The organism is Paenibacillus sp. J22P169 (assembly GCF_059691995.1).
In genome coordinates, this window is record NZ_JCAUAO010000001.1 from 1,787,816 (window position 1) to 2,018,501 (window position 230,686).

Here is a 230,686-nt window from a genome sequence, read left to right on the forward strand (position 1 = left end):
AAATCCGTGTGCCTTTAGGCGTTATCGGTATTATTTATGAAGCAAGACCGAACGTAACGGTGGATGCCGCAGGCTTATGTCTCAAAACCGGCAACGCCGTTGTGCTCCGTGGCGGATCATCAGCCCTATTTTCCAATGAGAAAATTGTAGAGGTTCTGCATACTGCCTTGGAACGTTCTGCCCTGCCTGCTGATGCGTTGCAATTAATCCTGAGCGCTGATCGCAGCTCCGTCGATGAAATGCTGAAGCTTAACGGCCTCATTGACGTACTAATTCCACGTGGCGGACACTCACTTATTCAAAATGTTGTCAATAACGCGTCTGTTCCAGTCATTGAAACAGGTGCAGGGGTATGTCATACTTTTATAGATCAAAGTGCACAGCTCGATATGGCTGTACGTATCGGCATTAATGCCAAAGCGCAACGTCCTTCTGTATGTAATAGTATGGAGACCTTGCTTGTACACGAAGCTATTGCTGAGAAACATTTAGCAGCCATTGCCGAAGCGTTCCAAGGTGTACATGTTGAGCTGCGAGGCGACGAGCGTGCAAGAAGCTTAGTTCCAAGTATGCTTGTTGCTGAACAAGCCGATTGGGGTACGGAATACGGGGATTATATTTTATCTATCAAAGTTGTCAAAGATCTTGATGAGGCGTTGTCCCACATTCGTAACTATGGCACGATGCACTCAGAGTGTATCGTAACGGAAGATGCTGCCAATGCAGAGAAATTCCTACAAGAAGTGGATGCTGCAGCTGTCTATCATAATGCTTCGACGCGCTTTACAGATGGCTTTGAGTTTGGATTCGGAGCCGAGATCGGCATCTCCACACAGAAGCTTCATGCTCGTGGTCCTATGGGGCTGCCTGCGCTAACTTCAACCAAATACCGCGTCTACGGAAGCGGACAAATACGCGAATAAGCCGTATATCCTAAGGAGGAATGCCCGATGTCCACGATGTTATCACAAGCGAAAATAGCCTTTGTAGGCGCAGGTTCTATGGCGGAAGCCATCGCCCGCGGACTTATTCAGACAGAAGTAGCCAATCCGAAACACGTCTATATGATGAATCGTTCCAATCAAGACAGATTGGCTTATCTTCGCTCAGAATACGGACTGGAGGCAACTTCGGATCCCGAAACGAAAGAAGTCTTCATTCGTGAAGCTGACGTTGTTGTACTTTGCATGAAGCCTAAAGATGTCGAAACTGCCTTTGCTGAGCTTGGGCCTATGTTGAATGAGAAGCAGTTGCTCATTTCCGTCATTGCCGGCCTTTCCATTGATAAAGCTGAAAAGCTGTTACAAACCAACATGCCCATCGTACGTACTATGCCTAACACCTCTTCAACTATCGGATTAGGCGCAACAGGAATGAGCTTCTCCTCTAAGGTTAATGATACATTCAAGCAGTTCGCCATCCAAATGTTTGAAGCTGTCGGAACCGTCACGATTGTGGACGAAGATAAGTTGGAAATTCTGACTGGTGTGTCAGGAAGTGGCCCTGCCTATGTATATTACTTTATGGAAGCGATGATTAAAGCAGGTATCGATGGCGGTCTATCCGAAGAGGATGCGAAGCAATTGACGCTACAAACGTTTCTTGGCGCGGCTCATATGGTGCAGCATACGAAGGAAGATCCAGCTGAATTACGCCGTAAAGTGACTTCACCTAATGGAGCTACGCAAAAATCAATTGAAGCATTGGATCGTTTTCAATTTAGCGAAGCCATTGCACAAGCTGTATTTTCTTCCGCTGCGCGTGCGAAGGAGATGGGCGAGCAAATTGCTACGACCAGTCCTGTAGGCAAATCGGTCTAATCCACTTTTGAGTTTATCATTTAGTTTGAATTCTAGTTAAAGCAGGTGAAAATTCGTCATGAGTTCCTATTGTTTAGCAACCTATCGGAGTTTCGATGAGAAAGCCGATTTTCATAAAAAAGCTACTGGCATCGCAGTCGGTCTTACCGTTGGCAGTTGGACGGAATTACCTGAAGCTCAGAAGGCTTCCATGGAGAAGCATTTGGGCAAGGTCGTTTCCGTTGAAGTGCACGAACCTGCTGCTGGTGAACCCTCTACTAACAGATTTGCGGATATCACGATCGCCTATCCGGATGTGAACTATAGTCGAGATATCCCCGCTCTGTTAGTGACTGTGTTCGGCAAGCTGTCTATGGATGGCAAAATCAAGCTGATCGACCTTGCATTTTCTTCCGATTTCCTAGCTGGGTTCCCTGGCCCGAAATTTGGGATGCAAGGTGTTCGAGATCTACTTGGCGTACATGACCGTCCGCTGCTTATGAGCATCTTCAAATCCGTTGTAGGGTACGAGTTGCCCGCACTTCGCGAGCAGTTTTACTTGCAAGCCGCTGGGGGCGTTGATCTAATTAAGGACGACGAGATCTTATTCGAAAATCCATTAACACCTATGGAGAAACGTATTGCGATTTGTCTAGAAGCTGCTGAGCAAGCGACGAAGGAGACTGGGCAAAAGCTGCTTTATGCGGTTAATTTGACAGGGTCAACTTCCAAACTTGCAGCACAAGCCAAGAAAGCCATTGCAGCTGGAGCAAATGCTTTGCTTTTCAATGTGTTGGCTTACGGCTTTGATGTCCTGCATGAATTAAGTGCAGATCCGGAAATTAACATTCCGATTATGGCACATCCTGCATTGGCTGGAGCTACGTATCCGTCGCCGCATTACGGTATTTCGCCTTCTGTCCTTCTAGGCAAGCTTATGCGTCTGGCTGGTGCTGATTTGGTGCTATTCCCTTCCCCATATGGCTCCGTTGTGATGCCGAAGGAAGAGAATTTGGCTATTAAGCATGCGCTGTTAACGCAAGATTTACGTAAAGATTACACCTATCAGGCTCCGTCTGACGCTGCATTGAAATTGGCACCAAGCTTCCCTGTTCCGTCCGCAGGTATTCATCCTGGTCTTGTTCCGCTCATTTTGCGTGATTTCGGACAGGATGTCATCGTGAACGCCGGTGGTGGTATCCACGGTCATCCGATGGGAACCATCGCAGGTGGACAAGCTTTCCGCCAAGCGATCGATGCAACGCTGCAAGGCAAAACATTACGCGAGTACGCCCTAACACATCCAGAGCTACAATCAGCTATTGACACATGGGGGATTAGAGAATGAGCAAGGAACGTATTGTCTTTTGTGACTTTGACGGTACAATCACCGTTAACGATAACATCGTAGCGATTATGAAGCATTTTAATCCCGAAGGCTGGGAAGGCATCGTCGAGCAAATCGTGACGCAGCAAATTTCCATTCGTGAAGGTGTAGGGGCGATGTTCGATCTGCTGCCGACCTCACGTAAGTCTGAGATTGTGGATTATGCGATCAACAATGCTAGAATCCGTGATGGCTTCGAAGAGTTTGTCTCCTATTGCAAGGAGCAAGGGATCACCCTTTTGATCACAAGCGGAGGCATTGATTTCTTTATTTACCCACTACTTCGTCAATTCGAGATTCCGGAAAATCATATTTATTGCAACGCCAGCTCTTTCGAAGGAGAAACGATCGAGATTCTATGGCCAAATCCGTGTGATGCTCATTGCCAGACCGATTGCGGCATGTGCAAAACAAGTATCATTCGATCCTACGATCCCCAGAAATATGAGCGGATTATTATCGGAGACAGTATCACCGATTTTGAAGGCGCTAAGCTAGTGGATACGATTTTTGCCAGATCACATCTCATCGAGCGTTGTGATCAACTCGGCTATGCGTACCATCCCTTCGAAACGTTCTTCGATATCATTAAGCAATTGGAGGCTGAACCCGTCAAATGAGTATTTTACTAGAAGAAAAACAGCGTGCCTTCGCTGAATTGCGTGACATCAAGGCTAATCTAGCAGCGCGCGGATGGTTTCCTGCGACAAGCGGTAACTTATCTGTTCGAGTTGGCGGCTTTGAGCCTGATGCGTTCACCTTCGCTATCACGTCAAGCGGTAGAGATAAATCCATCCAAACTCCCGAGGATTTCCTTCTCGTTAATGAAAAAGGCTTGCCGACGGAAGCTACTAGCCTTAAGCCATCTGCGGAAACCTTGATTCATAGTGAAATTTACCGCTTAACAGGCGCTGGCGCCATTTTCCACGTGCATACCATCTACAATAACTTAGCTTCTGAGCTTTTTGGCGAACGTGGCAGCATTCCTGTGGACGGCGTTGAATTGATTAAAGCGTTCAACATTTGGGATGAAGAAGCACAGATCGAGATTCCGATTCTGCCAAACTATGCCGAAATCCCACGTATTGCTGAGCTAGTCGAAGGCGCGATTGTCCCCCGTATCCCAGGCATCGTGCTGCGTAAGCACGGGATCTACGCTTGGGGCGCGAATGCTTTTGAAGCGAAGCGTCATCTTGAGGCGTTCGAATTCTTATTCGAGTATGTATATCGCTTGCATGTAATGAACAAGTAAGCGTGATTCTTGCGCGTAAGTCGATTTTTTCGACTTACGGCTGCATCAGGCCGCCGCTTTCGCGGTGTGTAAGTCGATTTTTTCGACTTACGGCGGCCTCAGACCGCTTTCGCGAGCGTGTAAGTCGATTTTTTCGACTTACAGCTGCCTCAGGCCGCTTTCGCGGACGTGTAAGTCGATTTTTTCGACTTACAGCTGCATCAGACCGCTTTCGCGGGCCTGTAAGTCGATTTTTTCGACTTACGGCTGCCTCAGAACCGCTTTCAGTCGATTTATTTCTGGTTTCTCCAGCTAACTCGGTGCAATCAAAAAAAACGCCCATTCCCTCTCCCTTCCGGAGAGAAAAATGGGCGTTTTTCTTATCGCGACTGTCGAAAACGCTGCGAATATTCTTTAGCCTGATCCACCGTCGAAACGCGATTGCGGCTCCAATCCAGTAAAATCCGATCAATATATCGGAAATGGACTTTACCAGCAAACACCGCTTCTTTCAGAGCCGTCATGATAAGCTCTTCTTTGTACATGTCTTTGTCTAACCAATTGCTGATTGTTTCCAGCTCCATTGGCGTCAAAGGTCTAGCGAATTCATTTTCGATCGTTGTATAAATGTTCTTCACACGTTCATCAGAAGGAGCAGCCGTCTGTGCCGCTAACTCCGCTAATTCTTTAAGCTGCTGTTCTGCCACGTGTTTTGCTAATTTCTTATACATCGGCGTCAGGTTGTACTGCTCACTTCGAAAACCTGTTGTTTCATGTGTTTCCTCATCGATCGCGATATACTGCTCTCGAATCAGCTTCTGCACACTAGCGATTACGACATCAGGTGAAGCAGACATCCGCTCCTGAATTTCATCTAACGTTGGGAAGTTATTCCTCTCCTTCTCAACAAAAGAAATGAAATGGATGAGTGTCATGACATCCACTTCACTCAAAAGCAGTGCGCGATAATGCTTGAGCAAAAGACTCGGTACCGCGACGCTCCCCTCCATAAAGCTATTCATCAGGATCGCTTCGACCTTCATCTGTGTATTCGTTTGAGTACTCATTCGTCGATCCCCTTTCTCCCCATGGACAATGCCACTACTTAAGGGTATAGACGGTATAACAGACGTGGGAATGGAATGGTTTCACGCACATGATCCAAGCCGCAAATCCAAGCAACTGTACGCTCTAAGCCTAAACCGAAGCCGGAATGCGGTACAGTCCCATATTTGCGTAGATCCAAGTACCACTGGTACGCCTCTTGAGATAGCTCATGCTCCTTGAAGCGCTGCTCCATCAATTCAGGGTCATCGATCCGTTGACTTCCCCCGATAATTTCGCCATAGCCTTCTGGCGCGATCATATCAGCACAAAGCACGACTTCCGGACGACTTGGATCTGGTTTCATGTAGAACGCCTTGATTTCCGTCGGCCAATGCGTGATAAATACGGGCGTTTCATATTGCGCAGCGATCGCTGTCTCATGCGGAGCACCGAAATCTTCTCCCCACGCGAATTCATGTCCGTTCTTTTGCAAGTAATCAACGGCCTCATCGTACGTAATACGTGGGAAGCTGCCTTTAATCTTTTCCAACTTGGATGTATCACGCTCCAAAGTTTCAAGCTCCGCTTGGCAGTTCTGCAGAACTGTTTGCACGATATGTGAAACGAATTGCTCCTGCACTTCAAGGTTTTCCGCGTGATCCACGAATGCCATCTCCGGCTCAATCATCCAGAACTCAATAAGATGTCTGCGTGTCTTCGATTTTTCCGCACGGAAGGTAGGACCGAAGGAGTATACGCGGCCTAAAGCCATAGCAGCTGCTTCCATGTAAAGCTGTCCACTCTGCGTCAAGAAAGCATCTTCATCGAAATATTTCGTATGGAACAAGTTGGTCGTACCTTCGCAAGAGGATGGTGTCAAAATGGGTGGATCCACCAAATGAAACCCTCTGTCATTGAAGAACGCTTGAACCGCTTTGATAATTTCTGCGCGAATCACAAGTACCGCACGCTGACGCGGGCTCCGAATCCACAGATGACGATTGTCCATTAGGAAATCTACGCCATGCTCTTTCGGTGTAATCGGATACTCTTCGGTAACTTGAATAATTTCAACACCCGTTACATCTAATTCAAAACCGCCTTTACTGCGGGTGTCTTCTTTCACTTTTCCCGTTATGTACAATGAGCTCTCTTGGGTTAACTTAGAAGCCGCTTCCCACGCCTCTTCACTCACTTCACTTTTCACAACAACACCTTGTATATATCCCGAACCGTCTCGAAGCTGCAAAAATTGAATTTTACCGCTGGAGCGTTTCTTGTTTAGCCAACAGCCGATGGTGACTGACTCGCCGACATGATGTTTAACTTCACTTATTGTACTTTTCATTTGAATACCCTTCCTCCTTAGAACTAAGATCACTGAAGATCTCCTCTATTGTACACTATTTCACTATTTCCACGAAAGAATCAATGGGACTGCGATTGTACGAGACTATACGTATCCTGGGCGATGACCCATTCCTCATTCGTAGGAATCACAAGTACTTCAACCCGTGAACCCGTCTTTGTAATTCGCTTCTCCACGCCTCTTCCTTGTAAGTTCGCTTCCTCCTCAAAATCAACCCCTAGGAAGCTCAGCCCCTCGCATACCGCTTTGCGCAGCGGCGCGGAATTCTCGCCTACGCCCGCCGTAAAGACAATCGCATCAACGCCATTCATCGCCGCGGCGTAAGCCCCGATGTATTTGCGCAGCCGATACGCATACATCTCAAAAGACAACGTAGCGTTCTTATCGCCCGCTTCCATAGCTTCCACGATCTCCCGCATGTCGCTCGAGATTCCTGAGATCGCCTGAAGGCCGCTATGCTTATTCAGCATGGAGCTGACCTCGCCGATCGTCAAATCCTCCTTGCCCATCACGAAGGGCACGATGGCCGGATCCAGATCGCCGCTGCGAGTGCCCATCATTAGACCTTCGAGCGGGGTCATCCCCATGCTCGTGTCAACTGACTGGCCGCCCCATACAGCGGCGCAGGAAGCCCCATTACCAATGTGACAGGTAATGAGCTTCAGCTGCGTCAGCGGGCGTCCTAAGAAGGCTGCGGCACGCTCGCTGACGTACTTGTGCGACGTACCGTGGAAACCGTAGCGGCGCACCTTGTGCTTCCGGTAGAGGGCCATCGGCACCGGATACAGATATGCCTTCGCCGGCATCGACTGATGGAAGGCGGTGTCGAAGACGACGGCTTGCGGCACGCCAGGCATGTTCGCATCCACCGCAGCAATGCCCAGCATATGCGCCGGGTTGTGCAGCGGCGCCAAATCGAAGAGTCGCCGAATCTCCTTCTTTACCTCGTCCGTGACGAGGACAGAACTCTTGAACGATTCGCCGCCGTGGACGACACGGTGGCCAACGGCATCGATCTGTGAGATGGCCGTCAGGACGCCATGTTCCGGATGAACTAGCACATCTAGCACCTTGCGGATTGCCGTCGTATGCTCAAGAATTTCATCTACCTTATGAAATTCGGGTTTATCTGCAGGCTCGTGCATCAGGATCGCGGTATCCATTCCGATGCGCTCTACTCTCCCTTTGGCCAGCACCGAAGCATCATCCATGTTGTATAGTTGATATTTCACCGATGAGCTGCCCGCATTGATCACAAGAATATTCATAGTCGATCACCATCCTTGTCATAACGGAAGAAGCCTTCTCCTGTCTTTGCCCCAAGATGCCCAGCACGAACCATTTGCTTCAGCAAATATGATGGCCGATATTTGATATCCCCGTATTCGCGGAACATCCCTTCTAGCGCAGCTAACACAGCATCGAGTCCGAAACGGTCACACATCTCCAATGGACCATGCTTGAAATCATAGCCGATGCGCATCGCTTGATCGATATCTTCCGCAGAAGCAACACCTTCAGATAATGTGTGCAATGCCTCATTGATGAGTGTACAAATCAATCTCGTCGTAATATACCCAGGTGATTCATTTACCTTAATACTCTTTTTGGAGAGTAAATCGTCAACAAACCGTCGAACATGGTTATAGGTTTCATCAGATGTTTTCATGGCTCTAACGATTTCAACCAGATTGACCTTGGCAACCGGATGCAGAAAATGTAAACCAATTACCCGCTCTGGATGCGTCGTTATCGCTGCAATCTCCGTTACACTTAACGTAGATGTATTCGTTGCTAGAATAATATGCGGCGAGCATATTTGATTAAGCTGGAAAAAGATATGCTTTTTCGCATTCAAATCTTCTGAAATCGTTTCAATGACAAGGTCACATATGGCCATGTCTTGTATCGAATCTGCTCTCTTTATTTTCGAGAGAATAGATTTTTTCTCCGCTTCTGTCAATGCCCATCGCTCAATTTGCTTATCTAAGCTAACCGTAATTTGCTCGAACGCACGGTCAAGCTTTTCAGTTGTTTTTTCGGCAAGCATGACGTCTAGGCCTCGGGCTGCCAGCATTTCGGAAATGCCTTGTCCCATCGTTCCTCCGCCAATTACACCAATTGTTCTGAACATCATAGCCTAGTTCTCCTTCTTCCTCGCAACTTCCAAATCGCAGTGCTGCAAGTTCAATCGATCTCGATTAGGTTTCACTCTAAGTATATGTATAATTACTACTCTTGGTAAAGACAAGAACCGCTGGCCTAATTGGCCAACGGTCATTATTATGCACTTTGAGATACCGAGGCGTCAAATAACGTACGAAATGTATCCCCAGAGAGTACTTCTTCTTTCATCAAAATCGCAAAAGCATGCTCGAAAATACCTCGTTGTTCATCTAACATTTGCTTCGTTCTCAACATTAAAGCATCCAGAATGGCAGCATTTTCTTTCATGAGTTGTTCCTTCGTCACCATCTCACGATCAATAATACCTAGGCTGGTAAGTCCGGCGTCCATCATGTTACGAACCATGGAGAGGGACTGTTCGAAATCGTTTCGTGAACCGGTACTGCGACCGCCGTAAATCATTTCTTCCGCCGCAGCGCCACCAAGAGCAATCATGATTTGATCTTCGATATAATCCTTAGTATACAAATAATGATCCTGCGGGGGATTATGACGCACATACCCTAATGCTTTTCCCCGTGGACTAACGGTAACCTGTGAAACGGATCCTGGACGGACTAGCTCGGCAATAATAGCATGGCCTAATTCATGATACGCCACACGTTCTTTCTCCTCATTCGCTGTTTCTTTATCTGTGCGTTCACCCATCATGACTTTATCAATCGCCGAAGCCAAATGAGGCAGCTCGATCGCTGGTTTATCTTCACGCATCGCATAAATAGCTGCTTCATTCAGTACACCTTCTAGCTGTGCACCTGAGAATCCAAAGGTTTGATCGGCTGTTTGATCCAAGGTAACCCCTTCAGCCAAGGGCTTGTTTTTGGCATGAATATGAAGAATAGCTAGCCGACCCTTTTTATCCGGCAGGTCTACCTCAATATGACGGTCGAAACGTCCTGGACGCAGCAAAGCGCTATCGAGCATTTCCTTCCGGTTCGTAGCAGCAATAATAAGGATGCGCGGCGCATCATTCGTATGAATCCCATCCATCTCCGTCAACAATTGATTTAAGGTTTGATCATACTCACGCTGTTGACCACCATCACGTTTACCACCGATAACATCAATTTCATCAATAAAAATAATCGCATTATCCTTGCCTTCTTTTACAGCACGCGTTCTGGCCTCTTTAAATAAGTCTCGAACCCGGCTTGCACCGACACCCACATACATCTCAACAAATTCACTACCTGATGCTGCCATATAGACGGAATTGGTATAATGTGCAGCTGCCTTCGCCATTAAAGTTTTCCCTGTACCTGGAGGCCCTGTCAGCAGCAATCCTTTCAGTGGACGAATACCTAATTTCTTAATTTCCTCATGCTTAATCAAGAAATCAAGGGCTTCCATCAATTCTTTCTTCGCACGATCTTGTCCACCGATCTCATCGAATGTCAAAAAAGACGGAGTTCGATTCTTACTTTTACGATCTCCGCCGCCTGCAGCAGCCCCGATGCCACCGCGGGTTTTCATCATATAGAATAACGAAACACCAAGAACACTGACGAATATGATAGGCAGCACGTTAACACCTTGAAATGCTAAAAACACAAGCAAAACGGGAATAAATCCAATCCCTATTTCTTTATATATTTTACTCATTCGGCCACACTCCGATCTGGGAGATTCTTGGCAGCATGATAAATTTTGTCGCATTACCATCTGTTAAGCGAATATATACGTTATGTTCATCCATTTCGCTATCAACTTTCATCGTAGGCACACCATCAGCATACTTCTGTAAGGTTGTTGGAATATCAGCGTAATGCTTCGTTTCCATCGCTTGCGCTACTTCAAATAACGCTTTGGACCACCACTGATCCAGCTTCTCAGAGGATTGATTCTTAATCGATATATTTACAGAGCGCTTCCCAATGATCGATGCGCCTTCTTCTTTAATTAATTCAACAACTTGCCGCAAATTAGCGTCAGGCTTCAGGGTCAACTCAATATCTACTTGATTGGAAGAAAGCTTCATCGTTGAATTCGTAACACCCGGCGTCGTACTAATGATATTTGATAATGGATTTTCCATCGCAAAGCTTGTATAGGCGAACCAACCACCAAAAAGTACACCGGCCGAAATAATCACGCTCAAGATCACAGGTAAAACGCGCAGCTTCATCTTCATAGATTGGCGTCCACCTTTCTGTAATGATTTATTTGTATGCCTCAAAAGCTATACGATTAGTATATCACTGTCATATACATCTGACCTTATGTAAACAGTGGAAACACAACCAAACACATACCTAGAAACAAAAAAACTCAACCTTCTTATTGAAGGCTGAGTCGATATGTATCCAGATAAGTACCATCTTTGAAGGCATAATAATCATAGAAATACCTAGTACCTCTATCATCCTTTGTCTTATAAAATACTTCCCAGACATAGTCATTTCCTAATTTACCTGGCAAAACACGTTCAATTTCACTGCTTGGCGCCTTTTTCAATACAGCGGCGCGGGCTTGCTCATCGGTGAAAGATTCCTCCGTTATTTCCGTATGAACTTCTTGATCCGACACCCAAGCAATTAAACGCTGCCCTAGTTTATTTTCCCCGTATACAATCTGATAGGCCTCATCACCGTAAAAAAAATCAACTTTCGAGGCTTTCGTCATCATACTGCCCTCATAAGCTTTCTCCACAGCTACACGTTTCTCATCCCAGTGTTTATTCTGTACATTGAGGTAGAATCGGCTAAGCACAACACCTAGCGTTAGTACAATAAAAACGCCAAGTGTAATCGTTCGCTTCGCATTCATGTACGCCGCGCACCTCCCCACATTCACTTACTCCGAAACAAACTAACCGATGAGTTTATCGAAGCATTGCTCAAATTCACGTTTAATTTTCTCTTCATCTAGCGTTAGGCATTCACCTTTACGTACAATCCAGTTCCCATCTACACATACATCTACAACATCTTTCGCACAAGCCGAGTAAACGATGTGAGAAACGAAATCGGTCTTAGGTAAGAAATGAGGTTGATCAATATCCAACGCGATGAAATCCGCCTTCATACCTGGTTCAAGCAGTCCCACCTTATCCAGCCAAATGGATTCTGCTCCCATACGAGTACCAAGCAATAAGGCTTCCTTCGCAGGAACAGCCAAAGGATCACCAGACACGCCTTTATGAATTAGCGCAGCCAGACGCATTTCTTCAAACATATCCAAATTGTTGTTGGAAGCCGCACCATCCGTACCTAAAGATACCTTGACTCCGGCACGCAACAAATCAGGCACTCGTGCTACTCCGCTCGCAAGCTTCAGGTTGCTGCCTGGGTTATGGGACACACGTACATCATATTTGTGTAGAATTGCAATTTCTTCATCATTCAAATGAACACCATGCGCAACAAGTGTTGGGCGTGTAAAAACACCTAGTTTTTCCAAGTGAGCTACCGGTCTTGCCCCATATTGCTCTACATTGCCTTCGACTTCACGTCGTGTTTCCGACATATGCGTATGGATTGGCAGATTCAGATCATGTGCGACTTGAACAATGCGCTCGATATAATCTGGTGGACACGTATATGGCGCATGCGGTGACATCATCGTTGTAATTCTACCATTTGCTTTACCATGCCAATTCTTCGCGAACTCCGTCGCTTCAATGAGCTTAGACGTTTGTACATCAGGAGGGCATAGTCCGATTACTCCTCGGGTCAATACACCGCGCATACCGGAGTCCTCTACAGCTAAAGCAACTTCATTCATATGGTCGTACATATCCACAAATGTCGTTGTGCCGCCCTTGATCATTTCAAGGATCGACAACCTTGTTCCCCATTTTACATCCTGCGAAGTGAATTTCCCTTCCATCGGCCACATTTTTTCCTCTAACCACACTTGCAGGGCAAGATCATCCCCATATCCGCGGAGCAATGACATCGCAGCATGTCCATGTGTATTCACAAGTCCAGGCATATACAGTTTATTAGTCCCGTCAATTACTTCATCATAGTTTTCTAGTGGTTCAGGAACTTCTGCCCCAATATATGTAATCTGACTGCCTTCGATCACCATGCAGCCCTTAATGGATGTTTTGTCTTCCTTATTAGAAATAAAAATACCGTTCGAAATTAATGTTTTTTTCATAGTAAAAAATCCTCTCTATGCTCATTCTATAAATAGCTACTACTCAATAAACTTTACATCTTCAGGCTTGTAAAATCAAGGAAGCTCAGCACTGTTCCAAGTATGTTGAGAAATTGTAAATTGTCACGGAATTTTCGTTGCTTTAGTCCTAATGAGTATGATACTTTAAACCTTGTGAGTTTTTTCTACAATTTGGTCTTTTTCGATTAACAAATTCGTTTAAAAACTTGTACATATAGTAAAAATTAGGAGGATTCTATGACAACGTTATTCACCAGAAAGAACGAAGTCGATTTCTTACAACTTCTCATTCGTGCTGCAGAGAACGCTCTGGAAACAGCTCAACTGTTTCGCACAGCGATGATGGGTGAAAAACCCCCAATTGAATATGTCAAAGCGATTCATGATCTGGAACATGCAGGTGACTCGATTACCCATGACATCTTCAGAGGTCTGAACAAAGTATTTATCACCCCGATCGATCGGGAAGATATTATGGTTCTTGCTTCCAAAGTGGATGATGTTACAGACGGGATTGAAGCAACAATTGCTCGTTTCGACTATTTGAATGTTTCTCATACAGATGCCTATATGAAGGATTTCTCAGGCGTGATTGTTGACTCTTGTCAACATATGTTAGATGCCTTCAAGCTATTGGCAAAGAAAAAATATATGCAAATTCCGGAACATACCGTAGCTATAAATAAGCTAGAAAATGATGGAGATCGCTTGATGCGTGAAGGGATTCGCCAAATTTTCATCACACGCAAAGATGTGTACGAAGATTTTAAACTCAAAGAAATTTATGAGCGCCTTGAAGAAACAACTGATGCTTGTGAAGATGTCGCTAACATTCTAGACAGTGTAGTACTTCGTTATTCTTAAGACAAAACGTCTTAGTGTACGAAGAAAGTTTTCCAATTGGAAAACGCTAGGAGGAATTCATGTTAACTTATTTGATCATTATCGTTGTACTAGCACTGCTATTCGATTTCATCAACGGTTTTCACGATACAGCTAATGCGATTGCAACTTCGATATCTACGCGAGCATTAAGCCCGCGGGTAGCTATTTTCATGGCAGCTTCACTCAATTTTGTTGGCGCCATGGTATCCTCTGAGGTAGCCAAAACGGTAGGCGGAAGTATTGCCAATCCAGCTAAGATCGAGAATGGTGTTGAAATTGTTATCGCTGCCTTACTCGCGGCAATCATCTGGAACTTGCTGACCTGGTATTTGTCCATTCCATCTTCATCCTCCCACACGTTGCTTGGTGCCTTAGCTGGTGCTGTTATTGCTGGAGCAGGCTTCAATGGCGTTAACTGGAGTGGTTTTACACAAATTATAATCATTTTGATTTTATCGCCGATTATCGCTTTCATACTAGGTTATCTGATTATGGTGTTGATCAAAAATATCGTGCTCTGGTCAGGTAATACATCCAGATCCAAGCTAAATCGCGGATTTCGGACATTGCAAATCATTTCTGCCGGATTACTTTCGTACTCACATGGTGGGAACGATGCGCAAAAAGCGATGGGGATTATCGTATTTGGTCTCGTTGCTGCAGGTGTGCAGGATGACTTGAACGTTCCAATCTGGGTCAAAATCGCCGCAGCACTCGCGATGGGCCTTGGAACATCTATCGGTGGATGGCGCATCATTAAAACGGTCTCAGGTAAAATTGTAAAAATCGAGCCGATCAATGGCTTCGCCTCAGACTTAACGTCATCGATTGTCATTCAAATCTCAACCTTCATAGGTAAACCATTATCAACAACTCATGTCATTTCTTCTGCGATTATCGGAACAGGCAGTGTCATGCGTTTCCATGAGGTACAATGGGGTACTGTAGGTCGCATGTTAATCACTTGGGTTATTACCATTCCAATCTCGATGATTCTTGCTTACACGCTGTACTTCGCGATATTCCGTTTAATCATGTAATAAACAATCAAAGGCACGACCCGCTGAAGATGCGCGGGTCGTGCCTTTTTCATGCTAATCGAGATAATAGGCCAAGCTCTGAAGCTCTGTCGTAAAATCCGCATAATGCACGCGGACATCTGGTGGTACTTTTATGATGACAGGGGCAAAATTTAATATAGCTTCAATTCCGCATGCAACGAATTCATTGGCCACATTTTGCGCTTCATTCGCAGGTACCGTGATAATGCCGATCCTCACGCCTAGGTCAGACAAGACCGTTTTCATTTTGTCCATCGGCAGCACGACCAAGTTATTAATAACCTCACCTGTTTTGGAAGGCATCGCATCGAATAGAGCTACAATTTTCATATCATTTCGTAAGTACGTATTATAATTGCAAAGGGCTCTCCCCAAATTGCCGGCTCCTACGAGTGCAACCTGAATATGTCGATCCAATTTAAGTATCTGCCGAATCTTCTCAATGAGATAATTGATGTCATAACCGATTCCTTTTTTGCCAAACTCGCCAAAATAAGCCAGATCCTTACGAATTTGAGCTGGATTCAGATCCAGCTTCTGACCTAAATCCTGAGAAGACACGGTGGATACATTGTTCATTTGTAATTCATTCAGATATCGCAAATAAATCGGTAATCTACGGACTACGGCTTCTGAAATTTTTTGTGTTTTCACGAATTAGGCTCCCCCCATCCACTGCTCGATCCTCGGTAACATTTGTTCGCATGTCATGTGCTCGATCTTCGGACCAGGCAACGAATAGAGGAAATGCTTGCCATAATACGTTTCAATAACACGTGTATCATAGATAATAACGATCCCTTTGTCTGATGCTCTCCGAACAAGACGCCCAAATCCCTGCTTGAATCGAATTACAGCCTGTGGTACGGAAAATTTCATGAACGGATTTTCATTCCGTTTCTTGATATTCTCACACTTCGCCTCCACAAGTGGATGATTTGGCGGCTGGAAGGGTAGTCGGATGATCGCCAGACAACTAAGCGCATCACCGGGGATATCCACACCTTCCCAGAACGAGCTAGTGCCTAGCAGGACGCACATTTTGTTATCCTGGAACATCCGGGTCAGCTTGCTCCGATTACCGCTGTCAACACCCTGTCCAAGCACTGTGATGCCATATGGACTGAGCTTCTCTTTCATGCCTGCGTGTACGAGCTTCAACATCCTATTCGATGTACAGAGCACTAGCATACGGCCCTTGGTCACCTGTGCCACATCACTCAGCGATTTGATCAAAGCATCAATGAAAACAGGATCGCCCGCTCCCTTAATCGTTGGGAAATCACGCGGAATCACAACTAGCGCTTGCTCCCGATAGTTAAAAGGAGATGGCAATTGAACAGTTTTCAACTTGCCCGATTCTTCATCCGCCGGAATGGCTAATCCTAATTGCTCTGCCGAGTACTGGAACGATTTATTCACCGAAAGCGTTGCAGACGTCAAGATGATACTATCCTTCGTTTCAAAGAAATGCTGTTGCAGCAGGCCACTCACATCAGTTGGAACTGAGTTGAGCTGGACGGATTTGGCTTTCGCATAGGTACCCGCTTCGATCCAGTACACATACCCATCATCAGCCATTTTCATAAAGAAATGCAGGGCATCACGATGCGCATACAGTTCTTTCACTGTGCCGTTCAGATCAGTAACCAATCCTTGAACCCCAAGACCATCTTGTTGTTCCTTCAACTCATTCAACAATTTATCCAACGTTCGCAAAAGATCATTCGCATTCAGATAAATATTATCCTCCATGATCATCAGCTCACGCCAATTCGCAGGCAGCGTTTCAGGTTTCAAGCGCAGAACATATTGCGAAGTTTCCGATTGCGAGGGATCGCTTCGTGATGAGACCAACTCGTAAAGGGCTTCGCTTAATCGTTCCCAATCCTCTTTAATCGATATGATTTTCGGAAACAATCCATCAATTGTTTGGCTCCAAGCCGCTGCCCTCTCCCCAGCCTCATCTGATTTCTGTAATCGGAAGCGAAGCATCGGAAGCTGACCACTGCGATTATCCTTATACAGCCACAATAAAGAATGATAAAACGCTGAAGCATGCAGCTCAATACCCAAGTGTTTACTCGCCACTTCTTCAAAGTGATGCGCCTCATCAATCACAAGGTGCTTGTAGGACGGTAGAAGGCGGTTCTCAGCCTTCATATCTGTAAAGAGGAGGGAATGGTTCGTGATGATCACATCAGCCGTGTTGGCATCATTACGAGCGCGGTGATAGAAGCACTTCTTATACCAAGGGCACATCCGATTTAAACAGGAGTCCGTATCACTCGCAACCGAATACCAGAATTGAGCGCCTTTATTCCCAAAATGCAGTTCTTCTTCGTCCCCATGCTCCGTCTCACTTAACCAAACCACCATTTGTGCAGCGGTGATCGGGTCTTCCCTGCCATTCTCATAATCCCGCGTTGTCAGCTTTGTTTCAAATTTACGTAGGCACAGGTAATGACTTCTACCCTTAAGAACAGCCGCTTTAAATGGCACCGGAAAAATTTCTTTCAACAGAGGAATATCCCGCTCGCGCAGCTGCTCCTGTAAATTAATCGTGTGTGTGGAAACGACCACTTTCTTCTCATATTTCAAACCGTAATAAATAGACGGAATCAAGTATCCCAGTGATTTGCCTGTGCCCGTTCCCGCTTCGATCATCAAATGTTGATCTGCTTCGAGGGATTTCTCCACTTCGAGAATCATTTGATCCTGGGATTCACGATCTTCGTAGACCTCAAATCGTTGCTGCAACGCGGCTTTCAACCCCTGCTGAAACACTTGAAAGGAAGCGCCTAACGCTTCTGTCACTTCGTACTCCGATCGCAGTTCCTCATCCTCGCCCCAGTCCGTCACATTCAATGTAAACTGACGGAAGTAACGATTCGTATCCATATCGACACTTGTCACTGACTCTTTATATAAACAAATCTCTTCTAAGAACCAGCCTAAATCAGTGTTACCGTTTTCGAAAATTTGGGTAAGCCTTTGTACGGTTAGTAAAGGCAAACCTAATAAACGATCCAAGCAATGAATCCAAATCAAAGCCGTCACTTCCGCATCACTGTCGGCTTGATGTGGCCTTTCATGGTCAATGCCGAACAAGGCAGCCACCATACTAAGCTGAAGACTCGAGATCGAAGGAAATAAAATACGCAGCATATCCATCGTATCGAGGACTCGTCCTGAGAAAGGAGGATATCCCGTTCTTGTTAGTCCTCGTTGTAAGAATGACAAGTCAAATGCTGCTTGATGCGCAACTAACACACAATCAAACAGCAAGGGAAACATGTCAGACATGACCTGATCGAGTGAAGGTGCATCTGCAACCATCTCATTCGTAATGCCTGTTAAGGTTGTAATCGAAGAAGGTATACTAATCCCTGGATTTACCAGAGAAGTATACCTGTCCGTAATTTCAAATTGATCTATGATGACGAGTCCAACCTGTATAATTTCGTCCCCAGGCTGACTTCCTGTCGTTTCAAAATCCAAAACTGCAAATTTCATAACGTCTATCTTCAATCCCTTCGTCCTACACTTCTCCTAGCATACCAAATCTGATTAGGAAAAGGGAATACCTTGTTTTACCGTTTCGGGTTAGGACTCATCAAGATTGATTAGTGGCTCCATACAAGAGGGGTCGGTATGATAGGCTTTTTGAAAATATTCGAAAGCCTTCTCTAAGTTCTGATTCTGCACTTGAATACAGCCCATTGCGTTATAAGATATAGCTTTCATCTTTGAATTTTCCGTCAGTGGAAGCAGGAATTTGAAGTGCTGATAGGCATCCCCAAACTCCCCTTTTCGCAAATGCCCCATCGCTAAATACACCCTTGCTAGCAAAAAATCCGGCTGTCTTTGGATCAGCACCTCGAATTCTTTGATCGCTTGATCATACATGTACAGCTTATAGTACCCTTGCCCACGCATGAATTCTTCGGTTTGCTTTCCAGACACATCAAGCTCCATCAGCTCATCATGTAAGGTTTTGGTACTGATCGGTACCGCCCCATAAAACTTTCCCAGCTTCTCCTCAAATAGCAGCCACGCCTCAATGAATTCATCACTCATCGTCTTCAACACTTGCAGTTGTTCGTCAAGCTCTGCCTTTTTCTCCACATCGCTGTTCGGATATTCCTTTTGGATTTCTTCCAAAACCTCATTCATTGTGGAAAATAAATGCTTAAACATTTGGCATCCCCACCTTTGCTTCGAAAGCTTACCCTCATTCTTTGTAAACTAAGACGATTTCATGCATGCAAGTGGTTCTGCCTAATATCTTATAGAACGGTTGAATGCTCTTCTTCCTTGAGCAGTTGGGCAACCGTGTTGTTCGCTCCCATAATTGCAATCGTAGGATGATGCTTCTTCGCCTCTTCGTCACTCATCATGGCATATGAAACGATAATAATGGTATCCCCCGTTTGGACCAGCCTCGCTGCAGCGCCATTCAAACAAACGACACCCGTGCCGCGCGGCCCTGGAATAATGTACGTTTCAAGGCGTGCACCATTGTTGTTATTCACGATTTGCACTTTCTCATTTGGCAGCATATCCACAAGATCAATTAAATCTTCGTCTATTGTGATACTTCCGATATAGTTTAAATTCGCCTCTGTAACTGTGGCGCGGTGAATCTTCGCTTTCATCATTGTGCGAAACATAAGACGTCACTTCCTGACTTGTAGAATAAGATTATCTATTAAACGTGTTTTCCCAAATTTAACAGCCAAAGCAATAATAAGAGTAGAAATAGAATGGCTATGTTCAAATGGCTCTAAAGTTGGGTAAGACAGGACTTCAACATAGTCGATAACGGCTAAGGGCGCCGTTAGAATATGATTACGGACTAAGGTTTCTAGCTCTTGTGACGTAAATGAGGCTGTTGAATTGCTTAGAATAAATTCCTTCGCTTGTTGTAAGGACTGTGACAATACCAGCGCCTGCTGACGCTCCTCTGCTGATAGATACACATTGCGTGAGCTCATCGCCAAGCCGTCCTTTTCACGCAAGGTTGGGCAAGGCACGATTTCAACGGGTATATTCAAATCCAGAACCATCTGCTCAATGACAGCAACTTGTTGGGCATCCTTCAAGCCAAAAAAGGCTTGATCCGGCTGAACCATATGAAACAGCTTACTTACAACCGTAGCTACACCATCAAAATGACCTGGCCGTGAAGCTCCGCATAGTCTCGTCGTAACATCCGAAACACTGACGGTGGTACGTGTCGGTGTTGGGTACATCTCCGCAACAGATGGCATGAAGACAATATCCACACCGGCCGCCTCAGCTACCGCCAGATCTTGTTCCGCATTGCGCGGATAACGTTCGAAGTCTTCGCCAGGACCAAACTGCAACGGATTCACAAAAATACTTAACACAACTAAACCACTTTGAGAACGTGCCTTGTTCAGCAAGCTAGCGTGACCCTCATGTAAAAAGCCCATCGTTGGCACAAAACCAACCGATTGATCGTTCTTGCGACGATATGCCTTAATTCGGGCTCTTAAATCGGCAATTGTCTGAACCACTTCCATTGTGTGGACCGCTTCCATGACCAATCACTCCTTATCGCCGTATAGATATTGAACAACATCGTTGTCCATATGAAATGTATTTTCCTGCGCCGGGAACGTCCGCGCCTTCACTTCTTTCACATATTCACCAATACCCGCACGGATAGTTTCCCCTATATTTGCATAGGCTTTAACAAACTTTCTGGGAGCACTGTCAGAACCATACTGTAGCAAATCATGGTACACAAGGACTTGCCCGTCACAATGTACACCAGACCCTATGCCAATCGTAGGGATCGACAGCTGTTTCGTGATCCAAGCGGCCAATTCATCGGTCACAAGCTCCAGAACAACCGCAAAGGCTCCAGCCTCCTCAATCGCCTTGGCATCACTCAGAAGCTTCTTCGCTTGCTCTGAGCTGCGCCCTTGGACACGGAAGCCACCCAATTGGTGAACCGACTGCGGGGTTAGTCCCAAATGGCCAACAACAGGCACACCAGCATCTGTAATCGCTTTGACAGTAGCTGCTATTTCTGCGCCGCCTTCCAATTTAACCGCCTTAGCTCCGCCTTCACGCATTAATCGTCCGACACCTTGCAAGGTAGCGTCTATGCTGCCGTGGTACGTTAAGAATGGCATATCGGCGACGACAAACGTATTCGCGGCACCGCGCACAGCAGCACGAGAGTGATATACCATGTCATCCAAGGTAACAGGTAACGTGGAGTCATAGCCTAGCACGACATTCCCAAGTGAGTCTCCTACTAGAATGACATCAATACCCGCTTCTTCTGACAACCGTGCTGAGGGATAGTCGTAGGCCGTTACCATCGTAATCGGTACGCCGTCTTGCTTCATTTTTCTCATTCTTGCTGTCGTTAGCGCCTTACGTTGTTCCACAATCATCCCAGCTTCCTCATATAAAATAAAAAACCTTTTAGCTAAGAGCTAAAAGGAACGCATGCAGAAAGAATCAATGATCCCTCTGTCTCGGTCCTGTAAGGCTCAGAGCAGAATCCAACATCTTGTTTCATAGGTTATCCTAGATCAACTACATGATCAACTTACAAGTGCAGTTCCTATAAGGATACCGCCTTATGCTTCTATTATACCAAAGCTTGCTCCTGGAGGATACCCTATATCTCCCACTACTTAAGCTCAATGTCACCGGAGTAAATTTTTATCCGCTCGCCATTGGGGGAAATAACCGTCAAAGCCCCTGTATCATCCAAGGAATCTGCGATACCCTCAATAAAACCTGTTGGCGTTGATGTCCGTATCGGTCTCTTCAGAGTGACACTTAAAGCCTCCCAAAGTAAACGAATTGGGGCAAAGCCCTTCTCCAAATAAAGAGCATACATGTCCTCAAATTCCAAAAGAAAAGCTTGTACCAAGCTCTCGCGTGAAACCTCTCTGCCGGATTCAATCGCTAAAGAAGTTGCGATCGACCGTAGTTCTTCCGGATAATCCTCTACAGACAAATTCACACTGATGCCAATGCCTGCAATAACATACTTCAGGCGCTCATCTTCGCCACTGCTTTCCAGCAAAATCCCGCTAACCTTCTTCCCATGAATCAGAAGATCATTGGGCCATTTAATGCCAATCTCAACTTGGCATACTTTCTGAATGGCACGACAAAGTGCAACGGCACTAAGCAGGGTTAGCTGAGGCATGAAGTAGACAGGAATACGCGGAGTCAAAATGAGACTCATCCAGATCCCCTTACCCGAAGGAGAATACCAGCTGCGCCCCATTCGGCCTCTCCCTGCCGTCTGCCTTTCCGCAAGCACAATCGTGCCCTCAGGCGCTCCTGAAGCGACTAGCTTATGCGCAATCGTTTGGGTCGAGTCGACCTCATCATAAATATGTACTTTTTGGCCAAGCACCTTCGTTTTCATCCCGCTCATTAACTCGCTGACCTGCCACTTCGCTGGCTTACTAATCAGACGGTACCCTTTGCGTGAGGCTGCTTCGAACTCATAGCCCTTCGCACGAAGTTCCTCAATGTGCTTCCAAATTGCCGTTCGGCTCACACCCAGCCGTCGACTGATTTCCGCCCCAGATACATACGTTTCCGTTGCTTGCTCAAAAAGCTCTAAAATTCGTTCATTCATACGATTTCACTCGCAATCTCATAGTGGTCTAGATGGAACAGCACTCACTTTTAGTGGAAACAACTGCAGACAGCAACACTCGCGCCATGCGAGTCGACTGCAGACACTAACACTCGCACCATGCGAGTCGACTGCAGACACCAACACTCGCGTCAACGCGAGTCGACTGCAGACACCAACCTCGCACCGCGCGAGTCGACTGCAGACACCAACACTCGCACCACGCGAGTCGACTGCAGACACCAACACTCGCACCGCGCGAGTCGACTGCAGACACCAACACTCGCACCACGCGAGTCGACTGCAGACACCAACACTCGCACCACGCGAGTCGACTGCAGACACCAACACTCGCGTCAACGCGAGTCGACTGCAGACACCAACACTCGCGTCAACGCGAGTCGACTGCAGACACCAACCTCGCACCGTGTGAGTCGACTGCAGATTAACTGTATTTTATACAGCTAATTTGAAGGAAACACCGATATTTATCAGTATAACTGGATTTTATGTCGTTAATTTCAACCCTTTACGTTCATTTTCGCCATATCCGGAAATTTTAACTGGAGTTTTTCCAGTTAATTTCGTTTCATTACGAAAATGTAAAGAAATAGATGTAGTTTTTCCAGCTATTTAGTAAAAACGTTACATCAAGTGTAGAAAAGAAAAACCGCACAGCGCTGCTACTTCGCAGCCTGCGCGGCATGAATAAGTGCCTCGCGCTCATTCGGGATTTCCCCGAGCGCGGCACGCTCAAGCAGATCCTGCAGCAGCACGCCCATCCATGGGCCCGGCTGCTTCTCAAGTGCCGCCTCCACATCCTGGCCGGATATGGCAAGTTCCTTCAGGCTGAAGCAGGGAACCTCCTTCAGCCAAGCCTCCCCGAGCCGCAGCAGCTCCGGCGCAGTGGCATCCAAGAAGCGCGCCAATTCGCCGCGCTTCCCTACCACCTGCGGCAGCTCGCGCAGCAGCCGCAGGAACGCGCGGGCTGCGGCTTCGCCGCGGCGCACCGCGCAAAGCTTCCAGACCCGCTCCAGCGGAGCCGGGTCATCCACCCCGGCCTGCGCGGCGACATCGTCGCGCAGGGCAAGTACGCCCGCGACCGCAGCGCTGTCGGCGCGGGAGAAGGTCAGCTCCTGGAGCGCAGCGCGGACAATGTCCGCTGGCACCTCCAGGAGCATCAGCAGCATGGCCCAGCGGTCATGCTGCTCCTCCAGCGCGCTGACAGCGTCCAGCGCGTCGTCCCAGGCGAGCCAAGCCTCAAAAGGCAGCAGCAGCTGCTTTTTGAGGTAGGCCAGGAGGCCGCTCGCCAGCAGTAATCGCACAGCCCTTGCAGGGGCTGGGCCCTCAACCATGCGCTGCAGCTCGCTGCGCACGCGCTCCATCGCGATGTGGCGCAGCAAAGGCGCCTTCGCCAGCAGCGCTTGCCAAGTGCTCTCCTCGATCTCTAGACCGTAGCTCGAGGCGAAACGAATACAGCGAAGCATGCGCAGCGCATCTTCGCCGAATCGTTCCTCCGGTGCACCGACGCAGCGGAGGACACCCGCGGCCAGATCCGCCTGGCCGCCAAAAGGATCCTGCAGAACGCCAGCCCGATCCAGTGCCATCGCGTTCATCGTGAAATCCCTTCGTTGCAAATCCTCGGTTAAATCTGAAATAAATGCGACAGAGGCCGGTCGCCGAAAGCCTTCGTAGGCTGCCTCTTTACGAAAGGTGGTTACCTCATAGGTTCCCTGCGCGATTAGCACTGTAACGGTTCCATGCTGAAGACCCGTTGGCACTGTACGCTGGAATATCTGAATAACCTGCTCTGGCAGTGCAGAAGTGGCGATATCAATATCTTTGATTGGCCGTCCAAGAACAGCGTCTCTCACACAGCCACCGACCAAATAGGCCTCAAATCCAGCCTCCACTAGCGTCGACAATACCTCCGAAGCACCTGGATCATTCATTCCCTTACTTACAACCAAGTTAATTCTCCTATCTGGTTAGCAGCATTACTGACAAGAAGATGCTGAAATGCGATGTGATTCAGGGAGTTCTCTCCCTAGCACGCGATAATAAATTTCTTCATATTGAACCGTCGTAATATCGTTGCAAAACGTATACCGCGCGCGATTCAAACAGTTTTGCGCCATTTGTTCGTACATCACTTGATTTTTCAGCAGATTAATCGCGTATGCAGCCATTTGAGCCGTATCTCCGACTTCAGCCAAAAATCCAGTTTCACCATGGGTAATCAGCTCAGGAATACCACCAGCATTGGATCCAATGGTTGGCACACCACATGCCATTGCTTCTAGTGCGACAAGTCCGAAGCTTTCTTTCTCCGAAGGAAGCAGCATGACGTCTGCAAGAGAAATAACTTGAGCCACATCATCCTGTTTACCGCAGAACGTAACTTTATCCGAGAGCCCGAGCTCCTTCACCTTCGAAATCATTTTCGAAAGATCCGGCCCTTCCCCAACAAATAATAGACGAGACGGTACTTCCTTACTAACTTTGGCGAAAATATCCACAACATCCTGCACGCGTTTCACCGGTCTGAAATTGGAAATATGGATAAGAATTTTCTCATCCGGTCGTGCGAATTCGCCTCTTAGCTTCGATATATCTCGCGGGTAGTAAACCCGTTTATCTACAAAGTTATAAGTCAGATCAATATCACGATCAATGGCTAGCAATTCTCGTGTTTCTTTGATCAGATCTTTGGATACAGCTGTTACGGCATCACTTTCATTAATGGCATAACGAATGAGATCCGATATCGATTGATCTTGTCCTAATACCGTAATATCTGTTCCGTGCAGCGTCGTAACAACCTTGAGATTCGTACCAACCATTTGCTTGGCGAGCAATGCACACACGGCATGTGGGATCGCATAATGCACATGCAATAAATCAAGCTCCTCCATTTTCGCAACTTGAGCTAATTTACTCGCAAGTGAAAGATCATAGGGCGGATAGCGGAAGACGTAATATTGACTAACTTCCACTTCATGATAATAAATATTTTTATGAAATTTGCCTAAACGAAACGGCATGCTATGTGTAATAAAGTGAACTTCATGCCCTTTTTCAGCTAACAATTTGCCTAATTCAGTCGCAACAACCCCTGATCCACCCAAAGTTGGATAACAGGTAATACCAATCTTTAACTTGTCTTTCATCTCTCACACCTCTTTCCGATCAATCAAAATGTTCTATCACCAAGGGGAGTTTGGAAACGAACCCTTCCGCGTACGTGAATTGACGTCTTTGACCCATGAGTCGATCACGAGCTTCAACGCGTTCGACATAACCTTGATTGAGTGGCGTCGCAACCGTGTTCGAACCCGTCACAAATTGTGACTGGTACGCATGCAATGCGGCCATTTTTTTATCGTATGTATCTGTGACATCTACAATTGCATTTGCTTCGTAAACATCATTAATAAAATAGAACAATAGTTGTTCCACGTTCACAGCTTCTGTATCAGGTAAATATTTGCGAAGTTTCGCATTAAAAACAGCTTCCTGAACTAGCATGGAACACGCAATATGATCGGGATGACGATCTTGCCAATACGGCGCGAACACGATTCTTGGACGAAACTTTCTGATTTCTTGTGTAATGCGTTCAATGTTGGATGCAGTTACGAACAAACCGCGATCTGGTAATCCAAGATTCGTACGGGCTGTTACGCCTAGTATTTTCGCAGCTTCTGCTGCTTCTTCGAGCCTAATTTCAACCGTACCATTCGAAGACATTTCGGCATAGGTCAGTTCACAAAGGCCAACTCGAAGTCCACGTTGCGTATGCTTAGCAATCGTTGCACCCATCCCAATCTCAGCATCATCTGCATGGGCACCAAATATGAGAATATCCAATTGTTCACTCATATTACTCAATACCTGGCTTATATTTATGTACGAGTTCTCTCCACGCAAAATCTCCGCGGTCCAACGCTCTTACTAGCAGCTCTGCTGTCGCAATGTTTGTCGCACACGGAATCCCCTGCACATCACACAAACGAAGCAATGCGATAATATCAGGCTCATGTGGTTGAGCCATCAATGGATCACGCAAGAAAATGATCAAATCCATTTCATTTTCTGCAACCAACGCACCAATCTGCTGATCTCCACCAAGTGGTCCTGACATAAATCGATGAATATTTAAATTCGTATTTGCCATGATTCGCGTGCCTGTCGTGCCAGTTGCATATAGTTTGTGACCCTCGAAAACATGCTCATAGGCAGTAACGAAATTCACCATCTCATCTTTTTTTCGATCATGGGCAATAAGTGCGATGCTTAACATCTGACTTCCACTCTCCTAGGGGTCTCTAATCTATAAAATGCTCAAATCCATAAATCATTCCTGTATAGGTCATAACTTTACGAACTGCAATCGCTACACCTGGCATGTAGGCAGCACGATCGTAAGAGTCATGTCGAATTTTAAGCGCTTGACCCTGCTCAGCCATAATCACTTCCTGTTGGGCAAATACACCTGGTAAACGTACACTATGTATTCTGAATCCATTGTAATACCCACCACGTGAACCTTCAATTGTTTCTTCTTCTTTCGGATTACCTTGCTTAATTTCTTCACGCACTTCTGAAATAAGCTCTGCGGTTTTCACGGCTGTGCCGGAAGGTGCATCCAGTTTCTGATCACCATGGTATTCGATAATTTCAAGATGCGGGAAGTATTTGGAGGCCTGTGCAGCAAATCTCATCATGAGAATAGCCCCAATAGAGAAATTCGGTGCAATTAATCCGCCAATATTGTTGTCTCGGCATAGCATGTCCAAATCAGCGATAGCCTGCGGTGTGAATCCCGTCGTCCCCATCACAGGGCGAATTCCTAAGCGAATCGCAAGGTTCGTATGTGAAACCGCTGTTTGCGGTCCTGTAAAATCAACTAAAACATCTGGTTTCGATTCGATGAGCACCTTCTCGATATCGTTCCCCATCAAGACTCCGCATTCATCCAGCCCAACCATTTTCCCTAGATCAATTGGGCCGGAGGTACGGCTAACCCCTGCAACTAACTCCATATCGGATTCACGCAGTACGGTCTTCACGACCTCCCGCCCCATTCTTCCACTTGCACCGATAACTGCTACTCGTATTCTACGCTCCATATTGTAATGATCTCCTTTATCTTTGTTTCGGGCCCAGCTCAGTTTTCATCTTGAGTTGGTACATCGCTGCATGTTGTTTGGCGAGCTCGTGATGCGGCTCTAACCGAACTGCTTCCATGACAGTTTGATAAGCTCGTGTATAGTCCTTTCGCAGGGCGAAGGCTTCTCCTAGAATAAGATACGCTTCAATCGCTAGCGGATCAAGCACAATCGCTTCTTTTAGCAGGAAAATAGCACGTTCCGCATGCGCCGACTGATTAGCAAGTTGCCTTCTGGCTTGTTCAACCAGCTCACGTGCATTTAACACTTGCAAGTGAAAGCGAAACGCCTCATTCGTCGGGTCTAATTCAATAGCTCTTGACGCATGTTCCACCGCTTTGATGAGTTTGTTGCTCCTCGCGAACGTTATGGATAGTTTGTGGTGATAGGCAGCATTGTTTGGTTCTTCAGCTATTGCTTTTTCAAACCATTCAATGGCCTTTTCAAAATCATGCCCAAGTATGGATTCGTATGCTTTCTGTATTTGATTTTCTCCATTCATCTGCCCATCCTCCTTTGCCATAAGCGGTATTCCCGATTAGTGGGGATGGTTTAGTTTATGAAGGTCAATTCGTTTCGGTGTTAATTTTAGTCCAACGCCCTGCATCGCGCGTATTGAACTTGTGCATGATTTTGTCATGCGCTTCGGTCAAATCAATGCCAAGTGAATTAGCAAAGCAGATCGTGATGAACAAAATATCACCTAGCTCCAACTCGATTGAATTGTCCGCTTCTGTACTCTTTTTCGGTTTTTCACCGTAAGAATGATTCACCTCACGGGCTAATTCGCCTACTTCTTCCGACATTCTTGCCAGCATAGAAAGAGGACTGAAATATCCTTCTTTGAACTGGGAAATATAAGTATCAACCTCTTGTTGCAGGTCTTTTAGTGAACGTTCTGACATTGGCATCCTTCTTTCCATCATCTTCACAAAGGTTATCCTCCTTATGTTAAACTAAACGAGAAAAGTTGACAAATTTTTTGTTAGACCAGAAAGTATATTAGGCATGGAGGAATTCACATGATTTTCAAAGAAAGGTTCGCTGATCAATTTCTCAATGTGCTGGGAATTCTGATAGGAACCGCTATTTATGCGTTTGGATTACATTATTTTGTCATATCCAATGAACTGATGGAAGGCGGGTTAACGGGGATCTCCCTGTTGCTCAAATATGTGCTAAATGTCCCTCCATCCATCTCCACGCTCCTATTTAATATCCCTTTATTTTACCTAGGATGGCGAAATTTCGGCAAAGGTCCCATGCTGTATACGATCTTCGGCGTTATTTGTCTTTCATTCTTTCTCTGGGTGATGGAATGGTTGATCCATATGGGTTGGTTAGTCCCTTTTCACACCACTCAGGATTATTTCCTAGCAACACTTTATGCAGGGATTACGCTAGGAACAGGTCTCGGGCTTGTGTTCCGTTTCGGCGGTACGACGGGTGGTTCTGATATTTTGGCTCGGATTGGTCATAAAAAAAGAGGTTGGAGTGTCGGACAAGTCATCCTTATCATCGATGTCGTTGTGATTGGCTCTTCATTCTTATATCTACCAAAAGAAAAAGTTCTCTACTCCCTTGTAGCCGTTTTTGTCACTTCTCGGATTATTGATTACATCTCAGAAGGTGCTTATGCAGCGAAAGCATTTACGATTATCACAGATCAGCCGAGTGACTTAGCAGCATCCATTACCCAGGTGTTAGATCGTGGAGTAACGCTCTTCCCAGCGCGAGGTGCCTATTCAGGTAACACGAAGGAAGTAGTCTATTGTGTGGTTTACCGTCATGAAACCAGGCAGCTGCGAGAGTTAATACACGCCGTAGATCCACGTGCCTTCATTATTGTTGGAGATGTCCATGAAGTTATTGGTGAGGGATTTAAAACGCATTAGGACCATGACCACTCGAAGTAAAAAAGTGGGTTAAGCAGCTCATACTGAGCTTACTTAACCCACTTTTTTGTAATTATCTATTTTCACTTTCCTTTGCTTGCTTGACAGGAACGATATGTCGTCCCGATTGGTACATGCGCCAACCAACATAGGATAACACACCTACAATAATGACTCCCATACTGAGCGACCAAATGATAGGCTGATTCGGATCCGTAAGGGGCACGTATGCCAGAGCATCTTTATGTTTCATAAATAGCTCATCCAACACTTGATTCAGATTCACAATACCGCCTTCTGTCTGTTTAATTGGCATTGGTTTCGCGTTCACATTAGTTCGAAGGAAAACGATAATAGAATCTAACTTCTCAACCGATGAAGCATCGCGGCTTATGATGAGTGAAGGATGAATAATGGCAATATGCTGTGATAGCTTACCGAATTCCTCGATGGCTTCCTGTTGTTTATTCGCTTTCACCTGTTGGCTCAGCAACTGACTATCATTTTGCAGCACCTTATAATATTGCAGCCACATCGGCTGGTTCTTATGGGAAAGTGCATCAGTAGCAAGACGAATCTTAGCGACGGCTATTTGCCCTTCTGCCGGCGAATAGTTGGCTGCATTATATACCCGTTTTGCCCCAGTGACGGTTTCTGTCAAAGCATTTAAGCCCTCAACGGACGTAATTCCTTCAAATGAAATCTTCGGAATTTGATCGGATAGTTGAATTAACTTATTCCTTGCCTCTGGAATTTGTCCAGACATCGTTAATGTGTACATTTCCTCAGCAATTTGATTTAAAAACGAAATCCGCTCAACTTGAGCTGGGTCTATTGGTTTACTAGCTTGTCCGACTGTACGCTGGCTTGCTCCGCAAGCCGCAAGTAAACATAGAACAACGCCGAGTAAGAAAGTCACCGCTATCCCTCTCATCGTTCTCTCGAAAAACATGGGACATCCCCTCCTTCACCATCATCATATGGAGGTTCGTCCCACTTTAGACCATTATACGTTTGCTTTCAGGATTCTTTTCTCCCTTACCATTAAACTGGTAATCGCAATCCAAATTCCAATGATACTTAAGCAAATTGTGAAGAATTGAATTATACTCAAATAAGGATGAAGCTCTCTCTGTAACCTTGGAAAGACACCTCTCTCATAATCCATGAAATCATTCCAGAAGGTCCAGATTCCCACGATGACAATGGCAGGCAAGCGAAAAGAGAACCAGCGCACAAATAACAGCGCTTCCACAGCCATTGCCAAATGTGAGGCTGTTAACATCCATCCATCCCATCCGACCGCTGCTCCCTGCCAGGCTCCTGCCCAGATCATCGTAACCGCCCATATCCCATACTTAAATGAAGTAATAAGACCGAAAGCTTCAATAAAGCCGCGTATTGCCTTAGATAGCTTCGTCGATGGTTTCGCTCGTGATTGATCCAAGATCAAGTAACCAACAGATAAAGTAAAAAACAAACTTGCTGTCGGACTATCCGGTACAAATAATACATACCATACTGGACTCTCTGCAATGGTATCTACCATCTGTATCCAGTACCATTCATAGCCATAAACGGTGCCTAGCAAATTGCTGATGAATAGCACCCATAGCATTTTCTTACTAAGTAAGAAGTCTCTGCTCCATAAGTAGGAAACAGACATGTAGGCTCCTCCTTAAAAAATCAAAATTAAAACGTAGACCTTTATATTTTTTCAAAAAAAACCTGATCACTTTCGCGACCAGGTTCCATTTTTATTGCGTTTTTTGTTTGGATAACCATTCAGCTAATTTATCAATATCGGCATCTGTTAAGCCTTTATCAATGTTAGGCTTATACATGGCAGGCATGTTGCCTTTACCATTTTTGATAATGCCCATAATGTCTTCCTTCGTGTGTCCATCGCCTACACCTAACAAAGCAGGTACACCAGAAGCTGGCATTCCTTTTAACTGTGCGCCATGACATGCTAAGCAAGTAGCTTTCGCATAAATCGCAGCTCCTGGATCATCCGCAGCAACAATTGCTGCTGCTTTTTTCGTTTCTTTCTTCGCGCCTTCACCAGCTGAGCCACCTTTGTTTGCGTGCATTTCTTCTTCACGCTTGATGTGCTCTGGAATGATATTTTTCTCTTTAAGCTCAACTTGATAGTGAGACCAAGATGTGTACGTTAGGTATGTACAAGCGATCAAAGATAAAATCATTAGGCTTGAAGCAATTGGTCTTCTGTAGAAGCGACGTTCTTTACCTGTATCCAAGAATGGAGCCAGCAATAAACCGCCGAATAGTAAACCTGGTACTACAACCGCTCCAAGAACAACATAATCACCCGATGTGTAAGGGTATTTCAGCAATTGATACATGAACAAGAAATACCAGTCAGGCATCGGAATAAATGCTGTGTTCTTCGGATCCGCAGGATAACCTAACGGAGCTGGGTCGGACATAACTAGAACTAGCATACCGACCAAGACAACGACACCAACCATCCATTCCTTCAACAAGAAGTTTGGAATGAAGGCTTCTGATTTACCTGGGTAAGCAGAGTAATCTCTAGGAATGAGTCGTTGTTCTTGCGTTTTCTTAATTACGCGGGAATCCCCTACGTAAACGATTTTTTCATCAGACTTATGACCATGCGCCACGCTATTCGCCCCTCCCTAAATTATAGCGGTCCGGAAATACCTTGTTTGCGAATCATGAAGAAGTGTCCGGCAAGCAAAGCGAGCAGAACGCCAGGCAGGAAGAACACATGAATAGCAAAGAACCGTGTTAGTGTTTGTGCACCAACAATGCTTCCGCCTTGCAGCAATGTTTCGATGTACGGACCAGCGAATGGTACCGATGCTGCAATTTTCATACCTACTTGTGTTGCAAAGTAAGCTTTGTTATCCCATGGAAGCAGGTATCCCGTAAAACCAAGACCTAACATAACGAAGAAAATGAGCATGCCTACTACCCAGTTCATTTCACGTGGAGCTTTGTAAGATCCTGTGAAGAACACGCGCAGGGTATGTAAGAACATCATTACGATAACTAAACTAGCTCCCCAGTGGTGCATACCTCTGACGATAACACCGAAAGCTACTTTATGTTGTAGGTAATCAACACTTGCATACGCATTGATAATATCAGGCGTGTAATACATTGTAAGGAACATACCTGACAAAATTTGAATTACTGTGATGAAAAACGTCAATCCGCCAAAACAATAGACGAATGCGGAAAAATGATGAGCAGGGTTAACGTGTTCTGGCACCTCGTGATCCGCTACATCCCTCCACATAGGCGTAATATCAAGACGTTCGTCAATCCAGTTGTATACGTTTTTAAACATCTGATCGTGACGCCCCCTTATACTCTAGTGTTAGCATGCAGTTGTCCAACATACACGAAACCATTCTCTACTTTTGTTGTGTATTCGTCTAGCGGTTTAGGTGCTACAGCAAGGTTCTTGCCGTCTTGCGTATAGTGAGCACCGTGACATGGACAGAAATACTGATCTTTGTAAGCAGGGTTATCGTTCCAGTTAACCGTACAACCAAGATGCTTACATGTCGGGTTTAACGCAAATAGAGCACCTTTACTGTCTTTGGAGATCCATGCTACCAGCTCAGCATCACTTTCGTACCAGCCATCTACCTGATGGACTTGGAACGTAAACGCTTGTGGAACATTCGTAATTTTACTTTCTTCGACAACTTTAACCCAGTCCGATGCTGCTTTAGGCTGAAGGACAGGATCAACGGCAAACCGAATCATCGGTATGATAATGCCGGCCCCCATGAATCCACCAGCGCCACCAAGGGTATAAGAAAGAAATTGTCGACGAGACATTTCGCGTTTGGTCCCGGGTTTCTTCCCATGCTGTTCTTCATTGTGATTGTTATGATCACTCATTCTCAGGTCTACCCTCCTACATTGGCCGAAGTCCGAACCCTCTCGGACATCAGCTACCTCTATCACGTGTCGTTCGACATTACACTACATAACTAGGACATTTCTAATAATAGCCTACGTCTACTAGGTCGTCAAGAATTCATAACTCCTTTTATTGGATTGAAATCTTCGCTTTTGGACAAATTTTAACGAAATTGTCACAACTTTTTGAAAGCCTCATTCATCCATTACTACCCTTATCTTGCACATTTTTTTTCCATTAATACACGACAAGACCAAAGTTACTCAACTGGGTACCATAGTTGCTGTACTTGTTTGGAAATACCTGATTTGATTGCTTCTGATTGATGCGCCCATTGCTCTTGATCGACAACAATCAACAAATCAGTTTCATCTGACTTCCAACCGATTGCTCCCGTATGCAAGGTGAGTACGATTATGTAACGAAAACCGGATTTCTTCAATTGATGTACAATGTCATTCACTTGCTTATTTGTTCCCGTATCTGCTATGTAATGAAGAGCTGGATAAGTGACGACTCTGCCTTTGAAAGGAATCTCGATGATTTCCATGACATCTCGGAGCTGCTCCAACGCTGTGGTCACTTGCATCGGATCTTCATATCCTGTCAATCCGGTCACAGGTAGAAGACACGTATCCAAGTAGGGTTTCAATTCCGTCCATTCTTGTGAAGCAATCTCATTAAACTTCAAGGTATAGCGCCTCCCTATCATTTACCAAAACAACACTCGCTATGTAGCGCAAGCTCAACTTGTACTTTAATCCGTCATCTCTTGACTGTCAATCAAGTATTCTTTCGTCCCTTCTGTATCGAATACCACAGACAAAAAGACATGGGATTGGAATCCACATGTCTTCAAGTTTACTTGCTCATGCGCAGCTAATGGTTACCCTAGTGATTGTAAAATCCTTAGTTCAGATGTTAGCGCCAGAAAAGATGTCTGATCCCCTTTAGCCAAGGCGCTATCAATCTCCTTATAAAGATTTTCTTCTCTATATTTGCGCAAGGCATTATCCCAAATCATTTCCGCGAAAAGTGCCAGCAGCGCATCGTTAGATACATTCATTTTTCCCATGAGACCTACCTCCAAATGTTGTCCGCGGTTTGTCAGGAGCTTCATTTTCGCAAAAATATGTGTCTGCATTTTGGTGTACGCCAACCCGTTGTTATGCTCCTATCACATCATATTCACTCGCTAATTCAACGCTTCATTCAAAAGCCCGTTTGAATGTGAATGTGTTAATACCTAGTTCAGATAAGCACCACTTTATCGTCTTCTGCAATACTAATTCCTCTAATAACTCTGGAGCCAAGCTTGGTAACTTGTATAACCGTACCATAGGTGTGATCTTCACCAATTCGGATCAAGCCCATGTGCATCATCATTTGTACGATTCGCTGCTCAACAATGGATTCTGAACTATCATAGTAAAATGGTTTAACCAATTGGCTAAACAAATCAACGATTGAAGCCATCGTCACCCATTGATCACACAGACGATCCAACCATACTGAGATGCTTTGAATATTCGGAATTGGGGTTTTGTAAAGTCTTAGCCAGAACGTGTACACATCTGCTATCGTTTCTTTCTTCCCCTCTAGTAAACGAGCCTTACCTGCTTCTGTTATTCGAAGTACGAGGTCATGTTCACTGATGAATTGGTGGTAATAGCAATAGTCGTAGATAAGTGAAAATCGATTCGGGTATTCCTTAAACATACGTCCATAGCCGAATCGCCATGTCCCCTTGGGCACCATACCCTCTTGAACGGATAAGATACTGAGGATCTGCCCAAGCTGTCTTTTGTACATAAAGCCTTCTGCTGTTAAAGGCATTTCTTGCTGAGCTACTGCGGTTAAGAAATGAAATATGTCGTGGGCTAGAAGTGCTTGCTCATCGCGATAGACCGTGGGCTCTTCTGTTTTCACCAAAGCTTGCTTGAATTGATTCGCCAGCACATCCCTAAATCTTCGCTTTAAATCCGATGGAACATGAAAGAGATATTTCGTTTGCTGCGAGTACCCGTTAAACAACCAACCGAGTTTCTTGAATTTAAGGATCATATCCCGTGGATTCCAACCATCCGACGACTCTTCCTTTTGAAATCGCGACTGTTGAACTCTAGCGATAAGCTCCTCCATACTGAACGCATTGCGAGGATCGGAGAGTAAGGAGTTGAGGAATCGAATGTTCTCCAAACTAAGACTTTGAATGTGTTTTTCGAATATATCTTTGCGCATGGCCGTGCTCAGGATTGATTGAATCAACTCATTCTTTGAATGACCATTGCACTCACACTCGTAGGTATGTGCAATTCGGCCTAAATCATGGATATCGGCATAGCTGAGCATATCCGCTAGGTTCATTTCCATCCTACATCTCCCATCTGGCGGAGCTTTCTACTCCGATGTTTCTAGTAACCATTATGGGATTTTTTCCCGAAAATATTCCGTGTAAAACAAAAAAACATGACTCTTTTCGAGTCATGTTTACTTTTATACGCTCGTTTCCGAGGTCGTTTGCAAATGGATTAAACAATTATACAACTGAAGCTCCCATTGATCTGTCTGACGCAACAGCAGCGTCAATGAGGTATTTTGCAGAAATTCCTCTTGATTCAGCTTCAAAACGCGCAGCACCTGGACAATGAAGCCACCATGCGAGATGAGCAGCACTTTCTTATTCGGGTAATCGTTCAAAATCTCCGTCTCTAGCGCCAACCATCTAGCCCATAGCTCGCTATCCGACTCCTGACCTAGATCCTGAAGCTTCCAATCGGCTCCCCAGCGCTCTTCGCGTTCTGACACTGTAGTCCCTTCGACAAGCCCATACTTGCGCTCTCGCAAGCGCTTATCTGTGCGTAGAAATGGAATGCCAGACAAAGCTGAGATGATCTGTGCGGTTTCACTAGCTCGTTTAAGATCACTGCTGATAATGCCATCCCATTGTTCATGTGCTAAACGCAGCCCAAGCAACCGAGCTTGCTCTCTGCCTTCATCCGTTAGATCTGTATCCAGCTGCCCCTGCAGCTTACCAAGCTGATTCCATTCCGTGCTTCCATGGCGTATGAATCCAATTGTTGTCATTTCCTTACCTCCAGCGATAGAAATGCAAAATGCTCCAAAAGGAGCACTATGTTTTCGTTCGTGATAACCAATTCATGATAATTATCGTTGAAATCAAGCCAAGAAGCGATACGACTAATAAGTAATGCGGATACGAGTGAATGGGTCCAACATGAAAGCGTAATGGTTCCATAAAGCTTGGATTCAGACTGGCCACTGCATCTCCCAGCTTATGTCCATTCAACGATTCAGTCCCACTTGATTTGAGTGCTTGAGGCGCTTCTAGATCATAAAGTGAATTGTCCGCGGAAGCCATTGTCGACTGCGGGGAACCATCGTATACGATCGCAAATAAAAAGCTAAACACAAAAAGAGCAAGACAAAACGCGATCACAGCTGTCAAATTACGTCTTAATTTATAGGAAATCGAATACATACGTTCCGAAACAGGAATCCGCCATGATTCATCCTCGTAAATACGGCTCATCACTTTCGTGGAAACGATAGGCTCAAAGTCCGTAAGCTCTTCTTCTGTTGCTGCAGTTCGGATAAGAATCATGCTTTCTTCCCATATTTGAAATTCCTCTTTACAGGAGTCACATGTCTCTAAATGCTTATCCACTGCTGTACGACGCAGGTCATCATTCGGTAAATCCCAGTAGACGCCAAATAATTCCTGGATCTCACTACACTTCATCGCTTGTCATCCCTTCGATTCTTCGAATATCGGTTCACTGAAATAAGGATCCAAGTGCAACTTGACTGATGCTCTCGCTCTAAATAGAAGCGATTTCACCGAGCTGACGGTTTGACCTAAAATGTTGGCAATTTCTTGATAATCCATCTGATCATATTCACGTAAAATCAAAGCTGATCTTTGCTTTTCGGGCAAGCTATTGATCGCATCGCGAACCATGGACACCTTCTCATTTCTCAACATAGCCTGCTCTGGCATTGCATCAAAAGAAGCATGGGGTGTTAGACCGCTTTGCTCCAATGACACTTGGACACTTTTATTTTTGCGCAGTTCACTCAATACGGTATTACGGGCAATCGTATATAACCACGTAGAAAAAGATGCCTCAATCTCACGGAAAGAATGCAAACTGCGATAAGCTTTATAAAAAGTTTCATTACACAAATCTTCCGCAATAGCTTCCATTTGTGTGCTCTTCAGCATGTGATAAATAAATGCAAGGATTTTACGCTCGTAACGACGCATAAGCTCGTTATACAGCTGAACATTTCCATCCTTGATTTCTCTGATCAATTGGGAATCGGTCATTACGTGGCGACCCTCCTCGCGATTCCGGGTACCACTCCAACTGTTCATACTTGTTTTACTTAGGTTGGAGTGAAAAGTTGCGTTACATTTGTAAAAAATATGTGAATACCAAAATAGACAAACAATTAGCCTATTACATATTCTCGATCCAGCACGAGATTCCTGCTAGATTCGACAAATTGTTGGATAAAGTTCATATTTCTAGTGCCGCGTGACTATCTACGTACTCCTGCATTCATTACTTATGTATGTCAACAGCGAAAAAGACAAAAAAAAAACCGCCGAATCGGCGGTTGCACTTATGGTGCGATTATCGGATAGGAGTGGAGAGAAACCATACTGTACTTTTATTATATGTATACGGTTTCATTCTGTCAACACTTTTTTGAAAACGTTTACCAACGATCATTTCGCGCTAGCAAATTGCGATTGCTCTCTCTTCGCTTGTTTAATCAAATTGCTGATGGAATGCGGTCGAACAAAAGGGCTGCCTCCATTTATTCGCGGTATTTGCATCGCATCTGTCCATTCAGAAGCAATCCCTGCTTTCGTTGTAAAAGCATATCGAATACCCGCTTCTTGCAAGTAGGAAATCGTCGTATCATCGTAGCTGCCATATGGATAAGCATAAGCATCTACATCCTTTGCAGCATTTAAAGCCTTGAGCTTCGCTATACAATTGCGGGTGTCTTGTATTACCCTGGTCTTAAACTCAACGTCGGTTTCAAGTTTCCCATTTTGAAGAACCTTGTTAGAAAGCATTGGCTTTCCATCTTTCATCATATGCAGCTCATCCGTGTGCCCTTGAAATTCAATGTCGGGGTTCTCGCTGCGCATCTGTCTAATTTCATCTTTGGAAAGAGACACTAATTTAGGCCTTGTTGGATCATCTAAATCTTTCGTGATGACGAAATTCACTGCTGGGATATGTAGCTTTTGCAATATGGGATAAGCGTAGGTGTAGAAGCTTTCATAGCCATCATCAAACGTGACGAGCAACGCATTATCTGGTATTGCCTTTCCTTTGCTCTTGAAATCCTTAAATTGGTCTAAGGTGATGAATTGAAAGCCTTTCCTCTGTAACGACACGAGTTGCCGCTCAAACAACCTCGGCGTAATTGTGACTGAACTCTGTTCAATCTCGTCAATGTGATGATAAACGAGCACCGCTACCTCATTGGAATAATACACATCTTTGGCACTTACTAAAATTGGTGAAAAGTTAAGTATGACAATCATAACAGCCAACATGCTAACTATCAGCATTCGATATTTCACTTCAACCGCCCCATAACAATAGAAAATATATATATGAATAATAAGACCCATTATAGCATGAGGCTTTAGACCTGTGAATCCGTTTACACAAAAATAAAAGAAAAGAAAAGGACCTCCTTCACATTGGCAGAAACCAATGCGAAGGAAGCCCAAATTATAGCTTTAGTAAGCTTCATTATTACACATGAACCGCGTATTCTTTACCTAACAGCTCAGAAGCTCGATCCGCATCCTCTTGGTTACGGAACGATAATCGAAGAATGCCAGGCACATCTTCGCGACTTTCAATGATTTGAATATTGCTCAAATTGATTCGAGCATTCCCTAACAGAGAAGTAATGGAACCAATAATACCAGGATGGTCAGGAACATCCACGTAAATATCAAATAAGGATGTCAGTACACCTTTTCGACGTTCCGGTAATTTACTTCGGAATTCACCTGCAATACGAAACTGCTCTGCAATTCCTTCACCATCGCTCTGCTCGATAAGTTGAACGAATCGAGAAATCTCCTCATTCCAATCCTTAAGCAATTTAAGCAGAACGACACGATTATTGACAAGAATATCTCGCCAAATCGTCGGCTCACTTGAGGCAATCCGCGTGATATCGCGGAAGCCTCCAGCTGCCAAGTTTTGATACAAGGGATTGCTCTCGTTATATCCTCTAACTTGATTGACGAGTGCCACAGCAATGATATGCGGCAAATGACTAATAGCACCAACAATGTCATCATGTTCGCGAGCGTCAACCTGCACGATTTGAGCCTTAGTTAGACTAAGCAGACTAGAAAGACGATCCACTTCAATCTGTGGCGTCCCTTTCGCTGGTGTCAACACGTAAAACGCATTTTCATACAAGTGTGAAGATGCTGCTTCCACCCCATGCCGCTCAGAACCTGCCATCGGGTGACCACCAATAAAGAAGTAGCCTTCCATCAAGTGGGCTGCTGCGCTTTCAGTGATCGAAGCCTTCGTGCTCCCCACATCCGTGATGATACAGCCTTGTTTGAGGGGCAGCTTCATCAGCTTCTGAACATATTCCTCCAGATTACCAACAGGTACACAGAGAAATATATAATCAGCCCCATCAACTGCTTCAGCCATATCCGTTGTTGCATGATCAACAACATTCCGTTTCAGTAGCTTTTCTACAGAATTAGGATTGGGTGAATGACCGACAACGGTATAGTCTGGTTTTCCTTTGAAGCATAAGGCAAGTGATCCACCGATCAGCCCTACTCCGAATATTGCTATTTTCGTCATGACAGGAATCAACCTTTATCCTCTGAATTAGGCTTGAACAGGAATCTCTGATAGAACTTCCTTTAGAGCCGCAATAAATTTAGCATTTTGCTCGCTAGAGCCAATTGTGACTCGCAGCGAAGTCGGGAACCCTAGCATATGTCCGCCACGAACGATCAATCCTCGGCGCAGTAAGCCATTAAATACGTCTGCTGCTGGACGAGCTACGTCCACCATAATAAAGTTACCGTGTGCAGGGAATGATTGCAGCCCAAGTTGTTTGAACTGTTCTTCTAAGTAGTTCAATCCAGCTGAATTCGCTTCACGACAGCTTGCGATGAAATCTTGATCTTGGATCGCAGCTAGCGCAGCGGCTTGTGCGAAACGTGTCGTGTTGAATGGCTCACGTACTTGGTTAATTGAACGAATGACTTCCGGATGTCCAATACCGTAACCAATACGAAGGGAAGCTAGTCCATAGATTTTGGAGAATGTTCTCAGAGAAATAACATTCTTGTATTGAGCAATTAGCTCAATACTATCTGGGAACTCACCCGTTGTGTTGTACTCACAATAAGCTTCATCAAGTACAACAATCGTGTGTGCAGGAACTTTTGCTAAGAAAGCTTTTATTTCAGCATCTGTGTTCATCGTTCCCGTTGGGTTATTCGGATTACAGATCCAAACGATTTTCGTGCGATCAGTAATAGCAGCGGCCATTGCATCCAAATCATGCGTGCCATCTTTCAATGGAACTTCGATGGAAATCGCACCTTCGATTTCACAATTGTGTTTGTATTGAGGGAATGTGTGTGAAGCCATTACGGACTCATCCCCAGGCACTAGAAAAGCACGTGCTAACATGAGAATGACTTCATCGGAGCCTGCGCCAAAAATAAGTTGATTCGTCTCAACGCCTAATGAAGCTGCTACTGCCTCCGTTAGCTGTACAGCGCCCCCATCTGGATAAAGGCTAATATTAGCTATTTCGGCTTCAATCGCTGCCTTTACGTGCGGAGATGACCCGAATGGGTTCTCATTTGAAGCAAGCTTAATGACTTCGGTTAATCCAAGCTCACGCTTGACTTCCTCGATCGGCTTACCTGGTTGGTAGACTGGTAAATGTATAATGGTTTGTTTCGGTTTCATGTAGTCACCTCATCAATTAGTTGTTAGACCGTTTTAACTGACCTACAAAGTTGCCAATTTGCTTGAGACCTTCCGGATGTGCAGCGTCTATTTCGAAATGCGGCAAAGCATTTTCAATTGTACGAACAATAGCGCTTCCCACTACTACGCCATCACAGAGCTTCTCAAAGCGTTCAACTTGCTCACGCGACGATATGCCGAAGCCCACAACAATGGGCACTGAAGCAGCTTCGCGAACGGTTGTAAGGAAATCCTCAATACCGCCAAAAAACTCAGCACGCTCACCTGTTACCCCAAGCGAAGATACACAATATACGAAGCCGCGTGCCCCCGATGCGATACGTTGTACTCGTTCATTCGATGTTGGCGCAACTAATGGAATCAAATGAACGCCGTATTTCTCAGCAATTCCTCTAGTCTCACTATCTTCTTCCAGTGGAAGATCCGGTATGATAATACCACTGATTTCATTCTCCTGCATTACCTTGAAAATGCGCTCCAGACCAATCTGGAGAACCGGATTATAGTAAGTAAAAAGGATGAATGGCAGCTTTGATCCTCGCGCTCTTGCCTGTTTAGCAACATCGATCACATCAAAAATGGAAATCTTACGTTTTAAGGCGCGCTCGGAGGAGCGCTGAATGACTGGCCCATCTGCGAGCGGATCCGAATAAGGTACACCAAGCTCGATTAAATCCGCGCCTGCGCGTTCCATTTCTAGAATAAGCTCTAAGGAAGCCTCTATCGACGGATCACCAATCGTTAGAAAGGGAATCATTGCGGTTTCACCGCGCGCTTTGAGTTCTGCAAAACGACTGTCAATACGGTTCATCGCTTATACCCCCTCGCCAAGATAACTAATAATGGATTCCACATCTTTATCGCCGCGTCCAGACAAGTTCACGATAATGATCTGATCCTTCGACATCGTAGGTGCTAATTTCAGCGTATGAGCAATCGCATGTGCACTCTCTAAGGCCGGAATGATACCTTCAGTGCGGCTCAGCAATTGAAGTGCATCCAGCGCTTCCTGATCCGTGATTGGATAATAGGAAGCACGCTCTGAGTCTTTCAGATACGCATGCTCTGGACCAATGCCCGGATAGTCCAAACCTGCTGAGATGGAATGCGCCGGTAATACTTGACCATATTCATCCTGAAGCAAGTAGCTGAGTGAACCTTGGAATACGCCCGGTGTTCCCTTGGTCATGGTTGCTGCGTGCTCCTCTGTGTTAACGCCGCGTCCAGCAGCTTCCACACCAATCAATTTCACCGATGCGTCTTGTACGAATGGGTAGAAAATCCCCATCGCATTACTGCCTCCGCCGACACAAGCAACAACCGCATCCGGCAATCTACCTTCTGTTTCCAAAATTTGCTCACGGGACTCATCCCCGATCACACGTTGGAAATCACGAACCATCATCGGATAAGGATGTGGTCCTGTAACCGAGCCAAGAATATAATAGGTGTCTTGTACGTTGCTAACCCAGTAACGTAGTGTTTCGTTGCAGGCATCTTTCAACGTACGAGTTCCTGAAGTCACAGGAATAACTTCCGAGCCTAACAATTTCATACGGAATACATTCAATTGCTGACGCTTCGTATCTTCTTCACCCATAAACACTTTACATTCAAAGCCCATTAATGCCGCGACAGTTGCAGAAGCAACACCATGTTGACCTGCTCCAGTTTCTGCGATTATTTTCTTCTTGCCCATTCGCTTCGCGAGAACCGCTTGTCCGATGGTGTTATTAATTTTGTGTGCGCCTGTATGGTTTAAATCTTCACGTTTCAAATAAATTTTCGCTCCGCCAAGAAGCTCAGTCAGACGTTCTGCGTAGTATAATGGCGTAGGTCGTCCAGAGTATTGCTTTTGCAAATAACGAACCTCAGCAATAAATTCAGGATCATCTTTATATCGCGCATAAGCTTCTTCAAGCTCATGTAAGGCATTCATCAATGTCTCGGGCACATAACGGCCACCGAACTTGCCAAATCTACCATGCTGATCAGGTACTTGTGTCACTTACGGGTCACCCTTTCCACAAACGCGGTTATTTTCGCAATATCTTTCACGCCATCTGTCTCCACGCTGCTCGATACATCAACGCCGTCTGGAGCATAGGCAAGCACTAATTGATCTACATTATCATGTCGAAGTCCGCCAGCCACTAGCAATTGTACACCAGCAGAACGAGCCCAATCTTGATAAACAGGAATACAATCCCAGGCAAATGTTGTTCCGGAACCGCCTCCGTATATAGGGTCAAATGTATCTAATAGAATGGCATCTACAGTCCCGATATAAGGATTTAGTTGAGCAGCTACTTCGGCAGATGAGGGAATTCGATCCTCTGTTTTCGAGATAGAAACGGATTTAAATACGCTTACCCCGAATTGTTCACGAACCCACCCGCAGAAAGCAGGTGTTTCTTGACCATGAAGTTGAACGATGTCTAATGGAGCTACGGCTAATATATGGATCAACTGCTCTTGCGTTGGATTAACAAAAACGCCAACTGTACGCGGTACTGTCAGTCCACTTGCTTCTTCAGCTTTCAAATAAGTGATCAACTCGGCAGCTTTCTCCGGGGTGAGCTGTCGCTTGCTCGGTGCAAAAACAATGCCGATATGAGCTATCGGCAAATGTACGATTGATTTTAACACTTCAACGTCTTGAAGTCCACAAATTTTTACCGTTGGAATCGTGCCCACCGTCATAAAATCCGCCTCTTTCTTCCCTGTTTCTACGCCTTTTTGAGCAGTTCGCCCATCAACTCTTGGACCGCTTGCTCCACAACGGGTTGACGCATGAAATGCTCGCCGATCAGTACAGCTTGTGCGCCTACCTTCTCGACATAAGCCATATCGCCAACGGTAGAAATGCCACTTTCGCTTACGACTGTTTTACCTTTTGGCATATAGCTTATTAATTCTTCAGTTGTTCCTAAATCGGTTACGAAGGTTTTCAAATTCCGGTTGTTTACACCAATGAGTTGGGTATCCAGTTCGAGCGCACGCTCCAGTTCTTCACGATCGTGTACCTCAACGAGTGCATCCAAACCAAGGTCCTTGGCTAATGTCAAATATTGCTTCATTTGCTCCGTTGTCAAAATCGCAGCAATCAGAAGGATGGCATCTGCTCCAAGTAATCTCGCTTCATAGATTTGTTTCGAGTCAATGGTAAAATCTTTGCGCAGCAACGGTACGTTCACTGCTTTGCGCACGGCTTGCAGATAGTCATTACTCCCTTGAAAGTAGGACACATCCGTCAAAACCGAAATGCAATCAGCGCCAGCACGTTCATACGACTGAGCCAAGCTGACAGGTTCGAAATCCTCGCGAATTAATCCTTTGGAAGGAGAAGCTTTCTTAACCTCGGCAATAAGCCCCATCGTGCGGTTCTTCCGCGTCGTCAATGCCTTCTCAAAACCTAAGCAAGGCGGAAGCTGAGAGATCAACTTCTCAGCCTCTGCGATTGAAAAATGACTCATTGCTTCCACTTCTACACGCTTCGTAGCTACAATTTTATCAAGAAACATGGCATAGTTCTCCTGTATATTGGATTAAATCATTCAATTTCTGCTCCGCACGTCCGGAATCAAGCACATCAGCTGCAAGTTTAACGCCTTGTTGAAGCGTACCTACATTACCAGTTACATAGAAGCAAGCTGCTGCATTCGCAAGCACAATATCGCGATAAGGTCCTTTTTCACCTGCAAAAATATGACGAATGATTTCAGCGTTCAATTGGGCATCTCCACCCGCTACATCCTTGATGCTATGCGCTCGCAAGCCCAAATCATCTGGTGTAACCGTATAGGTTTGGATCGTATCATTCTTCAATTCGGTCACCTTCGTCGGCGCCGAAATACTGAATTCATCCAATCCGTCATCACTAGCTACGACAAGCGCACGTTTCAAGCCCAGTGCTTGAAGCGATTGAGCGATAAGCTCGGTTTTTGATCTATCATAAACGCCAAGCACTTGACGATCCGCACCCGCAGGATTCGTTAACGGCCCCAGGAGATTAAAAACTGTTCTAAAACCTAGCTCCCGACGAGGAGCTGCTACATGCTTCATGGATTGATGATACGCTTGTGCAAACATAAAGCAAATCCCCGTACGCTCTAAGCACTTCGCCGCTTGTTCACCACTTAGCGTAATCTTCACACCTAAGGCTTCCAAAACATCAGCACTGCCGCTTTTACTCGACATTGCTCTGTTCCCATGCTTGGCAACTCGAATGCCACCAGCTGCTGCTACAATAGCTGCAGTCGTCGAGATGTTGAAAGTCTCCGCGCCATCTCCGCCCGTTCCACAGGTATCAAGCAAATCACCTTGCAGCACATCCATTTGAAGCGCCTTACTGCGCATCGTTTCCGCGAAGCCGGTAATCTCTTCAAACGTTTCACCTTTGATACAAAGAGCAGTCAATAAACTGCCAATCTGAGCTTGTGAAGCTGCTCCATCCATAATTTCAGACATCACACTGCGAGCTTCCTCCCGAGACAGGTTACTGCCACTGATCACCTTTTTAAGAGCTTGCTGTATTGTAATTGTTCCACTCATGTTCATCCATGCCCCTTCCTTCTAAGAGTTAACAAAATAATCTTTGTTAATATCGCTAACAGGTCTTGGCTCAGGACTGAACATGGCTTCTGCCATACGAATTGATTTCAGCAAAGCCGTCGCTTTGTTCACCGTTTCTTGATACTCACTCTCAGGTACAGAATCCCAAACGATTCCTGCTCCTGCTTGCACATAGGCCTTACCATTTTTGAATACAATCGTCCGAATCGTAATACAAGTGTCCAAATTCCCGGAAAATCCAAGATAACCAATGGCACCAGCGTAAGAACCGCGAGATTCTGGCTCGAGTTCAGCAATAATTCCCATCGCTCTCAGCTTCGGTGCTCCAGACACCGTGCCTGCAGGCATACAGGAAAGGAAGGCATCAAAGAAATCTTTATCTTTGGCAATTTTACCGGACACATTCGAAACGATATGCATCACGTGCGAGTAACGTTCAATGTCCATAAAGGTATCACATTTGACAGTTCCGAATTCCGAAACACGCCCGATATCATTACGTCCAAGATCAACCAGCATCAAATGCTCAGCACGTTCTTTCTCATCGGCAAGCAATTCTAGCTCTAGCGCATGGTCTTCCTCTGGTGTTTTCCCTCTAGGTCTAGTTCCAGCAATCGGCCGCGTTTCTACTTTTTCTTCCTCAACACGTACTAACAGCTCAGGAGACGTACCCACGATAACTTCATCATCCATTTTCAACACATACATATATGGCGAAGGATTCATTGTACGAAGCACACGGTACACCTGTAAGGGAGAAACGGTTGTTTCCATTTCAAAACGTTGCGAGAGCACAACTTGGAAGATATCGCCGGCACGAATGTATTCCTTCGCTTTGTTCACATTGGCGATGTATTTTTCTTTCGTAATATTCGAGCGAATTTCACCCAAATCTGGTTCTGACACGATCGGATTGTGCGTCATCGTCTCGGACCCTAGAGGCCGTTTAATTTTCTCAATCGTGGCATCGATTTTCTCACAGGTTGCTTGATAAGCTTTCGCGATATCCGCATCCGTAGCGAATTGGGGAACATGTAGGTTTGCAATCACTTTGATCTGCTGTTTGAAATGATCAAACACGATGACCTGATCGCAAAACATGAATTGAATATCATTCATTTGTAAGTCATCAATCTGATGAGCCGGTAGTTTCTCATAGTATTGCAATAAATCATATCCGAAGAATCCAACAGCACCACCCGTAAAGCGAGGAAGGTCCGCAAGCTGAGGGCTGGAGTAGGAACGAAGATAAGCCTTCAACACTTCGATCGGTTTCTCATCCGTGATTTTTTTCTCGGACCCCGTTTCGACCGTTGTTTTTCCATGCTTAGCCGTGATCATTAAGAAAGGATCGCTGCCTAAAAAGGAATAGCGGGCCCATTTCACTCCCCCTTCTACGCTTTCTAATAGAAAAGCACGAGGCTCTTGATATAAATGTTGGAATACACGTATTGGCGTCTCGGTATCAGCTAGTAAATGACGCACCACTGGGATAAGATTATAATCTTTGGACAAACGAATGACTTCTTGCAATTCAGGTGTATACATGGAAACATCCCCTCTCAGCTTGTGAGCTACTCGCCTTAGCGGCGCTCAAAACTCTATTCGAATACAAAAAAACCTCTACCAGGGGTAGAGGTTGACTTTAGTTTCAGTAGACGATCAGGATGAATGTGAAAAAAAGAAAATGAGGGCTGCTGGGTATGAGTAAATAGACGATCCCCTCTGGGAACGATCCATGTGTCATATAGCTGCTACTTTACTTTTTCTCATCTCAACTCGGCTCTGCTCTACTCGACTAAACTCTGCTCTACTAACCTAAACTCATCTAAATTCACTATACTACCGGGTAGCTTCATTTGTCAATTTAACAATATCAGGTCGAAGCGCTTTCGCTTCTTTCAAATAAACATGGTTAATCTCCGCTTGGGTTTTGGTCGTGTTGACCTGCACCATCAAACGAATACATTTGGGCAATGCATTCTCAACCGGCACTTCTAACGAACACATCAAAGGAACAAGTTCCCACCCAACTAAGGTACGAATCGCCCTTGCAGGAAATGTTGCTGTAATATCTTCGGTTACTGTGATGAAAACCGATCCGATATCTTCTGGACGGAAATCATTCGCTTCTACAATTGCTTGAAGAAGCTCACTCGTTGCAGTAAGAATTTCTTCTGCATCATTCTGTTGAACTGTTGTCGCGCCACGAATTCCCCTTAAGTACATCGGTTATTTCTCCCCTTTTAGAAGGTCAACAATCTCTCTGACTTGCTGTGCCGTTACATCCTTGCGGATCTCGACTTTACCAATTTCGGTAGGAATGATATACACCATCGTACCTTCTTTGAACTTCTTATCATGCATCATGGCACTCATAATGCGATCTGTATCCAAATGCGATGGAATGGTTACGGGCAGACCATATTTCACAAACAGTCCTTTGGTCACCGTATGAATGTCCTCGCTGTAACCAAACTGCTGAGCAAGCTTCGCGGCGCCAACCATCCCAATAGCAATGGCCTCACCATGCAGCAGCTCGCCGTAGCCAGCTACGGCTTCTAAAGCATGACCAATCGTGTGACCCAGGTTCAGAATCGCACGGAGATCATTCTCGCGCTCATCCTGCGATACGACGATCGCTTTAACCTGACAACCTATATAAAGCGCATAACTTAACGCTTCTGGATCTAAAGCTAACAGCTTGTCTGCGTTTTCATCGCACCACTGTGTAAAAGCTTCATCCCAGATCAAGCCATGCTTGATCACCTCTGACAGGCCTGCTTTCACTTCGCGCTCAGGCAAAGTTAGCAGCAGGTCGATGTCGAACAGGACCAACTCCGGCTGGTGAAACGCCCCGATAATGTTCTTCGCCATCGGGTGATTGACCGCTACCTTGCCGCCGACCGAGCTGTCGTGGGCAAGGATCGTCGTTGGGATCTGCACGAAGCGGATCCCACGCATGAAGCTCGCCGCGGCGAAGCCGGCGAGATCGCCGACCACGCCTCCTCCGAGGGCTATGATCGCAGAATTGCGATCAAGGCCCGCCTGGAGGGCGGCGGTGACGATTCCCTCGAGCTGCGCGAGGGATTTGGATGTTTCGCCTGCGGGCACGACGCAGGCCGTCGCGGCGAAGCCGCCATCACGGAGCAGCGTCAGGACGCGCTCCAAGTGCAATGCCGCCACCGATTCGTCGGTGACGATGAGCAGCGGCGACTTGCGGCTAAGCCTCGCGCGATCGAACAGTGCCGAGATATTGGTAAGAATGCCTTGGCCAATATAAATGGGATAAGACCGCTCTCCAAGCTCTACGGTAAGTTCTCTCATCTTAGTAGTTCTCCACTTGCTTGAGGAAATTCGTTAAGTTCGTACGAATTTCTTCGATGGAATCTCCGCCGAATTTATCTAAGAAAGCATTCGCCACTTCCCAAGCAATCACGTTCTCCATGATCACGCCTGCTGCTGGCACTGCACAAGTGTCGGAACGCTCTACTTGCGCTGTGAATACTTCTTTGGTATCAATATCTACGCTTTGCAACGGCTTGTACAACGTCGAGATTGGCTTCATGACACCACGAACGATGATTTGCTCACCTGTTGTCATTCCACCTTCAAATCCACCTGCACGATTCGTTCTGCGTCTAAAGCCTGTTTCTTGTGTATACAAGATTTCATCATGTACATTAGAACCTCTGCGCTCCGCTGCTTCAAAACCAATACCGAACTCAACACCCTTGAAAGCTTGAATGGAAAGCACTGCTTGGGCAATTTTACCATCCAATTTGCGATCCCATTGTACATGGCTGCCAAGACCAACAGGAACACCCTCAATAATAACTTCAACAATGCCACCCAATGTATCGCCATCTTCTTTGGCAGCATCGATTGCAGCGATCATTTTCGCTTCTGCTTCTTTATCAACTACACGTACTGGAGATTCTTCTGTAATCCGAATGAGTTCGTCAACAGGAAGCTCTTGACGCTCCACTTCAACGTCCCCAATGCGGATAACTTGTCCAGCCACTTTGATTCCAAACTCAGCTAACAATTGACGTGCTACTGCACCCGTTGCTACACGCATCGTTGTCTCACGAGCACTGGATCTTTCCAAAATGTTACGCAAATCTTTTTGATTATATTTAAGGCCGCCGTTTAAATCCGCGTGTCCAGGACGAGGACGGTTTACACGACGCTTGCCTTCGTTATCTTCTTCAACGGGTTCGATGCCCATAACCGAAGTCCAGTGCTTCCAGTCATTGTTCACAACAACTAAAGCGATTGGCGCTCCTGTTGTTTTACCGTGACGCACACCACCTGCAATGGTAGCTGTATCCTTTTCAATTTGCATCCGACGACCACGACCATAGCCCTTTTGACGTCTATGTAATTGATGGTTCAAGTCTTCAAAGTTAAGGGTTACATTACTTGGGAACCCTTCAATAATCGCAGTGAGCTGCGGTCCATGCGTTTCACCAGCTGTTAAATATCTCACAATCCGTTACCCCCTAAGAATTTTACGAAGAACATCGAACTCCGTATATGAACATATTAGTATGGAAAAACCGAGCATACTTACTTCGTGTGCTACGATGAAAATGCTGCAGCAGCAAGCACTTTAGCGCTTTGACGCGCGATTATCTGTTGTCATTATAGTATAGGTATTCAGGTTTGGCAACAACACAAATGCAAAAACACGCTTCACAGGTCAGGGACAATCCCTTCTGCGTAAGCGTGTCATTAACTAGACAGGAGCTAGTATTACCCGTGCATTGGCTGCTTCTGGACAACCCTCGGAGGCTCACAAAGCTGAGGATCATTCATAAGACCCGTAATTTGTGAGGAATCGACTCCTAAAATTTGAGCACATTCTTGAATGGAAATCATTCCCCTGCGATAAGCGGTAATCACCTTGCGTTTGTCCATGATAGCCCCCTAAGCGTGTATGCATTGTTCAAAGCGCGACGTTTCATTCACTTTGCATTGCTACATCTTAGTATTGGAAGATAAGGAAGTTCTTATACACCTTTTTTACGATAAAAGAACGTTTCTGCCGCCTCTAGTTCATATTGTCCCGGGGAGAAAATTTGCTCGGTTGACCCGACGAATAACAAACCCCCAGGTTTAAGGGCTTTGGCAAATTTCTGGTAGAGTATATGCTTCGCTTCTTCTGTGAAATAAATAATGACATTGCGGCAAACGATTAGATCGTAACCGGTGTCAAACGTATCTACAAGCAAATTTTGCTTCTGAAATTTCACATTCTTTTTGAGTTCATCTGAAATATGATACATCACACCATCTTGCTTAAAATATTTCTTCACATAAGTAGACGGCACATCACGCACGGAGCGATCCAAATACATGCCTTTACGAGCTTTCTCTATCGCGCCATCGTCAATATCCGTTGCGTGCAAGGTCGTCTCACCAAGCGCCCCTTGCTCAGCTAAGATCATGGCTAATGTATACGGCTCTTCACCTGTCGAACAAGCAGCACTCCAAATTTTCAGCCTGCGATTACGTTTCAGCATTTCTGGAATAAATTTCTGCTCCACAAGCTCCCAGCGATTTGGATTGCGCCAAAACTCAGAAACATTGATCGTCATCCGATCCAAAAACTCATAGAATAGTTCTTTGTTTTTCATCATGGCATCAAAAAAAGAAATAAACGTATTGTAACCCCGCTTCATCCGCAAGGTAGTTAATCGTCTCTTCATTTGCGCTTCCTTATACAGCGCAAGATCAATGGACGTATGTTCTTTTATTTTTTTTATAAATAACAAAAAATCTTGATCTTCCATGCTGTCCACCCACCTTGTTCAGTATCTACCCTGATACATTCTGTGGGGATTTACCAAATTCCTTCATAAAACAACAAAAAAGAACCTGTATCTCATTCAGATACCAGATTCTTTACGTGATTAGATCCATTCTTGTATGTTTTTAGAATACGCGAAAATTTCGCTCGGCTGAAAGAAGTTATTAATTTCACGTTCAGCACTTTCGGGTGAATCAGACCCATGAATCAGATTGAGATTCGTATGTACAGCGTAATCTCCACGGATGGTTCCAGGTGCGGCTTCTAGTGAATTTGTTTTACCAATCATAGTTCGGGACAAAGCGATAACTTGATCACCATGCCATACCATTGCAAAGACAGGTCCTGAAGTAATGAAATTCACAAGTCTTTCGAAAAAATCTTTTCCTTTATGCTCTGCGTAGTGTATCTCCGCTTGCTCTCGGGAAATGACCGTCAGCTTGCTGCCAATCAATTGGAAACCTTTCTGTTCAAACCGTTTTACAATTTCGCCGACAAGTCCCCGCTGCACGCCATCTGGTTTTACCATTAGAAATGTTTTTTCCATTGAAAGAATACCTCCTAAGTTTTCGTTAGAAAACTAACTTCGTAAGCTCCACTTAGTTTTCGTCAGAAAACTGACTCCGTAAGCGTCCACTTCACGTTTTCCTTAATATGATCGATTCCCGATAAAATGAGCGATTTCGATGAGATCCTTTTTCGCTTGGATATCTGGCAGTGTGTCTAATGACGAAATCGCTTTATCAATATAAACCTGGGAAAGTCGATCAGCTTCCTTAATGCCAGCACTGCCACGAATCATTTCTAGAAATCGACTCACATCCGTTTGTCCATCCAGTTTATGTATTCGATCCAGTTCTGTCAATATCATTGGCTTTAAAGATGGGTCTTGGAGGGTCAGAAGCACTGGCAAGGTGATATTCCCCTGCTTGACATCACTCCCAGGAGGTTTCCCAATTTGCTTTTCAGTTCCGATTAAATCCAGAATATCATCTCTAATTTGGAAGGCCATACCTACATTATAGCCAAAATTATACAATTTAGTGCTCACCCAATCCGGAGCCCCTGATGCCATCGCACCTAATTGACATGAAATTGCTATTAACAATGCAGTTTTGCGGCGAATTCGCAGTAAATAATCACGAATTGTTTGTTCGGAATGAAAGAAAAATCGTATTTGTTCCATTTCGCCAATGGACATTTCCACTATGGCTTTGGACATAATCTGATGAACTTTGGGATTCGGGATCTGGGTGATAACACCTAAAGCTCTTGCAAAAATATAATCACCTGTAAACATAGCAATGCGATTGTCCCATTTGGAACGTACCGTCAATTGACCACGCCGCGTGTTGGCATCATCAATGACGTCATCATGCACAAGCGAGGCCATGTGGATAAGTTCCAATGGGACTGCTACGTTTTTCATTGTTTGAAGTTGATAATTGCCAAATTCACCTGAAAGAAGAACGAAAACGGGTCTAATCCGTTTACCTCCAGCTTTGAGTAGATGGATCGAGGTTTCCCTTAGTAAAGAATGATCGTTATTCACACTCTCTTCCAGCTCTTTCTCGATCGCTGAAATATCTCTTCTTTTTCTAGAATAAATATCCAACAAGTTTTTCATTCGGTCACCCGTGCCACTTTATTATCTTCCCATATCCCAATATGAACTGGTTTCGGTAAGAATCCTAGCTCGTAACAATATTGATAATACGAATTAAGTCCTTCCCACTGCTCAGCCGCGAAATCATAACACAATGTATGAAAATAATGATGCCAATAGTCAGAGGTGCCGCCAACGGTAGCTTGTGCCTCTTCAATCATGTACTTCGGTTCGTGATGGGCTTTTTCTTTACTTGCTTTAAATGCTTCATAAATGGACGCAACAAGCTCTGGATATTTACGAATTGTATCCTTTCGAATTGCCCAGACGGCGAATGACATCCATTTCCCCGTCCATTTAGCCCACTCTTGACCGAGATCAGTAATCATATACTTTTGATTCCGCCAGCTTTCCTTAATGGCATCATCCCCAATGAGGAGTGCAGCATCTGCTCCCTCCATCATTTGATCTAAGCTTGGCTTTGCATATTCGTACGTCGGTTTGCCGTTGTAAAACTTTTCTAAAATAATTTTCAGCAAATTCACAGAAGTTGCTGACGTCGTGGGAAGGATAATCTTTCCATTTACGATTTCTCGCAGTGGTTTGTCATGGAATAGCAGGATCGAATTGACTTCGCCATAAGAGCTAACTGAAAGATCAGGGAAGAGCATATAATCCTCGAAATATTGACCATAAGAAAAGGAAGAAATGGGACCCATATCTATACGGCCTTCAGCCATTGCTTGATTGAGTGATGTAGGTACTTGCTCAATAATATCGACGTCAGAACTATTCATCAGCTCTGGGAAATAATAATAGATCGGCCATACATTTGTATAATTAATTCGACCTATGCGAATTTTAGGGTCTAGGTTGCTCATCAATATCTCCCCATCTACGGTACAAGGAATGTTCAATCTCCATACTATCCATTACTTTACCTACCAAAAAATCAACCATCTCATCGATTGAGCGCGGACGATTATAGAAGGCTGGCATAGCCGGTATCATTCGCACCCCCATTCTTGTTAGGGTAAGCATATTTTCTAGATGTATAGCATGCAAAGGTGTTTCCCTTGGCACCAAAATTAATTTTCTTCCTTCTTTCAGCATGACATCCGCGGTACGCTCAAGTAAGTTATCGGATGAGCCATGCGCGATGCCCGATAACGTTCCCATTGAGCATGGAATCACAACCATCCCCTTGGTTCGAAATGAACCGCTAGCAACCGTCGCACCAATATTCGCTACGGGATGATATTCAAACGAGCCTGCTCGTCCCCCGAATTGCTTTTCGAGTACATCTTGACGTTTCGTTACGCTCCAGTCCAATTCGTCCTGCAGTACACGCCATCCAGCGTCCGTAATAATAAGATGCACATCTAAACCGAGATCCAACAACACTTCACATAACCGTACGCCATAAATAGCTCCACTCGCACCAGTAATACCAATAACCCAGTTTCCGCTGCTCATGAGTGTTGACTCACTAGGACATCAAGTAATGTGAAAGTGAACATGACTAAACTTAAAACACCATTCATCGTAAAGAAAGCTGTGTTTAATTTGGATAAATCCTGCGGTGTAACAAGTCTATGCTCTTTAAACAGCAGTATATAGGCGATAACTAGCCCCACCAGATATAGCCAACTCAGATGCGTGATAAAAAATAAGGAAACTAAACCGATTGCGGTTAAAATATGCAGTACTCGTGCTGTTAGTAGTGCTGCTTTAATGCCAAAACGACTTGGCAGGGAGTGCAACCCTTCTTTGCGATCAAAATCTGCATCCTGGCAAGCATAAATAAGATCAAATCCAGCGCTCCAACACGCAACAGTTAGGAAAAAGATGATGGATGACCATGTAAATTGACCTGTAACAGCAATCCATCCACCTAGTGGAGCAAGCCCCAGCGTCAAGCCTAGAACGAAATGGCATGTCCATGTGAATCTTTTGGTATACGAATAAATCACAAGAAAAAACACAGCTATAGGCAGCAGCTTCATCGACAACGTGCTTAGATGATAGGTTGCCCAAAAAAGAACCACAAAAGAGATGATGATATAGATAATTACTTGTGGTATTGAGATAAGCCCTGCAGGAATGGCTCGATTCACCGTTCGCGGATTTCGTTTATCAATCGCTTGATCAATAACACGATTCAAAGCCATCGCGGCGGTTCTTGCCCCCACCATAGCTAATGTGATCCAACCGATCTGTGACCAGCTCGGTAAATGTCCTTGCAAGACGACGGAACCAAGAATAGCCCCCATGAAAGCAAATGGTAATGCAAACACGCTGTGTTCGAACTTAATCATTTCAAGAAAAATCTTCAATTTAGTAAACATATGCTGTTACACTCCTGATTTCGTTTTACCTTTAGTCCCTACATGTAATGCTGCCACACCGCCAAAAAGTGGATGGGCTTGTACGTGATCTAAACCATTCTTCGCGAAAATCGCCGCTAGCTGCTTATGATCTGGAAATGTAATTAAGGATTCCGGCAACCATTTGTATTGCTCATATTTTTTCACAATCAATTTACCAAGGAAAGGCATGATATGACGGAAATAGATATAATATAAAGACTTAAACGGCTGCCACGTTGGTTTAGATAGCTCTAAAGACACAACTAGCCCTCCGGGCTTAACGACGCGTTGCATTTCTCTAATGACTTGTTCAAGATCGGGAACATTACGCAGGGCAAACCCGATTGTGGCAAAGTCAAAAGAATTGTCGTCAAACGGAAGACTCATCGCATTTCCTTGTATAAGCTCGATCTGCTGATCTAAGCGCAATTGTTTTACTTTCTCCGCCCCATAATCCAGCATATTCTGGCTGAAATCCAATCCAACCATTTTCCCAGTACCACTCGCTTGCGCAAGACTAATCGTCCAGTCACACGTTCCACAACATAAATCGATTGCTGTATCCCCCGGCTGTACATTCATCTTCTTCATTGCAAATTTACGCCAAGCTTTATGCCGATTAAAACTAATAATATTATTCATCAAATCATATTTAGGTGCGATACTTTCAAAGACACCATGGACAAACTCTTCTTTGCTCTTTGCTTTTTTATTTTCGTTATTAGTTTTGCTTAAACTCATTACCCAGGTCCCCTTAATCCCCTTAAATTTCTTCTAAAACTTTGGGATGCTCCCCAGCAAATCGTAAAAAGGGCTCTCCCATGTGAAAGAGTTCACTTTGTAGCATGTCCGAATCAAGCTTCTTAATATAGTCCTGCAATTGCTTGGTTTGGATGTTAAGCAATTGATACAATTGCGAAGAGATGCTGTACTTATGCAAAAGTGTACGAACCTTCGTTGTATCGACTTCTTCGCCTTGCAGCTGCTTACGCTCTTCTTTGGTGCCATTCTGGTTAATATGCCAATATCCCCAGCTGCCTTTGAACTTCGAAATCGACTCCATCAGGAAAATTTCATTGAATAACAGTTCACATCTCACAAAGCCTCTCAGAATTTCAGGCCATGCTTGTTTGTACGCTTCGGACATGACTTCTGAAAAAGACAAAAACAGCTGAGATTTGATTTCCACCATATGGTGAATGTAATCTTCTGCCGTCAGTTTCAGCTGTTTCATTTTCATATAGCTGCTCATCTTAAGCCGATTGACTTCACAGATCGCACTCGAAAGCTGCTTAATCATATCAATCTGCCCCGTTTTAGCTAGGAGATGATAAAATCTGGCACTAAAGTAGTCCCCGGCCAGCACTTTAAGTTGCCTTGACCTGGATGCCTTTTTCTCCTTGACTTCATTGGATGCCGTCACAAGATCATGAGTATCGAGTCCAAGTTGTACTAGTGCTGTAGCTAAGGTAAACAATTCACTTAATGAACTTATTTTGTTATCTTCATTCAAGAATGCAAACAACAGACGTGTGCGCAACTCAGGAAAATCGGGCAAGTCTGTGTGAATTTGGATCATATCATACTCCGTGTACTGCTTAGCGATCTCAGGGATCCGATAAGAATTCATGCAAAAGCCTCCGTAACCGTATGCCAAATCTCATTTTATGAACCTCGATGTCTCAATCCAAATTATTATAGCATAACACGTTAATAGAAGCACAATAAATTATAGGGGATACTTTTGCTGCCATCTAGAAGTATACGTGATGCGAAAGCGGTTCTGCAGCTCCTGCTCCAATTGAATTAAACTTAGCTCGGATGGCTTCTTCTCCATATCCTTGCCATATTCTCGCTGAGCTACCATGGCCAAGACGAGCTGTGTTGAGGTTGTATCTGCCGCCCCGGAATAATCTATGATCCGTACCCAAACTTGATCTACATTCTTAGTTTTTACAAGCATCGTCTGTGCGATCGTATACAAATCTCGGTAGACAGCAATGGAATCCGCATTTTTGGGCAAGCTCAAATCGAGTGACAATCGCGTTGTACTAAGTTCCACTTTCCGAATACGTAGCTGAAGCGGAATTTGAACTAGAAGATCTGCCAGGTTATTATCAGTCAACTGACCACCTCGATTATTGGACCAGGTGTAAGCGGAACCTAAGCCTGAAGATTGATCTATCTTCGGCAGCATGGATAGACTAATCGCAGCAACAACGGAAATACCTAGCGTGATCACAATGCGCATAGACCATTTCACATTCAACACCTCCTAAGCATATGCAGGAGCCAAATAACCGCCAGGTTATCTCAAATGACAAGTCCTATACACCATTGTACAAATAAAAAAAGCAGGCTATGCCTGCTTTTAGCAATAATCTCTTATTCTTCTGTATCGATCGTTCCAAACTTAGTCATAATCAATGCCTTACCTCTCACTTTTACCGCGGAGGTATGCTCAGTAAACTGAGCTATCATAACTTCACCTTTGTCTAGCTTCTCTGTATGATGAAAACGTGTGTCTTGTCCACGTGTTAATCCAATCACATGAACTCCATTGTCTTTGGCTTTAATCACGAAGTACTCATTACCGTTCGAGTTCGCGTTCGACTGATTGGACTGATTCGATTTATTCGATTGTTCCATATTCATCCTCCGTTCTTCCCTATCCTTCATCCCTGTATCTAATGATGCCAAAAATAGTAACCGGAAGTCAACATGTCCTAGACGGATATTTCAGCAGAAGCTGATTTAGCGCGTTTTCGGTAAAATTGTTTGAATTTTGCTGGCAAAGCATGTGTGGAACCGAGACGGATGATGAGATCCGTTAGTTTCACTGTTCCATATGCGAATAACATTCCCGCGAATACATCAATCACCCAATGGATTTGCAAATATAACGTCGAGAAAATAATCGCAGAGCAATACGTGACCATCATGTATTTGAAAATTCGATCCTTCTCTCGGAGCGCCAGAAGCAGCATCGCAAAAGAAATGGAGGTGTGCATACTAGGGAAGCAATTCATGACTGCCACTAATAGGGAATTTTCATCAGCGAATACGCGATGCAGTAAATCTGGTTGTTTATTTACATACCACACTTCATGAAGCAGGATCAGATTATAGAAAGGTAAAATGAGCGGAAATTGCAGCATATGCCCAGACAGCGCATAGGACAACATTTTTTTAACACTGCGGGTCCAGAAGCTTCGAACAATACAAATCCATAGCGAAAGTACGAAGCCATAGTTATACACCCACACCATCGCTCTATCTAGAAATGGAGTAGAAATCCACCTTGCCCATCCACCTGTATTCAGCGGAATGGCATTCATATAGCTATCCCAGCGCCAGGGGTGCCGATTATTTTCAAACATCCAGTTCGCAATTTTCCACCAAAATCCGTTGCCTGTCCCATAAAAATAATAAAAAATACCCAAAAGAGGAATTCCTATCAAAAAGAAGCGTTTCCAATCTACGTCAATCTGATCCTTCCGCACACCTAATAAGCAGATGCATAGCAATATCCAACATTCAGTACTCCAGTTACCAACTGTACCAATCCGCCAGATCAAGTAAATGGAAGCAATAATACCGAACATCGTCCAATCCTGTGACTTCACAAGCTCATTCAACTTCAACTTATTCAACCCGGTACCCCCTACGTAATCCAAGAAATTCTAGAAATCTAATCAACAGTTAATATTAATGCTCCCGCTTTCTTGGCAATAGAAAAAGACATCGAACACCGATGTCTTCTTCATAATCGGAGTAACACGATTCGAACGTGCGACCTCACCCACCCCAAGGGTGCGCGCTACCAGGCTGCGCCATACCCCGTTACGTTTACAGCCAAGAATAACGCATTCACTTTTGTAATTATAGTAGGAGAATTTCAAATTGTAAAGGCATTTTCAGGTAAAACAAATAAAGCCGCTACCCGCAATTAGCGGACACGGCTTTATAATTATGTAACGTTCAATCCTATGTATAAATACAAATTATTGAATGCCATCTTTAAGTGCTTTACCAGGTTTGAAAGCTGGGATTTTGCTTGCTGGGATATCAATTTCTCCACCAGTCTGTGGATTACGTCCTTTACGAGCAGAACGTTCACGAACTTCGAAGTTACCAAATCCAACCAATTGCACTTTGTCTCCACCTTGCAATGCTTCAGAAATTGCATCAAAAACAGCATCTACTGCTTTCGTTGCGTCTTTCTTGGATAGCTCAGAGGTTTCCGCAACTTTGTTGATCAATTCAGATTTATTCATGCCATTCACCTCCCCCCAAGATTTCTCACTTCCGTTACTTCCTGTTTTCACCGTTTTCCCAGAAATTATACATAAACCACTGAAAAATCGTTGATTTTCTAAGCAAAATGAACTTTGAAAGCAGACGAATAAATTCATAGTAATACACTCAGGGAGCAATTTCAAGTATCTATTTCCATTTTATGTGGGTCTTTCCGCTAAGAAACGACAAAAAACACTCTTTCGAGTGTTTTTTGTCCACATTTTCCTACAATATAATGGCGATCAAGCCACCTGAACCTTCGTTGATAATACGTCCAAGTGTTTCCTGCAGTTTATATCTCGCATTGTCTGGCATTTGGGCAAGCTTGCCTTGAATGCCTTCACGAACAATTGAATGCAACGATCTTCCGAAGATATCGGACTCCCAAATCTTCAGCGGATTATCCTCGAAATCCTGCATCAGATAGCGGACAAGTTCTTCACTTTGTTTCTCAGTTCCGATAATCGGTGAGAATTCGGATTCAACATCTACGCGAATCATATGAATGGATGGCGCCGTAGCTCTTAAACGTACGCCGAATCTGGAGCCTTGACGGATTAACTCAGGCTCATCCAGCGCCATCTCCGCTAACGTTGGAGGCGCTATCCCGTAGCCGGTTGTTTTGACCATTTCAAGGGCCTCAGCGAATTGATCATATTCCCTCTTCGCATGTGTGAAATCCTGCATGAGTTGGAGGAGATGATCCTTCCCGCGAATTTCAACACCAACGACCTCGACGAGAATTCGATCATAGAGTTCATCAGGTGCAAAGAGATCAATTTCAGCTACACCCTGCCCCATATTCAGACCTGCCAATGCAGCCTTGTCGATAAACTCATATTCAGCAAATTGACTGACAACACGATCGACATCACGTAAGCGTCTAATATCCTGTACCGTATCGCGAACGGATGCTTCGAATTGTGTGCGCAGCCAATGATTCTCATCCAGAACCATTACCCAGCTAGGCAAGTTCACATTCACTTCATGAACTGGGAACTCATACAGGACTTCACGAAGCACGGAGACCATTTCTTCTTCTCCAGCGCTAGCTACACTCATTGTCACAACAGGAACATCATAGCGGCTTTGCAGCTCACTGCGAAGCTCAAGTGCAGGCTCACTGTTTGGCTTCTGCGAATTAATAATCACAATGAACGGTTTCCCGACTTCTTTGAGCTCATTAATCACTCTTTCCTCAGCCAATACATAGGATGACCGCGGGATATCCGAAATCGTGCCATCTGTTGTAACCACGACACCTAATGTCGAATGCTCTTGAATGACTTTCCGGGTTCCAATTTCAGCCGCTTCTTGAAAAGGAATCGGCTCATCGAACCATGGCGTATTGATCATCCGAGGTCCGTTCTCGTCTTCATAGCCTTTGGCGCCATCGACTGCATATCCAACACAATCAACTAGGCGAACATTTACGTTCAGCCCCTCGGCCACAGAAATTTGAACCGCCGTATTCGGTACGAATTTCGGCTCCGTTGTCATAATCGTGCGGCCAGCAGCGCTCTGCGGGAGTTCATCGGTAGCCCGGATCCTATCCGCTTCGCTTTGAATGTTCGGCAGCACTACAGATTCCACAAAACGTTTGATAAAGGTTGATTTCCCTGTCCGGACTGCGCCGACAACCCCCAGGTAAATGTCCCCTCCCGTTCGTTCTGCAATGTCCTTAAAGATATCCACTTTCTCCAAGAGAATCCCTCCTACAGTTTGGTCGTCAACTGACTCTAGTGACGGTAACAATTGACTACTCGTACATTCATTTGGACTAGTAAAAATATATGTACTTTCGATAGAAATATGATAGATGCGTCCCAACTTTTTTTCGCTCATATTTTATGAAGCACATACGGCTTTCGAAAGAATATATGATGAGTCGGTTGCGCTTATTCTATAAAGACAAAAAAACCTCCTCCAGTCATGGAAGAGGTTTAATGTATGACTACTTTTGCGGCATAGGCTGATTCTGTTGCCAAGCATAAGAAACACTGCGAATCGGTACAAAATAGGATTTCTCTACGAGAATCTGCCTCAAATCCTGATCTGGCTTCAACGAATTGCCTAAAGCGTTATTCTGAATAAACGTGTTGATATCCATCGCATAATCAATGGAAACTTCCCCCGTTTGTTTGTTTAAAATGTACGTTATTGCATTTTTCAGATTATAGACAGACTTGATATCGGGTTCCTTCATCCCTAGCAGCTTGAAATCTACATATGCAAATGCGTCATTCTGCGATATCCCCTGCGGCATGTTCCCCCCATGCTTCGCAATGTAATCATTCACTTTCTTCTGAACATCCTCGACACTTTGATAGGCGGATAAGTCCATCAGCTTCACCACTGGCTTCGTTTCTGCATCAACGAGAACATAGATGAATACACCACCGCTTTCGAAAGCATTAGCAGGCACCGTACTCAGTAGATTCATTTTTTTCAATTTAGGAAAATCGATCACATATTTCTCATAGAGCGGCGTTGACATATCGCTATTTTTAATGGGAAGCACGCCTGATTTCTCGTGAAAGGTATCTACCGCTTGTTGGACGACGGTAATAAATTCAGCCGGATTGATTTGATTCTCTTTTCTTAGTTCTTGCGGGTACGCACAGCCTGTAAGCAAAATAACCAAGATAAGCGCTAGAAGCAAGCTTCCACCTTGGGTTCGTCTTCGTTTTACGTTCACAACTCAACCATCCTATCTGGTCTAAAATATGTCATTATCCTCTGCTTGTCGAGCAAGTTGAGCACGAATTGCTGCCTTTAAAGGATCCTCTGGAATGTTAACCTCCACGGTACCTGTTACACGCGCTTGACAGGCAAGACGAACCCCCTCATCAACAAGGGACCCCAGCTTCAAGCGTTCATTCGTATTCAGCGGAGCAAGACCGCTTTGATCGATGACCTTAACTTTACACATTAAACAGGCGGCCTTCGCACCACAACGTGTACGGATATGGACTTTCGCCCTATTGCCAGCATCCAACAAAGTTGTGCCCGCTCTAACTTTTATTTTTTTGTTATCTGGCCAAAAATGAACTTCATATACACTCATAATCGTCACCTTCTTAAAGGACCGTCTATCTGATTATCGGTTCCAATCTAGCATTTCGTTCATCTTTGTAAGAAATTCATGCCCCCACTGATTTCGGTTCATTAATTCAGTCAAAGCCTTCATATGTTTGTCAGGTTGATCTTGCATCGTCTTGAGAATCGATTCATAGCGATCAGGCCGGTTACGCAGGACATTGAAGAGAAACTCATGTGCTAGCGGCATCAGCGGCACCTTCGATGCCTCAACAGAAGCAGAGCAATCATAGTTGTCATGTAAGTAGTTGACTTCGACTTGATACAAGGAACCAAGAGCTTTCACTTTAAAATCACCAACAACTTCAACGGCATGACCATCGATGCAATAATGACTCAGTATAGATGCATATATGGGTGTTTCGCTCAATTCCGGACGATCTATCGCATATGGTTCTAGCAGCTTATGTACCGTATGAACATCCTTCAGATCTATATAAATGTCCAAATCTCTGGGAGTTCTTCCTATATCGACGTTGTGCATGAGTAAACCACAGCTTCCGCCAATCAACCATTGAATGCTGTGATCTTGCTGTAACCGAGTATGAATAGTCGAAATCGACGGGAGTAGTGGCTCCAGCAGTTTCATCATGCCCACACCTTTCAGGCAGTAATTTTTAGAAATAAGGCTTATGCGTAACCGAAATGGTTCCTTCTTGCTTCACTACGCATTGACAGGCCAGACGGTAGCCCTGTTCGAGCTCTTCTGGCTCTAGACGATCTTCTTCCGCTTCTGATGCCTCAGAAAGCAGCTCACGGCCTTCTGCAATATAGCAGCGGCATCTTGCGCAAGTTCCTCGCGTGCATGAGAACCCCCACTCCACATCTGCCTTCAAGGCATGGTCCAGAATGGTTAATCCAGTTTCCGGCGTTAGTTTAACCTGGGTTTTGCGAGTTTTCAATTCTAACATGATGATCTCCCCTCCGGTCGGTTAAAACAAAGAAGACAACATAAATAGTAAGATGGGGATAAACATTAAAAAGGCGACAAACGATAACACACCGCGCCACAATCCTGATGTTCTTGTACGTGCATATGAAATTAAAAAGGAAGCAACAACCATCAATCCCATGGCTACAAATGAGGCCCACATTTTGTCTAAAGGTGACATATTCTAAACTCCTTATGTAAAAATCGTAAAATGAAACACATGTAAGTATAGCACAGAAAAGGGAAAAAGCATAAAGGGGATGAGGTCCCCTTTATGCTTCTTATTTCTTACCCATCATCATGCTCATTAATTGCTGCATATTATTGGTGTCAAGTTTACTGCTTTTTACAGCTTGAACGATATCATTAACGGTTTCTTCGGATACCTTGATATTCACTAAACCAGAAACCTGTTTAATGAGTGCTCGTAGTTGTGCTTCGTTCTGCATTGTAGAAGGTTTCACGCCGCTTGCAATTTTTTCGATATCTTTAGATGTAACGGATTTGCCCGTCTTCTTCTTGACTACACTTAATACGTCCTTCGACATATCTTTATTCGCCAATTGTGCCGCCTCCTGTACCCTAAGCTATTGAGAACTCCTGATAGGGTATAGTATGAATGCGGAGAAGATCTGGTGTAGGCTATCTCCAACCTTTTGTTTACCACATTAGAAAGTATAAGCTTTCGGTTCCCGAAAACGTCTTGCTAATTGGCGATAAAAACAACCTCTAAAACGCGGTCACACATCCTCGAAGGACTTCGATAGAAGTATTTCTCATCGTGACAGCGGTAATTCTTCCATTTCGTGCGTACGTACACGTCCCATTAGATCACGGGCTGCAAGCTGTGGAGATTTCCCTTCGAATAAAACATTATGTAATTCATTTGTAATTGGCATGGTGACGTCATATCGACTCGCAAGATCATAAGCTGCTTTCGTCGTTTTGACGCCTTCTACAACCATTCCCATCTCTTTGAGTACATCATCTAGTGGAATACCTTTAGCCAATTTATTGCCTGCCCGCCAATTTCGACTATGTCTACTTGTACATGTTGCAATCAAATCACCAATTCCAGCTAAGCCAGCAAAGGTAAGAGGGTTCGCCCCCATTGCTGTACCTAATCGGGTGATCTCCGCGAGTCCTCTTGTAACGAGTGCCGCTTTCGCATTATCCCCAAAATCCAAACCATCCGTTAGCCCTGCACCAAGTCCAATAATATTCTTCAGCGCTCCACCTACCTCAACACCAGTTACATCCGGATTCGTATACACTCGGAAGTATCGCGTAATGAGCAGGTCCTGAGCAGCCTCAGCAGCTTGTAGATCCTGAGCAGCGACAACTACGGTTGTCGGCATTTTGCATATGACTTCTTCCGCATGACTGGGTCCAGAAAGGACGACAAATCGCTTCGGATCCATCTCTGGCAGCTCGTCCGCAAGCACCTCCGTCATACGCTTCAGTGTTCCTGTTTCAAAGCCCTTCGTCGCGTGAATGATCAGCGTCTCTTTCTTCAAAAATGGACGCATGCGCGAAGCCACCTCGCGCATGCCTGAAGATGGCACAACCATGATGATCGCATCTGCATCCTGCACGGCATCTTGCAAAGAATTAGTTGCTATGATCGATGGCGAAAGCGAGATATCCTTGAGAAAACGACTATTGGTGTGCTTTTCATTAATTTCCACCACTTGTTCTTCGTTGCGAGACCATATAAGTACTTCTTTCCCATTATCCGCCAATACCGAGGCGAGTGCCGTCCCCCAACTTCCAGCTACAAGGACCGATACTTTTTGTGTCACGGTTTCCCCTCCTACGTGTAGTTGTTTTGCGTTAGGCTCTTTTCTGGCCCAGCTTGTTTTCTTTTCCTTGAATAAGCTTCACAATGTTCGTCCGATGGCGTAAAAAAGCAAATGCACAAAGCAAAATGCTGATCCACAAAACTGGCAACGGTCGGTCCATCCCCCAAATTAGAAAAGGTAAGAGTGCTGTAAGAATAAGGGAGCCGAGCGATACAAATCGTGTGATAGCTATGATGACGATTGCGGTTAAGCCAGCGATCAATGTAGGGACCAAACAAAGTGTAGCCATGACCCCAATGGTGGTCGCAATCCCTTTGCCACCTCGAAAGCCAAAGAACACAGGCCAATTATGCCCTACAATGGCTGCTAAACCACACAAAACGCTAATCCAGATATCATCAGGTCCAGGGGCAGCCCAAACCCCCAGCAAGACAGCAACGACGCCTTTCAAGGCGTCCAGCAGCAAGACGAGGATTGCGGGCCCCTTCCCCAATACGCGGAGTGTATTCGTTGCCCCTGCGTTCCCGCTGCCATGCTTGCGGATATCAATTCCCTTAAACCATTTTCCGAATAAATAACTAAAGCTTATGGATCCTAGTAAATAGCCCACTACAATTGTTATTATCGAAAGCAATGTACAACATCTCCTATTCTTTGTCCGAAGTTTTTCTACGGCTCAAGATGCGAATCGGCGTTCCTTCAAAGCCAAAAGCAGCACGGATTTTGTTATCCAAATAACGTTCGTACGAGAAATGCATAAGCTCGGGCTCATTCACGAAAAGAACGAAGACTGGCGGCTTAACAGCCACTTGTGTCACATAGTTAATTCGCAGACGTTTCCCTTTGTCCGTTGGAGGCGGATTGTAGGCAACAGCATCCGAGACAACATCATTAAGTAGATGAGTTTGTACGCGTAATGCATGATTTTCAGCCACTTGAACGATAACTGGCAGCAATTTATGAAGACGCTGTGTTGTTTTGGCTGATACAAATACAATCGGTGCATAGCTCAAGAACAAGAAATGATCACGAATTGTCGTCGTGAAATGTTGCATCGTCTTATCATCTTTCTCTACGATGTCCCATTTATTTACGACAATGACAATCGCTTTTCCTGCTTCGTGCGCATATCCAGCGATGTGCTTATCTTGATCAATGATGCCTTCTTGCCCATCGATAACAACCAACACCACATCTGCTCGCTCAATGGCTTTCATAGCACGCATAACACTGTATTTCTCTGTGTTCTCGTATACCTTGCCACGCTTACGCATACCCGCGGTGTCAATGATAACGAACTTCTGTCCATCACGTTCAAATGGCGTATCAATGGCGTCACGAGTTGTACCTGCTACGTCGCTCACGATAACTCGCTCTTCCCCAAGAATCGCATTCGTCATTGATGATTTCCCTACGTTCGGACGGCCAATCAATGCAAATTTCACAACTTCTTCGCCGTACTCATCCTCTGATTTATCAGGGAATAAGTTACATACGACCTCAAGAAGATCGCCAATCCCAATACCGTGTGAGCCGGAAATTCCAACAGGGTCACCGAAACCAAGAGAATAGAATTCATAAATATCATCTTGACGTGCCAAATTATCTACCTTATTCACAGCCAAAACGACTGGCTTCTTGGAACGGAACAATAACTGTGCGACTTCTTCATCCGACGGAGTTACGCCTGCCTTCGCGTCGACCATGAAGACGATGACATCCGCTTCTTCGATGGCAAGCTCAGCTTGTACACGTACAGATTTCATGATAGCGTCTTCGCCATCAATTTCAATACCGCCTGTATCAATAACACTGAACGATGTATTCAGCCACTCACCAACACCATATAAACGATCCCGTGTGACACCTGGTTTATCTTCTACGATCGCCATACGATCGCCTACGATTCGATTAAAAATGGTGGACTTTCCGACATTAGGTCGGCCTACAATTGCAAGTACGGGTCTAGCCAATTTATATCACTCCTTCGAATTCCATGATCAGACATGGAAAATTACGCAACTTACATCATAACAAAAAAGACGTGCTTTTGCTAATCTCTTTTGAGACTTCACTCCACGAGCTCATTTCCAAAGCGGTTTTAGGAATGTTTCACCAAAATCATCGTACCATTTTTCAAGTCGTGTGCGTTCGCATCTAACATTTTCTCCAATGAAAATGCAGTTCGCTGCAGCTCATCTTCCCCATCAACAACAAAGATCGGAGCACCGCCAGCAATACGTTCTTTCGTTAATGTTACGATTGCGAGGATTTGCGACATTAGGGATTACCCCTCCCTCTTTTATTCACACCAGCTTCAGAAGGCATGCGAACAGCACTTTCAAGAACAGGCACACGATGAAGAGCTGTGACCGTTTTCTCCTTATCATTCTCCTGTAAAAGAAGAAGTAGACCGATCGTCCCCGAGTCTAAATCCAGTTTAGCCATAGGCCGCAAGGATGGCTCTCCCTCATCACGATAAACACCGAATAAAGTAGACATGTCATACATAATCGCTTGTCGTTGCCCTAAATGTGAAATCGTTACACGTGCGTTGCGATTTTTGGGTTTAATGAAAAAACCTTGCCCATATTTCATTATTTTTTCACGATTGTCGACAAGCCCAACATTCATCATATAGATGGAACCCACATAAACATCAGGCCCTTCCATCCGAATGTCAACCTGCTCAATATCAGCGATATCCCCTAAGTTACTGCCGGATTTGAAAAAGTTTGCAAGTAAAATCGAAAGAATACCTGCAATAACTCCCCAATACCAAGCAAATAGAATGCTAAATAACGAGGCCAAAAATGCCGTCATGATGACCAAATAATTACGACCTTCGAAAACCATCGCAATCCCTTCAATATAGGCAGCGCCTCTTGGTACTAATTCTAATTCATCCACTTTGGTCAAGCTTTGTCTTTCCATATTGCGTACGTCTCTAAATTGTTGAGCAGCGAGCGATAAAAATGTAACAGCTGTATAATTTTTCTCAAGTAGTGCCGGTATGGCCACTGCCCCAAGCCCAGCAGCAATTACCCCGAGTGAGACATGGATGATTTTCCCGTGTGGATAGGTGGGATATTGCCTGTAATCCGTACGCAACATATTGATCCGGGACACAATGCCAAAAATAACACCTACGACAATCCCGATCGTATACCGATGTGTATGAAACCATTCCATATCCATGAAACTCATCTGTTCCCCTTTCGACCTATCCAATTTCTCACCACGGTTCGACAGCCACTATACGCTGCTTGCAGCATGATCGTCATTGTTCTCGCTGTGAAGATGGAAAGCCACCATTGATCTTGAAAAGTGGCCGTACCGAGTCGATGAAAACCATCCACTTCATGGATACCAGCTTGATACATATCCCCTATCAGATAACCGATCGAAATTGCTGCAATCTGTTCCCAGGCATTGCGTTGAACAACTACGGCAACAATGGCTAGTAACAGAGCCGTCTGCCACACTGAGTTACGTATAATGAGTATAGGGTCCATCTCGAGAAGCTGTTGGAACAGAAAGTGGAGTGAGCCAATTAGAAGACCGATGGATAGCAGATGCAGCTTATGTATAAAACCTTGTGTGACATAAAGAATACTGAATGAAATCGTTAGCACGACGACATAGACGAGTTGAATATGTACATGTTGTATCGTTATGGTTACTCTCGTCCCTATAAGCCAAGAGGCAAAAAAAAGAAGCATGCCCTTATGCGATATACTTCGGATGTACAGCTCCTTCCAGCCGCTTGCGAGCAAGATCAACGTGATGCAAAGGAGAATAAGCGACAGATAACCGGCATTCATAATCAAACCACCCTAGCCTGCGTAGCCTTCGATGACTTCTTACCCATCGATTGGCTTCTTGCGGATCTTCAGGCTCCCCCTCAAATAAACAAATAAGGGAGATCTGCCTGATCCTTAGTATGGCAATATTTTGATTATTTACTCGGATTTCTTCGCTCTGCGTATGAAGTTAAGTCAATGCCTCTCGTACGACACCATTCAGCGGTGTCTCCAACTATCACTACTGGGCATTGCGTTAAGTCTTGAATGGATTTTGCGCCTAATGCCGTCATGATTAAGATGAGTCCTTGGTGCAGCTCTTCTGCATAAGCATGAAGGGCATCAACACCATCTACACGCAATACCTTAAGAAATGCCCCTGCCATGCCTACTGCCGAAGCACCTAATGTAAGCGCCTTAGCGGCTTCCAATGCATTCGTAATACCGCCTGATGCAATGACAGAACCCCATTGATATACAGATAAGACCTCTAATAACGACATACTTGTCGGTGTTCCCCAATCATTAAGCCATGACAATGCAGCTGGTCGTCTTGCATTTTCTATTGCAGCAAAATTCGTTCCGCCTGAACCTCCGACATCGATAATTTGCACACCAATATCCTGCAGCTGTTTCGCGTTATCGCGTGATATGCCAAAGCCGACTTCTTTCACAATAACTGGAACAGAAACATGACGAACCATATTCTCGATGCGCCCTAGCATACCTACGAAGCTGCGATCACCTTCAGGCATAATCAGCTCCTGCATAACATTCAAATGAATTTGAAGCGCATTCGCTTCAATCATATCGACAGCACGTAATGCTTGATCAGTTGTGGCCTCACTGCCCAAATTAGCGAAAATAATTCCATTTGGATTCTCGCGCCGCACGACTTGATAGCTGGATGCCACTTCGCTATTTTTAAGTGCTGACATCTGGGAGCCAACTGCCATAGGCAAGCCTTTCTCCCGGGCGAGTATGGCCAGTTCGCGATTAATGCTCTCTGTCTCATGAGCGCCGCCGGTCATTGCATTAATTAAAATCGGCGAACTCATAATGAGATCGCCGATTGTTGTTGTTAAAGCAATATGATCCGTCGAAGTCTCAGGAAGACAGTTATGCACAAGCTTGATATCCGCCAGCCCTTGCTGACGAGTTTGACCAAGCTCCAGCGCGTAATGGACATGCTCCATTTTGCGTGAGATGCGCATTTCTTTACCTCCTAGAAGTTGGATCTATTTATTTTTTGAACTTTGCTAGCTTATCTCCAAAACGCTCACCAAGTGTCATGGACAAACCTTGATTGCTTAGGGATACGTTTTCGTTGCCAGCAATTTCTTTTTGGTGACTAGCACTGTTACCGCGATCACGATCGCCGCGTGGTTGTCTTTCTCTATCTGGCTTACCAACTGATGACGGAGCCGCTGCACCAGCAGGTGCTTCAGGAGCATCTTCTGTATCTTTAATGCTCAAGCTAACGCGTTTCTCAGCAAGGTTGATTTCCAAGATTTTCACTTGTACTTCTTGGCCTTCTTTCAAAACTTCATGAGGCGTACCGATGTGACGGTGTGCGATTTGGGAAATGTGTACTAGACCCTCTACACCTGGAGCCACTTCAACGAATGCGCCGAAAGCTGCAAGACGTTTAACCGTACCTGTTACGATATCACCAGCTTTGAAATCACGCTCAACATTTGACCAAGGGCCATCTTGTGTAGCTTTGATGCTTAAGCTGATTTTGTCGTTGGATGGATCCAATTTAAGGATTTGTACCTTAACTTTGTCTCCTTCTTTAACAACATCAGAAGCTTGTTCTACATGATGCCAAGCAAGCTCGGAAATATGAACAAGTCCGTCGATACCACCGATATCAATGAATGCACCGAATTGTGTCAAGCGTTGTACTGTACCATCTAGTACTTGACCAACTTGAAGTCCTTCGATGATTTTCTTTTTGTTCGCTTCGAACTCTTCATCCAAGATATCTTTTTGAGATAAGATGACTTTGTTTTTCTCGCGATCGATTTCTTTCACACGAAGACGCAATGTGCGACCTTTGTAGGAGGAGAAATCTTCAACAAATTGACGTTCAACCATGGATGCAGGTACGAAACCACGTACGCCAATATCCACAACTAGTCCGCCTTTAACAACTTCAGCAACAGCAGCTTCGATAATTTCTTTGCTTTCAAGTTGCCCTTGCAGCGTTTCCCAAGCTTTTTCGTTGTCAACAACACGTTTGGACAATACCAATGTTTCTTTCGCATCGTTAATGGAAACGATCTTCAATTCAACTTCTTGACCAAGCTCAACCGCTTGCGCAGCATCATTCAAGCTTACGGATGAAAGCTCACGAACTGGGATGACACCATCGTATTTGTAACCGATATCCACGAAAGCTTGATCAGCGTCTACTTTTACGATTTTGCCTTTAACTGTAGCGCCTTTCTTTAGCACAGCAACATTGTTAAGCGCATGCTCTGCTTCTGCTTGTGAAACGGCCGTTTCTTGAGCTTCCTGTGATTGATCTTCAACTTTTACTTCATCTGACATGAGATTAGCCTCCTCTATTTACAACCAACAAAAATAATTTATAAGTCACAAAGCAGCAGGCAAGCTCCTACTCTGTTTCAAACACAATAATAAGTTCAAATCACTTTATGGTTAGTATAATTCCAAGCTTTCGATTCCATACATTTCAGACTAGGCTTTACTAGTAACCGTATGTAGTCGGCGTATTTCTTTCATGATCGCTTCTGTTGCCAGCTCCAAATCTTCTGAGCTTGCTCCTGCATAAGCCGTCAAATCAAGTGGCGCCCCATAAACAATCGTCATACGACGGAAAAGTGAGTAGGTACCTACAATAGCTACTGGAACAACAGCTGCACCCGATTTCAATGCAAGACTAGCTGCACCTTTTTTTCCCATTCCTCCAGCATTACTTCTAGATCCTTCTGGAAAAACGCCAAGCATATTGCCGTCACGCAACAACTGTACAGCAAGTCGGATCGACTCTCTGCTAACGCCGCCGCGTTTAACAGGGAATGCCCCTACTTTCGAGATGATTGTCCCAAGAACTGGGATATCAAACAACTCCGCCTTGGCCATGAAATGAACCTTGCGCCGCAAAGGAGTACCTAAGAAGGGAGGGTCCAAGAAGCTTGTATGATTACCACACAAAACAACTGCGCCTTGTGTTGGAACATTCTCCATTCCAATCGCACGCATTCGGAAAAATACGGTAAAAATAAATCGAAATAAGGCTCTTCCGATGCGATATAGCATCTTTATTTGCCACCTCCGACTTTGTCCTTGCAAAGTCCAAGGATTTCGTCCACAACTTCTTCAATCGTCATTGACGTACTGTCCATCAACACGGCATCATGCGCCCTACGCAGTGGTGAAATTTCCCTCGCTTCATCGAATTGATCGCGACGTGCGATATCCTGCTCCAACTCGGAAAGAGTCAGTGTATTCGTACCACTGTTTTCTAATTCCTTGAATCGGCGCTCAGCACGTTCCTTCACACTCGCAGTTAAGAAAACCTTAATTTCTGCATCTGGCATGACATGCGTACCAATGTCACGGCCGTCCATGACTACGCCTTTGGAAACTGTCATTTGCTTCTGCAAAGCGACTAACAAATGACGTACAGCACCATAGCTGGCAATTTGCGAAACATGTGTCGTTACATCCGCTGAACGGATAGCTTTCGTCACATCAACACCATCTACGAATACTTGTTGTCCTTCATCTCCAGGAATGAGCTCAATCTTCATGCGATTGGAGAGCGCAGCCACTTCTGTTTCTTGCTCAGGTAGCAGCCCTTCTTGCTGTACTTTCCATGTTACTGCTCGATACATGGCTCCTGTATCCACGTAAATAAAACCTAGTGCACCAGCAACTAGCCGTGCAATGGTGCTTTTACCGGCTCCAGCAGGACCATCTATGGCAATATTGAACTTATCCAAGCTGCTGTTCCTCCTAACAATACTTCACAGTACCTTACGTACAAAAAAGCAGGCACTTGCCTGCTAATTAATAGAAATTATACCACACAACATGGTCATATGCAAAACTCGGGTTCATTCGTATGCTGATTTCATGCGCCTAGGAGCGTTCTTTCATTGGATGTTCTGGCACAATATACGGCTGTCCTTCCAGAGGCTCAACACGTGTGAAATGCTTGCGAATGTACGCATTTTGCAGCAAGGCTTGTACACAAACTAGCAGAATAACAACAAAAATCACAGCTCTGATAATGACCTTCTCCACTTTCGCAGAGAACCGAATAAATAATTGCTCATACGATTCAGATTCTTGCTCCTTCGACATGAGATCACACTCCTGCTAGCATCCAATATGCATAGCAGTATACCCGTAGCCATCATGTCTCAATCCTTAGCGTTTACGAAAATCCATTTGTCTTTCGAAACAAAAGCGGATCAGCTTCTGCCTTTCCCTATCCGCAATCTCTGCGAATCTGATCATGACAAGCTGCTTGCCTGTCTCGGTTGCCTTAACGCGTACAACTTCACCCGTAAACGGAATATGCTCGATCGTACCATTCTTGAAAGGTGCAAGCACCCAACATGAAATGATGGCATTTAAGCCGATCGGGATATGACCATCGCAAATAAATGAGATTCCACCGCCGCCAACGTCATCGGTTAACCCAATAAATTGGATCTGGTCGTTCAGCTTTACGGCGATTTCTAATTCAGCCAAAACTCGCAGGAAATTTCTTCGTTGAATTTGAGTTATCGCACTTAGTTCTGGGAGTCGCAGTTCAATTAAGCGGATTACATCCTCAGTGAAACCTACAACCTCCGTAGTGAAATAGTGCTTTACACCGCCTTGTCCAAGGAAATGAGCGCTTATTTCATCCCCCTGATACATCTTCTTCAAACGTCCTGTTTTCTCATTAAGCGGGATTTCAATAATGATCGCGCTTTCTGTCACATCCGCAATTCTCGACTTATATTCGATTTTGGACTCATCTTCGTCAATACTGTTCATTTGCATATGTAATATCTGGTTGACCTTAGGAAGCAATTTCCGCACCTCCGCGAAGTAATATGCATTAATTATACCATGCCATCACCAATTAGATAGAAAAAAAAGAAGCAGGATGCCATCCTGCTTCTTACTTACTAAGATTTTCCTTTTGCTGCTTCCGCTTGATCTTGTCGAATCGTCTCAATTTTCTCTTCCATGCCAACATCCGCATTGATATAAATACGATAGATATTGTTATTCATCGTACCGATAAATTCATGACATAACACCTCTTCGTCCAGATCATTCTTAATGATCGCGAGAGATTCGCCCGTCACCTTCATCTTAGAGCTCAGCTGCTTACGTGCTTGGTCGACTGTGATTTTTGGTTGACCAATCGTACGCTTTTTTTGAGAATATATATAATTAGTAGCCTGAAGCCCCGTTACTTCAAGCGTGTCCAAGGCAACTTTGACCGTTACTTGTTCAGGATAGATAGTGACATTGTTTTCTTTCTTAGCAAAGAGAATGGTTGCCGTATTCTGGTACTGATCATAACTAATTGCACTTAAATCCTTATATTCATGCTGATCCAAAAATTCATCCGCTATATCTCTTGCTTGACGAAGATTAAACTTCGATGATGGCACATCACGCGACTTCATGAAATAAATCAGATGACCGCCTTTTTTGGTAAAATCCATTTGTGTATCCGTTTTGGAAGCATCACCAGTCGGAACAATGACACTATAACTTTGAAATTCAGGTGCATTTCCGCCGTTCTCGACGACTTTAATGCCGTTTGAATCCTTAATTCCAAGGAAATCAACAGCCTTCTTTTTAATTTGTTCTGCTGTCATCTCATTGCCTGTTAGCATTTTGACATCATTTTTGGAGAATACCGACAGGTTGCCTGTCCCCCAATTCAACTCGTCATATCCACCTACTTGTTTATCCACAATCTTAAAGCCATCGATAATCGCATTGTCGTGCATTTCGTTCTCAGATGCAAGAGCGGTCTCCACATCCATCCATCTTAAATTATTTGCAATTACTTTATCTTGTACACCGCGAATTTCTTTCGTAATATCTGCAGAATGTGCGTAAAGTGTGTTCAAAGTCTTCATTTCTGCTTCTGTTAAGGGCTGCTTCGTCATATCACGTACCGACATGCGATAGGAGAAATTAGCCATATTCGCTAGAAAATCTTCTGTTTTATTAAAAGGCAGCAGCATTAGGGGCAATTGGGTGATATCGCTTTGCGCTTGGCTTGTTAAACGCCAAACATTCACCAACCCTTTTCGATAGGATGGCTCTGAAGTTTCGTTCACGGCTAATGTATTACCTAGCTCTGTATGTAGCTTATCCATGTGAAAGGACAGATCGTGAAACGCCCGTTGGTACTGATTCTCTGCTTTAATTAAAATCGTATTTTTCTCTTGGTGCTCTAAATACCCCCAAACAGAAGCTCCGATTAAAGCCAGCAATAGAAATGGAAACATGACAATACTTAATCTTTTATACACAGAACTGCTCCTTTCATACCCAATCTTGCGCTTAGTTTTTACGCGAGGAGGCAGGTTTATACAAGATTGACACAAAATAAACGCCCCCCGAAGTCCTTCATGGACAGAGGCGTTTAATAAGAGGTATATGCAAAAAAAGGCCTATTCAAAAGAATGGCCTCTTGCTAGCTTTCGGTCTCTATTTCAAAATCGTGCTCATTACTGCATATACATTGACGAAATCCAGTTTCAATTTTGTCTTTTTCCTTCTTGCCTCGCAACACGAACTTCTCACCACATAATCGACATCGGATCTTCACTTTCACGCGCGTCGTTAATGACATGTATACCCTCCCGGTCTATCCCCATTCCATGTAATGGAGCTCACCATTTATACAGTCATTATGACCCAATTCATCCCATTTTAATCTTCTCATCGACTGTCACAACGCGTAAGGGAGAGTGTGCATTCGCACGATCTACTCGCCATATCGACCGTAACCATAGAAAAGTCATTAGCGGGATCATAATCCATATCCAGCCTGTTTTGAAAATGAGCAAAATATAATCGAATGCGCCGTGCCAGACAATTGGAAGCAGCAACGATATCCATAGATACCTTGTTTGCTTGTGAGGAACGAACTTCGCTTTCCCCATGTAATACCCCATCATAACGCCAAATAATGCGTGTCCCGATACAGGCAATAGCGCGCGAAGCATTAAAGCTGAGAAAGATGACGCATGTAAAAATGCGTATATGATATTCTCCAAGGTTGCGAAGCCGAGACTTACAGCCACCGCATACACAATCCCGTCATAGGGCTCGTCGAACGCTTCATGTCGAAAAATCAAGTGATACAATAATAGCCACTTCAGAAACTCTTCAATGCCTCCTGAGAGAAAAAAGGAAGTCATAATGGTGCCATTGCCGAACTCCTGGATAAATGCGTTCTGCAGAACCATCGTAGGATACACAAGGAGTACACCGAAGAGAAACATCCGAATCACTAAATGAATAGGTTCTGTTTCGTATCGATCCTTCAGATAAAAGTAGGCGAGCAATGAGAGACCTGGGGCTATGGCTGCCAGTAAAATAGGCACGATATGCATGTTCCAGCTCCCCTCTCTTTTTGAAATACATACCTCTATTATAGTCGTTCTTGTTTGACTTATCTACGTGTAACACTTTACACCCTAGATGCGTATTATGGAAAACAAAACAAGCATCCTCAAAAACGGTTGTTTTTGGAGATGCTTGTTTCATTCTTGCATGAGGACGTGAGTCCTACTTATTTGAAATGGCGGCAGAGCACTTTAACAGCATCATCTGCAATAATCGTCTTCCCATACTCTTCAAGCACGGCTACAGTTACAGAAGAAGCTTCACCGAACTCAGATAGGACAGCGATTAACGCTTGATACTTCGTCTCTTCAAGATCTACGGGTTCAAGCTGTAAAATATATTTCCCTTTGTACGAATACAGGGTACCGCCTTCCATCAGAAGGGGATTAATTACTTTGGATACACGCAGCAGATCTTCAAAATCACGGAAAGCATAGGAGATTAAATCGCTTTGCTCAAGCGTAACTTCCATTTCGTACACTTCTTCAGCTTCGTGATCGTCATATGCATCAGAACTTGCATACAAATCAAGCTTACCTCTGGTCACAATAACAACCATTCCTTGCGCTGGGAGTGCGAATACCTCAACAGCAAGCGGACCGGACGGGTCAAATCCGAGCTCCGAATATGCTTGATCCATCATTTCACTAAACAACTCGTGCACTTTTGGAATTTCTCTCCACATGTCGTCTTTTTGAATTCCACGTTCAGTTAAGTCATCGAATGTTAGGAAAATCCGTATCTTATCCTGACTTAAGCGTTCTATTTTCATGATAGGATCCTCCTTTGAGCTCTCCACTAGGAAAGCTTGCATCGAAAGCATGGTCACCTTATTTCAATCAGAATATGTTAGAAAAATAAAAAGGTGAACCATTAATCAATAAATGGACAGGCATCCATCTATTGTTTTCACCTATCATGTTAACACTAAATCCTCGCAATTGCACGCGCAAGTTATGTATAAAAAGAAAAAGCACAGCCGGCCCCGTGGGTATGCCAGACTGCGCTGCGAGCTTATATTTATTGAATTGTGGCGTTGCTTATTTTATTATCTTGCAAAATTTCACTGACTGTTGCCTTCAAATGTGGGTCTTCTTTCACGATTTTTTCCACTTGATTCAAGCCATTCGTACCTGTCGAGGAGAAATTTCGAGCTACAGATTCTCCAAAAGATTTGTTAGCGAACGTTTCTTTCGCCTTATCTACGACATTCCCCATCGACTGACTGGAAGAGCTAAAAGCCGAGAAGAGCATCGATTTACTTTTACGATTGAGATAAATGACAGCAGCCGCCCCTGCAATACCACCGAGCATAAACGTTCCTAATTTCATTGGATCTCCCTCCATGATAAGTAGTATGATTCCTTCCTAGGTTGTGCGAGTTTAGAAGTCGACATACGCTAAACAAAAAGGAAAACATAGGAGAATTGACATCTGCGAAATGTGTAACTAATTGTGGTACTATAAGTGTTGACTATCATGTAAGGATCTGAGGAGAATAGAAATGATGATAAAGAAGGCAAGTACATTGCTCCTGTCAGTCATGCTTTTATTAGCTGCCTGCAGTTCGAATCAAACGGAAACAACTCCAGCGGCGTCATCGAGCTTGGCTCCAACAACACAAGTAACAGCAAGCCCCAGTCCAACTTCAAATCCAACACCAACCGCGGCACCTACGCCGACACCTTCACCAACACCAATTGCACCCGTACAAGAAGTCGTACAGAAGACATATCATATGAACAAAAATTATGATATTGTACCGAACGACCCGAATGGCAACAAGAAAGTCGTCCTATTAACCTTTGACGACGGCCCGAAAGAACAAGCGATGAATCAATCTCTGATTGATATTCTGAACAAGCATAAGGCGAAAGCTATCTTCTTCATGAACGGTTATCGCATTAAGCAAAAGCCCGAGCTCGTAAAGCTCGTTCACGACAGTGGAAATATCATAGGAAATCACGCTTGGGATCATGACAATCTGAAAGACATGCCGAATGAGAAGATTGATAAACAAGTAGATGATGTCCAACAAATCGTGAAAGAAATTACGGGGCAGTCCCCACAGTTTTTCCGCCCACCTTTTGGTTCGGGCAACGATTATTTGAAAACGAAAGTTAAAAACAACAAAATGCTCTATATGACATGGTCCAATGGTTCTCTGGATTGGGATATGACGAATAAAAACAATGATTCGAATAAAGTCATTGAGAATGTGTTGCAGCAGCTTCATAATGGCAGTAACATTCTCATGCATGAACTTCCTTGGACGGTTAGCGCCCTCGACACCCTGCTCACGAAGTTAGAGGAAAAAGGCTACTCCTTTGTTGATCCGAATGCCATTGAGCTAGAGATGAGATAAAAATAAGAGCCATACCGCAGTCACGAATGTTTCGTGCGTGCGTATGGCTCATTTTATTGTCTCATAACGAAGAGTACTTAATCCCCCACACAGTTAAACTCACCACCAACGCGATAAATAACCATAGCAGCGTCATATAAAAAAGATTCGTCCATTTACCTTGCTCTGAGGGATGTACGGCTCTACGCGGCGGTAAATAGGTATCATCCTCCTGCTTCTCCTCCACTCCTGGGTTCGACCGCGAAGCTACTCTTTCTCCAACACTCATGAACCTTGATCTTCCTCCTTGCTAAACCGAAGTATGCATCCCATCACCATATCAATCATAAAGTGAGCAATTATAGGTGTCCATAGGCTTCCCGTATGAAGGTAAATCCAACCTAAGCCATAGCTAATACAGAAAACCATTCCTGTCATCAGCCAATGTTGAAGATAGCGAACATGAATCGCAGCGAACAAAATACTAGTCCAGTAAGGCCCCCAAGCATGTTGAATCGCACCACGGAATAGGACTTCTTCACAGACAGCAACGATAAATGAGATAAGTGCAATATGCCAAAGGGCCCTATTTCCAAAAATCATCTGGTTAATGCCGCCATCATCCGACACTTCCTTGGGGACCCATCGCGATATAAGCAGGTCCACTCCAAGAACAACTACAGCAAATAAACTTCCCCAAATGACGACTTTCCACCCACCGTGAAAGGACAAGGCCGAAAGAATCTTTGAATTGCTCTGAAATATCAAGATGATAATTCCGATAATAAGTGTAAGCAGCTGTGTGAAGTAAAGATTTAGTAATAATGTTTTGTCATTCAGCTCACTAATGTCAACTTTCCCAATACGAAGGTTCTTGAAATCGAATTTTTTCAAAGGAAGTACCTCATTTCCTTATATTATTCCTTTTTAATGCTGATTGACCTATACTAAAACAAATATTAGAGACAACAAGGAGCTAGATTTATGGAGAAGCGTCTTACCCGCACTGATTATTTATTTGCCCTCATGTTTATCTTTATGCTGGTCTGTATCCTTGGCGCTTTTTTCTATGGCTTGCGACTAGGCCAAACGAAAGCAGATTTAAAATATGATAAAATATTGCACACTGATCAAGCCGCAGTCCCTGAAGTTGGCGCTTATGACCAACAAGTGCTAGTGTCATATTACCATACCATCTTTTTACCCTTTAGGGAATTTCAGAATAAATGGTTTGAATTGTTGAGTCAAATTGAGATGGATAATGCCGCCGTGGACGCTTCCGCTGTCCTGAAAGAGCTTGGTAAAATAGCTGCAGACAAATACAATACACTGCAAAGTAAAAACATGCCTGCGTCTTCTCCACTGCTCGTTCAATCTCATCAAGGTTATTTAAAGAGCTTAAAGCTTTTCGCAGATACATTAAGTAATTATCAATCGAAAGCCAATGCACAAAGCCATTCACAGCTGCTTGACGCTATCCAGAAGGATGCTTATTTCCTTGAAGCCAAAACACAAGCCTTAACTGCTCAAAAAAACTATTTTGACTCTATCCTTGTATGGAACGGCACTTTGGATCCGGACATTGAATATTTCGATCCCAACAATACGGCCAATCTCGATCAGTGGCGCGCGATGAATCTCAACGTGAAGAACGTATATATCACCGCTAAATTGCTAAAAAACAAAGCGTTCTCGCCTTTTTATCCGCAGGATTTAACGATAAGAATTGATGAATTCATCGCTTCAGGACAGGCTAAGAAACTAAATGTAAACGATGTGAATCAAACCATGGAACTGTTACTAAGTACCAATGCTGTTCGCACCGGCGACTTTGTCAAAGGTAAATCCAAGTGGTACTCCAATGAAATGTTACCGCAATTACCCTTCTTTTCGGATGTAAATTAAAAAAGCTGAGAGTGCGGTCAATAAAACCGCATCCTCAGCTTTTTCTATTAGTCGTATTGGAAGCCGCGGAACATGGCTATTGCCGCCATTCCCCCGTCCACATTGATGACACGATCAAAACCATTCTCTTTCAAATATTCAGCTACACGCATACTGCGCATCCCATGTGCACAAACGATATAAATGTCTTTATCATCTGGCAGCTCGCCCATACGAAGCGGTATTTGCTGCATCGGAATGAGTTTCGCTTCTTCCATATGATAGTAATCCCATTCATGTGGTTCTCTCACATCGATGATGACGCTATCTCCGAGAGTTTGCTGTTCAACAGCTTGAAGAAAAATTTGCGGATAAATACGATCGATTTCCATTTATGAACACGCTCCTACTTACAATACTTGAGATCCTACATTCACTGTACCACACCTGAAAATAGGCCTCAAATATAAGCAAAATATCATTGCATTCTGAACATTCTTGCTATAAAATAGACAAAAAGCTTCTAAATAGTTGTCAATCCGAACATTAAAGTCGTTTAGGCGGAAAATCGTTCGACATGTATTGACACGATTTCGAACGCATGGTAATCTAGTAAAAATTCTATATCACAGTACAGCGTTGACGGAGCCAAGCAAATAAAGTAGCTTTCAGAGAACCGATGGTTGGTGAGAATCGGTAGCGAACATGTTGCGGAGCACTCCAGAGTTATTGCATTGAACGTAAGTAGATGCAATCGGGTTAGGGACACGTTACAGTTCCAGGTCGCAAGACCAAATGAGGCTACCCATGCGAATGGGCAGCGAACTAGGGTGGTACCACGAAAGCAATCTCTCGTCCCTTTGGCTACAGGCTAACTGTCTGTGTCCGAGGGCTGGGAGTTTTTTTATGTTTAAATCTAAGGAGGAACCGAATTATGTACAAAGTTCTAGTATCCGATCCAATTAGTGACATGGGAATTCAAATGCTTTATGATGCAGCTGATGTTGAAGTGGTTAAGCAATCTGGTCTATCCGAAGACGAACTCATTGCAATTATCGGTGAGTACGATGCCCTCTTAGTTCGAAGCCAAACAAAAGTAACAGAAAAAATCATGAATGCCGGCACAAAGCTTAAAGTGATTGGCCGCGCAGGTGTTGGTGTTGATAATATCGATTTGGAAGCTGCGACTAAACGCGGAATTATCGTTATCAACGCACCTGATGGGAATACAATCGCAACTTGCGAGCTTACGTTTGCTATGATGATGGCAACAGCTCGTATGATTCCACAAGCGTACAAGAAAACAGTTGGCGGCGAGTGGGATCGTAAATTCATCGGCGTTGAGCTTCGCAACAAAACGTTAGGTATTCTCGGAATGGGACGTATCGGCAGCGAAGTGGCGAAACGCGCGAAAGTATTTGGCATGGAAGTTATCGGCTATGATCCGTTCTTGACAGAAGAGCGCGCTGAGAAAATGGGTGTTAAGCTTGGTTCAGTTAACGAAATCGCTGCACAAGCTGATTTCATTACGGTTCATACGCCACTTACACCGGAAACGCGTCACTTAATCGCGAAACCACAATTTGAATTAATGAAACCAGGTATTCGTATCATCAACTGTGCTCGCGGCGGAATTATCGATGAGCTTGCATTAGTAGAAGCAATTGATCAAGGCATCGTTGCAGGAGCTGCTTTCGACGTATTCGAAGTAGAGCCACCAGCAAAGGATCACCCTTTCTTAACAAATCCGAAAGTGATTGTAACGCCTCATCTTGGTGCATCGACGATCGAAGCACAAGAAAACGTAGCAATCGACGTATCCGAGGAAGTTCTTCATATTCTTCGTAATGAACCATTTAAGAATGCAGTAAACATGCCTCCAGTACCTGCAGATGTATTAAACAAACTACAACCTTACTTCAGCCTTGGTGAAAAAATCGGTTCTGTCCTTGGACAAATCGCTCAAGGTGCAGTATCTGAAATCGTAGTTAACTATGCAGGTGACTTAATGGATGTAGATACAAGCCCATTAACACGCTATATTGTAAAAGGCATTTTCCAAAATCAATTGGAATCCATCAACATCATTAATGCTATGCACCTGGCTAAATCACGCGGTGTTAACATCGTCGTACAAACATCCAATGCTTCGAATAGCTTCACAAACCTTGTAACGGTGACAGTTAAAACGAAACAAGAGGAAAAAACGCTTGCTGGAACATTACTTGCTGGCTTTGGCGAGCGCATCGTGCGTATCGATCAATATCCAGTTGACTTCGCAGCTGAGGGTAACTTGTTGTTAATTTCCCACAACGATAAACCAGGTATTATCGGACGCGTTGGAACACTTCTTGGAAGCAATCAAGTCAATATTGCGACTATGCAAGTTGGTCGTAAAGTAATTGGCGGTTCCGCCATCATGGTACTGACGATTGATAAAACAGCTCCTTCCGAGGTATTGGCTGAGCTTACCAACCAAGACGAAATTGTAAATGTTCGTGCACTTACGCTGTAATAAGCACAAAATGTTTCACGAACAACAAGATTTTATCTGAATATTCTACAAATAAAGGCGAATGCCGAGTGTCTACTCAGCATTCGCCTTTTTCCATGTGTCGAAATTCACACAATTTTCCGTTTATTTGTGTTCACAAGGTAAGCAGATCGTAAATGTGCTGCCTTGCCCCCATGTACTTTGAACAGTTACAGTACCCTGATGGGAATCAATGATGTTCTTGACGATCGCGAGACCAAGTCCAGTCCCCCCTGAGGATCCACGCGTACGCGCTTTGTCCGCCTTGTAGAAGCGTTCAAAGATGAACGGCAGATCTTCGGCAGGGATGCCCTGCCCCTCGTCGACGATCTCAATACGGATCGCAGGCCGATCCTTCGAGAGGCACGCCTCCGCTTTCAAAGCGATACGCGCCCCTGCAGGCGTATGCCGGAACGCGTTGTCGAGCAGGTTCGTCAGCACCTGCTCCAAGCGATCCTCATCCGCACGCTGCAGGATGAGCGACTCTTCCGGCAGCGTCACGCTTAGCGCGATGCCGCGCTCTTTGGCCAGCACCGCGAATTTGCGGTGCATCCGACGCACCAGGGAGTCGATCTCGACCTCCCTGAAGGAAAGCTCGAGATGGCCGGCCTCCATCCGCGCCAGATCGAGCAGGTCACGAACGAGACGCCCCATGCGGAGCGACTCGTCGTGAATGACCTGCACCAGCTCCACGCGTTCCTCCGGCGTGGAGGGAATATCGTCCAGCAGGGCTTCACTGTAGCCCTGCAGCATCGAGATCGGCGTACGCAGCTCGTGCGAGACGTTCGCCACGAAATCCTTGCGCAGCTTATCGAGACGTTCTTCTTCCGTGACATCACGGAGAACGGCCACAGCGCCGCGCACCTGATCTCGAGAGTAAAGTGGCGTCATGGCAACTGACCAGACACCATTCTGCACATGAAGCTTCGTGGCGGCTTCTGCCGACTCATCGACAACGGCTTCAAAGAGTGGAATCAACGGCACCGGTATCGGACTGGCAGAGGAAGGGTTGCTAAAACTCATGAGTCCCCAATCGCCAAGCGATGTATCTGGTTGAAGGAATCTTCTCGGCTTCCCCTCATCTTCCGACCACTCAATGGCACCCCATTCTTGAATGATCTTCTCACCTTGCGGATTACTGAGCATGACGGAACCATTCACATCCAAGGTAATAACCGCATCCGTCATACTCCGCAGAATGCTCGATAAGTGCTCTTTCTCTTGACTGAGAGCATGTATGCTCTCCTGCATCTTCTCGCCCATATGATTAAACGTTTTTGCTAGTTCACCAATCTCATCCTTGGATAGAATCGGCACGCGTGTGCCATATTCCCCTAGTGTGATGAAATCAGCCGCTTTTTTCAATTGCTGCAGCGGTCTTGTGATTTTCGAGAACAAGAAGAAAGCAAAAAAGGTCGTCATGAGAAAACCTACAATCGAAACATAAACAAACAATCTTAACATATACGTTTGTGTTGCTTCTAGAGATTGCAGGGATTGATAAAGCAATGTTGCACCAACGATCGCGCCCTCCATATTGAACAGCGGCACCGCGACAACGAGATATTCAGTCCCCGATTCAAAACGGCCTATGCCTGCTTTATTCACTTGTTTATCGATCGTTTGGCCCTCAAAGACTGGTTTAAGCTCTTCAGGCTTGTAGAAATCCGAGACGTGGAAGTTAACTAAATCACTACCGCGGGTTGTTGGTATAACCATTTCTTTCAATTCCTTAGAAATCACCAGCATCCGCGAATCCTGAAAACTAAGCAGCTCATTCGTTAATACATAGAACTGTTCATTATACATGTGCTGAGAGGCTTCTTCTGAAAGTTTGACAGCCATCGTCTTCATGTGTTTGGTCTGATCTGTTGCTTGTGAGAAATAATTTTCCATATAATTGACAAGGAAAAAGCCCAGTATGAGCAAGACAACCCCAACTAGGCCTATAATTGTTAACCAAAGCTTACCTACGACACTTCTGAAAATAAACACTTATTTAGGCACCTCTAGCTTGTAGCCTACACCCCATACGGTCGTAATCATCGCTGCAGCATCCGGGGATACTTTGTTTAATTTTTCACGAAGTCTCTTAACATGTGTATCTACGGTACGTAAGTCACCAAAAAATTCGTAGTTCCAAACATCCTTCAGAAGCTCTTCACGAGAGAAAACCTTATCCGGAGAAACAGCCAAGTAATGCAGCAATTCGTACTCTTTCGGTGTTAAAGCGACTTCCTGACCACCAGCTGTCACACGATGCGCATCATGCTCGATAATCAAGTTCGGGAACACAATATTATTGCTGGAGCTTGCATCTTTGGATAAATATGCAGTCGCAGAAGAGCGACGAAGGATCGCTTTAACACGATAAATCACTTCACGAGGCGAGAACGGTTTGACGACATAATCATCCGCTCCCACTTCAAATCCACTCACACGATTCGTCTCTTCGCCCTTCGCAGTCAACATAATGACTGGTGTGGACTTCACTTGACGAAGACGTGCACAGACTTCGATACCATCGATACCAGGCAGCATCACGTCAAGCAAGATCAGATCAAAATCGGTTTCGGTGGCCATCCGCAAGGCGGATTCACCATCTTCCGCTTCTTCAATCAGATAACCTTCTTTTTCTAAATACATGCGGAGCAATCGGCGAATACGTTCTTCATCATCAACAACGAGTATACTAGGCTTCAATTCCATCGAGCGTCACATCCTCTATTAATGTACGTACTTTATTTTAAACACCTGCATAGGAATGCAGTCCAGCTATCACTAAGTTCACACCTACTAATGTAAACATAACTACGATAAATCCAATGACAGTTAACCAAGCGGATTTCTTACCTTGCCAGCCTTTAGAAAGACGAAGATGTAGGAAAACGGCATAGAATAACCAAGTGATCAATGCCCATACTTCCTTCGGATCCCATCCCCAGAAACGGCCCCATGCTTCCTGTGCCCAAATCATCGCGAAGATGAGTGCGCCCAGTGTAAAGATCGGATATCCAATTGCAATAGCGCGATAACTGATTTCATCCAGATCTTCCGCATCCATGCCTTTTACAATCGGGCCAATCGCTGCTCCTAACGGTTTACGCGCGACCAGTCGCGCTAGCCCATAAAGGATTAAACCACCAAGAATAGACCAAATCACCGTGTTCAATTTACGTCCTGCACTTGCCCCTTCCATCCAGGATGGTGCCGTGAATAATGGCTCAGACATACCTAAGAAGGACTTCATCTCGACTACTTTCGTATCATACGGTTGTACAATAGGAGGCAATACATAGGTTTCCATTGTCTGGTTCGTTTCCTGCACACCCTGAGCGTTAGTAGTAATAACATCTTTGGAGAAGACAGCTTTGTAACCTGAACCATTGAATGTGAAAATCGACGCAATAAATGCCACAAGCATGAGGATAAAGAATAAGGTTAGCTCAACACCTCTTTGTTCCTTTTTATCGGTCTTCGTCGTCCCTTTATAGTCTACTGCGCGCAGCAGATACATCAAGCCGCCGGCAAAACCAACTGCAAAGAAGGCTTCTCCGGTTGCAGCAGTTGTCACGTGAATTTTGAGCCAGTAGCTTTGCAAAGCAGGAATCAATGGCTGTACTTCACTTGGGAAAACAGAAGCATAAGCAATAATGATAAAACCAATCGGTAAGGCAAAGACGCCTAATACAGGTGTCCGATAAATGAGATATACAATCAAGAAGGCACACATGATCATCATCCCTAAAAAGGTCATAAATTCATACATGTTGGATGTTGGGATATGATCCCCTTCTGCCCATCTCGTGAAGAAGAACGTCACATGACAAGCAAAACCAATTACAGATGTTATAAAAGCGACGAAGCCCCATTGTCTCGTGTGATCTTCGGGCTTTCGATTGCTCCATCTCTTACCGGTAATTGATAGGACAAACAGGAAGAATGCGAGCAAATATACAAAAAAAGCGATGAGTAGAAAGGTGCTGCTGACAGAGTTTACATTCACCCCTGGTTTCCTCCATTTGCTAATGTTTTCGGTGATACGTCCAAATCATTCTTATTTAATGCTGCGGCAACTTCATTACGAAGACCGAACCAGTTCTTGTTCGTGTGACCGCCGAGCGTAAGTTTCCCCTCATCAATTCGAATCCAAATACGTCGGTGCTGCCAATAGAAGCCCATGATGACACCGATCATAAAGATCGCGGAGCCAACCCATATATACGGCATTGCTTTATCTACGCGGATATTCAGGTATGTCGTGTAATTGGCAAACTGAACACCTTCCATAGAGCCGACTGCAATTTTCAACTTCTGGCTTATCGCACCGTTAATCGTATCTTGCGAGAATGTTTCCTTATCAATTTGTCTTGGGAAATACAGATAAGGTTCTCCTTTATCAGCTAACCCTGGACCCGTAATGCTAAAAATAAACGCTGGTGCTTTCGGCTCATTCGACTTCGAGATCGGTTGCCCCTTCTCTAAGCCGAACTCAGGGAAAAAGCCCTTCAAGGTAAGCTTATAAGGTCCTACCTGATAGGAATCCTTCGGATTATTCATAGGTAGATCAAAGCTGCCATAGGTTTCACCTGTAGTTGGATTGCTCAGCGTGGGCTTCACGGAGATCAATAATGGTGTTGCTTTATAATCAAACTGATAGGCTTGCAGACCCTTGTAATCCAGTGGATGATTCACAATGATGTTGGCTTTATGGACTTCTTCCAGTACTGGCGCCTCTGCCCCATCATTGCAATTCGCGGTACAATGATACAAAGTAGCTTGCGTTTCATACGTCTTAGGAACGATCTGACCTTTGTCTTTGATGCTCGCAGGCAGATCTTGCTCATCATACAGCGTAAGTGTGAATTTCTCATTTTTGATGTAATACGACGTATGTGGGATTGGCTTGGTTTCGCCTTCAAGAATACCCATATATTGATCCATATGCCAACCTGGAATTCCCCGCATTAGCACTCCGATTAGGAAGATAATGAGTCCGATATGATTAATATAGGGACCCCAGCGGCTAAAACGATATTTCTCAGCAAGAAGTGCTGAACCATCTGTATGTACACGGTAATTTTTTTTGCGTAAAAGTGTGCCTAACTTGTTCGTCCAAGCAATCTCATCCGTACCAGCTGGCAAGTCCGTTACGAGTGTAACATTTTGTCTAGTCAAAAAATTGATGTGCTTGCGTATTTGCTGCTTGGATAACGCTCGATATAGCGGCAGAACACGATCCAGACTGCAAATGACAAGTGAAGTTCCGATCATGAATAGTAAAGTGATGAACCACCACGAGCTGAAAGTATGAGAAAGACCAAGCGCATGATAGATACTTCCTAGTTTTCCATAGTTTTCGGTGTAGTATTGAGACGGATCCATGTCCAGAAATGTATTCTCTTGTGGAAATATCGTACCTACAGCCGAAGCCAGTGTTGTAATAAAAATGATCCATACGGCTATTTTGACCGAGGAGAAGAAATTCCAGACTTTATCGAGTAGAGAGGGATTCGATTTCTGAGAGCGACGAGCCATGCCATCATAACGCATTTCCAAAATGTCTCTGCCATCGATATCGATCAGCGGATTGCCACATGACTCACACAGCGTGGTCCCTGTGGGGTTCTGATGCCCGCAATCGCATTTGGTATTGTAGAACATGATGACCTCCTAAAAACGTTGAGCATGCGTGCGAATAAAGATAACCGAATTACGATTTTTTCACCAAACTAGACAAGGTCTCATCAATATAAGACTCTTCCATTTGGCCAATTTTTTTCACAACTATTTTGCCGTCTGCCCCTATGAAAAAGGTTGTTGGATAGTCCATAACGCCATATAGCTTACGCACTACTTCATTGGCATCCAGCAGCACTGGCATATTAAGATTGTATTGCTCCATGAAGCCCTGAACGGTTACTTTATTCTTGTCCACATTCACCTCTAAAAAGACGACACCTTGACTCTTCCACTTATCATATTGCTTCTGGAGATCAGGCATTTCTTCTTTACATGGTGGACAAAACGTACCCCAGAAATTCACTAACACAACCTTCCCTTTGTAGTCGGAAAGCTCATGTGTTTGACCATCTAACCCCACCAAGGAAAAGTTTGTCGCTTTCTCCCCTTGCTGCGGGTATTTCTTGCTTGCTGAAGCAGACAAATTTGTAATAATCGTAAACACACCAATAATGAGCACGATTGCAAAGATCCCAATCTGTACCCACTTCTTATTACGACCCACTGTTAATCACCTTCGCTTTGTCGACAATGTTAGTTTTGGCATATCGAATTATACCCTTATTATAACGAAAAGAAGGCCAATTCTTATTGGCCTTTTTGAACGTTATGTGTCCTTAGAGCTTCGTTCCTAAGCTCTTCAACCTCTTTGGGCGTCAAGTGGCGATACTTCGCTCTTGGCAGGCCTGTTAAGAAGATGGGACCAAATTTAATCCGCTTTAATTTGATAACCGGGAATGAAATCGCCTCGAACATACGTCTAACTTGGCGGTTTCTTCCTTCATAAATTGTGATCTGAATGATGGACTCATTCTTCTCCATGTTCACATCCGCATACTCAACTTCTGCAGGAGCCGTCATACCATCTTCTAACTGTATGCCCATTTTGAGCTTATCTAATAACGTGCCGTGCGGCACCCCTTTTACAGTCGCTTGGTACGTCTTCGGTACATGATGCTTAGGATGTGTTAATAGGTGTGCAAACTCACCGTCATTCGTTAATATGAGCAAGCCTTCCGTATCATAATCCAGTCGACCGACCGGATATACGCGCTCTCTGATCCCTGGCAAGAAATCAGTAACGACTTTACGTCCTTCTGGATCCGTTGCACTCGTAATAACACCTTTGGGCTTATTTAAAATGACATAGATCTTCTTCTGTTGACCTATCGCACGTCCATCGACCCTAATTTCATCTTCGGCTGTATTCACTTTCACACCCAGCGTCGTGACGACTTCACCGTTCACTTGCACGCGTCCCGCTGTAATGATTTCTTCACATTTCCGGCGGGATGCGATCCCAGCTTCGGCTAATACCTTTTGCAGTCTTTCCATTATCCGCTTTCACCTCAAGCTAATGATAACGGACTTAACCGCAAATCTCAAGCGGCAGCCCACAATAACTGACAGAAGGTGACAGAATGATGACTAAGAAGTCTTAAACCCTGTTATGAAAACACCAAATAACAAATTACTAACGAAGCTATGAAGCCGACAGCGTCCGAAATTAAACCTACTTTAAGCGCATAGCCCGCTTTTCGAATACCAATAGCGCCAAAATATACCGTAATCACATATAGCGTCGTATCCGTGCTCCCTTGTACCGTTGAGGCAATTCGCCCGATCATTGAATCAGGCCCAAATTGCTCAATCAAGTCTGTCGTAAAAGCCAACGAGCCCGCTCCGGTAATTGGCCGCAAGATGGCTAACGGTAGTACCTCTGTTGGCACACCAATGCTTTCGAAAAAAGGCCGCATCCAGCCGATCAGCATGTCCATCGCACCGGATGCGCGAAACACAGAGATCGCCACCATCATCCCGACGAGGTGAGGAATAATTTTGATCGCCGTATCGAAGCCATCCTTGGCCCCCTCTACAAACGATTCATAGACGGGAACTTTACGATAAGCTGCGTAGAGTGGAATGAAAACAATCATAATCGGGATAGCCCATGCCGAAATGAGCGAAACGAGTGCGTACATGCCGGTTCATCCTTTCAGCGGAGGGATAGGTGAGCGCGATCTGCGATACCATCGATCCACGAATATTGCCACTGTTGTTGAGATGATCGTCGCAATGAGTGTTGTGCCTACGATTTCTGCTGGATTCATGGAATTGAAATTCATTCGTATTGCAATAAGTGTTGTTGGGATTAAGGTGATACTCGACGTATTAAGGGCAAGCAGTGTAGACATCGCTGTACTTGCCTCATCCTTCTTGGGATTGAGCTTTTGAAGCTCCTGCATCGCTTTAATACCCATCGGGGTAGCTGCGTTGCCTAAGCCTAGGATATTCGCGCTCATGTTCGACATAATGTAACCAAGAGCTGGGTGATTCTTAGGAACACTTGGGAAAAGAAAGCGTACAACAGGCTGAAGCAATCTAGCCAGTTTGTGTAACACACCCGCGTCTTCCGCAATTCGCATCATGCCCATCCAGAATACCAATACACTTATTAATCCAAAGCAGACCGTAACCCCGTTCTTTGCCCCATCAAATGCAGCTTGTGTCACAGATTCTATATCTCCATTAATCGCCGCGACGAGGAAACCAACAACGATAAAAAATAGCCAGATCCAATTCACCATAGGTTAGCACTCCTTACTACGCAACTTTTGCTCGACACACATTCCACCAATTAATCCGCCCATTGGGAGCCTGATAGATTAAATAGCTCCTGCACAAGCATTCTGCAGATATAGCCATACTTAGTAAGCCATGTATCTTGATAAGGACTGCTGGGTTGAAAAGAAAACGTCGCTTTCTCCGGAACTTGCAGCAGCGGATTGGACTTATCATAAATTGGAATCGTCTGTATCAGCTTGTTCTTTAATGAGATCTGTAGCGCTCCACGTTCTGCTAGTCGATATTCGGTGGTCATCGGATCTACCAAAGTGACCTTGTGGGTTAAGCTAGCGTATTCACCTTCTGCGAGAGGATACTTGAATGTTCGGCTTGCCACCCAGGGGGTTCCTTCGATCGCATCCCCTTTCTTCACCAACGTTTGCAGCGGGAAATTGTTAAAGCCATATTGAAGCAGTTTCGCGTGGTCCGCCCAGTCATCACCGTCATTCAATGTGACGACGACAAGCTGCTGTCCGTCTCGTGTTGCCGAAGATACTAAGCAGCGCTTGGCCAGCTTCGTATACCCCGTTTTCACGCCGTCTGCCCCTTCAAACATGGAGAGCATCTTGTTTTTGTTCAGCCAAGAATAATCCCACGATTCATTAGGGTTAGGCACTTTTTTCAACTTCGTGGACACAATGTCTGCGAAAACACTATTTTTGAGCGCATAAGCCGTCAACTTGGCCATATCGTTCGGACTAGAACGATGACCTTCACCTTCATCGAGCCCTGATGGATTCGTGAAATGGGAATGATCCATCCCTAGCATTTTCGCTTTCTCATTCATCAAGTAGACAAAGCCATCGACGCTTCCACCAATATGCTCTGCAATCGCAGTAGCCGCGTCATTGCCGGAACGCATCATGAGTCCATAAAGCATGTCATGAAGTCTCATTTCTTCCCCAAGCTTCAAATATATCGATGACCCTTCTTTGCCGAAGGCGTTCTTGCTGACTTTGACCATACTCCCCAGATCACCTTGCTCAATGGCAATGATGGCGGTCATAATTTTAGTCAAGCTGGCTATTCGCATAGGCGTGTCCCCTTTTTCACTATAAAGGACGCGTCCTGACTCCACATCAACTAGCGAAGCCCCCACAGCATTGGTATGAATGCTAGGCGGCGCGGCGTCTACATAGGACCATGGCGCAATTAACAATCCAATCAAGGCACAGCAAACGAAGATGAACTGGTGTTTGGTTTTCATCGTTTTGGTTATCCTCCTACACGAGCGAACTTGTACACTTTCTAGTTCGAATTAACAGATGAAACTTTGTACAAGTATATGCGGTTGGACGAGGGATATGTCCGAGAATTCGAAGGAGCTTCTAGTGAAGAGACACTTGCGACGACACAAAAAAAGCCTGTTGAATGAATCAACAGACTAAACATTGTAAATCATTTATTTTTAGTAAGCCGTCCAGCCCGCATCTGCTGTAACCACTGTTCCGTTAACAAAGCTTGCATCTTCGGAAGCCAAGAACAGAGCAACTTTGGCAATTTCCTCCGGCTCACCAGCACGAGGATTCAATCCCATTCCAACCATTGCTCTTTCCATGCCAAAAGGATTTGGCGCCGTAATCGTCGTCCCAATGTTCGTGCTCACACCACCTGGTGCGATTGCATTACAACGGATGCCGAGATTCGCATATTGAAACCCAACGTTTTTCGTAAATCCAACTACAGCATGTTTAGATGCCGTATACGCTGCACCTGCTCTGGATCCATTTAATCCGCCTGCAGAAGCAATGTTTACGATAACACCACTTTTTCTTTCTGTAAAAATCGGAAGAACTTTACGTGTCGTTCTCATTACACCGGTAGTGTTAATTGCAAATACGCGCTCCCAAAGCTCGTCCGTTAAATCTCCAGCGGGAACAAAATTGTCCATAATTCCAGCATTATTTATCAAAATATCCACGGTTCCGTATACCTTCACAGCCGTATCTATTAAAGCTTGTACATCTTCTTCTTTCGCGACGTTGGCTGCTACGGCGATAGCTGAACCACCCTTTTCTTCAATCGCAGTTACAACGGCTTGAGCCGCTTCTACCCGTAGATCGGAAACGACAACTTGAGCTCCTTCTGTGGCAAACAATTCTGCGATTGCTTTACCCATACCTGACGCTGCACCTGTAACGATAGCCACTTTTCCAGAAAGCTTCATGTGTAATTCCTCCAAATGTCATGTATTTTTTGTGCGAATAAAACCACTGAATTGTGCATATAGAACTTCTTTCACTTGGAGTATAATAGAGTATCAGGAGTGATACAATCAGTAAAAAACACTCGTTTGTTAGCTAACGAACAAAATCATTCGTTTTGTTCATTAAAGCCAAGAAGGAATGAATCGCAATGTTGGAAAACACAAAAAAAACGGATCGCCGAGTCGTTAGAAGTAAATTAGCTTTACGGGAAGCCTTGCTTTCGCTAATGGCACAAAAACCATTCTCTTCCATTTCAATTACTGAAATTGTTGAATCCGCGAACTATAATCGCGGCACTTTTTATGCGAACTATGAAAGCAAAGAAGAGTTGCTTGATGAAGTCATTGACAATTTAACCCAGCAATTACTCCAATCTTTCCGCGCCCCTTATGCGCATGTTGAAGTGTTCCGCATTAATGAATTGCCAGCAAAATCTGTCATGATATTCGAGCACTTTTACCAGAATTCTTCGATTTACACCGTTTTAATGAAAAGTGAAGTACTTCCCAAACTGAAAGAGAAAATGTTTAGTGCATTAAAAAAAATCACACAAGAAGAATTAATCTATCCAGATCGGGATAACGAAATAGATCAAGAGCTTCTAAGCATTTATTCCATACATGCCTTACTTGGCCTTATTTTCCATTGGATTGAAAGTGACTTTACATATTCACCTTCCTATATGCAGGACCAACTTATTAAACTAATTAACTGGCGTCCTACGTCTGCTAAAACAGTCGTGAGAGTTACTCCGGATTGAGCATTGCATTCCACAGAAAAAAGCTGTCCACAAAGGACAGCTCATGATGACCAGATGCTACACAATAAAATTCTGATTCTCAACATTGGTGACATTGGTTGAAACAGGAGCCGGAGTCTTCGCCGACATGCCCTTGATCATACTCTGAATCTTGTCTACAACCTGCGGCGCAGAATCGATTAGACGCTCCAGAATATGCGTTTGGTTATCTAACGGTACGACCTTAACGCCATTCTTACCCACGACTAGGAAAGCAATTGGCGTAATCGATACCCCACCACCACTACCGCCTCCGAAGGGTAATGCCACTTTGGCATTGAGCGCATCGCCACGGTTCATTGAACCGCCTTCGATTTCGATTTCGGAGTCTGTCACAAACTCACTACCGCCTGCAGCGAAACCAAATCCGACTTTGGAGATCGGCATAATGACACTTCCGTCAGGCGTTTCGACCGGATCACCGACAATTGTGTTTACGTCGACCATTTCTTTTATATTTTCCATGGCGACTTTCATGAGGCCTTGAATCGGGTGTTCGGACATCTTCATATTCCTCCTTAGCGTTTTTCGCCATACGATCTGGCATCGAATGCTCAGCAACAAAGAACTCAAAAGAACAAACATGGTTCAGTTCTAGAGTGCCCCTACTGGCATGGGGTTATGTAAAACTCACGATGCAGGTTTAAATCTAGCTCTCGCTTTCAGCGCGAACTGGATCCAGCTTCGAATACCCCCTTTGATTTTGGCTGCTCGATACAATAACCGTATACCTGCAATAACCGCAAACCATACTCGTATACGACCAGCAAAACGAAACTCCGTTGCAAATTGCTTCTCGTTATACTGCGGTATGACATCCACACGCGGCTTAGCAATCAGCTTCACATATCGGATCGTGAACCCGAGCAGCGATGACTTAATCGCCCATACAGCGCCCGTCGTAATCGCCGTTTCAGGCGCATCACCTAGCCCTACACGTGTTATCCACTTCAGCTCCGTGCACTCCACTTTTGCCAACGTTTGCTTCATCCAGCCATATAAATTCAGCGTATGTACAAGGATATCTTTGGCTTCCTTGTAAAAGGCGATGACTTTATCTTTGGTAATGTGATCTCTCGTCTCATCTTTCAGTTTGGCGTTATGTTGTGTCACTTTTTCTGACTTAATTAAAATCCCTTGGGTGAAGCCTTTGAATTGAATGATAGGGATAACATAACGATATCGCACAAGCCCGAACAACCCCCGCATCTCCACAGAAAGCGTATCATTATCTTTCACTCGGGAGAAATAAAACTCACCGCGCATATAGCTGCACAGCACAACGATACTTGCAAGGATGACAACCAAGACGGCCACTCCAACCCACAGCAACACTTACGCCTCCTCAGTCAAAATAAACGGCTGCATTTATTAAAAAAACTCCACCTGCAAGAATAAGTCTTCTCGCAGGTGGAGTTAGTATGACCTCTAAAAGGAAATGAAATGCATGTTTGGATAAGCTTTAGCCTCAACTATTCTGAATGCTCGTCAGTCACATCGTCCAGTGTCAATTGTTTCTGGTCTCCGCCTAAGCGATCGAATAGCATACGTGTTTCTTCCTCCAAATCAAAATTACCTTGAAAGTTTGCTGAGTCAGGCAATTCTTGAATCGAGTTTAGACCGAAGTATTCTAAGAATTGTTTGGATGTTCCGTATAAGATCGGTCTTCCCACGGCATCCGCACGCCCAACCTCTGTAATCAAATCCTTACCTGTTAATGTGGCGAGTGCGCGATCACACTTTACGCCGCGGATTTCTTCGATCTCGACTCGTGTAATAGGCTGCTTATAAGCAACGATAGACAACGTCTCTAAGGCAGCTTGCGAGAGCGAAGAACGCGATGGCGTATAAGCAAGCCGCTCAAAATAAGGAGCGTGCTCAGCCAACGTAGTCAACTGGTAGGCTCCCGCAACTTCTACAATTTGGACGCCGCGTCCTTTTCGTTTGAAATCCGTTCGCATATCTTTCAGCAAATCTTTAATCACATAGGAATCTAGCTCCATCACTTCAGCAAGTTGCTTGAGATCTAGACCTTCATCACCAGAGGCGAAGAGAAGTCCTTCAATAATCGATTTCATCTGTTGGAAGTTGAGTGTCAAGGTCGGTTACCTCCTCTTTGGCTTGAATGACGATATCCTCAAAAAGCTGATTTTGGTAGCACATAATTTTCTTCATTTTCATCAACTCAAGGATGGCTAGAAAGGTTACAACGATTTCTTCCCGCGTCATCTCATAATCGAATAGCTTGGAGAATAACAGCTTACCACCTTTTATTTTGAGCAATTCAACAACCTCACGGATTCGATCCTTCACTGAGATCTCATCCCGCCTAATCCGTGCAACTACGTTACGGTTTGCGAGCTTACGCAGTGTACGTTGAAAAGCAATCAGTAAATCAGCGACATCCAACCCTTCCACCGGATTCTCTTGAAGCTCCGGCAGATACGGTGTTAAATCCTCCGGTTCACGCGTGTAAACGAGGCTGCGCTCCACTTCTTTGTCACGAAGCATATCAGCAATCGATTTATATTTCCGATATTCAATCAGCTTTGCAACGAGCTCGGCGCGCGGGTCTAACGAATCATCCATATCATCAAAATATTCGTCAAATTCAATGACAGGCGGCTTAGGTAAGAGCATTTTGCTTTTGATGGAGAGCAGAGTGGCAGCCATAACTAGAAACTCACTCGTAATATCTAACTCCAGCTCCTGCATCGCTTGTACATACCCAAGGTATTGATCTGTAATTTCTTTGATCGGAATATTGTAAATGTCGAGTTCATTTTTATCAATCAGATGCAGCAATAGATCAAGGGGACCTTCAAATGCTTCCAACTTATATGTAACCTTCATGTCGTTCTTCCCCTTGTCATAGTGAATAAAGATGCATGATTACCTGTACAGCATATGGATAAATGCGACTGAGCGCCAATTGACCAATTGGGGTAACCATTAAAACGATTACAAGAATAAGTGCCTTAATCTTTTGTCTTGCCATCCAGCGCTGTGTCGGAGCCGAAACCAATCCTCTCCAAATGTGCCAGCCATCCAGCGGATAAAGAGGAAGCAAATGAATGAGTCCAATCATTAAGTTAACAATCACACAGTATTGTAAATACACTCGCCACTGCTCTATAACCATCGATTCAGCTGCAGTGCCGAGAAGCGAAGGTAAGAAGAAATATAACCACCAAAAAAACAGAACAAGTAAAAGATTCGTCACAGGTCCCGCCAAGTAAACAAGGGTATGCGATAGCCTTTTATGTTTAGGAAAAAGCGCAGGATCAACCGGGATTTTCTTAGACCATCCGTAGGGTCCGAAAATAATCATCGCCAGCCCCAAGACATCTAAATGTGCCAAGGGGTTGAGCGATAATCTCTTACTATCTCGGGCTGTTCGATCTCCTAACCACCAAGCAACCCCAGCATGCGCTGTATCATGCAGGGTCATAGCGATTAGGAACGCAAACAGCCGAGGCAGCAAGGTTTCCAAATGGTAATAAGCCAGCATTAGGAAGTGAATTGCTTTGTCAAATTCGCCATTTCAATCGCAGTTACGGCAGCTTCCCAGCCTTTGTTGCCTGCTTTCGTGCCTGCTCGTTCAACTGCTTGCTCAATGGAATCCGTTGTTAATACACCGAAAATCGTCGGTACGCCAGTTTTCAAGTTAATCGCGGACACACCTTTCGCCACTTCGCTGCACACATAATCAAAATGCGGCGTTGATCCACGGATCACGGCACCAAGGGTAATCACAGCATCGTACTTACCGCTTTCCGCCATCTTTTGAGCGATTAGGGGAAGCTCGAAAGCGCCTGGAACCCAAGCGATGTCAATTTCATTTTCGTCCACACCGTGACGTTTAAGCGCGTCTTGTGCGCCGCCAAGCAGCTTGGAAGTAATGAACTCGTTGAACCGTCCTACGACAATCCCATATTTTAAATTTTGCGAAATTAAATGTCCTTCATAAATCGTTGCCATGGTAAGAATCTCCTTTTCTGTTGAAGCATATTGGATTATTGGAATGTGATAGTCAATTAAATGCCCTTGCCGACGTCTTTAAAATTCAGCATATGGCCTAGCTTTTGTTTCTTCGTTTGCAAATAATTCAGGTTATCTTTCTTACTTTCCATTTGAATTGGAACGCGCTCATCCACTTCGAGGCCGTAACCTTCTAAGCCTTTGATTTTGCGCGGATTATTCGTTAATAGCCGAAGCTTCGTGATACCTAGATCTTTCAATATTTGAGCGCCAATGCCATAATCACGAAGATCTGCAGCAAATCCAAGCTTAATATTCGCTTCTACCGTGTCTAATCCCTGCTCTTGAAGGACATAAGCCTTCAATTTATTGATTAACCCGATGCCGCGACCTTCCTGTCGCATATATAATAATACACCATTGCCTTCTTCATCAATCTGTTTTAGTGCTGCATCCAGCTGTGGGCCGCAATCGCAACGATGGGAATGGAACACATCTCCTGTCAAACACTCCGAATGGACACGCACCAAGGTAGGCTTGGAAGGGTCTATCGTACCTTTAACTAAGGCTACATGTTCTTTGTTATCCAATTGATTCGTGTATGCGATCGCCTTGAACGTACCGAAATCCGTTGGCAGATCCACTTCGACTTCTCGCTTTACCAATTTTTCTTGCTGATTCCGATACTGGATTAAATCTTGAATGGTAATAATGCTGAGCTCATGCTTCGCGGCAATCTCTATTAAATCAGGAACTCGGGCCATTGTGCCATCTTCTTTAATGACTTCACAAATAACGCCTGCCGGATACGAGTCACAAAGAATCGCTAAATCGATGGTTGCTTCTGTATGGCCGGCTCTACGGAGAACTCCACCTTTTTTGGCGATCAAAGGAAAAATGTGACCTGGTCTGCGGAAATCCTGCGGCTTCGTCGACGGATCGATTAAACCTTGAATCGTTCTGGAACGCTCATGGGCAGAAATCCCTGTACTTGTATCTATATGATCAACAGAAACCGTGAAAGCTGTGCCATGATAATCCGTGTTGCGCGCCACCATGGGAGGCAAATCAAGCTCTCTCGCCCGTTCCTCCGTAATCGGTGCGCATACGAGCCCACGGCCCTCCTTGATCATAAAGTTAATGACTTCAGGTGTAGTTTTATCTGCAAGGGCGATAAAATCGCCTTCATTCTCACGATCTTCATCGTCCACGACAATAATGACTTTACCTAATTTCAGATCCTCTAACGCTTCTTCAATCGTATTGAATCGAATGTCTTGTGTCATATACACCTCTCCTAACTACTACATAAAGCCGTTATCTGCTAAAAAGCTTGCGGTGAGCGTGCTTTTCTTAACGCGATCGGAAGATTCCGAAGGACCAAATTTGAGCAATCGCTCCATATATTTGCCAAGAACATCACACTCAATGTTGACGGTGTCTCCGGCTTTTTTGTCATGGAGAACGGTTTGCGCAAGGGTATGCGGGATAATCGAAACGGAAACATCGTGTTCTGTGACATCTACAACCGTTAGACTAATACCATCAATCGTGATGGAACCACCAGGGATAATGTAACGGAAAATATGCGGGTTTTCAGGCTCAAATCGGTATACAACAGCATTCTCTTCAGGTGTTCTAGAAATAATCGTTGCTGTGGCATCCACATGGCCCTGCACGATGTGCCCGCCAAATCGACCATTCGCAGCCATTGCCCGTTCCAAGTTCACACGTGTGCCAGATTGAAGGTTGCGAAGATTCGTCTTCCGATACGTTTCAGGCATCACGTCAACGGAGAAAGAATCACTATCATAGGAGATGACCGTGAGACAGACGCCATTCACAGCAATACTGTCCCCCAAATGGACATCTTCCAATATTTTTTTGGCGCCAATGGTTAGTACCATGGCTTGCCCTCCACTATGAATGCGGCGCATGTGGCCGATTTCTTCAACAATGCCGGTAAACATGCCACTCCTCCATTCTCTAGCTCTTATAGATCGGATAGCCGGTTATACAAACATCCGGCCCGAATTGCTCGACACGCAGTCGGTCGAGCGTTATGGCGTCGTCCATCTTCGCGTAGCCCTCGAAGTGGATGTTCACAGGTGCTGCTAAGCCCCCGCCGATAATTTTCGGCGCAAACATCAGCACCAGCTTATCAATCAGGCGCCGCTCCAACATGGCGCCGTTCAACCGGCCTCCACCCTCTAGGAGGATGGAGCCGATCTCGCGCTCGCCCAGCTGCTGCATGGCGAGCGTCAGGTCCACCTGCGGGCCGTCCCCGCAGGTGAGGACCGTGATGCCGCGCGCTTCCAGCGCGGCACGCCGCTCCGCGGGCGCCTGTGCGCTCGCGAGCAGGATCGTCGGCTGACGATCCTGCTCGGTGAGCACGCGGGCGCCGAGCGGGACTCGCAGCTGCGAGTCCGCGATGATGCGTACCGGCTGCACAGCCGGTACGTCGCCTCGCGTGCTCAGCTGCGGGTCGTCGGCGATGACGGTCTGCACGCCGACGAGGATGCCCTGATGCCGGTGGCGCAGGGTATGGACGAAGGCACGCGACGCTTCGGACGTAATCCACTTGCTGTCACCGGTTTTGGATGCGATGCGGCCATCCAGCGTGCTCGCTGTCTTCATTGTCACGAATGGCATGCGGGTAACAATGAATTTGTTGAAGGCCTCGTTCAGCTTAGCTGACTCTTCGCCTAGCAAGCCGACGCTGACTTCCAAACCATGCGCACGAAGTTTAGCTATTCCTGTGCCGGCTACTAATGGATTCGGATCTGTGACAGCGACAACGACACGCGCTACACCGGCTTCGATGAGGCGATCGCTGCATGGCGGTGTCTTGCCATAATGACTGCAAGGCTCTAGGGTCACATAAGCAGTGCTTCCCTTAGCTTCCTCGCCTGCCATTTGCAACGCCAGCACCTCCGCATGGCCATGTCCGCGCTTCAGATGTGCGCCCATGCCAACAATACGGCCCTCTTTGACAAGCACACACCCCACAACAGGATTAATCCCAGTTTGTCCGAGCGCGCTCTCTGCCATCTGTAAAGCAAGTCGCATATAGGCTTCGTCGTTCAACAGCTGCATGGATGATCACCACCTTCTTAATCCAGTGCTTGAATCTAATGCAAAAAAGCCCCTTCCGCTTTCGGATGGGGGCCAGAGATTGTTTAGATAACACGAATAAACACCAGCTAATACGCCTGTTGCATTTTTGATCAAATCAAACAATACCGACTAGGAAGTCTTTACAGACAGACCTGCCGAATTTTTGTTAATGTGAAAAAATGAACAAGCATGCTAGCGAATTTGGCATTCGCATTTTCCTTCTCCCATCCAGACTATACTGTCGGTCCCGGAGTTACACCAGGTCAACCGTAGCGAAGCTGTTGTCAGGTACCGCTAGCTTCACAACGGGTCACGGACTGATCGCAACCATATACATGTGTGCGAATCACCGCCGGTGTGGAATTTCACCACGCCCCGAAGGTTTTGCATACTATAAAAGAAGTAGTAACTAAACCTTAGCTACTAATTTCTTTATTAAACAAAAATTTATCACTCACGCATGAAAATTGCAAGGTCTTTTTCATTTTTTCTGATAAAAATTATCGGAATTATTGGTTTTACTTCCTATTCTAACTCCCGATTATTTCTTAGCTTTCCGTTAATCTAGAGGTGTAACTCCGAATAATTCACGAAAGTAATTAGATAAATTTAGAAATTGCCTTAAATCCCAAGTGGACCGGAACCTCTGTATATGATTACGTTTATGTTATTCATTGTTCTAAAACTGCAACATCCGAACAAATCGTTCCTTCTTCCCAATGTGGATTCGCATAACCAGCAGGCGCATTCAGGTAAGGCAACCAAGCCGCGTCAAAACCAGCCTTCTTCTTTACTTCAACGCATGCATTTGCCGGATCAACGCCTTGTGATACCTCTGTCAGCAGTTCCTTCCTCAGCTGTGCAAAACGTTTGATCATCCGATCGAACTCCGCTTCTTGACCGGTCTTTATGCCACCCTCTACCCACTCGCGTTCAAAAATAAAAGCGTATTCCTTGTAGGAAACAGCTTGCATCTCAGCAGCTTCCGTATAATCACGCAACGCCTGTTCGATGTAACCGTACGATTCAGCCCACAACCCGCTTATTAGTCGGTGATAAGGTGTAGGCGACTGTGTATAGACTCTTTGAGTCCGCTTGAGCTCATTACCACTAATTGAATACGCCTCAGTAAATTCCTTCTGCCATGGCCCCGCGCCAACTGAACCGATTAGTCCTCCAGAAAGCAGCAGCTTTTTATCCCTAATTTCCGCTTTGGATACACTAGCTATTACTGCTGACCCCCTATATGTTTCAAGTTTCCTATCCAACCATGCAGACACGGTATACGTGGAAAAAGTGGTATGTGCTCCGCTATTTGTTGACACCCATACTACTTCGGGTTTGCTATCACCTGTAAGGTCCATAATGGTCATGATCTTTGTTCGGCCGTTATTGACAGATGAAAATTCCAAACTTTGCAAGGTGAACTTGCCTTCCATAAAATCAATGATAACCCCATATGACTTTCGTTCCTGCACCACGCCAGTTTGTTCATCTAGCCTATCCTCATACAGCACAACAACCCATTCATTCGAAACCCCATCCTGATCCAGATCTGTCTGAATGACATTTAACGGTTCTTTCTCAGTATCGTAAGGGACGACCAACGTCTGTAACCACTTCGTCATGTCACGAATAGGTTCATGTAACTGGTTAAGCTCCCACTTAAGCTGCTCGATCAAAGGCGTCCTATCCGCTTCTGTAGCTGAATTGACTCGTAGTTCATCGGACATCAAGGCCACTTTTTGTGAATTTTGAACAGGCAGCCTCAACTCTTTTCCTGCTGGTCGAGCCAATACACAGAGCAAAACAAGCATTACACCTGTGCTTATATACGTTATCCAATGCTTTTTCAACTGCACATCACCTTTCACACGAACCCCTTTTTCAATTTGACGTATCCACTTAGTGATAGGTTCTGATCGTTTGTTTAGGCATTATACGCTAATTCCAAAGATTACATTGCCCATTCAACAACTCATCGTGATCCTAAATAACATCTGATTCAATTGGATCAGAATTGCTGGTGGTGGAGGAGTTAAGAGTTGGCGGTTCTGGAATCACAAATAACTGTAAAATCTACAGTTAATCCTGGGGGATAATCCTCAAAATTTGATTTAAATGGAAAATATGTAGTTATTTCTGCCGCTGAAGCTCATTTCATTTAAAATGCCTGAAATTAACTGCAGAAAATCCATTTATTCACAGGAAAAACAGGACTAGATAAATTATTTCCCTCCTTCCGCGCTACTTTCCCCCTCTAATTTCACACAAATACTACATACAAAAAACTGCCCAGACCTTAGTCTGAGCAGTTTCGTATGCTTGTAATTACGTTTGAAATTATACTTCTACAACTTCGACTTTTTCCATTTTGTCTTTGCCTTTGAACGCATCAACAAGCTCCATACCTTTGGATACTTTACCGAACACTGTGTGTCCACCATCCAAATGCGGTTGTGGTTGGTAAGCGATGTAGAACTGGCTTCCACCAGTATTACGACCAGCATGTGCCATAGCTAGGGAGCCACGCTCATGTTTGTTCGGGTTGATTTCACAGTTGATTTGGTAGCCAGGGCCACCAGTTCCTGTTCCAGTTGGGCAACCACCTTGTGCTACGAATCCTGGAATAACACGGTGAAATACTAGTCCGTTGTAGAAACCAGAGTTTGCTAGTTTTTCAAAGTTAGCGACAGTGTTCGGTGCATCTTTCTCAAAAAGATCGATGATTACCTCTCCGCCACCTGCTAGTTGAATTTTTGCTTGTTTTGCCATTATGTGGTTCACTCCTTTAGGAAATAATATCTTATTCTACTATGAATGACTGCATTACACAAACAGAAGAAGGAACCCTCCGTAACGAAGGGGCCTCCTGCTCATTTCATGATGCAATTATATCGTCTTGCTTACTTGTTTCATTCTCGCCGGAATCACGTCATTGCCAACGATTTGATCAAAAGATTCGCGTTTCACGACAAGGTCGCTCTGACCATCTTTGACGAAAACAACACCAGGTCTGCGAATGCGGTTATAGTTGCTAGCCATCGAATAGTTGTAAGCTCCTGTACTCGATACAGCCAAAATATCACCAGCTGCTACCTTCGGCAGATTCACATCCCAGATCAACATATCGCCGCTTTCACAGCATTTGCCGGCAATCGAAACTACCTCAGCTGGCTGCTCTGCAGCGCGATTAGCGAGTCCCGCTTCATATACAGCATCGTACAGTGCTGGACGCGGGTTGTCAGTCATGCCCCCATCTACAGCCACATACTTACGTACACCGGGAATATCCTTCGTTGTACCGACCGTGTAAAGCGTCGTCCCTGCGTCGCCAACGATACTGCGGCCAGGCTCAACCCAAATCTCAGGAAGTGGGTAACCGTTGCTGCCGAAGTTCGTTTTGATTGCATCCGTAATCGCTTTGACGTACACAGCAACGGGAAGTGGTGTATCTTCACTAACATATCGAATCCCAAAGCCGCCGCCCAGGTTAATTACTTTGAAAGTGACATCTAATTCTGTGCGTACGTGAATGGCGAATTCAGCCATCTTCTCGGCTGCAATACGGAAGCCTTCAACTTCGAAAATCTGCGAGCCAATATGCGAATGAATGCCCAATAGGTCTAGATTAGAAAGCTGAGAAGCCTCCTCAATCGCGCGGAATGCGGAGCCGTTCCCCAAATCGAAACCGAATTTGGAATCTGTTTGACCTGTTGAAATATATTCATGCGTATGCGCCTCGACACCTGGCGTAATCCGCAATAAAATTTTCACCTTTTGGCGTTTCTCCGCCGCAATCGCATTTAACATCTGCAGCTCGATAAAGTTATCCACAACGAAACAGCCAATTTTGGCATCAATTGCCATTTCCATCTCAGAGATGGTTTTGTTATTGCCGTGGAAGTGAATACGTTCAGCAGGGAAACCCGCTTGAAGCGCTGTATATAGCTCGCCATCGGATACAACGTCCAACGACATACCTTCTTCTTCCACAATGCGGCACATAGCCATTACGCAAAACGCTTTACTTGCATAGGCTACTTGAAACTTCAGCCCAGAAGCCCCAAAAGCTTCGACGAACTCACGACAACGCTGACGCACAAGTGTCTCATCAAATACATAGAGAGGCGTGCCGAATTCGGCAACCAACTTCGTCGTATCGACACCGCCGATTTCGAGATGGCCTTGGTCATTTATTCTACTGGTACCATGTAAATACATAGCTATATTTTCCCCTCTCTACTTGAACCTTCCCTATGCCAAATTCCGCTAAAGAGGTCGCATACATACTAATAAAAGTACCATAGTGAACGCGTATTTGACAATACATGCGCCTAGAACAAACAAAAATGGGCTGGATAATTCCAGCCCATTTAGTGCGTTATGATTTAGGTTGACGGGTACCATCAATTGGCTTGGTAATGCTAAGTCTTGTTTTGCTAGCGAGTACTGGACGGCGCAGTAAGATAGAGAAAAAGCTCTTGGCATTAAATGGGATAAACGGCCACATATAGGGGGCGTCATAGGACTTCTTCATGGCCAATAGGATGAGCCATAAGGTGGAGCCAATTACAAAGCCGGGAACTCCAAAAATAGACACCGTTATTAATAAGGCTAGCCTCACGATTCGATTCGCTAACCCTAATTCATAACTAGGTGTAGCGAACATCCCGATGGAAGCCAGAGCTAGATAGAGGATGACTTCATTGATGAAGAGTCCTGTCTTTACCGCAATGTCTCCAACTAGTATCGCCGCCACCAAACCCATCGCGGTTGCAAGCGGTGACGGGGTATGCACCGCGGCCATTCGCATGAGGTCAATCCCAATATCTGCAATCAAGAATTGCAGCAGGAGCGGTAAGGTCCCTTCCTTCTGTGGTCCAAGGAATTCTAAGCCCGCTGGCTTTAAGGAAGGCTCCATCACCATCAGATACCAGAGTGGAAGCAAGAAGATGGACATCATAATCCCAGCAAAGCGAACCCACCTTAAATACGTGCCGATAAACGGTGTATTCCGATATTCCTCAGCATGCTGTACATGATGAAAAAAGGTCGTCGGCAAAATCATGACGCTTGGAGAGGTATCCACAAATATACAGACATGACCTTCAAGTAGATGTGCAGAGACCACGTCTGGCCGCTCTGAATAGCGCACCATGGGATATGGATTCCATCCCTTATTTACGATCATTTCCTCTAATTGTTTCTCCCCTAATGGCAGACCATCAATCTCTACTTGTTTCATTTTGTCTTTAATCGTTTGGACGAGATTCGCATCCGCAATGTCATTAATATATCCGATACAGACATCTGTCTTCGTTCGCTTTCCGATCTGCATGATTTCTAGTTTAAAACGCTCATCACGAATGCGGCGTCTGACGAGCGTAACATTCACGAGGAGCGTTTCGACGAAACCATCGCGTGAGCCTCGAACGACACGTTCCAAATCCGGTTCAGCAATGGAGCGGACAGGAAAGCTTTTCGCATCAACGGCAATGGCCGTAGTGACTCCCTCGATAAAGAAGGCAGTCCCACCCATTAACACTTGTCCAACAATCTCAGACATTTTCGTATAATGCTTCACTTGAATATGTGGAATCAGTTTTTCAATAAAAGTTTCCAAGGTATGATGGGCCACTGCCTCACTATCTGCATAGGTCAGACGAGTGATAATGTCCGTCAACACCGTATCTTTGGCGAACCCGTTGCAGTAAAAGATGCCAACGCGTTTAGAGCCAAACACCATCTCTCTCATCACAAGATCAAAACTTCGATTCAAGCCGACCCGCTCTTCCAAAACACGCTGCACATCATGAAGATTCTTAGGAATATCTTCTTCAATCTTCAGTGCCTTCTCTTCCGGTGTCATATTTGTAATCGGATTATAGGCCGATAAATTCCCTTCCTCATCGACAGCTAGCTTTTCTTCTTGATTCCCTTCTTCATTACCTTGTTTCTCGTCGTCCTGTAATTCTTGCAAGTTCTCGTGGTCACTGTGTTGACCATTTTTAACTATAAATTTCATTGGTGCGCCACCTTCCTCTGCCCGTTAATAAAATAACCATTCAAATAAGGAGCCAACAACTTTACCGAAAATCATGGCCATTAATAACATGATCCGATAGGAATCCATCCCTACTCGTTTAGCCAATATCGGCAGTACATTGACGATTTCAGTCAATGCTGCGGCAAGTAAGCCTACGAAACACCCTGCAAATAAACCAACCAACGCAGCTCCCATCGGAAATAAATGCATATGCAAATCACTGAAATCCACCCAAGTAAACACCAATGAACCTAGTACAACTGCTGCTTCATACGCGCGGATTTTGGAAAATGACCGAGTGATTTGTGCTAGTCTAGGAATAATATCCAGCACAACTAAAAAAGCAACCATACCACTGCCAACCGTTATCCCCCCAGCTAGCCCGATAAAAGCGGCTAGGAAAGCCTCCCCAAGCAGCGTAATCACTTCGTTTCACCTTCATCATGGATTTTCGAATACTCTTCAGTTATCACATAATGATTAATGTTTTCTTGATACATAAACATTTCAACTTCTAATGGACTCGGCTCTTCATTAAATTTCTTTTTAAACAAGTGATTAAAGAAGAGTACCATCCCTACGCCGATACCAAGCGAATAAGGAATTTGCAAAATCAGCGGATGTTCCACCTTTTTCCCCGTCATTAACTCATAAATACGCTGATGAACGTCTAGCATCGAGACATCTGCGTGGAAATTCATAATAGCCAGCCCTGAACCAATAAATAAAAGCAGCCACACAATCCCGATGAGAAGTGGATTTGCTTTTTTATTGTCGGTATATATTTCTAACAGCACATGAGGTTCTCCAAAATGTTCAACCTGGAGCTCGGGAAACCGTTTCTTCACTTTACGAATGATCAAAAGCATATCGATGAGCACCCGATTTCCATCCTCTTGCTGAGGTTGATGTATGACCAATTCGTTCAGGGCTTGTTCATATTCAGGCTCCACAAATAGCTGTGCAATATGGTGCAGTCTCACGATTTGACCTTTGCGTATACGCGCTTTGCGGCGCAGTCGAATGTACAAATATTTGTTAACTACCTGGACCATGGTTCACCCCTCTCAGAGCTTAACAATGACAATTCTGCCTACAGTCGTCCATGTATAGAAATAGTATGCAAAATCTTTCCTTCGCGTAATCAATTCGAGATTTGGTAAATTCTCCATGCATAAACTCGGTTTTGGCAAGGCATGTTAAATAGGGAATACGATTACTTATTCCATAAAAAGAAGGTGATAACATGGCAAAATTCGCGCTAACACTCGTCATCATCGGTGCGCTGAATTGGCTTCTAGTTGGGCTTTTCGAATGGGATTTAGTTTCTTCCTTACTGGGAGGGGATTCACACCGTGAATCTTCAGGGTTAAGTCGTATCGTCTATTCCCTCGTAGGTTTATGCGGGATTTACTGCGTAAGATTTTATACCGTTGACCGTTATTCCGTTCGGTAGGTAAGAGTTTGGTGTACGAAGTATAAACAAGCCGCTCATCGCCCTCGAGATGCTCTTGGGAAATTAGCGGCTATCAATTTATACACTGAAAAACCGTCCTCCCATAGGAGCACGGTTTATTCATTCCCAATTTGGTTTTATTGGAGCGGTTATTGAGCAATCTGATCTTTAATCGATTGCAAAATCTTTTTCTCCAAACGCGATACCTGCACTTGCGATATGCCTAGTCTGCTCGCGACCTCCGATTGCGTCTGATCACGGAAATAACGGAGATAGACAATAAGTCGTTCTCGCTCAGAAAGCGTCCCAATCGCCTCATTCAAGGCTAGCTTCTCGAACCATTTCTCCCCGGATTCATCCGAAATTTGGTCCATGAGCGTAATGGGGTCTCCATCATTCTCAAACACGGTCTCATGAATCGACGAGAGCGGTTTATTCGCTTCTTGCGCGAATACGACCTCCTCCGGCGTAATCATAAGCTCCTCGGCAACTTCTTTAATGGTCGGCAGTCTGCCCAAGCGCTTTGAGAGCTCATCCTTCGTCTTGCGAATTTTGTTCGCAAGCTCCTTGAGAGAGCGGCTTACCTTCAACGTCCCATCATCCCGCAGGAACCGTTGGATTTCTCCAATTATCATCGGTACTGCGTAGGTTGAGAACTTTACATCATACGAAAGATCGAATTTATCCACGGACTTAAGAAGTCCAATGCATCCGATCTGGAACAAGTCTTCGGCTTCGTAACCACGGTTCAAAAAGCGCTGAACCACGGACCACACCAAACGGATATTGCAGCTGACAAGTGTTTCTCTAGCGAGTCCATCTCCGGATTGGCTGAGGGCGATTAACCGTTTGACTTCCGAATCGTCTAAATAACTATGAGAAGCATGCTTCAGATCAACATCCATAGATCCTACCCCTAATTGTATAAAGCTTTTTTAGATTCAATTCGCTTCAACATGTTTATTTTCGTTCCGATTCCGACGGCCGTCACAACTTCCACTTCGTCCATGAAATTTTCCATAATTGTAAACCCCATTCCAGAACGTTCGAGTTCTGGTTTAGATGTGTACAGGGGCTCCTTCGCTTGCTCTAGATCAGCAATACCTTCGCCCTTATCTTCAATCATTAACCGAATCGTGTCATCATCAATTTCAGCTGAAATGGTAATGACACCATCCGTTTTATTGTTATAACCATGTATAATCGAATTCGTTACGGCTTCTGACACAACCGTTTTGATATCCGTCAATTCATCTAAAGTTGGATCTAATTGTGACACGAATGCGGCCACAGCTACTCGCGCAAAGGCTTCATTCTCTGAACGGCTGGCAAATTGCAACGTCATGAAGTTTCTTTCACTCATAATGCAACCTCCAAACTGGACATCGCATTACGCTCATTCTCTTGAATCGATACGATCTTAAACATACCCGAAAGCTCGAACAAACGATAAACGGCCGGTGATACGTCACAGACGACCATTTTGCCGCCTTTGCTCGTGATTTGCTTGTAACGACCAAGAATGACGCCAAGCCCTGAGCTATCCATGAAGGAGAGATCTTTCAAACTAAGAATCACGTGGTGCGTTTGCTCCTTAGCAATCGCATCCTCCATCCTCGCCTTCACACTATCCGCTGCATGATGATCCAACTCGCCTTTCAATCTAACAATCAGCGCTCTTCTACCTTGCTCAAACTCGATTTGCAGGCCCAATATGTTCACTCCCTTCAGGTCATGAACACTAGTTTCTACAAGGCTTCTGGTATTTCCTGCCACCCGACAAAACTAGAAGAAAACCGCTAAAAGTAGGCAAAATAATCGGCTAATTAGCTAATCCGTGGTGAATAACTGCGAGGTTGTCCGCTTAAACAGCTTCCACCATGAGGCTTTATCAACGGCTTGAGGTGACTCTAATGGGTACTCCGCTAAGACAGTATCCCCGTTGTAAACCATAATTTTACCAATCGGTTGGCCTTGGCTTACAGGAGCTCTCAAGCTAGGGTCAAGCTGCAATTCATGTCGGATATTCGCCGTGTCTGTCCCTTTTTTCATTAAGATGCTATAGTTTTGCTTCGCAACTAATGGAACTGTCGAGACTTGCCCTTTATTTATCGTAAAATTACCCAAACTATCGCCAGTTTTGAATAAAGGGTAATTCGTGTATTGCGCAAACGCATAATCAAACAGCTTCGTTACTTCTGCGTTCCGCGTTTTGGTATTAGGTTCACCTAGTACGACAGCCACGACCCGTAAATTGTCCCTTTTCGCTGTTGCAGACAAACAGAACTTAGCTTCGCTGGTATAGCCTGTTTTCAAACCATCAGCGCCACTATAGAAGCGTACTAGCTTATTGGTATTCACAAGCCAGAATGGCTTAGGTGAGTCTTTTCTTAAATAATCTTGGTATGCACCCGTAAAATTCGTAATCCCTTCGTGCTTAAGCAGCTCTCTCGACATTATGGCGATATCATTTGCCGTTGTGTAGTGATTAGCAACTGGAAGTCCATTACAGTTAGAGAAATGCGTATTCTTCATGCCAAGCTGACCTGCACGCTCATTCATCATGGCAACAAAATTTTCTTCTGAGCCGGCTATTTTCTCAGCCATGGCTACAGAAGCATCATTGCCAGAAGCCATTGCGATCCCCTTCAGCATTTCCTGAACAGACATTTGTTCACCAGGCTCTAAGAAAATTTGCGAGCCGCCCATTGAAGCTGCATATTCACTAACACTGACTTTTTCATCCATTTTGATGGTGCCCTTGTCGATTGCTTCCATAATCAACAGCATCGTCATAATTTTCGTGATACTCGCTGGTGGAAGCTTCGCGTCCTTATTTTTCTCCGCGATCACCGTACCGGTATCCGCATCCATAAGAACAGCAGATAGCGCATTCGGTGTTAAATCAACTGGCTGTACCTTAGTTTCCGCCGCATAAATCGCTGGCAGGACCAGCATCACACCTAGTTGTAAACAAATGAAACTGATTAGCCCTTTTTTTCGCATAGCAATTGTACCCCTCCTGAGATGTATGAAGTGAAAGTTTGGCATTTTGCAGCATGAATGACTGCTAATCAGTGTTGACGAAATCCCTGTAAATTATTCCATGAGGGTGAAAATAACCCATAACAAAAAAGCACCTTCCCTTGGGAAAGTGCTCTTCTCGCAACGTTTACTATTCGATTACATCGTAAATCAATTGCTTCAGTGCTGGCTGCGTTGAGGTAATCTTATAAGCATCAATAATCATAGCTTCAACCTCAACCACATCTAGTCGATTTGCATGGATGGTACAAATGGATTCCCCCACTTGAACTGCATCCCCAATTTTCTTATTCAACGTGAGTCCAACTGCATAATCGATCAAGTCTTCCTTCTTCGCCCGTCCCGCGCCTAACAGCATAGCCGCAATTCCGATATTTTCAGCTTGAATCTCGTTAATGAAGCCAGCCTGCTGTGCGTTAACCTCGATTTGATATGCTGCCGTTGGCAACAGTTCAGGCTGATCAACAACACGCGAGTCGCCGCCTTGGCTGGCAATAAAGCGCTTGAGCGTGTCTAACGCCTTCCCCTTGGAGATGATGTCACGTACAGCTTTCTCTGCCTCCTCAAAGGAGGTGAACACCTTGCCAAGGACTGCCATATAAGCAGCAACAGAAATCGCAACTTCCGTTAGATCCTTGTCTCCTGTTCCGCGCAGTACTTCGATGGATTCTCGAATTTCATTCGCATTTCCGATTTCGCGGCCAAGCGGCTGATCCATATCGGTAATCATCGCAATTGTTTTTCGATTCAAGCGGGTTCCGATATCCACCATCGTTCGTGCAAGCACCCGCGCATCCTCGACTGTTTTCATGAAAGCGCCGGAGCCGATTTTCACATCCAAAACAATCGCTTCAGCGCCAGAGGCAATTTTCTTACTCATGATGGAGCTGGCTATCAATGGTATTGAATCGACCGTTGCCGTTACATCCCGCAAAGCATAAATTTTCTTATCTGCAGGAGCCAAATTACCACTCTGACCGACAATCGCAATTTTATTCGTGTTAACCGCTTCGATAAACGCTTCTTTCGATAATTCAATTTGAAAGCCTGGAATCGACTCCAGCTTATCTAACGTACCGCCTGTATGTCCCAAACCTCTTCCTGACATTTTAGCCACAGGGATGCCAAGAGAAGCGACAACTGGACCTACGATGAGGCTTACTTTATCACCCACGCCACCAGTTGAATGTTTATCGACTTTCACACCGGCAATTGCAGACAGATCAATCATTTCACCGGATCCCGCCATCGCTAACGTAAGGTAGGAAGTTTCTTCATCCGTCATGCCGTTTAAGAAAGTCGCCATTAAGAAGGCAGACATTTGATAATCGGGGACATTCCCAGCCGTATATTCATTAATAATAAACGTAATTTCTTGATTGGTTAGCGCATCACCGACACGCTTTTTATGTATTAAATCAACCATTCTCATGAGAATACCTCCTTTAATAAGCATCATACATCAACAAAAAGGAAAATGGAAAAAAGGGAGCTAATAAGCCCCCTCTTAACTGTCATCTATGAAGATTATTGTACAATTAGTTTGGATTTCATTTTCGCATGTCCTTCGCCGCAAGGAAGAACACAATCGATTTCATATGTACCTGGTTTATCGAAAGTAATTTCCTTCGAAGGGTTTTCTTTGTCGAGTTTAATGTCCAATCCAACAATTTCAACCGCATGTACGCCTTCTTTTAAAGATAAAGATACTTTCGTAGGCTCACCTTTTTTGATCGTGTACTCTGGCGTATCAAACTGCCAGTTTGAAGCAACTAATTTCAGCTGTTGCATTTTACCAGCGGCAGCCTCGGCTTCCTGTGCCTCTTGGCGATCAGAAATATCTTGAAAGAGGACTCCCAGCCCCAATGCGCCCGCAAGTATAAATAGTACAAAGAAAATCCACTTTTGCATGCATATCCCCCTCATCATGTGTTCACTTCATCTATTCTACCTAACATCAGAGAATAATCCCATATCTAGTACGTGGCAAAACTTTGACTATTCCGTGACGAATTTGTGAACTGATCTCCCACTTACTATTACCCATTCCCGTGTAATTTACACGCGATTCCATCGATCACCAATTTGAAAGCCACGCGTAGCTCCCTGTTGTTTCAATTCCGGTTGCTTCATGGTACGAGCCGCTCCGCTCTCATTGAGCTGTCTGATATCGCGACTGATCCGGGTACCGCATGCCACACATAACTTGTGTTGACGAATGGGCTCTGCACATGACGCACATTGGTAATTCAAATTTGGATAATCGGAAAGCTGCAGCTTTCCTTCTTTCATCCATACTTGTAATTGTAGATTGGATACACCTGTCGCATCGCAAACCTGATCATTCGTAGAACGAGCATTCCTAATAAGAAAATCGATGCAATTGTTCAATAGATCATGAATGTTCGTGCTGCATGCCGTGCACTGATTGCGTAAATTTCTCTGAAATACTTTCCCGCAACGCGGGCAATTGGCCACCATGAGCCCAGGGATTGACATGCGCCAACACATCCTTGTATGGAGTAGGTAATCTCTCATAGATAGATTGCCTTGAATATAGTTCTAATTAACTATATTCTACCATGTGTCCCGCACAAAGGATAGGTCTTAGGGCGCGTGAAATCATAAAAGAGGGCTCATTTTCCCGATCCAATTTATCGCAAATGAACCTCGCGAACAAATGCTTTCACCAAAGCAATAAATTTTGGCTTCGTTCGATTCGCAACAGCCACAACCTGTTCATGCGTCAAGGGTTCAAGTTCTTCGCCAATGGCCATATCCGTAATACATGAAATACCGAGTACCTTAAGCCCAGCATGGCGCGCTGCAATAACTTCACCTACTGTAGACATGCCAATCGCGTCACCACCAATACGTGCCAGCATCGTCAATTCTGCGGGTGTGCAGTAAGTAGGACCTGTAATTCCTGCATATACACCTTCTTGCAGCTTGAGTGGAACGCCGTCCTCTCCAACTACGGAAGATGCCAACTCACGAGCTAGGCTGCGATATTCGCGATTATACGCTTCTGACATATCAGGAAAACGCACACCAAGCTCCGAATGATTCGGCCCTATAAGCGGATTGTCCCCCGTCATATTAATATGATCACTAATCAACATCAAATCCCCGGCTTGGAATGAACGATTCATCCCACCCGCCGCGTTCGTCATCACAACCGTCTGTACCCCGATCGCTTTCATAACGTATACAGGGAACACAACTTTTTTCATATCGTAGCCTTCATAATAATGAAAACGGCCTTGCATAACGATAACTTGTTTGCCTTCCAGTGTACCAACAACAAAACGGCCTTCATGGCCCTCAACGGTCGATACAGGGAAATGTGGAACTTCACTATAGTCAATAGCTATGGGCTGCTCAACTTGATTCGCCATGTCGCCAAGACCGGAACCTAGAACAAGTCCGATGGATGGTGCAACACCGCCTAAACGCGATTGTATGAAGCTTGCTGCTTCGTTAATTTTTTGTATGTAAGACAATGTCATGATAATCTCCTTTTCTGCTTAGAGCGCCTCGATGATGCCTAGGACTAGCTTCAAAAACTTCGGTTTAACCTTCTCAGTCGTCTCCATCACTTCTGCATGGGATAGCGGTTGATCTAGAATGCCCGAAGCCATATTGGAAATGCAAGAGAAGCCAAGTACCTCAATGCCCGCGTGACGAGCGACGATAACCTCTGGAACGGTTGACATCCCTACGGAGTCTCCGCCTAGGGTGCGGAACATGCGAATTTCAGCAGGCGTTTCATAGTTAGGTCCGAGTAGACCCACGTATACACCTTCTTGCAGTTTAAAATCTTGTGTAGCTGCAACATCGTGCGCTAGCTTGCGCAGGCGCTTGCTGTATGCCTCCGACATATCAGGGAAACGAACGCCTAGCGCTGAATCATTTGGTCCAATCAACGGATTGCGGAATGTCATATTCAAATGATCGCTGATGACCATAAGATCGCCAACTTGGTAAGATTCATTAATCCCGCCTGCAGCATTGGTAACAATCAGTGTCTCTACGCCAAGCTCTTTCATTACACGTACTGGGAACGAAACCGTTTCAGCCCCGTAGCCTTCATACGCATGAAAACGTCCTTTCATCATAAGAACTTGCTTCCCTTTAATGGATCCTACAACTAGCTCACCTGCATGTCCTTCAACGGTAGAGACCGGGAAATGTGGAATACGGGAGTAGTCAATTACGATGGGCTGCTCAATCAAATCCGCAAGGACACCCAGACCTGAACCGAGAATAAGACCAATTTGTGGTGTAATATTCGTTTCTTTTTTAATAAATGCTGCTGCTTCTTGAATATCTTGCATCATCGATGTACCTGACATGTAATCATGCCTCCTCAATAAAATTAAGAATTACTTATTTCAAAAGGTGCAGGAAGCTCTCACCATGCTTGGTTGGTTCTACGCCGAAGTTCTCAGCGATCGTTGCGCCCAAATCAGCGAATGTTCCCCGAATCCCCAAGGAAACTGGCGATTGGAAGCTCGGGCTATACAGCAAGACCGGGACATACTCGCGAGTATGATCTGTCCCCGCATGAACAGGGTCATTCCCATGATCCGCTGTTAATATAAGCAGGTCATTGGGACCTAGTCCCGCCTTCAGTTGCGGCACATAAGCGTCAAATTCCTCCAAAGCTCGTCCATAACCTTCTGGATCACGACGATGACCGTACAGGGAATCGAAATCAACCAGGTTTGTGAAAGCAAGTCCTTTAAACGATGTTCCCAGCACGTCTATCGTCTGCTGAATGCCATCCAGATTGCTTTTCGTGGAGGTCGCTTTCGTCACCCCTTCGCCGTCAAAGATATCATTAATTTTGCCAATCGCAATGACATCCCATCCCGCATCCTTCAGTTGATTCATCACGGTAGGCGCGGGAGGCTTGACCGCATAATCATGTCGATTCGGAGTACGCTTAAATGCTCCTGGGGTACCCAGATAAGGTCGAGCTATCACGCGTCCCACTGCAAACTCATCCTGCATAGTTAATCTTCTAGCGATTTCGCAAGCGCGATATAACTCTTCTAACGGAATGATCTCTTCATGTGCAGCCAATTGGAACACACTATCGGCAGATGTATAGACAATCCATGCGCCTGTCTTCATCTGCTCCTCGCCAAGCTCGTCTAAGATCTCAGTACCCGAAGCTGGTTTATTCCCGATGACCTTCCGGCCTGTCTCTTGCTCAAATTGCGAGATCAAGGCTTCTGGGAAACCGTCAGGAAACACCTTAAATGGTGTAGATATCCGAAGCCCCATCAACTCCCAATGCCCCGTCATCGTATCCTTGCCAACAGACACCTCTGCCATTTTGCCATAATAACCTTCTGGTGATGAGACAGGGGGAATACCCTGAATATCTGCAATATTACCTAATCCCATTTGCTGCAAATGGGGCAGCGCAAAGCCGCTAACTTTATCCGCTATATGACCAAGTGTGTGTGCTCCAAGGTCGCCAAACTGTTCAGCATCCGGTAATTCTCCGATGCCTACACTATCCAATACGATTAAACTAATTCGTTCAAAGCGCACCGATGTCCCTCCAAATCAATCCTTAATGTTAATGATATCCACCCTTCATTATCCCACTTCCATCCCGTGAATGCAAAACAGCAGCCATTCCATTTGGAATTGCCGCTGTGTCTCCGTCAAGTGATTATAAATGAGCCCTAGGGTGAGCTCGATTATAAACATCCTTCATTTTGAGCTTCGTCACCTGAACATATAGCTGTGTTGATGAAATATCGGAATGTCCTAGCATTTCCTGAACGGATCGCAGATCAGCGCCATTTTCGATTAAATGAGCAGCGAAGGAATGTCTTAGCGTATGCGGTGTAATTTCATTTGTAATCTCGGTTTCCAGCGCATACCGCTTCATAATCTTCCAAAACCCCTGCCTCGTCATCCGAGTACCCAAATGGCCAATAAAGAGGGCATCTTCATCTGCCGATCTTTTTAACAGTTTGAACCGATATTGCGTTATATACGTCTCCAATATCCGGATGGCAATACCGCTTAAAGGGATCATTCTCTCCTTTTCAGCTTTGCCGATACATCGAATGAAGCCCATCTCTAAATTCACATCGGCCACATTCAATGAGACAAGTTCTGATACACGAATCCCCGTAGCGTAAAGTAATTCAAGCATAGCTTTATCCCTTGCACCATTCACTTGCTCAGACTGAGGCGCCTCAAGCAGCTTTTCAACCTCATGTATGCTTAGTATTTTGGGAAGCCTTTTTTCCAGCTTAGGTACCTCGACGAATACCGAAGGATCCGAATCAAGGAGTCGTTCTTTCACCATATATTGAAAAAAGGAGCGTAAGGATACGCGAATTCGTGATAGGGTAGCGGAAGCTCGTCCGAGCGTTTTTAACTGTGATAAATAACCTGCAATTTGCATTTTTCCTGTATCTCGCCAGTTTGTAACACCTTGCGCCTCGAGATAAGTAACAAATTGAAGGAGATCTCTTTCGTAGGATTCGAGTGTATTTCGTGAAAGCCCTCGTTCAGTCGTCAGAAATCGGATGAAGGATTGTAGCTCACTCGTCATTATGTCAGTCTCTCCCTCGTTTACCTGCTATATCTGCTTATTAACTTCCAACGTATAGCATTCCACGAGGATAGGAGAAATTCCTTTATTTTTCGCTTTACTCACCGTACCAATAGAACAAACGCAATCGTTCACTCATCGAATTCGAATCAAACGAAACATGCTCGCTTTGTCCAAATACCTTAACAGATTTTCCCGTTGGCGCTTTATACTTGTTCACAGGCTGAATCCAACCGGATATGGCAAGCAATACTTGATATAAAATGACCGTCAACGCTACAAAAACCAAAATATACTGTAAGCGAACAATTAATTTTCGATAGGAAAAAATCATAGCCCGTCCCCCATGTTCTATCCCGTTCTTAGGTACAGAATATGAGGCTCGGCCTATGATTATGACAAGTCGATCAATTTGGTGTAAGGCATGCCAAGCGCTTCAGCTACCGCTGGATGGGTGACACTGCCTTTGTACGTGTTCACACCTAGCTGCAAGGTGTAATTCTCCGCCAAGGCTTGTGTGAAGCCTTTATTAGCCAACTCCAAGGCATAGGGCAACGTCACATTCGTCAAAGCGAGCGTTGAGGTTCGTGGTACAGCGCCTGGCATATTAGCTACTGCATAATGAAGCACACCGAACTTCTCATAAGTCGGATCACTATGGGTCGTCACGCGATCAATCGTTTCGATGGATCCGCCTTGATCGACGGCAACATCTACGATGACGGCTCCTGGTTTCATGCTCTGCACCATCGCTGACGTCACTAATCGCGGTGCTCTCGCTCCTGGAATGAGAACCGCGCCAATGAGCAGATCCGCCTTCTGCACCGCGCTCGCAATATTATACGGATTGGACATCAACGTACGGAGATGACCTCCGAATATGTCATCCAACGCTCGCATACGATCCGCGCTTCGCTCAATGATAACCACATTAGCACCAAGCCCTAGCGCCATTTTGGCTGCGTTCGTGCCTACAATCCCGCCGCCTAGAATAATGACATCTGCCGGTGGAACACCGGGAACACCGCCAAGTAGAATCCCGCGGCCACCATAAAACTTCTCGAGATAATGAGCGCCTATTTGCACAGACATCCGTCCGGCTACTTCACTCATTGGAGTCAGCAATGGCAGTGACCCATTCGGCAGCTGAATGGTCTCGTAAGCTATGCCTGTTACTTTCTTCTCTAATAACTGAGCTGTCAGATCGCCAGCCGCAGCTAAATGCAAATACGTGAAAAGCATCTGACCTTCTTTGAAATAGCCATACTCGGCAGGCAGAGGCTCTTTCACTTTCATGATCATATCGCTTTGAGCCCACACATCCGCTGCCTGCGCAACAATCGTCGCACCTTCTTGTTTATAATCCTCATCCGAAAATCCACTGCCGATGCCAGCACCCGTTTCTACTAACACGCGATGACCGGACATTTGCATCATCCCTGCACCGCCTGGCGTCAAGGCGACACGATTTTCATTGTTCTTGATTTCTTTAGGAACTCCAACGACTAGGCATGGTTTCAACACACTCGCCACCTTCTTCCTTCTGTTCATACGTCTATAATGTACCCTGACTCCCTTGCCAATTATGTGACGGAAAGTAATTACCTATCTACTAATTATGATATGATCCAAACACAAAAATGCCTGTATGCAATTGACGGCATACAGGCATTTTCATAAGTTGAACAGCTTCCTTACGGATGCTGTTAGTGGGATTTCTCCAATGCGACCGGTTTCCCTCGTTCGGTACAGCGATAGCATATACCTTGAAAATCAAGTCGATGATCTAGGACTTGAAAATGAAATTCATCTTCTAACCGTTCTTCAAAAGGTCCGAGCCAGTCTTCCATTATTTCATCTACGGCTCCGCATTGCACGCAAATCAAATGATGGTGATGATGACGTGAGTTATCGTCACGCAAATCGTAACGGGCCACACCGTCGCCAAAATTCATTTTCTCCAAGACATGCAGCTCACTCAGAAGCTCCAAAGTACGGTACACAGTTGCTAGACCGATCTCTGGCGCCTTATCCTTCACAAGCATAAACACGTCTTCTGCACTAAGATGATCTTGTTCATTCTCCAACAAAACGCGAACAGTCGCTTCCCGTTGAGGCGTAAGCTTGTACCCCTGAGATTGCAGTTGTTGCTTAATTTTCTCGATCCTTGTTTCCATATGCCTCCCCCTCAGAAAGGTGGGCATCCTAGCCCATTTTTAGCCACTCTTTTTATTATAGGGGGAGCTTACTGACAAAGTCAAACACAATCACAATTCATTTCATTACCCATAAACCCCCACCAGCATTGGGGTTACCCATTTCATCATGTATTGAGAGAAGTATCCTTCTAATAATGCAGCTGCTAATAGGCAGCCTCCCATCGCTAAGGTGATCGTTGTATATCTCATGAAAGGTTGGTAAATGTTACCATTCCTACTCATGATTCTATGCTTAATCATATAGAGGGAGAATGACATCGCGGCCACACTGCAAAATAAGATAGCTGGAATCACGATTAAATTTTGTGGAACGACGGCCACTAGCGCAAATAACATCCCTTTCCACGACATCTGACCAACCAAGTAACCAACCGTGAAGCCGATCAATACACCTTTTAGAAAATCCAGTACTAAGATCAGTGGTAAACCAATAATTGACAAACCAAATAGCCAAATCAATAAAATCCATTTCATATGCATACCAAATGCTTGACTGAACGATTGCTGGCTGTCAATTTCAATACCTTCGTTAATTTCATGAAAAAAACTGCCTAAATGACGGGTCATTTCGGTCCTTTGTTCCAAGGAAAGCGCATTTACCATGACCGCGCCAAAAACAACGCCAATGACAAAGAGCACAGAGACGAATATAAATAACGGCAAATTATCCTTCATATATTGTTTCATCGTTAAGTTCCTATTCACACTCGCCACTCCCTCCTTGTACAACCTCTACAAAGACAAGCTTATGAGTGAAATGAAGAAACTATGAATGATTTTTCACTTTGCCGTACTTTCCGCCGCCTCCGACTTCAAGTGTTAATGTCCCTTCCCGTGCTTTTACGATATAGGAAGCAATATCTTCACCAACGACGGTCTCCAGCTCTTCAGGCGTCGCACGATGCAAGACCTGCATCTCCGTACCAAACCGGCTTAGCAGCTGCTCCAGCTTCTTAGGCCCTAATCCAGGAAGGTACTCTAATGGCACTTGGAAATGGTACGGTGGACGATGGTTGGGTTGATAGGAGCTCTCTCGATCAGCAATTGCCATGATCCGATCCATCACACCACGAACTATTTTGGGACTGCCGCAATTCACACAACGCTCGACAGCCGTTTCCCCTTCGTCCAGCACGGCTTCACACACGCTGCAATACGTACGGTGATATTTGCCTAAGCGTGAATTCAAACCGTAGTTGGCCGTGACACCTCGCCCTTCCTGACGCTGAAGTGCTTTGACTAATTCCTCGAAGGTCGGAGCTTCAAGCCGCATTTGATTGTATTCGCGACCTATTTTGGCTAAAGAATGTGCGTCTGAATTCGTCAGGTAAGTGAAGTCATCCAGTTCCGAGATGTATCCAGCCATGTCTGAATCCGCGCTTAAACCGAGTTCAACAGCTGGTATCTGCTTCACATCAAGCAAATCGTTCATGCAGCTTACAGCGCTGCCGTAGACGCTCTTGTGCGGCGTGAAGATGTGCGCAGGGATGAGAATGCCTCCCCTGCCTAGCACCTCTTCCTGAAGCGCACGCGCAGGCACGTAGATGCGCTGAGAACTCAGCTCCACATTTTTCATATGCCGGCGCATCCATGTCGTAAACTCCTGCATAACTTGCAGGGTCGGCATATAGGCCAATACATGCGCTGGACCCATCCCGGGGTCCCTCACTTCAATTTCGCTTCCTAGGATGATGGACGTATCCCGATAGCGAATCCCCCCGCCTTCAAGCTCCACCATCTCTCCCTGATCCAAATACATCATTATCTCCTCTTGGACGGAAGGAGAATGGGTATCGATGATGGAGATCATCTCCATCCCTTTTCGGTTCGCAGCCTCATGAGCAATATTGAAAAATGTGAGATTGTTGGCTGCGCTAATTTTGACAGCTTGGCCCTTCTCCGTTCGACCAATGTGAATATGAAGATCAACGTAGTAATCCTTCAACATCTAGATCTGCCCAGTTAACTTATATAGCTGCCATGCATAAATAGCCATGATCGTCTTGGCGTCACTGATGCGGCCTTCTCGCATATACTGCTGAGCTTGCTCCAAAGTTAATGCTTCACAATCCAAGAATTCATCCTCATCCGGATTCGCTGTACCCTTCACTAAATTCTCGGCAATGTATAAGTGGATAATTTCGTCAGCAAACCCAGGTGACGTATAAAATGAACTAATCAAACGAATGTTATCTGTCCGATACCCCGTCTCTTCCTCAAGCTCACGTAAGGCCGCTTTTAACGGTTCCTCCCCACTGTCGAGCTTGCCTGCCGGGATTTCCACCTGACTCTTCTCTAACGGCTTACGGTACTGCTCAACGACGATCATTTTATCACCTAAGAGCGGAATAACCGCGACAGCACCTGGATGCTTCACAATCTCGCGAGAAGCTGTTCCTCCGTTAGGCAATCTAACCTGATCCACTTGCAAGGAAATCATTTTGCCTTTGAAAATCATTTCACTACTCGTCGTCACTTCTTCAAACTTCTTATGTTCTGTCATTTGAGCACCTCATCCTCGTATATTGGTCTAACTTGTCCACTTTCAGCATATCGTTCATTATATCAAATATTTTCCTGAAAAGAGGGTCTCCGATATGAAGAGCTATGTGAGTGATAAGCAAATTCGACTTGTGGGCAAAGCCTGGGAGGTCAAACATCAACTACAACAAATGCTTCAGCAAGGCGATCCTAAAATGACATTAGCTGATTATCTGGCAGGTATACATACCCTTTCAAAATCTAATGTACAGGTGCATTCAACTCGCATATTTCCGTTCCCCGTGGCAGCCATTTAACCGACTATTCGACATTGCTTATATAAAACGAAAACCGATTAGCCGCGCCATCAGGCGGACGAATCGGTTTTTTATTGTACCAAGGTTTACACCTTGGCTGCTTCTTTCACTAACGCAACGACGAGTTCTGCGGTTTTGACGAGATCACTGATCGCGATACGTTCTTTGACCGTATGAATCTCTAAATAACCAACGGCCAAATTCACAGTAGGAATTCCCATCCCGTTGAAAATATTCGCGTCACTGCCACCACCGGAGTGGAACGTATTCGCAGTTAGACCAATCGTGCTCATCGCGCGAGACGTCAATTGGACAATCGGCGCTGAATCATCGTGCATATAGGATGCGTAGACGATATCGGCATGGAACTCACAGGTAGTGCCCGCTTCCGCAGCGGCGGATTCACAGGCTTGCTTCATCGCTTCAATCTGCGCTTCAAGCTTGTGCTGAACAATACTGCGTGCTTCTGCTTCCATCTTCACTTTATCGCATACGACGTTTAGCGGACCTACGCCTGAAAAGCTGCCAATGTTCGCAGTCGTTTCATTATCGATTCTGCCGAGTGACATACGTGAAACGGCTTTGCTAGCTACTTGAATAGCAGAGATGCCATCTTCCGGATTCACACCCGCATGCGCGGATTTACCATGGAAAATGATTTCAATTTCCGCACGTCCAGGTGCTGCCGTTGCAATCGCGCCAAGGTTCCCATTGGAATCAAGCGCGAAGCCATATTCGGCCTCCATGCTGCTACGCTCCATTGCACGAGCACCTTTCAAACCGCTTTCTTCACCTGCGGTAATGACGAACTGAATACGGCCATGAGGGATGTTTTGTTCTTTCAGAACGCGAATCCCTTCGAGCATAGCAGCAATTCCTGCTTTATCATCACTGCCAAGGATCGTTGTTCCATCAGAGCGAATATAGCCATCTTCACCAATTTGCGGCTTGATGCCATTGCCCGGAGCAACCGTATCCATGTGTGATGTGAAGAAAATAGTAGGAATCGCCGAGTTACTGTCGGTCGCTTCCAATGTGCAGATTAGGTTACCTGCACCGTGTCCGCTCTTGGCCATCGACTCATCCTCGACAACCTTCAAGCCAAGCTGGCTGAATTTTTCTTTAAGAACCACACAAATGTCTTGCTCAAATCGCGTTTCACTATCCACCTGAACTAGGGAAATGAACTCTTGGATTAAACGATCTTGTTGAATCATGTACTTTCCTCCGATACACACTTTGAGTTACAATAAAACGGTACAAGCTTGGACGATAAAGGAGTGAATCCCCGTGCTACAAAATAAGAAATGGTTTAAAGTCGTTATTTACATTATGCTCATCGTTATGCTGTTATCCAGTATATTGTTTACAGCCGGATTGTTTTTCACGTCTTAAACCATTAGTAAATTTTAGTATCCGCGTTGTAGCTTTCTAGATTTTCTTTCACTCTTTGTAGGAACCTTCCACAGATCACACCATCCAGAATCCGGTGATCGAGCGATAAGCAAAGGTTAACCATGGAACGCACCGCTATCATATCTTGAATTACGACAGGCTTCTTCACGATCGATTCGAAGGTCACAATCGCTGCTTGCGGGTAGTTAATGATTGGATACGAGAGAATCGAACCGAAGGAGCCTGTATTATTAACAGTAAATGTACCTCCGACCATATCATTCAGCGAAAGTTTCCCCGCACGTGTCTTCTTCGTCAACTCATCAATTTCCCTTGCTAGACCTGCGATATTTTTTTGATCAGCTTTCTTAATGACTGGCGTCATAACGGAATCTTCCGTCCCGACGGACAACGAAATATTAATATCACGTTTCACGATAATTTTATCTACAGCCCACACGGAGTTAATGATCGGATAATCTTTGATCGCGTTGACGACAGCTTTCAGCATGAACGCGAGGTAAGTCAAGTTGATGCCCTCGCGGCGCATGAACTCATCCTTCACCTTGTTACGCAGGACAACCAGATTCGTCACATCAACTTCAATCATCGTCCAAGCATGCGGAATTTCTGTAACGCTTTGGCGCATTTTCGTTGCAATCGCATTACGCATTGGCGTTACATCAATGAAGTGCTCATTCCGTGCATCCAGGTTGTGGCCTTCTGCTTCGATCAACGGTGTTTGTGGACTCGCTGACAAATGGATACCCGAGCTGCGCACAGGCTGGCTCACTGGCTCTTCTGCAGCGACTGCTGCAACGGCTGTTGCTGCAGGTATTGCTTGAACAGCGGCAGGCGCCGCGTTAGCTCCACCTGATGCGATGAAGGTCTCTACATCCTTGCGGGTAATGCGTCCACCAAGGCCTGTCCCTGCTACACGTGACAAATCAACACGGTTATCTTGGGCAAGTCTGTGGACCGCTGGGGAGAAGCGGCCACGCATGCTTTGATCCGCGTCTTCGGACACGACTGCCGCATCGGAGACAGCTGCTGTTGTGGCTGAAGCGGCCGCCGAAGAGTCAGCTGGCTCTTCAATAACACAGATCGCTTCGCCTACTGCTGCCGTTTCACCATCGCCCACAATGATTTTGATCAGCTTACCCTCAATGGGGCTAGGCATTTCTGTATTTACTTTCTCTGTGAATAGCTCACATAGAACGTCATATTGTTCAATATAATCGCCTGGCTTTTTCAGCCATTTGCCGATAGTAGCCGAAACGAGACTTTCCGCCAAATGCGGAACAGTCACCTCGGTGAGGCGGCCGGTTTGGTTCATACAAGTACCTCCTAAGTTCGGGAAAGATCAACAGATAAGAACAACGATCTAGAATAAAGCTAGCTGTCGCATGGCTTCCTTCAGCTTATCAGCGTTCAACAGGAAAAACTTCTCCATCGGTGGATTGCTGCCTACTGCAGGAACATCTGGACCGCACAGTCTTGCGATAGGCGCATCTAGCTCGAATAGCATCTCTTCCGCGATGATGGCGGATACTTCCGCACCGACGCCGCCTGTCTTGTTGTCCTCATGGGTAATGAGTACTTTGCCTGTTTTTCTAGCAGCTTCTAGAATCGCCTCGCGATCAAGCGGCTGTAAGGTACGCAAATCAAGCACATGTGCTGAAATGCCTTCCTTCGCCAATTCCTCAGCGGCTTGAAGCACATAATTGACAACCATGCCGTAGGCGATGACGGTAATATCCGTACCTTGACGCTTCACATCCGCTTTCCCAATCGGAACTATATAGTCCTCATCAGGCACATCTGCCGATAACGCTAGATAGCATTTTTTATGTTCAAAATAAAGGACAGGGTCGCCATCACGAATCGCTGCTTTTAATAAGCCTTTAGCATCGTACGGATTCGAAGGCGCTACAATTTTGAGACCTGGCGTGCCAAAGAAGACGGATTCCGGACATTGTGAGTGGTACAACGCACCCGCTCCAGTGGCGCCATATGGCGCACGAATGACAATCGGGCAGCTCCAGTCATTGTTTGAGCGGTAGCGAATTTTCGCAGCTTCGCTCAGGATTTGATTCGTTGCCGGGAAAATAAAATCGGCAAATTGGATCTCAGCGATCGGCTTCATGCCGTACATCGCCGCGCCGATGGCTACGCCAACAATTGCTGATTCCGCCAGGGGCGTATCCATTACGCGCTCCTCGCCAAATATAGCGCGAAGACCCTTAGTCGTGTTGAGAACTCCGCCTTTCCCTACGTCCTCCCCGAGGACGAATACGTTCTCATCCTGCTGCATTTCCTCTTGCATCGCAGAACGGATTGCTTCCAAATATGTAATAACTGCCATCTTAGTTGCCATCTCCTTCCGCATAAACATGAAGAAGCGTATCTTCCGGCTTCGGATAAGGGGCAAGATCAGCATACTTCGTTGCTTCATTGACTTCTTGCTTTTGACGCTCTTGAAGCTCTCGGTCTTGTTCTTCACTCCATATCTCGCATTCGATGAGATACTCTTTAAATTTCAAAATGCCATCCTTCTGGCGATTCTCGTCTACCTCTTCTTTTGTACGGTACAACATGTCATCATCCGAGGTGGAATGAGGCATAATGCGATAGACCATCATCTCGATCAAGGTAGGACCTTCTCCGCGAACGGCTCTTTCTCTTGCTTCTTTCATCACGCGGTACATCTCCAAGACATCATTGCCATCAACTTGAATACCTGGGAAGCCATATCCAATCGCGCGGTCAGCGATTTTGCCTGCCACCTGTTTATGGAGTGGTACAGAAATCGCATACTGATTATTTTCACAAACAAAAATAACTGGCAGCTTATGTACACCCGCGAAATTACAGCCTTCATGGAAATCCCCTTGATTGCTGGAACCTTCACCAAAGGATACGAACGTAACGAAATCTTGTTTTTTCATTTTCGCCGCCAAAGCAAACCCAGTTGCATGAGGAACTTGCGTAGTAACTGGAGAGGATCCCGTTACGATATGATTTTTCCGATCACCGAAATGACCTGCCATTTGTCTGCCGCCGCTATTTACATCTTCTGCTTTACAGAAGACAGCGAGCATTAGATCCTTCACAGTCATACCAACGGATAAAACGAATGCATAATCGCGGTAGTATGGTAAGAAATAGTCCTTCTGAGCCTGCATCGCGAACGCCATACCAACTTGTCCGGCATATTGTCCTGTACCAGAAACGTGAAATGGAATTTTACCTGCGCGTTGCAGCATGAAGGCACGCTCATCAAATTTAGTTGCAAGGCTCATGACCTCATACATACGTACGGCTTCTTCATCGGATAATCCTAAACTTCTGTGCTTATATAGCTGACCAATGGACATGGAGTTTGCCTCCTTAGTGAGATTAAATAGCTACTAAAACTTATTACCTGGTCCTAGTACTTGACTCTATAAGCATATTATAAACGCAAACGTTTATGATTACAATTTTTATCCGCTAATTGCAATGCCATCCACAGCAAGCATCGCTTCACCCAATGCCTCTGAAAGTGTCGGATGCGGATGAATGGTTTGTCCTACCTCCCACGGCGTTGCATTCAACACCTGGGCTAGCGCAGCCTCTGTGATACTGTTCGTTACTTGAGGGCCAATCATGTGAACCCCAAGAATATCATTCGTGTCTTTATCTGCAATTACCTTCACGAAGCCATCGGAAACCCCATAAACTAGAGCTTTCCCTATTCCTTTGAAACTAAATTTGCCAACTTTCACTTGGCGACCATGGTCAATTGCCTGCTGCTGGGTCCAACCAACACTGGCAATCTCAGGTCTTGTATACGTGCATTTGGATACAAGATGCGTCTGCAGCTCATCTGGCTGATGACCAGCGATATGCTCCGCCGCCACAATCCCTTCATGACCTGCCATATGCGCGAGCATCAACCCGCCAATGACATCACCTACCGCATAAATATGGGATTCCGTTGTTTGCATAAAGCGATTGACGCGAATGACACCTTTATCAATTTTGATATCCGTATTTTCAAGTCCCATCGCTTCAATATTCGCTACACGGCCAACCGAAACTAGAACTCGTTCTGCGGATAGCTCGTGTACCTCACCTTGCTTGTCCACTTGCATGGTAACCATGCCGTCTGTCACCTTCACTGACTCTGGCAGCAGCTTCGTACCTGTTTCTAGCTTAATGCCACGTTTCTTAAACAAACGTTCCAGCTCTTTGGAAACATCCTCATCTTCCAAGTTAACTAGACGCTTATCGACTTCTACAATCGTTACCTCTACGCCAAAGTCATGCAACATCGAAGCCCACTCAACGCCGATTACGCCACCGCCAACAATAATAATGGACTTCGGCAGACTCTCCATCTTTAAAGCATCTTCACTTGTGATGATCGTGGTTCCGTCGATTTCTAAACCAGGCAAGCTGCGCGGTCTAGACCCCGTTGCAATGATGAGATTGCTCGAAAGGAGAGTTTCGATATCGCCATCTTCTTTCTCAACAGAAACAGCGCCGCTGCGCGGCGAGAAAATGGAAGGCCCGATTATTCGCCCGTTCCCATGGTGAATCGTAATCTTATTCTTTTTCATGAGAAACTGAAGCCCTTGATGCAATTGATCGACGATCCGCTGCTTCCGGCCTAAAACCTGATCAAAATTCAACGTGATCGATTGTGCCGTAATCCCATAGTCCTCACTATGCTTCATCGCGGCATATACTTCCGCACTGCGCAGCAATGCTTTACTTGGGATGCAGCCTTGATGCAAGCAGGTACCGCCCATTTTGTCACGTTCAACAATAGCCACCGTTTTACCTAGCTGTGCAGCTCTAATTGCAGCCGTATAGCCGCCGATTCCGCCACCTAATACCACAACATCATATCTATGTTCAGTCATGTATGTAAGCCTCCTATGAAACAATTACTTGTTATATGTATACGTGCGTCTCTATTATATTACCCTTTTTTGGGATCGAAGTCATAGTCTTATTTGTGAATTAGACACGTTAGCCGTTTCGGAGTATGATGTTAGAAAAAACATGTTTCAAATTAAGTAAGGAGTTTATATGAAAGCACCCTTTTATCGTTTTATTGCCATTCTACTTCTCGTTATTCCCGGAATAACCGCTACTTATGGCTTTCTCGCAATGAAAGATGCCTTTTTCGCACAGTTCGATACGGCTACTAATAGCGGCATGTTATGGGGGAAATTCTTCCTGGGCCTCATTTTATTTCTGATCGGTGTTGCCTTTATTGGTGGATGGACCTTCTTCAGAGATCGTAAGCGGAACTATCTCGCCCCAAGATTCAAACCTAAACGCAACAAATAGACCGGACACTGCGTCCGGTCTTTTTTCTTTCGAATAGCGTTATTCTGCCCCAACAAGCTTCCACACGACATGACTCGCACGCTTGAGTATCCAATGCAGCTGGAACAGGCTTAAACCAATAAAGACACAAGATAGGACGATGGTATAAACCGCTTCTTTCCGCCAAAGCATTGGATGACGTGTTAACGCTTGTAAGCTTTTAATATCTACGAGGCGAGCACCAACCTTCATTCGAACGAGAAGGGCACTTCCCATATCTTCACTGCCTCTAGCTAGAAAATCACTCATATGCGCTTGTACGCCGACCGTAACAAGCCATTCCCCACCCTTTTCATAGGCTAACAATAAAGCAGCATCTTCGCTGTTACCTATACATGGCAAGACATGCTGTTCGTTGAAACTTTCAGATGAAATTTCATCAATGAAGCCTTGATCACTCGGGTACGTATGGATAATAATTTCTGCTCCACAATGCCAAACGCGGTTCGAAATTTGATCCACATCACCTACGACGACGTCAGGCTTATAGCCATTTGCTAACAGTACGTCCGCCCCTGCGCCAACCCCTAGTATAATCGGCTTAAACGCGGTTATAAATCCGCTAGCTGCTTGCAAATCCTTCTTATACCCCTTCCCAGCAGATACTACCAGGATGTGTCTTCCTGCGAATTGTGTGCGCAGCGGCAAGTTGGGTAAAGACTCTTTAACAGCCTGCTTTTCTCGCATGGCATAAGCTAAGGTGTGTTCAATAAAAGGCTCCCATCGTTCCGCGGCCTGCTCATTGGCAGCCCGTTGTGCCAGCAGCCAGTCTTCTCGTGTAAATTGGCTGCAGGGCACCGATTGTCCGCTCACATGGATCGTATCTTGATAAATCATCATTTCTGCTTCATGCAGAAAGAGTTCAGCATGGATCGCGTCCACTTCAATAATTGGAATGTGCTGCTGTAATAGCAAAAGTGGACCTTGCGTCGGGAATACACCGCTCATGGCATGACCACAATGAACGACAGCCTTCACTCTTCGATCCGTTAGTTCTTGTGCCTGTTCTTCATCGATGTCACCTTGTGTTAGTACAACAATACGACCACTCGGCAGCTGTTGAAATGTTTCATATGTACCTGATATCTTAGCTATTTTCCCTTTGCAGATTAGATTAGGCTTCGCGGTAAATAAAGATAATGATGACCAATTCATGGTTAGACACCTTGCTTTCCTAACGTCGTCTCATGGCCTACCTAATTTGCCCGATCCCACAAAATTCTATGTATATTTTATGCTGTGAATGGCAAGCATTGTTTATATTCTTAAAGAAAGGAGAGGAACATCTATGGAGCTAAACATGAGCGCAGATGAAGTGTTAGGCCAAATTGTGCAGCTTCACAGCACAGGGGAATCGCTAGCCAAAAAAAATGTGAAGAAGCTGCATCCTGATCTTATGAAAAACGCCCTGTATTACTACCCAAGTTGGGAACATGCTTTACAGAAGACTGGAGTTAGCACCATTGTTCACTAAACATACATAGGCAAGGTACTAATGCTCCGTAGGGTCTATCCCTTCGGAGCCGTTTTTATGACTTGGATGTAAAGGTAATGCATAAACTATTCAATCACTTCCCACTCAACCTGGACCATCCGGTCTACCCATGTGCGAATTTTCACTTCAATCGCTTGTTCAATTTCGTCGTCTGTCATTTCTCCCAGCTTGTGCTCTGCAATTTCTAGCACATCCGTTTTCTTCGTTTCGCCATCTATCGCTAATTGGATTTGTATGCGCATGTCGATCCACCCTTTTTCATTATCAACTAAACTTTCCATTGCCTCTTCCTCATCGTCTGTTAGAATAGAAGTAGACAAAATAGAAGTAGACACTCACACTAAAATAGAAAAGAGGAAACACGATGTCTCGATCACAAGCACAAAAGCTTCGCCAACGCTCTTTGCGCGAAGGGAAACTAGATCCTGCCATGAATCGCCTACATTGGTTCGGAACGAATCCTGTCACGAAGACCACACCTACACGTATAGAACTACAAAACAAACAACATAATAAACACAAATCAAGGAATTTGAACCATTCACATGGCGATAATTCCTTTTATGTTTCTACGCCCTCTCGAATCGTAATCCCCTGCTGATCAGCAAAATGAATCATTTCTTCCTTTTCCGACGGCCGGAACGAATATTTGCAATCAAACCCATTAAAAAATAACTGCCAACTCCTAACAACCCCTTGTTCATCTACTTCCAACTCCGCTACATATAACGAATCAGGCTCATCTTCAAACTGCAGGCCGATGTGTAAATACGTCTTCCCCTCAGATATTTCCTGTTCACAATAGTCCATGATCATGTGTCTAGATGACCTCCTATTGAATAAAATCTTTTTTATTTATATAATATACTAATGCAACCGAGCTAACAAAGTGAAAGCATGCTAATTTATGAATTTGCGAAGTAGTATGTGAGATGCTAAGCAAACTCTTAGGAGGAAATACATATGGCCTACGATCCGCAGGTAGTTGATGCAACAATAGTAAGTGATAATAAAAAGAATGGTCTTTTCGAAGTCGTTGTTTCCTTGAAAGACCGCAACAAATGTCGTCTATTCTTTGAAAGAGACGCTGAAACTGGAATCGGTCGTGTAACAGACTTGAACCGTTTGATGAAAGAGCCTTGCCCAATTTGCCGCAAAGATTACTTGTGTAATTGTCTTGATCGTTACAAGCACTCTATTGCCGATCAAGCTTTAACGTTCATTAAGTAATTTGAGAAACAAGAGAAACCCCCTTAGCCTATGGCTGAGGGGGTTTCTTATTGTACAGGCGCACGTTATTCATAAATAACACGATAGAGCCCCTCTAGTAAGCTCTGGTAATTTCTCGGGTCATACGTAATCTCCGCAAAGGATACATGTATGACCTTATTGCTGGTCTTAACAATGAAAAAGCTGTCCAAACTATGATCAGCATCAATATACGTATAACATACCAATTGACTACTGCCTGTTTGCTTTCGTAGAAATGCCGTCGCTTCCTCACTTTCATTCGCGTACTTCGGCATACCGCCACCTCCTAACCACCATTCACCCTCATCGTTTCAGTGGGACACAATTTCTATCATTCTTAGCAGTTACTCAAGACTGTGAAGTCTTCTTTCTCTTCAGCGCCAGATACCCACCTAAGAGCGACACAGGTACGATGGCAACTAATCCAATCAACTCATACCATAGCGGGATTATATCCTGCGTTAATATCGAATCAAATCCAATGCCGGCTCCGATGACCCCAATAATCGCTGCATTGAATAGTTCTGCACGTTTGGCTACCTTGGCGGTGAAATAACTGCCCAAGAACGTCCAAAACAAGCCAACCACCAGAAATAAGAGTAAAAGACCCGCATTCGAATAAATAGCATTTACATCTTGATCCGACGTAGGAAGGTTTGCAAAATACAAACTGCCAATCAAACCTGACGATAACATCGTCCCGATATTATCAATAGCTATTCCCAGCACAACCGCCAGAAAATGAAATTTACGTACACTCTTTTGTTCCGACATAGACTCTTCTTCTCTCCTGCTCACTTCTGACTATTAACCTCATCCATTCATAATACCATGTGGAAACCCTAGTAGCCAATTCAGCTCGAACTAAAAGAACTAAACCCGAACCCACCAATCCGCTCTTGGGTAGTTCATTACATCAGATCCCCGCAACGTAATGGTTTGTCCAATAGGTGGTGTCACCATCTTAACACCTTTCGCCTGAGCCGCCTTCGATGCACGAGCCACAGGATCATTCCAAGCATGGAGAGCTAATGTGAAGGCCCCCCAGTGAATCGGTATCATAACCTTCCCTCTCACATCCAAATGTGCTTGCACAGTTTCTTCCGGCATCAAGTGGATATCCGCCCAACGCTCATCATATTGACCACATTCCATTAAGGTGAGGTCAAAGGGTCCATATTTATCACCGATTTGCTTAAAATGAGGCGTATATCCGCTGTCGCCGCTGAAGAAGACGTTGGACTGCTTCCCTTTGATCACCCAAGAGCACCATAAGGTCGCACCGCGATCATTCACACTGCGCCCCGAGAAATGGTTGGCAGGGGTGCACGCGAGCTCCAGTCCTTCGAACGTCAACTCTTCCCACCAATCATGCTCCTCAATCTTGTCTGCTGGAACTCCCCAACGGATTAAATGAGCGCCAACGCCAAGCGGCACAATAAACCGATTCACTTTGTGCTTTATTTTCATAATTGAACCATAATCCAAATGATCATAATGATCATGAGATAGAATCACAGCATCGATTCGCGGGAGTTCTCCAATTTCAAATGGGATTCCGCCGCTGTATCTGTTCTTCCCCAACCAAGGAAAAGGCGAAGGTGTTCTACCAAACATCGGATCAAGCAGCAAGGTTTTCCCATCGATTGTCAGCAAACTAGCCGAGTGACCAAACCAGGTAACGCTTGTATCACTATTCCCCGTCAATCGAGGCTTTTCCATCGGTAATGGGGACGCCGGACGTCGATGAGGACTACCCTTGATCATATCGCGCAAGATCCCAAGTGTTGTTGAGAAGCCCATATTCATCATCGCTGGGACTGGATTTTCGAACTTATCTTGTGCAAACTGAGGAGATTTGGCATATTTCTTCATCTCATCCTTCGAAGGCTTTCGACCGAATATTGGGTATACATTCATAAAAACAAAATAGACGCCAACCAAAACCACAACAATACCTAACGTTAGTAACATCCTCGTTGCCTCCATACGATCTCTAATTCTGCTTACACAATCTCATCCAAGAAAGAATAAGCTACGATGTAATAACGTAACAACTTATCCAATGGTTCCAAGTTTTCATGAAGGCGCCTCTCCTGCTCCAAAATTATTTCAGCGGACAGGGACATTAGCACAATCAGTCGTTTCGCCCAAACATTCCGCAAAAATAGTCATAAGCTATCTCGAAACACAAACCAAATATCCATTGGAGGTTGATTCGAATGAGTTGTGGAACTGGGTATGGTACTTCTGCTGCAGCTGTTTTGGTACTTTTCATCTTATTGGTTATTATCACTAGCGCTTTTGTTTGGTAATCTAAAACAAATACAGGGGGACTACCTAGACCGTCTAGGTAGTCTTTCTGCTTTCAGTGCGATCCATGCAGCTGATGAAAATGAAAAAAGAACGCTCTGAGTTGAGCGTCCCTTATCAGATATATTTTACATTGATTCTAACTGTCTCAGGAAACCTTATGCTCAATTCTGAGCTTGTCAGCTACCATCGCGATGAATTCGCTGTTCGTAGGCTTAGATTTCGAGATATTAATCGTGTATCCAAAAATGAAGGAGATGCTGTCGATGTTGCCGCGCGTCCATGCGACTTCAATCGCGTGACGGATGGCGCGTTCGACGCGGCTCGGCGTTGTTTTGTATTTTTCAGCGATAGCTGGATAGAGCGTTTTCGTGATTGCACCTAAGATTTCAATATTATTGTAAACCATCGTAATGGCTTCACGTAAATATTGATAGCCCTTAATATGTGCAGGTACACCGATTTCATGAATGATACTTGTAATATTGGCATCCAAATTTTTGCCTTTCGGCATGTGTACAACATTCGCACGCGACGTTGATGTTGTAGTTGTCGCTGTCGAATTGCCAGCAAGCTGACGAATTCGATTCGTAAGGGTTTCCATATCAAATGGTTTCAATATGTAATAGGAAGCACCTAGCTGCACAGCTTTTTGCGTAATATTTTCTTGACCGAAAGCCGTAAGCATGATGATTTTGGGCTGTGAAGGAAGATTCATTTCTCGCATTTTTTCCAGAACACCTAGTCCATCAAGATGAGGCATTATAATATCTAAAATGAGAACATCGGGTAACTCACGTTGTTGCTCCAGAAAACGAAGGACCTCGTTACCATTGTACGCAACGCCCATAATTTCCATATCCTCTTGCTCACCAATGAACTCTGACAATAAATGGGTGAATTCTCGGTTATCGTCTGCAAGTAATACCTGAATTTTTTGCAACTGAATTTCCTCCTTTAGCTACTAAAACAAGTTGGGTATTTCTCTCTTATGTAAAGCTATTCGACAGCTCTTTTTAAAATCCTTCTGTCGAATATTATTTTTCTTTTCTTTTGTTTGAGTTTCTTATATAATATAATATTTATCTTCTGATTCCAACATTTTTCGACACGAAGTCACTAAACTCGCTATTTGACTGTCGCATCAGGTTAAAAAGAAATAAAGAACTAAAGGCTATTAACTCACCTTTAGTTCTTTTGTGTTTCCAGATGTTGGACGAAGGATAATCCCAGAGTCCTGCAGCATCCACTCAATGAAGCATCCATAGCCGCTCGTCGGATCATTTACGAACACATGCGTGACCGCTCCAATTAATTTACCATTCTGGATAATTGGACTTCCGCTCATCCCCTGCACAATGCCACCTGTTTTATCTAATAAACGAGGATCCGTGATTTTGATAACCATACCTTTCGTACCCGGTACGTCTTGTTTGGACACGTGAACCACTTGGATATCAAACTTTTCTACCTTCTGACCTTCAAGTACTGTATAGATTTGTGCTGGCCCTTCCTTCACTTCTTCTGCAAAAGCTACGGGAATCGCCTCTTTGTCTAAACTATGATCCGGTGCACCATACATTTTCCCGAAGATCCCGAAAGCCGTGTTACGTTCAATATTCCCAATCACTTTGCTGTCCTTGTAAAGCGTGGCATGCTTCTCACCTGGATCTCCGTTATGACTTTTGGAAATCGAAGTTACATTCGAATAGACAATGTCACCATCGCCTACAATAATGGGTGTCTGGGTATCCATATCCGTTATGACATGTCCAAGAGCCCCGTAGACGCCTTGATCTGGTGCATAGAAGGTTAATGTTCCTACACCGGCCGCGGAATCGCGAATGTACAGCCCCAAGCGATAAGACTTATCTACAACGTCATATACTGGCTGCAGCTTTACAACAAGTTCTTGATTATTTCGTAAGATTTGCAGAACAAGAGGATTCTTGCTTTCGCCTGATTTGGCCACCAGTTCTGCGACCTTACTTACATCTCTAGAATCCTTGCCATTGATTTTGGTAATTAAATCGCCAACTTGAATTTTCGCTTCTTCCCCGGGTGAAACTTTTTGTTCGGAGGCAACAGTCACGAGATGGTGACCGACTACCAGAATACCGGCAGACTTTATCTTCACACCGATCGTCTGGCCTCCTGGTATCACTTTTAAATCAGGTACGACATTCACTTTGACAGTCTTGATTGGAATGGCTCCAAAGAGCTTGAGCTTCATTTCCGTTTGTCCGGAATGATCGGATTGCAGAGAAATGGGTTCGTTCAAATTAACTTGAAATGAGTGCTTGGCGTTGCCGTTTACCTTCACAATATCCGTATCCTTGACCGTTACCTGGGCACTGACCGGCATCGTTAACTGAAGCTGCTTCCCTTGTCCACTAAACAAACGTAGTTCTTGGGGAAAGGAGGCAAAGCTCTGAAAAGGCGGGGACACACTGACCAAGCAAACGAAGAAGACGAGCAAGAGTCCGAACAATCTTTTTCTTTTGTTGGATTGCACTATCAACACGCTCCTTCAAGATTCCTTGAGCCCTGACGAATCAACTCGTCAAATGCGTACCTATAAGTTAACCCCAGTCCCCTTCTTTTATAACTGTAAATGATGACTATCTATACTTTCATACCCTTGCTTTCTTATTTTTTGCCATGGTAAGCATTTCTCCCGCATGATGCAGCGTTGTTTCTGTCACTTCTACGCCACCAAGCATCCTCGCAAGCTCCTCAATTCGGCCAGAATCTGGCATATCTTGAACACGCGTAAATGTTCGCTCGTGATCCACTTCTTTGCGAATATAGAAATGAACATCAGCAAAACTAGCAACCTGAGGCAAATGCGTAATGGAGAATACTTGGCAACTCTGCGAAAGTACGGACATTTTCTCAGCTATGGCTTGCGCCGCGCGTCCACTAACTCCCGTATCAACCTCATCGAAGACGAGAACAGGAATTTGATCAATCCGCGCAAAAATAGCTTTCATTGCGAGCATAATACGGGAGAGCTCTCCGCCTGAAGCAATTTTACTCAATCCACGCAGCGGTTCTCCTGGGTTAGGTGCCATTAGAAATTCAACTTGATCAATCCCTTGTCTGGAAAAGCGAACCTTATTTCCATCAACCTCTACGCCGCGATCGTCGATAATATGTGCGATCTGCACACGAAACTGTGTGCGTTCCATTTGAAGATCACGCAATTCATGTTCAATTTGAGCTGAGAGATCACTCGCAATACCCTTACGAAGGTTTGATAAGTCCAAAGCATGAACACCAACTTGCTTCTCAGCAAGTGCAAGTTTTTCTTCTAATTTACGTATAATTTCATCTTTATTTTCAATCGTATCGACTTCATTTTTGATCTTTTCTAAATAGGCAAGAATCTCTTTAATATTCTCTCCATATTTTCGCCGAAGAGACGTGATAGTATCTAATCTTTGTTCAATAAAATCAAGTCGGGATGAATTGAATTCGATGCCGTCGCGATAATCTCTGATCTGGTAGGCTGCATCTTCTAATTGGTAAAAGGCCGATTGTGCTTGTTCTAGAATAGGGCTCAAATTCGTCGGATCTAGCTGCACGATATCCTGAAGGCGAGAGACGGCTTTGCCAGCAGCATCGAGTCCTCGATTCGTCGCATATAGGAAATCATAAGCCTCCGATGAGCTTTGATACAGCTTCTCTGCATTAGCTAACTTGCGCTTCTCCTCAGCTAAGGTCTCATCTTCGCCCAATTTCAGTTTGGCTGACGAAATCTCATCAATCTGGAATCGATACAGGTCTAACATTTGCAGCGCCTGTTTACTCGTCTCCTGTAGATCATTCAATTCCTTTTGCAGCTTCATATACTGGTCATAGCTGGCTTGATAGGTCGACTTCGCTAGTTCAATCTCAGCATCACCAAACAAATCTAGTGAATGAATATGCTCGTCCACATGTAGAAGCGACTGATGCTCATGTTGACCATGAATATTAACGAGCCACTCGCCTGTCTTGCGCAGCATCGTCATATTCACCAGCTGACCGTTAATTCGACTTGAGCTTTTACCAGTAGCCGTAATCTCTCGACGAATGATCAGATGCTCGGAAGCATTTGCCTCAATACCGAACTCTGTAAGCGTATGCCAAACCGGATGTGAAGCAGGCAAATCGAACATCGCTTCAATTTCCGCTTTATCTGCGCCATAACGAACCAATTCAGATGAACCTCTACCGCCGACAATGAGTGTTAACGCATCTATGATGATCGATTTCCCAGCGCCGGTTTCCCCTGTTAAGACGTGAAAACCTGCCTTAAACCGAATATGTACATGTTCAATAACAGCTAAATTACGAATTGAAAGCTCTGTAAGCATGAACGCCTCCTGATTTTATGATAATAAGGACATGACTTCATTTACAAAAGTTACACTATTCTCTTTCCCGCGGCAGATGACAAGAATCGTATCGTCTCCACAGATCGTGCCCATTACTCCATGCCACTCCAAATTGTCAATCAAAGCGCAAATCGTATTTGCAGTTCCTGGCAAGCATTTCATGACAACCAGATTATCTGTATAATCGATGCTAACAAAATGGTCACTTAATGCGCGACGAAGCCGCTGCATAGGATTAAACCGCTGATCCGCCGGCATCGAATACTTGTATCTCCCATCATCTAGTGGAACTTTGATGAGATGGAGTTCTTTGATGTCTCTCGAAACAGTCGCTTGTGTCACATGAAATCCAGCCGCGCGCAGCGATTCAACCAATTCATCTTGTGTTTCAATCTCATGATTTGTAATAATTTCTCTAATTTTTACATGCCTTTGACCCTTCATCCTTACACCTCTATGTGAAAAGTGATTTTTTTGATTTTGCTAACGCTCATATCAACGTAAAGGATACCCTGTGCCTCAGGATAAATGAGGGTGTAGGGCAGCAGCATGTCACGAACAGCGCTCCCTGTCATCTCAAGTGGTTTACGATCTTTGGCCACTTTCACAAGATACATATGATCTTCCTTTTGCACAAAATAATCGATAAACAAGCGGCTTTCCAGCTGATCTCTATCGGCAATGGTCATGGTGATAGGGATTTTGGTCTTGCCTGCAAGAACATCGAATCCAGCCGCTTCCAGCAGCTCGACAACATCGTCCTGAGGAATATTGGACTGCCTTGGAATTCGATCTCTTCCTCGACTTGAACCTCCCAGCCACTTTTGAAATCGCCAAATGACTATACAAACAACAACGATCAGGATTAACAAAATGACTCTAACATCGCCTTGTTCCATGTCCTTCACCTCGCCATAGTATTCGCGAATCCGGCAGGAAAATCCTTTCTGTTAAGTGAAAAAACCCATCTCAGGGCCGCAAAAGGCGTTCTCAAAGATGAGTTTATTTTCCATGTAATTTCTGAGACCCTTGCACCGTCTCCGCAATAAGGGCTTTAATTGAAGCAGGTGCAGCAAGCGACTCTTCACCCTCGTTACTCGACCAGTAAGCAAGGAATTCAATGTTCCCTTCCCCACCGGTTATTGGCGAGTAGGTCAGACCCTTCAACCGAAAGCCGAGCTCCTCTGCAAATGACAGGACCGTTGTCAAAACGTCAATATGTACATTGGTGTCTCGCACAACACCCGACTTGCCAACTTTCTCTCTTCCTGCTTCGAATTGCGGCTTAATTAGCGCGACTACATGCCCTTGATCCCCTAAAATTTCCTTAAGAGGCGGCAAAATAATCCGCAGCGAAATGAACGAAACATCGATACTGGCAAAGGTTGGTCTTGGACCGTTCAAGTCCTCCAATTTCGTGTAACGGAAATTCGTTCTTTCCATGACATGAACACGTTCATCATTGCGCAGCGACCAATCTAATTGATTGTAGCCAACATCGACAGCGTAGACGGAAGCAGCACCATTTTGCAAGGCACAATCCGTAAATCCTCCCGTAGAGGCGCCAATGTCAAGCATAACTGCACCTTGTAAGTCGATTTCGAATTGCTTTAACGCCTTTTCAAGCTTTAATCCACCACGACTCACGTAAGGATGCAAGGCTCCCTTTACTTTGAGCACGGCTTTACGACTAATTTTCATTCCAGCTTTATCAACTGGCTCTTCATCCGCAAAAACAAGGCCTGCCATAATGGCGGCCTTTGCCTTTTCTCTGCTTTCAAAATAGCCTTGCTCCAGTAGCAATAAGTCTAATCGTTCTTTATCCGATGACATATATGTTGTGTTGCTCCTATTCCAATCGTTTACTAGACCTTAGCCCGCAGGACCTTACGAGGTACTAGTTTCTTAACTTCTGTAATAAGATGATGAGCTGTTAATCCAACCTCTTCGCGCTGCTCTGGCACACTGCCATGCTCAACGAAGTAATCTTGAATCCCCATCAACTCTACTTGTAAACCTACTACACGCTTCTCCGCATAAAACTCTAATACGGCACTTCCGAAGCCACCTTGAATTGATCCTTCTTCCATCGTGATCACAGGCATGGATTCATTCGCTAACTGTAGCAAATAAGTTTCATCCAACGGCTTGATAAATCGCGCGTTAACGACGCGAAGCTGGATGCCCTCTTGTGCCAGAAGGGCTGCTGCCTCTTCAGCAACCTGAACCATAGGTCCAACTGCGAGGACTGCTGCATAATCACCTTCACGAACAGTTTCCCATGTGCCAAGCGGAATAGCCTTAGGAGCCTCATCAATACTGGCGCCAGTGCCGTTAATACGCGGATAACGATAAGCAATCGGACCATCATTATATTCAAGCGCCGTTTGCATCATATCGCGCAATTCCTTCTCATCTTTGGGCATCATTAAGACCATGTTAGGAATTGTACGTAAAAATGAAATATCATAAACCCCTTGATGTGTTTCGCCATCCGGGCCAACAAAACCTGAACGGTCGATCGCAAAGGTTACATTTAACTTAGGGCGGCAAATATCGTGAACAACTTGATCATACGCACGCTGCAAGAACGTTGAATATACGGCGAATACTGGCTTCAAGCCTTCACTCGCTAAGCCTGCACATAACGTGGCCGCATGCTGTTCCGCAATACCAACATCGATCATTCGATTCGGGAATTGCTTGGCAAATTTCAACAGACCAGATCCACCTGGCATTGCAGGCGTAACGGCAACCACACGGGAGTCTTTCTCACCAAGCTCAATTAACGTGTCTCCGAATACCTGTGTATACATAGGCGGTCCAGAAGACTTAAGTACTTGACCTGACTCCATTTTGTAGGGCCCTAAGCCATGCCAAGTATGGGAATCGTTCTCAGCAGGCTTGTAGCCTTTCCCTTTTGTCGTAACGATATGAATGAGCACAGGACCTGCAACCTTCTCCGCCTGTTTCAGCGTATCCATCAGGACTTGCAAGTTATGTCCATCCACAGGACCGATATAAGTAAAGCCTAATTCTTCAAACCAAACACCATTCAATACAAAATATTTAAGACTATCCTTCAGCTTCTCCGCTGTTTTGGCCAGCGTTCCGCCGATGGCAGGAATTTTCTTCAGTAAATATTCGACTTCTTCTTTAGCTTTCAGATAATGACGATCCGAACGAATTTTGCTTAAATAATTATGAAGAGCCCCTACGTTGGGCGCAATCGACATTTCATTGTCATTCAGAATGACGGTAATATTCTTTTTCTCATGACCAATATGATTCATGGCTTCCAGCGCCATGCCGCCTGTTAGCGCACCATCACCTATGATGGCAACAACCTTATTATGCTCGCCTTTAAGATCACGTGCCATTGCCATACCCATGGCAGCAGACAGTGAAGTACTGCTATGTCCTGCTTCCCAGACATCATGTTCGCTCTCGGAACGCTTAATAAAACCGCAGAGCCCTTTATACTTGCGTAAAGTATCGAACTTGTCTTTGCGTCCAGTCAAAATTTTGTGCACGTACGCCTGGTGACCCACATCAAAAATCAGTTTATCATACGGGCTGTGAAACATGGTGTGTAAAGCAATTGTGAGTTCAACCACGCCTAAGTTCGGGGCCAGATGTCCACCTGTAACGGAAAGCTTTTCAATAAGAAATTGACGGATTTCTCCTGCCAATTCTTCAAGCTCCGTCAAGGATAACCGCTTCAAATCTGCAGGCCGATTGATTTGTTCGAGCAGCACGCTTGTTTCCTCACTTTCAATGTGAAAATACTAAGATTTCACCATTATATCATATAATTGGGTATTTCGTGTAAAACTACCTCTCGGTATGCCATGCTCTATGTTAACTAATGCTTAATGATCCCGTTTCATAAGGTAGTCTGCGATCTGCAGTAACCGCTCTGGGTTCGGAATATTGGATCGAATCAATGCCTCTTTTGCTTGGTTCGTCAGTTCTTTCACCTTCTGCTCTGAAGCTTCCATGCCGATAAAATAAGGGAACGTTACCTTCTGCTGCTTCTCATCGCTCTTCACAGGCTTACCTAGCTTCGCTTCATCGCCGATAATATCCAAAATATCATCTTGAATCTGGAAAGCAAGTCCTAAGGCATGACCAAATTCACTAAGTGCCTCTAACTGCGCTTCTGTCGCACCTGCAATATGTCCGCCCGCTCGCAAGGAGAAGACAATAAGATCGCTCGTCTTGTGCGTATGAATATAAGTAAGCTCTTCCAGCTTCGTTAACCCCTGCTCACCCAGCATATCAGCTGCTTGCCCGCCAACCATTCCACGAGCACCAGCCAATACAGCAAGCTCTTCTGTAATCGCGAGCACACGTTCAGCAGGAACACCAAACCTTTTGTGCGATTGCGCAACGCAGAAGAAGGCGTGCGTGAGCAGCGCGTCACCGGCTAGAATCGCCATTGCCTCGCCATATACTTTATGATTCGTTAACTTGCCTCTCCGATAATCATCATTGTCCATTGCTGGCAGATCATCGTGGACTAACGAATAGGTATGAACGCATTCGATGGCTAGCGCAACAGGCATGGCAGCCTCAAGAGAGCCACCAAGTGCCTCAGACGCAGCTAGAACCATAATAGGACGCAGTCGTTTGCCGCCTGCCATCAAGGAGTAGTCCATAGACTCACGTAAAGAAGCAGGCACCTCCCATGCAGCAGGCAATGATTGACGTAATGCGGCTTCGACCAATTCAGCATGGGAAGCGATATATGTGTGAATACTAGACGTCGTGTTATTCAAACTAATTCCCCTTATCGTCCAAGACAGGCTGGAAAGGCTTCCTTGTTACCCCAGCTTCCCCTTCAACCAGCATCTCAATTTTCTTCTCCACTTGCTCCAGCTTAACGCCGCATAAATGGGAGAGTCTTACGCCTTCTTGATACAGTTCAATCGCTTTCTCTAAAGGTACATCGCCGCTTTCCAGCTGACTTACGATACGCTCTAGCTGCTCAATTGCCACTTCAAAGCTTACTTCTGTTTCACTTGTTGACATCAATGTTCGCCTCCATCCCCGAAACTTGACATTGTATTTTACCGTCTTTAAGACGTATGGATAAACGATCACCAATGTTCACTTGGCTAATCGATCGAACAAGCTGCTTTTCTTGTTCATCATAGGCAAGGCTGTAGCCCCGCTGCATGACCTTCAGCGGGCTGAGTGCATCCAGATGACGGACGCTGGACTGCCACTCCTGCTTCTTCGAGCGCAGGAGGGTCTGCATGGCCGTGAGCATCTGGCGTTTGGATACATCCAAACGCTGTCTCGCCATCACGGCCTGCTCGGTCGGGTTGAAGCTGGACAAGCGCCGCTCCAGCCTTAAGCGACGTTGCGCCAACTCCGTTAGGCGCTGACGCATGCGGTAACCGAGCTGCTCCGCCAGCCGGTCGAGTCGCTCCGCAGGCTGCATGAGCAGCTGCCTGCGAGGGTTCGTCAGGAACGGCGAGCGCTTCGCGCGCTCGAGCCGTTCCTGCTTGCGGCGCAGCTGCTGCAGCAGCCCGTAATGCAGGCGCTGTGCTTGCTGCGATAGCTGCTGCTTCAGTTCGAGGTGGTGCGGCACCGCGAGCTCTGCCGCCGCCGTAGGCGTCGGCGCTCTAAGATCGGCGACGAAGTCGGCGATCGTGAAGTCCGTCTCGTGGCCGACGGCCGAGATGATCGGAATCGCGGAAGCGCTGATAGCCCGCGCAACGATCTCCTCGTTGAAGGCCCACAGCTCTTCCAGTGAGCCGCCGCCGCGGCCCACGATGAGCACGTCGGCTTCACCGAGGCGGTTCATGGCTTCGATCGCTTTGACGATCGAAGGCGCCGCCTGTGTACCCTGTACGAGGACAGGGTACAGCAAGATCGGGATCGACGGGAATCGCCGTTGCAGCGTGATGATGACATCACGAATGGCGGCCCCCGTCGGAGATGTGATCACGCCAATGGCACGCGGAAACCGAGGAATCGGTTTCTTGCGTTCTGGCGCGAACAGCCCTTCCCCTTCGAGCTTCTTCTTCAGCTGCTCGAAGGCCAAATACAAGCTGCCGATACCATCAGGCTGCATCGCAGTCACATAAAATTGATAAGCACCGTCCCGCTCATAGACAGAAATATTCCCGCGAGCAATCACTTTCGTGCCCTCTTTCGGGATAAATCCTAGCTTCTGGTTATGCGAAGCAAACATAATGCTTTTCAGCCGGCCATCCGCATCCTTCAGTGTGAAATACATATGACCACTAGAATGATGTGTGAAATTAGAAATTTCACCACGTACCCACACATCCTGAAGACGTGAGTCTCCTTCCAGCAATAACTTGATGTAGCGGTTTAAGTCCTTAACCGATAAAATCTTGGTCTCGTTTCTCGCCATAAGCTGACTATACGCTCACATTCGCTTTAGCTGCACGGCTAGCCGCATCAACTGTATTGCGAAGCAGCATTGTAATCGTCATCGGACCCACACAGCCTGGTACAGGCGTAATGGCACTAGCAATCTCTTTCACGGCTTCAAAATCGACATCACCAGTTAACTTACCGTCTGCAGGACGATTCATCCCCACATCGATAACAACTGCACCTGGTTTCACATGATTCGCTTTAATCAAATGTGCTTTACCTACTGCTACAACAAGAATATCCGCTTGTTTAGTGATCTCTTCCATGTTAGGCGTGCGGGAATGTACGACAGATACCGTTGCATGCTCACGCAACAACAACATAGCCATCGGCTTACCTACGATATTGCTTCTGCCTACAACAACAGCATGCTTACCTGCGATTTCCACGCCAGTACGCTTGAGGATTTCAATGACACCATGCGGCGTACAAGGCTTCATACCGTCTTTACCAATCATGAGGTTACCCACATTAATCGGATGGAAGCAATCTACATCCTTCGCTGGATCAATTTCATCAACAACCGCTTCTTCATTGATATGCTTTGGCAATGGTGATTGCACAAGAATGCCGTTAATTCGATTATTGTTGTTAAAACCATGGATGAGTGCAATTAATTCCGCTTGCGTCGTCTGCTCAGGTAGGCGGTGTACTTCGGAATAGATGCCTACATCATCGCAAGCCTTCGCTTTGTTTCTAACATATACTTGTGAGGCTGCATCTTCACCAACAATAACAACGACAAGACCTGGTTGGTTTCCCTGCGCTGTAAGCTCCGCTGCGTCAGATCTGATCTCCTCACGAATGGAGCTCACGAGTTCTTTCCCATTAATTACTTGTGCTGACATGTTATTTCCCCCTTAGCCATTTAAGCCATTCCTATATGAAAAGTAAAATGTTACTCACATTGATTAACTTACTGGGTACGTAGAACTTTTTCTTTCAGCTCATCAATTTCTTTGAGCATCTTCCCGAGTACACCGTTAACGAATTTCCCAGACTCATCCGTGCCGTAATGCTTGGCCAAATCAATCGCTTCATTGACAACAACCTTAGGTGGAACATCATCTCGATACAGCATTTCATATGCACCAAGGCGCAGTACTTCCCGGTCAATCCGAGACAGCCTGTCCATAGCCCATCCCTTCAGGTACTCCTCCAACAACTCGTCGATGCTTACTTTGTTCTTATAAGTGCCCTCAACAAGCTCAATAATGTAGACTGGATCTATCTTATCTCCGGAGAAATCCAACTGCGATTCATTATCATGTTCAGCTTCATGAATCGCGATTTGAACAGCCTCCTGAGGAGTAGCCTCATTCATTTGGATTTGGTATAAGCTTTGTATAGCAATTTCACGTGCAATTCTGCGTTTCATTCTGTTCCTCCTAAGCGTTTTGCTCCAGCAAAACGACCTTCTCCTAAAAACTCTTTCTCCTAGTATACGTCAAAATAGAGCCAATCCAAACAAAAAAATCCATGGTTGAACCAGGGATTTTAGCGAAACATTCTCCATTTTTGTGTGAGATAGCGCCAAATGTCTTCCAGCATGACGAAACTTTCCTTGCGATCCAGCTTATTTCCAACATAAAAACCAACAAGAACGATAAATCCAAAGATCAACATATCCCAAAAACCAAAAAATAAATATATAAAACCGAAGAATATACCCGCTGTCACTCCGATTACTTTGCCCCTATGGAATTCCCATAGTTCATTCCACATATGTGGATTCACCTCTATTCGACTCGGCTTTTAAACGTTGGGGCAGATTGCACGATGTTCGCTACGAATACGGTTACGGAAGCTACAGGAATACCGGTAATATCTTCTATGTAACTTTTCACTGTACCTTGCATGTCTTCAGTCAGTTCCGGAATCGAGCTTTCCCCATCTACAATGGTTCTAATAGTTATTTCTAACCCGGATTGATTCACTCTAACACGTGCGCGCAGATCCTTGGCACCTTTCGTGCGACCCGCTGCTTTCAGCGAGAGATTCTCAACCGTCTCGATGGAAATGCGAATATCCCCAAAATCAGTGCGTTGATCAATCGATGGCGCCTGCGAACGTCCGCGGCGAAGCGTTACGATCAGAAAACGAACTGAAATCAGCAGCATAATCAAACTGATGATAATGCCCGGATAAGCATAGCTCTTCTCGTAATAAAAATGGTTAAGCGTTTGACTTGCTTGATCAAGTGGGATCCAGCTAGATGCTGTGAACAATACAAAGATCGATGCGACGAAAATAATCAGGCTATAGAAAAGTAGTAAGAGCCTGTCCACAATTTTACCCACTACGCTTGTCCCCTTCCTAAGTTAGAGGAAACCCCCTGCAACCTGTAGGGGGTTTCAATTGATCCATATGGCTCAGCTTTACCGCCTATTTCACACGATGGGTAGCCGCTGGTTCTTCGTCAACCGGTTTATCCGCCTGCTTAAAGTGAACATCATGAATATGAACGTTAACTTCAACAACATTAAGACCTGTCATTGATTCAATGGCCATCTTCACATTGTTCTGAATATCACTCGCAACTTCAGGAATACGATTTCCATACTCGATAATGATGGAGACGTCAATGGCAGCTTCACGTTGTCCGACCTCTACCTTTACGCCTTTGGACAAATTCTTGCGTCCAAGTAATTCAGCAATGCCGCCAGCTAATCCGCCACTCATCCCCGCTACACCTTGCACTTCCACCGTTGCCAATCCGGCAATGATTTCGATAACCTCGGGGGCAATCTGGATGCTGCCCATGTCTGTCTTGACGTAATCCGGAGCGATTGTGCTCATTGTGGCACCTCCTAAAAGTTTTGCGCCAGCAAAACTGGCATCGAAAGCCTAAACATGTGATTGTGGAGCAGACTTACTTGTATAAGGATAAAAAGTGTGGGCCAGTATACTGGCTTTGAAATAAATGGGATAAGCCATCTTAATTTATTAGTATAACATTTCGGTAAAAATATGACAAATGATTGTCTACGATTCTGGATCGTTAACGTCGTGCTCTTCTAAGAACTTAATATCATGGTCACCCTTGATAAATTTCTTATGCTCAAGCAGCTTCAAATGAAAAGGAATCGTCGTGTTTACACCGTCTACCGCGAACTCATTGAGAGCTCTTTTCATGCGGTTAATGGCTTCTTCACGTGTACTCCCCCAAACGATAAGCTTCGCGATCATGGAATCATAGTGTGGCGGAATCGTATATCCTGGGTACACCGCACTATCCACACGAACACCGAATCCACCTGGCGGCAAATAAAATTTCACTTGTCCAGGGGATGGCATGAAGTTCCGATTCGGATCTTCCGCATTGACGCGGCATTCGATTGCCCATCCATTGATGCGGACGTCCTCTTGTCTGAATGACAACGGATTTCCTTCAGCCACACGAATCATTTCTTGAATAATATCGATACCTGTAATCATTTCGGTTACTGGGTGTTCCACTTGGATCCGTGTGTTCATTTCCATAAAGTAGAAATTACCATCTGGACCTAACAAGAATTCCAACGTTCCCGCTCCGGAATAATTAACGGCTTTCGCTGCACGAACTGCCGCTTGCCCCATTGCTTTACGAGTTTCCTCTGTTAGTATCGGACAAGGTGCTTCTTCAACAAGCTTTTGTCTACGACGCTGTACAGAGCAATCACGCTCGCCTAAGTGAACGACATTGCCATGTTTATCAGCAATGATTTGGATCTCAACATGCTTCATGCCGGTTAAATACTTCTCCAAGTAAATGCCCGCATTTCCGAATGCATTCTGCGCTTCTTGTTGAGCGGCCGTGATTTGCTGAACAAGCGTTTCTTCGTTCTCAGCAATACGAATTCCCTTGCCGCCGCCGCCAGCTGTCGCTTTGATAATAATCGGATAGCCGATATCGCGCGCAATCACCACGGCATCATCAATATCCTCAACTAAGCCATCGGAGCCCGGAATAATCGGAACTCTCGCTTCCTTCATCGTTTGCTTGGCAACCGCCTTATCACCCATTCGAGAAATCGCATCTGGCGAAGGTCCAATGAAAGTGATATTGCAGCTCTCGCAAATTTCCGCGAAGTCAGCATTTTCTGCTAGGAAGCCATATCCCGGATGAATGGCATCGCATTCCGTTAACGTTGCTACGCTCATCAAGTTGGTGAAGTTCAAATAGCTATCTTTGGATGCTGTAGGCCCAATACAGTAGGCTTCATCCGCTAATCGAACGTGTAGCGCATCTCGATCTGCTTCCGAGTACACAGCTACCGTATAGATGCCAAGTTCGCGGCATGCTCGGATAATACGAACCGCAATTTCGCCGCGGTTCGCAATTAGAATTTTATTGAATTTCATGATTTGCCCTCCTAAGAGCTCTTCGTCAGAAAAGCTTGCGTTGTCAGCATAAGCTTACAAACGCAATTACTCCGGTCTAACCAAAAATAATGGTTGTCCGTACTCAACTAGCTGTCCGTTCTCAACGAGAATTTCAACGATCTCGCCTTTCACTTCAGCTTCTATTTCGTTCATTAATTTCATAGCTTCCACGATACATACAACACTCTTATCCGTTACTTTAGAGCCTACGCTTACGAATGGCGGTGATCCCGGAGAAGCAGATTGATAGAAAGTCCCTACCATCGGAGATACAATCTTATGTAAAGATGAATCCTCTTGCTTGGCTTGTCCGCTAGCATGTACTGGTGCTTCAAGAGCAGCAGCTGCCGGCGCCGGGTTAGCATAGTTAGGTTGACCAATCGGTGCATATGTGTGTTGAACTGGCGCGGATACATACAGAGGCTCCGCTTTATTCGGCTTACGAATAGAAAGGCGTGCACCTTCATTTTCAATTTCAAGTTCTTGTAAAGAGGATTGATCGACGAGTTTAATTAACTCTTTGATTTCACTCAATTTAAACATTCAAGTCACTCCTTTAGGCGTTGGTGAATCCCACAATAAACGACTACGCCATCCTTCTTAGGACGAGTGCGTTTATCCAGAAATATAAGCATCGTATTTTGTGAAACAATACGCTCTTATATTTATTAAAAATGCGTTTTCATAGCCGCAACGTATGTATTATACCCATAAACGCACGAAATGGAAAGAGTCCAGTTTATCCGGACCCTTTCCACTGGCAATTTGAGAAAAGAAAACTTTGCTAGAATCCCTACGGACGTACGTATTGGATCTTGATATTTTCTGGTGTTGCTCCCAGCTCTTTCACGACCATATCCACGATGGAGACGCCTTGGCTTTTTTCTAATTTATCGGCTTGAACCGTTACTTTCCACTTGTTGCCATCTTGATTAATGACCGCTTGTGGGAAATCTTGAATGAGCAGATCTTGCAGATTTTCAATTTTATCTTGCAAATCTGACAATACTGACAAGTCGTTTGTTGCTTTTGCTACCGCTTCAGGAGATTTCTTACCATCCAACATAATCGTCATCAGCTCCGTGGAAACTTTGCTGAAGTAATTATTTTGTTTCATTTGTTCATTCGTGAAATAGTCGTTGGCAGATGTTGTTTTGGCTTGCTCTTCCACTTGTTTCAACACTTGATCATCTGTTTTGGAAGTTGTTGTCGTTGTTTTGGTCGCGTCTTTTGTCGTTGTTTTGGAGCTATCTTGTGTCGTTGTCGCTTTAGCATCTGTTTTTGTTGACGTTTGCGGCGTTGTCGCTTTCGTGTCGGATTGTGCGCTTGTTCCTGTTGTTGCTTTCACATCTGTTTTCGCACCTGTAATTGGATCCACTTGCGTCATATCAATTTTCACTTCTTGAGAATTTGTAATCGCATCCGTAGATGCCAGATCCAGCTTGTTGACATCCTCAGTGAACAGATAATACGCGGAGAGCACCACCATCAAGCTGAGCATAGAAACGAGCCAAATTGTTTGTCTTTTCGCATTCATTGTTTATTCCTCCTTAGAATAGTTGGATAATTTCCTGATTTTTATTCCCCTGTTTTGCGTGGTAAAATCGAAATTTTACTCGCTTGAACGTCCATTCCTCGCTCAACGGCTTCCATAATCATCTTCTTCACCGTGAGATTCTCTGCGCCTTTCGCAACAACGATGACACCTCTAATTTTGGGTTTGATGTATTTGAGCACAAGCGGTTTCTGGTCACCTGATACTTGATAAATAACGACTTCACCGCTTCGCGTTACCTGGGATATGTTGCGTGTTGCCCCACCATTGTCGCGTTCTGTCGTCATGGTCTGATTATCGTTATAATTTTTGTCAACGGTCATTTCCTCCGTAGATTCAATGGTAACGAGTACTTCCACCTCACCGACACCAACAATTTGTTGCAGGATGCGTTTCAGTTGGTCTCCATAAGCTTGTTCGTAATCATGAAAGCTTGCGTTTTCCTTTGATGAGCTCCCTGCAAAAGTTTCTTGACTCTGTGGTGGCGGAGACGCCCTGCCTGTGTTGATGGGATCCAGATCTTTAACATTTATAAATGCGTTGATGATCATTAGCGCAGCTCCTAAAAGCCCTACCATGATGACCCAAAGCAACGTATTTTTACGTTTAGGTCCACCTGGTCCGCCGCCGAATTTGTGCTCCATCCATTGCAGCAATGTTCCCATCGATTCACCTCGCCATCCATCCTTTGCTTTGTGCTGCTGCGATCTCGATTTTGGCAGGATCAACTAACCAATTGCGTGAAATCCCTTGCTTGAGTCGATCCTTTTCTTGCTCACTTGGCGTCGCTATCGGGGTTGACTGCGTATCGCCGTGTGTACTTGCCATACGATCTTGCACTGTCGCGGTAGATCCGATTTTGATAGGATCTACGGGTTTGACAGGCTCCATGGCAGCAATGCTCTTACCTGCGGTTACCGGTTGTTTCTTCGCTTCTATATCATCAAGGGTTACCCTCACACTTGAAATGCTGGGTTTCCCGTTATTGTCTACCTGCACTTGCACTTGTACCTCCTCGATTGGCCATTCCGTTTGTTTCTGTGTGTCTTCTTTGATCAATGCTGCTAATTGCGTTTGAACCAATTGTTGCGTCTTCTTCTTTTCGGCATCTTGCATCTTATTAGCATCCTTTGTAATAGCTTCTAGTGACTTCATTTGTGATTGATTTCCAAAGCCTCCAGCCAGCATTGTTTTCTCATTCTGCTCTTTCTCCGCTTGGCTAAGCAGCTGATCCATATTCCAATCCTTCTGGAACAGCTGAAGCACAGGGGTAAGCAGCGTCAATAGAATAAAAAGACTCAAAACCGTCTTCACATACCGCTGCATCGTATTGCTTGGGAGCAGAAGATCAACAAACGTCGCGAGCATAATGACCATAATGACGGTTTTCAGCCATCCTGCTAACCAATCCATCGCCTAGCTCCTTTCACCTCATCATGACGGAGACATTGCTAATCGTGATCATGATGGTCAGGGCAAGAAAAAACATTAAGCTTACTGCCGCTAACGCAGCAAACACATAAATCAAGCTTTTACCAATGGTCTGTAGACAAGCTATGATCGGGCTATCACCTAACGGCTGCATAAGCGCCGCTGATAAGTTGTAGATGAAAGCTAGGGTTAAGATTTTGATTGCTGGAAAGGCACATAGGAGAACGAGGATGACGACACCTACAAGTCCTATCGCATTTTTGACCAGTAAGGATGCCCCTATCACCGTTTCAGTTGCATCCGAGAACAGCCGCCCTACGACCGGCACGAAATTTCCTGTAATGTATTTCGCTGTTCGAATCGCTACGCCATCTCTTACAGCCCCTGCAGTCCCTTGAATGGAAATGACCCCAAGGAAGACCGTTACGAATACACCTAGCATGCTTAAACTGACGGTGCGCAGCAGATTAGCTAACTGTGTGACCTTAAACTTATCGCTGAGTGAGCTTACGATGTGCAGCACAGCTGAGAAAAACAAGAGCGGGAAAACAAACACATAAATCGCTGTCCCCACTGAATGAATCATGAACACGATCAGCGGATGAAGGATGGCCACCGAAGTGACATTTCCCATAGAAGCTAATAAGGTTAGTAACAAGGGCATAATGGCGATCATGAATTGAATCATGGATGAGATGGCTGTCTTCGCATATCCGATTGCAACACTGAAGCTGTTAATGGCAATGATGATCAGCACCATATAGGTGATCGTGTAGCCTAACTTGCTTACCGTATTTCTCTCAAAAGAGCTTTGCAGTGTTTCAAGAATCATGCTAAATACGGTCAAAACAACAATCGAGGCTAGTAATTTACCGTTGATGATAATTTCGTGAAACACATAGCTCAGAAGCCCTTTAAAGATACTCTTCATACTAATGCCCTTGGTCCCAAGGAGAAGTTCCATGAAGGTAGGCGGCTTGCTTTCTGGGAAATATCCTCCATATTCCTTCATCAGCTTATCCCAATATTGCTCGACCGGCTCCGTATTCAGGCGGTTCGCTTGCTCTTGGATAATGACATCCGTTGGCGATTCAGCTGTTAACGAGCCTGACAAGCCGAGCCAGAGGCCCATCGTTAAAATAAATAATAAGATCCACCGGTTGTTCAGCTTCTGGTGCGAATAAAGTAGGTGCATTGCGTGTCACTCCTTAGGTGAATCTTCTAAGCAGGGAGCAGTTTAACCACAGTCTCGATGATGACTGTAATGATCGGAATGGCCATGACCATGATGAGCACTTTACCTGATAGCTCAATTTTGGAGGCTATGGAATCTTGACCAGCGTCTCGAACGATCTGTGCGCCAAATTCGGCGATATAAGCGACGCCTATAATTTTCAGTATCGTTTTGAGGAAAACGAGGTTCACGTTTGACTTCACAGCCAAATCCTCAAGTACTTGGATGACCGACGATATTTTGCCTATTAAGAATAAGAAAATCACAATGCCGGTAAAAGCGGCTAATAAAAAGGCGAACATCGGCTTCTGTTCCTTGATAATGAGCGTCAAAATCGTAACGATGAGTCCTAGTCCTACGATTTGGATGATTTCCATCAGACCACCTCATTGGAATAGGAAAATAGTTTTAATTTCTTTAAACAAGTTATCCAGCATACTAACGACCATAAAAAGCACGACCACGAAGCCAATGACCGTGACCCAGTGTGCCATATCCTCTTTTCCCATTTGCTTCAACACCGAATGGATCATAGCGATAATGATTCCGATGCCGGCGATTTGGAAAATGGCATTCACATCTACATTCATTCCTGGCACCTCACTCCGCCTTCAAGGAACTTGTCATGCACGGATAAATGACCCCCACTAATACATTAAAATCACGACTAGCGCTCCGATTAGGACACCTAGGCTTTTCCACATTTTCTCGTAGCGCTGCTGCTCATCTCTGGCATCCGTCTCTTCCGATTGAAGTTGGCTTATCGCAAGTCGTAAGTGCTTGATTTGGTCACTTCGATCTGAAAGTCCCAGCACGGGTCCCAGTTGGAGAATCACATCTTGTTCAGCTTGCCGCATGGAGGTTCTCGCCCAGACTTCCTTAACTGTCATTTGCCACAAATCTTTCGTCGACTCGCCATTACTTCCCAACAACCGTTCTGACATTAAACGAAATAAGGTAGAAAGCGGATCAGCCACTTGCTTGCTTAAGGAAGCAAATGCTTCAGGAAGCGGCGTAAGCGCATAGGCAATTTCCGTTTCCATTCGGCCTAGCGCACCTATAAGTCCGCGAATTTGCTTTGGTCGTCTTACATAGTGAGCAGCCTGGAGAAAGCCATACATGGAAGCTGCACTAAAGATCAGAACTCCTCCAACAAATTTCAGCATCTTCATCGTCCTTTGCGTTCGTCATCCATCCCCCATTGCCTTACCTTGTTGATCCAGGATCCGAAAGGAAGCAGGACCACCTTTTCTCCGCTGGAGGATCACATATTTCATAAACACGCCTTCCTCTATCAACTGGCGAAGTACGGGGCGTCTACGGACATCCTCAAAGCTTGCACCATGGGCGGTTGCAAGAACACGAATCCCTGTGTGCAGAGCCTCATGAATCGCATCAGCATCCTCTGCTCGACCAATCTCATCCACGATGAGGACCTCGGGTGATAAGGATCGAATCATCATCATCATGCCTTCTGCCTTCGGACAACCATCTAACACATCTGTGCGTGGACCTAGATCAAATCTCGGTACCCCTTTGACACAAGCAGCCAGCTCGGAGCGTTCGTCTACGATTCCTACTTTTTTACCTGATAGTGAGCTGTTCCTAGCCCCCCATTCACCACAACTGATGAGTCTAGCCAGATCACGAATTAATGTGGTCTTTCCTTGCTGCGGCGGCGAGATGATTAGGGTATGATGAATGTTTCCCAGGCTCTGATCAATCAGAAACGGTAAAATCTCCTGACCGACACCTCGAATTTCGCGCGCGATCCGAATGTTAAAGGAACTCACATCACGAATTTGCTTCACTTGACCTTGGTCGAGAATCGTTCGGCCAGCAAGTCCAACTCGATGACCGCCTGAAACGGTGATATATCCTCTTCGCAATTCTTCTTCAAAAGTGTACAGCGAATGATTCGTTAGGATCTCGAGCAGTGTTAGACAATCTTGCCTCGTCGGCTTGTAGGCCAAAGCTTCCTGTGTGATCATTTGCCCACGTTCACTTATGAAGGCATAACGGTCGGCCCAGCTGATTTCAAGGGGACGCGACTCTCTCACCCTGATTTCTTCTACGCTAGCTTGTACGTTCGGCGGGAGTTCGCTAAGCATCAATCGGATGTTCTGAGGCAACAAGTGTGAAATACTCGCTAGCATCGGGAGACAGCCCTCCAAGTTGTCCAGTCTTCTATATTCATTTCTATGCTTACTAGAAAGAAATATGACCGATTACTTACTTTTTAATAATCCCAATAAACAAACAACTGACACCAGCTATGATCCATAACATCTTCCCATATGATAGTTTTTCGGCTATGCCTACTAATCCAATCGTTGTCGTAGTTAATAGTACTAGAGGACCTACTAGTGCTAGAGCTGAATTCACCAACAGCGCTTTCTCAATCGTAGCCAGCCGAAGCATGAGAATGGCTGCAATTATTTCGATACTCCCCGACATCATCCGCAAGGAAGCCATCGTAAGTACGATCTTGTTCATGAATAGACTCACCTCCTAAAAGTTTTGAGTAGCCCCAGCAAGCGAAGCGGAATTGCTGCCTCAAAACTCGCTTCGAAAGCATACGCTTTTCCCTACTTTATGCGAGCTCGTCTCATTTTAGGCATGCTGGGCACCTCCATTTGTGCTCATGCATATGCTGTACACATAATTGATCCTTCGAAGGACAGTGAGGAGAAATACCGATGGAAGTGACCTCTCAATTAAAATGGAACCCCGTTCTTGCCGACCCTACAGGACAAAGGCAACCGAAACCAAGAACGTTGGGGAAAACAATGGTGATGGATAAAGGGCTCGGCATGCTGGCCTTTCAGGATTTACTCCACACCTCGAGTGCACATATGGATATGATCAAACTTGGATTCGGCACATCACCGCTCTACCCACTAGCCGTTTTGCGAAGCAAAATAAACCTGGCCAAAGAGAATAACATTCTCATTTACCCGGGAGGTACTTTTCTGGAAGTGGCTGTGCGCCAGCATGCGGTAGATTCTTTTTTTGATATGATACTTGCTCTCGGCTTTAATTGCGTTGAAATATCGGACGGTACCATTCAAATGGATCGTAGACAGCGAAATGAGCTGATTACCAGAGGTTTAGATGAAGGATTGGAAGTCGTTACGGAGTATGGAAAAAAAGGATGGGGCTCTTCCATTGAGTTAGCAGAATTAATTGAGACTGTTATCATCGATTCGGAATTAGGTGCTTCCCTAGTCACGATTGAAGCACGTGAATCGGGCATGGGGGTTGGTATTTTCGATGGAAACGGGAAATGTAAAGATGAGGAACTGCATAGCGTACTTGCGTCCATTTCAGGAGATCAGCTCTTGTGGGAAGCGCCTCTAAAAACGCAGCAGGTGCATCTGATTAACTCCCTTGGTCCCGATATTCACTTAGGCAATATATCGCCAGACGAAGTCATTGCGTTAGAAGCTTTGAGGAGAGGGCTGCGTTCAGACACGTTGTCCTTAGGTATGAAATAAACGGCGACATTGTCCTTTTTAGGACAAATGCGTTTATCTAAAAATATAGCCGATATATTAGGTGAAATCTATAAATTCTATATTTCCAGAAAGGATTAGCACATGCATATCGAGGTGATCGCCAACATCGGCGAAGCAAGAAGTGACGAGTTTCTCCATAAAACCGTCATTGTCGTTGATGTTTTACGTGCGACAAGCACAATCATCACCGCATTGATGAATGGCAGCAAGGGCGTAGTCCCTGTTGATACAGTTATGAAAGCAAAGGAATTAGCTCGAGAGGGAGATCTGCTCGGCGGTGAACGCTATTGCAAAAAGATCCCAGGGTTTGATTTTGGCAATTCGCCACTTGAGTATACACGCGAAGCCGTACAAGGCAAACGTGTCATTTTGACGACCACTAATGGCACAAGAGGGATTCAAAAAGCGATTAAAGCCGACCGTGTGCTCGCAGGAGCCCTTATGAATGCAAAAGCCACTGCAGCGGCAGCAATCGACCTCAAAAGGGACACGGTGATCGTCTGTGCGGGTACGCAGGATGTATTCTCCCTAGAGGACGGTCTCTGTGCCGGCCTCATATTAGATGAAATCGCGACCTTACATGGTGAGAATCAAATGATGGCGAATGACTTTGGCTTGGCGATGCGCGGCTGCTATCTCGAAGCCAAGGACCGATTATTCGAGACCTTGCTCGCCTGCAGTAATGGTAAAAAAATGAAAAAGTCCGGCTTCCTTGCGGATGTCGAACTTTGCAGCAAAACCAATTTTACGGATTGCGTTCCCATTCTGGAGCATGATCAGATGGTTCCCTTCCAACGATAGATAGACTTCACCTGCGTTCTAAATACAAGCCCCCTTCATAAACTAAATTGACGAGAATGATGACGAGGGGTTTTGTTCATGAACGGTGATTTGTTATTGTTAATTCTTATTATCGTAGGACTTATAGGCCGCACTCCGATTATTACAACGGCGGCTTGTCTTTTACTTGCGGTTAAACTAATTGGTCTCCAGCGCTATTTCCCAACCATGGAGCGCAAAGGGTTGGAGCTTGGCTTGCTATTCCTGACAATCGGTGTATTGATTCCTTTTGCAAGTGATCGTATTTCGATGAAAGATATTCTTTCTGTCTTTACAACATTGCCAGGAATCGTTGCCCTGCTCGGAGGCGCGATCGCCACCTATATGAACGGAAAAGGGTTGGAATTACTAAAAGTAGACCCACAATTAATTGTGGGTCTTGTCATTGGATCTATATTTGGTATCGTATTTATGCGCGGTATTCCAGTAGGTCCACTAATGGCTGCCGGAATAACGGCATTTTTACTGAAGCTTGCTTATTTTATTGCGGACAAACTCCATTAAGAAACCATTAAGATTTCCAAGTTATCTGCGATCTTCTGGACCACCAACGAAGGCTTGCTCCGCAGTGTCTAGACCATACGCTGTGTGAAGCGCACGAATCACTTCTGATAAATTCGAATTGTCAATTACGCATGACATTTTGATTTCGGAGGTACTTACCAATGAGATGGTAATCCCTAGATCGGAAATGACTTTGAACATGGTTGCTGCAACACCTGGTGAACTCACCATTCCTGCACCAACAATGGATACTTTCACTAAATCAACTTCGGAAGTCACTTCACGGTAGCCAACTTCAGCACGAAGTTGCTCAAGAACATCAAGAGCTTTCTCGCGATCCGCCAGGTTCGTTGTGAAAGAGAAGTCAGCAGATCCGTTAATCACACCGCTTTGAACGATGATGTCAACGTCAATTTGCACTTCAGCAAGTGCTAGGAAAACCTTCGCAAGCTGACCAGGCTTTTCAGGAACACCCAGAATACTAATTCTTGCTACATTTTTGTCATAAGCGATGCCACGAACGACGATTCCTTGCTCCATCACTGCTTCCTCCTTCACATTGGTGCCTTCATTGTAATTAAAGCTTGAACGTACCACGAGGGTCACGTTGTAATTTTTCGCATACTCGACTGCGCGAGGATGAAGGACTGCAGCGCCAAGGTTGGCAAGCTCCAACATCTCATCATAGGAAATTTCAGCAAGCTTTCTAGCTACTTTCACAATACGAGGATCCGTTGAATAAATGCCATCAACATCCGTATAAATTTCACAAAGATCTGCTTTGATCGCTGCAGCAAGAGCAACAGCTGTTGTATCTGAGCCGCCGCGGCCCAGTGTAGTAATCTCGCCAGCTTCGGTCATCCCTTGGAAACCGGCAACGATGACGACATTCCCTTGTTCAATCGCATTCAGAACACGATGCGGTTGAATATCTGTTATTCTCGCTTTACCATGTACGGGCTCTGTATAAATGCCACTTTGCCACCCAGTGTACGAAACCGCTTGTTCACCAAGATTATGTATGGCCATCGATAACAGTGCTACGGAAACTTGCTCGCCTGTTGTCAACAACATATCCATTTCACGAGCCGGAGGGGCTCCATCGTAAATTTGCTTGGACAAGTCGATTAAATCATCCGTTGTATCTCCCATCGCAGAAACGACAACAACACAGCTGTGTCCAGCTTGTTTACGCTCTACGATTCTTTTTGCAACTCGCTTCATTCGCTCCGCATCACCGACAGAGCTACCGCCAAATTTCATCACTATAAGAGACAAAGCTGACCCACTCCTAACGCATACTAGTGCATAACAATTCAATATTATAGCATACATTTAGCGGGCTGTGGCAAGAAATGAAAAAAAGCCTTTCGAGCTCCGATGAGTCCGAAAGGCTTGCTGATTAGTTGCTTGCGCGTGAAAGGTATTTTCCATCATCTGTATCAACGGAAAGAACATCGCCTTCGTTGATGAAAAGCGGCACCATTACATTAAGACCTGTTTCCACTTTCGCATTTTTCAAAGCACCTTGTGCTGTGTTTCCTTTGACGCTTGCATCCGTTTCGATAACTTTCAAGTCAACGCTCTTCGGAAGATTAATCCCTAGAATTTCACCTTGATAGCTCATGATCTTGATGTTCATGTTTTCTTTAAGGAAGTTCAATTCCCATTTCAATTGTTCGTGGGCAAGGGAAATTTGATCGTAAGTCTCCGTATCCATGAACGTGTACTCGTCGCCAGCTGCGTACAAGTATTGCATTTCACGGTTTTCGATGTGGGCACGCCCAACGTTCTCACCAGCACGGAAAGTACGCTCAACCGTATTTCCGTTACGTAGGTTTTTCAGCTTGGAGCGCACGAATGCAGCGCCTTTACCTGGTTTTACGTGTTGGAAATCTAGAACTGTAAAAATATCATGCTCAACTTCAATTGTAAGACCTGTTTTAAAATCGTTTACTGATATCACTTGTGAATCCCTCCGCTAGTCAATGATAAGAAAATCTTTGGTAGAATGTGTAAGTATTTTAATGCCTGTCTCAGTAATTACAACGTCATCCTCAATTCGAACTCCACCAAAATCAGGGAGATAAATACCAGGCTCAACGGTAACAACCATACCAGGTGCTAAAATCGTATCTTCGGTTTTCGACACACGAGGAGATTCGTGAACCTCCATCCCCAACCCATGTCCGGTCCCGTGACCGAAATAATCGCCATAGCCGCGCTTCACGATCACATCGCGAGCGAAAGCATCGCCTTCTCTGCCTGTAATCCCCGGTTTGAGGTTCGCCAAACAATGCAGTTGTGCTTCCAAGACAATATCATAAATTTCTTTATGCTTGTCAGTCGGCTTTCCTAGCATAACCGTTCTTGTGATGTCAGAGCAATAACCTTTATAATACGCTCCAAAATCCAATTTGACAAATTCGTTTAATTGGAGAATGCGATCACTTGCTTTACCGTGAGGCAATGCTGAACGCTCGCCAGAAGCCACGATCGTCTCGAAAGACGTCGAGGTCCCTCCATTTTTGCGAATGAACACTTCAATCTCTAATGCGATATCTAACTCTTTAACACCTGGTTTAATGAAGTTAAGGATATGTGAGAAGGTTTGATCGGCCAAATCAGCCGCTTCCTGCATCACTTGCAGTTCAGCCTCGTCCTTCACCATGCGAATCAATTCAACAAGACGTGAAGTTGGCACGAATTCGATGCCTGGAAGACCTTGTTGATAGTTTAAGAAATCACCATAAGAAACGTCGCTTTGTTCGAAACCAAGCTTATTGATCCCTTGCTGCTTCAAGAGTTCTGTTACAGTCTCGATCGCCTTTGCTTTATGTTCAACCACTTCAAACAATTTGGCTTGCTGCGGCGCTTGCGTCATATAACGGAAATCAGTTAATAAAATGGCACGGTCTAACGTAATAAGTACATAGCCAGAAGAACCAGTGAAACCAGATACATATGTACGGTTATATGCGTTCGTGATGAGTAGTGCCGGTAAATCCTGCTGTTGCATAACCTCGCGAAGACGTTCAATACGTTTCTCCTGCATCCAAATCACCATTCCTTCTTAAAGTTTTGCTTAGCAAAACGTTCTTCGTAAGCATATGCTTACAGATGGGGCAGTAAAGCTCGTAAACCAAGCGCATAGCTGTCAGCGCCAAATCCACAAATTTGACCAATCACAACAGGTGCGATGACCGAATGATGACGAAATTCTTCACGTTTATGAATATTCGAAATATGAACCTCTACCGTTGGCAGTTGTACCGTAGATAAGGCATCACGAATCGCATAGCTGTAATGGGTGAAAGCACCAGGATTAATCAGGATGCCGTCCTTCGTACCGTACGCTTCATGAATTTTATCAATAATCTCACCTTCATGGTTAGATTGGAAGCTCTCCAATTGAAGCGAAAGCTCTGTTCCCAGCTCATGCAAACTTTCGATGATCGAGGAAAGTGTTACGGTTCCATATACGCCAGGTTCACGTATGCCAAGCATATTCAAATTCGGACCATTCAAAACAAGAACCCTTTTCAATTGGAAATCCTCCCGCAACAATCTTCATTGGCTACTAGCAAGTTGCTGCTAATTAACCTTTGATATTTTACCATAACTTTCATGTCTTGTGTATAGCCTCTGTTGTTCTGCTGCTTGTATATTCAATAGCAATGGAATACCCTATGAACATCCCCCATACAAGGAATAAACAAACTTCACTTATGATCGTATTTAGCTCTAGCTCCGTTATCCAATATACCATCCCTGTAATTGGTCCTACGATTAGGTAAATGATCGCCCACCACAATGCTCCATAACCTATCCCCCAAAAAGGACTGCGTAATTTCCACAAGGTTACCATGTAGATGAAGGCTGCAAATATCGAGAATAGCGCAAACGCCAACCACCCTATAAACAATCCCATCCAAGTATTGAAGAAATCATGTTTGAAAAAAGGTTCAACCAGAAAACCAATTCCTATGGTTGTAAACTTGAAAAAATTTTCGACAATTTTGAGAGCACCCCAAATTAGCCCAGCAAAAAAACCGATATATAATACAAATACCCAGCGATTTGTATGCTTTTTCTCCGCGGCATGCGCACTGCTCATCTGCGATCTTCCTTTCTCTACCGATACGGCTTGTCTTTTCATTGGCAATCATAGTATGTTCTGTCGCTATCGGTAGCATTCAACACCTGAATCCGTTACAATAAGAAAGTGAGTAACTGAATTCGAGAAAGATGAGAAGGTGAATCTTGTGGCAGAACAAAACAGTATATACGGAGGACAAGCCGTCATCGAGGGCGTCATGTTCGCAGGAAGAAATGTGCATGTAACTGCTGTGCGCAAAAAGGACGGTTCCCTTGATTTTTTGGAAGTACCCAAGAAAGTGATTCCATGGGTTCAAGCACTTAAGAAAATTCCTTTTGTTAGAGGAATTGTTGGGATTATCGAATCGAGCGCCAAAGGTGCACAGCACTTGAATTTCTCCGCCGAATCGTTCGCTGAGCAAGAAGGCGATGATAACACAGTGAAAAAGGAAGAGAAAACAGGCATCTTCTCTAACATTTCGATGTTTTTAGGCGTTGCTGTCGTTGGTGTCCTTTCATTTCTATTCGGGAAATTCATTTTCACCTTAGTTCCAGCTATTATTGAACAGTTTTTGTTTCAAAATGTATTTAGCAATCAAATTCTTCATAATCTTATAGAAGGTGTAATCAAAATTATTTTGTTGGTGGGGTATATTTACTTCATCTCCCTTACACCTATGATTCGGAGATTGTTTCAATATCATGGCGCAGAACATAAAGTCATCAGCGCTTATGAAGCTGGTATGGAATTAACAGTAAGCAATGTCCAAAAATTCAACACCCTTCACTACCGTTGTGGCAGCAGCTTTATTGTATTTACTGTTTTAATCGGTGTTGTCATCTACTCATTCCTTCACTATGACGGAATGGTCGAGCGTATTGTGCAGCGTTTAATTTTGTTACCATTGGTTATCGGTGTTTCTTATGAAGTATTGCGTTTTACGAATTCCCTTCGTGAAGTACCTGTTCTTCGTTATCTAGGTTATCCGGGCCTTTGGCTTCAACTGCTTACAACCAAAGAACCTGAAGACAGTCAAGTTGAGGTGTCCATTGCATCATTTAACCGCATGCTAGAAGCGGAAAAACGAATTATGGAGGGACGGGCATGAGAAGAAAGTTTTCCCCGATTGAGATTGCCATAGGAATTTTGATTGCCATAGGCTTGCTCGTTAGTCTGCGTGTATTATTCATTCCTATTCTTGTGCTTGGGGCGATATTTCTACTGTATAAATTCCCACCTTCCCGCTGGAAGAAACCTTCCATTCCTCGTGGAGCTGAAAAAGGCAAAACGAAGAACGCGAAATTTCGCGTAATCAATGGCACCAAAGATGCTGATAAGGATGACTTTCCTAAGTATCACTAATTCAAGGATTTATGCGGTGGTCTCATCACATATTTCTCATAGTTTTCTTCATATGTGCTGGCTGACCAGCCCTTGAAATACGCTTTGGCAGCCAGATAACCTGACTCATATAATGACATGCTTAACTCCTTGGAAATGGTGAACTGTGTATTACCCACACCTAACGTAGGAATTTTAACGGTTCGGAAGCGATTCTTTTGCTCAATGTAGCGTTCATCATGCGCACTTAGCATTGTACTGAAAAGTGCTTCTAGCATCGTAATTGGTCCTCGGATGGTATGCGTAGGCGTATCACTCTTCCCAACGAGCTGGAAGCCTATGACGGGCACCAACTTCGTGCGAGGCATTTCTTTATCGAACACCCACAATGGGAAGTTGCTTAACAAGCCGCCATCCACGATATAATTAAATTGCTCTGTGAAAGGCTTAGCCTTCGCAGAGCTTTTTATATTTCGCCGAATTCGGACTGGATCGAAGAAATAAGGAATGCTCGTGCTCATTCTCACAGCTTTGGCAACCGAGAACTTCCCGGGTTCGATGCCATATTGGGCAATATCATTAGGCAGCACCAATAGCTTGCCCTGTGTAATATCTGAAGCGATAATACGGAGCTGATTGGGCTTGAGATCACCAAACGTGCGAATACCTTTAGCTGCTAGTTGTTGATTGACCCAATGCTCCAAGGCTTCACCGGAATATAATCCTTTTTTGAGCAACAAGCGTGCCGCAGGGCCAATGATCTTCGTATTGAAGATCGGAGAGCGCTGCATAAACGATTTGAAAGGAGCTCTAAGGATCAACTCCCTCATCTCTTCCCCTGTGTATCCTGCAGCTAACAGAGCAGCCACAATCGCACCAGAGCTTGTACCTGCGACTTCATGGAAGGTATATCCTTGCTCATTGGCTGCGCTAATGCTACCGGCCAAAGCAATCCCTTTGACTCCACCACCTTCAAACACACCATTAATCTTCATCCCCTGCATCCTCCCATAGCTCTCATTCATAGGCTTCTTAGGTATGTATGCAGGAGCAGTTTGTTTCTATACCCATAAAAAAAGACAGAGCCCGTAAACGGACTCTGCCTAATTCTCTGCCTCTAATTCTTTACGAACATTCATAAGTTCATCTGCTCGACTAGGATCTCTTCGGAAGTACTCCAATAAGGTTTCAATGCAAGTAATTGAATCCCAGCTCAAGTGGTGCTCAATACCTTCGACATCCTTATATATATTGTCCTCATGGACACCAATTGTCGTAAGAAAATTTTCCAAAAGTTCATGTCGATCCATTAAACGCTTGCCCATTTTTTTCCCTTTGGGCGTAAGGATGAGACCGCGATATTTTTCATAGATTAAATAATTATCTTTATCTAATTTTTGAATCATTTTAGTCACGGAGGAGGGGTGCACTTCAAGCCCTTCAGCAATGTCGGAAACACGAGCGTAACCTTTCTCATCGATAAGCTTGTATATTCTCTCCAAATAATCTTCCATACTTGGCGTAGCCATTGCTATATTTCCCCCTGCTGTGCGTATTTCATTCCACATAAAGGTTTTCTCAACCCATACTGCTTTCCTATCATAATCCATCTACCCAGATGCGGTCAAATCTCCCATGTTTCCTTAGGACTTCCCTTTGGCACACTAAAATAATAGTTTATCAACCAGCATTGTGAAGGAGGCCTTCATGTCTACTGAGTTACTTACGAGACCGCAACCTAGCACGACGATTTTCGTGCCAGAGCTTGTTTATTTTGAACCAGATGCCATGAATTATCCCAAAGGACAGCAGATTTATGAATGGGCTCAAAGAGAAGGCCTTGAGATTCATATGACGACATCACACAATCAAATCCGCGATTTGCCTGGTGAAACCGAATTAGATAAATATCGGATTGCCAAGCGAACCTTAGTCGTCGGTATACGAAAAACATTAAAATTCGAGACGTCCAAGCCTTCCGCCGAATATGCAATCCCTATCGCAACAGGCTGCATGGGACACTGTCATTATTGCTATTTGCAAACAACGATGGGGGCCAAGCCTTACATTCGTGTCTATGTGAACATCGACGATATTCTCGGAGCAGCCAAACGATATATAGAGGAACGAGATCCTGAGATTACACGTTTTGAAGCCGCGTGTACCTCGGATCCTGTAGGGCTTGAGCATATTTCAGGCTCACTTAAACAATTGATTGAATTCATGGGTGAACAAGAACATGGCCGTCTGCGATTTGTCACCAAGTATCATCACGTTGAACCATTACTAGATGCCAAACATAATAAGCATACACGTTTTCGCTTTAGCGTGAATGCGGATTACGTGATCAAGAACTTTGAACCGGGTACGTCTCGATTCCATGAGCGCATTGAAGCGGCAGCCAAAGTAGCCAAGGCTGGGTATCCGCTTGGTTTCATCATTGCGCCTATTATTTGGCATGAAGGCTGGGAAGAAGGTTATGCAACCTTACTTGAGAAGCTCTACAACACACTTCCAACAGAAGCCACCCACGATCTGACGTTCGAGATGATTCAGCATCGCTTCACCAAAACGGCAAAAAATATTATTGAGAAACGGTATCCCAAAACGAAGCTGGAAATGGATGAAGAGAAGCGAAAATACAAATGGGGCAAATATGGGAAAGGCAAATACGTTTATAAAGATGAACAAGCTACCGCGTTGAGGGAATTTATTACGGAACATATTTTCGAAAAATTCCCTCAAGCGAAAATTGAATATTTTACATGAGCCTTAAAATTTCAAGAAATCTGGTGTAATGGAGTTCAACCAAAGGGTAATTTGTGTCATTTTACCCGTATAAAGAAGAATGGCGATGACGATCATCAAGCCTCCGCCAATTTTCATAAGCAGGTTGGAATAGCGTAGAATCCATTTGGTTGAACCGATAAAAAAGGAAAGAACGAAAAAAGGGATCGCAAATCCAAGCGAATAAGAGGTCGTTAGTTGAAACCACGTTCCCGGTTCTGTTGCAGCTAAAGCAAGAATAGCCGACAGAATTGGGCCTACGCATGGTGACCAACCGGCGGCAAAGCCCATGCCTACAAAGACTGAGCCAATGTAACCGGCTGGACGGAATTTAATCGATAGTTTGCGCTCTTTCATAAGCCATTGCGGTTGAAATATCCCGAGTAAAAAAAGTCCCATAACAAATATTAATAGTGCGGCGATTTGACGGAGCAAGTCGCGATAGTCGATAAAGAAGCTGCCGACAAAACCTGCTGTTAATCCTAAAGCGTAAAAAATGATGGAGAAGCCAACGATAAAACTTAACGTGTGGAGCATGGTTTGACGCCTAACTTGTACAGTTGTTCGCCCTGACTTAAGTTCACTAACAGAAATACCTGTTATGTAGGATAAGAACGACGGATATAAAGGCAGACAACAAGGTGAAATGAAAGAAGCTATTCCCGCCCAGAGGGCGATCCAAATATTAACTGAATCCATGGTTTATATCCTCAGTCCTCTTTTTAAAATAATCCCTATTAAAATAGCGATGAGGCTCAGTACAACCGTCCCTCCTGGTGCTAGATCCCAAATCCCGGCTACAACTAGACCAACGATTACGGCAATTTCCGAGAATAATATCGCTAAGAAAACGGAATGTTTGAAACTACGCGCAATTAACAAGCTGCAGGCGACTGGTATTGTTAACAACGAAGAAACTAATAAGGCACCTACTATTTTAATAGCAACTGAAATGACAAGTGCCGTCAGCATCGTAATCATCATATTATAAAATTTCAATGGAAGTCCACTTACACTCGCTGCATCCTCATCAAAAAACATCAAGAAAAACTCTTTAAAATGAAAAGCAATAACACCGATAACCAGCACACACACAACTAAAACCACCCATAAATCCGTGGAATCAAGCGTATATATACTGCCGAATAAGTAACTCATTACATTCATATTAAAGCCTTTGCCCAAGGTAAAAAGTAGCGTTGCCAATGCTACGCCGCCTGACATAATAATGGCTATGGAAAGCTCTGCGTAGGTTTTATACGCCTTGCGTAGCCGCTCAATAGCAAATGAAGCAAGCAGGGCAAATACAAGCCCAACCCCTAAAGGGTATACATTAATCAAGAAGCCAAGAGCTACACCAGCGATCGAAACATGAGCTAGCGTGTCCCCGATCATAGATAACCGCCTTAGAACAAGAAAAACGCCCATTAATGGCGCTGTAAGCCCGATCAATAATCCACCTATTAATGCACGTTGAAAAAAGTACTCTGTAAATATGTCCAAATTGTCCGCTCCTTACTGAACTCCGATCATCTCTCGAATCTGGCCGAGTGAATGCGTTAAATTGGTCTCACGGCAATCCTCGGGATCATGGGTATGCTTCACATAAAACTTGATGCCTCCGCTTACTTGCTGAGGCTCTGTTCCTAGATAAGACTGTATCATGTCCATATCATGAGATACCATAATGAAGGTCATATGATGATGCTGATGCATATGCTTAATCATTCGAAAGAAACCAATCTGCGTCTCGGCATCAATACCTACCGTAGGCTCATCTAGAATGAGCAACTCTGGATTGTTTACAATCGCACGAGCTAAGAATGCACGCTGCTGTTGACCACCTGAGAGCTGGCCAATACGCCGATTGGCTAAATCCTCAATGCGCATGGCTAACATTGCGTCTTCTGCTTTTTGCTGATCAGCTTTGGATAATCGGCGATAAACGTTCTTTTTGGTATACATGCCAGAAAGCACGACTTCCCGTACTGTTGCTGGGAATAACGGATTAAAGGCGTTCTTTTGTGGGACATAGCCGATCCGTTCCCAATCCTTAAATTGATTCAAGGGTCGGTCAAATAATCGAATTTCGCCACTTGTTGGTTTCAATAGGCCAACTAGCATTTTCAGAAGTGTTGTTTTACCCGCGCCGTTGGAACCAATCACGCCAACAAAATCGCGCTCAGACACATCAAACTGAAGATTATTGATCACAGTCTTATTTTCGTATGAAAATGAAATTTGATCAATTGAAACGATCTTCTGATGGCATAACATGTTTTTACTAATCTCCATCTGGTTACTCCTGACTACCGAAGAATGGTCCTACTCCTTTTATTGTAATGCGAGGACTAGGTTTTTCAAATTTTTGTCCATAATCGAGATATAATCTTCCCCTGCCTCAAGTTGATCATTGGTAAGACCCTCAAGCGGATTAAGTACTAACGTATCTACTTTCGCATCTTTGGCTAACGTCTTTGCCAACTTATCCGATACGAGCTCCTCGAAAAAAATATACTTGAGCTGGTGGTCTCTAATATAGGAATTAATTTGCTTTAAATCCTGTGCGGTTGGCTCTGCATCTGGTGATAAACCCATAATCGACATTTGAGTCAAGCCATAGTCTCTACATAGATATGCAAATGCATGATGAGATACAGCAATTTCTTTTTTTGCCGTTTGAGCAAGTTCCTTTTTGTATCTTGTGTCTAGTTCCGATAATTTAGCGTTATAGGTCTGATAGTTTTGCTCATACGCATCCTTATGCGCTGGATCCGCCTCAATTAAAGCTGTTTTAATATTATTAGCCATTTTCTGTGCATTTAACGGGCTTAACCAAGCATGAGGATCAAATTCTTTTTTATTTTCATCCGTTGTGATCAAATTCGCACCTTGACTTGCTTCTACGACGCGAACAGTCGCTTGGCTTGAGAGGCTTCCAAGAAAATCTTTGACCCATCCTTCAAAGCCTGCACCTTGATAGACAAAGATTTGTGCCCCAGACATATTTTTGATATCTCTGCTTTTGGGAGACCAATCATGCGGTTCGACACCTGCTGGGACAAGATTAATCACATTCACATAATCGCCGCCAATTTGCTTCGTGAAATCATATAAGGGATAGAAACTAGTTACCACGTTCACTTTACCCTCTACTAATCCCGCTTTCGAGCTGCTACAGCCCGCGATGCAAAAAGCAACGATCATCAATATTCCTATGTAGATAAAACGCTTGGCATGTTTCGTCATGATTATAACACCCACTCTAAATCGTAATTTTTTTTATTAACGTTTTGATTATACGAGGTGGATTTATTGAAGTCAATATATCTAGCGAGGAAAGTCAAAAAAGCCAGCTGCATTGTTCACAGCATGGCCATTTCTAATTCTCTATGGTTTTACTCCACTACTTCGAGGCTTATTCTTCATCAGAACCTCCAGAATCACTGGAGCCACTCGAGTCTTCGGAATCCCCAGAATCACCTGAGCCCGATTCGTCAGAGCCTTCTTCCTTCTTAGCTTCATTCGCTTTCTGCTTTTCCTCGCTGCTCCCTTTTGTTGGTTTGTCTGACTCTTCTTTTAGCTTTTTATAACGCTCTTCCGATTCCTTAATGAGTTTAGCATCCTGCTCTTTTTGATATTTGATCACTTCATTGTACATCTGATATTGCTTTTTCAGTTCTTGATCAATCACACTTTCATTTTTAGCTTCAGCTTCTTTTTTCTTCTCTTCCTTCTTCTTCTCGCCTCCACCGAACAACGAACAAGCTGTCAAAGTGATGATCAATATCGCTAAAGTTATCCCTTTTCCTATACGTCGTATAAGCATCTTATTCACTCCGTGGTTAGTTTCCTATAGCTTGCCCTTAGTTTTTAAAAATACCCTCAAACTCAAAAGACCCCGTCCCTGAAATTCAGGAAAAGGGTCTTTCGTGTTCAAGGCTATTATTTCACGATCGCACCGTTCGGCATCGAATCCGGAACGGTCGCTAGCGTGAGTTGATCGCCGTGTGAAGCGGCGAGAATCATCCCCTGCGACAGCTCGCCGCGCAGCTTGGCGGGCTTCAAGTTCGTGACGCAAATCACCTTGCGTCCAACAAGATCATCGGGCGAGTAGAACTTCGCGATGCCCGAAACGACTTGGCGCTGCTCATAGCCCAGATCGAGCTGCAGCTTGAGAAGCTTGTCGGCGCCTTTCACAGGCTCCGCCGAAATCACTTGTGCAACGCGCTGCTCAACCTTCGCGAAATCGTCAATGCCGATTTCTTCTTTAGGCTCCGGCGCGGGCACAGCTTCACTAGCAGCAGCCGCGGCAGCTGCTGGCGCTTTAGGCTCATCGGTGCTTACAGAAGCACCGCCGCCCATCGCCTCGACGATATAGGCGACTTCTGCCGCTACGTCGAGTCTCGGGAACATAGGCTCTCCCTTTTGCACCGTAGTGCCGGCAGGGAGATGCCCGAAGGTCTGCACACTCTCCCACGCAGTCAAGCGTGGCAGATCTTCAGCAGCTAAGCCTAGCTGCGCCCAAATCAGTTCTGGCGTCTTCGTCAAGAAAGGACGAAGAAGTACGGACGAGATGCGCTGGGATTCAGCCAGCACATACATGACTGAGCCAAGTGTCTCGCGTTTGGCTTCATCTTTCACCATCGACCAAGGTTGCGTCTCGTCGATATATTTATTCGTGCGGCTAATCAACTGCCACACCGCGGAAAGCGCAATGGAAAACTCCATTTTCTCCATCGATTCCTCATACTTCGCTACAGTCGTACGTACCGTTTCTAATAGAGTTTCATCAAACTCAGTAGCGCCAGGAATATAAGACGGGATTTTACCGGCAAAATACTTGTCAATCATCACGATTGTACGGTTCAACAAATTACCTAAATCATTAGCAAGATCATGATTCACACGTTCGACAAAGCTTTCTGGTGTAAATGTTCCGTCAGCTCCAAACGGAACTTCTCTCATTAGGTAATAACGAAGAGCATCCAGTCCATAACGGTCAATAAGTGTTACAGGATCCACAACATTGCCTTTGGATTTGGACATTTTGCCATCCTTCATCAGCAACCATCCGTGTGCAAACACCTTTTTCGGAAGTGGTAAATCTAAGGCCATCAACATAATTGGCCAATAAATCGTATGGAATCGAACAATTTCTTTACTCATTAAGTGAACATCTGCCGGCCAATACGTCTTAAAGATTGATTCATCATCCGACCCATAGCCAAGTGCAGTTATATAATTGGAAAGTGCATCAATCCAAACATAGATAACATGTTTAGGATCACCAGGAACCTTGATTCCCCAGTCAAAGGTTGTTCTTGATACAGCCAAATCCTCTAAGCCGGGCTTAATGAAGTTATTTAGCATTTCATTCTTCCGTGATTCAGGCTGAATGAAATCAGGGTTTTCCTCATAATACTGGACGAGTCTATCCGCATACTTGCTCATCCGGAAGAAATACGTTTGCTCCTTCATCTTCTCTACAGGACGCCCGCAATCCGGACATTTTCCATCAACTAACTTACTCTCAAGGAAAAAAGATTCATCCGGAATACAATACCAACCTTCATATTCACCTAAATAAATATCCCCCTGATCAAGTAACCGTTGAAAAATCTTCGCAACTGCATCCTTATGACGATCCTCCGTCGTACGAATAAAATCATCATAGGAAATATCAAGCTTCGCCCACAGCTCTTTAATGCCGGACACGATATTATCTACAAACGCTTGCGGTGTTGTACCTTTTTCTTGTGCTTTTCGTTCAATTTTCTGTCCATGTTCATCTGTACCTGTTAAATACCTAACATCATAACCTTGTAATCTTTTGTATCGAGCCATTGCGTCACCAGCAACTGTCGAATAGGCATGGCCAATATGCAGTTTATCACTCGGGTAATAAATCGGCGTGGTAATGTAAAACGTTTTTGATTGTTCTGACATTATTCGTTCCTCCAATATCGGATAGTAGAAAACACAAAAAACCCTCATCCATCTTGGGACGAGAGTTGAACTCACGCGGTACCACCCAGGTTCCCCCGCCTTTCACAAGCTCGGGGCTCAGTAAGTCTATTACGACTTGCCCATTAACGCTGGGACACGAGACCAGCTTACTCTCCGCATTCTAGGTGTAAGCACTGCTGCTATACACACTTGTGCTGAGAAGCTCGAAGGTCTATTCTCCGGGACCATATTCCAAACATGCTCCTATACCGGCTTGCACCTGACCCGGCTCTCTGTTCATAGGCATCTGATTGTACTTATCCGTTCATCGAAATCAACAATATTTAGCATCTTTAAGCACAATATATCGAAAAAAATAGCCGCATGTCAAGCGGACAGAATCCTCTAAATTAATTTTTCCTCTTTGCTGGGACATGGTCCACGCCACCAGGGTGAAATGGATGGCATTTGCAGATTCGTTTCGCGGATAACCAAGAACCTTTCATAGGCCCATGAACTTCGATTGCCTCTAGCGCATATTGCGAGCACGTGGGATAAAATCGACATGTAGGTGGCTTGAGTGGCGAAATAAACTTACGATAAAAATGGATGGGTGCTAGAAGTACCCGTTTCATCTGTAATCTCCTATTTCCTTAGTAGAATAGTTACCTTCACTAACCATCTTGCATGAAAATAGGAATCCCGTCAAATCCAACGCTTCACTCCACCTTCATAACTGAAAACACTTCAAAAAACTTGTATATAAGTGAATCGACACCAAGGATTTCATCAGTAACTTCTTATTTAGTTCAGTTACTTTAGAAGCTATGTAAGGTATGAACTCAAACTGATCCCCTATGTTAGCTTTAACGTTTGGTAAAGAAACCTCTTTTACTGCTTTAGTACGAGCAGCCTTTAATTTGCGAAAAGCCATTAAACGACTTTCTTCAACTTTGAAGGCATAACAAATTTTTCGAATCAGCAGCTTAGCACTCCTATAGTTAATTTGTAACATCGCTGATAGACCATATGCCGTAATTTCGGACCCAAGCTCAAATAACGTCTGAATTGCTCTGAACCAAGTAAGTAAGGGTAATTTAGATTTATGCATGATCGTGCCTGCCGTAATCGAAATTTGCATTCTGCACTCTTTACACTCTAATAATCTGCGCGTTTGAATTTGAAAAGCTTCATGGTGATCACATCGAGGGCAATGAAATCCATTTGACCAACGCAATTTCATGAGAAATTCTTCGCACGCCTCTTCAGTATGGCAAGCTGACGATTCACAAGCGATAGATTCAAAATTCATCTCCACACCCCAAATAAGAACTTATGTTCTATATTTAATATTATTATATCAAACAAACGTTCTCATGTAAATAATTTTATGGTTATATTTTCACATTTATACATTTATTTCAAGGATGCTGTTATTCCTTAGACAACAAAAACTGTGACACATACAAGTCATTAAATAAGAAGTAAAATTGCTCGACCCGCCCAACAAATACTTCAAGATGTTCGTATGACAATTTTAATTTTGGACGTGCTCATCACTTCCGCGGGGATACATCTATGAATAATTGAACTGGACTCTGCTAAGGGGTTAGAGTTTCTCTCGCGTATGACTTGTAGATATCACAGAAAATTAGATTTCGAAGAAGCGAATAGCCAGGTGGAATTTTATGGTAATTCAACTTAAATCAGGACTTGTGGTGCCAGGTTAGGGGTGTTTGGATTGGGTCAGTTGGACTGCTCTAAGCAATGCAATGGGTTGGGATCAATAAGTTTGAGGAGATGAGCTGCGCCTTCGGTAATGTCGGCTTAGTGGGTTCGGGTTCGGGTTCGGGTATTGGTCTGCCTTGAGGTTAGTCATTGGACTGTGATGGGTTGCATTGTATTGGGTTGGGTTGCTTTTCGCTGGCGGGGTTCGGGTTTAAGGCAGCTCATAGGGCAGCTCATAGTGACAATGATCAGGTTTAGGTTATAATGTTGAGTGGAGATGGATCGAGGATTTTGGACATTTTATGCTATTATTTAGGATTGAAGGAGTTTATTCGAGATGAGAATTGAGATATTTCAAGATTTAGTGTGTCCCTGGTGCCGCATCGGGAAGAAAAATTTAACGGATGCCCTACAAGATTTTACTGCTGAACCTGTTGAGATTCACTATCGCGCCTATCAACTTGATCCTTCGACTCCTATCGAGGGGGAGCATTTTGAGACACTTATGCGCAAGAAATTTCGTGCGGATGAAGGTAAGCTGCAAGGGATGCTTCAACAAGTAACTCAGGCTGGACAAGCATCCGGTTTACATTTTGATTTTTCTCGAGTAACTAAAATGCCGAACACGTTAAAAGCGCATCAGCTTATTGCAATTGCACCTGAAGAAGTCAAAAAGCAACTTGTTGATGATTTATTCAAAGCTTATTTTGAAGATGGAAAAGATATTGGTGATGTGGAATTCCTGCTTGAAGCTGCAGATCGGCTGGGCATGGATCCGCAGCAAACACGCATCCGATTAAACGCCAAGGAAGGCTTGGAACAGGTTGAGGATGACCTTGCTTTTGCCAGTCAAGCTGGCGTTACTGGTGTCCCCTTCTTCGTCATTAACCGTAAATATGCTTTAACAGGAGCTCAACCAGCGGCTACGTTTCTACAGGCTTTAGAGCAAATTAGTGCAGAGGGTACGGACGAAGCATGATCTAAGGTTCAATATCACCCGGCATCTCCACATGGAGAGTCGGGTTTTTATAAGCTGATATGAGGAGTTTTACGAATGACTACTTTACTCAAGGCGCTCAAGCAGGTGCCTACTCGCATTATGATTGTAATTCTTCCTTTTATTTTGATGTATATGGTTGAATATTTGGAAAGGGGCACCTACAAAGAGCTGCATCATTGGTTCACGACTTATCCTTTTGCAGTGGTGCTTGCTTATTTTGTTGTCGGTGCTTTGTATTTGTTTCTAATTGCTGTAACGGGTAGAACTCGGCTTTCGTTCTGGCTCCTGTCTGCCGTGTTAATACCTATGGGCGCGATTAGCGGCAGTAAATTAAAGGCGATTGGTTCGCCTTATTATCCATGGGATCTTTATTTTAATAATCAACTTATGGAGTATAAGAAGTTTTTGAGCGGTTATTTAAATAATCGTATTATTGGCTATATGTTGCTATTTATCTTGGTTGTGGGCTGTCTGTTTCATTTCTTTTTGCGTAAGCATACTATTCGGTTTAACTGGATCGAACGCTGTGTATACGGTGTAATCGCACTTGTAATGGCGACTAGTTTGTATATGGATAAACCTATATCTTTCACAAAACTATATGGGATGTACACAGTACCTTGGGACCAAACGATTACTTATGACGAGAATGGATATTTGTATTCATCGGTACAAATGCTTAACTTTCTGAAGGTCGAGAAGCCTGATGGTTATAGTAAAAAAGCAATCAATGCCCTTCTGGACCAGATCCCGGATAAACCAGCTGCGAGTGAGAAAAAGCCGAATATTATTGTTATGTTGGGAGAGTCATTTTTCGATCCAACGACGATGAAAAATGTAACATTCAGCCGCGATCCTATTCCTCATTTGCATGAGCTGCAGAAAAAATTTACTAACGGGAAGATGTTATCTCCGCAATTCGGTGGAAGTACAGCTAATGTTGAGTTTGAGGTGTTGTCGGGGAATTCGATGCGTTTTTTCGGTAAATCACCCGATAAGATCATTCCATATATCGAATATATGAATCATGGTGTAGATTCCTTGGCGAGCATTACGACTAGACAAGGATATACGGCGACAGCGATTAATCCTTTTTTTAGCTATTTCTTTGATAGCAGAAAAGTGTATAAGCATTTCGGTTTTTCGCGATTTATTTCGAGTGAATATTTCCCCAATGATTTCTCAGGACCAAACTATGCAGATCATGCCGTTGTAAACAAAATTATTGAGGAAACCGAAAAAAGTGCCGGGCCTGATTTCGTTTTTGCCAATACGATGGAAAATCATCATCCTTATCCACCTGGAAAGTTTAGCAAGAATACGATTCAGGTTACCGGTGATATTTCGGCTGAATCGAAAAGTATCCTAGAAACTTATGCACAAGGTATCACAGCAACAGATCAGGCACTGCAATCTCTGGTCGATTATTATTCAAAAAAGTCAGAGCCGACGATTATCTTATTTTTTGGAGACCACTTCCCTTTCTTTGAGGAAGATTATAAAGTATACCGCGATGCCAAGTATGTGCTTCCTAATGACCCTGATCTGTATACGAAGACGCATTATACGCCATTTGTGATCTGGAATAACTTCGTTCCAGCTGAACAAGAGAAGCTGAATTTGACTTCAAGCCCTTCTTTTTTAGGGCCGATGCTGTTGCATTTGGCAGGTGTAAAGGGAAGTTATTATACAGATTATTTATATGAGATATCGAAGAAAATACCTGTCATTCCACCGCAAGAAATGTGGTCGACCTATAACATTCAGGCGAGTGATCTCGAAGGCTATGCGAAGCTGCAGTATGATAATCTCTTTGGTGGCCGATATGGCTATGAAGCTAAGGGCTACAAAGATACGATCGTACAACCTAGTTACACACTTGGGTACGGTGATCCCGTGATTTCGAAGGTCACTAAGGCTGAGAATAAAATTCTGGTAACTGGTTCTCCCTTCTTTTCCTCTTGCAATGTTTATATTGATGGGACGGAAATGAAATCAAATTTTGATGGCAAGGATACGCTTTATGTAGATCTATCAACCAATCCTGCTCTAGATCCAAACAAGCCCCATCAAGTTGAAATACGCGTGTATGATGATAAAAAGATGAAGATCGGTCAATCCAACCTTTATCCACTCCCATCGTCATGACAAAAGCCCCCTATGAATAGGATGAAGCATATCCTACTCTTAGGGGGCTTTTGTGCAGTGATGATCATTCCGCCTGCTCATGTTCATTTCTTCACGACGGTTACATCGGAAGACTTGGGGCACCATCATCTTTTGCGCCTATATACCTTCAATGTGAACGGTACGTCGTATGACCAACATGTTCATCAATACCAAGGTATTTCAGGCATTAAGTATGGACATTATCATGCATTCTATGGCATTACAGGGCCACCAATTGCATTGGCAAATGGTACACATATTCACTTCTTGCAAGGTGTTGTGGATCAAAATCTTTATAACACGAGCAGAAGAGGCGCTCTGGTTAAATCAGCTCAAATGGAAGGGCTTATTGTGCAGCTGCATCAGCATGCTTATCAAGGCTATTCGTCCACTGGGTTTGGGTATGAGCCTTGGTGACTTAGATCTTTTGAATGTGAATGGCCCAATTGAAAGTAAAGGTAGCTCCTGGCTCTAGCCCTTGAGCACCTGACATTTCAGTTGGGAAAGATTCATTGAACACGTTCATAATGCTTGTGTAAGGTTCAAGTGAAACTGCGTTTGTCCATGGCGCTGTGAAAAGTACGTGAATCGGGAATTTATCTCCCATTTCAAAGACAAGCTTCGTTCCCCGTGCCTCATAGGCTATCTCGCATACTTGCGTCCCAGGCGCAATGCTAAGCATCTGTGAGCCGCCAGGATACCTAGGCAGCGATGACACCGTCTCGCCTTTCTGCAAGCCCGCTGTGAGCGCTGTCGGCACGGGTTCACCTGCCGCAAACCCACCCGCGGTAAGCGGCCATTCTGCCACCGCGGGAATCGTTACACACACGCGGTCCGCTTCGCCTTCCGCGAACGCGAAGTACGGGTGAAAGCCAAGTGACAGCGGCATCGTATCGCCGCCGCGGTTGGCTATTTCACCGCTGAGCGACAGCGTACCGTCCTTCAGACGGTACGTGAAGCGGAAGCATGCGGCGTGTGGGAAATACGCCAGCATGTCCGGCGTCTCCGCGATGTCAAACTCCGCGGAGACATAAGCCCCGCCAGCCGCGTCCGCGCCGCTGGCAACGACCTTCCACGGCCGCTCGCGCAGCTGGCCGTGGGCGTGATCAGGCTCCCGATTCGCCGGGAGCCGGTATTCGCGGCCACCGAAGGTGAACGCCGCTTGTTTGACGCGCCCCGGCGGGAACAGAATGGGCACGCCGTAGCGCGAGGAATTGACGCGAAGCTCCGACAAGTCGTCGGGCTTCGCGATGTAGCTGTGGTTCCGCACGTCGAAGCGGAACAGGTGCAAGCCGACAGCCGGAATAATTTCAGCCACGGCTTCTGCTTGATGGTCGACGAGTCTTAGCGTCGACTCCCCTTCCCATTCACTATGTATAAGTTCATACTGACTCAACGTTAAATCCCCCTTAATGATTTTTATGATGATTACTGATTTGCGGTGTTTCGTTAAAACGATTTCGGGTTTGATAATAGTTATAAATCATTACGATGCCAAGTACAAGAATAACACTCGTAATTAGACTTCCCTCTGCCCCAAAAGCGCCACCCGATATCACCAAAGCACCTCTCGTTTCTGTCGTAATGAGAGATGTCATGGGAATGCCTGAAACGTCAAAACCAAATATACATCCTTGCATGAAATTCCAAGCCAAGTGCAGCCCTAAAGGCATCCACAAACTCCCGGAATACTCACGACACAAGCCCATCAGAAGTCCAGCCAAAAGGATATTGATAAAAGGAAATGGTGTACTCCACATCCCTGGATTGAAGCTATGCAGCAAAGCGAATACAATCGTTGATACCCCAACTGCAATCTTTGGACCATATCGATGTTTCACAATGCCTTGTAAATAACCTCGTGCAAAAAGTTCTTCGTTGAGCGCCACGCCAATAAACAGAAGAAAACTCCCTCCAATTGCGAACCCCTTCGACAAGCTCCAATCCATGTTAACGATGTGAATGCCACCGAACAACCATATCCCTAAACTGCTAATGGTGATCAGGGCAGCTCCCCAACCGAAGCCTTCACCTAAACGACGGCCAAATTGCATGGTATGCAGTCCTAACGACCATCCTTTTTTCCTCTCGAAGATATAGAAAGCTAGATAAACCCCGCTAATAAATCCTGCAATTTGTGCCCATAGTGACCCTTTTATAAAAAAGGGATTGCTAGTGACCGCCTCCATACTTGCAATGAGATCAGGATTTAGCCTCACTGCCATAATGGCAACTGCTATAGATAGGATGACAGTAATGACAATGATGAAAATTAGTGTTAATAGTACCTTCCCCACAATCTGAAGGATGGGGAACGACTTTCTCTTCTTCAATTCGATATCTAATCACTCCTCTCATTAAGAATCTATTCGTGAAAAACTACGCAAAACCTCCCATTTCTTAGAAAGGAAACTCTTGTGCAAACGATTACGCCATGCCACAATAGGACTATCAAAATGACACTTTGACGGAGGAACACATGCTTTTTGTCCTTTTTGCACTTTGGTTCATCGCATCAGGTTTGCTGATTGTCGACCCCAGTTCACGTACAATGCGATGGATGAGCGCAGTTGCTTTTACTGGCGGGTCAGGTGCCTTGGCTGCCGTCATATCAGCAGATGTCATCCCTTATTTCCAAGAAACAGCGCCAAATCCGTCGCTAAGCGCCTTCTTTTATCGTGTTATGAGTTTCAGCTCATTGCTCTCCTATTATGGATTACCTTATTCTTTCGCAATACTTGCTCTAGCCTATCATTCAACATGGCAAAAGCCTCTCTTACGCACATGGTTACCTCTAGGCTTGCTTGTACCACCACTTATTTGTTTGATCTTATTACCTGGTTATACCGAAGAAATGCCAATCAATTTCCGTATCGTCGCAACTTGGGCGTTCCCCTATATCCTAATTGGTTCTTTGCTGATTGTCCTCAAAAAAGAGCATCTCCCAGCGATGAAGCGGACACATTTGTTCACGTGCCTTGCACTACTCCCGCCTATACTTTGTGTTGGCATTCTCAACTATGTCATGCCTAGCTTCGGTTTCTATCGCTTGTGGATTTATCACGTGTGGATTTTGGCCTTTGTCGTGCCATTCTTTGTATTTACATTTTTCAAATACGGATTTCTTGGTATTCGACTGCTCATTGAGCGCCGTAAACTGGATTCTACCCTCCGCGCCATTACGTCCGGTACAGCCATTCTTAATCATGCGATCAAAAATGATGTGGGGAAAATGCGTTTGTTTTTAGAGAAAATGAAGCAGCACGCTATGGACACTGGGCAAACAGAACTCACACAAGATATCCATGTCGTTATGAACGCATCTAGGCACATTCAAGATATGATTAGTCGTGTACATGAACAAACGCAAGAGCTTCCTCTACGCCTTTCACAAGTGAATGTACGTCAATTGGTTGAAGATGTCATGGAACCCCTCGAAGGTTATTTGGAGGCGATTCAAGTCCAGCTAGAACTGCCTGATGGCCTTGAACTTCGGCTTGATCAGATTCAAGTTGCAGAAACCCTAACGAATATTCTAATGAATGCGATAGAAGCGATGAATACCGGCGGAGAACTATCTATTAAAGCTTTTACAAATAAAAAAAATATCGTTCTCGAAATCAAGGATACGGGGATCGGGATGGAGAAAACCGTGCTCAAACAAGCTGTAGAACCGTTCTACACCACCAAAAGCAGCAATCGGAATAACTTTGGGCTGGGGCTAGCTTATTGCTACAGCGTCATGAAAAAACACGGAGGAAGCTTGGAAATTAACAGCGAACCTGGTAAAGGCACAAGTGTCTATCTCACGTTTCCGGGACAGCGGTAGAGAATTTGAGGGGAGGAAGATTCGGAATGGAAGCGATTCGCATACTGATTGTTGAAGATGATCTTGATTGGCTGCGCGGTCTCACCGATTATTTGAATCGGCAGGGAGATATAACTGTCGTGGAGAGCGGGTCTACTGCAGAGGAAGCGCAAGCATTATTTCGTCAATCACCTTCTGCTGATGTCGTACTCATGGATATTATGCTGCAAAATGAACCTGCTGGCATAGGACTGGCGGAGCAAGCTTTTCTATCTTGGGGAGCTAAGGTTATCATGCTGACCTCGATGGAAGAGAAAGATTTTATCTTCCGTTCCTTCCAAGCTGGAGCAATCGACTATCAAATAAAATCGCGTTTTGAGGAGCTCCCAGGCATTATTCGGGCAGCTCATGCACGCCAATCCACAATTAATGCAGCAGTAGCTGAACAGATGCGTGAGGAATTCCGCAGACTGAAGCGGCTGGAGCAGCAGTTCAAGATTAAAGAAGTGCGTGATCTCATCACCCCAACTGAGCTTCAAGTCCTTGATATGATCGACCAAGGACATACACAGACGGAAATTGCCAATCGGTTCTTCATTTCATTGCGAACGGTGAAAATTCATGTGGGTCATATTTTGAAAAAGCTGGGGAGTCCGAGCAGCAAGGATGCCGCTCAGCAACTAAGAAATCTAGGTTTGTTCGAGCGCGGACCTTCTCATAAAGATAACGAAAAGGAAGTGGAGAAGGAGAAATCCGACTAGTGGATATCTCGCTTCTTGAATCTTCCGCCTTTGACATCATGGATATTGCCAACCGCAAGAAAGGCTTTAGGATCAAGTCCATCCACAATGGATTTCAGTTTAGCTTCTTCTAACCGCGTAATCACGCAGAAGATGACCTTTTTATTATCTCCGGAGAAGCCACCTTCTCCTTCTAAGTAAGTAACGCCGCGACCCAAGCGATCCAGAATCGCTTCTCCGATTTCTCTAAAGTTGTCGCTTATGATCCATACGGACTTCGACTCATCGAAGCCTTCGATCGTAACATCAATCATTTTATAAGCAATGAAATACGCAATTAACGAGTACATAGCGCGGTCCCACGTGTAGACAAACCCAGCACTACCAAGAATGAATAAGTTGAAAAACATCACGATCTCGCCGACCGAGAAAGGAATCTTTTTCGAAACTAGAATCGCAACGATTTCTGTTCCATCCAATGATCCCCCGAAACGGATAACCATCCCTACACCAATGCCAAGAATAATTCCACCGAATACCGCGGCTAACAACGGATCGTTGGTAAGCTCCTTTACTGGATGCAGCAAAGCCGTGCCTGTCGACATAACTAGAATAGCGAAAAGCGTAGATAATGCAAACGTTTTACCAATCAATTTATAACCGATGAATAAGAAAGGAATATTTAATAAGAACAAGAACACGCCGATCGGCCCTTGCGTTAAATAAGATAAAATGATCGAAATCCCCGTAATGCCCCCATCAATAATTCGATTAGGCACTAAGAATATTTCTAACCCAACTGACATTAAAATGGCACCAATAAATAAGAACAATCCTCGACGAAAAAACGCACTTTTTGTCATTTTACGATGTTGAAGCTGCATAGCTGCTTCTCTCTTTAGCTGCATTTGTTCTTTAGCCATAATTGAGTCCCCTCCTACCTTGTCTACTCTTTATAAGTATTCTTGAAATAACCACCATTTTCCTGCAATCTATCTAATTTTCATAGAGATACCATCGAATAATGTCGAAATGCATGGTATAATATCAGGTGTTCAAGGACTTTTAACTTATATTTGTACAGGAGAATCTATGAAACAACACATTGAACGTTTGTTATTGGTTATTCGGCCGAGGCTGCCCCTTTTATTACTTGCAGTAATTCCTGTGCTGATCATGGAGATTTTGAGCCGCGGGAATTATATTGAAATGATGACATGGAGTTATCGACACATTCTCGAGCTGCTTTTCAATGAATGGATTGTGGTAAGTCTTCTATTGTTATTCGTTGCAATCATCGGGCGGACGCGAATCGCGTATTGGGTGATTTCGGGGTTTCTCATTATCCTGGCGCTCATTAGCGGCGTAAAGCTCAAAATTTTAGGCGTGCCTCTAACGCCTTGGGACTTAGTTGTAGCGGGCGAAGCCTCTGATATGGTGAAATATTTATCCAACATTTTGACATTTAACGTACTATCTGTCATTCTCCTGTTCCTTGTTGGCAGTTACTTCATCCTCTACCGTACAACCATGTTTATTAAAAAAGTAGCCTTAAAAGAACGAGGAATTCTTGCTGGTGTTGGTTTAGTTATGTTTTTGGCTGTCTATACAGATCTGCCGCTGCCTGTTCAGAAGTGGTTCGGCATCGAAGCTGCTGTCTGGAATCAAGTGCAGAATACCAAAACAAACGGTTATGCGCTTGCAACTGTTCTTAACACTAGAGCTATGTTCTCGGATAGCCGTGAAGGCTATGATGATAAAGCGGTTGAAGCCATTGTAAATGCATCACCCCAGCCGCCCGTAAAAGCTGGTGATGGTACAAAACCAATTAAGCCGAATGTCATTGTTATTTTAAGTGAAGCTTTCTGGGATCCAACAATTATTCCTGGTGTAAAGTTCGACAAAGATCCGATTCCTTTCTTCCATAAACTGCAGAAGTCTGGAACGAGCGGAAGCATGCTTTCACCTCAATATGGCGGTGGAACAGCCAATGTGGAATTCGAAGTACTTACAGGCAACTCCATGCGTTTCTTGCCGCAAGGCTCCATTGCCTATAATCAATATATTTCAAATGAAGTCGATTCATTAGCGAGTATTTATGCGCGCCAAGGCTACACTTCAACAGCTATTAGTCCTTTTTATAATTGGTACTTCAACAGTAATAAAATCTATCAAGACTTCGGCTTTTCCAAATATATTCCGATAGAGTATTTTAAACCGACGTATTCCGGTCCTTATATCGCGGATAGTGAGGTTGCTGCTAACATTATTCACGCAACTGAGCAAAGTTCAGGCTCTGATTTCGTGTTTGCGAACACGATGGAAAATCATTTCCATTTCTACCCTGGCAAATTCCCGAAAAACACCTTTAACGTAACAGGCAACTTCTCTGCTTCTTCTGTTGGGATGCTTGAAACGCTTGCCCAAGGTATTAATGGGTCTGATAATATGTTGAAGGAATTAGTAGAATACTATGAGAAAAAAGGCGAGCCTACGATTATTGCCTTCTGGGGAGATCATCTCCCAGCCCTTGGTGATGATTATGCTACGTATATTGACACGAAGTATATTAGCGGCAAGGATGACCCTGATTTCTTGAAAAAAATGTACAGTGTACCGCTTGTTGTGTGGAATAATTTCGACACAGAGCACAAAGACAACTTGAATATTAGCCCATCCTTCTTGGGACCTTATTTAATTGGCTTATCCAAGCAGCAAGGCAATTACTATACGAACTTCTTGACTGAATTAGCTAAAAAGTATCCTGTCATTCCTCCTAAAGATCATTTTGCTGAAATGAACATTAAGGAAGAGGATCTGAAAGATTACGAAACCTTGCAATATGATATTCTTTTCGGAGACCGACATGCTTACAAAAATTATTTGACACCGATCATTGATCCTAAATACATGCTCGGTTTCGGGCCCATTAGCTTAGATAAAGTAGAAGCAGACTCGCAAGATATTTCAGGTCGTACATCCATTACACTTACGGTAACGGGAAATAATCTTCCACCACTCGGATATGTTGCCTTAAATGGGAAAGCAATACCTACGACGTGGAAAGATGAGCATACCGCTACAGCCTTGGTTGAAGGAGCTCTACTCAAAACAGGTCTTTGGGACATCCAAGTGAACGTGAAGGACTCCAAAGAAACCATTGTAGGCAAGTCAAACTCCGTATCCATTGATATCGGCGGACGTTAAATCATATTCAGATAGCCCCTTATTCTCATCTTGAGGATTTGGGGCTTTTCTACGCCCGCCTTCTGGCTATCAAAAAAAAGGGAAAAAGCTCACCCCTCCAGGGATGAGCCTTTCCTATACAATCATCTAAATTACAGATTAATGATTTTGCCAGTTGCTTCAGATTCGAACGCAGCTAGAATCACTTTCAACGCTTGGTAGCCCTCTTCGCCTGAAATGCGAGGTGCTTGTTTGTTTACAATGCTAGTAACGAACTCGTCGATAACGCCGCTGGATGTTTGTTTCTCATTCGTTGCTACTTGACCCACTTTGTAACGCTCAACCGTACCATTACGAAGCTCAACGATCACTTGATCATTCGGATCTGTATCGATTTTGATAACGCCATTCTCACACCATAGAACCGTGGAGTTATCTTGGCCTTTGTAGTAAGTCCAACTCGCTACTAGAGAGCCTGTTGCACCGCTCTTCATACGAAGCAAACAAGTTGCGTTGTCATCAATGTCTGTACCTTCTTTGTGAAGCGTACCAACGAAAGCTGCTACTTGAGCCACTTCGTCATCAAGCAACCAACGGATCAAGTCGGACTTGTGAACGCCAAGATCGCCCATCGCGCCCATAAGTGCTTCTTCCTTACGGAAGAACCAGCTCTCACGACCATCAACACTCCACCCCTCAGGACCTGGATGACCGAACGAAGTACGGAATGTAAGAACTTTCCCAAGTTTACCGGTTTCCAAAATTTCTTTGGCTTTCACGTGCGGAGGCATTAAGCGTTGGTTGTGGCCAACCATCAAGAAAACGCCATTTTTCTTCGCAGCTTCAATCATAGCCTCGGATTCTGCAGCTGATGTAGCCATTGGCTTCTCAACAAGTACGTGCGCGCCAGCATTAGCCGCGGCGATGGAGATTTCAGCGTGAAGGTAGTTCGGTGTACATACGCTAACTGCATCAACTTTTTCTGCTTTCAACATGTCAACATAGTTGCTATATGCTTTACCGCCATGCAACTGTGCGTAGTGCTCCGCTCTTTCGATGATCGGATCTACAAATGCAACAATCTCAACATTCGAATTTGATGCGTATTCTGGGATATGTCTATGCTTGGAGATGGAACCACAGCCAATGACGGCTACTTTAATTTTACTCATCGGATTAATACTCCCTCTACTTATAAGAATAATTAGTTATGAACGTTTAAGTAATGCTCTTTTACCCAGTTAAAGCTGTTTTCGATACTAGTTAAAGGTGCTTTCTGGCAGTGATCTTGCTCTACGACTAGCCACTCAACACCTGCTTGTTCAGCAGCAACGATGACTTTATCTAATGGTACATCGCCTAAGCCCAACTCCAAAGTAACAAGTTTACCTTCAGCGTCTTTTGTGAAATCTTTGAAATGTACTAAAGGCAGACGTCCTGCATATTTGGCAATGTAAGCAAGTGGGTCTTGACCTGCAAATTGAACCCAACAAACGTCCATTTCAACTTTAATTGCATCATTATTCGCATACATAGCGTCGAAAACGAACTCTTCATCCACTTTATAATGGAATTCGAAATCGTGGTTGTGATAAAGGAACTGCAAGCCTTGTTTTTGTGTCTCAACAGCAAGTGCCTGACATTCTGCAATTAGTGCTTTCCATTGATCTACAGACTCACGCTCTTCTGCACCAACATAAGGGCAGATTGCATATGTAGCGCCGATTGTTTTCAAATAATCGATCTCACCTTGAAAATTATCACGGAATCTTTGCAAGCTGATATGGCTTCCGAAAGCTTTCAATCCAAGTTCATCAAGCAGGCTCTTAAGTTGATCTGCAGGCATATCATAATAGCCAGCAAACTCAACGCCTTCATATCCTAACTTCGCAACATGGCGAAGTGTACCTTCCATATCACGTGCCATATCATCTCTCAATGTGTACAATTGAAGACCAATTCCTAAACGTCCCATTTGTTCTCCTCTTTTCTCATAGTGAAATCGATAATAATAACCATGGACTTAGTATAAGCGAGATTAGCCTATTATGACCATTCACGATATAATTAAAACATCTCTTATTTGGCTACGAAAGGCGAATATATATGAAAGCTGAACTATTAACTTGTGGGTATTCTTTTCACATGGACCCGTTTTTTGTGAGTACCAAATCCGGACTCCAATCTTATCTTTTTCGATTACAAACAGAAGGAACAAGCGAAGCGCTTGTCGACGGTCAGATGATCACAATAGAAGCCGGCCACTTGCTCCTATTTAAACCAGGTGATCCCTACGAACTGCGTATCGGCAATCAACTAACTGCGTCTGCGAATGACGGTAAAATCGCCAGCGGAGACTATTACTTATTTTGTAAAGGTGACTGGATTGATGCTTGGTGGAAACGCAACAACAAACCAACCTGTATGCGCATAGACATCGACCCCAGATTAATATCCCTCTGGCGGCAATTAAGTCTGGAAAAGCGCAGGATGGAAGATGAGAATCCCGAGTTAAGTGGTTATTTACTCCAAGCCCTATGCCTTTATCTCGAGCGTGCAGCTACAGAAACAGTGCAAGGTCGTCCTTTTACAGGTACTCGCATGAAACGATTTATTGAGGCACATGCCACAGCTGCATTCAAAATTGAAGATGTTGCAGACCACGTAGGACTTAGTATCTCCCGAGCTGTTCATTTGTTCAAAGAATATTTTGGTAAAACGATGATCCAATACGCGACGGAAGTGCGCTTATCAAGCGCGGTTGAACGCATGCATGATAGTTCCATGTCCTTAGAACAAATCGCGCTGAGCTGCGGCTTTGGTTCCTACCCGTACTTTCATCGTGCTTTTAAGCAACGCTTCGGGACTTCCCCCAAAGCTTATCGACAAAATATGCAGCACACCTAATGCAGATTAATTGATTAAATTCACACAATATTCAATATTCCTTTCCATAGTATGAAACATTTTCAGCCGCTAAATCGTATTATCTATATACGAAAATACATAGCAATCTCTTATTTGTCTTAAAATTGTAAAACTATTTTAAGGTTCTATTAATAATAATCCGATATGCTAGTACTATATCCAATTCTTAGGATGGTGGAACTCATGAAAATGTTTATAACGATTCATAACAAACCTGTGCCCGTATACTCCGATGAGAAAAATAAAAAGAAATTCAATTTACTGAAGTCAGCACTTGAGGCCAAAGTAACCAAAGGTAGAGCAACACTCAAGAAATGTCTGGATTCAATCATTAGCATCGAGATTGTCGGGTGCGAAGCGATCCTTCATTCGTTGAATGAACGTGACTCGCTGGCACTTTCACTTTATTAATCGAAAAGCCTGAAATCCACTGATTGCGGATTTCAGGCTTTTTCTGTTTTTACAAGTACTTCTGCTCTACGATGTTAAGATGATGCTGAACATGCCCAGCAACGACATATGCGAGTGCACGGGCAGAAATAACGTACGAATTAGCTGTTCCACGACGAGCCCAAGCTTGTTCAGAGATCGTAGGTAAGAGCGCCAACGTAGCCTGTCGTACAGCTTGGAATTCCTTCAACAAATCCGATAAGGCTACCTCATCAAAAGTATTATTATCAATGAAAATATCCTGATCAAAGCCGGGTAAATCCGTTGTATCCCCGCGGGCAATGCGCAATAGTCTATAGCTCATGATGCGTTCCGTATCTGTGATATGACCCAGAACCTCTTTCAAACTCCATTTCCCGGTGGCATAGCGAGATAAGGCCTGTTCTTCAGTTAATTGTGAAAATAGTGATACAAGTGCCTTTTCTTGACTATTCAAAATGGAAACATAATCACCATCGGGTACCAACCCAATATACCCCGTATAATAGGATGAATATTCGTCATGACTCGGTCTCTGCAGCATGATTGAAGCGTCTCCCTTCCCATGTATAAATTTGGTTTGAATTTCTCTATCATATCGCAAAATCCCCAAAAATAGAATCTACTTCCACTGAATGTTATGTGAAATCAAGTTCTTGCCACCCTCCCTATTTCACTGAGACAATTTTCTGTGATATCTACAAGAACACTTCAACTTCCACGACTACCTTTACGCTTCACTTATCACACATCTCTCTTCAATCTTCATACACTCTACACTCTCTGTTCTCTCTACATACTAAACTAACGCTAATCTCTATACTCTACTCACTACTCTCTCTACACACACGCTCTACTCTTTACTCTCTACTCTCTCCCCAACCAGACTAAGTTACGTGAATGTACATTGTTGTAGATACGACAGAAAATGAATATCGCCGTAGTGTGTCTCCGGAAGACACTCATTTCGCATAGAAAAACCCCATTTCCCAGAACGGGAAATGAGGGATACTTTACTGACTCTTGTCTATTGCTGCTTAGCGTCCAGCAGCCAGATTTTGCTCTGAAAGTCGCCATGGAGACCAGCGACAGGTAGACCGGCGTATAATAAATGATCGCCGGGAAATAGGCCTTCCGAGCCTTCGATCTGATAATCGAAGTCAGGGTTGAGTCCTTTGAGCCGCAAAGTCTTCAGCGGCGCATAAGGCTCTGCAAGCACACGGACGAAGACGACCATTGCTTGCGTCTTGTCCTCGGAGACAATCATCCACGCGGTGTCGTTCCCCTCGAACGGGCTCAAGAGGCGATACATATCGCCAAATTGGACAAGCGGTCGGATTTGTTTGTAGTCGGCAACTTGACGTTTGACGAGTTCCTTCTCTTCATCCGTGAACTTCGTCAGATCAAGCTCATACCCGAAGTTACCAGACATGGCCACATGACCCCGGGTTTCCAAGGACGTCATGCGATGAACTTGGTGATTAGGCACCGCAGATACGTGCGAGCCCATGGAACTAACTGGGTACACGATGCTAGTCCCATATTGAATTTTCAAACGGCAAACGGCATCAGTATTATCGCTCGTCCAGGTTTGTGGCATGTAATGCAGAATACCTGGATCAAAACGCCCGCCGCCACCCGAACAGCTTTCAAACAAGATATGCGGATATTCGGCTGTGATGGCGTCCATTACGCGATATAGGCCTAGCATATACCGATGTGCCGTCTCTCTTTGACGTTCAGGCGGCAGAGCGGCAGAGCCAATTTCGGTCATATTCCGATTCATATCCCATTTGACGTAAGTGATCGGAGCACTGCTTAATATGTTGCGCAGCATGGACATCACACCATCACATACATCTTCACGCGAAAAATCAAGAATCAGCTGCCCACGACCTTCGGTACGTCGACGATCGGGCACATGCAGACACCAATCTGGGTGTTTTCTGTACAAATCACTCTCAGGTGATACCATTTCAGGCTCAAACCATAGTCCAAATTCAAGTCCAAGCTTATTAACTCTCTCTACCAAATCCTCAAGTCCACCTGGGAGCTTCGCCTTATCTACAACCCAGTCACCAAGTGAAGTTGTGTCGTCATTTCTTTTGCCAAACCAACCGTCATCCAGTACGAAAAGCTCAATACCAAGCTCTTTCCCCGCACGAGCGATGCTCTCTATTTTATCCGCGTTAAAATCGAAATACGTCGCTTCCCAGTTGTTCACCAGGACTGGTCGTACTCGATCCCGGAACTCACCGCGGCAAAGCCGCGTACGATATAGGCGATGGTAGGCTCTGGACATCTCCCCAATCCCCTGACTGGAGTACACCATAACGGCCTCAGGTGTTTGGAACTGTTGTCCTGGCTCTAGCAGCCAGCTAAAATCAAAAGGATTGATTCCTATAGAGACACGCGCCGTTGCAAAAGGATCAACTTCCGCGAAAGCCGCAAAGTTACCGCTATATACAAGATTAATACCATACACATCGCCATAGTCTTCATTAGCATCCTTCGAAAGTAAAGCAACGAACGGGTTATGCTGATGACTGCTAGCACCGCGGCGGCTTTCGACTGTCAATTTACCAGGAGCCAAGGCTCTTCTTTCGATATGACGCTCACGCGCCCAACTTCCTGAGAGCTGCAGTAGATCCCAATCGGCTCTGGAATAGTCCACGCTCATACTTAACGCACGCAGCAGCTTGAGATCAGCTGTACTCTCATTAACAAATCGGACAGAACGAGTGATAGCTGCATGATTGGCAAAAATCGTATAGGACAGAATTGCTCGTAAGCCAGCTACTTTGTCAACAAGCTCAATTTCTAGCGTTTCTGCTTCATGATCTGCTTCTACATAGGTTGAAGGTAAGCCCTCTAATGCAGGCTTTCCTTGCACGATGCGATGCTTGTCATAGACAAGCTCAGTAATCGTTGACCCATTAGGAAGCGCCACTTGATAGGCAGGTTCGCGGAAATCGCTTGTCCCATAAGCAGGATACTCTTGTGGAAGAGTATCGAAGGAGATCTTTCTATTTTCCTTAACTGGATTCGGACTAAAAGAAGCACGTTCCGTATATTGAATAATGGTCCCGAGTTGACCAGATCGAATAGGGCGGCCCCAGTAAACATGGGCTGGATAGGAATCGTTAATTAGTTGGATCACATAGCTCATATGCTTATTGCTTAAATGAAATACACCTTGTGCTGGTTCAAATGAAATGGTCATTATAAATCCCTCCTATCGTCTATTATCGTATCCTAAGAGAAACAAAACTATGGAGAATCTACACCTACATATGGAGAAATGTCGTTTTTCCACAAAAAATAGAACCTTGACTAAAGTAGTCAAGGTTCCATTACCGTACGGCGGGCTTAGCCGTATTTATACGTCATGCCATGTCCGCCCTTCGGGTACACCCAATCAATATTGTACGAAGGACACGCAATGCGGCAAGTTCCGCATTCAATACAATTTTCAAATGCAACAGTCGTAATTTTGAGCTTCTTTTCCCACTCATAGACATCGGAAGGACAGAAATAATTGCAATCCTTGGTCACACAATTCAAACATGTTTGTTTGTCTTTGATCACGAGGTGGGATTTATCATCGCATTTGTAACGAATGGTAAACAGTTTATCTGAAATATCACTTTGGCTCATCCGTTCATCGCCCTCCATCCCTTGTAGCCCAGCTTCATCAAGTTTACTGTACCGCCAGCGGCATTTTTGATGAGCTTCATGGCCATTTTTTGCTTCTCGGCTTTCGTAATCCCATCCACGAGAAACATGTTATAAGCAGCTTCATTGACCGCACGAGGCAGCCTATCAAATAACAGTTCAGGATCCTGCTCTTTTAAAAATTGGTGCATCCCTTTGTACTTCTGTAGATCTTTGTGGACAAAAGATTCTCGGATTTTATTATCGTAGAGATGCATCGTAGGAGCTGTAAAATCCCCACGCGCCTTCGCTTCGATAATGGCTTCTCCAGCCAATCGCCCTGAGGTCATAGCGAGATTCGTCCCCTCCCGATGGACAAAGTTAATCAACTGCGCGGCATCGCCGCAGACACACCAGCCATCACCAGATAAGGTAGGAATGGAGTGAAAACCACCCTCAGGAATCAGGTGACCGGAATATTCTTTGGTCTCTCCGCCCTGAATCAGCTTACGAATCATCGGATGCTGTTTGACAGCATCAAGAACGGCGTAGGGCTTCACCTTTTTATCCCGCAAATGGTTCACCATCACACCGACCCCTAACGAGATCGTTTCCTTATTCGTGTATAAGAAGCCCATTCCCGCCATGCCGAGCGAGGTTTCACCCATAAATTCGATGGTGACACCTTCATCACCCTCAAGTCCAAAGCGGTCCTCAATTTTCTCCCGGGGCAGTGCAATGACCTCTTTAACCGCCAAAGATACCTCATCTGGCATCCATTCTTTATGAATGCCCATAGCTTTGCCTAGCAATGAGTTCACACCGTCTGCAATGACGACAACGTCCGCATACAAATCGCCGTCATCTCGATCGGTTCGCACGCCTACCACTTTATTACCTTCACGAATGACGTCCAGCGCAACGGTTTCGTATATCGGAATCGCGCCCGCCGCTACAGCTTTTTCAGCAAACCATTGATCGAATTTGACCCGCAGGCCTGTAAAGCAGTTATAGGGCTCCTTATATGCCTCATTGCGGTGGCCGAATGTGACCATCGACTCTTTGCCCATCATCCAGATCCGTTGCTCAACAATGTAACGCTCCATCGGGAAATTCTTCTCTTTCCAAAACTCAGGAACAAGCTCCTCGATCTGCTTACGATAGAGGACGCCTCCAAAAATGTTTTTGGCGCCAGGAAACTCGCCCCTCTCGAGCAGCACCACAGATAGACCCGCTCGTGCCATGGTTAAGGCTGCAGCAGCTCCGGCTGGTCCTCCGCCAACGACGATAGCATCGAATTTTTCGTTCATTTTGCTTCACTCCTCTCTCGGGCTTCGTTCGCCTCTGACTGCGTCTGCGTAGTGGATATCGAGGCATCAACCGATGGGGGATGAATGCCAAAAAGTGTGCGGCGTTTCCTGAATTCCTCCGTTATGGCAGGGACGATTTTGAACAAATCGCCAACAAGGCCATAATGGGCAAATTGGAAAATTGGCGCCTTCTCATCTTTGTTGATCGCGACAACGATATCGGCATGACTCATACCTACCGTGTGCTGAACAGCACCAGAGATACCGATGGCGAAGTAGAGCTTCGGCCGCACCGTGGCGCCCGTCTGCCCCACCTGGTGCTCGTGGCTGATCCAGCCCGCATCAACGGCAGCGCGAGATGCGCCTACGACACCGCCGAGTGCATCCGCAAGCTCGGCGAGCAGCTTGAAGGCATCAGGCCCGCCTAGTCCGCGGCCTCCTGCTACGATAATCTCGCAGTCCTCGAGATTCAGCTTGCCTGTCTCGCGTAGGAAGTCGAGCACCTGCGCGTCAATCTCTTCTTCACGCATCGTTGCCTCGATGCGGATGATTTCGCCTTGGCGCGCCGCGTCCTTCGGCAGCGCCTGAAACACGCCGGCGCGCGCTGTTGCCATCTGCGGCCGGTACTGCTTGCAGAGGATGGTGGCCATCATCTTCTCAGAGAAAGCCGGCCGGCTGGCCAGCAGCAGCCGCGACGGCGGCGGCTCCACGTCGAGCTGCGTCGTGTCGGCCGTCAGCCCCGTCGGCAGGTGCGTGGCAATCGCACCTGCCAGGTCACGGCCCGTCGCTGTCGCGCCGAACAGCACGATCTCGGGCTTCGCATCCTCGATCAGCTTCAAGCAGACCCGGCTGTACGGCCGGGTCCTGTAATCGCGAAGCTCTGCGGCTTCACAGAGGTAAACACGGTCCGCGCCGTAAGCCACGGCTTCATCGGCGAGATTGGCAACATTCTCGCCGATGACGAGGGCCATTAGCGGCGCTTCCAGCTTGGCTGCCAGCTTCTTGCCTTCACCTAGCAGCTGCCAGGACACCTTTTTCGCGATGCCCTCACGCTGCTCAACAACGATCAACACCCCACGATATGCCGACCAGTCCGGCATCGTCGGATCTATTTGTTCAGTTTCCTTTGCCATCGTGTCATCCTCCGTTCCTATCGATCAAGCCCAGTCCAACAAGGCCTGCATATCCTTCGTCAACAGCTGATCGGCAAGCTGAGCTGCGCCAGTTTCTGGACTATCAAATGTGATCATTTGTGTTTTTACCGCTTTAATTTCGGGTACCCAGGTTTTGGCAACAATTGTCGGTGAGCCTTTAAGTCCAATTTTAGCCCTCTCCAGATCTGGAAAATCAGCCGTCGTCCATACGGTAGGCTTATACCTAGCCGCTCGAATCATGCCTGGCAGTGAAGCACGTCTCACTTTATTCAGCTCTTTCAGCGCAGTGATTAGTACCGGCATGCTTGTCTCAACGACTTCAATGCCATCCTCCAACAATCGATGAACACGTACTTTCCGATTTTCTTCATCCACTTTAACGACTTTGTTAACATAGGTAAGCTGTTCCAAATCCAAGCGACAAGCTACGCCTGGACCAACTTGTCCTGTATCGCCATCTAACGTCTGTTTTCCGCAAAAAACGATATCAACCGGTCCCCACGTTTCCGCAATTTTACGAATGGTTCGTGCGACGACGTACGAGGTAGCCAGCGTGTCCGCTCCAGCAAAACCACGATCTGTCACCAATACCGCATCATCCGCGCCTAGTGAGATACATTCCTTAAGCCCTTTTTCAGCAGGTGGCGGCCCCATAGTAACAACCGTAATGCGCGCACCTTGTTCGTCTTTAATACGCAGCGCCTCTTCCAAGCCATGCATATCATAGAAATTCACAATGCTGGGAACACCTTGACGAATGAGCGTATTATTTTTGGGATCAATGCGAATTTCTCTAGAATCCGGAACTTGTTTAATACAAACGACAATATGCAGCATCTCTGCACCCTCCTATTTCTGCGGGAACTGGCTTGCATCTTTTGACAACTTGCCTGTGAGAGCCTGTCATCATTGTGAATTTTGTCACGTAAATGTCGATACGTAATCGCTTTCAGGGCATTCTGCGAACTTTCGAACAAGCATAAAGATAAGAATCTAACACAGTATATGCGCGAAGGTAAGGAACTTGACTAAAGCATTGAAAAAAAGAAGATACATGCTCATTGCATGAAGGATGTTATCTCTATAATGGGGAACTCGTTGTAAAGGGCATGTCCTCTGTTCGAGTGACTATTCACAAGAAGTCATTTTCTGTGATATCTACAAGAATAATGGCTGCTACCAATCAATCATCTTCAAATTTCTAAAATAAAGAGTGCTCTTGATAAATGGTTCAACTCTTTATTGTAGATACGACAGAAAATGGGATCCCTTGGATGGGTTTGGTGGATGAGTTGGCTGGGGTCGGATAAGTTGGCGGGGTTGGCTGTGTTCGCTGTGTTGCCTGTGTTGCCTATGCTGGCTGTGTTGCCTATGTCGGCTGTGTCGGCTGTGCTGGTTATGTTAATTGTGCTGGTTGTGTTAACTAAGTAGTTGTGTTGGCTGTGGGTTAAGTTAGTTGAGTTGGCTTGGGTTGATGTTGATTAACAAGAACTGACTCCTATTAAAAAGACTGCCCATTGGCTTTTTCAGCCTTGTGGACAGTCTTTCAAATACCAAACCTATTTAACTACTTACCGCAATCGCCTGATTAATTCGCTCCCGTACTTCGAGCATCCATGCCGTACTGCGCGGATAGACGGAGAACGTGAGCGGCTCTGACAAACCTTCTTCAATTAAGGCAACTGTACGCTCCTTACCGATCATCGTTTCGAGCAATTGTAATGCTCTCAAATCCTGCAGCGCTTCATGAAAAACTTCCAACCGAATCGACTCGATAGGTCCCGATTCACCTGGATAAACGAGGAAGCTATCACCTGAGGGAAACGCATGCATGGCATCCGTCACTTGAAAAGGATTCAACTCTTTCATCGCATACTGGGAGTAATAGAAGTTGTATCCCCAGTGCAGGAATCCTTGAATACCGAACTTATACAATTGCAGCCCGATGATCCGGTTGCGGGCAGACGGCATGTTAAAGAAGCGGTTAGACACCTCTTTAAACTGTGCGCAGCAGTAATATGTCCATAAATCAGGAACCTCTGCTTCTAGGAATGGCTCAATATGATCGTTCGATGGAATTGGTTTCTGAACAATGCCTTGCTCATAGAAGGAAATCTCCGTAAGTGCATCAATAATTGGATAATCGGGTGGAAGCAGCTTCTGAACGAGATCACTCGCTTTCTTGTAACTTTCCAAATTCGTCTGTGTAGGCTCATCTGACACATGGAAAAAGCTGCAGGAAGCAATACCAAGTCTACGGATAACGAGATCGAGGTCAGGTAGAAACTGCCCTAGAAAATGGGCATACGCTTCGCCTGAGGCATCTGTCTCCCAACCGAAGATGCGTTGTTCTACGCCGTTCATGGTCGCTATAACTTTGGGCGTATGTTTGGCCCCCCATTGGGTGAAGAGATGTGAAAATTCGAAATACTCAACCCCTTTGCTCTGACAAATGGCTACCCAACGCTCGAGCTTTGAATATTCAAAGGAATAAGTCGTTTTACCATCGATACTTCCTTCAACGACTTCAACACCTATTAGCTGAACGGACGGTCGTTCACCACCGATTACGGTATCCAACGGAGGTGTAAAGATTGGGGTCAGAATCATATTGATACCATGCTTGACGGCAGTTTCAATGAACTGGCCCATGATCTTCCAATGTTCTTCACTAAATACTGGGACTTTGTAGTAAGTAGCAAGGCAGTCTGCGTGAAACCATTCCGTATGGATCAGCTTCTGCTTCGGCAGGGTTGCGGCATGTACGTTAAGCTCCAACACTTCCTCACCTAGCTTCTCACCTTCTGAGGATGTAAAGCCTACATGTACACGATATGTTCCAGCAAGTATAGACGCATCTAAATCAACATGAATCCAAATGGCTCTCCATTGACCAGGAAGCGCCGTTACACGATTCGCTTCAAGCGGGTACAGCGGGTCCGGATACAGGCCAGGTGTCGTCCGCAGAACATGTGAATCATGATTAGCGTAACAGGGCATTTCAGAAGGCACCAGGCCTACAGCACGAATTGTAAACGGAAGCCCTAGTGTTGAAGAGACTTCTACGCCAATGTTTTTCAATAGTTGATCTGAGGTGTAGGCAATTTGGAATGCGAAGCTCTCTCCTTTAAGAGCCGATGCCTGCGTATAGGCTGGTTCATGTGGAGCTTCATCTGCAAAAACTTTGGATAACGAACTCAAGCTTTTAGTATGAAAAGTCACCTTTTTCTCCATATGTTTACATGCCTCCGATTATTGAAGTTCGAACGGGTTCCTTATTCCCATTTTAAATCTTGGAAAGTCCCCGTCTGAGCAGACTCCTGCGCTTTCATACACATGAGAGCACTCATCAAACCATCGTCTAGTGTCGAGATGGAGCTTGCAGTCTTCTTCATGATTTGCGTAAAATTGTGTGCCAGCTTCTCATCACCGCCGAAATGATTGCTTCCAGATGCAAGTTCATACGTTTCTACGCGGGCTGTATGATGCATGTGCACCTTAACTTGACCTGTGTAGAAATCAAAATCAACGGTTCCCTTATACCCCATAAATCGCGCACCACGTGCAGCCGCACCTTTGCGGATGAAGAAGTTTTGCGAGTACGACATATGCATTCCGCTTTCATAACGGAACAGCGCACTTCCTGAATCTTCGTTTCCTGTGTCTTTGGCATAACAGCAATATTGCCAAGTTGGATCTAGCTTTTCTGCAGTACCAACGGTACTCTCTAAGCAGGTGCGATTATCTTCACAATCCACACATTTGAGTCCAGCGGATTTATTTCCCTTGAATATTTGCTTGGATGTCATTGCGCAGACAGCTATCGGCCTCTGCCCTAGCACGGCTTGGATATAGTCGAAGTCATGCGTCGCTTTTTGTAGGAAAAGCCCCCCGGTTTCTTCCTCATTGCGGTACCAGCTTTGGAAATAGACACGCCCATACGGCACGTTATTAATCGCTTGAACATGTTCAACCGTGCCGATTTTACCCGATTGAATGATTTCCTTAACCAGCTCCACGATGGAGGTTACTCGTAATGGAAAGGAAACCACGACAGGCGATTGGGATGCCTCGTATCCTTGTTTTAAACGAAGAAGATCTTCGTAGTTTGTAGCCACCGGCTTTTCGATATAGAGAGGTAAATTATGTTGTAACACCTTCAACCCCATTGTTGTGTGTAAATTACAGCGAGTGCCAATCATAACCCCGTCTAGCTGCTCTGTAGCAAGCATTTCTTCTGGCGTATCATAATAATTGATGTAGTCCCAACCTCTTTTAAGAAGCTGATCTTTAATATGATCTTTACGAATATCAACAACCGCTGTAATTCGGCAGTCCGCATCTGCCTTCAAAACTTCCTTAATCACACTCTCAATTCTAAGTCCATACCCAATTACACCTATCTTCATGCTAGCTCCCCCTCGAACTTTGCGATACCTTGATTATAAAAGATGGTCTCCACCTTTTCTTTGTCTTGAAAGCCGATTTTTTTGTTATTTCGGCTGTGATATGATAGAGGTATACGCCTAGCATCGAAATATCAGGAGTGACACCCATGACGATAAGCAAAACGAACACTACCGAGTATCAGCGGACGCATTTGAAGATGAGTATCGTTATCCATAAAGTCATAACCATGCACTACTTCGAGTATGGAAAGGATTTTGTGTTCGATGGCGAGAAGCATGACTTCTGGGAATTTCTTTATGTCGATCGCGGCGAAGTGGAAGTACACGCGGATGATAATCGCTATTTACTTAAACAGGGGTCCATCATCTTTCATAAACCCAATGAGTTTCATAGCTTTTACGCGACCAAAGGAAAAGCTCCCAATTTGATCGTCATGACGTTCGACTGTCATTCGAAAGCTATGCAATTTTTTGAGCATAAGGTGCTGCATCTAGAAGATGAGGAACGTAATTTACTCGCCCAGATCGTGCGCGAAGGACAACAAGCCTTCGAATTCCCATTCGTTCATCCCCTTGTGCGCAGACAGGACGCGCCTGTTGGGAGTGAACAAATGATCCAAAGCTATTTGGAAATCCTCTTGCTACGTTTACTTCGGAAATCAGCTCCAACGGAAGCCGATACGCCTCTTTCTACGGTTGCCAAGGAGAAGTCTGTCCATGATTTGACGAGCAAGGTAATGAGCTACATGGAGGAGCATATCGATACTCATCTTACTTTAAACGAAATCAGCCAAGTGTTCTGTGTTGGCAAAACGCAGCTCAAGGACCTTTTCAAAAAACATACGAACTATACACTAATGGAGTACTTTGCCAAATTGAAAATAGATCAGGCCAAGATCCTGATACGCGAAGAAACGTATAATTTCACTGAGATTTCCAGGAAATTGGGCTTCAGCTCAGTTCACTATTTCTCCAAGGCTTTTAAGAAAGCAACCTTAATGAGTCCCTCCGAATATGCAAGAACGGTGAAATCACGCGTGTAAAGTACTTATCTTTCTTATATCCAAAAAAAATCCCGGATGCTGCTTGGATGCAGTCATTCGGGATTTTTTTTATTCTTCCTCGTCGATTTCAACCTCATATGTACATTGGAATCGCTCCACACCGGGATATTTCTCCCCCAAACTGCGAATCACGAAACCTACATTACGGTAAAATTGAACAGCGTCTTCGTCCGTCTCCACCGTGATTCGGGTAGGTTGCATATCCTCAATAATTTCAAGCAGCATACCTCTACCGAAGCCTACGCCTCTACTCTCAGGTTCTACCGCTAGATGATGGAGTGTCATTTCCTGCTTCTCATTTAACTCAAATCCGATGATCCCAACAAGGATGCCTTCCGATTCATAGGCGAACAACCATGTGTTTTCATCTTTTTCATACTTGCTGAGAGCCAACTGTAAGCTATCCTCGTCCGGAAACAGGCTATAGCTCAACAGTTCTTGGATTTCACCCTCATGAAGACGAGACTTCACATTCAATAACACGTGCATTCACTTCTTTCTTTAGTCGTATATCTACCCATAATCTACTAACTTGGGCATGCTGTCAACTTGTGCTTGTGAGGCTATCAGAGCCCACTCTTTTTTAAAAAATTAAGAAGTCATTTGTTGTTCTTTGGGAATTGCACGAATCGCCAAAGGCACTGCAAATGCAACTATGCTTGCTACTAGACCATAAATAAACATGCCATGAATCCCGGTGTAGAAGACATCCGATTTCGTTACAATGGAGCCCATCACCGTGACACTGACCGCTGTACCGATATTCCGCGCGAATAGCTGGAGTGAGGTTGATATCCCCTTCTGATGGGCCTCCACTAACTGCTGAGCACCAATCGTTGATACCGTAAACAACAGTCCAAACGAAAGACCTAACATTGTAAGGGCACTGAATACGTACCAGAATGAGGTTCCTTCATCAATAAAGAAAAGCAATACCGCCGTTACAACAAGTAAAGCGTTCCCCGTCAGCAGCAACGGCTTATAGCCGAAGCGTATCACCCATTTCCCACTAGGGACGGCAACGGCCATCCACCCGATGGATGTGCTAAGCAATGCAATACCGCTGATGAAGAGGGAGTGTCCTTGATTCTGCAAAAACAAAGGAATAAAACTGGACGTCCCGAAAAGCGCCGCACAGCTGAGAAATGAGCCGCCAATCATGAAGGCCACGGGCCGATTTCGCATCAAGGTCATTGGAACAATCGGGGCTGCATGCCTTTTTTCATAGAAAAAGAATATGACAAGCAGGAGAACACCAACGGCACCGTACAGATAGGTATAGGATTCGACCACCGTAATGAGTAATAAGGACGAAATCCCTGCGGCAAACAAGAGTGCACCCCAATAGTCAATCACGGCTTTCTTCGGTTGATAGACTTCTTTGTATGGCAGCAAGGCTAGTAACGCAATGAGACAAATCGGGACATTCACGAAGAAAATCCAACGCCAGCTCAAATAAGTTACAAAAAACGTACCTAATGTAGGTGCTAAGATTGCGGATAACCCCCACATGCCCGTGAAAAAGGCTTGAACTTTCCCCCGTTGCTCCACTGGGTAAATATCTCCGGCAATAATGGATGGAAATGGCATCATCACCCCTGCACCAATCCCTTGTATCGCTCTGAAAATAATGAGCTGCACCATGCTGTCTGCTAAACCGCAGAGCACTGAGCCCCCAAGAAATAATAGAATGCCCGTTGCATAAATGCGCTTGCGCCCGAATAAATCCGATAATCTTCCTGCCAATGGAGCTAGCACGGTCGAAAGCACCATATAGGAGGTAAACGCCCAAGCATATAGGCTATTTCCACCAATGTCATTCACAATGATTGGCATCGTTGTATTGGCAATTGTCGTATCCATAGACGCGACTAACATGGCCAGCACGATACTGACCATCACGGTAGTTCGATTACGCATGATTAATCCTCCCAAAACTGACTTTGACACATCTATCCATTGTACCTGATTCCAGATTTGAAGAATAGCAAGCGATTTAGTCGGGATAAGGTCCGAGCTTGGAAAATTTATCTTTACAAATACTATTTACGGGACTAAAATTAATCCAATGTGTTTAGTGGGTAATGAAAAGAGGACATGACAACATGACTTTAAGTATTATTCTAATGGGTGTAATTGTTGGCTTTCTGGTCGGAATGACAGGTGTTGGCGGCGCTTCCTTGCTGACTCCCATATTAATTTTAATTGGTATTCATCCTTCCATTGCAGTAGGAACAGACCTTCTTTATAATTCGATTACGAAGTTGTTCGGAACCATCCAGCATTGGCGGCAGAAAACAATTGACTTTAAACTGGTGAAAATGCTTGCCCTTGGCAGTATTCCTGGTGTTGTACTCGCTGTCTTGTTCCTGAAATTATTCGATTCTTTCTTTGACAATCAAGAAGTGATTATTAAGCATGCGCTTGGCTATGTATTAATACTTGTAGCATTCGCAACGATGTTCAAGGTATTCTTCGGACACCGTCTGAAAGAAAATCGTTGGCAGCTGAAATCTCTAGAAGAGAAGCGCTGGCTGACAATTACGATTGGTGCCGTTCTTGGCTTCATTGTTGGTCTTACGTCTATTGGCTCAGGCTCTTTATACGCGATTGCTATGCTCTACTTTTTCCGAATGGCTCCTGCACAGCTTGTTGGAACGGATATCGCACATGCCTTTCTACTCGCCTCAACAGCAGGAATTCTACATGCTAGCATGGGGAATGTGAATTATACTCTCGTCTTTAATCTACTCATCGGTTCGATCCCTGGCGTACTTATCGGAAGTATGCTCGCTACGAAAGCTCCTACTAACGTACTTCGTACGATTATTGCCAGCTTGGTATTAATTAGCGGCCTTAAATTAATATAACTTCTCAAGCAGAGCCCAAGGCTCTGTTTTTTTTATACGCCACCTGCTGTCGAACTCTGCGATTTCCCAGGAAATAACCCGTGTACGACCCCACATGTGATGCCCATTTTTCTGTAGAAATAGGTTCGTGCCTACATCGTGATACTTGTCTCTCTCATACGCTGTGAAGAACAACATGTGATCATAAAGGAGCGCTACTGCACATGCAGCGACTAATGTGTAAAGGGAAGATACATCGTGCGACCGTAACGGAAGCCGATTTGGATTATGTAGGCAGCATTACCATTGACGGATTACTGATGCGCAAAGCCAATATTTATCCCTATGAAATGGTTCAAGTCACCAGTTTGCGTAATGCAACACGATGGAAAACTTATGCGATCCCCGCACCAGAAGGCTGCGGCAAAATCGGTTTAAATGGTCCCCCTGCCCACCTGTTTGCCCCAGGAGACCTCGTAATTATTCTCAGTATGGGGCTTATGAACGAAGAGGAAATTCGCACACTTAAGCCGCAGGTTGTTTTCGTTGATGAACATAACCAGCTCCTTCAAGCAGAGGAACATGATCTAGTCATTCAAAGGCAAGAAGAGAAAGCGTATGAGTAATCTATCAACAAGTAAATGGACGAAATATAAACTACTTCGCAAGTCAAAAAAACTTCAAGCATTCCTGCCTGAAACGGCTTGGTTGAGTGTGAGCAGTTTCTGGCGAATGCTGACCAAATATGGTCAAGTCATCCTAAAACCAACTGGCAGCTATGGCGGGAATGGCGTCATTCGGGTTAAAACTGTCGGTAACTCTTCCTATGAGGTCCAAGATGGAGCTAAACACCGAACGTATACGGATCTAGAAGAAATCAATGCATTTATTAAAAAGAAAGCCAACAAAAACTACATCGTCCAACAACGTATCAACCTTGCCACCAAGAATGGCCGTCCCTTTGATCTCAGAGTGATGGTTCAGAGACATGCTAAAGCGGAGTGGCAAGTGACAGGCATGTTGGCTAAAGTTGCTGGTAAAGGCTACATTATAACCAATATTAATAGAAGCGGAGGCCGTGTTGTTACTGTAGAGAGTGCTATACGTGGTTCTGAGCTTAAGAACATGCAGACTTCTGTGCTCCTTGCTGAGCTGCATGCCGTTGCTCTACGATCAGCTGATCAGCTAGGTCCTTCCTATCGCTGGGTCAAAACGATGGGCATTGATATGGCCTTTGATAAGCAAGGGCATGTTTGGATTATCGAAGTGAACTTCGCCCCCATGCTCGAGTTATTCTTGAAGCTGCCTAATAAAGCTGCCTTCCACAAAATCAAATCATTTCATGCGCGCAGGAAACAACCATGACTGCTCCTGCCAGAGACGCTGAGGAGGCCCAGAAATGAAACAATGGGAGCTGCATTGCTCACGATGTTCTGCAAGGCTGCCCTTCCGCTATCAAGACATGAAATGCGTATGCGGCGGCACATTATTGGTTGACTATGATCTCGAGCACGTTGCGCAGACTTTTACGAAAGCTTCCCTACAACACCGTTATCCTTCCATGTGGAGATATCGCGAACTGCTTCCCATACAGGATCAGGCAAATATCATCTCCTTAGGTGAAGGCTGGACACCTCTGCTGCGTATGCCAAACTGGGAGAGCAAGCTGTCACTCAAACGCCTGTGGATCAAAAGAGAGGAACAAAATCCAACTGGCAGCTTTAAATCACGCGGATTTTCTGTTGCGGTGTCTTTACTGAAAGAAGCTGGGGCAACGAAAGCTGCCGTTCCCTCCAACGGGAATGCTGCGAGCGCGTTAGCCGCGTATGCAGGAAGAGCCGGCATTCAAGCATTTGTTTTTATCCCTATGGACTGTCCCTCACTCATTGTTGATGAGTGCCCTTTGTACGGGGCGACAGCTGTGTTGGTGGACGGCTTTATTCATGATGCCGCCGCGATTATCGAGTCAGGCCGCAAGGAGCAAGGATGGGTAAATGTCGGTACTTTGAAAGAGCCGGGCCGTGTCGAAGGCAAGAAAACAATGGGGCTCGAGCTCGCCGAGCAGTTGGGATGGACATTCCCCGATGTGATCATCTATCCCACAGGCGGCGGTTCGGGCATTATTGGCATGTGGAAATCTTTCTTGGAATTGAAGGCGCTCGGCTTCATTAGTGGAGATATGCCTAGATTCGTCTGTGTGCAGGAGGAAGGCTGCCAGCCCATTGTCAATGGTGTACAAAAAAGGTTGGCGCTGACGCCAAAGCTAGAAATGGATGACTCTTCGCCTGCTGTCAGCAGAACGATCCCCAATCCGACTGGGATGCGAGTACCTAATCCTCCGGATTTGGAACTACTTCTGTCGATCGTTGAACAAAGTGGAGGAACCGCCATCGCGGTTTCCAAAGAGCAAATTAGCGATGCCACACACAGATTAGGTTCGGAAGGCATTTCCTCTTCCCCTGAAGGCGCAGCCACATGGGCAGCCATGCTTGTCCTTTGTGACAAAGGCTGGCTTCGTCCAACCGATTCCGTGGTGCTCTTCAACACTTCGCATGCAATGAAATATGCAAAGCTGGGAGCGAGTGCGGCTATTCCTATCATCCAGACCTATGAGGACTTTATGGTCTATCGGAACTTATAGCATGTTTTTCACCGTTACAGCATTGAATAGAACATAAAAACAGCCAGGAGGAATCCCTCCTGGCTGTCGTATGTTCGACTAATTATTGCCCTAAATTATTTTCCTCATATAACCGGTACATCGCTTGAATCAGCGGCTCTGCAGGGTCACGATTCAGTAAATATAACGTCATTAAATATTGCAAAGGTAGTGCACACGTATTATTGCCTTCTTCAACTGCTACGAAGCCAGCCTCAAGAACTGGGCCATGCTCCTCATGCAGCTCAAGATCTACGTAAATCTTCTGTTCTGGGAACTCCTCGCGAACTGCTGCCGCACAATAAGGAACAATATGCTTGTCCAACAGTTCTTTGGCTTCATCTTCAGATTGAGGCGGATTCGGAAGAACGTGACTCTCGTCGCTTCTCAACAAATCTACGAAGAAAGAGGATAACCACAGTCCTGCATTAGGGTTCGTTTGGAAATTACGCATAATTTCATTTAAGAAAAATCCGCATGCTGTGGACTTCTCATCTTTTTTGAGTGTAAAAGCAAACATCGGACCATATGTCGGGTTATTGCCAATTTGCCCATCAACTTCATACTCGGGGAATTGTTCTTTCACAATTTCTTGAATATGTTGGAACCATGTAATAATGACTTGGGCCTGATCACGTTCTGGATCATGTTCGTTCTCTTCGGGTGCTTGTGTTTCGATATCTTTGTCTGTCATTGTCGTTATAGCCTCCTGAATCATTGTTAATGGCACGAATATTCCTATTGTAACGCATTTACGCCAGATCAGAAAGTATATGTTGTAATTTACATGGCGAAATGCGATTTTAAGAAGCAACTAACTTCATCATGAGTATGCCTACCATAGCAATTGCTAAGCCTGATTGTTCGAGTTTCGAGAATTTGTCCCTCAAAATAAATCGCGTATACAATAATACGATCAGTACATTCAGGGCAACTACCGCTGAAACCAGACCTGTTATCCCATTTGCAAAACCATGAATGATGAGTATCATTCCCATGACATTGGTAATGCCAACTGCCATACCAAATAAGAACGTCTTTTGTTCTGTCCAAGTACTTCCTGCTGATGGCTGCGCGGCGTTCTTTCTATCTCGCAACCACCAGATGCCGAAGCAAATTGTGCCCGTCGCAAACATATAGAACAAGGTCGGAAATAGCGAAGCGTGTACGAGGGTTGTCCATTTACTGGACAAGTCATTAAAAGCAAATAAGAATAGTGCTACGACGCCCCAACCCGCACCTTGTAAGTTTTTTAGCGTAATATCATTGGAGTATCTGACGAATAAAATACCGATAACAATAACAACAAAGGCAAACAACTGAAGGAAGTTCAGCCGTTCACCCCATAGGACATAAGCAAATAGTACGACAACAACCGATGGTAACCCTGTCAAAATTGCAACCAACGAAGCCTTGCCGACTGCAAAGCCCTTGAACATGCTGGCGTTGGCACCGAAGGAGAACAAGCCCATTTGAATCCCGATTAGTGCTGATACTTCCCACTCCGACTGCCAGATCAGAGCACACACGAGACTAACAACCGCACCCATCGCAAACGTGCCGCAAAGTAATACATTTCGATTCAACGATTGCTGACTTGACCAATGATAAAGAATTCCTCGCAGCCCAAAGCATAGGGCCGCGAGGACGGAAAATAAAAGCCACATGATGTTCGTTACCTCATTCTTTCTATAAATGCTGATTTATTTCTCTGTTAAACGTACTAAGATCGCATCCCCGCTTGCGGATACTTTTACTTCAGCAAACTTAGCATTCTGTTCATACGCTCTTCCTGTTCCCTCAGGGATAAAGAAATTCTCGATACCGTACACAATCCCTTCGTATCCCTCTCTTTCACCATTCAAGCGGACTTCCTCAGGTGCAAGTTGTTCGCCTGGCATATACTCCCTGCGGAACTCATACACATTCGAGGTTCCACTTGGAGCAAGGACAACGGTTATTTTCCCTTTGAAAGTCATTTTTTCCGGAATTTGATAAATCTCAGGCTCTGAGATCGTATAACGCAGGCGCACATAGTCACCTTGAATTAATGAACGAGGGTCCAACGGTTCCAGCTGCAGCTTGATCAGCTTGCCATGACTGAGCAGATATTCACTTTTACCAATTTGCAAAGACATTGCGGCTACTTGCAATAATACTAATAAAGCGATAATCCAACGATTCGCTCCATATACAGGACTAGGAGGCGATATCTCTTCTTGTTCGAGCTTCTGTCTCTTTTCAAGCCACACCGTGATCCCTAAAATCAGAATGCCAATAATCGCGAAGCTAATGGATTTATGCAGCAGCTTCCAAGCCAAATCGTAATATTTGTACACAAGGAAGGCTATCCAGAAGCCCATCGACCAGGCATATATCCATCGAACCTGAAGCTGCCGGCTAATCAGGATCGCCGCTAGAACTAGCAAGAAGAACAGAACATTCGTGACGTAGTACCAACCCGATTCTGTCAGGAAGGTTAACGCGAATAGTGCTAGCAAGAAAGCCGGAAAGCTGCTGTACAAGACTGGCTCTCGATACGTAGATTGACGGATCAGCTGGCCGCCAGCAAACAGCAGGAAGAGCAAGCCGGAAAGTATACTGAGCACAGCAACCCCGCTGTTGATCCAATCAAACAAGACAAAGGCCACGATGATGATTGATGCCAAGAAAAACAGGATCCGTGTAACTAAGCCATGAAGATAGGCAAATGCCACAAGTGTTAAGGCTAGAAAAATGAGCAGCATCGAGGATTGCCCTGTACCTACAGCTGCGCCAGTCCCCAACATAAGTCCACTTATCAAAATCGTAAAGCGGGCTAGTATATTGAATTTTCTCGCAGCTAGCATCCCAATGACAGCTACTAACCCGTATCCAATCAGAATATTGGCCGGATCATCAAACCCTAGAACAACAGTTACGAGACCAATCAATGTAAAGCAACCTAGCAGTGAGCCGATGATAATGACTGAAATCGTAAGCACGCGTACGACCCACTTACTGAAGTCACCATCGCCTTTGGAGGCTGGAGCAGCTTCTACTTCTGTTTCTATTTTCTTAGAGGCAGGCTTCCAGGCTCGCACATAGTTCATAAACATCACATTCGCGCCGATAAACACAATTACAAAAAGCAAGCTTACAATAAAAAACAGTTCATTATGGTACTCAATAATCAATTCGACGTACTTCGTGGTGATCGCGGCTGAAATCCAAAGCCCTGCGAACAACAGATATACTTTATTCTGTGTCTTATGCGCATACATGACGGCTGCTGCCAGCATCGCAATGAGTGGCAGGTTCATCCAAATGCCATAATTCTCGAACGTATGGGACACTGACATGATAATGAATATACATAGTGTCGCTTGAAAGGTCACCCATTTGAGAAATGGGGAATGTAAGCGGCCCTTCTCAAACAAGACGAACAAGGTGCCGTTCACGATGGCTAAACCTAACCAAATGGCAAGTGTAGTTCCTTCTGCTTCAGCATAACTTCCCCATTTGGGAAAGAAGAACAACCCATAAGCAAGATGGCCAAGAATATAACTTAAAACATAGTAAGGCTGCCACCTTGTTAAGATCGCATACAGCACGGCTGGCAGAAACCACACGAGAAACAAGCTGTAGCTGTCTGCATGCGAATTGTAGGTTTGACCGATCAATCCCACCCCAACACCGAAGGAAATACAACTGGCAAACAGGCTTAATTTACTTAAAAACTCTCTTCCCACATGGCGAGAAAGCCAAACGGATAATCCATAGAACCCCAAAATAAGCACAAATATCGGAATAAATTTCTCTAATCGGTTTAACTTCTCCCAGTTCGAAGCGAAGAAATAACCGATAGCAGTTAAAAGAGCACTAGCCCCCAATACATATCCTAGCTGGATCATGACTTTGTTGGATTTCATGCTGTTCATCTCCTCTCTTACCATGCTTCTAATTGTACAGGAGATCACTGATTTGAGAAGTACTATCTATTCCTAGTACCTGATCATTAGCCTATGGATGAAATGCGACCTTCCTTTTCATTCCCCTCAGTTTGCGTTCCTTGTGAATGCTGAACCAATTGCTCATAAAAGCCCTGAAAAGCAAGCAGCTCGGCATGTGTACCTTCTTCAACAATTTCCCCGTGACTCATCACGATAATACGGTCGGCATGCATAATTGTTGAGATGCGATGTGCAATGACAATCGTCGTTCTTCCTTCGGCAACAATGTTCAGTGCTGTTTGAATGAGCTGCTCGGTTTGTGAATCCAGGTTAGCTGTAGCCTCATCTAAGATAAGAACTTTAGGCTGGAATACGATGATGCGGGCAAAAGAAATCAATTGTCGTTCCCCGGCCGACAAACCGCTGCCTCGCTCTGAAATCCGTGTCTCATACCCATCCTTCATCCGAGAAATCAGTGCATCCGCACCGACCAATTTACAGGCATCCATCACCGTCTCTGGTGAAATCGTAGGATCGAACATTCTTACATTTTCCAAAATGCTCCCTGCATACAAATAAGGCTCTTGTTGTACCAAGCCAATCGTCCGATGGAGATCCGTCTGTGAAATGTCTCGAATATCCACACCATCAATCCGGATGCTGCCGCCTTGGACATCATAGAAGCGGCAAAGCAGGCTTATCAGCGAGCTTTTGCCTGCACCCGTAGTACCAACAATACCAATCATCTCGCCAGGTGCGATATGTAACTGAAGATCTTCGATGACAGCTGTGTCTTTCTGATAACCGAAGCGTACATGATCAAAATGGATATCACCTTTTACGTCTACCAGCGTGATCAGCTCCGAAGCCTCTTTGTCTTTCACTTCAGGCTGAGCCGCGAAAATGTTCCATATCCGAGTCATGGACACTTGCGTGGATTGTAAGGTATTCCATTGCTGCGTAATATTATTGATCGGCTGAAAGAATTGCCTAATATACGTAATGAAGGCGTAGAGCACGCCAAATTCAACCGCTTTGTCGAAGACGGCAATACCGCCAATCCAAGTAATAAAGGCGATCGATAAATTTCCTAAGATGTCAAAGGAGCGGTTGAATAACACATTCGTTCGAACCTCTCTCAGGTTCGCTCGGAAATAGCCCGTGTTCTTATCCGTAAAGCGACTCATTTGCTCTTTCTCTTGATGGAAGGCTTGAATCAGGTGCATGCCTGATAAATTCTCAGCCGTGAAAGCAACCATTTGAGACAGCTTCGAACGCGATAGCTGATAGGTTTTGCGCATATATTGGCGGAAGCCCACCGCGATGAGTATGATGATCGGAATCACAATCATACTGTACAGCGTCAGCGTCGGATCCAAATGATACATAAGAACGACGATGAAAATCAATGTCATACTATCACGTACTAAACTTAGGAGCACTTGCGTGAAGAACTGGTTCAAGGTTTCCGTATCGCTAGAAACATGGGTGATGAGGCTGCCGCTTGGCGTTTTATCATAATATGACATGGATTGCTTGAAAATATGTTGAAAGAGATCCTTGCGGATTTTAGCTACAATGCTTTGACCTGCGAATTGCAGTAAATTATTTTGTAAGTAGCTGAAGAACATGCTTGAGATTGATAACACCCCGTACATCACACAGATCATGATCAGGGCACTGAAGTCATTTTTACCGATCATCAAATTATCATCAATCGCAATTTTGACCAAGTAAGGCTGAAATAAGTCTGCCGCGATACCTAGCAGCGCACACACAATAACAATAGCAAATGTAAGCTTATGCGGTTTGGCGTACTTGGCTAACGCGCGAAAAGATGCTTGCGTTTGTTTAGGCTCTAGTGGAGGTTTCGTCTGCTTGAACATCTTCGTTGCCCCCTTCCTGTATGGCATACAGCTCCGCATACAAGCCCTCTTGCGCAAGTAGTTGATCATGCGTGCCACGTTGCACAATTCTTCCTTCATGCAGCACGATGATTTCATCGGTGTGTTTCAGTGCCGAGATACGATGCGCAATCCAGATGGTCGTCTTATTCGATCGCTCCTGCCTGATCGCATCGATAATATGCTTCTCTGTCACTGAATCTACCGCACTGACGCTGTCATCTAGAATCATCAAAGGTGAATCCTTAATAATCCCTCTTGCTAAGCTGGTTCGTTGGCGTTGACCACCTGATAAGGTGACCCCACGTTCACCGAGCTTCGTCTCAAATTTTTCTGGAAACGACACGATACTAGACAAAATTTGCGCCTTATTGGCAGCATGCTCCACTTGTTCGATCGAGGATTCCCTTTTGAAGAAGGCAATATTATCCCTAATCGAAGTGCTGAACAGAAATCCCTCCTGCGGCACATAAGCGATTTGATTCCGCAAGCTTTCAAGCGTCACGTCACGGATATCGCTATCGCCAATCCATACGGTCCCTTCCGGCGGATCATAGATACGCAGCATGATTTTCATCAAGGTGGACTTCCCGCTGCCCGTTTTGCCAATAATACCAATCGATTTGCCTGGTTCAATCTTCAGTGAGATATCGTGCAGCACTTCATCCTCATCATCTGGATAAGAGAAGGATAAATGTTCGATGCGAATTTCTTCCTGCTCGAGATGGGTAGGCTGGGCAAGCTCCTTCTGTTTGATTTCCGATTCCATCGTCAGCAGTTCATTCACCCGCTCCAAGGAAGCTCGTGAGCGCTGCAGCGCATTAATCACACGTCCAATTTGCTGTAAGGGATTGACCATCATCCGAATGTACAGCGTTAATTCAACGAAATTCCCGATCGTAATCCTGCCATGAATCGTCAAATAGCCCCCGAAAGCAATCGCAACAATGAGCGATACCGCACCCAGAAACGGAATTATAGCTTCAAATAGCGAGGAAAGCCGCACTAATCGTAACTGATTGTCTCGAATGCGATCAACGGTTTCACTAAATCGGCCGATCATAATCGGTTCTACTGCGAATTTCTTAGCTACCCGAATACCGCCGAATTGCTCTTCTGCCGACTCCGTCATGGATCCTAAAGCTTCCTGAACCGCTAAGGACCGCTCCTTAATAATGGGTTGAAATTTGACAGATAAAATAGGAATGAGTAATAAAGGCACGATACAGATCAGGATGACATACAACGGAATGGAACTGAATAGCATCGAAAAAATTGCGGCAGCGATTAAAATGACAGAGTTTACAACTTGGTTGATGCCCATCGAGATCGATTCTCGAATAACCGTGACATCATTCATTACATAACTCAGCAGCTTGCCAACGCCATTCTTCGAATAAAACGTTGCTCCCAATTGGGTGAAATGATCAAACAAACGATTTCTCGTTTCGAATTCGAAGCGTCGCCCGTTCCGCATGATCATGTATTGCCCAATCGCGCACAAAACACCGAAGGTAACCCCGATGACGAGCAGCTCTAGACTATACTTGGCAATTAAGCTTTTGCTGAGTCCACCCTTTTGCAGCTGATCCGTAAACATCCCAAGTAACTTGGGGTAGTACGAGTAAACAATATTCCCTACCGTAATAGAGAGTGCGGCAATGACATACAACGGCCATTTCTTTAGTAAGAAATCAACCAATAACCGTGTAGGTTTCAAACGACATCACTTCCCATACCTTTTTTGACTGGCTTGTAAGGCTTTACATTGTATTATAAACGTCCGATCCTATGCAATTCACAGTATACGCCTATTCAGTTGCACTTCCTATATCAAATATTGACGTTATAATAAGAGAAGTCGTCATAAATTTACATAGAACCGAAGGAGGCGCAGGATCATGGACTTTATTTTAGATCGAATTGAAAATAAAATTGAATTTTTTCAAGCCTATGACTTGAAAACACTCGAAAAGAAAATTAATGACCAAATTGATAATAACAAGGCGCTAATGCTTGATGTTTATGCCATCCAGCATCACATTGTATTCGACCCGAATGCAGGTAAAATGCTGTATAGTGCTGTTGTTCATTTCAAAGTGAAATAAGATGACGATCAAGCGAAGCATTATGGAATCGCCGGGCCATCTCTATTTCGTTCCTGAGCTGCCACTTTATGTGAATCGTGTTCACGAATCCTTTGATTTGCAGCAGCATACACATGATTTCATCGAAATTAGCTATGTAGCTGAAGGTAGCGGCTCCCACTATATTGACAATGTCAGTATGCAAGTGACCAAAGGAGATCTCTTTTTCCTGCCGGTTGGCATATCCCATGTGTTCCGACCTTCCTCGACGAATCAAAAAAAACCGCTCATTGTGTATAACTGTATTTTTACGCAGGCATGGATGAACCAATTGCTTCAGCATGCTGCGATGATGGGCGAGCAAGAAATCCCACTTTTTTTTCAAAAAGCGGCTGAACCGAATGGTGAGGTGGAATTCCTCTCCTTTCATGAACAAAACGGTGAATTCCAACCTTTGTTTGAGCGATTACTTTTCGAATATAATGCTCGCCGCGTCGGCTTTATTACCGTTATGCAAGCCTGCGTTGAGCAGTTGCTCGTGTTTATGCATCGTGCGACGCTGGAACAGCTTCCGCAGGTTCCTCAAACCAGTATGAAAAGCATCGAGAATTTATTGGCGTATATACGTATGAATTGCAGCAGCCCCATCACGCTTGTCGAGGCGGCCACCAAGCTTTCCTTGAGTGAACGCCAGCTCCAACGACAGTTGAAAAAGCTAACAGGGATGACCTTCACAACGTATGTGCAGCACGCCCGATTGGAAGCCTGTTGTCAGTATTTGCGCGAGTCTTCCGATAAAATCAGTGATATTGCTGCACTTGTTGGCTATCAGGATATGAAATTCTTCAATCAGCTTTTCAAAAAAATGATCGGTGTCACACCGAGTCAATATCGCCAGCAGCAAGCTGAGCGCAAAAAACCACTCGCATCTAATTGAATGGGAGTGGTTTTTTTATTTGTTAAAGATCCATCATGAACTGGAAAGTCAAATCATTGAAGCCTGGTAACCCCTCGTGTGCAAAATCAGGGAATATTTCCAACTTTTTATTTGCTGTGATTTTATTGTACGCTGCAAATTGGGTAGACGGCGGGCATACAGTGTCCATGAGACCTACGGCCATCATCACATCACCTTGAATACGATTCGCTAAATTTTGAATATCGATGTAGCCTAATTTCGTGAAGTATTCTTCCTCACGTTTGTGCTGTGGGTCATGACGACGGAAGAAATCCTTCAACTCTTGATACGCATCCTTCGCCAAATCCATCTCCCATACGCGCTTATAATCACTGAGGAATGGGTAGACTGGTGCCAGTTTCTTAATGCGTGGTTCTAACGCTGCACAAGCAATCGTCAACGCACCGCCTTGTGAGCCTCCCATCGCACCTACACGTGTAGCGTCAACCTCAGGCATACTCATTGCAATCCCCGCAAGCTGTGCGGTATCCAAGAAAATATCACGGAATAAGAGCTGATCCGGATGATCATCCAAACCACGAACAATGTGGCCTCGTAATGTAGTCCCTTTGGTTCCGCCTACATCCTCAGAGAACCCGCCTTGACCACGGCAATCCATAGAGAAGAACGAATAGCCAAGCGCTGCGTATGAAAGCTTATCATTCCAATCCCCTGAACTACCGGAATATCCATGAAACTGAACAATAGCTGGATGAGGCTCCGTCACGTTCTTCGGACGTATGTATTTCGCGTAAATACGAGCTCCCTTCACACCAGTGAAATACAGATCAAAGCAGTCCGCATACGGAACTTGAAATTCACTTGGGCGAAGTTCAATTTGGGGATCTACCGCTTTCATTTCAGCGATTGCACGCTCCCAGTATGCATCAAAGTCTTCGGGTCTTGGATTACGCCCTTCATACGTGAGAAGCTTCTCTAGTGGATAATCAATTGCTGGCATGTGTACATCCTCTTTTCTATGAATTTAAGCGACCGTATAGGAATTGAAATCTATGGCTTCACCATTGATAAGTCTACTGATTTCCTTCGTTGGATCGCCGCTTACTAACAATGTTTGATTCATCAAGGACGTATATGTGATTGCGTTATTTTCACCATAATTGGGTTGCTTGCTTATCATTATTTCTGCAAAATGGTGAACATCGCGAATTCCGTGTGACTCCGCTTCTGCCAGTTCGATGCATTCGACGACGACTGCATTCGTTCTCCCCCGGCTAGTTACAAAGCAGCGATCCTCCAGTATCTCGCGCTTATAGGCTTGCTGGATGAAGACAGCCATTAAGGCGTTACCTACCCGTCCAAAAAGGCCATTTGGTGACTCAACCCACTCACCTAACGGCAAACACCCTTTGATATAACCAGGCTGGTTCTCTGGTATGGAATAAGAAGCCACAATCACATTCTTATGAAAAAGCACTTCTGTGTATTCGCTTTGATGTCGCAAATCTCCTTCTGGCTGCTCCAAATCTGGATGGAAAAAATAAGCATGATTCACACCTTGTACGTGATCGAGCGGGAAAGCAACGTCCCAGCGGTGCTGTTCGTTATCGAACTCACGAATTCGCTCCCACATGCCGCCCATTGCAAAATTCTCTGTGAAGTATACATAACTGTGGAGATGATCATTTTCATGCTCCGCTTGATGGATTTGTTTTGGAATTTGTCGTTTAATTTCCACAGGCACTGATGACCGCTGCAGGGCTGTTTGAAGGCAATGCGCTGGTGCTTCATACACAAGGAAACCAGCATATTCAGTTCTTGGCATGTGATCCGGCAGCTTGAAATCCCCGAATTGTACGTAATCGTGAAGCACATTCATATCTTTGGGCATATCGTGCGGCCAAATCCGCGCGTGTGGGCCTGCCCATGCGCCTCCTAAGTAGTACATCGCACGTTCGTTCCATAAGTAGTCCAACATCCGAGCCAGCTCACTTCGAATTTCTTCATCTTGGATCAACTGCCATGCACATGTGAAAGCCTGCACCCAATGCCAGAACCATGGCAATCCACCGTACTCCGTCATCCCTTTGGAAGTTACACGTTCGAGCGTCATAAGCAAGCTTTCGTATCCATCTTTGAGTAAATCGGCATCCTCGTAGCGTTGTCCCAAAATGAGCTTGGCTGCAGTATATTTAGCTTCGTGATGTCCATAATTTGTGATCGGTTTCCGATAAAAATTGCAATCATATATATGGCGAATTGTCTTATCAAAAGCCACGCGAAGGCCATCACTCAATTGTTCTTGATAACGCTGAGCAAAATAAACCATCAAGCTCCCCATGAGCTCGACAGGCAATGTATTCTTGGACGCCTCTTGAGGCGTTGGTCTTAGATTAAGCGGCCAATGACCGTAGGTGCTACTAGCTGGATCCTGATCTTGGATCTCGAGTAAGTGTAGGAAAACGCGTTCCGCTTTGTCCTTCGCTTCTTGGCGATCACCCTCGAAAGGGATCGATGCATCTACGGAAGCGGCGAATAGATAGGATGCATAATAGAAGTTATCACGCACGTCCCCTTCGAAAAGAAAGCCATTGCTCAAGACTGGCTGTATGTACGCAGCGGCTGCAATGTTGGCAATGATTTCCACTTGTCGTTGCTGTATCGTCGTCAAATTGTCATCTCCTATTGAAAAGCTTATAAGGCTTAATTCTTCATAGCAAAAATTATGTGAGAACCTAGCATTGAAACGTTTCACTTTTCCAATTTTATATGCTAATAAATGTAGCGTCAATGTGAAGTTGCCGGGGTGGGGATTAATAGGACCGAATGTTTGGGTGATGGGGGGGGACTTAACTGGAAAATGTACATCTATTTCGACGAAATCACCCTGAATAGTCGATTTAGATGTAAAAAAGGTAGTTAATTCTCACCAGAATACTCCTATCAGCCAATTACCCAAAAAATAACTGTAGGAAATCCAATTAATCGCGGTTTGAACGGAAATCCCCAAGAATTAACTGTAGGAAATCCATCTATATGCCTAAAGCACTCTACTAGCTAAATTTCTACCCTTTCCACCGCCTTTCCACAATCCCGATTTCCCTTCTCCATACAACTCACTCCTAGCGGCACTTTACTTACCCCAAAAAAAGAACCTCCACAATCTTGTGGAGGCCTCTCATCTTATTTCTACTGTAGCAATGAATAAACATCAGTGTACGTATATCCGTGTGCTTCCGCAACAGCTTGATACGTGACATGTCCTTGTGCCACATTAATTCCCTTGGCAATAGCTTTGTTGTCGAGGGCTGCACGCTCGAAGCCTTTGTTGGCGATTTGCAGACCGTAAGTCGTTGTGACATTCGTCAACGCCAATGTGGAGGTGCGAGCCACGGCTCCAGGCATGTTCGCAACGGCATAATGGATGACACCGTGCTTCACATAGGTTGGTTGATCATGCGTAGTAATGCGGTCAATCGTCTCGATCGATCCACCCTGATCGATCGCAACGTCAATGATTACGCTGCCTGGACTCATCGTTTTCACCATGTCCTCCGTCACGAGACGAGGTGCGCGAGCACCTGGAATCAATACCGCACCGATAACCAGATCCGCATTACGCACAACTTCTGCGATGTTATACGGATTTGACATGATCGTTTTCACACGTCCCTGAAATTGATCATCTAATTGACGAAGCCGGTCCGCATTCAGGTCAATAATTGTTACATCAGCACCGAGCCCGATGGCCATTTTTGCTGCATTGGCACCGACAATTCCGCCACCAATAACAGCTACTTTCCCTGGTTCAACGCCTGGGACGCCGCCCAGTAGAATACCTTTGCCGCCATGCGCTTTCTCTAGAAAGTGCGCACCGATCTGAACAGACATCCGTCCAGCCACTTCACTCATCGGGGTTAGCAGCGGCAAACTTCCATTGTCCAGCTGAATCGTTTCATAAGCGATGGCTGTTACTTTTTTGTTAACCAACGCATGTGTTAGTTCTGGCTCAGGAGCAAGATGCAGGTACGTGTACAAAATCAAACCTTCATGAAAATAGCCGTACTCCTCGGGGAGCGGTTCTTTCACTTTGACTACCATATCTGCCGACCATACTTCCGCTGCGGTTGCAACAATCGTTGCTCCTGCTGCCGTATAATCCTCATCGGTGAAACCAATACTGTGTCCAGCTAAAGTTTCGATTCTTACATCGTGTCCAGCTTTTTTGTATGATAGCACCGAGCTCGGTGTCATGCCAACGCGAAACTCATTATTTTTAATTTCCTTAGGAACGCCAATAATCATGCCCCATCAACCTCTCTTGAGGACCCCCTAACGAAAGGATCGCTCTCTACTTGTCTCCAAGTATAAGAGAGAATTGGTTAAGTTCCATTAGACATTTTGTCAAAAATTGACCACGGTTCTTTTCACAATTTCTTCTCGGGATGGAGCAGCTGGTAGGCCCGGATCGCTACTTGCAGCGCCAATCTTTTCTCAGGATGCATATAATCAGCGCCCAGCAGCTCTTCAATTTTGTCCAATCGATAATAGAGGGATTGCCGCACGATAAAAAGCTGCTGCGCAGCGATTTGCTTCGAGCCATCGTGGTCGAGGTATACTTTCAGGGTTCGCAGCAGCTCACTGCCTTTCTGGCTGTCATGTTCCAAAATCGGACCGAGATAGGAGCGAATGAATGACTCCAGAATCCCCTTGTCTGCTATATGAAATAACAGCTCAAATACGCCCAGTTCATCATAAAACATCACGTTTTTCTGCTGCAGTGTGACCGTTAAGGATAATGCTTGCAGCGCTTGCTGATAGCTGCGATGCGCTTGCAGGAAGCTTTGATTGGGCTGGCCAATCCCGATCTTCAACTGGATCCCCTCGTTATCCTTCATCCCCTGAATCGACTCAAACACATGCTGCAAGCGCTCTTTAGCTGCCTTCTGGGGAGCCTTATCGAACGCGACAACGACAAGTCTGTTGTGTTTCAACGTGATTAAAGGATGAAATAGCTGCCCCTCAAAAATGGATCGTGCCGCAAGCGACAAGTGCAGCCCCGCAGATTCGATACCAGCATCTTCCGCGGCCACCCCTTCTTCGTGCTCCTGTTCAAATTCGATCAAAATAACCCGATAGGTCAGTGCGTTCAGCCGCTTAAATTCAGCACCGATCAGCACCTTAATCTGTTCCTCATCATGTATGCGCATATGAAGCAAATCATCGACCCATAGCGTTTGCGAATACAATTTTCTCTCTTCAATATAACGTTTGCGCAGCAAATCCTGCGCGATGGAAAGCGATGCCGAATCCAGAATCAAATACTCATACTCCTGCGGCTTACGATCCAGAACGAGCAGGATGTGAGCCCATGTTTTGCCCATAGCTCCAACAGGCTGAGCAATGACCGTGTGCCCTTCGACCTCTTCATAGTACGGTCCAACGCTTAGACCTTCATTTCCGCTTTCTAATTTTCTTCTCGCGAGAAAAGCCAACCACTGCGCTGACTCCCGCTTCCCAAGTGGCGGAGTGAACTTCGGCTGTGCATCCACAGGCGCATAAATGACTTGACCTTTGGTACTGCTTTGCAATAAAGCTAGTACATGCGCAACACCTTGTGAAGATAGGGTCATCCGATGGAATTCACGCGATATTTTTTCCAAATCCTGAAGAGCCTTATGATGTTGATTAATAATATGAGCATGAATATCCTGTGTGATATCAATAAACCGCACGGCTTCTGGGAAAATAATGAGCGGGAAATCGTGAGCCTCGGCCGCATCCAACCAAGCTTGTGGAACTGAACTTATATAGTGTCCCATCTCGATACAGAGACAGGTTACATTTCTATGGATTAATTGGTCTAGATAGGTCATGAACGAGTCGGTATCGTTTTTGAAGGCCGCACCTGTGGTGAGAATCATCTCCCCGCCTTGGAGCAGCTGTTCAAACTGTATCACCTCGATAATGTGAACCCAACGAACTAAGCGGCCTAAGCCCATTTTGCCAGCCGCGATGTAGGCATGTTGAAAGGAAGGGCGTTTCAATACCTCTTCAATGGATAATTGGTAGTGCTGATTCACGTAAAGTCACTTCTCTCATCTCGATCTACGCATTTCTAAAAGTTATCCACAATCTTTGTCCAAGAGTATTTGTGGATATGATAATGATTTGCGTTCATTAAGCTTCAATCTAAGTGTACACGAAAATCAGATGGGTTCCAAAGCCTTCCAAAATGAATATAAAAATGAAAATGCCGCCAGCTCCGACAAAATTGAGCTAGCGGCGTGCGCTTCACGCGTACAATATTCACGCTTCCTGCGAATTTCTGATACGAAGCACACCTTCGTTCGCTTGACGGACCAATTCCGCGAACTCTCCATACGGCTCGTCAGCAAGATCCAGCAGCCCATAATTCCCAATCAAGCCTTGCGGATTCCCATAGTCGTACATGGCAAACCAATGCGTTCCCACAACAAAGGGCATGCGGGCTGCTTCTTCCACAAAGCTGCGATAGGTTTCTCCCCTGCGGGACTGGTTCCTAACAAGGACATTACGGGCTCCGTTCGTATTAATCAGAAATCCTGCTTCCCTACCCGCGCAGAAGCTGAATTCCGTAATCATAAACGGCAAGCCAGTTCTTTCGTGAATGTGACTCATCCACCGTTCGGGCAGGTCGAAACTGTAAAAGTTCAGCGTAATCACATCTGCATAGTCTTTCATCACATCAAAAACAATCTCCGGTGTGCTCGTTCCAACCATCCTGTCCCCCAGGTTAAGCCGGTTTGGATCATATCGCTTGAGCGCAGCCGAAGTCGTTTTGTAATAAACCTCTGCAATCATACGAAGGAAAGCCATTTTATCCGCTTCCAGCGCTTCCGGATGATCCGCCCGGTAAACCGCAATATGCGCCAAATCTTCAAAATCCGTATATTCGGCTCCCCAAGTCTCATTCAATCCCTCAATTGAACTGTGGCATTCCCTCAGCATTTCGATCCAGGCCATCTTACCGTACCCGCTTGCCGGCTGTTCCAAATAGTCGTCAACTAGGCTAGTATCGTTAGAACCGTTGCCCGGGTCATTGTTGCCCCATTTGCCGCCATGTCCCCACCAGTGTATTTCATTATCGGTATAATAACCAATAACACCCGGATCGTTCATTAGCGCTTCGCCACGGCCGCTCATAAAGCAATCAAGGCATGCGCGTTCCACAGAAGCATGGAATTTGGGATCGAATACATCAGGGAAGCCTGTCCCCCAATCCGTATTGACCTTCGGCGCAAATCTGGACATGCGGATTTCAACTGTTTTCGGTAAACCGTTCCCCCAGTAATAGGGTTCATGCCAAGCGCCAAGCGTATTGAAGCCGAACTGACGGACCTGGTTCAGCTTATCCATGGCCCAATTGGGGAACCATTCTCGATTCCCGCCGTATTTTTGTACCAGATCCGTCTTCAGCCAATGAGCTTGATCCACGATCTGATTATGCACGCCATTTACACCGATGGAATAAAAGGGTTTGTTTTGCGGCGAGATAAACGCCCAATTTCCGTTATTTTGCTCTACTTTATAGAAATGACCCATACTTCCCCTCCCAAGAGCTAAGTGATTAGAACGCTTTAGACTCATTGTAGAAAAATCGATTCCGCATCACAATGAGGGCATGGAACGATATATATCAGAATCGTCGGGAAATCATCTGTCTTATCTTTCCATCCGTTTTTTGAATTCGGCGGGAGTTAAACCGAACTGTTCCTTAAATACTTGGGAAAAGTGAACGCTGTTGTCATACCCGACATCGTGTGCAATCTCATAAACTCTCTTATCGGTGGCTAGCAGTAATTCTCTCGCTTTCCCCATCCGGATTTGAATCAGATAACTCCAGACTGTCGTACCCGTTTCCTGCTTGAATAAATGAGCGAAATGATTCCTGCTGATCGCTACCCGATCCGCAATTTCCTGCAGGTTCAGCTTATCCGCGTAATGGTCGTTTATGAATGATTTTACTTCTTCTATAGCTCTGCGGGACGGTTGGTCCTTAATTGCTTGCGTGACTGCAAAAATCCGCTGTGCGCCTTCCTCCAAACGGCGCACAGCGCACAACCGAAAATAGCTGCGCACTTTATCCTGCAGAATCGTCTTCTCCCAGAGACCCAAATCCTTGCCCTCATGAAGCTCAATCTTTACCTTTTCTTTCTTGAGCTCTTCCACAATCATTTCCAACCATGCCATGGAAAGAGGATTTAACAGATAGAATCGGTCACCTGTCAGACTCTCCAACATATCCAATGTATCCACGACTAGGAGCGGAAGTGCCTCGAGTTGAACGGTCTGGATATGCAGCACCCATCGCTGCAGCATGTCTTGATGATGAGGAATCGATCGCATCAACAGCATAGCCGCTTCCGCTCGTCGCTGCGAGGCCACCTCACCGGTTGCACGGGCAAGAGCTCCATTCAGCTGCTCCTGGTCCACAGGCTTGATAATATAATCGATAGCTCCGAGCTGCATGCTTGTTTTGGCAAATTCAAATTCATCATAGCTTGAAACGACCACAGAAATCATCCACGGATATCTCTCGTTGACCTTCGCAATCAGATCCAGTCCGCCCATAAGGGGCATTTTGACATCTGTCACACATATATCCGCATAATGTTCCTCCAGCCATTCCAGAGCCTTCACACCGTTGGCTGCCAAGCCAGAAACAACCGTTTCCTCGCTGAATTGCTCGATTTTGCTGGTCAAACTCGATCGGATAAGGTGCTCGTCATCTGCGATAAGTACACGAAACATTTAGGCTATCGCTCCTTTTGGTTGTTCAATCTATAGGGAATCCTTACTGTGACCTTTACTCCTCCAAGACGGCTGCCTTTATCAATTTCGACACCTACACCATTCATCTGGTAGAAGGCTAGCAAACGGAAATGAACGTTTAAGAGACCGACATTCGTGAGCGAGGCGTATTCTTCTTGCGATGGCGTCACCATGAGCAGTCGGGCACGGAATGCTTCCAGTCGCTCTTCGTCGTAACCTTTCCCATTATCTTCAAAAATGATAGAGACAAAGTCTCCGTCCCGATGCGCTGATACCTCCAATCGTGTCAGCTCACCGGTCGTTTCAATGCCATGTTTTATGGCATTCTCCGCAATAGGTTGAAGAATGACTTTTAAACAGAGTACCTCTCGGCAGTCATCCGGTATATGAATCTGGTAGCTGACCTCTTCACCAAAACGGATTCGGCTGATGTTCATATAGTGACTGACATGGGCAATCTCATCCTCTAACTTCACAAGCATGTCCTGGTAGTTGGATGTGTATCTTAGCATGCGGGATAAGGAGATGGATGTACGCTCGATATCGGTATGTCCGGCTAAATGGGCCATGGAATTAATAGATTCTAGTGAATTATATAAAAAATGAGAACGAATCTGGGATTGCATCGCAGAGAAGGCAGCTCGTTGCTGCATCAGCCTCGTCTCTGTCAGCTGTAGGATCGATGCTTCGAGCTCATTCAACATCCGATTAAAGGAATGGCTTAAATCCGATACTTCATCGGTGCCTTCAATATGTATCCGATCCCTAAAGTTCCCATACTGAGCCCGCTTCATATGTGACCTGAGCTTGGACAAACGGCTAGTGATCGAAGCAGCAACCAAAGTGACCAGGGTGATGGCAAGAATAATACCCGTCGATGCAATCCCGATCGTGACGTTTCGAACCCTGTTGATGCTGGACGTGATATCTTGATTGGATAATATGGCGACCGTTTTCCAACCGGTGTAAGGGATCGTATCGAATACAATCAACTGCTCCGTTTCTTTTCGAAGGTAAGTGCCGCTTTTTGCAGTCAATTGTTCGGTAATATCGGGTTCCAGAACGCTTCCCACTTTCGATTGATTCTGGTGAACCAAGATGGTTCCATCCGGCTTGGCAATGAGTCCGATGCCTTTATCCCCAAGCTGCATCTGATTGAGAATGGCTTGCACCGGTTCCAGCGAGATATCCATCTTCAAGAACCCTTTGGCTTCAGGCTCGCCAAATTGTCCGGCCATCGATAAGAGAAGTACTTGCTCAGGATTATTATTATAATTTACATATGCGGTACTTTGAACGACGCGGTGATGGACCTTCTCCAACCGGCCAACTTCACTCAACCACGGCTCGTTCGCCATCGAATAATCCTTGGATAACCCTGAAGTGAGCGCATAATTAAATTCGCCGCCTTTATCCGATAACATGGATATGGACATGATCTCTGGCTGGCGCACAAGAAAAGACCTCAAATAATTACGCTCCAAAGAATGAAAGCCGGAAATGAGCTCGAAGCGGTCCTCCGGATCAACTTTAAGCCACTCCGTGAACTCATTGCTTGTTCCAAGAACCAGGAGACCACGCTCATATTCCATATACTGCCGGTTCAGATTGAGATTCGCTTGGCGCAAAATCTGCTCGCTGAAATGAGAAACGTCCTGCCGTATGGTTCGGGACGTGTCGTAATAGCTGAAAAACCCGATCATCGACACCATTGACACAATGATAACGATGAGCAGGCTAACCAGCTTCCATTTTAAGGATGCATGTATTTTCTTCCACACTTCTGCATCTACACCCCCATATAAGTGAAGAAGAACAACCCTCTCCCGGGAAACCCGGTCGAGGGTTGCTTTCCAAACCCAATGACCTATTTTTTCCTATTTTTATTGTACCAGTCTGTACGCTCCTTGACCATCTGATCGCCGCCTTGCTTACGCCAGGTTTTAACGAATTCGTCAAAGTGTTCAACAGGTGCTTTGCCAAGTACAATTTTACTGCCTTCTTCAAGGAACATTGTATCAATGTTATAGGTGTTCTTGGCAGCGGGCATACCTACAGCCTCATTTTTGAAGCCTTCTTTATCGCCAACAGCCCATGCGGCCTTCAACTTGGCGAAAGCAGCAGGATTGCTCAGCTTGGCTTCCTCTACCGCAGGGTTCGTACCATGAATCTTGAAGATCACGTTAAATGCTTTATTTTTCTCCATCTTCGCAGTGTCAACTACGATCTTGCCGTTTTCCTTTTTATAAGAATCCCCTTCTTGGCCCAAATCGGTGAACATCTGTCCTTCTTCGCTCATCAGCCAATCAAAATACTTGATGACCGCCTCAGGGTTTTTGGTACTCTTCATGATGATGTACGTTTTGGCAACCGGGCTCCAGCGGGTGCCAAGAGGACCATCATAACCTGTACCCCGAGGAGTCGGAATGGCGACGACATTTGGTTTATCGTTCGGAATCGTTTTGTCTAGATCAGCTTGCCATTGCCATGCCAGTTGTTGGGTGTGCGACCACATGCCGACCAACCCCGATTTGATTTTCTGTTCCCAGACCGTCCTGGAATTGGTCAGGAACTCAGAATCCATCACTTTTTCATCCACCATCGATTTGATAAATCCAAGCGATTGCTTCATATTGGGATGAATATTCTGGATGATTACCTCGTTGTTGTAATAAACTTCCGTATAGGAGTTGTTGACGCCCCACATGCCGAAGATATTGTCGCCCCAGGTGAATTTCTCCCGCATGGAGAATGGGATTTCATCCTTCTTGCCGTTTCCGTTCGGGTCTTTATCCCGGAATGCCTTCAGCACAGTCATCAGTTCATCGGAAGTTTTGGGAGCCTGCAATCCTAGCTTATCCAACCAGTCTTGACGCACGTACAGCGTTGAATTCGAATTACTGGAAGGCTGCGGAATGGCAAGAATTTTGCCGTTCACAGATACAGCATCCCATGCGGCTTGGGGAATATTTTTCTTCAAGTTTGGACCAAATTTATCGATCAGATCATTCAGTTCTAGAACCTTGCCTGCGGCAATCAGGTCGGCTTCAGGGCCAGACCAGGATTGATAGACATCTGGGAAATCGCCGGATGCGAATTTTAGCTTAAGCTGATCTTCATACTGCGAATGGGGTAGTGATACCAAATCCACATCTGTGTTCGTTTTCTTCTCCATGAAGACAATGTTGGGATCGCTCGCATCCAATGGAGGAAGTGACTGATCGGAAGCAAACATCCGGATTTTGACAGGTGCCGCCGGTGTTGAGGTGGCTGCTTGCGTTGCCTCTGCAGATTTGGTTGCTTCAGGAGTGCTGACTGCGCCTTCTTCCCCGGTTCCGCAGCCTGCGGCTAATAGCGAGAAAGCGGACAAAATAAATGCTGTTTGCTTTAACCCTTTTCTCATATAAACCTTCCTCTCAGATCTTGTTTATATATCAAAGCATGTTACTCTTTGATCGAACCGATGAGTGCGCCCTTGATAAAGTGCTTCTGGATGAAGGGATAAACCATAAGGATCGGAACTGTCGCGACTAGAATTGTTGCCATCTGGAGACCTTGCGGTGAAAGGACGACGTTGGATTCAACGAGGGAAGCCAATTCCTCGTTCATGTTAAACTGTGCAATCAAATTGTAAAGATACAACTGCAGCGGCCTCTGTTTGAAATCATTGATGTACAGCAAAGCGGAAAAGTAATTGTTCCAATGACTGACGGCATAAAAGAGAATTAGCGTCACCATGATAGGCGTTGATAGAGGAACTGCAATTTTCCACAAAATGGAGAACTCCTTCATGCCATCCACACGGGCAGCCTCGAACATTTCCTCAGGCAGCGACCGGAAGAAGGTCAGGCATATGAACATATTGAAGGCCGAAATCGCGCCTGGAATGATTAAAGCCCATACCGTGTTCAGCAAGTGAAGGTTTTTTACAATTAAGTATGTCGGAATCATTGGTGCCTGGAAGATCATCGTGAAGACAATCAGCATCAGAATGAAATTTTTCCCTTTAAGCCCCTGCTTAGCTAACGGATATGCGGTTACAACTGTCATGAACATGTTGACCGCTGTTCCGACAACTACGATGAATAGGGTGATGCCAAAGGATCTCCAAAACACTTTATTTTCCATCACGACTCTGTAATTATTTACATTTAAACCTTTTGGCCAAAAAGTAACTTCCCCCCGGATCAGCGCCTCCGGCGAACTAAGCGAGCTTGCGATGATATAGAGGAAGGGAAGCATAACGGCAGCGCACGCGATTAGCAGCACGATGTAGTTAAGCGTATCGAAGACTTTTTCTCCGAATGTGAGACGATAGTGCATCTCTTGTTCCTCCTCTCTTAAAATAGCCGCTCGCCGGTCGTGCTTCGGCTGATCCGGTTAGCAATGATCAATAGTCCGAACCCGACAATCGACTTAAACAATCCAATCGCCGTGGTCATGCTGTATTCACCTTTGAGAATGCCTTCCCGATAAGCGTACGTATCGATAATGTCTCCAACCTCATACGTAATGGGATTTAGGAAGACATAAATTTGCTCGACGCCCAGATCGAGGGTATGGCCGATTTTCAGAAGTAGAAGCAGCATAATTGCCGGCA

Annotated in this window: 253 protein-coding genes, 1 tRNA gene, 1 riboswitch and 1 other annotated feature (2 of these 256 cut by a window edge); of the genes, 42 read left to right on the forward strand and 212 right to left on the reverse strand. The window is 45.0% G+C overall.

Going from position 1 to position 230,686, the window contains the following annotated elements; translation table 11 throughout:
- The 5 genes in view from AC58QG_RS08360 to mtnB are tightly spaced (at most 58 nt apart) and all read left to right on the forward strand, a layout consistent with a single transcriptional unit that may run on beyond the window.
- A protein-coding gene (locus AC58QG_RS08360) for a glutamate-5-semialdehyde dehydrogenase (RefSeq protein ID WP_497361621.1) crosses the window boundary here: on the forward strand, positions 1–923 show its 3' portion. 325 nt of this gene lie to the left of the window's left edge; 923 of the gene's 1,248 nt are visible here — the last part of the coding sequence; its start codon lies beyond the left edge, outside the window; it ends in the stop codon at positions 921–923.
- 27 nt (positions 924–950) lie between these two features.
- Positions 951–1,820 carry a pyrroline-5-carboxylate reductase gene (gene proC, locus AC58QG_RS08365; RefSeq protein WP_497361622.1) on the forward strand — a complete coding sequence of 290 codons (870 nt, stop codon included), beginning with the start codon at positions 951–953 and terminating at the stop codon, positions 1,818–1,820.
- A gap of 58 nt (positions 1,821–1,878) precedes the next feature.
- Positions 1,879–3,147 carry a 2,3-diketo-5-methylthiopentyl-1-phosphate enolase gene (locus AC58QG_RS08370; RefSeq protein WP_497361623.1) on the forward strand — a complete coding sequence of 423 codons (1,269 nt, stop codon included), beginning with the start codon at positions 1,879–1,881 and terminating at the stop codon, positions 3,145–3,147.
- Positions 3,144–3,806: a 2-hydroxy-3-keto-5-methylthiopentenyl-1-phosphate phosphatase gene (locus AC58QG_RS08375; protein WP_497361624.1), complete on the forward strand. Its 663-nt coding sequence runs from the start codon at positions 3,144–3,146 to the stop codon at positions 3,804–3,806. The genes AC58QG_RS08370 and AC58QG_RS08375 overlap by 4 nt, the downstream gene beginning before the upstream one ends.
- Positions 3,803–4,438 carry a methylthioribulose 1-phosphate dehydratase gene (mtnB, locus tag AC58QG_RS08380; RefSeq protein WP_497361625.1) on the forward strand — a complete coding sequence of 212 codons (636 nt, stop codon included), beginning with the start codon at positions 3,803–3,805 and terminating at the stop codon, positions 4,436–4,438. The genes AC58QG_RS08375 and mtnB overlap by 4 nt, the downstream gene beginning before the upstream one ends.
- Positions 4,439–4,472: 34 nt before the next feature.
- Here the strand turns inward: mtnB and AC58QG_RS08385 are convergent, their stop codons facing one another.
- From AC58QG_RS08385 to AC58QG_RS08425, 9 genes are all read right to left on the reverse strand, one after another.
- The gene (locus AC58QG_RS08385) at positions 4,473–4,760 is read right to left on the reverse strand and encodes a hypothetical protein (protein ID WP_497361626.1); all 288 of its coding nucleotides are present in this window, start codon (positions 4,758–4,760) and stop codon (positions 4,473–4,475) included.
- Positions 4,761–4,797: 37 nt separating this feature from the next.
- On the reverse strand, positions 4,798–5,484 hold the full coding sequence (locus AC58QG_RS08390; protein ID WP_497361627.1) for a DnaD domain-containing protein: 687 nt from the start codon (positions 5,482–5,484) through the stop codon (positions 4,798–4,800).
- 38 nt (positions 5,485–5,522) lie between these two features.
- Positions 5,523–6,818 carry an asparagine--tRNA ligase gene (asnS, locus tag AC58QG_RS08395; protein WP_497362809.1) on the reverse strand — a complete coding sequence of 432 codons (1,296 nt, stop codon included), beginning with the start codon at positions 6,816–6,818 and terminating at the stop codon, positions 5,523–5,525.
- A gap of 74 nt (positions 6,819–6,892) precedes the next feature.
- Entirely contained in the window at positions 6,893–8,101 is a 1,209-nt protein-coding gene (locus tag AC58QG_RS08400) for an acetate kinase (RefSeq protein ID WP_497361628.1), read from the reverse strand.
- Positions 8,098–8,970 (reverse strand): 3-hydroxyacyl-CoA dehydrogenase family protein, encoded by an 873-nt coding sequence (locus tag AC58QG_RS08405; RefSeq protein ID WP_497361629.1) that lies wholly within the window; start codon positions 8,968–8,970, stop codon positions 8,098–8,100. Before AC58QG_RS08405 ends, AC58QG_RS08400 begins: the two co-directional genes overlap by 4 nt.
- Before the next feature lie 146 nt (positions 8,971–9,116).
- A complete protein-coding gene (locus AC58QG_RS08410) occupies positions 9,117–10,622 on the reverse strand; it encodes an AAA family ATPase (protein ID WP_497361630.1) in 1,506 nt (501 codons plus the stop codon).
- Positions 10,615–11,151, reverse strand: coding sequence for a hypothetical protein (locus AC58QG_RS08415; protein ID WP_497361631.1), 537 nt, complete (start codon positions 11,149–11,151; stop codon positions 10,615–10,617). Before AC58QG_RS08415 ends, AC58QG_RS08410 begins: the two co-directional genes overlap by 8 nt.
- 146 nt (positions 11,152–11,297) lie before the next feature.
- Positions 11,298–11,786, reverse strand: coding sequence for a cell wall elongation regulator TseB-like domain-containing protein (locus AC58QG_RS08420; protein WP_497361632.1), 489 nt, complete (start codon positions 11,784–11,786; stop codon positions 11,298–11,300).
- Positions 11,787–11,828: 42 nt separating this feature from the next.
- The gene (locus AC58QG_RS08425; protein WP_497361633.1) at positions 11,829–13,124 is read right to left on the reverse strand and encodes an amidohydrolase; all 1,296 of its coding nucleotides are present in this window, start codon (positions 13,122–13,124) and stop codon (positions 11,829–11,831) included.
- A 258-nt stretch (positions 13,125–13,382) separates the two neighbouring features.
- On the opposite strand from AC58QG_RS08425, the gene AC58QG_RS08430 reads away from it, so the two are divergent.
- Together AC58QG_RS08430 and AC58QG_RS08435 are read left to right on the forward strand one after the other, a co-directional pair.
- On the forward strand, positions 13,383–14,009 hold the full coding sequence (locus tag AC58QG_RS08430; RefSeq protein WP_497361634.1) for a DUF47 domain-containing protein: 627 nt from the start codon (positions 13,383–13,385) through the stop codon (positions 14,007–14,009).
- Positions 14,010–14,068: 59 nt separating this feature from the next.
- On the forward strand, positions 14,069–15,070 hold the full coding sequence (locus tag AC58QG_RS08435) for an inorganic phosphate transporter (protein ID WP_497361635.1): 1,002 nt from the start codon (positions 14,069–14,071) through the stop codon (positions 15,068–15,070).
- Positions 15,071–15,124: 54 nt separating this feature from the next.
- Here AC58QG_RS08435 and AC58QG_RS08440 read toward each other — a convergent pair whose 3' ends face one another.
- From AC58QG_RS08440 to AC58QG_RS08510, 15 genes are all read right to left on the reverse strand, one after another.
- Entirely contained in the window at positions 15,125–15,745 is a 621-nt protein-coding gene (locus AC58QG_RS08440) for a redox-sensing transcriptional repressor Rex (RefSeq protein ID WP_497361636.1), read from the reverse strand.
- Positions 15,746–15,748: 3 nt separating this feature from the next.
- A complete protein-coding gene (dinG, locus tag AC58QG_RS08445; protein WP_497361637.1) occupies positions 15,749–18,607 on the reverse strand; it encodes an ATP-dependent DNA helicase DinG in 2,859 nt (952 codons plus the stop codon).
- Positions 18,608–18,697: 90 nt separating this feature from the next.
- On the reverse strand, positions 18,698–19,291 hold the full coding sequence (locus AC58QG_RS08450) for a tetratricopeptide repeat protein (RefSeq protein WP_497361638.1): 594 nt from the start codon (positions 19,289–19,291) through the stop codon (positions 18,698–18,700).
- A gap of 89 nt (positions 19,292–19,380) precedes the next feature.
- A complete protein-coding gene (panD, locus tag AC58QG_RS08455; protein ID WP_056614256.1) occupies positions 19,381–19,764 on the reverse strand; it encodes an aspartate 1-decarboxylase in 384 nt (127 codons plus the stop codon).
- Positions 19,765–19,770: 6 nt separating this feature from the next.
- Entirely contained in the window at positions 19,771–20,640 is an 870-nt protein-coding gene (panC, locus tag AC58QG_RS08460; protein WP_497362810.1) for a pantoate--beta-alanine ligase, read from the reverse strand.
- 24 nt (positions 20,641–20,664) lie between these two features.
- Positions 20,665–21,519 carry a 3-methyl-2-oxobutanoate hydroxymethyltransferase gene (gene panB / locus AC58QG_RS08465; protein ID WP_497362811.1) on the reverse strand — a complete coding sequence of 285 codons (855 nt, stop codon included), beginning with the start codon at positions 21,517–21,519 and terminating at the stop codon, positions 20,665–20,667.
- Positions 21,520–21,767: 248 nt separating this feature from the next.
- Positions 21,768–22,736 carry a biotin--[acetyl-CoA-carboxylase] ligase gene (locus AC58QG_RS08470; RefSeq protein ID WP_497361639.1) on the reverse strand — a complete coding sequence of 323 codons (969 nt, stop codon included), beginning with the start codon at positions 22,734–22,736 and terminating at the stop codon, positions 21,768–21,770.
- Between the two features lie 18 nt (positions 22,737–22,754).
- Positions 22,755–23,162 (reverse strand): hypothetical protein, encoded by a 408-nt coding sequence (locus AC58QG_RS08475; RefSeq protein WP_497361640.1) that lies wholly within the window; start codon positions 23,160–23,162, stop codon positions 22,755–22,757.
- 257 nt (positions 23,163–23,419) lie between these two features.
- Positions 23,420–24,706 (reverse strand): CCA tRNA nucleotidyltransferase, encoded by a 1,287-nt coding sequence (locus tag AC58QG_RS08480; protein ID WP_497361641.1) that lies wholly within the window; start codon positions 24,704–24,706, stop codon positions 23,420–23,422.
- 27 nt (positions 24,707–24,733) lie between these two features.
- Positions 24,734–25,906: an N-acetyl-alpha-D-glucosaminyl L-malate synthase BshA gene (gene bshA, locus AC58QG_RS08485; RefSeq protein ID WP_497361642.1), complete on the reverse strand. Its 1,173-nt coding sequence runs from the start codon at positions 25,904–25,906 to the stop codon at positions 24,734–24,736.
- A gap of 19 nt (positions 25,907–25,925) precedes the next feature.
- Positions 25,926–26,618, reverse strand: coding sequence for a bacillithiol biosynthesis deacetylase BshB1 (gene bshB1, locus AC58QG_RS08490; protein WP_497361643.1), 693 nt, complete (start codon positions 26,616–26,618; stop codon positions 25,926–25,928).
- Position 26,619: 1 nt separating this feature from the next.
- Positions 26,620–27,039: a methylglyoxal synthase gene (locus AC58QG_RS08495; protein ID WP_436237090.1), complete on the reverse strand. Its 420-nt coding sequence runs from the start codon at positions 27,037–27,039 to the stop codon at positions 26,620–26,622.
- 25 nt (positions 27,040–27,064) lie between these two features.
- Positions 27,065–27,868, reverse strand: coding sequence for a 4-hydroxy-tetrahydrodipicolinate reductase (gene dapB, locus AC58QG_RS08500; protein ID WP_497361644.1), 804 nt, complete (start codon positions 27,866–27,868; stop codon positions 27,065–27,067).
- Between the two features lie 16 nt (positions 27,869–27,884).
- The gene (locus AC58QG_RS08505; protein WP_497361645.1) at positions 27,885–28,409 is read right to left on the reverse strand and encodes a tetratricopeptide repeat protein; all 525 of its coding nucleotides are present in this window, start codon (positions 28,407–28,409) and stop codon (positions 27,885–27,887) included.
- Positions 28,410–28,473: 64 nt separating this feature from the next.
- Complete coding sequence (locus AC58QG_RS08510) at positions 28,474–28,812, reverse strand: nucleotide pyrophosphohydrolase (protein WP_497362812.1); 339 nt, start codon at positions 28,810–28,812, stop codon at positions 28,474–28,476.
- A gap of 117 nt (positions 28,813–28,929) precedes the next feature.
- On the opposite strand from AC58QG_RS08510, the gene AC58QG_RS08515 reads away from it, so the two are divergent.
- Positions 28,930–29,802: a YitT family protein gene (locus AC58QG_RS08515; RefSeq protein WP_497361646.1), complete on the forward strand. Its 873-nt coding sequence runs from the start codon at positions 28,930–28,932 to the stop codon at positions 29,800–29,802.
- 73 nt (positions 29,803–29,875) lie between these two features.
- Here AC58QG_RS08515 and AC58QG_RS08520 read toward each other — a convergent pair whose 3' ends face one another.
- The 61 genes from AC58QG_RS08520 to AC58QG_RS08820 all read right to left on the reverse strand — a co-directional run bounded on the left by AC58QG_RS08520 (position 29,876) and on the right by AC58QG_RS08820 (position 79,032).
- Positions 29,876–30,754: a sporulation protein YpjB gene (locus tag AC58QG_RS08520; RefSeq protein WP_497361647.1), complete on the reverse strand. Its 879-nt coding sequence runs from the start codon at positions 30,752–30,754 to the stop codon at positions 29,876–29,878.
- A gap of 54 nt (positions 30,755–30,808) precedes the next feature.
- Positions 30,809–31,468: a DUF1405 domain-containing protein gene (locus tag AC58QG_RS08525; RefSeq protein ID WP_497361648.1), complete on the reverse strand. Its 660-nt coding sequence runs from the start codon at positions 31,466–31,468 to the stop codon at positions 30,809–30,811.
- A 91-nt stretch (positions 31,469–31,559) separates the two neighbouring features.
- Positions 31,560–32,450 carry a c-type cytochrome gene (locus AC58QG_RS08530; RefSeq protein ID WP_497361649.1) on the reverse strand — a complete coding sequence of 297 codons (891 nt, stop codon included), beginning with the start codon at positions 32,448–32,450 and terminating at the stop codon, positions 31,560–31,562.
- Positions 32,451–32,470: 20 nt separating this feature from the next.
- Positions 32,471–33,142, reverse strand: a complete 672-nt coding sequence (gene qcrB / locus AC58QG_RS08535; protein WP_028554311.1) for a menaquinol-cytochrome c reductase cytochrome b subunit — start codon at positions 33,140–33,142, stop codon at positions 32,471–32,473.
- 17 nt (positions 33,143–33,159) lie between these two features.
- A complete protein-coding gene (locus AC58QG_RS08540; protein WP_056614289.1) occupies positions 33,160–33,705 on the reverse strand; it encodes a Rieske (2Fe-2S) protein in 546 nt (181 codons plus the stop codon).
- A 281-nt stretch (positions 33,706–33,986) separates the two neighbouring features.
- Complete coding sequence (locus AC58QG_RS08545) at positions 33,987–34,418, reverse strand: DUF2487 family protein (RefSeq protein WP_497361650.1); 432 nt, start codon at positions 34,416–34,418, stop codon at positions 33,987–33,989.
- Between the two features lie 195 nt (positions 34,419–34,613).
- Complete coding sequence (locus AC58QG_RS08550) at positions 34,614–34,802, reverse strand: IDEAL domain-containing protein (RefSeq protein WP_056616951.1); 189 nt, start codon at positions 34,800–34,802, stop codon at positions 34,614–34,616.
- Positions 34,803–34,978: 176 nt separating this feature from the next.
- Positions 34,979–36,100 carry a hypothetical protein gene (locus AC58QG_RS08555; RefSeq protein WP_497361651.1) on the reverse strand — a complete coding sequence of 374 codons (1,122 nt, stop codon included), beginning with the start codon at positions 36,098–36,100 and terminating at the stop codon, positions 34,979–34,981.
- Positions 36,101–36,223: 123 nt separating this feature from the next.
- On the reverse strand, positions 36,224–36,814 hold the full coding sequence (locus AC58QG_RS08560) for a histidine phosphatase family protein (RefSeq protein WP_497361652.1): 591 nt from the start codon (positions 36,812–36,814) through the stop codon (positions 36,224–36,226).
- A gap of 46 nt (positions 36,815–36,860) precedes the next feature.
- On the reverse strand, positions 36,861–37,490 hold the full coding sequence (locus AC58QG_RS08565) for an anti-sigma factor family protein (RefSeq protein ID WP_497361653.1): 630 nt from the start codon (positions 37,488–37,490) through the stop codon (positions 36,861–36,863).
- A 6-nt stretch (positions 37,491–37,496) separates the two neighbouring features.
- Positions 37,497–38,078 (reverse strand): RNA polymerase sigma factor, encoded by a 582-nt coding sequence (locus AC58QG_RS08570; protein WP_310223509.1) that lies wholly within the window; start codon positions 38,076–38,078, stop codon positions 37,497–37,499.
- Between the two features lie 405 nt (positions 38,079–38,483).
- Complete coding sequence (locus AC58QG_RS08575; protein ID WP_497361654.1) at positions 38,484–39,329, reverse strand: polysaccharide deacetylase family protein; 846 nt, start codon at positions 39,327–39,329, stop codon at positions 38,484–38,486.
- 205 nt (positions 39,330–39,534) lie between these two features.
- A complete protein-coding gene (locus tag AC58QG_RS08580; protein ID WP_497361655.1) occupies positions 39,535–40,623 on the reverse strand; it encodes a prephenate dehydrogenase in 1,089 nt (362 codons plus the stop codon).
- Between the two features lie 27 nt (positions 40,624–40,650).
- Positions 40,651–41,751, reverse strand: coding sequence for a histidinol-phosphate transaminase (gene hisC, locus AC58QG_RS08585; RefSeq protein WP_497361656.1), 1,101 nt, complete (start codon positions 41,749–41,751; stop codon positions 40,651–40,653).
- Between the two features lie 16 nt (positions 41,752–41,767).
- Complete coding sequence (gene trpA, locus AC58QG_RS08590; protein ID WP_497361657.1) at positions 41,768–42,583, reverse strand: tryptophan synthase subunit alpha; 816 nt, start codon at positions 42,581–42,583, stop codon at positions 41,768–41,770.
- 3 nt (positions 42,584–42,586) lie between these two features.
- Complete coding sequence (gene trpB, locus AC58QG_RS08595) at positions 42,587–43,780, reverse strand: tryptophan synthase subunit beta (RefSeq protein ID WP_497361658.1); 1,194 nt, start codon at positions 43,778–43,780, stop codon at positions 42,587–42,589.
- Complete coding sequence (locus AC58QG_RS08600; RefSeq protein ID WP_497361659.1) at positions 43,777–44,475, reverse strand: phosphoribosylanthranilate isomerase; 699 nt, start codon at positions 44,473–44,475, stop codon at positions 43,777–43,779. Before AC58QG_RS08600 ends, trpB begins: the two co-directional genes overlap by 4 nt.
- 26 nt (positions 44,476–44,501) lie before the next feature.
- Positions 44,502–45,296: an indole-3-glycerol phosphate synthase TrpC gene (gene trpC, locus AC58QG_RS08605; RefSeq protein WP_497361660.1), complete on the reverse strand. Its 795-nt coding sequence runs from the start codon at positions 45,294–45,296 to the stop codon at positions 44,502–44,504.
- A complete protein-coding gene (gene trpD, locus AC58QG_RS08610; RefSeq protein WP_497361661.1) occupies positions 45,286–46,326 on the reverse strand; it encodes an anthranilate phosphoribosyltransferase in 1,041 nt (346 codons plus the stop codon). The genes trpC and trpD overlap by 11 nt, the downstream gene beginning before the upstream one ends.
- 21 nt (positions 46,327–46,347) lie before the next feature.
- Positions 46,348–47,895 (reverse strand): anthranilate synthase component I, encoded by a 1,548-nt coding sequence (gene trpE, locus AC58QG_RS08615; protein WP_497361662.1) that lies wholly within the window; start codon positions 47,893–47,895, stop codon positions 46,348–46,350.
- 294 nt (positions 47,896–48,189) lie between these two features.
- The gene (aroH, locus tag AC58QG_RS08620; protein ID WP_497361663.1) at positions 48,190–48,576 is read right to left on the reverse strand and encodes a chorismate mutase; all 387 of its coding nucleotides are present in this window, start codon (positions 48,574–48,576) and stop codon (positions 48,190–48,192) included.
- Positions 48,577–48,579: 3 nt separating this feature from the next.
- Positions 48,580–49,674, reverse strand: coding sequence for a 3-dehydroquinate synthase (aroB, locus tag AC58QG_RS08625; protein ID WP_497361664.1), 1,095 nt, complete (start codon positions 49,672–49,674; stop codon positions 48,580–48,582).
- A gap of 1 nt (position 49,675) precedes the next feature.
- Positions 49,676–50,839, reverse strand: a complete 1,164-nt coding sequence (gene aroC / locus AC58QG_RS08630; RefSeq protein ID WP_497361665.1) for a chorismate synthase — start codon at positions 50,837–50,839, stop codon at positions 49,676–49,678.
- Positions 50,840–51,105: 266 nt separating this feature from the next.
- Positions 51,106–51,270 carry a hypothetical protein gene (locus AC58QG_RS08635; protein WP_164483568.1) on the reverse strand — a complete coding sequence of 55 codons (165 nt, stop codon included), beginning with the start codon at positions 51,268–51,270 and terminating at the stop codon, positions 51,106–51,108.
- Positions 51,271–51,362: 92 nt separating this feature from the next.
- Complete coding sequence (locus tag AC58QG_RS08640) at positions 51,363–52,145, reverse strand: CheR family methyltransferase (RefSeq protein ID WP_497361666.1); 783 nt, start codon at positions 52,143–52,145, stop codon at positions 51,363–51,365.
- Between the two features lie 120 nt (positions 52,146–52,265).
- Positions 52,266–52,709 carry a nucleoside-diphosphate kinase gene (gene ndk / locus AC58QG_RS08645; protein ID WP_497361667.1) on the reverse strand — a complete coding sequence of 148 codons (444 nt, stop codon included), beginning with the start codon at positions 52,707–52,709 and terminating at the stop codon, positions 52,266–52,268.
- A 102-nt stretch (positions 52,710–52,811) separates the two neighbouring features.
- The gene (locus AC58QG_RS08650; RefSeq protein ID WP_497361668.1) at positions 52,812–53,789 is read right to left on the reverse strand and encodes a polyprenyl synthetase family protein; all 978 of its coding nucleotides are present in this window, start codon (positions 53,787–53,789) and stop codon (positions 52,812–52,814) included.
- The gene (locus tag AC58QG_RS08655; protein ID WP_497361669.1) at positions 53,786–54,649 is read right to left on the reverse strand and encodes a menaquinone biosynthetic enzyme MqnA/MqnD family protein; all 864 of its coding nucleotides are present in this window, start codon (positions 54,647–54,649) and stop codon (positions 53,786–53,788) included. Before AC58QG_RS08655 ends, AC58QG_RS08650 begins: the two co-directional genes overlap by 4 nt.
- Positions 54,630–55,244 carry a UbiX family flavin prenyltransferase gene (locus AC58QG_RS08660; protein WP_497361670.1) on the reverse strand — a complete coding sequence of 205 codons (615 nt, stop codon included), beginning with the start codon at positions 55,242–55,244 and terminating at the stop codon, positions 54,630–54,632. Before AC58QG_RS08660 ends, AC58QG_RS08655 begins: the two co-directional genes overlap by 20 nt.
- A complete protein-coding gene (locus AC58QG_RS08665) occupies positions 55,241–56,116 on the reverse strand; it encodes a UbiA-like polyprenyltransferase (RefSeq protein ID WP_497361671.1) in 876 nt (291 codons plus the stop codon). The genes AC58QG_RS08660 and AC58QG_RS08665 overlap by 4 nt, the downstream gene beginning before the upstream one ends.
- 6 nt (positions 56,117–56,122) lie before the next feature.
- On the reverse strand, positions 56,123–56,878 hold the full coding sequence (locus tag AC58QG_RS08670) for a demethylmenaquinone methyltransferase (RefSeq protein WP_497361672.1): 756 nt from the start codon (positions 56,876–56,878) through the stop codon (positions 56,123–56,125).
- A 22-nt stretch (positions 56,879–56,900) separates the two neighbouring features.
- Positions 56,901–57,767, reverse strand: a complete 867-nt coding sequence (locus tag AC58QG_RS08675) for a heptaprenyl diphosphate synthase component 1 (RefSeq protein WP_497361673.1) — start codon at positions 57,765–57,767, stop codon at positions 56,901–56,903.
- Positions 57,768–57,866: 99 nt separating this feature from the next.
- Positions 57,867–58,400 (reverse strand): hypothetical protein, encoded by a 534-nt coding sequence (locus AC58QG_RS08680; protein ID WP_497361674.1) that lies wholly within the window; start codon positions 58,398–58,400, stop codon positions 57,867–57,869.
- 122 nt (positions 58,401–58,522) lie between these two features.
- Positions 58,523–58,786, reverse strand: coding sequence for a trp RNA-binding attenuation protein MtrB (gene mtrB / locus AC58QG_RS08685; RefSeq protein WP_497361675.1), 264 nt, complete (start codon positions 58,784–58,786; stop codon positions 58,523–58,525).
- A gap of 77 nt (positions 58,787–58,863) precedes the next feature.
- The gene (locus tag AC58QG_RS08690) at positions 58,864–59,790 is read right to left on the reverse strand and encodes a phosphatase PAP2 family protein (RefSeq protein WP_497361676.1); all 927 of its coding nucleotides are present in this window, start codon (positions 59,788–59,790) and stop codon (positions 58,864–58,866) included.
- Positions 59,791–59,906: 116 nt separating this feature from the next.
- Positions 59,907–59,980 (reverse strand) — tRNA-Pro (locus tag AC58QG_RS08695).
- A gap of 161 nt (positions 59,981–60,141) precedes the next feature.
- A complete protein-coding gene (locus AC58QG_RS08700; protein ID WP_056614405.1) occupies positions 60,142–60,414 on the reverse strand; it encodes an HU family DNA-binding protein in 273 nt (90 codons plus the stop codon).
- 247 nt (positions 60,415–60,661) lie between these two features.
- On the reverse strand, positions 60,662–62,140 hold the full coding sequence (spoIVA, locus tag AC58QG_RS08705) for a stage IV sporulation protein A (RefSeq protein ID WP_056614411.1): 1,479 nt from the start codon (positions 62,138–62,140) through the stop codon (positions 60,662–60,664).
- A 250-nt stretch (positions 62,141–62,390) separates the two neighbouring features.
- Complete coding sequence (locus AC58QG_RS08710; RefSeq protein ID WP_497361677.1) at positions 62,391–63,134, reverse strand: YphF family lipoprotein; 744 nt, start codon at positions 63,132–63,134, stop codon at positions 62,391–62,393.
- A gap of 21 nt (positions 63,135–63,155) precedes the next feature.
- The gene (locus AC58QG_RS08715; RefSeq protein WP_497361678.1) at positions 63,156–63,503 is read right to left on the reverse strand and encodes a 2Fe-2S iron-sulfur cluster-binding protein; all 348 of its coding nucleotides are present in this window, start codon (positions 63,501–63,503) and stop codon (positions 63,156–63,158) included.
- A 33-nt stretch (positions 63,504–63,536) separates the two neighbouring features.
- Entirely contained in the window at positions 63,537–64,127 is a 591-nt protein-coding gene (locus tag AC58QG_RS08720; protein ID WP_497361679.1) for a nucleotidyltransferase domain-containing protein, read from the reverse strand.
- Positions 64,128–64,152: 25 nt separating this feature from the next.
- Positions 64,153–64,446, reverse strand: a complete 294-nt coding sequence (locus tag AC58QG_RS08725) for a 2Fe-2S iron-sulfur cluster-binding protein (protein WP_497361680.1) — start codon at positions 64,444–64,446, stop codon at positions 64,153–64,155.
- 21 nt (positions 64,447–64,467) lie between these two features.
- Positions 64,468–64,647 carry a DUF2768 family protein gene (locus tag AC58QG_RS08730; RefSeq protein ID WP_497361681.1) on the reverse strand — a complete coding sequence of 60 codons (180 nt, stop codon included), beginning with the start codon at positions 64,645–64,647 and terminating at the stop codon, positions 64,468–64,470.
- Between the two features lie 100 nt (positions 64,648–64,747).
- Positions 64,748–65,014 (reverse strand): stage VI sporulation protein F, encoded by a 267-nt coding sequence (locus AC58QG_RS08735; RefSeq protein ID WP_497362813.1) that lies wholly within the window; start codon positions 65,012–65,014, stop codon positions 64,748–64,750.
- Positions 65,015–65,242: 228 nt separating this feature from the next.
- Positions 65,243–66,268, reverse strand: a complete 1,026-nt coding sequence (locus AC58QG_RS08740; RefSeq protein WP_497361682.1) for an NAD(P)H-dependent glycerol-3-phosphate dehydrogenase — start codon at positions 66,266–66,268, stop codon at positions 65,243–65,245.
- Between the two features lie 31 nt (positions 66,269–66,299).
- A complete protein-coding gene (plsY, locus tag AC58QG_RS08745; protein WP_497361683.1) occupies positions 66,300–66,902 on the reverse strand; it encodes a glycerol-3-phosphate 1-O-acyltransferase PlsY in 603 nt (200 codons plus the stop codon).
- A 13-nt stretch (positions 66,903–66,915) separates the two neighbouring features.
- Entirely contained in the window at positions 66,916–68,241 is a 1,326-nt protein-coding gene (gene der, locus AC58QG_RS08750) for a ribosome biogenesis GTPase Der (protein ID WP_497361684.1), read from the reverse strand.
- Between the two features lie 128 nt (positions 68,242–68,369).
- Positions 68,370–68,549 carry a capping complex subunit for YIEGIA gene (locus tag AC58QG_RS08755; protein WP_497361685.1) on the reverse strand — a complete coding sequence of 60 codons (180 nt, stop codon included), beginning with the start codon at positions 68,547–68,549 and terminating at the stop codon, positions 68,370–68,372.
- Entirely contained in the window at positions 68,549–69,475 is a 927-nt protein-coding gene (locus AC58QG_RS08760) for a YIEGIA family protein (protein WP_497361686.1), read from the reverse strand. Before AC58QG_RS08760 ends, AC58QG_RS08755 begins: the two co-directional genes overlap by 1 nt.
- Positions 69,472–70,092 carry a YphA family membrane protein gene (locus tag AC58QG_RS08765; RefSeq protein WP_497361687.1) on the reverse strand — a complete coding sequence of 207 codons (621 nt, stop codon included), beginning with the start codon at positions 70,090–70,092 and terminating at the stop codon, positions 69,472–69,474. Before AC58QG_RS08765 ends, AC58QG_RS08760 begins: the two co-directional genes overlap by 4 nt.
- A gap of 134 nt (positions 70,093–70,226) precedes the next feature.
- A complete protein-coding gene (gene fni, locus AC58QG_RS08770; RefSeq protein ID WP_497361688.1) occupies positions 70,227–71,285 on the reverse strand; it encodes a type 2 isopentenyl-diphosphate Delta-isomerase in 1,059 nt (352 codons plus the stop codon).
- A 28-nt stretch (positions 71,286–71,313) separates the two neighbouring features.
- Positions 71,314–72,627: a 30S ribosomal protein S1 gene (rpsA, locus tag AC58QG_RS08775; RefSeq protein WP_497361689.1), complete on the reverse strand. Its 1,314-nt coding sequence runs from the start codon at positions 72,625–72,627 to the stop codon at positions 71,314–71,316.
- Positions 72,628–72,777: 150 nt separating this feature from the next.
- Complete coding sequence (locus tag AC58QG_RS08780) at positions 72,778–73,359, reverse strand: lysophospholipid acyltransferase family protein (RefSeq protein ID WP_497361690.1); 582 nt, start codon at positions 73,357–73,359, stop codon at positions 72,778–72,780.
- Positions 73,360–73,361: 2 nt separating this feature from the next.
- A complete protein-coding gene (gene cmk, locus AC58QG_RS08785; protein WP_497361691.1) occupies positions 73,362–74,045 on the reverse strand; it encodes a (d)CMP kinase in 684 nt (227 codons plus the stop codon).
- 139 nt (positions 74,046–74,184) lie between these two features.
- Positions 74,185–74,409 (reverse strand): hypothetical protein, encoded by a 225-nt coding sequence (locus tag AC58QG_RS08790; protein WP_497361692.1) that lies wholly within the window; start codon positions 74,407–74,409, stop codon positions 74,185–74,187.
- Positions 74,410–74,475: 66 nt separating this feature from the next.
- Positions 74,476–75,138: a flagellar brake protein gene (locus AC58QG_RS08795; RefSeq protein ID WP_497361693.1), complete on the reverse strand. Its 663-nt coding sequence runs from the start codon at positions 75,136–75,138 to the stop codon at positions 74,476–74,478.
- A gap of 89 nt (positions 75,139–75,227) precedes the next feature.
- Positions 75,228–76,598, reverse strand: coding sequence for a germination protein YpeB (ypeB, locus tag AC58QG_RS08800; RefSeq protein ID WP_497361694.1), 1,371 nt, complete (start codon positions 76,596–76,598; stop codon positions 75,228–75,230).
- 164 nt (positions 76,599–76,762) lie between these two features.
- The gene (locus tag AC58QG_RS08805) at positions 76,763–76,921 is read right to left on the reverse strand and encodes a hypothetical protein (RefSeq protein WP_164483569.1); all 159 of its coding nucleotides are present in this window, start codon (positions 76,919–76,921) and stop codon (positions 76,763–76,765) included.
- A gap of 70 nt (positions 76,922–76,991) precedes the next feature.
- The gene (gene prsW, locus AC58QG_RS08810) at positions 76,992–77,687 is read right to left on the reverse strand and encodes a glutamic-type intramembrane protease PrsW (protein ID WP_497361695.1); all 696 of its coding nucleotides are present in this window, start codon (positions 77,685–77,687) and stop codon (positions 76,992–76,994) included.
- A gap of 179 nt (positions 77,688–77,866) precedes the next feature.
- On the reverse strand, positions 77,867–78,472 hold the full coding sequence (locus AC58QG_RS08815; RefSeq protein WP_497361696.1) for a genetic competence negative regulator: 606 nt from the start codon (positions 78,470–78,472) through the stop codon (positions 77,867–77,869).
- A 248-nt stretch (positions 78,473–78,720) separates the two neighbouring features.
- Positions 78,721–79,032: a hypothetical protein gene (locus tag AC58QG_RS08820; RefSeq protein ID WP_497361697.1), complete on the reverse strand. Its 312-nt coding sequence runs from the start codon at positions 79,030–79,032 to the stop codon at positions 78,721–78,723.
- Positions 79,033–79,204: 172 nt separating this feature from the next.
- Between AC58QG_RS08820 and AC58QG_RS08825 the strand changes: the two genes are divergently transcribed.
- Positions 79,205–80,065, forward strand: coding sequence for a polysaccharide deacetylase family protein (locus AC58QG_RS08825; RefSeq protein ID WP_497361698.1), 861 nt, complete (start codon positions 79,205–79,207; stop codon positions 80,063–80,065).
- A 61-nt stretch (positions 80,066–80,126) separates the two neighbouring features.
- On the opposite strand, the gene AC58QG_RS08830 is transcribed toward AC58QG_RS08825, so the two are convergent.
- Positions 80,127–80,333, reverse strand: a complete 207-nt coding sequence (locus tag AC58QG_RS08830; protein ID WP_497361699.1) for a hypothetical protein — start codon at positions 80,331–80,333, stop codon at positions 80,127–80,129.
- Complete coding sequence (locus tag AC58QG_RS08835; RefSeq protein ID WP_497361700.1) at positions 80,330–80,938, reverse strand: CPBP family intramembrane glutamic endopeptidase; 609 nt, start codon at positions 80,936–80,938, stop codon at positions 80,330–80,332. Before AC58QG_RS08835 ends, AC58QG_RS08830 begins: the two co-directional genes overlap by 4 nt.
- A 90-nt stretch (positions 80,939–81,028) precedes the next feature.
- Here AC58QG_RS08835 and AC58QG_RS08840 point away from each other — a divergent pair, with 90 nt between their 5' ends.
- Positions 81,029–81,949, forward strand: a complete 921-nt coding sequence (locus tag AC58QG_RS08840) for a hypothetical protein (RefSeq protein WP_497361701.1) — start codon at positions 81,029–81,031, stop codon at positions 81,947–81,949.
- 47 nt (positions 81,950–81,996) lie between these two features.
- On the opposite strand, the gene AC58QG_RS08845 is transcribed toward AC58QG_RS08840, so the two are convergent.
- On the reverse strand, positions 81,997–82,320 hold the full coding sequence (locus AC58QG_RS08845; RefSeq protein ID WP_497361702.1) for a rhodanese-like domain-containing protein: 324 nt from the start codon (positions 82,318–82,320) through the stop codon (positions 81,997–81,999).
- Positions 82,321–82,558: 238 nt separating this feature from the next.
- Positions 82,559–82,791 (forward strand) — a binding site (T-box leader).
- 71 nt (positions 82,792–82,862) lie between these two features.
- On the opposite strand from AC58QG_RS08845, the gene serA reads away from it, so the two are divergent.
- On the forward strand, positions 82,863–84,443 hold the full coding sequence (serA, locus tag AC58QG_RS08850) for a phosphoglycerate dehydrogenase (RefSeq protein ID WP_497361703.1): 1,581 nt from the start codon (positions 82,863–82,865) through the stop codon (positions 84,441–84,443).
- 123 nt (positions 84,444–84,566) lie between these two features.
- On the opposite strand, the gene AC58QG_RS08855 is transcribed toward serA, so the two are convergent.
- The 10 genes from AC58QG_RS08855 to AC58QG_RS08900 all read right to left on the reverse strand — a co-directional run bounded on the left by AC58QG_RS08855 (position 84,567) and on the right by AC58QG_RS08900 (position 94,995).
- On the reverse strand, positions 84,567–86,456 hold the full coding sequence (locus tag AC58QG_RS08855; protein ID WP_497361704.1) for an ATP-binding protein: 1,890 nt from the start codon (positions 86,454–86,456) through the stop codon (positions 84,567–84,569).
- Positions 86,457–87,170 (reverse strand): response regulator transcription factor, encoded by a 714-nt coding sequence (locus AC58QG_RS08860; protein ID WP_057312096.1) that lies wholly within the window; start codon positions 87,168–87,170, stop codon positions 86,457–86,459. It lies immediately after the preceding gene.
- Between the two features lie 37 nt (positions 87,171–87,207).
- The gene (gene ccsA, locus AC58QG_RS08865; RefSeq protein WP_497361705.1) at positions 87,208–88,467 is read right to left on the reverse strand and encodes a cytochrome c biogenesis protein CcsA; all 1,260 of its coding nucleotides are present in this window, start codon (positions 88,465–88,467) and stop codon (positions 87,208–87,210) included.
- On the reverse strand, positions 88,464–90,125 hold the full coding sequence (resB, locus tag AC58QG_RS08870; protein WP_497361706.1) for a cytochrome c biogenesis protein ResB: 1,662 nt from the start codon (positions 90,123–90,125) through the stop codon (positions 88,464–88,466). The genes ccsA and resB overlap by 4 nt, the downstream gene beginning before the upstream one ends.
- A 49-nt stretch (positions 90,126–90,174) precedes the next feature.
- Positions 90,175–90,708: a redoxin domain-containing protein gene (locus tag AC58QG_RS08875; protein WP_497361707.1), complete on the reverse strand. Its 534-nt coding sequence runs from the start codon at positions 90,706–90,708 to the stop codon at positions 90,175–90,177.
- 83 nt (positions 90,709–90,791) lie between these two features.
- The gene (locus AC58QG_RS08880; RefSeq protein WP_477595123.1) at positions 90,792–91,538 is read right to left on the reverse strand and encodes a pseudouridine synthase; all 747 of its coding nucleotides are present in this window, start codon (positions 91,536–91,538) and stop codon (positions 90,792–90,794) included.
- A 113-nt stretch (positions 91,539–91,651) separates the two neighbouring features.
- Positions 91,652–92,185, reverse strand: a complete 534-nt coding sequence (locus AC58QG_RS08885; protein WP_310223392.1) for a spore maturation protein — start codon at positions 92,183–92,185, stop codon at positions 91,652–91,654.
- A gap of 6 nt (positions 92,186–92,191) precedes the next feature.
- Positions 92,192–92,791, reverse strand: coding sequence for a nucleoside recognition domain-containing protein (locus tag AC58QG_RS08890; protein WP_497361708.1), 600 nt, complete (start codon positions 92,789–92,791; stop codon positions 92,192–92,194).
- Between the two features lie 50 nt (positions 92,792–92,841).
- Positions 92,842–94,035, reverse strand: coding sequence for a D-alanyl-D-alanine carboxypeptidase family protein (locus tag AC58QG_RS08895; RefSeq protein WP_497361709.1), 1,194 nt, complete (start codon positions 94,033–94,035; stop codon positions 92,842–92,844).
- A 201-nt stretch (positions 94,036–94,236) separates the two neighbouring features.
- On the reverse strand, positions 94,237–94,995 hold the full coding sequence (locus tag AC58QG_RS08900; protein ID WP_497361710.1) for an SDR family oxidoreductase: 759 nt from the start codon (positions 94,993–94,995) through the stop codon (positions 94,237–94,239).
- A gap of 188 nt (positions 94,996–95,183) precedes the next feature.
- On the opposite strand from AC58QG_RS08900, the gene AC58QG_RS08905 reads away from it, so the two are divergent.
- Positions 95,184–95,795 carry a TetR/AcrR family transcriptional regulator gene (locus AC58QG_RS08905; RefSeq protein WP_497361711.1) on the forward strand — a complete coding sequence of 204 codons (612 nt, stop codon included), beginning with the start codon at positions 95,184–95,186 and terminating at the stop codon, positions 95,793–95,795.
- 57 nt (positions 95,796–95,852) lie between these two features.
- On the opposite strand, the gene ytfJ is transcribed toward AC58QG_RS08905, so the two are convergent.
- The 15 genes from ytfJ to AC58QG_RS08980 form a co-directional block, all read right to left on the reverse strand.
- Positions 95,853–96,338: a GerW family sporulation protein gene (gene ytfJ, locus AC58QG_RS08910; protein WP_497361712.1), complete on the reverse strand. Its 486-nt coding sequence runs from the start codon at positions 96,336–96,338 to the stop codon at positions 95,853–95,855.
- Between the two features lie 126 nt (positions 96,339–96,464).
- Positions 96,465–97,166 (reverse strand): DUF2953 domain-containing protein, encoded by a 702-nt coding sequence (locus AC58QG_RS08915; RefSeq protein WP_497361713.1) that lies wholly within the window; start codon positions 97,164–97,166, stop codon positions 96,465–96,467.
- 140 nt (positions 97,167–97,306) lie between these two features.
- The gene (scpB, locus tag AC58QG_RS08920) at positions 97,307–97,912 is read right to left on the reverse strand and encodes an SMC-Scp complex subunit ScpB (protein WP_497362814.1); all 606 of its coding nucleotides are present in this window, start codon (positions 97,910–97,912) and stop codon (positions 97,307–97,309) included.
- The gene (locus AC58QG_RS08925) at positions 97,896–98,687 is read right to left on the reverse strand and encodes a segregation and condensation protein A (protein WP_497361714.1); all 792 of its coding nucleotides are present in this window, start codon (positions 98,685–98,687) and stop codon (positions 97,896–97,898) included. Before AC58QG_RS08925 ends, scpB begins: the two co-directional genes overlap by 17 nt.
- Before the next feature lie 16 nt (positions 98,688–98,703).
- Positions 98,704–99,345 carry a site-2 protease family protein gene (locus AC58QG_RS08930; RefSeq protein WP_497361715.1) on the reverse strand — a complete coding sequence of 214 codons (642 nt, stop codon included), beginning with the start codon at positions 99,343–99,345 and terminating at the stop codon, positions 98,704–98,706.
- Complete coding sequence (gene ribH, locus AC58QG_RS08935) at positions 99,345–99,815, reverse strand: 6,7-dimethyl-8-ribityllumazine synthase (RefSeq protein WP_028554240.1); 471 nt, start codon at positions 99,813–99,815, stop codon at positions 99,345–99,347. The genes AC58QG_RS08930 and ribH overlap by 1 nt, the downstream gene beginning before the upstream one ends.
- A 56-nt stretch (positions 99,816–99,871) precedes the next feature.
- Complete coding sequence (locus tag AC58QG_RS08940; RefSeq protein ID WP_497361716.1) at positions 99,872–101,101, reverse strand: bifunctional 3,4-dihydroxy-2-butanone-4-phosphate synthase/GTP cyclohydrolase II; 1,230 nt, start codon at positions 101,099–101,101, stop codon at positions 99,872–99,874.
- Positions 101,102–101,119: 18 nt separating this feature from the next.
- Positions 101,120–101,785: a riboflavin synthase gene (gene ribE / locus AC58QG_RS08945; RefSeq protein ID WP_497361717.1), complete on the reverse strand. Its 666-nt coding sequence runs from the start codon at positions 101,783–101,785 to the stop codon at positions 101,120–101,122.
- 16 nt (positions 101,786–101,801) lie between these two features.
- Positions 101,802–102,911, reverse strand: coding sequence for a bifunctional diaminohydroxyphosphoribosylaminopyrimidine deaminase/5-amino-6-(5-phosphoribosylamino)uracil reductase RibD (ribD, locus tag AC58QG_RS08950; RefSeq protein WP_497361718.1), 1,110 nt, complete (start codon positions 102,909–102,911; stop codon positions 101,802–101,804).
- A gap of 233 nt (positions 102,912–103,144) precedes the next feature.
- Positions 103,145–103,319: riboswitch (FMN riboswitch) on the reverse strand.
- A 284-nt stretch (positions 103,320–103,603) separates the two neighbouring features.
- Positions 103,604–104,788, reverse strand: coding sequence for a hypothetical protein (locus AC58QG_RS08955; protein ID WP_497361719.1), 1,185 nt, complete (start codon positions 104,786–104,788; stop codon positions 103,604–103,606).
- Between the two features lie 487 nt (positions 104,789–105,275).
- Positions 105,276–105,707, reverse strand: coding sequence for a peptidylprolyl isomerase (locus AC58QG_RS08960; RefSeq protein ID WP_310223365.1), 432 nt, complete (start codon positions 105,705–105,707; stop codon positions 105,276–105,278).
- Positions 105,708–105,824: 117 nt separating this feature from the next.
- Positions 105,825–107,156, reverse strand: coding sequence for a diaminopimelate decarboxylase (gene lysA / locus AC58QG_RS08965; protein WP_497361720.1), 1,332 nt, complete (start codon positions 107,154–107,156; stop codon positions 105,825–105,827).
- Between the two features lie 160 nt (positions 107,157–107,316).
- The gene (locus AC58QG_RS08970; protein ID WP_497361721.1) at positions 107,317–108,960 is read right to left on the reverse strand and encodes a spore germination protein; all 1,644 of its coding nucleotides are present in this window, start codon (positions 108,958–108,960) and stop codon (positions 107,317–107,319) included.
- 24 nt (positions 108,961–108,984) lie between these two features.
- Complete coding sequence (locus AC58QG_RS08975; protein ID WP_497362815.1) at positions 108,985–109,398, reverse strand: stage V sporulation protein AB; 414 nt, start codon at positions 109,396–109,398, stop codon at positions 108,985–108,987.
- Positions 109,399–109,403: 5 nt separating this feature from the next.
- The gene (locus tag AC58QG_RS08980) at positions 109,404–110,036 is read right to left on the reverse strand and encodes a stage V sporulation protein AA (RefSeq protein WP_497361722.1); all 633 of its coding nucleotides are present in this window, start codon (positions 110,034–110,036) and stop codon (positions 109,404–109,406) included.
- A 191-nt stretch (positions 110,037–110,227) separates the two neighbouring features.
- On the opposite strand from AC58QG_RS08980, the gene AC58QG_RS08985 reads away from it, so the two are divergent.
- On the forward strand, positions 110,228–110,437 hold the full coding sequence (locus tag AC58QG_RS08985) for a DUF378 domain-containing protein (protein WP_497361723.1): 210 nt from the start codon (positions 110,228–110,230) through the stop codon (positions 110,435–110,437).
- 149 nt (positions 110,438–110,586) lie between these two features.
- Here AC58QG_RS08985 and sigF read toward each other — a convergent pair whose 3' ends face one another.
- From sigF to AC58QG_RS09070, 17 genes are all read right to left on the reverse strand, one after another.
- A complete protein-coding gene (gene sigF, locus AC58QG_RS08990) occupies positions 110,587–111,342 on the reverse strand; it encodes an RNA polymerase sporulation sigma factor SigF (protein WP_028554229.1) in 756 nt (251 codons plus the stop codon).
- An 11-nt stretch (positions 111,343–111,353) separates the two neighbouring features.
- Positions 111,354–111,800, reverse strand: a complete 447-nt coding sequence (gene spoIIAB / locus AC58QG_RS08995; RefSeq protein ID WP_497361724.1) for an anti-sigma F factor — start codon at positions 111,798–111,800, stop codon at positions 111,354–111,356.
- Positions 111,797–112,150, reverse strand: a complete 354-nt coding sequence (spoIIAA, locus tag AC58QG_RS09000) for an anti-sigma F factor antagonist (RefSeq protein WP_497362816.1) — start codon at positions 112,148–112,150, stop codon at positions 111,797–111,799. The genes spoIIAB and spoIIAA overlap by 4 nt, the downstream gene beginning before the upstream one ends.
- 117 nt (positions 112,151–112,267) lie before the next feature.
- A complete protein-coding gene (locus AC58QG_RS09005; protein ID WP_497361725.1) occupies positions 112,268–113,443 on the reverse strand; it encodes a D-alanyl-D-alanine carboxypeptidase family protein in 1,176 nt (391 codons plus the stop codon).
- A 169-nt stretch (positions 113,444–113,612) separates the two neighbouring features.
- Positions 113,613–114,914: a pyrimidine-nucleoside phosphorylase gene (locus tag AC58QG_RS09010; RefSeq protein WP_497361726.1), complete on the reverse strand. Its 1,302-nt coding sequence runs from the start codon at positions 114,912–114,914 to the stop codon at positions 113,613–113,615.
- A 95-nt stretch (positions 114,915–115,009) separates the two neighbouring features.
- Complete coding sequence (locus AC58QG_RS09015) at positions 115,010–115,393, reverse strand: cupredoxin domain-containing protein (RefSeq protein ID WP_056614567.1); 384 nt, start codon at positions 115,391–115,393, stop codon at positions 115,010–115,012.
- A gap of 147 nt (positions 115,394–115,540) precedes the next feature.
- The gene (locus AC58QG_RS09020) at positions 115,541–115,981 is read right to left on the reverse strand and encodes a flagellar protein (RefSeq protein ID WP_497361727.1); all 441 of its coding nucleotides are present in this window, start codon (positions 115,979–115,981) and stop codon (positions 115,541–115,543) included.
- 155 nt (positions 115,982–116,136) lie between these two features.
- On the reverse strand, positions 116,137–116,991 hold the full coding sequence (locus AC58QG_RS09025; RefSeq protein ID WP_497361728.1) for a purine-nucleoside phosphorylase: 855 nt from the start codon (positions 116,989–116,991) through the stop codon (positions 116,137–116,139).
- Positions 116,992–117,009: 18 nt separating this feature from the next.
- Positions 117,010–117,837, reverse strand: coding sequence for a purine-nucleoside phosphorylase (locus AC58QG_RS09030; RefSeq protein ID WP_497361729.1), 828 nt, complete (start codon positions 117,835–117,837; stop codon positions 117,010–117,012).
- Between the two features lie 34 nt (positions 117,838–117,871).
- On the reverse strand, positions 117,872–119,047 hold the full coding sequence (gene deoB, locus AC58QG_RS09035; RefSeq protein ID WP_497361730.1) for a phosphopentomutase: 1,176 nt from the start codon (positions 119,045–119,047) through the stop codon (positions 117,872–117,874).
- A gap of 124 nt (positions 119,048–119,171) precedes the next feature.
- Positions 119,172–120,068, reverse strand: coding sequence for a site-specific tyrosine recombinase XerD (gene xerD / locus AC58QG_RS09040; protein WP_497361731.1), 897 nt, complete (start codon positions 120,066–120,068; stop codon positions 119,172–119,174).
- Positions 120,069–120,165: 97 nt separating this feature from the next.
- The gene (locus AC58QG_RS09045; protein WP_497361732.1) at positions 120,166–120,402 is read right to left on the reverse strand and encodes a DUF4227 family protein; all 237 of its coding nucleotides are present in this window, start codon (positions 120,400–120,402) and stop codon (positions 120,166–120,168) included.
- A 59-nt stretch (positions 120,403–120,461) separates the two neighbouring features.
- Positions 120,462–121,619: an alanine dehydrogenase gene (gene ald, locus AC58QG_RS09050; protein WP_497361733.1), complete on the reverse strand. Its 1,158-nt coding sequence runs from the start codon at positions 121,617–121,619 to the stop codon at positions 120,462–120,464.
- 155 nt (positions 121,620–121,774) lie between these two features.
- Complete coding sequence (gene fur, locus AC58QG_RS09055) at positions 121,775–122,245, reverse strand: ferric iron uptake transcriptional regulator (RefSeq protein ID WP_497361734.1); 471 nt, start codon at positions 122,243–122,245, stop codon at positions 121,775–121,777.
- A 105-nt stretch (positions 122,246–122,350) separates the two neighbouring features.
- On the reverse strand, positions 122,351–122,974 hold the full coding sequence (spoIIM, locus tag AC58QG_RS09060; protein ID WP_497361735.1) for a stage II sporulation protein M: 624 nt from the start codon (positions 122,972–122,974) through the stop codon (positions 122,351–122,353).
- Between the two features lie 79 nt (positions 122,975–123,053).
- Positions 123,054–124,235: an endonuclease Q family protein gene (locus AC58QG_RS09065; protein WP_497361736.1), complete on the reverse strand. Its 1,182-nt coding sequence runs from the start codon at positions 124,233–124,235 to the stop codon at positions 123,054–123,056.
- Positions 124,236–124,790, reverse strand: coding sequence for an NUDIX hydrolase (locus tag AC58QG_RS09070; RefSeq protein WP_497361737.1), 555 nt, complete (start codon positions 124,788–124,790; stop codon positions 124,236–124,238).
- A gap of 94 nt (positions 124,791–124,884) precedes the next feature.
- Here AC58QG_RS09070 and mciZ point away from each other — a divergent pair, with 94 nt between their 5' ends.
- Positions 124,885–125,085: a Z-ring formation inhibitor MciZ gene (gene mciZ, locus AC58QG_RS09075; RefSeq protein ID WP_497361738.1), complete on the forward strand. Its 201-nt coding sequence runs from the start codon at positions 124,885–124,887 to the stop codon at positions 125,083–125,085.
- 86 nt (positions 125,086–125,171) lie between these two features.
- On the opposite strand, the gene AC58QG_RS09080 is transcribed toward mciZ, so the two are convergent.
- Positions 125,172–126,302 (reverse strand): M20/M25/M40 family metallo-hydrolase, encoded by a 1,131-nt coding sequence (locus tag AC58QG_RS09080; protein WP_497361739.1) that lies wholly within the window; start codon positions 126,300–126,302, stop codon positions 125,172–125,174.
- A 73-nt stretch (positions 126,303–126,375) separates the two neighbouring features.
- Here AC58QG_RS09080 and prli42 point away from each other — a divergent pair, with 73 nt between their 5' ends.
- A complete protein-coding gene (gene prli42, locus AC58QG_RS09085; RefSeq protein ID WP_497361740.1) occupies positions 126,376–126,480 on the forward strand; it encodes a stressosome-associated protein Prli42 in 105 nt (34 codons plus the stop codon).
- A 4-nt stretch (positions 126,481–126,484) separates the two neighbouring features.
- Here the strand turns inward: prli42 and AC58QG_RS09090 are convergent, their stop codons facing one another.
- The 4 genes from AC58QG_RS09090 to lpdA form a co-directional block, all read right to left on the reverse strand.
- Positions 126,485–127,816, reverse strand: coding sequence for a dihydrolipoamide acetyltransferase family protein (locus tag AC58QG_RS09090; protein ID WP_497361741.1), 1,332 nt, complete (start codon positions 127,814–127,816; stop codon positions 126,485–126,487).
- A gap of 48 nt (positions 127,817–127,864) precedes the next feature.
- Complete coding sequence (locus AC58QG_RS09095; protein WP_497361742.1) at positions 127,865–128,845, reverse strand: alpha-ketoacid dehydrogenase subunit beta; 981 nt, start codon at positions 128,843–128,845, stop codon at positions 127,865–127,867.
- Position 128,846: 1 nt separating this feature from the next.
- The gene (locus AC58QG_RS09100) at positions 128,847–129,857 is read right to left on the reverse strand and encodes a thiamine pyrophosphate-dependent dehydrogenase E1 component subunit alpha (RefSeq protein ID WP_497361743.1); all 1,011 of its coding nucleotides are present in this window, start codon (positions 129,855–129,857) and stop codon (positions 128,847–128,849) included.
- A 108-nt stretch (positions 129,858–129,965) separates the two neighbouring features.
- Positions 129,966–131,390, reverse strand: a complete 1,425-nt coding sequence (gene lpdA, locus AC58QG_RS09105; RefSeq protein WP_497361744.1) for a dihydrolipoyl dehydrogenase — start codon at positions 131,388–131,390, stop codon at positions 129,966–129,968.
- Positions 131,391–131,559: 169 nt separating this feature from the next.
- Here lpdA and AC58QG_RS09110 point away from each other — a divergent pair, with 169 nt between their 5' ends.
- Complete coding sequence (locus AC58QG_RS09110; protein WP_477590888.1) at positions 131,560–131,823, forward strand: DUF2627 domain-containing protein; 264 nt, start codon at positions 131,560–131,562, stop codon at positions 131,821–131,823.
- 39 nt (positions 131,824–131,862) lie between these two features.
- Here the strand turns inward: AC58QG_RS09110 and steA are convergent, their stop codons facing one another.
- Positions 131,863–133,017: a putative cytokinetic ring protein SteA gene (steA, locus tag AC58QG_RS09115; RefSeq protein WP_497361745.1), complete on the reverse strand. Its 1,155-nt coding sequence runs from the start codon at positions 133,015–133,017 to the stop codon at positions 131,863–131,865.
- Between the two features lie 133 nt (positions 133,018–133,150).
- Between steA and AC58QG_RS09120 the strand changes: the two genes are divergently transcribed.
- Positions 133,151–133,336 (forward strand): hypothetical protein, encoded by a 186-nt coding sequence (locus AC58QG_RS09120; protein ID WP_310223313.1) that lies wholly within the window; start codon positions 133,151–133,153, stop codon positions 133,334–133,336.
- Between the two features lie 86 nt (positions 133,337–133,422).
- On the opposite strand, the gene AC58QG_RS09125 is transcribed toward AC58QG_RS09120, so the two are convergent.
- Complete coding sequence (locus AC58QG_RS09125; RefSeq protein WP_497361746.1) at positions 133,423–133,638, reverse strand: hypothetical protein; 216 nt, start codon at positions 133,636–133,638, stop codon at positions 133,423–133,425.
- Positions 133,639–133,721: 83 nt separating this feature from the next.
- On the opposite strand from AC58QG_RS09125, the gene brfA reads away from it, so the two are divergent.
- Positions 133,722–133,958: a ribosome rescue factor BrfA gene (gene brfA / locus AC58QG_RS09130; RefSeq protein ID WP_497361747.1), complete on the forward strand. Its 237-nt coding sequence runs from the start codon at positions 133,722–133,724 to the stop codon at positions 133,956–133,958.
- Here brfA and AC58QG_RS09135 read toward each other — a convergent pair.
- Positions 133,919–134,173 carry a hypothetical protein gene (locus AC58QG_RS09135; RefSeq protein ID WP_497361748.1) on the reverse strand — a complete coding sequence of 85 codons (255 nt, stop codon included), beginning with the start codon at positions 134,171–134,173 and terminating at the stop codon, positions 133,919–133,921. The two genes, brfA and AC58QG_RS09135, sit on opposite strands and share 40 nt — an antisense overlap.
- A gap of 147 nt (positions 134,174–134,320) precedes the next feature.
- Between AC58QG_RS09135 and AC58QG_RS09140 the strand changes: the two genes are divergently transcribed.
- Positions 134,321–134,587, forward strand: a complete 267-nt coding sequence (locus AC58QG_RS09140; RefSeq protein ID WP_057312184.1) for a hypothetical protein — start codon at positions 134,321–134,323, stop codon at positions 134,585–134,587.
- A 65-nt stretch (positions 134,588–134,652) separates the two neighbouring features.
- On the opposite strand, the gene AC58QG_RS09145 is transcribed toward AC58QG_RS09140, so the two are convergent.
- The 3 genes from AC58QG_RS09145 to AC58QG_RS09155 all read right to left on the reverse strand — a co-directional run bounded on the left by AC58QG_RS09145 (position 134,653) and on the right by AC58QG_RS09155 (position 136,582).
- On the reverse strand, positions 134,653–134,883 hold the full coding sequence (locus AC58QG_RS09145; RefSeq protein WP_497361749.1) for a hypothetical protein: 231 nt from the start codon (positions 134,881–134,883) through the stop codon (positions 134,653–134,655).
- A 73-nt stretch (positions 134,884–134,956) separates the two neighbouring features.
- Positions 134,957–135,382: a hypothetical protein gene (locus AC58QG_RS09150; protein WP_497361750.1), complete on the reverse strand. Its 426-nt coding sequence runs from the start codon at positions 135,380–135,382 to the stop codon at positions 134,957–134,959.
- Between the two features lie 99 nt (positions 135,383–135,481).
- A complete protein-coding gene (locus AC58QG_RS09155; RefSeq protein ID WP_497361751.1) occupies positions 135,482–136,582 on the reverse strand; it encodes an MBL fold metallo-hydrolase in 1,101 nt (366 codons plus the stop codon).
- A gap of 248 nt (positions 136,583–136,830) precedes the next feature.
- On the opposite strand from AC58QG_RS09155, the gene AC58QG_RS09160 reads away from it, so the two are divergent.
- Positions 136,831–136,923 (forward strand): YjcZ family sporulation protein, encoded by a 93-nt coding sequence (locus AC58QG_RS09160; RefSeq protein ID WP_082595420.1) that lies wholly within the window; start codon positions 136,831–136,833, stop codon positions 136,921–136,923.
- A 146-nt stretch (positions 136,924–137,069) separates the two neighbouring features.
- Here the strand turns inward: AC58QG_RS09160 and spo0A are convergent, their stop codons facing one another.
- The 26 genes from spo0A to AC58QG_RS09290 form a co-directional block, all read right to left on the reverse strand.
- A complete protein-coding gene (spo0A, locus tag AC58QG_RS09165) occupies positions 137,070–137,864 on the reverse strand; it encodes a sporulation transcription factor Spo0A (protein ID WP_497361752.1) in 795 nt (264 codons plus the stop codon).
- Positions 137,865–138,098: 234 nt separating this feature from the next.
- Entirely contained in the window at positions 138,099–139,436 is a 1,338-nt protein-coding gene (gene spoIVB, locus AC58QG_RS09170; RefSeq protein WP_497361753.1) for a SpoIVB peptidase, read from the reverse strand.
- A 118-nt stretch (positions 139,437–139,554) separates the two neighbouring features.
- The gene (gene recN / locus AC58QG_RS09175; protein WP_497361754.1) at positions 139,555–141,282 is read right to left on the reverse strand and encodes a DNA repair protein RecN; all 1,728 of its coding nucleotides are present in this window, start codon (positions 141,280–141,282) and stop codon (positions 139,555–139,557) included.
- A gap of 15 nt (positions 141,283–141,297) precedes the next feature.
- Entirely contained in the window at positions 141,298–141,747 is a 450-nt protein-coding gene (ahrC, locus tag AC58QG_RS09180; protein WP_497361755.1) for a transcriptional regulator AhrC/ArgR, read from the reverse strand.
- Positions 141,748–141,749: 2 nt separating this feature from the next.
- Positions 141,750–142,202: a hypothetical protein gene (locus AC58QG_RS09185; RefSeq protein WP_497361756.1), complete on the reverse strand. Its 453-nt coding sequence runs from the start codon at positions 142,200–142,202 to the stop codon at positions 141,750–141,752.
- 103 nt (positions 142,203–142,305) lie between these two features.
- Complete coding sequence (locus AC58QG_RS09190; RefSeq protein WP_497361757.1) at positions 142,306–143,136, reverse strand: TlyA family RNA methyltransferase; 831 nt, start codon at positions 143,134–143,136, stop codon at positions 142,306–142,308.
- Between the two features lie 32 nt (positions 143,137–143,168).
- Positions 143,169–145,061, reverse strand: a complete 1,893-nt coding sequence (gene dxs, locus AC58QG_RS09195; RefSeq protein ID WP_497361758.1) for a 1-deoxy-D-xylulose-5-phosphate synthase — start codon at positions 145,059–145,061, stop codon at positions 143,169–143,171.
- A 114-nt stretch (positions 145,062–145,175) separates the two neighbouring features.
- Positions 145,176–146,084 (reverse strand): polyprenyl synthetase family protein, encoded by a 909-nt coding sequence (locus tag AC58QG_RS09200; protein WP_497361759.1) that lies wholly within the window; start codon positions 146,082–146,084, stop codon positions 145,176–145,178.
- A gap of 1 nt (position 146,085) precedes the next feature.
- Positions 146,086–146,337: an exodeoxyribonuclease VII small subunit gene (gene xseB, locus AC58QG_RS09205; protein ID WP_497361760.1), complete on the reverse strand. Its 252-nt coding sequence runs from the start codon at positions 146,335–146,337 to the stop codon at positions 146,086–146,088.
- Positions 146,324–147,694: an exodeoxyribonuclease VII large subunit gene (gene xseA, locus AC58QG_RS09210; RefSeq protein WP_497361761.1), complete on the reverse strand. Its 1,371-nt coding sequence runs from the start codon at positions 147,692–147,694 to the stop codon at positions 146,324–146,326. The genes xseB and xseA overlap by 14 nt, the downstream gene beginning before the upstream one ends.
- A 7-nt stretch (positions 147,695–147,701) precedes the next feature.
- A complete protein-coding gene (gene folD / locus AC58QG_RS09215) occupies positions 147,702–148,568 on the reverse strand; it encodes a bifunctional methylenetetrahydrofolate dehydrogenase/methenyltetrahydrofolate cyclohydrolase FolD (protein WP_497361762.1) in 867 nt (288 codons plus the stop codon).
- A 68-nt stretch (positions 148,569–148,636) separates the two neighbouring features.
- Positions 148,637–149,098 carry a transcription antitermination factor NusB gene (nusB, locus tag AC58QG_RS09220; RefSeq protein ID WP_497361763.1) on the reverse strand — a complete coding sequence of 154 codons (462 nt, stop codon included), beginning with the start codon at positions 149,096–149,098 and terminating at the stop codon, positions 148,637–148,639.
- Positions 149,099–149,217: 119 nt separating this feature from the next.
- Positions 149,218–149,445, reverse strand: a complete 228-nt coding sequence (locus AC58QG_RS09225; RefSeq protein ID WP_068661991.1) for a DUF2273 domain-containing protein — start codon at positions 149,443–149,445, stop codon at positions 149,218–149,220.
- 14 nt (positions 149,446–149,459) lie between these two features.
- On the reverse strand, positions 149,460–150,020 hold the full coding sequence (gene amaP, locus AC58QG_RS09230; RefSeq protein ID WP_497361764.1) for an alkaline shock response membrane anchor protein AmaP: 561 nt from the start codon (positions 150,018–150,020) through the stop codon (positions 149,460–149,462).
- An 85-nt stretch (positions 150,021–150,105) separates the two neighbouring features.
- On the reverse strand, positions 150,106–150,519 hold the full coding sequence (locus tag AC58QG_RS09235; protein ID WP_310223273.1) for an Asp23/Gls24 family envelope stress response protein: 414 nt from the start codon (positions 150,517–150,519) through the stop codon (positions 150,106–150,108).
- Between the two features lie 186 nt (positions 150,520–150,705).
- Positions 150,706–152,064: an acetyl-CoA carboxylase biotin carboxylase subunit gene (accC, locus tag AC58QG_RS09240; RefSeq protein WP_497361765.1), complete on the reverse strand. Its 1,359-nt coding sequence runs from the start codon at positions 152,062–152,064 to the stop codon at positions 150,706–150,708.
- Positions 152,065–152,130: 66 nt separating this feature from the next.
- On the reverse strand, positions 152,131–152,628 hold the full coding sequence (accB, locus tag AC58QG_RS09245) for an acetyl-CoA carboxylase biotin carboxyl carrier protein (protein WP_497361766.1): 498 nt from the start codon (positions 152,626–152,628) through the stop codon (positions 152,131–152,133).
- Positions 152,629–152,878: 250 nt separating this feature from the next.
- Positions 152,879–153,622, reverse strand: coding sequence for a SpoIIIAH-like family protein (locus tag AC58QG_RS09250; protein WP_497361767.1), 744 nt, complete (start codon positions 153,620–153,622; stop codon positions 152,879–152,881).
- Between the two features lie 41 nt (positions 153,623–153,663).
- Entirely contained in the window at positions 153,664–154,305 is a 642-nt protein-coding gene (gene spoIIIAG / locus AC58QG_RS09255; protein WP_497361768.1) for a stage III sporulation protein AG, read from the reverse strand.
- Between the two features lie 4 nt (positions 154,306–154,309).
- Positions 154,310–155,053: a stage III sporulation protein AF gene (spoIIIAF, locus tag AC58QG_RS09260; RefSeq protein WP_497361769.1), complete on the reverse strand. Its 744-nt coding sequence runs from the start codon at positions 155,051–155,053 to the stop codon at positions 154,310–154,312.
- A 13-nt stretch (positions 155,054–155,066) separates the two neighbouring features.
- Positions 155,067–156,266 (reverse strand): stage III sporulation protein AE, encoded by a 1,200-nt coding sequence (gene spoIIIAE / locus AC58QG_RS09265; RefSeq protein ID WP_497361770.1) that lies wholly within the window; start codon positions 156,264–156,266, stop codon positions 155,067–155,069.
- A 26-nt stretch (positions 156,267–156,292) separates the two neighbouring features.
- A complete protein-coding gene (spoIIIAD, locus tag AC58QG_RS09270) occupies positions 156,293–156,682 on the reverse strand; it encodes a stage III sporulation protein AD (RefSeq protein ID WP_056614713.1) in 390 nt (129 codons plus the stop codon).
- A 9-nt stretch (positions 156,683–156,691) separates the two neighbouring features.
- Entirely contained in the window at positions 156,692–156,895 is a 204-nt protein-coding gene (gene spoIIIAC, locus AC58QG_RS09275; protein ID WP_056614718.1) for a stage III sporulation protein AC, read from the reverse strand.
- Between the two features lie 57 nt (positions 156,896–156,952).
- Positions 156,953–157,471 (reverse strand): stage III sporulation protein SpoIIIAB, encoded by a 519-nt coding sequence (gene spoIIIAB, locus AC58QG_RS09280; RefSeq protein ID WP_497362817.1) that lies wholly within the window; start codon positions 157,469–157,471, stop codon positions 156,953–156,955.
- Between the two features lie 21 nt (positions 157,472–157,492).
- Positions 157,493–158,461, reverse strand: a complete 969-nt coding sequence (gene spoIIIAA, locus AC58QG_RS09285; protein ID WP_497361771.1) for a stage III sporulation protein AA — start codon at positions 158,459–158,461, stop codon at positions 157,493–157,495.
- Positions 158,462–158,537: 76 nt separating this feature from the next.
- Complete coding sequence (locus tag AC58QG_RS09290; protein ID WP_497282297.1) at positions 158,538–158,801, reverse strand: YqhV family protein; 264 nt, start codon at positions 158,799–158,801, stop codon at positions 158,538–158,540.
- Positions 158,802–159,004: 203 nt separating this feature from the next.
- Here AC58QG_RS09290 and comA point away from each other — a divergent pair, with 203 nt between their 5' ends.
- From comA to AC58QG_RS09305, 3 genes are all read left to right on the forward strand, one after another.
- Positions 159,005–159,802, forward strand: a complete 798-nt coding sequence (gene comA, locus AC58QG_RS09295) for a phosphosulfolactate synthase (protein ID WP_497361772.1) — start codon at positions 159,005–159,007, stop codon at positions 159,800–159,802.
- A 102-nt stretch (positions 159,803–159,904) separates the two neighbouring features.
- Complete coding sequence (locus tag AC58QG_RS09300; protein WP_497361773.1) at positions 159,905–160,624, forward strand: 2-phosphosulfolactate phosphatase; 720 nt, start codon at positions 159,905–159,907, stop codon at positions 160,622–160,624.
- 78 nt (positions 160,625–160,702) lie between these two features.
- A complete protein-coding gene (locus tag AC58QG_RS09305) occupies positions 160,703–161,167 on the forward strand; it encodes a DUF441 domain-containing protein (protein ID WP_497361774.1) in 465 nt (154 codons plus the stop codon).
- 21 nt (positions 161,168–161,188) lie between these two features.
- Here the strand turns inward: AC58QG_RS09305 and AC58QG_RS09310 are convergent, their stop codons facing one another.
- The 5 genes from AC58QG_RS09310 to AC58QG_RS09330 all read right to left on the reverse strand — a co-directional run bounded on the left by AC58QG_RS09310 (position 161,189) and on the right by AC58QG_RS09330 (position 165,326).
- The gene (locus tag AC58QG_RS09310; RefSeq protein WP_497361775.1) at positions 161,189–162,445 is read right to left on the reverse strand and encodes an aspartate kinase; all 1,257 of its coding nucleotides are present in this window, start codon (positions 162,443–162,445) and stop codon (positions 161,189–161,191) included.
- 124 nt (positions 162,446–162,569) lie between these two features.
- Positions 162,570–163,133 carry an elongation factor P gene (efp, locus tag AC58QG_RS09315; protein ID WP_056614735.1) on the reverse strand — a complete coding sequence of 188 codons (564 nt, stop codon included), beginning with the start codon at positions 163,131–163,133 and terminating at the stop codon, positions 162,570–162,572.
- A gap of 15 nt (positions 163,134–163,148) precedes the next feature.
- Positions 163,149–164,222, reverse strand: a complete 1,074-nt coding sequence (locus AC58QG_RS09320; RefSeq protein ID WP_497361776.1) for a M24 family metallopeptidase — start codon at positions 164,220–164,222, stop codon at positions 163,149–163,151.
- Positions 164,223–164,281: 59 nt separating this feature from the next.
- Positions 164,282–164,713: a type II 3-dehydroquinate dehydratase gene (gene aroQ / locus AC58QG_RS09325; protein WP_497361777.1), complete on the reverse strand. Its 432-nt coding sequence runs from the start codon at positions 164,711–164,713 to the stop codon at positions 164,282–164,284.
- A 79-nt stretch (positions 164,714–164,792) separates the two neighbouring features.
- Positions 164,793–165,326: a YqhR family membrane protein gene (locus AC58QG_RS09330; RefSeq protein WP_497362818.1), complete on the reverse strand. Its 534-nt coding sequence runs from the start codon at positions 165,324–165,326 to the stop codon at positions 164,793–164,795.
- A 157-nt stretch (positions 165,327–165,483) separates the two neighbouring features.
- On the opposite strand from AC58QG_RS09330, the gene AC58QG_RS09335 reads away from it, so the two are divergent.
- Positions 165,484–166,374 (forward strand): DUF1385 domain-containing protein, encoded by an 891-nt coding sequence (locus tag AC58QG_RS09335; protein WP_497362819.1) that lies wholly within the window; start codon positions 165,484–165,486, stop codon positions 166,372–166,374.
- The gene (locus AC58QG_RS09340) at positions 166,371–166,628 is read left to right on the forward strand and encodes a hypothetical protein (protein ID WP_497361778.1); all 258 of its coding nucleotides are present in this window, start codon (positions 166,371–166,373) and stop codon (positions 166,626–166,628) included. The genes AC58QG_RS09335 and AC58QG_RS09340 overlap by 4 nt, the downstream gene beginning before the upstream one ends.
- On the opposite strand, the gene AC58QG_RS09345 is transcribed toward AC58QG_RS09340, so the two are convergent.
- A complete protein-coding gene (locus AC58QG_RS09345) occupies positions 166,625–167,602 on the reverse strand; it encodes a patatin-like phospholipase family protein (RefSeq protein WP_497361779.1) in 978 nt (325 codons plus the stop codon). The genes AC58QG_RS09340 and AC58QG_RS09345 overlap by 4 nt on opposite strands.
- Positions 167,603–167,710: 108 nt before the next feature.
- On the reverse strand, positions 167,711–168,136 hold the full coding sequence (gene mntR / locus AC58QG_RS09350) for a transcriptional regulator MntR (protein WP_056614749.1): 426 nt from the start codon (positions 168,134–168,136) through the stop codon (positions 167,711–167,713).
- 178 nt (positions 168,137–168,314) lie between these two features.
- Between mntR and splB the strand changes: the two genes are divergently transcribed.
- Positions 168,315–169,376: a spore photoproduct lyase gene (gene splB, locus AC58QG_RS09355; protein ID WP_497361780.1), complete on the forward strand. Its 1,062-nt coding sequence runs from the start codon at positions 168,315–168,317 to the stop codon at positions 169,374–169,376.
- 3 nt (positions 169,377–169,379) lie between these two features.
- On the opposite strand, the gene AC58QG_RS09360 is transcribed toward splB, so the two are convergent.
- The 8 genes from AC58QG_RS09360 to AC58QG_RS09395 all read right to left on the reverse strand — a co-directional run bounded on the left by AC58QG_RS09360 (position 169,380) and on the right by AC58QG_RS09395 (position 176,655).
- Positions 169,380–170,093: a cytochrome c biogenesis CcdA family protein gene (locus AC58QG_RS09360; protein ID WP_497361781.1), complete on the reverse strand. Its 714-nt coding sequence runs from the start codon at positions 170,091–170,093 to the stop codon at positions 169,380–169,382.
- Positions 170,094–170,096: 3 nt separating this feature from the next.
- Complete coding sequence (locus tag AC58QG_RS09365) at positions 170,097–170,897, reverse strand: metal ABC transporter permease (protein WP_056614758.1); 801 nt, start codon at positions 170,895–170,897, stop codon at positions 170,097–170,099.
- Between the two features lie 12 nt (positions 170,898–170,909).
- On the reverse strand, positions 170,910–171,689 hold the full coding sequence (locus AC58QG_RS09370) for a metal ABC transporter ATP-binding protein (protein ID WP_497361782.1): 780 nt from the start codon (positions 171,687–171,689) through the stop codon (positions 170,910–170,912).
- Positions 171,690–171,728: 39 nt separating this feature from the next.
- Complete coding sequence (locus AC58QG_RS09375) at positions 171,729–172,643, reverse strand: metal ABC transporter substrate-binding protein (RefSeq protein WP_497361783.1); 915 nt, start codon at positions 172,641–172,643, stop codon at positions 171,729–171,731.
- Positions 172,644–172,812: 169 nt separating this feature from the next.
- A complete protein-coding gene (locus tag AC58QG_RS09380; protein WP_497361784.1) occupies positions 172,813–173,223 on the reverse strand; it encodes a hypothetical protein in 411 nt (136 codons plus the stop codon).
- A gap of 116 nt (positions 173,224–173,339) precedes the next feature.
- A complete protein-coding gene (gene metG / locus AC58QG_RS09385; protein ID WP_497361785.1) occupies positions 173,340–175,343 on the reverse strand; it encodes a methionine--tRNA ligase in 2,004 nt (667 codons plus the stop codon).
- 410 nt (positions 175,344–175,753) lie between these two features.
- A complete protein-coding gene (yidD, locus tag AC58QG_RS09390; RefSeq protein WP_497361786.1) occupies positions 175,754–175,978 on the reverse strand; it encodes a membrane protein insertion efficiency factor YidD in 225 nt (74 codons plus the stop codon).
- A gap of 95 nt (positions 175,979–176,073) precedes the next feature.
- Positions 176,074–176,655, reverse strand: a complete 582-nt coding sequence (locus AC58QG_RS09395; protein WP_497361787.1) for a transposase — start codon at positions 176,653–176,655, stop codon at positions 176,074–176,076.
- A gap of 753 nt (positions 176,656–177,408) precedes the next feature.
- On the opposite strand from AC58QG_RS09395, the gene AC58QG_RS09400 reads away from it, so the two are divergent.
- The 3 genes from AC58QG_RS09400 (at position 177,409) to AC58QG_RS09410 (ending at position 180,657) form a co-directional block, all read left to right on the forward strand.
- Positions 177,409–178,050 (forward strand): DsbA family oxidoreductase, encoded by a 642-nt coding sequence (locus AC58QG_RS09400; RefSeq protein WP_497361788.1) that lies wholly within the window; start codon positions 177,409–177,411, stop codon positions 178,048–178,050.
- 75 nt (positions 178,051–178,125) lie between these two features.
- Positions 178,126–180,219, forward strand: coding sequence for an LTA synthase family protein (locus tag AC58QG_RS09405; RefSeq protein WP_497361789.1), 2,094 nt, complete (start codon positions 178,126–178,128; stop codon positions 180,217–180,219).
- A gap of 60 nt (positions 180,220–180,279) precedes the next feature.
- Entirely contained in the window at positions 180,280–180,657 is a 378-nt protein-coding gene (locus AC58QG_RS09410; RefSeq protein ID WP_497362820.1) for a YmaF family protein, read from the forward strand.
- A gap of 1 nt (position 180,658) precedes the next feature.
- On the opposite strand, the gene AC58QG_RS09415 is transcribed toward AC58QG_RS09410, so the two are convergent.
- Both AC58QG_RS09415 and AC58QG_RS09420 read right to left on the reverse strand, forming a co-directional pair.
- Positions 180,659–181,558, reverse strand: coding sequence for an aldose 1-epimerase (locus AC58QG_RS09415; protein ID WP_497362821.1), 900 nt, complete (start codon positions 181,556–181,558; stop codon positions 180,659–180,661).
- A gap of 91 nt (positions 181,559–181,649) precedes the next feature.
- Complete coding sequence (locus tag AC58QG_RS09420; protein ID WP_497361790.1) at positions 181,650–182,537, reverse strand: CPBP family intramembrane glutamic endopeptidase; 888 nt, start codon at positions 182,535–182,537, stop codon at positions 181,650–181,652.
- A gap of 182 nt (positions 182,538–182,719) precedes the next feature.
- Here AC58QG_RS09420 and AC58QG_RS09425 point away from each other — a divergent pair, with 182 nt between their 5' ends.
- Positions 182,720–184,069, forward strand: coding sequence for a sensor histidine kinase (locus AC58QG_RS09425; protein ID WP_497361791.1), 1,350 nt, complete (start codon positions 182,720–182,722; stop codon positions 184,067–184,069).
- Positions 184,070–184,095: 26 nt separating this feature from the next.
- Positions 184,096–184,809 carry a response regulator transcription factor gene (locus AC58QG_RS09430; protein ID WP_497361792.1) on the forward strand — a complete coding sequence of 238 codons (714 nt, stop codon included), beginning with the start codon at positions 184,096–184,098 and terminating at the stop codon, positions 184,807–184,809.
- Here AC58QG_RS09430 and AC58QG_RS09435 read toward each other — a convergent pair.
- Entirely contained in the window at positions 184,806–185,672 is an 867-nt protein-coding gene (locus AC58QG_RS09435) for a YitT family protein (RefSeq protein ID WP_497362822.1), read from the reverse strand. The two genes, AC58QG_RS09430 and AC58QG_RS09435, sit on opposite strands and share 4 nt — an antisense overlap.
- A 208-nt stretch (positions 185,673–185,880) precedes the next feature.
- Here AC58QG_RS09435 and AC58QG_RS09440 point away from each other — a divergent pair, with 208 nt between their 5' ends.
- Complete coding sequence (locus tag AC58QG_RS09440; protein ID WP_497361793.1) at positions 185,881–187,995, forward strand: LTA synthase family protein; 2,115 nt, start codon at positions 185,881–185,883, stop codon at positions 187,993–187,995.
- A 131-nt stretch (positions 187,996–188,126) separates the two neighbouring features.
- On the opposite strand, the gene AC58QG_RS09445 is transcribed toward AC58QG_RS09440, so the two are convergent.
- Together AC58QG_RS09445 and AC58QG_RS09450 are read right to left on the reverse strand one after the other, a co-directional pair.
- Positions 188,127–189,146, reverse strand: a complete 1,020-nt coding sequence (locus AC58QG_RS09445; protein ID WP_497361794.1) for a Gfo/Idh/MocA family protein — start codon at positions 189,144–189,146, stop codon at positions 188,127–188,129.
- A 32-nt stretch (positions 189,147–189,178) separates the two neighbouring features.
- Positions 189,179–189,949, reverse strand: a complete 771-nt coding sequence (locus AC58QG_RS09450) for a sugar phosphate isomerase/epimerase family protein (protein ID WP_497361795.1) — start codon at positions 189,947–189,949, stop codon at positions 189,179–189,181.
- Positions 189,950–190,080: 131 nt separating this feature from the next.
- Here AC58QG_RS09450 and AC58QG_RS09455 point away from each other — a divergent pair, with 131 nt between their 5' ends.
- Together AC58QG_RS09455 and AC58QG_RS09460 are read left to right on the forward strand one after the other, a co-directional pair.
- A complete protein-coding gene (locus tag AC58QG_RS09455; RefSeq protein ID WP_497361796.1) occupies positions 190,081–190,881 on the forward strand; it encodes an AraC family transcriptional regulator in 801 nt (266 codons plus the stop codon).
- 204 nt (positions 190,882–191,085) lie between these two features.
- A complete protein-coding gene (locus AC58QG_RS09460; protein ID WP_028554145.1) occupies positions 191,086–191,313 on the forward strand; it encodes a hypothetical protein in 228 nt (75 codons plus the stop codon).
- Between the two features lie 49 nt (positions 191,314–191,362).
- Here the strand turns inward: AC58QG_RS09460 and AC58QG_RS09465 are convergent, their stop codons facing one another.
- From AC58QG_RS09465 to AC58QG_RS09490, 6 genes are all read right to left on the reverse strand, one after another.
- Positions 191,363–191,875, reverse strand: coding sequence for a DinB family protein (locus AC58QG_RS09465; protein WP_497361797.1), 513 nt, complete (start codon positions 191,873–191,875; stop codon positions 191,363–191,365).
- A gap of 483 nt (positions 191,876–192,358) precedes the next feature.
- On the reverse strand, positions 192,359–194,554 hold the full coding sequence (locus AC58QG_RS09470) for an alpha-galactosidase (RefSeq protein WP_497361798.1): 2,196 nt from the start codon (positions 194,552–194,554) through the stop codon (positions 192,359–192,361).
- A 146-nt stretch (positions 194,555–194,700) separates the two neighbouring features.
- Positions 194,701–194,988, reverse strand: a complete 288-nt coding sequence (locus AC58QG_RS09475; protein ID WP_028554142.1) for a ferredoxin family protein — start codon at positions 194,986–194,988, stop codon at positions 194,701–194,703.
- Positions 194,985–196,295 carry an FAD-dependent oxidoreductase gene (locus tag AC58QG_RS09480; protein ID WP_497361799.1) on the reverse strand — a complete coding sequence of 437 codons (1,311 nt, stop codon included), beginning with the start codon at positions 196,293–196,295 and terminating at the stop codon, positions 194,985–194,987. Before AC58QG_RS09480 ends, AC58QG_RS09475 begins: the two co-directional genes overlap by 4 nt.
- The gene (locus AC58QG_RS09485; protein WP_497361800.1) at positions 196,292–197,428 is read right to left on the reverse strand and encodes an electron transfer flavoprotein subunit alpha/FixB family protein; all 1,137 of its coding nucleotides are present in this window, start codon (positions 197,426–197,428) and stop codon (positions 196,292–196,294) included. The genes AC58QG_RS09480 and AC58QG_RS09485 overlap by 4 nt, the downstream gene beginning before the upstream one ends.
- 24 nt (positions 197,429–197,452) lie before the next feature.
- Positions 197,453–198,286, reverse strand: coding sequence for an electron transfer flavoprotein subunit beta/FixA family protein (locus AC58QG_RS09490; RefSeq protein ID WP_497361801.1), 834 nt, complete (start codon positions 198,284–198,286; stop codon positions 197,453–197,455).
- 450 nt (positions 198,287–198,736) lie between these two features.
- Between AC58QG_RS09490 and AC58QG_RS09495 the strand changes: the two genes are divergently transcribed.
- Positions 198,737–198,880: a hypothetical protein gene (locus AC58QG_RS09495; RefSeq protein ID WP_497361802.1), complete on the forward strand. Its 144-nt coding sequence runs from the start codon at positions 198,737–198,739 to the stop codon at positions 198,878–198,880.
- Between the two features lie 132 nt (positions 198,881–199,012).
- Here the strand turns inward: AC58QG_RS09495 and AC58QG_RS09500 are convergent, their stop codons facing one another.
- Both AC58QG_RS09500 and AC58QG_RS09505 read right to left on the reverse strand, forming a co-directional pair.
- Positions 199,013–200,683, reverse strand: coding sequence for a DUF4091 domain-containing protein (locus AC58QG_RS09500; RefSeq protein ID WP_497361803.1), 1,671 nt, complete (start codon positions 200,681–200,683; stop codon positions 199,013–199,015).
- Between the two features lie 41 nt (positions 200,684–200,724).
- Positions 200,725–201,858 carry a Gfo/Idh/MocA family protein gene (locus AC58QG_RS09505; RefSeq protein WP_497361804.1) on the reverse strand — a complete coding sequence of 378 codons (1,134 nt, stop codon included), beginning with the start codon at positions 201,856–201,858 and terminating at the stop codon, positions 200,725–200,727.
- 146 nt (positions 201,859–202,004) lie between these two features.
- Between AC58QG_RS09505 and AC58QG_RS09510 the strand changes: the two genes are divergently transcribed.
- Positions 202,005–202,901 carry an AraC family transcriptional regulator gene (locus AC58QG_RS09510; protein WP_497361805.1) on the forward strand — a complete coding sequence of 299 codons (897 nt, stop codon included), beginning with the start codon at positions 202,005–202,007 and terminating at the stop codon, positions 202,899–202,901.
- Between the two features lie 69 nt (positions 202,902–202,970).
- Here AC58QG_RS09510 and AC58QG_RS09515 read toward each other — a convergent pair whose 3' ends face one another.
- Complete coding sequence (locus AC58QG_RS09515) at positions 202,971–203,411, reverse strand: GNAT family N-acetyltransferase (RefSeq protein WP_497361806.1); 441 nt, start codon at positions 203,409–203,411, stop codon at positions 202,971–202,973.
- Positions 203,412–203,513: 102 nt separating this feature from the next.
- Positions 203,514–204,842 (reverse strand): MFS transporter, encoded by a 1,329-nt coding sequence (locus tag AC58QG_RS09520; protein ID WP_497361807.1) that lies wholly within the window; start codon positions 204,840–204,842, stop codon positions 203,514–203,516.
- Between the two features lie 185 nt (positions 204,843–205,027).
- Here AC58QG_RS09520 and AC58QG_RS09525 point away from each other — a divergent pair, with 185 nt between their 5' ends.
- The 4 genes from AC58QG_RS09525 to AC58QG_RS09540 all read left to right on the forward strand — a co-directional run bounded on the left by AC58QG_RS09525 (position 205,028) and on the right by AC58QG_RS09540 (position 208,412).
- Positions 205,028–205,792 (forward strand): sulfite exporter TauE/SafE family protein, encoded by a 765-nt coding sequence (locus tag AC58QG_RS09525; protein ID WP_497361808.1) that lies wholly within the window; start codon positions 205,028–205,030, stop codon positions 205,790–205,792.
- A 203-nt stretch (positions 205,793–205,995) separates the two neighbouring features.
- Complete coding sequence (panD, locus tag AC58QG_RS09530; RefSeq protein WP_497361809.1) at positions 205,996–206,397, forward strand: aspartate 1-decarboxylase; 402 nt, start codon at positions 205,996–205,998, stop codon at positions 206,395–206,397.
- Complete coding sequence (locus AC58QG_RS09535) at positions 206,390–207,136, forward strand: YheC/YheD family protein (RefSeq protein WP_497361810.1); 747 nt, start codon at positions 206,390–206,392, stop codon at positions 207,134–207,136. The genes panD (AC58QG_RS09530) and AC58QG_RS09535 overlap by 8 nt, the downstream gene beginning before the upstream one ends.
- A gap of 34 nt (positions 207,137–207,170) precedes the next feature.
- A complete protein-coding gene (locus AC58QG_RS09540; RefSeq protein ID WP_497361811.1) occupies positions 207,171–208,412 on the forward strand; it encodes a threonine synthase in 1,242 nt (413 codons plus the stop codon).
- A gap of 82 nt (positions 208,413–208,494) precedes the next feature.
- Here the strand turns inward: AC58QG_RS09540 and AC58QG_RS09545 are convergent, their stop codons facing one another.
- The 5 genes from AC58QG_RS09545 to AC58QG_RS09565 all read right to left on the reverse strand — a co-directional run bounded on the left by AC58QG_RS09545 (position 208,495) and on the right by AC58QG_RS09565 (position 215,986).
- Positions 208,495–209,124 carry a hypothetical protein gene (locus tag AC58QG_RS09545; RefSeq protein ID WP_497361812.1) on the reverse strand — a complete coding sequence of 210 codons (630 nt, stop codon included), beginning with the start codon at positions 209,122–209,124 and terminating at the stop codon, positions 208,495–208,497.
- A 109-nt stretch (positions 209,125–209,233) separates the two neighbouring features.
- Positions 209,234–210,097: an EamA family transporter gene (locus AC58QG_RS09550; RefSeq protein ID WP_497361813.1), complete on the reverse strand. Its 864-nt coding sequence runs from the start codon at positions 210,095–210,097 to the stop codon at positions 209,234–209,236.
- Positions 210,098–210,133: 36 nt separating this feature from the next.
- Complete coding sequence (locus tag AC58QG_RS09555; RefSeq protein ID WP_497361814.1) at positions 210,134–212,341, reverse strand: GDYXXLXY domain-containing protein; 2,208 nt, start codon at positions 212,339–212,341, stop codon at positions 210,134–210,136.
- An 86-nt stretch (positions 212,342–212,427) separates the two neighbouring features.
- Complete coding sequence (locus tag AC58QG_RS09560; protein WP_497361815.1) at positions 212,428–214,248, reverse strand: ABC transporter ATP-binding protein; 1,821 nt, start codon at positions 214,246–214,248, stop codon at positions 212,428–212,430.
- Positions 214,214–215,986 carry an ABC transporter ATP-binding protein gene (locus AC58QG_RS09565; RefSeq protein ID WP_497361816.1) on the reverse strand — a complete coding sequence of 591 codons (1,773 nt, stop codon included), beginning with the start codon at positions 215,984–215,986 and terminating at the stop codon, positions 214,214–214,216. Before AC58QG_RS09565 ends, AC58QG_RS09560 begins: the two co-directional genes overlap by 35 nt.
- A gap of 181 nt (positions 215,987–216,167) precedes the next feature.
- Between AC58QG_RS09565 and AC58QG_RS09570 the strand changes: the two genes are divergently transcribed.
- Together AC58QG_RS09570 and AC58QG_RS09575 are read left to right on the forward strand one after the other, a co-directional pair.
- Positions 216,168–216,374 (forward strand): YrzA family protein, encoded by a 207-nt coding sequence (locus AC58QG_RS09570; protein WP_497361817.1) that lies wholly within the window; start codon positions 216,168–216,170, stop codon positions 216,372–216,374.
- A gap of 1 nt (position 216,375) precedes the next feature.
- Positions 216,376–217,290, forward strand: a complete 915-nt coding sequence (locus AC58QG_RS09575; protein WP_497361818.1) for a helix-turn-helix domain-containing protein — start codon at positions 216,376–216,378, stop codon at positions 217,288–217,290.
- 22 nt (positions 217,291–217,312) lie between these two features.
- Here AC58QG_RS09575 and AC58QG_RS09580 read toward each other — a convergent pair whose 3' ends face one another.
- The 10 genes from AC58QG_RS09580 to AC58QG_RS09625 all read right to left on the reverse strand — a co-directional run.
- Entirely contained in the window at positions 217,313–218,272 is a 960-nt protein-coding gene (locus tag AC58QG_RS09580; protein WP_497361819.1) for an acetylxylan esterase, read from the reverse strand.
- A gap of 24 nt (positions 218,273–218,296) precedes the next feature.
- Positions 218,297–219,943, reverse strand: a complete 1,647-nt coding sequence (locus tag AC58QG_RS09585; RefSeq protein WP_497361820.1) for a hypothetical protein — start codon at positions 219,941–219,943, stop codon at positions 218,297–218,299.
- A gap of 518 nt (positions 219,944–220,461) precedes the next feature.
- Positions 220,462–221,577: an alanine dehydrogenase gene (gene ald, locus AC58QG_RS09590; protein ID WP_497361821.1), complete on the reverse strand. Its 1,116-nt coding sequence runs from the start codon at positions 221,575–221,577 to the stop codon at positions 220,462–220,464.
- A gap of 122 nt (positions 221,578–221,699) precedes the next feature.
- The gene (locus tag AC58QG_RS09595; RefSeq protein WP_497361822.1) at positions 221,700–223,355 is read right to left on the reverse strand and encodes a PucR family transcriptional regulator; all 1,656 of its coding nucleotides are present in this window, start codon (positions 223,353–223,355) and stop codon (positions 221,700–221,702) included.
- Between the two features lie 226 nt (positions 223,356–223,581).
- A complete protein-coding gene (locus tag AC58QG_RS09600) occupies positions 223,582–224,856 on the reverse strand; it encodes a hypothetical protein (protein WP_497361823.1) in 1,275 nt (424 codons plus the stop codon).
- Between the two features lie 120 nt (positions 224,857–224,976).
- Entirely contained in the window at positions 224,977–226,065 is a 1,089-nt protein-coding gene (locus tag AC58QG_RS09605; protein ID WP_497361824.1) for a helix-turn-helix domain-containing protein, read from the reverse strand.
- 5 nt (positions 226,066–226,070) lie between these two features.
- The gene (locus AC58QG_RS09610) at positions 226,071–227,867 is read right to left on the reverse strand and encodes a cache domain-containing sensor histidine kinase (RefSeq protein WP_497361825.1); all 1,797 of its coding nucleotides are present in this window, start codon (positions 227,865–227,867) and stop codon (positions 226,071–226,073) included.
- Positions 227,868–227,953: 86 nt separating this feature from the next.
- Complete coding sequence (locus tag AC58QG_RS09615) at positions 227,954–229,489, reverse strand: extracellular solute-binding protein (RefSeq protein ID WP_497361826.1); 1,536 nt, start codon at positions 229,487–229,489, stop codon at positions 227,954–227,956.
- Between the two features lie 41 nt (positions 229,490–229,530).
- Positions 229,531–230,409, reverse strand: coding sequence for a carbohydrate ABC transporter permease (locus AC58QG_RS09620; protein WP_497361827.1), 879 nt, complete (start codon positions 230,407–230,409; stop codon positions 229,531–229,533).
- Positions 230,410–230,426: 17 nt separating this feature from the next.
- Positions 230,427–230,686 carry the final stretch of an ABC transporter permease gene (locus AC58QG_RS09625; protein WP_497361828.1) on the reverse strand. 709 nt of this gene lie beyond the right edge of the window, so only the last 260 of its 969 coding nucleotides appear in the window; its start codon lies beyond the right edge, outside the window; its stop codon occupies positions 230,427–230,429.

Bases quoted from the DNA above. Each gene is read 5' to 3' on its own strand.
- mtrB (WP_497361675.1), bottom strand. From the start codon at position 58,786: ATGGAACAATCGAATAAATCGAATCAGTCCAATCAGTCGAACGCGAAC.
- ribD (WP_497361718.1), bottom strand. From the start codon at position 102,911: ATGCAGCTGTTGAACGACGAAGCCTATATGCGACTTGCTTTACAGATG.
- AC58QG_RS09125 (WP_497361746.1), bottom strand. From the start codon at position 133,638: ATGGAAAGTTTAGTTGATAATGAAAAAGGGTGGATCGACATGCGCATA.
- hisC (WP_497361656.1), bottom strand. From the start codon at position 41,751: ATGAAACCGAAACAAACCATTATACATTTACCAGTCTACCAACCAGGT.
- AC58QG_RS08375 (WP_497361624.1), top strand. From the start codon at position 3,144: ATGAGCAAGGAACGTATTGTCTTTTGTGACTTTGACGGTACAATCACC.
- AC58QG_RS09100 (WP_497361743.1), bottom strand. From the start codon at position 129,857: ATGTCCATTGGTCAGCTATATAAGCACAGAAGTTTAGGATTATCCGAT.
- AC58QG_RS09580 (WP_497361819.1), bottom strand. From the start codon at position 218,272: ATGCCAGCAATTGATTATCCACTAGAGAAGCTTCTCACGTATGAAGGG.
- AC58QG_RS09005 (WP_497361725.1), bottom strand. From the start codon at position 113,443: ATGCGAAAAAAAGGGCTAATCAGTTTCATTTGTTTACAACTAGGTGTG.
- AC58QG_RS09485 (WP_497361800.1), bottom strand. From the start codon at position 197,428: ATGGCAAAGGAAACTGAACAAATAGATCCGACGATGCCGGACTGGTCG.
- AC58QG_RS09470 (WP_497361798.1), bottom strand. From the start codon at position 194,554: ATGACCATTTCATTTGAACCAGCACAAGGTGTATTTCATTTAAGCAAT.
- AC58QG_RS09500 (WP_497361803.1), bottom strand. From the start codon at position 200,683: ATGGAGAAAAAGGTGACTTTTCATACTAAAAGCTTGAGTTCGTTATCC.
- AC58QG_RS09450 (WP_497361795.1), bottom strand. From the start codon at position 189,949: ATGGGACGTTTAGGAATTGGTCTTCAATTGTACACATTGAGAGATGAT.
- spoIIM (WP_497361735.1), bottom strand. From the start codon at position 122,974: ATGAAACAATATATGAAGGATAATTTGCCGTTATTTATATTCGTCTCT.
- spoIIAB (WP_497361724.1), bottom strand. From the start codon at position 111,800: ATGAGTGAAAGAAACTTCATGACGTTGCAATTTGCCAGCCGTTCAGAG.
- splB (WP_497361780.1), top strand. From the start codon at position 168,315: ATGTCTACTGAGTTACTTACGAGACCGCAACCTAGCACGACGATTTTC.
- AC58QG_RS09145 (WP_497361749.1), bottom strand. From the start codon at position 134,883: ATGCCGAAGTACGCGAATGAAAGTGAGGAAGCGACGGCATTTCTACGA.
- AC58QG_RS09435 (WP_497362822.1), bottom strand. From the start codon at position 185,672: ATGCAGCTTCAACATCGTAAAATGACAAAAAGTGCGTTTTTTCGTCGA.
- AC58QG_RS09455 (WP_497361796.1), top strand. From the start codon at position 190,081: ATGAAAGCTGAACTATTAACTTGTGGGTATTCTTTTCACATGGACCCG.
- AC58QG_RS09400 (WP_497361788.1), top strand. From the start codon at position 177,409: ATGAGAATTGAGATATTTCAAGATTTAGTGTGTCCCTGGTGCCGCATC.
- AC58QG_RS09305 (WP_497361774.1), top strand. From the start codon at position 160,703: ATGAACGGTGATTTGTTATTGTTAATTCTTATTATCGTAGGACTTATA.
- AC58QG_RS09155 (WP_497361751.1), bottom strand. From the start codon at position 136,582: ATGTTACTAACGTTAGGTATTGTTGTGGTTTTGGTTGGCGTCTATTTT.
- AC58QG_RS09545 (WP_497361812.1), bottom strand. From the start codon at position 209,124: ATGACAGACAAAGATATCGAAACACAAGCACCCGAAGAGAACGAACAT.
- spoIIIAC (WP_056614718.1), bottom strand. From the start codon at position 156,895: ATGAATGTAGATGTGAATGCCATTTTCCAAATCGCCGGCATCGGAATC.
- AC58QG_RS08925 (WP_497361714.1), bottom strand. From the start codon at position 98,687: ATGAAGGTTACATATAAGTTGGAAGCATTTGAAGGTCCCCTTGATCTA.
- panC (WP_497362810.1), bottom strand. From the start codon at position 20,640: ATGGAAGTGGTTCAGACAATTGCCGATTTAAGAGCCCGAATTAAGGCA.
- AC58QG_RS09560 (WP_497361815.1), bottom strand. From the start codon at position 214,248: ATGTTCAAGCAGACGAAACCTCCACTAGAGCCTAAACAAACGCAAGCA.
- AC58QG_RS09495 (WP_497361802.1), top strand. From the start codon at position 198,737: ATGAGTTGGCTGGGGTCGGATAAGTTGGCGGGGTTGGCTGTGTTCGCT.
- panD (WP_056614256.1), bottom strand. From the start codon at position 19,764: ATGTTTCGCACAATGATGAAAGCGAAGATTCACCGCGCCACAGTTACA.
- AC58QG_RS09070 (WP_497361737.1), bottom strand. From the start codon at position 124,790: ATGACAGAACATAAGAAGTTTGAAGAAGTGACGACGAGTAGTGAAATG.
- AC58QG_RS08405 (WP_497361629.1), bottom strand. From the start codon at position 8,970: ATGATGTTCAGAACAATTGGTGTAATTGGCGGAGGAACGATGGGACAA.
- nusB (WP_497361763.1), bottom strand. From the start codon at position 149,098: ATGAAACGCAGAATTGCACGTGAAATTGCTATACAAAGCTTATACCAA.
- qcrB (WP_028554311.1), bottom strand. From the start codon at position 33,142: ATGTTTAAAAACGTATACAACTGGATTGACGAACGTCTTGATATTACG.
- AC58QG_RS08560 (WP_497361652.1), bottom strand. From the start codon at position 36,814: ATGACAACAATTGGATTCATACGCCATGGAAGCACGGAATGGAATCAG.
- AC58QG_RS09360 (WP_497361781.1), bottom strand. From the start codon at position 170,093: ATGGATTCAGTTAATATTTGGATCGCCCTCTGGGCGGGAATAGCTTCT.
- AC58QG_RS09120 (WP_310223313.1), top strand. From the start codon at position 133,151: ATGGAGCTAAACATGAGCGCAGATGAAGTGTTAGGCCAAATTGTGCAG.
- AC58QG_RS08665 (WP_497361671.1), bottom strand. From the start codon at position 56,116: ATGTTTACTAAATTGAAGATTTTTCTTGAAATGATTAAGTTCGAACAC.
- prsW (WP_497361695.1), bottom strand. From the start codon at position 77,687: ATGCATATCGTGCCTATTTTACTGGCAGCCATAGCCCCAGGTCTCTCA.
- AC58QG_RS09335 (WP_497362819.1), top strand. From the start codon at position 165,484: ATGTTCGCAGGAAGAAATGTGCATGTAACTGCTGTGCGCAAAAAGGAC.
- AC58QG_RS08400 (WP_497361628.1), bottom strand. From the start codon at position 8,101: ATGAATATTCTTGTGATCAATGCGGGCAGCTCATCGGTGAAATATCAA.
- AC58QG_RS09480 (WP_497361799.1), bottom strand. From the start codon at position 196,295: ATGAACGAAAAATTCGATGCTATCGTCGTTGGCGGAGGACCAGCCGGA.
- AC58QG_RS09330 (WP_497362818.1), bottom strand. From the start codon at position 165,326: ATGAAAAGACAAGCCGTATCGGTAGAGAAAGGAAGATCGCAGATGAGC.
- AC58QG_RS08880 (WP_477595123.1), bottom strand. From the start codon at position 91,538: ATGGAAAGACTGCAAAAGGTATTAGCCGAAGCTGGGATCGCATCCCGC.
- ndk (WP_497361667.1), bottom strand. From the start codon at position 52,709: ATGGAAAAAACATTTCTAATGGTAAAACCAGATGGCGTGCAGCGGGGA.
- mtnB (WP_497361625.1), top strand. From the start codon at position 3,803: ATGAGTATTTTACTAGAAGAAAAACAGCGTGCCTTCGCTGAATTGCGT.
- aroH (WP_497361663.1), bottom strand. From the start codon at position 48,576: ATGTACTTAAGGGGAATTCGTGGCGCGACAACAGTTCAACAGAATGAT.
- AC58QG_RS08655 (WP_497361669.1), bottom strand. From the start codon at position 54,649: ATGAGCAACCTAGACCCTAAAATTCGCATAGGTCGAATTAATTATACA.
- AC58QG_RS09160 (WP_082595420.1), top strand. From the start codon at position 136,831: ATGAGTTGTGGAACTGGGTATGGTACTTCTGCTGCAGCTGTTTTGGTA.
- AC58QG_RS09570 (WP_497361817.1), top strand. From the start codon at position 216,168: ATGGACTTTATTTTAGATCGAATTGAAAATAAAATTGAATTTTTTCAA.
- AC58QG_RS09320 (WP_497361776.1), bottom strand. From the start codon at position 164,222: ATGCAGGAGAAACGTATTGAACGTCTTCGCGAGGTTATGCAACAGCAG.
- accC (WP_497361765.1), bottom strand. From the start codon at position 152,064: ATGAAATTCAATAAAATTCTAATTGCGAACCGCGGCGAAATTGCGGTT.
- AC58QG_RS09430 (WP_497361792.1), top strand. From the start codon at position 184,096: ATGGAAGCGATTCGCATACTGATTGTTGAAGATGATCTTGATTGGCTG.
- AC58QG_RS08510 (WP_497362812.1), bottom strand. From the start codon at position 28,812: ATGTCAGAACGTTCACTAAAAGACCTGCAACAAGAGGTTGATACTTAT.
- AC58QG_RS09250 (WP_497361767.1), bottom strand. From the start codon at position 153,622: ATGAATGCGAAAAGACAAACAATTTGGCTCGTTTCTATGCTCAGCTTG.
- AC58QG_RS08715 (WP_497361678.1), bottom strand. From the start codon at position 63,503: ATGAGTGTATATGAAGTTCATTTTTGGCCAGATAACAAAAAAATAAAA.
- AC58QG_RS08780 (WP_497361690.1), bottom strand. From the start codon at position 73,359: ATGCTATATCGCATCGGAAGAGCCTTATTTCGATTTATTTTTACCGTA.
- AC58QG_RS08840 (WP_497361701.1), top strand. From the start codon at position 81,029: ATGGAGAAGCGTCTTACCCGCACTGATTATTTATTTGCCCTCATGTTT.
- AC58QG_RS09475 (WP_028554142.1), bottom strand. From the start codon at position 194,988: ATGAGCCAAAGTGATATTTCAGATAAACTGTTTACCATTCGTTACAAA.
- AC58QG_RS08845 (WP_497361702.1), bottom strand. From the start codon at position 82,320: ATGGAAATCGATCGTATTTATCCGCAAATTTTTCTTCAAGCTGTTGAA.
- serA (WP_497361703.1), top strand. From the start codon at position 82,863: ATGTACAAAGTTCTAGTATCCGATCCAATTAGTGACATGGGAATTCAA.
- AC58QG_RS08525 (WP_497361648.1), bottom strand. From the start codon at position 31,468: ATGTCTGTTTCCTACTTATGGAGCAGAGACTTCTTACTTAGTAAGAAA.
- AC58QG_RS08415 (WP_497361631.1), bottom strand. From the start codon at position 11,151: ATGAAGATGAAGCTGCGCGTTTTACCTGTGATCTTGAGCGTGATTATT.
- AC58QG_RS09020 (WP_497361727.1), bottom strand. From the start codon at position 115,981: ATGTCAATCCCTGGGCTCATGGTGGCCAATTGCCCGCGTTGCGGGAAA.
- AC58QG_RS09440 (WP_497361793.1), top strand. From the start codon at position 185,881: ATGAAACAACACATTGAACGTTTGTTATTGGTTATTCGGCCGAGGCTG.
- AC58QG_RS09395 (WP_497361787.1), bottom strand. From the start codon at position 176,655: ATGAATTTTGAATCTATCGCTTGTGAATCGTCAGCTTGCCATACTGAA.
- AC58QG_RS08650 (WP_497361668.1), bottom strand. From the start codon at position 53,789: ATGAAAAACTTGTTGGATATTTATTCTAGAAAAAGAAGAGATATTTCA.
- AC58QG_RS08425 (WP_497361633.1), bottom strand. From the start codon at position 13,124: ATGAAAAAAACATTAATTTCGAACGGTATTTTTATTTCTAATAAGGAA.
- AC58QG_RS08520 (WP_497361647.1), bottom strand. From the start codon at position 30,754: ATGTTTTTCGAGAGAACGATGAGAGGGATAGCGGTGACTTTCTTACTC.
- AC58QG_RS09575 (WP_497361818.1), top strand. From the start codon at position 216,376: ATGACGATCAAGCGAAGCATTATGGAATCGCCGGGCCATCTCTATTTC.
- AC58QG_RS09225 (WP_068661991.1), bottom strand. From the start codon at position 149,445: ATGTGGAATGAACTATGGGAATTCCATAGGGGCAAAGTAATCGGAGTG.
- AC58QG_RS08370 (WP_497361623.1), top strand. From the start codon at position 1,879: ATGAGTTCCTATTGTTTAGCAACCTATCGGAGTTTCGATGAGAAAGCC.
- AC58QG_RS09510 (WP_497361805.1), top strand. From the start codon at position 202,005: ATGACGATAAGCAAAACGAACACTACCGAGTATCAGCGGACGCATTTG.
- AC58QG_RS09340 (WP_497361778.1), top strand. From the start codon at position 166,371: ATGAGAAGAAAGTTTTCCCCGATTGAGATTGCCATAGGAATTTTGATT.
- AC58QG_RS08820 (WP_497361697.1), bottom strand. From the start codon at position 79,032: ATGAAATTAGGAACGTTTATGCTCGGTGGTATTGCAGGGGCGGCTGCT.
- mntR (WP_056614749.1), bottom strand. From the start codon at position 168,136: ATGGCTACGCCAAGTATGGAAGATTATTTGGAGAGAATATACAAGCTT.
- AC58QG_RS08660 (WP_497361670.1), bottom strand. From the start codon at position 55,244: ATGAGCAGCGGAAACTGGGTTATTGGTATTACTGGTGCGAGTGGAGCT.
- xseA (WP_497361761.1), bottom strand. From the start codon at position 147,694: ATGGCGAGAAACGAGACCAAGATTTTATCGGTTAAGGACTTAAACCGC.
- AC58QG_RS08890 (WP_497361708.1), bottom strand. From the start codon at position 92,791: ATGGTGAATTGGATCTGGCTATTTTTTATCGTTGTTGGTTTCCTCGTC.
- AC58QG_RS08725 (WP_497361680.1), bottom strand. From the start codon at position 64,446: ATGTTAGAATTGAAAACTCGCAAAACCCAGGTTAAACTAACGCCGGAA.
- AC58QG_RS09095 (WP_497361742.1), bottom strand. From the start codon at position 128,845: ATGGCAGTTATTACATATTTGGAAGCAATCCGTTCTGCGATGCAAGAG.
- AC58QG_RS08755 (WP_497361685.1), bottom strand. From the start codon at position 68,549: ATGTCGCAAATCCTCGCAATCGTAACATTAACGAAAGAACGTATTGCT.
- AC58QG_RS09065 (WP_497361736.1), bottom strand. From the start codon at position 124,235: ATGTTGAAGGATTACTACGTTGATCTTCATATTCACATTGGTCGAACG.
- spoIIIAG (WP_497361768.1), bottom strand. From the start codon at position 154,305: ATGGGAACATTGCTGCAATGGATGGAGCACAAATTCGGCGGCGGACCA.
- AC58QG_RS08550 (WP_056616951.1), bottom strand. From the start codon at position 34,802: ATGGGAAAAATGAATGTATCTAACGATGCGCTGCTGGCACTTTTCGCG.
- AC58QG_RS08805 (WP_164483569.1), bottom strand. From the start codon at position 76,921: ATGTCATTAACGACGCGCGTGAAAGTGAAGATCCGATGTCGATTATGT.
- AC58QG_RS09135 (WP_497361748.1), bottom strand. From the start codon at position 134,173: ATGATCATGGACTATTGTGAACAGGAAATATCTGAGGGGAAGACGTAT.
- accB (WP_497361766.1), bottom strand. From the start codon at position 152,628: ATGTTTAAATTGAGTGAAATCAAAGAGTTAATTAAACTCGTCGATCAA.
- AC58QG_RS09490 (WP_497361801.1), bottom strand. From the start codon at position 198,286: ATGCTGCATATTGTCGTTTGTATTAAACAAGTTCCGGATTCTAGAGAA.
- spoIIIAD (WP_056614713.1), bottom strand. From the start codon at position 156,682: ATGGAAATCATCCAAATCGTAGGACTAGGACTCATCGTTACGATTTTG.
- AC58QG_RS08385 (WP_497361626.1), bottom strand. From the start codon at position 4,760: ATGGGCGTTTTTTTTGATTGCACCGAGTTAGCTGGAGAAACCAGAAAT.
- panD (WP_497361809.1), top strand. From the start codon at position 205,996: ATGCAGCGACTAATGTGTAAAGGGAAGATACATCGTGCGACCGTAACG.
- AC58QG_RS09375 (WP_497361783.1), bottom strand. From the start codon at position 172,643: ATGACGAAACATGCCAAGCGTTTTATCTACATAGGAATATTGATGATC.
- spoIIIAE (WP_497361770.1), bottom strand. From the start codon at position 156,266: ATGCACCTACTTTATTCGCACCAGAAGCTGAACAACCGGTGGATCTTA.
- AC58QG_RS08960 (WP_310223365.1), bottom strand. From the start codon at position 105,707: ATGGCAAAACAAGCAAAAATTCAACTAGCAGGTGGCGGAGAGGTAATC.
- AC58QG_RS08860 (WP_057312096.1), bottom strand. From the start codon at position 87,170: ATGGAATTGAAGCCTAGTATACTCGTTGTTGATGATGAAGAACGTATT.
- AC58QG_RS09555 (WP_497361814.1), bottom strand. From the start codon at position 212,341: ATGAAATCCAACAAAGTCATGATCCAGCTAGGATATGTATTGGGGGCT.
- folD (WP_497361762.1), bottom strand. From the start codon at position 148,568: ATGTCAGCACAAGTAATTAATGGGAAAGAACTCGTGAGCTCCATTCGT.
- AC58QG_RS09550 (WP_497361813.1), bottom strand. From the start codon at position 210,097: ATGTGGCTTTTATTTTCCGTCCTCGCGGCCCTATGCTTTGGGCTGCGA.
- AC58QG_RS09110 (WP_477590888.1), top strand. From the start codon at position 131,560: ATGAAAGCACCCTTTTATCGTTTTATTGCCATTCTACTTCTCGTTATT.
- AC58QG_RS08700 (WP_056614405.1), bottom strand. From the start codon at position 60,414: ATGAATAAATCTGAATTGATCAACAAAGTTGCGGAAACCTCTGAGCTA.
- AC58QG_RS08765 (WP_497361687.1), bottom strand. From the start codon at position 70,092: ATGAATGCCGGTTATCTGTCGCTTATTCTCCTTTGCATCACGTTGATC.
- AC58QG_RS09345 (WP_497361779.1), bottom strand. From the start codon at position 167,602: ATGAAGATTAATGGTGTGTTTGAAGGTGGTGGAGTCAAAGGGATTGCT.
- AC58QG_RS08470 (WP_497361639.1), bottom strand. From the start codon at position 22,736: ATGAATGAACGAATTTTAGAGCTTTTTGAGCAAGCAACGGAAACGTAT.
- AC58QG_RS09370 (WP_497361782.1), bottom strand. From the start codon at position 171,689: ATGGAGATTAGTAAAAACATGTTATGCCATCAGAAGATCGTTTCAATT.
- AC58QG_RS08720 (WP_497361679.1), bottom strand. From the start codon at position 64,127: ATGATGAAACTGCTGGAGCCACTACTCCCGTCGATTTCGACTATTCAT.
- AC58QG_RS09235 (WP_310223273.1), bottom strand. From the start codon at position 150,519: ATGAGCACAATCGCTCCGGATTACGTCAAGACAGACATGGGCAGCATC.
- lysA (WP_497361720.1), bottom strand. From the start codon at position 107,156: ATGTATTTACATGGTACCAGTAGAATAAATGACCAAGGCCATCTCGAA.
- AC58QG_RS08760 (WP_497361686.1), bottom strand. From the start codon at position 69,475: ATGAGTTTCATGGATATGGAATGGTTTCATACACATCGGTATACGATC.
- rpsA (WP_497361689.1), bottom strand. From the start codon at position 72,627: ATGTCAGATGAAGTAAAAGTTGAAGATCAATCACAGGAAGCTCAAGAA.
- spoIIIAF (WP_497361769.1), bottom strand. From the start codon at position 155,053: ATGGATTGGTTAGCAGGATGGCTGAAAACCGTCATTATGGTCATTATG.
- AC58QG_RS09405 (WP_497361789.1), top strand. From the start codon at position 178,126: ATGACTACTTTACTCAAGGCGCTCAAGCAGGTGCCTACTCGCATTATG.
- recN (WP_497361754.1), bottom strand. From the start codon at position 141,282: ATGCTTACAGAGCTTTCAATTCGTAATTTAGCTGTTATTGAACATGTA.
- AC58QG_RS08930 (WP_497361715.1), bottom strand. From the start codon at position 99,345: ATGCTGGCTTATTACCATTTGGAAACCTTGCTGCCTCGGCTGTTTGCG.
- AC58QG_RS08580 (WP_497361655.1), bottom strand. From the start codon at position 40,623: ATGACGAAAATAGCAATATTCGGAGTAGGGCTGATCGGTGGATCACTT.
- ald (WP_497361733.1), bottom strand. From the start codon at position 121,619: ATGAACAGAAGGAAGAAGGTGGCGAGTGTGTTGAAACCATGCCTAGTC.
- trpD (WP_497361661.1), bottom strand. From the start codon at position 46,326: ATGAGTGGAACAATTACAATACAGCAAGCTCTTAAAAAGGTGATCAGT.
- spoIIIAA (WP_497361771.1), bottom strand. From the start codon at position 158,461: ATGCTAGCGAGTATTTCACACTTGTTGCCTCAGAACATCCGATTGATG.
- AC58QG_RS09010 (WP_497361726.1), bottom strand. From the start codon at position 114,914: ATGAGAATGGTTGATTTAATACATAAAAAGCGTGTCGGTGATGCGCTA.
- AC58QG_RS08735 (WP_497362813.1), bottom strand. From the start codon at position 65,014: ATGTCGAAGGACGTATTAAGTGTAGTCAAGAAGAAGACGGGCAAATCC.
- AC58QG_RS08635 (WP_164483568.1), bottom strand. From the start codon at position 51,270: ATGGACAAACGCAAGGTGATTACCGCTTATCGCAGGGGAATGATTTCC.
- AC58QG_RS08815 (WP_497361696.1), bottom strand. From the start codon at position 78,472: ATGAAAATAGAACGCTTAAGTCAGGATAAGATACGGATTTTCCTAACA.
- AC58QG_RS09150 (WP_497361750.1), bottom strand. From the start codon at position 135,382: ATGTCGGAACAAAAGAGTGTACGTAAATTTCATTTTCTGGCGGTTGTG.
- AC58QG_RS09505 (WP_497361804.1), bottom strand. From the start codon at position 201,858: ATGAAGATAGGTGTAATTGGGTATGGACTTAGAATTGAGAGTGTGATT.
- metG (WP_497361785.1), bottom strand. From the start codon at position 175,343: ATGTCAGAACAATCAAAAACGTTTTACATTACCACGCCGATTTATTAC.
- ribH (WP_028554240.1), bottom strand. From the start codon at position 99,815: ATGGCAACGATTTATGAAGGACATTTAATTTCGCAAAATTTAAAATAT.
- bshA (WP_497361642.1), bottom strand. From the start codon at position 25,906: ATGAAAGACAAGTTAAAGATTGGTATTACCTGTTATCCAACTTTGGGT.
- AC58QG_RS08570 (WP_310223509.1), bottom strand. From the start codon at position 38,078: ATGACCGATTCCCAATTGATCAGAGAAATCAAGGATGGAAATGTTCAG.
- AC58QG_RS08600 (WP_497361659.1), bottom strand. From the start codon at position 44,475: ATGACGGTGGGCACGATTCCAACGGTAAAAATTTGTGGACTTCAAGAC.
- AC58QG_RS08675 (WP_497361673.1), bottom strand. From the start codon at position 57,767: ATGAATTCTTATCGGATCCCTGAGATCGCTAAGCAGTACACGGAGTAT.
- AC58QG_RS08575 (WP_497361654.1), bottom strand. From the start codon at position 39,329: ATGTTGGCTGTTATGATTGTCATACTTAACTTTTCACCAATTTTAGTA.
- AC58QG_RS08730 (WP_497361681.1), bottom strand. From the start codon at position 64,647: ATGTCACCTTTAGACAAAATGTGGGCCTCATTTGTAGCCATGGGATTG.
- AC58QG_RS09605 (WP_497361824.1), bottom strand. From the start codon at position 226,065: ATGTTTCGTGTACTTATCGCAGATGACGAGCACCTTATCCGATCGAGT.
- AC58QG_RS08985 (WP_497361723.1), top strand. From the start codon at position 110,228: ATGGCAAAATTCGCGCTAACACTCGTCATCATCGGTGCGCTGAATTGG.
- trpA (WP_497361657.1), bottom strand. From the start codon at position 42,583: ATGAACCGTATTGACAGTCGTTTTGCAGAACTCAAAGCGCGCGGTGAA.
- AC58QG_RS09080 (WP_497361739.1), bottom strand. From the start codon at position 126,302: ATGATTCAACAAGATCGTTTAATCCAAGAGTTCATTTCCCTAGTTCAG.
- AC58QG_RS08790 (WP_497361692.1), bottom strand. From the start codon at position 74,409: ATGTCGAAGGAGCAAGAATCTGAATCGTATGAGCAATTATTTATTCGG.
- AC58QG_RS09425 (WP_497361791.1), top strand. From the start codon at position 182,720: ATGCTTTTTGTCCTTTTTGCACTTTGGTTCATCGCATCAGGTTTGCTG.
- AC58QG_RS09600 (WP_497361823.1), bottom strand. From the start codon at position 224,856: ATGGGTCATTTCTATAAAGTAGAGCAAAATAACGGAAATTGGGCGTTT.
- AC58QG_RS09540 (WP_497361811.1), top strand. From the start codon at position 207,171: ATGAAACAATGGGAGCTGCATTGCTCACGATGTTCTGCAAGGCTGCCC.
- ytfJ (WP_497361712.1), bottom strand. From the start codon at position 96,338: ATGTCCGAACACCCGATTCAAGGCCTCATGAAAGTCGCCATGGAAAAT.
- AC58QG_RS09520 (WP_497361807.1), bottom strand. From the start codon at position 204,842: ATGCGTAATCGAACTACCGTGATGGTCAGTATCGTGCTGGCCATGTTA.
- AC58QG_RS08940 (WP_497361716.1), bottom strand. From the start codon at position 101,101: ATGACACAAGACATTCGATTCAATACGATTGAAGAAGCGTTAGAGGAT.
- AC58QG_RS09380 (WP_497361784.1), bottom strand. From the start codon at position 173,223: ATGCTTATACGACGTATAGGAAAAGGGATAACTTTAGCGATATTGATC.
- dapB (WP_497361644.1), bottom strand. From the start codon at position 27,868: ATGGAGCGTAGAATACGAGTAGCAGTTATCGGTGCAAGTGGAAGAATG.
- xseB (WP_497361760.1), bottom strand. From the start codon at position 146,337: ATGTCAACAAGTGAAACAGAAGTAAGCTTTGAAGTGGCAATTGAGCAG.
- AC58QG_RS08900 (WP_497361710.1), bottom strand. From the start codon at position 94,995: ATGAAGCTTTCTGGAAAAGTGGCTATCGTTACAGGTGCAGCGTCAGGT.
- trpE (WP_497361662.1), bottom strand. From the start codon at position 47,895: ATGTATACACCTGAATTGCAAGAAGTCATTCGTTTGTCCAAAGATTAT.
- AC58QG_RS08825 (WP_497361698.1), top strand. From the start codon at position 79,205: ATGATGATAAAGAAGGCAAGTACATTGCTCCTGTCAGTCATGCTTTTA.
- AC58QG_RS08450 (WP_497361638.1), bottom strand. From the start codon at position 19,291: ATGTTTAAGCATTTATTTTCCACAATGAATGAGGTTTTGGAAGAAATC.
- ald (WP_497361821.1), bottom strand. From the start codon at position 221,577: ATGATTATTGGCGTTCCTAAGGAAATTAAAAATAATGAGTTTCGCGTT.
- dinG (WP_497361637.1), bottom strand. From the start codon at position 18,607: ATGAAATTTGCAGTTTTGGATTTTGAAACGACAGGAAGTCAGCCTGGG.
- fur (WP_497361734.1), bottom strand. From the start codon at position 122,245: ATGGAAACAAGGATCGAGAAAATTAAGCAACAACTGCAATCTCAGGGG.
- AC58QG_RS08555 (WP_497361651.1), bottom strand. From the start codon at position 36,100: ATGGAAATGAACCTAGCGGATATGCTCAGCTATGCCGATATCCATGAT.
- AC58QG_RS09190 (WP_497361757.1), bottom strand. From the start codon at position 143,136: ATGTCATCGGATAAAGAACGATTAGACTTATTGCTACTGGAGCAAGGC.
- steA (WP_497361745.1), bottom strand. From the start codon at position 133,017: ATGAATTGGTCATCATTATCTTTATTTACCGCGAAGCCTAATCTAATC.
- AC58QG_RS09410 (WP_497362820.1), top strand. From the start codon at position 180,280: ATGATCATTCCGCCTGCTCATGTTCATTTCTTCACGACGGTTACATCG.
- bshB1 (WP_497361643.1), bottom strand. From the start codon at position 26,618: ATGAGTGAACAATTGGATATTCTCATATTTGGTGCCCATGCAGATGAT.
- brfA (WP_497361747.1), top strand. From the start codon at position 133,722: ATGTCTCGATCACAAGCACAAAAGCTTCGCCAACGCTCTTTGCGCGAA.
- AC58QG_RS09290 (WP_497282297.1), bottom strand. From the start codon at position 158,801: ATGAACAAGATCGTACTTACGATGGCTTCCTTGCGGATGATGTCGGGG.
- AC58QG_RS09620 (WP_497361827.1), bottom strand. From the start codon at position 230,409: ATGCACTATCGTCTCACATTCGGAGAAAAAGTCTTCGATACGCTTAAC.
- AC58QG_RS08970 (WP_497361721.1), bottom strand. From the start codon at position 108,960: ATGAAATTTATAGTTAAAAATGGTCAACACAGTGACCACGAGAACTTG.
- AC58QG_RS08505 (WP_497361645.1), bottom strand. From the start codon at position 28,409: ATGAATGGAGAAAATCAAATACAGAAAGCATACGAATCCATACTTGGG.
- AC58QG_RS09140 (WP_057312184.1), top strand. From the start codon at position 134,321: ATGGCCTACGATCCGCAGGTAGTTGATGCAACAATAGTAAGTGATAAT.
- AC58QG_RS09615 (WP_497361826.1), bottom strand. From the start codon at position 229,489: ATGAGAAAAGGGTTAAAGCAAACAGCATTTATTTTGTCCGCTTTCTCG.
- AC58QG_RS09535 (WP_497361810.1), top strand. From the start codon at position 206,390: ATGAGTAATCTATCAACAAGTAAATGGACGAAATATAAACTACTTCGC.
- AC58QG_RS09045 (WP_497361732.1), bottom strand. From the start codon at position 120,402: ATGATTTTTTCCTATCGAAAATTAATTGTTCGCTTACAGTATATTTTG.
- comA (WP_497361772.1), top strand. From the start codon at position 159,005: ATGGAAGTGACCTCTCAATTAAAATGGAACCCCGTTCTTGCCGACCCT.
- AC58QG_RS09525 (WP_497361808.1), top strand. From the start codon at position 205,028: ATGACTTTAAGTATTATTCTAATGGGTGTAATTGTTGGCTTTCTGGTC.
- AC58QG_RS08435 (WP_497361635.1), top strand. From the start codon at position 14,069: ATGTTAACTTATTTGATCATTATCGTTGTACTAGCACTGCTATTCGAT.
- scpB (WP_497362814.1), bottom strand. From the start codon at position 97,912: ATGAAATCGATTATTGAAGGACTTCTCTTCGCCTCTGGTGATGAAGGT.
- proC (WP_497361622.1), top strand. From the start codon at position 951: ATGTCCACGATGTTATCACAAGCGAAAATAGCCTTTGTAGGCGCAGGT.
- spoIIIAB (WP_497362817.1), bottom strand. From the start codon at position 157,471: ATGCTGAAATTTGTTGGAGGAGTTCTGATCTTTAGTGCAGCTTCCATG.
- AC58QG_RS08640 (WP_497361666.1), bottom strand. From the start codon at position 52,145: ATGGAAGATCAAGATTTTTTGTTATTTATAAAAAAAATAAAAGAACAT.
- mciZ (WP_497361738.1), top strand. From the start codon at position 124,885: ATGAAGAGCTATGTGAGTGATAAGCAAATTCGACTTGTGGGCAAAGCC.
- AC58QG_RS08515 (WP_497361646.1), top strand. From the start codon at position 28,930: ATGATTTTCAAAGAAAGGTTCGCTGATCAATTTCTCAATGTGCTGGGA.
- AC58QG_RS08830 (WP_497361699.1), bottom strand. From the start codon at position 80,333: ATGAGTGTTGGAGAAAGAGTAGCTTCGCGGTCGAACCCAGGAGTGGAG.
- AC58QG_RS08905 (WP_497361711.1), top strand. From the start codon at position 95,184: ATGTTGGAAAACACAAAAAAAACGGATCGCCGAGTCGTTAGAAGTAAA.
- AC58QG_RS08420 (WP_497361632.1), bottom strand. From the start codon at position 11,786: ATGAATGCGAAGCGAACGATTACACTTGGCGTTTTTATTGTACTAACG.
- trpC (WP_497361660.1), bottom strand. From the start codon at position 45,296: ATGTTTCTTGATAAAATTGTAGCTACGAAGCGTGTAGAAGTGGAAGCA.
- AC58QG_RS09030 (WP_497361729.1), bottom strand. From the start codon at position 117,837: ATGTCAGGTACATCGATGATGCAAGATATTCAAGAAGCAGCAGCATTT.
- AC58QG_RS09300 (WP_497361773.1), top strand. From the start codon at position 159,905: ATGCATATCGAGGTGATCGCCAACATCGGCGAAGCAAGAAGTGACGAG.
- yidD (WP_497361786.1), bottom strand. From the start codon at position 175,978: ATGAAACGGGTACTTCTAGCACCCATCCATTTTTATCGTAAGTTTATT.
- AC58QG_RS08885 (WP_310223392.1), bottom strand. From the start codon at position 92,185: ATGTACGCACTCGTTTCGCTCATTTCGGCATGGGCTATCCCGATTATG.
- AC58QG_RS08390 (WP_497361627.1), bottom strand. From the start codon at position 5,484: ATGAGTACTCAAACGAATACACAGATGAAGGTCGAAGCGATCCTGATG.
- aroB (WP_497361664.1), bottom strand. From the start codon at position 49,674: ATGAGAGAACTTACCGTAGAGCTTGGAGAGCGGTCTTATCCCATTTAT.
- ribE (WP_497361717.1), bottom strand. From the start codon at position 101,785: ATGTTTACCGGCATTGTTGAAGAAATCGGCCACATGCGCCGCATTCAT.
- xerD (WP_497361731.1), bottom strand. From the start codon at position 120,068: ATGACGAGTGAGCTACAATCCTTCATCCGATTTCTGACGACTGAACGA.
- lpdA (WP_497361744.1), bottom strand. From the start codon at position 131,390: ATGACTGAACATAGATATGATGTTGTGGTATTAGGTGGCGGAATCGGC.
- AC58QG_RS09465 (WP_497361797.1), bottom strand. From the start codon at position 191,875: ATGCTGCAGAGACCGAGTCATGACGAATATTCATCCTATTATACGGGG.
- AC58QG_RS09445 (WP_497361794.1), bottom strand. From the start codon at position 189,146: ATGAGTAAAATTAAAGTAGCCGTCATTGGCTGTGGTTCCATCTCCAAG.
- AC58QG_RS09460 (WP_028554145.1), top strand. From the start codon at position 191,086: ATGAAAATGTTTATAACGATTCATAACAAACCTGTGCCCGTATACTCC.
- AC58QG_RS08565 (WP_497361653.1), bottom strand. From the start codon at position 37,490: ATGAAGTGTAGTGAGATCCAGGAATTATTTGGCGTCTACTGGGATTTA.
- AC58QG_RS08495 (WP_436237090.1), bottom strand. From the start codon at position 27,039: ATGTTAAGCATCGCACTTATTGCCCATGATCGAAAAAAAGATGAGATG.
- AC58QG_RS08430 (WP_497361634.1), top strand. From the start codon at position 13,383: ATGACAACGTTATTCACCAGAAAGAACGAAGTCGATTTCTTACAACTT.
- AC58QG_RS08980 (WP_497361722.1), bottom strand. From the start codon at position 110,036: ATGGTCCAGGTAGTTAACAAATATTTGTACATTCGACTGCGCCGCAAA.
- AC58QG_RS09185 (WP_497361756.1), bottom strand. From the start codon at position 142,202: ATGGAACAAGGCGATGTTAGAGTCATTTTGTTAATCCTGATCGTTGTT.
- AC58QG_RS08410 (WP_497361630.1), bottom strand. From the start codon at position 10,622: ATGAGTAAAATATATAAAGAAATAGGGATTGGATTTATTCCCGTTTTG.
- resB (WP_497361706.1), bottom strand. From the start codon at position 90,125: ATGTTCTACAATACCAAATGCGATTGCGGGCATCAGAACCCCACAGGG.
- AC58QG_RS08895 (WP_497361709.1), bottom strand. From the start codon at position 94,035: ATGAAAACCAAACACCAGTTCATCTTCGTTTGCTGTGCCTTGATTGGA.
- AC58QG_RS09090 (WP_497361741.1), bottom strand. From the start codon at position 127,816: ATGAACCAAACCGGCCGCCTCACCGAGGTGACTGTTCCGCATTTGGCG.
- AC58QG_RS09515 (WP_497361806.1), bottom strand. From the start codon at position 203,411: ATGCACGTGTTATTGAATGTGAAGTCTCGTCTTCATGAGGGTGAAATC.
- sigF (WP_028554229.1), bottom strand. From the start codon at position 111,342: ATGGATGTTGATCTGAAGCATGCTTCTCATAGTTATTTAGACGATTCG.
- fni (WP_497361688.1), bottom strand. From the start codon at position 71,285: ATGCGCATCTCACGCAAAATGGAGCATGTCCATTACGCGCTGGAGCTT.
- AC58QG_RS09025 (WP_497361728.1), bottom strand. From the start codon at position 116,991: ATGACATTGTCTTACATACAAAAAATTAACGAAGCAGCAAGCTTCATA.
- AC58QG_RS09015 (WP_056614567.1), bottom strand. From the start codon at position 115,393: ATGCAAAAGTGGATTTTCTTTGTACTATTTATACTTGCGGGCGCATTG.
- AC58QG_RS08540 (WP_056614289.1), bottom strand. From the start codon at position 33,705: ATGAGTGATCATAACAATCACAATGAAGAACAGCATGGGAAGAAACCC.
- ahrC (WP_497361755.1), bottom strand. From the start codon at position 141,747: ATGAAGGGTCAAAGGCATGTAAAAATTAGAGAAATTATTACAAATCAT.
- AC58QG_RS08670 (WP_497361672.1), bottom strand. From the start codon at position 56,878: ATGAGTTTAAGCAAAACTAATAACGAAAATAAAAAAGCAAAGAGCAAA.